At 67.2% G+C, this 220196-nt stretch carries 230 protein-coding genes, 2 tRNA genes and 1 riboswitch (2 of these 233 running past the window's edge); of the genes, 123 read left to right on the forward strand and 109 right to left on the reverse strand.

All coding sequences use genetic code 11. From position 1 onward, the window contains the following. The 6 genes from ACFQPG_RS02190 to hisS all read right to left on the reverse strand — a co-directional run. Positions 1-665: the beginning of an OprO/OprP family phosphate-selective porin gene (locus tag ACFQPG_RS02190; RefSeq protein ID WP_380811675.1), read on the reverse strand. 919 nt of this gene lie to the left of the window's left edge; the window shows 665 of its 1584 coding nt (coding positions 1-665); the start codon lies at positions 663-665; its stop codon lies off the left edge, out of view. Between the two features lie 95 nt (positions 666-760). Next, on the reverse strand, positions 761-1798 hold the full coding sequence (locus ACFQPG_RS02195) for a substrate-binding domain-containing protein (protein WP_380809906.1): 1038 nt from the start codon (positions 1796-1798) through the stop codon (positions 761-763). Positions 1799-1975: 177 nt separating this feature from the next. Then, complete coding sequence (locus ACFQPG_RS02200) at positions 1976-2725, reverse strand: DUF4167 domain-containing protein (RefSeq protein ID WP_380809908.1); 750 nt, start codon at positions 2723-2725, stop codon at positions 1976-1978. A 244-nt stretch (positions 2726-2969) separates the two neighbouring features. Beyond that, entirely contained in the window at positions 2970-3818 is an 849-nt protein-coding gene (gene prmC / locus ACFQPG_RS02205) for a peptide chain release factor N(5)-glutamine methyltransferase (RefSeq protein WP_380809910.1), read from the reverse strand. After that, positions 3815-4900 (reverse strand): peptide chain release factor 1, encoded by a 1086-nt coding sequence (gene prfA, locus ACFQPG_RS02210; RefSeq protein ID WP_380809911.1) that lies wholly within the window; start codon positions 4898-4900, stop codon positions 3815-3817. The genes prmC and prfA overlap by 4 nt, the downstream gene beginning before the upstream one ends. After that, positions 4897-6144, reverse strand: coding sequence for a histidine--tRNA ligase (gene hisS / locus ACFQPG_RS02215; protein ID WP_380809913.1), 1248 nt, complete (start codon positions 6142-6144; stop codon positions 4897-4899). The genes prfA and hisS overlap by 4 nt, the downstream gene beginning before the upstream one ends. Positions 6145-6197: 53 nt before the next feature. Between hisS and ACFQPG_RS02220 the strand changes: the two genes are divergently transcribed. After that, positions 6198-8105: a M61 family metallopeptidase gene (locus ACFQPG_RS02220; RefSeq protein WP_380809915.1), complete on the forward strand. Its 1908-nt coding sequence runs from the start codon at positions 6198-6200 to the stop codon at positions 8103-8105. Next, complete coding sequence (gene ppa, locus ACFQPG_RS02225; protein ID WP_380809917.1) at positions 8102-8638, forward strand: inorganic diphosphatase; 537 nt, start codon at positions 8102-8104, stop codon at positions 8636-8638. Before ACFQPG_RS02220 ends, ppa begins: the two co-directional genes overlap by 4 nt. Here the strand turns inward: ppa and ACFQPG_RS02230 are convergent. Beyond that, positions 8635-11133: a TonB-dependent receptor gene (locus tag ACFQPG_RS02230; RefSeq protein WP_380809918.1), complete on the reverse strand. Its 2499-nt coding sequence runs from the start codon at positions 11131-11133 to the stop codon at positions 8635-8637. The genes ppa and ACFQPG_RS02230 overlap by 4 nt on opposite strands. Positions 11134-11234: 101 nt before the next feature. On the opposite strand from ACFQPG_RS02230, the gene ACFQPG_RS02235 reads away from it, so the two are divergent. Continuing rightward, positions 11235-12815 (forward strand): amidase, encoded by a 1581-nt coding sequence (locus ACFQPG_RS02235; RefSeq protein WP_380809920.1) that lies wholly within the window; start codon positions 11235-11237, stop codon positions 12813-12815. On the opposite strand, the gene ACFQPG_RS02240 is transcribed toward ACFQPG_RS02235, so the two are convergent. From ACFQPG_RS02240 to ACFQPG_RS02265, 6 genes are all read right to left on the reverse strand, one after another. Next, positions 12816-13130, reverse strand: coding sequence for a DMT family transporter (locus tag ACFQPG_RS02240; RefSeq protein ID WP_380809921.1), 315 nt, complete (start codon positions 13128-13130; stop codon positions 12816-12818). Positions 13131-13136: 6 nt separating this feature from the next. Continuing rightward, positions 13137-14039, reverse strand: coding sequence for a DMT family transporter (locus ACFQPG_RS02245; protein WP_380809923.1), 903 nt, complete (start codon positions 14037-14039; stop codon positions 13137-13139). Between the two features lie 71 nt (positions 14040-14110). Beyond that, a complete protein-coding gene (locus ACFQPG_RS02250; protein WP_380809924.1) occupies positions 14111-14260 on the reverse strand; it encodes a hypothetical protein in 150 nt (49 codons plus the stop codon). A 90-nt stretch (positions 14261-14350) separates the two neighbouring features. Beyond that, positions 14351-14536, reverse strand: a complete 186-nt coding sequence (locus tag ACFQPG_RS02255; protein WP_380809926.1) for a PspC domain-containing protein — start codon at positions 14534-14536, stop codon at positions 14351-14353. Between the two features lie 294 nt (positions 14537-14830). Then, complete coding sequence (locus ACFQPG_RS02260; protein WP_380809928.1) at positions 14831-15688, reverse strand: SDR family oxidoreductase; 858 nt, start codon at positions 15686-15688, stop codon at positions 14831-14833. Between the two features lie 43 nt (positions 15689-15731). Continuing rightward, positions 15732-15989 carry a hypothetical protein gene (locus tag ACFQPG_RS02265; protein ID WP_380809930.1) on the reverse strand — a complete coding sequence of 86 codons (258 nt, stop codon included), beginning with the start codon at positions 15987-15989 and terminating at the stop codon, positions 15732-15734. 110 nt (positions 15990-16099) lie between these two features. Between ACFQPG_RS02265 and ACFQPG_RS02270 the strand changes: the two genes are divergently transcribed. Then, positions 16100-17911, forward strand: coding sequence for an ABCB family ABC transporter ATP-binding protein/permease (locus ACFQPG_RS02270; protein WP_380809931.1), 1812 nt, complete (start codon positions 16100-16102; stop codon positions 17909-17911). Between the two features lie 244 nt (positions 17912-18155). Here ACFQPG_RS02270 and ACFQPG_RS02275 read toward each other — a convergent pair whose 3' ends face one another. Both ACFQPG_RS02275 and ACFQPG_RS02280 read right to left on the reverse strand, forming a co-directional pair. Next, positions 18156-19229 (reverse strand): calcium:proton antiporter, encoded by a 1074-nt coding sequence (locus ACFQPG_RS02275; protein WP_380809933.1) that lies wholly within the window; start codon positions 19227-19229, stop codon positions 18156-18158. A gap of 59 nt (positions 19230-19288) precedes the next feature. Continuing rightward, complete coding sequence (locus ACFQPG_RS02280) at positions 19289-20755, reverse strand: helicase HerA domain-containing protein (protein ID WP_380809935.1); 1467 nt, start codon at positions 20753-20755, stop codon at positions 19289-19291. Between the two features lie 74 nt (positions 20756-20829). Here ACFQPG_RS02280 and recQ point away from each other — a divergent pair, with 74 nt between their 5' ends. After that, a complete protein-coding gene (gene recQ / locus ACFQPG_RS02285; RefSeq protein WP_380809937.1) occupies positions 20830-22605 on the forward strand; it encodes a DNA helicase RecQ in 1776 nt (591 codons plus the stop codon). Continuing rightward, entirely contained in the window at positions 22589-22996 is a 408-nt protein-coding gene (locus tag ACFQPG_RS02290; RefSeq protein ID WP_380809939.1) for a TIGR01244 family sulfur transferase, read from the forward strand. The genes recQ and ACFQPG_RS02290 overlap by 17 nt, the downstream gene beginning before the upstream one ends. 85 nt (positions 22997-23081) lie before the next feature. On the opposite strand, the gene tldD is transcribed toward ACFQPG_RS02290, so the two are convergent. The 4 genes from tldD to ACFQPG_RS02310 form a co-directional block, all read right to left on the reverse strand. Next, entirely contained in the window at positions 23082-24506 is a 1425-nt protein-coding gene (tldD, locus tag ACFQPG_RS02295; protein WP_380809941.1) for a metalloprotease TldD, read from the reverse strand. Beyond that, positions 24503-24700: a zinc-finger domain-containing protein gene (locus tag ACFQPG_RS02300; protein ID WP_380809943.1), complete on the reverse strand. Its 198-nt coding sequence runs from the start codon at positions 24698-24700 to the stop codon at positions 24503-24505. Before ACFQPG_RS02300 ends, tldD begins: the two co-directional genes overlap by 4 nt. 69 nt (positions 24701-24769) lie before the next feature. After that, positions 24770-25309: a DUF4402 domain-containing protein gene (locus tag ACFQPG_RS02305; RefSeq protein WP_380809945.1), complete on the reverse strand. Its 540-nt coding sequence runs from the start codon at positions 25307-25309 to the stop codon at positions 24770-24772. Positions 25310-25407: 98 nt separating this feature from the next. After that, complete coding sequence (locus ACFQPG_RS02310) at positions 25408-25854, reverse strand: DUF4402 domain-containing protein (protein ID WP_380809947.1); 447 nt, start codon at positions 25852-25854, stop codon at positions 25408-25410. Positions 25855-26038: 184 nt separating this feature from the next. Between ACFQPG_RS02310 and ACFQPG_RS02315 the strand changes: the two genes are divergently transcribed. The 6 genes from ACFQPG_RS02315 to ACFQPG_RS02340 all read left to right on the forward strand — a co-directional run bounded on the left by ACFQPG_RS02315 (position 26039) and on the right by ACFQPG_RS02340 (position 34081). Further along, the gene (locus ACFQPG_RS02315; RefSeq protein WP_380809949.1) at positions 26039-26965 is read left to right on the forward strand and encodes an ABC transporter ATP-binding protein; all 927 of its coding nucleotides are present in this window, start codon (positions 26039-26041) and stop codon (positions 26963-26965) included. Next, positions 26958-27455 (forward strand): AAA family ATPase, encoded by a 498-nt coding sequence (locus ACFQPG_RS02320; protein ID WP_380809951.1) that lies wholly within the window; start codon positions 26958-26960, stop codon positions 27453-27455. Before ACFQPG_RS02315 ends, ACFQPG_RS02320 begins: the two co-directional genes overlap by 8 nt. Continuing rightward, positions 27452-29032, forward strand: coding sequence for an L-aspartate oxidase (gene nadB / locus ACFQPG_RS02325; RefSeq protein WP_380809953.1), 1581 nt, complete (start codon positions 27452-27454; stop codon positions 29030-29032). The genes ACFQPG_RS02320 and nadB overlap by 4 nt, the downstream gene beginning before the upstream one ends. A gap of 117 nt (positions 29033-29149) precedes the next feature. Then, entirely contained in the window at positions 29150-29638 is a 489-nt protein-coding gene (locus tag ACFQPG_RS02330) for a hypothetical protein (RefSeq protein WP_380809955.1), read from the forward strand. 79 nt (positions 29639-29717) lie between these two features. Then, the gene (polA, locus tag ACFQPG_RS02335) at positions 29718-32507 is read left to right on the forward strand and encodes a DNA polymerase I (RefSeq protein WP_380809956.1); all 2790 of its coding nucleotides are present in this window, start codon (positions 29718-29720) and stop codon (positions 32505-32507) included. Next, a complete protein-coding gene (locus tag ACFQPG_RS02340; protein ID WP_380809958.1) occupies positions 32504-34081 on the forward strand; it encodes a lipopolysaccharide biosynthesis protein in 1578 nt (525 codons plus the stop codon). Before polA ends, ACFQPG_RS02340 begins: the two co-directional genes overlap by 4 nt. 14 nt (positions 34082-34095) lie before the next feature. Here the strand turns inward: ACFQPG_RS02340 and purH are convergent, their stop codons facing one another. Genes purH through ACFQPG_RS02360 form a run of 4 tightly spaced genes read right to left on the reverse strand, consistent with a single transcriptional unit; the run spans position 34096 to position 39305 of the window. After that, positions 34096-35688, reverse strand: coding sequence for a bifunctional phosphoribosylaminoimidazolecarboxamide formyltransferase/IMP cyclohydrolase (purH, locus tag ACFQPG_RS02345; RefSeq protein ID WP_380809959.1), 1593 nt, complete (start codon positions 35686-35688; stop codon positions 34096-34098). A 17-nt stretch (positions 35689-35705) separates the two neighbouring features. Further along, the gene (locus tag ACFQPG_RS02350; RefSeq protein WP_380809961.1) at positions 35706-37355 is read right to left on the reverse strand and encodes a heparinase II/III family protein; all 1650 of its coding nucleotides are present in this window, start codon (positions 37353-37355) and stop codon (positions 35706-35708) included. Further along, positions 37352-38014 (reverse strand): ribulose-phosphate 3-epimerase, encoded by a 663-nt coding sequence (gene rpe, locus ACFQPG_RS02355; RefSeq protein WP_380809962.1) that lies wholly within the window; start codon positions 38012-38014, stop codon positions 37352-37354. The genes ACFQPG_RS02350 and rpe overlap by 4 nt, the downstream gene beginning before the upstream one ends. Positions 38015-38030: 16 nt before the next feature. Continuing rightward, positions 38031-39305 (reverse strand): RsmB/NOP family class I SAM-dependent RNA methyltransferase, encoded by a 1275-nt coding sequence (locus tag ACFQPG_RS02360; RefSeq protein WP_380809964.1) that lies wholly within the window; start codon positions 39303-39305, stop codon positions 38031-38033. Positions 39306-39322: 17 nt separating this feature from the next. Here ACFQPG_RS02360 and ACFQPG_RS02365 point away from each other — a divergent pair, with 17 nt between their 5' ends. After that, on the forward strand, positions 39323-39490 hold the full coding sequence (locus ACFQPG_RS02365; protein WP_380809966.1) for a DUF1674 domain-containing protein: 168 nt from the start codon (positions 39323-39325) through the stop codon (positions 39488-39490). A gap of 9 nt (positions 39491-39499) precedes the next feature. On the opposite strand, the gene ACFQPG_RS02370 is transcribed toward ACFQPG_RS02365, so the two are convergent. Beyond that, complete coding sequence (locus ACFQPG_RS02370) at positions 39500-40486, reverse strand: NAD(P)H-dependent glycerol-3-phosphate dehydrogenase (protein ID WP_380809968.1); 987 nt, start codon at positions 40484-40486, stop codon at positions 39500-39502. After that, positions 40483-41514: a tRNA (adenosine(37)-N6)-threonylcarbamoyltransferase complex transferase subunit TsaD gene (gene tsaD, locus ACFQPG_RS02375; protein ID WP_380809970.1), complete on the reverse strand. Its 1032-nt coding sequence runs from the start codon at positions 41512-41514 to the stop codon at positions 40483-40485. The genes ACFQPG_RS02370 and tsaD overlap by 4 nt, the downstream gene beginning before the upstream one ends. Positions 41515-41563: 49 nt before the next feature. On the opposite strand from tsaD, the gene hemC reads away from it, so the two are divergent. From hemC to bla, 4 genes are all read left to right on the forward strand, one after another. Continuing rightward, positions 41564-42484: a hydroxymethylbilane synthase gene (gene hemC, locus ACFQPG_RS02380; protein ID WP_380809972.1), complete on the forward strand. Its 921-nt coding sequence runs from the start codon at positions 41564-41566 to the stop codon at positions 42482-42484. Continuing rightward, on the forward strand, positions 42481-43149 hold the full coding sequence (locus tag ACFQPG_RS02385) for a uroporphyrinogen-III synthase (RefSeq protein WP_380809974.1): 669 nt from the start codon (positions 42481-42483) through the stop codon (positions 43147-43149). The genes hemC and ACFQPG_RS02385 overlap by 4 nt, the downstream gene beginning before the upstream one ends. Next, positions 43146-43937, forward strand: a complete 792-nt coding sequence (locus ACFQPG_RS02390) for a hypothetical protein (RefSeq protein ID WP_380809975.1) — start codon at positions 43146-43148, stop codon at positions 43935-43937. Before ACFQPG_RS02385 ends, ACFQPG_RS02390 begins: the two co-directional genes overlap by 4 nt. Positions 43938-44160: 223 nt before the next feature. Then, positions 44161-45156 (forward strand): class A beta-lactamase, encoded by a 996-nt coding sequence (gene bla / locus ACFQPG_RS02395; protein WP_380809977.1) that lies wholly within the window; start codon positions 44161-44163, stop codon positions 45154-45156. 70 nt (positions 45157-45226) lie between these two features. Here bla and ACFQPG_RS02400 read toward each other — a convergent pair. Next, positions 45227-45301, reverse strand: a tRNA-Gly gene (locus tag ACFQPG_RS02400). A 179-nt stretch (positions 45302-45480) separates the two neighbouring features. Between ACFQPG_RS02400 and ACFQPG_RS02405 the strand changes: the two genes are divergently transcribed. Further along, a complete protein-coding gene (locus tag ACFQPG_RS02405; RefSeq protein WP_380809978.1) occupies positions 45481-46374 on the forward strand; it encodes a tetratricopeptide repeat protein in 894 nt (297 codons plus the stop codon). Further along, positions 46371-47012 (forward strand): LON peptidase substrate-binding domain-containing protein, encoded by a 642-nt coding sequence (locus tag ACFQPG_RS02410; protein WP_380809980.1) that lies wholly within the window; start codon positions 46371-46373, stop codon positions 47010-47012. The genes ACFQPG_RS02405 and ACFQPG_RS02410 overlap by 4 nt, the downstream gene beginning before the upstream one ends. 16 nt (positions 47013-47028) lie before the next feature. Here ACFQPG_RS02410 and ACFQPG_RS02415 read toward each other — a convergent pair whose 3' ends face one another. Then, positions 47029-48246 carry an FAD-dependent monooxygenase gene (locus tag ACFQPG_RS02415; RefSeq protein WP_380809982.1) on the reverse strand — a complete coding sequence of 406 codons (1218 nt, stop codon included), beginning with the start codon at positions 48244-48246 and terminating at the stop codon, positions 47029-47031. 125 nt (positions 48247-48371) lie between these two features. Between ACFQPG_RS02415 and ACFQPG_RS02420 the strand changes: the two genes are divergently transcribed. The 4 genes from ACFQPG_RS02420 (at position 48372) to ribA (ending at position 53469) form a co-directional block, all read left to right on the forward strand. After that, a complete protein-coding gene (locus ACFQPG_RS02420; protein WP_380809983.1) occupies positions 48372-50714 on the forward strand; it encodes a DNA translocase FtsK 4TM domain-containing protein in 2343 nt (780 codons plus the stop codon). A gap of 95 nt (positions 50715-50809) precedes the next feature. After that, positions 50810-51433: an outer membrane lipoprotein carrier protein LolA gene (locus ACFQPG_RS02425; RefSeq protein WP_380809985.1), complete on the forward strand. Its 624-nt coding sequence runs from the start codon at positions 50810-50812 to the stop codon at positions 51431-51433. 225 nt (positions 51434-51658) lie between these two features. Beyond that, positions 51659-52441 carry an exodeoxyribonuclease III gene (locus ACFQPG_RS02430; protein ID WP_380811677.1) on the forward strand — a complete coding sequence of 261 codons (783 nt, stop codon included), beginning with the start codon at positions 51659-51661 and terminating at the stop codon, positions 52439-52441. Beyond that, positions 52438-53469, forward strand: coding sequence for a GTP cyclohydrolase II (gene ribA / locus ACFQPG_RS02435; protein WP_380809987.1), 1032 nt, complete (start codon positions 52438-52440; stop codon positions 53467-53469). The genes ACFQPG_RS02430 and ribA overlap by 4 nt, the downstream gene beginning before the upstream one ends. A gap of 9 nt (positions 53470-53478) precedes the next feature. Here ribA and ACFQPG_RS02440 read toward each other — a convergent pair whose 3' ends face one another. Beyond that, entirely contained in the window at positions 53479-54132 is a 654-nt protein-coding gene (locus ACFQPG_RS02440; protein ID WP_380809989.1) for a YggS family pyridoxal phosphate-dependent enzyme, read from the reverse strand. A 22-nt stretch (positions 54133-54154) separates the two neighbouring features. Between ACFQPG_RS02440 and ACFQPG_RS02445 the strand changes: the two genes are divergently transcribed. After that, a complete protein-coding gene (locus ACFQPG_RS02445; protein WP_380809990.1) occupies positions 54155-54649 on the forward strand; it encodes a thiamine phosphate synthase in 495 nt (164 codons plus the stop codon). Positions 54650-54688: 39 nt separating this feature from the next. On the opposite strand, the gene ACFQPG_RS02450 is transcribed toward ACFQPG_RS02445, so the two are convergent. Continuing rightward, on the reverse strand, positions 54689-55411 hold the full coding sequence (locus ACFQPG_RS02450) for a porin (RefSeq protein WP_380809992.1): 723 nt from the start codon (positions 55409-55411) through the stop codon (positions 54689-54691). Positions 55412-55592: 181 nt separating this feature from the next. Here ACFQPG_RS02450 and ACFQPG_RS02455 point away from each other — a divergent pair, with 181 nt between their 5' ends. The 4 genes from ACFQPG_RS02455 to holA are packed head-to-tail and all read left to right on the forward strand — an operon-like array spanning position 55593 to position 60056. Continuing rightward, positions 55593-56027 carry a DUF3576 domain-containing protein gene (locus ACFQPG_RS02455; protein ID WP_380809993.1) on the forward strand — a complete coding sequence of 145 codons (435 nt, stop codon included), beginning with the start codon at positions 55593-55595 and terminating at the stop codon, positions 56025-56027. Between the two features lie 20 nt (positions 56028-56047). Continuing rightward, the gene (gene leuS, locus ACFQPG_RS02460) at positions 56048-58570 is read left to right on the forward strand and encodes a leucine--tRNA ligase (RefSeq protein WP_380809995.1); all 2523 of its coding nucleotides are present in this window, start codon (positions 56048-56050) and stop codon (positions 58568-58570) included. Continuing rightward, positions 58567-59061 (forward strand): LPS assembly lipoprotein LptE, encoded by a 495-nt coding sequence (gene lptE, locus ACFQPG_RS02465; RefSeq protein WP_380809996.1) that lies wholly within the window; start codon positions 58567-58569, stop codon positions 59059-59061. The genes leuS and lptE overlap by 4 nt, the downstream gene beginning before the upstream one ends. Beyond that, positions 59058-60056 carry a DNA polymerase III subunit delta gene (gene holA / locus ACFQPG_RS02470; RefSeq protein WP_380809997.1) on the forward strand — a complete coding sequence of 333 codons (999 nt, stop codon included), beginning with the start codon at positions 59058-59060 and terminating at the stop codon, positions 60054-60056. Before lptE ends, holA begins: the two co-directional genes overlap by 4 nt. Here the strand turns inward: holA and ACFQPG_RS02475 are convergent. The 9 genes from ACFQPG_RS02475 to hemE all read right to left on the reverse strand — a co-directional run bounded on the left by ACFQPG_RS02475 (position 60053) and on the right by hemE (position 69159). Next, positions 60053-60919, reverse strand: a complete 867-nt coding sequence (locus tag ACFQPG_RS02475) for a ParB/RepB/Spo0J family partition protein (RefSeq protein ID WP_380809998.1) — start codon at positions 60917-60919, stop codon at positions 60053-60055. The genes holA and ACFQPG_RS02475 overlap by 4 nt on opposite strands. After that, positions 60916-61698 carry a ParA family protein gene (locus tag ACFQPG_RS02480; RefSeq protein WP_380810000.1) on the reverse strand — a complete coding sequence of 261 codons (783 nt, stop codon included), beginning with the start codon at positions 61696-61698 and terminating at the stop codon, positions 60916-60918. Before ACFQPG_RS02480 ends, ACFQPG_RS02475 begins: the two co-directional genes overlap by 4 nt. Further along, entirely contained in the window at positions 61695-62312 is a 618-nt protein-coding gene (gene rsmG / locus ACFQPG_RS02485; RefSeq protein WP_380810002.1) for a 16S rRNA (guanine(527)-N(7))-methyltransferase RsmG, read from the reverse strand. The genes ACFQPG_RS02480 and rsmG overlap by 4 nt, the downstream gene beginning before the upstream one ends. Further along, a complete protein-coding gene (gene mnmG / locus ACFQPG_RS02490; RefSeq protein ID WP_380810004.1) occupies positions 62309-63988 on the reverse strand; it encodes a tRNA uridine-5-carboxymethylaminomethyl(34) synthesis enzyme MnmG in 1680 nt (559 codons plus the stop codon). The genes rsmG and mnmG overlap by 4 nt, the downstream gene beginning before the upstream one ends. Before the next feature lie 63 nt (positions 63989-64051). After that, a complete protein-coding gene (gene mnmE, locus ACFQPG_RS02495) occupies positions 64052-65398 on the reverse strand; it encodes a tRNA uridine-5-carboxymethylaminomethyl(34) synthesis GTPase MnmE (RefSeq protein ID WP_380811679.1) in 1347 nt (448 codons plus the stop codon). Further along, a complete protein-coding gene (locus tag ACFQPG_RS02500; RefSeq protein WP_380811681.1) occupies positions 65356-66069 on the reverse strand; it encodes a YjbE family putative metal transport protein in 714 nt (237 codons plus the stop codon). Before ACFQPG_RS02500 ends, mnmE begins: the two co-directional genes overlap by 43 nt. A gap of 106 nt (positions 66070-66175) precedes the next feature. Further along, the gene (gene rho, locus ACFQPG_RS02505; protein ID WP_380810006.1) at positions 66176-67432 is read right to left on the reverse strand and encodes a transcription termination factor Rho; all 1257 of its coding nucleotides are present in this window, start codon (positions 67430-67432) and stop codon (positions 66176-66178) included. 195 nt (positions 67433-67627) lie between these two features. After that, positions 67628-68089 carry a CopD family protein gene (locus tag ACFQPG_RS02510; RefSeq protein WP_380810008.1) on the reverse strand — a complete coding sequence of 154 codons (462 nt, stop codon included), beginning with the start codon at positions 68087-68089 and terminating at the stop codon, positions 67628-67630. Then, positions 68086-69159 (reverse strand): uroporphyrinogen decarboxylase, encoded by a 1074-nt coding sequence (gene hemE, locus ACFQPG_RS02515; RefSeq protein WP_380810009.1) that lies wholly within the window; start codon positions 69157-69159, stop codon positions 68086-68088. The genes ACFQPG_RS02510 and hemE overlap by 4 nt, the downstream gene beginning before the upstream one ends. 290 nt (positions 69160-69449) lie before the next feature. Between hemE and ACFQPG_RS02520 the strand changes: the two genes are divergently transcribed. From ACFQPG_RS02520 to ACFQPG_RS02555, 8 genes are all read left to right on the forward strand, one after another. Next, positions 69450-70037 (forward strand): Maf family protein, encoded by a 588-nt coding sequence (locus ACFQPG_RS02520; RefSeq protein WP_380810010.1) that lies wholly within the window; start codon positions 69450-69452, stop codon positions 70035-70037. Beyond that, entirely contained in the window at positions 70034-70882 is an 849-nt protein-coding gene (locus ACFQPG_RS02525) for a shikimate dehydrogenase family protein (RefSeq protein WP_380810011.1), read from the forward strand. Before ACFQPG_RS02520 ends, ACFQPG_RS02525 begins: the two co-directional genes overlap by 4 nt. Continuing rightward, the gene (coaE, locus tag ACFQPG_RS02530; protein WP_380810013.1) at positions 70879-71472 is read left to right on the forward strand and encodes a dephospho-CoA kinase; all 594 of its coding nucleotides are present in this window, start codon (positions 70879-70881) and stop codon (positions 71470-71472) included. The genes ACFQPG_RS02525 and coaE overlap by 4 nt, the downstream gene beginning before the upstream one ends. Positions 71473-71480: 8 nt before the next feature. Beyond that, positions 71481-72191, forward strand: a complete 711-nt coding sequence (dnaQ, locus tag ACFQPG_RS02535; RefSeq protein ID WP_380810014.1) for a DNA polymerase III subunit epsilon — start codon at positions 71481-71483, stop codon at positions 72189-72191. Positions 72192-72246: 55 nt separating this feature from the next. Then, complete coding sequence (gene hpf, locus ACFQPG_RS02540; RefSeq protein WP_380810016.1) at positions 72247-72819, forward strand: ribosome hibernation-promoting factor, HPF/YfiA family; 573 nt, start codon at positions 72247-72249, stop codon at positions 72817-72819. Positions 72820-72890: 71 nt separating this feature from the next. After that, the gene (locus ACFQPG_RS02545; protein WP_380810018.1) at positions 72891-73355 is read left to right on the forward strand and encodes a PTS sugar transporter subunit IIA; all 465 of its coding nucleotides are present in this window, start codon (positions 72891-72893) and stop codon (positions 73353-73355) included. Then, positions 73336-73809 carry a PaaI family thioesterase gene (locus ACFQPG_RS02550; protein ID WP_380810020.1) on the forward strand — a complete coding sequence of 158 codons (474 nt, stop codon included), beginning with the start codon at positions 73336-73338 and terminating at the stop codon, positions 73807-73809. The genes ACFQPG_RS02545 and ACFQPG_RS02550 overlap by 20 nt, the downstream gene beginning before the upstream one ends. 2 nt (positions 73810-73811) lie before the next feature. Then, a complete protein-coding gene (locus tag ACFQPG_RS02555) occupies positions 73812-74150 on the forward strand; it encodes a DUF1491 family protein (protein WP_380810021.1) in 339 nt (112 codons plus the stop codon). Here ACFQPG_RS02555 and ACFQPG_RS02560 read toward each other — a convergent pair. Further along, positions 74091-74366 (reverse strand): hypothetical protein, encoded by a 276-nt coding sequence (locus ACFQPG_RS02560; RefSeq protein ID WP_380811756.1) that lies wholly within the window; start codon positions 74364-74366, stop codon positions 74091-74093. The genes ACFQPG_RS02555 and ACFQPG_RS02560 overlap by 60 nt on opposite strands. Here ACFQPG_RS02560 and ACFQPG_RS02565 point away from each other — a divergent pair. Together ACFQPG_RS02565 and ACFQPG_RS02570 are read left to right on the forward strand one after the other, a co-directional pair. Next, positions 74365-74982, forward strand: coding sequence for a cell wall hydrolase (locus ACFQPG_RS02565; protein ID WP_380810023.1), 618 nt, complete (start codon positions 74365-74367; stop codon positions 74980-74982). The two genes, ACFQPG_RS02560 and ACFQPG_RS02565, sit on opposite strands and share 2 nt — an antisense overlap. Positions 74983-75046: 64 nt before the next feature. Beyond that, on the forward strand, positions 75047-75544 hold the full coding sequence (locus tag ACFQPG_RS02570; RefSeq protein WP_380810024.1) for an MmcB family DNA repair protein: 498 nt from the start codon (positions 75047-75049) through the stop codon (positions 75542-75544). Here ACFQPG_RS02570 and ACFQPG_RS02575 read toward each other — a convergent pair. Further along, positions 75541-76125, reverse strand: coding sequence for an ankyrin repeat domain-containing protein (locus tag ACFQPG_RS02575; protein WP_380810026.1), 585 nt, complete (start codon positions 76123-76125; stop codon positions 75541-75543). The genes ACFQPG_RS02570 and ACFQPG_RS02575 overlap by 4 nt on opposite strands. A 78-nt stretch (positions 76126-76203) precedes the next feature. On the opposite strand from ACFQPG_RS02575, the gene ACFQPG_RS02580 reads away from it, so the two are divergent. Together ACFQPG_RS02580 and ACFQPG_RS02585 are read left to right on the forward strand one after the other, a co-directional pair. Next, the gene (locus tag ACFQPG_RS02580; protein WP_380810027.1) at positions 76204-76653 is read left to right on the forward strand and encodes a YcgN family cysteine cluster protein; all 450 of its coding nucleotides are present in this window, start codon (positions 76204-76206) and stop codon (positions 76651-76653) included. Beyond that, entirely contained in the window at positions 76622-77338 is a 717-nt protein-coding gene (locus ACFQPG_RS02585) for a M48 family metallopeptidase (RefSeq protein ID WP_380810028.1), read from the forward strand. Before ACFQPG_RS02580 ends, ACFQPG_RS02585 begins: the two co-directional genes overlap by 32 nt. On the opposite strand, the gene ACFQPG_RS02590 is transcribed toward ACFQPG_RS02585, so the two are convergent. Both ACFQPG_RS02590 and msrB read right to left on the reverse strand, forming a co-directional pair. Next, positions 77288-79411, reverse strand: coding sequence for a transglycosylase domain-containing protein (locus ACFQPG_RS02590; protein ID WP_380810029.1), 2124 nt, complete (start codon positions 79409-79411; stop codon positions 77288-77290). The two genes, ACFQPG_RS02585 and ACFQPG_RS02590, sit on opposite strands and share 51 nt — an antisense overlap. Positions 79412-79469: 58 nt before the next feature. Beyond that, complete coding sequence (gene msrB / locus ACFQPG_RS02595) at positions 79470-79883, reverse strand: peptide-methionine (R)-S-oxide reductase MsrB (protein ID WP_380810031.1); 414 nt, start codon at positions 79881-79883, stop codon at positions 79470-79472. A gap of 104 nt (positions 79884-79987) precedes the next feature. Here msrB and ACFQPG_RS02600 point away from each other — a divergent pair, with 104 nt between their 5' ends. The 6 genes from ACFQPG_RS02600 (at position 79988) to ACFQPG_RS02625 (ending at position 87983) form a co-directional block, all read left to right on the forward strand. Then, positions 79988-80518 (forward strand): DUF4402 domain-containing protein, encoded by a 531-nt coding sequence (locus ACFQPG_RS02600; RefSeq protein WP_380810032.1) that lies wholly within the window; start codon positions 79988-79990, stop codon positions 80516-80518. Positions 80519-80671: 153 nt separating this feature from the next. Beyond that, positions 80672-81196: a DUF4402 domain-containing protein gene (locus ACFQPG_RS02605; protein ID WP_380810034.1), complete on the forward strand. Its 525-nt coding sequence runs from the start codon at positions 80672-80674 to the stop codon at positions 81194-81196. Between the two features lie 135 nt (positions 81197-81331). Then, a complete protein-coding gene (locus ACFQPG_RS02610) occupies positions 81332-82168 on the forward strand; it encodes a molecular chaperone (protein ID WP_380810035.1) in 837 nt (278 codons plus the stop codon). A 27-nt stretch (positions 82169-82195) separates the two neighbouring features. Next, a complete protein-coding gene (locus ACFQPG_RS02615; RefSeq protein WP_380810037.1) occupies positions 82196-84907 on the forward strand; it encodes a collagen binding domain-containing protein in 2712 nt (903 codons plus the stop codon). Between the two features lie 77 nt (positions 84908-84984). Further along, the gene (locus ACFQPG_RS02620) at positions 84985-86484 is read left to right on the forward strand and encodes a hypothetical protein (protein ID WP_380810039.1); all 1500 of its coding nucleotides are present in this window, start codon (positions 84985-84987) and stop codon (positions 86482-86484) included. Then, the gene (locus tag ACFQPG_RS02625; protein ID WP_380810041.1) at positions 86481-87983 is read left to right on the forward strand and encodes a DUF3482 domain-containing protein; all 1503 of its coding nucleotides are present in this window, start codon (positions 86481-86483) and stop codon (positions 87981-87983) included. The genes ACFQPG_RS02620 and ACFQPG_RS02625 overlap by 4 nt, the downstream gene beginning before the upstream one ends. A gap of 48 nt (positions 87984-88031) precedes the next feature. Here the strand turns inward: ACFQPG_RS02625 and ACFQPG_RS02630 are convergent. After that, positions 88032-88118 (reverse strand) — tRNA-Leu (locus ACFQPG_RS02630). Positions 88119-88275: 157 nt separating this feature from the next. Between ACFQPG_RS02630 and ACFQPG_RS02635 the strand changes: the two genes are divergently transcribed. Further along, complete coding sequence (locus ACFQPG_RS02635) at positions 88276-88485, forward strand: hypothetical protein (RefSeq protein WP_380810043.1); 210 nt, start codon at positions 88276-88278, stop codon at positions 88483-88485. Between the two features lie 7 nt (positions 88486-88492). On the opposite strand, the gene ACFQPG_RS02640 is transcribed toward ACFQPG_RS02635, so the two are convergent. Continuing rightward, entirely contained in the window at positions 88493-89452 is a 960-nt protein-coding gene (locus ACFQPG_RS02640) for a zinc-ribbon domain-containing protein (RefSeq protein ID WP_380810044.1), read from the reverse strand. Between the two features lie 114 nt (positions 89453-89566). Between ACFQPG_RS02640 and ftsE the strand changes: the two genes are divergently transcribed. From ftsE to ACFQPG_RS02660, 4 genes are read left to right on the forward strand one after another with little or no spacing between them, the layout of a single operon-like run. After that, the gene (ftsE, locus tag ACFQPG_RS02645) at positions 89567-90280 is read left to right on the forward strand and encodes a cell division ATP-binding protein FtsE (protein ID WP_380811683.1); all 714 of its coding nucleotides are present in this window, start codon (positions 89567-89569) and stop codon (positions 90278-90280) included. Then, positions 90277-91146 (forward strand): cell division protein FtsX, encoded by an 870-nt coding sequence (locus ACFQPG_RS02650; RefSeq protein ID WP_380810046.1) that lies wholly within the window; start codon positions 90277-90279, stop codon positions 91144-91146. The genes ftsE and ACFQPG_RS02650 overlap by 4 nt, the downstream gene beginning before the upstream one ends. Beyond that, on the forward strand, positions 91143-91676 hold the full coding sequence (locus ACFQPG_RS02655; RefSeq protein ID WP_380810047.1) for a YdcF family protein: 534 nt from the start codon (positions 91143-91145) through the stop codon (positions 91674-91676). The genes ACFQPG_RS02650 and ACFQPG_RS02655 overlap by 4 nt, the downstream gene beginning before the upstream one ends. Next, complete coding sequence (locus tag ACFQPG_RS02660; RefSeq protein WP_380810049.1) at positions 91676-92398, forward strand: lysophospholipid acyltransferase family protein; 723 nt, start codon at positions 91676-91678, stop codon at positions 92396-92398. Before ACFQPG_RS02655 ends, ACFQPG_RS02660 begins: the two co-directional genes overlap by 1 nt. Here ACFQPG_RS02660 and pheT read toward each other — a convergent pair. From pheT to ACFQPG_RS02675, 3 genes are all read right to left on the reverse strand, one after another. After that, positions 92355-94811 carry a phenylalanine--tRNA ligase subunit beta gene (pheT, locus tag ACFQPG_RS02665; RefSeq protein WP_380810050.1) on the reverse strand — a complete coding sequence of 819 codons (2457 nt, stop codon included), beginning with the start codon at positions 94809-94811 and terminating at the stop codon, positions 92355-92357. The genes ACFQPG_RS02660 and pheT overlap by 44 nt on opposite strands. Next, entirely contained in the window at positions 94808-95872 is a 1065-nt protein-coding gene (pheS, locus tag ACFQPG_RS02670; protein WP_380810052.1) for a phenylalanine--tRNA ligase subunit alpha, read from the reverse strand. The genes pheT and pheS overlap by 4 nt, the downstream gene beginning before the upstream one ends. 61 nt (positions 95873-95933) lie before the next feature. Beyond that, complete coding sequence (locus ACFQPG_RS02675; RefSeq protein WP_380810054.1) at positions 95934-97343, reverse strand: short-chain fatty acyl-CoA regulator family protein; 1410 nt, start codon at positions 97341-97343, stop codon at positions 95934-95936. A 128-nt stretch (positions 97344-97471) separates the two neighbouring features. Between ACFQPG_RS02675 and aceA the strand changes: the two genes are divergently transcribed. Genes aceA through ACFQPG_RS02695 form a run of 4 tightly spaced genes read left to right on the forward strand, consistent with a single transcriptional unit; the run spans position 97472 to position 101455 of the window. Beyond that, positions 97472-98749, forward strand: coding sequence for an isocitrate lyase (gene aceA, locus ACFQPG_RS02680; protein WP_380810055.1), 1278 nt, complete (start codon positions 97472-97474; stop codon positions 98747-98749). Positions 98750-98763: 14 nt separating this feature from the next. Next, on the forward strand, positions 98764-98967 hold the full coding sequence (locus ACFQPG_RS02685; protein WP_380810057.1) for a hypothetical protein: 204 nt from the start codon (positions 98764-98766) through the stop codon (positions 98965-98967). Next, the gene (gene aceB / locus ACFQPG_RS02690) at positions 98964-100532 is read left to right on the forward strand and encodes a malate synthase A (RefSeq protein ID WP_380810058.1); all 1569 of its coding nucleotides are present in this window, start codon (positions 98964-98966) and stop codon (positions 100530-100532) included. Before ACFQPG_RS02685 ends, aceB begins: the two co-directional genes overlap by 4 nt. Positions 100533-100540: 8 nt before the next feature. Then, complete coding sequence (locus tag ACFQPG_RS02695) at positions 100541-101455, forward strand: DUF5996 family protein (protein ID WP_380810060.1); 915 nt, start codon at positions 100541-100543, stop codon at positions 101453-101455. A 60-nt stretch (positions 101456-101515) separates the two neighbouring features. Here ACFQPG_RS02695 and rplT read toward each other — a convergent pair whose 3' ends face one another. Continuing rightward, positions 101516-101899 carry a 50S ribosomal protein L20 gene (rplT, locus tag ACFQPG_RS02700; RefSeq protein WP_380810062.1) on the reverse strand — a complete coding sequence of 128 codons (384 nt, stop codon included), beginning with the start codon at positions 101897-101899 and terminating at the stop codon, positions 101516-101518. Positions 101900-101912: 13 nt separating this feature from the next. Then, complete coding sequence (rpmI, locus tag ACFQPG_RS02705; protein WP_344695849.1) at positions 101913-102116, reverse strand: 50S ribosomal protein L35; 204 nt, start codon at positions 102114-102116, stop codon at positions 101913-101915. Positions 102117-102260: 144 nt separating this feature from the next. Between rpmI and ACFQPG_RS02710 the strand changes: the two genes are divergently transcribed. Continuing rightward, positions 102261-102686: a VOC family protein gene (locus tag ACFQPG_RS02710; protein WP_380810064.1), complete on the forward strand. Its 426-nt coding sequence runs from the start codon at positions 102261-102263 to the stop codon at positions 102684-102686. 61 nt (positions 102687-102747) lie between these two features. Beyond that, on the forward strand, positions 102748-103182 hold the full coding sequence (locus ACFQPG_RS02715; protein WP_380810066.1) for a pyridoxamine 5'-phosphate oxidase family protein: 435 nt from the start codon (positions 102748-102750) through the stop codon (positions 103180-103182). Positions 103183-103188: 6 nt separating this feature from the next. On the opposite strand, the gene ACFQPG_RS02720 is transcribed toward ACFQPG_RS02715, so the two are convergent. From ACFQPG_RS02720 to ACFQPG_RS02730, 3 genes are read right to left on the reverse strand one after another with little or no spacing between them, the layout of a single operon-like run. Then, on the reverse strand, positions 103189-103842 hold the full coding sequence (locus ACFQPG_RS02720) for an SDR family oxidoreductase (protein WP_380810068.1): 654 nt from the start codon (positions 103840-103842) through the stop codon (positions 103189-103191). A 50-nt stretch (positions 103843-103892) separates the two neighbouring features. Further along, positions 103893-104468 (reverse strand): SOS response-associated peptidase, encoded by a 576-nt coding sequence (locus ACFQPG_RS02725; RefSeq protein ID WP_380810070.1) that lies wholly within the window; start codon positions 104466-104468, stop codon positions 103893-103895. A gap of 10 nt (positions 104469-104478) precedes the next feature. Further along, complete coding sequence (locus tag ACFQPG_RS02730; protein ID WP_380810072.1) at positions 104479-105414, reverse strand: ribose-phosphate pyrophosphokinase; 936 nt, start codon at positions 105412-105414, stop codon at positions 104479-104481. 78 nt (positions 105415-105492) lie between these two features. Here ACFQPG_RS02730 and ACFQPG_RS02735 point away from each other — a divergent pair, with 78 nt between their 5' ends. From ACFQPG_RS02735 to ribH, 8 genes are all read left to right on the forward strand, one after another. Next, positions 105493-107154: an NAD+ synthase gene (locus tag ACFQPG_RS02735; protein WP_380810074.1), complete on the forward strand. Its 1662-nt coding sequence runs from the start codon at positions 105493-105495 to the stop codon at positions 107152-107154. Beyond that, a complete protein-coding gene (locus ACFQPG_RS02740) occupies positions 107151-108470 on the forward strand; it encodes a glutamate--tRNA ligase (RefSeq protein WP_380810075.1) in 1320 nt (439 codons plus the stop codon). The genes ACFQPG_RS02735 and ACFQPG_RS02740 overlap by 4 nt, the downstream gene beginning before the upstream one ends. 88 nt (positions 108471-108558) lie before the next feature. Then, complete coding sequence (locus ACFQPG_RS02745) at positions 108559-109239, forward strand: energy transducer TonB (RefSeq protein ID WP_380810077.1); 681 nt, start codon at positions 108559-108561, stop codon at positions 109237-109239. 55 nt (positions 109240-109294) lie between these two features. After that, positions 109295-109618: a hypothetical protein gene (locus ACFQPG_RS02750; protein ID WP_380810079.1), complete on the forward strand. Its 324-nt coding sequence runs from the start codon at positions 109295-109297 to the stop codon at positions 109616-109618. 10 nt (positions 109619-109628) lie between these two features. After that, positions 109629-110579 (forward strand): bifunctional diaminohydroxyphosphoribosylaminopyrimidine deaminase/5-amino-6-(5-phosphoribosylamino)uracil reductase RibD, encoded by a 951-nt coding sequence (ribD, locus tag ACFQPG_RS02755; RefSeq protein ID WP_380811685.1) that lies wholly within the window; start codon positions 109629-109631, stop codon positions 110577-110579. 55 nt (positions 110580-110634) lie between these two features. Beyond that, on the forward strand, positions 110635-111249 hold the full coding sequence (locus ACFQPG_RS02760) for a riboflavin synthase (RefSeq protein ID WP_380810081.1): 615 nt from the start codon (positions 110635-110637) through the stop codon (positions 111247-111249). Between the two features lie 43 nt (positions 111250-111292). Then, the gene (ribB, locus tag ACFQPG_RS02765; RefSeq protein WP_380810082.1) at positions 111293-112576 is read left to right on the forward strand and encodes a 3,4-dihydroxy-2-butanone-4-phosphate synthase; all 1284 of its coding nucleotides are present in this window, start codon (positions 111293-111295) and stop codon (positions 112574-112576) included. After that, entirely contained in the window at positions 112576-112995 is a 420-nt protein-coding gene (gene ribH, locus ACFQPG_RS02770; protein WP_380810083.1) for a 6,7-dimethyl-8-ribityllumazine synthase, read from the forward strand. Before ribB ends, ribH begins: the two co-directional genes overlap by 1 nt. Before the next feature lie 2 nt (positions 112996-112997). Here the strand turns inward: ribH and ACFQPG_RS02775 are convergent, their stop codons facing one another. Both ACFQPG_RS02775 and ACFQPG_RS02780 read right to left on the reverse strand, forming a co-directional pair. Next, positions 112998-113618, reverse strand: coding sequence for an SOUL family heme-binding protein (locus ACFQPG_RS02775; protein WP_380810085.1), 621 nt, complete (start codon positions 113616-113618; stop codon positions 112998-113000). Positions 113619-113645: 27 nt separating this feature from the next. Further along, complete coding sequence (locus ACFQPG_RS02780; protein ID WP_380810086.1) at positions 113646-114734, reverse strand: alkene reductase; 1089 nt, start codon at positions 114732-114734, stop codon at positions 113646-113648. An 84-nt stretch (positions 114735-114818) separates the two neighbouring features. Between ACFQPG_RS02780 and ACFQPG_RS02785 the strand changes: the two genes are divergently transcribed. Genes ACFQPG_RS02785 through ssb form a run of 5 tightly spaced genes read left to right on the forward strand, consistent with a single transcriptional unit; the run spans position 114819 to position 119088 of the window. After that, on the forward strand, positions 114819-115706 hold the full coding sequence (locus tag ACFQPG_RS02785) for a DMT family transporter (RefSeq protein ID WP_380810088.1): 888 nt from the start codon (positions 114819-114821) through the stop codon (positions 115704-115706). A 5-nt stretch (positions 115707-115711) separates the two neighbouring features. After that, positions 115712-116368, forward strand: a complete 657-nt coding sequence (locus ACFQPG_RS02790; RefSeq protein ID WP_380810090.1) for a COQ9 family protein — start codon at positions 115712-115714, stop codon at positions 116366-116368. Positions 116369-116412: 44 nt separating this feature from the next. After that, a complete protein-coding gene (locus ACFQPG_RS02795) occupies positions 116413-116685 on the forward strand; it encodes a ferrous iron transport protein A (protein ID WP_380810092.1) in 273 nt (90 codons plus the stop codon). 15 nt (positions 116686-116700) lie between these two features. After that, a complete protein-coding gene (locus ACFQPG_RS02800; RefSeq protein ID WP_380810093.1) occupies positions 116701-118548 on the forward strand; it encodes a ferrous iron transporter B in 1848 nt (615 codons plus the stop codon). A 27-nt stretch (positions 118549-118575) separates the two neighbouring features. Continuing rightward, a complete protein-coding gene (gene ssb / locus ACFQPG_RS02805) occupies positions 118576-119088 on the forward strand; it encodes a single-stranded DNA-binding protein (RefSeq protein WP_380810095.1) in 513 nt (170 codons plus the stop codon). A 50-nt stretch (positions 119089-119138) separates the two neighbouring features. Here ssb and ACFQPG_RS02810 read toward each other — a convergent pair whose 3' ends face one another. Then, entirely contained in the window at positions 119139-119660 is a 522-nt protein-coding gene (locus tag ACFQPG_RS02810; protein WP_380810097.1) for a YceD family protein, read from the reverse strand. Continuing rightward, a complete protein-coding gene (locus ACFQPG_RS02815) occupies positions 119657-120169 on the reverse strand; it encodes a ubiquinol-cytochrome C chaperone family protein (RefSeq protein ID WP_380810099.1) in 513 nt (170 codons plus the stop codon). Before ACFQPG_RS02815 ends, ACFQPG_RS02810 begins: the two co-directional genes overlap by 4 nt. 130 nt (positions 120170-120299) lie before the next feature. On the opposite strand from ACFQPG_RS02815, the gene ACFQPG_RS02820 reads away from it, so the two are divergent. Genes ACFQPG_RS02820 through ACFQPG_RS02830 form a run of 3 tightly spaced genes read left to right on the forward strand, consistent with a single transcriptional unit; the run spans position 120300 to position 122715 of the window. Continuing rightward, positions 120300-120767, forward strand: a complete 468-nt coding sequence (locus tag ACFQPG_RS02820; protein WP_380810101.1) for an outer membrane protein assembly factor BamE — start codon at positions 120300-120302, stop codon at positions 120765-120767. A gap of 50 nt (positions 120768-120817) precedes the next feature. Continuing rightward, positions 120818-121552: a tryptophan 2,3-dioxygenase gene (locus tag ACFQPG_RS02825; RefSeq protein WP_380810103.1), complete on the forward strand. Its 735-nt coding sequence runs from the start codon at positions 120818-120820 to the stop codon at positions 121550-121552. Next, positions 121549-122715 carry a class V aminotransferase gene (locus ACFQPG_RS02830; RefSeq protein WP_380810105.1) on the forward strand — a complete coding sequence of 389 codons (1167 nt, stop codon included), beginning with the start codon at positions 121549-121551 and terminating at the stop codon, positions 122713-122715. Before ACFQPG_RS02825 ends, ACFQPG_RS02830 begins: the two co-directional genes overlap by 4 nt. Here ACFQPG_RS02830 and ACFQPG_RS02835 read toward each other — a convergent pair. Continuing rightward, positions 122712-123398, reverse strand: a complete 687-nt coding sequence (locus ACFQPG_RS02835) for a TetR/AcrR family transcriptional regulator (protein ID WP_380810107.1) — start codon at positions 123396-123398, stop codon at positions 122712-122714. The two genes, ACFQPG_RS02830 and ACFQPG_RS02835, sit on opposite strands and share 4 nt — an antisense overlap. 123 nt (positions 123399-123521) lie before the next feature. Between ACFQPG_RS02835 and ACFQPG_RS02840 the strand changes: the two genes are divergently transcribed. The 9 genes from ACFQPG_RS02840 (at position 123522) to gyrB (ending at position 136659) form a co-directional block, all read left to right on the forward strand. Beyond that, positions 123522-126026, forward strand: a complete 2505-nt coding sequence (locus ACFQPG_RS02840; RefSeq protein WP_380810108.1) for a TonB-dependent receptor — start codon at positions 123522-123524, stop codon at positions 126024-126026. 86 nt (positions 126027-126112) lie between these two features. Continuing rightward, a complete protein-coding gene (locus ACFQPG_RS02845; RefSeq protein WP_380810110.1) occupies positions 126113-127378 on the forward strand; it encodes a spinster family MFS transporter in 1266 nt (421 codons plus the stop codon). Between the two features lie 97 nt (positions 127379-127475). Then, positions 127476-128528 (forward strand): hypothetical protein, encoded by a 1053-nt coding sequence (locus tag ACFQPG_RS02850; protein ID WP_380810112.1) that lies wholly within the window; start codon positions 127476-127478, stop codon positions 128526-128528. A 68-nt stretch (positions 128529-128596) separates the two neighbouring features. After that, complete coding sequence (locus ACFQPG_RS02855; protein ID WP_380810114.1) at positions 128597-129199, forward strand: fasciclin domain-containing protein; 603 nt, start codon at positions 128597-128599, stop codon at positions 129197-129199. A 107-nt stretch (positions 129200-129306) separates the two neighbouring features. Further along, a complete protein-coding gene (gene dnaN / locus ACFQPG_RS02860) occupies positions 129307-130410 on the forward strand; it encodes a DNA polymerase III subunit beta (protein WP_380810116.1) in 1104 nt (367 codons plus the stop codon). After that, the gene (locus ACFQPG_RS02865) at positions 130410-131147 is read left to right on the forward strand and encodes a DUF2059 domain-containing protein (protein WP_380810118.1); all 738 of its coding nucleotides are present in this window, start codon (positions 130410-130412) and stop codon (positions 131145-131147) included. The genes dnaN and ACFQPG_RS02865 overlap by 1 nt, the downstream gene beginning before the upstream one ends. A gap of 37 nt (positions 131148-131184) precedes the next feature. Next, positions 131185-132246, forward strand: a complete 1062-nt coding sequence (gene recF / locus ACFQPG_RS02870; protein WP_380810120.1) for a DNA replication/repair protein RecF — start codon at positions 131185-131187, stop codon at positions 132244-132246. Positions 132247-132439: 193 nt separating this feature from the next. Then, positions 132440-134014, forward strand: a complete 1575-nt coding sequence (locus ACFQPG_RS02875) for a DEAD/DEAH box helicase (protein WP_380810122.1) — start codon at positions 132440-132442, stop codon at positions 134012-134014. A 131-nt stretch (positions 134015-134145) separates the two neighbouring features. Further along, positions 134146-136659 (forward strand): DNA topoisomerase (ATP-hydrolyzing) subunit B, encoded by a 2514-nt coding sequence (gyrB, locus tag ACFQPG_RS02880; protein WP_380810123.1) that lies wholly within the window; start codon positions 134146-134148, stop codon positions 136657-136659. Positions 136660-136730: 71 nt separating this feature from the next. On the opposite strand, the gene ACFQPG_RS02885 is transcribed toward gyrB, so the two are convergent. After that, the gene (locus tag ACFQPG_RS02885; protein WP_380810125.1) at positions 136731-137204 is read right to left on the reverse strand and encodes an EF-hand domain-containing protein; all 474 of its coding nucleotides are present in this window, start codon (positions 137202-137204) and stop codon (positions 136731-136733) included. A 225-nt stretch (positions 137205-137429) separates the two neighbouring features. On the opposite strand from ACFQPG_RS02885, the gene ACFQPG_RS02890 reads away from it, so the two are divergent. Beyond that, the gene (locus tag ACFQPG_RS02890) at positions 137430-138200 is read left to right on the forward strand and encodes an endonuclease/exonuclease/phosphatase family protein (RefSeq protein ID WP_380810127.1); all 771 of its coding nucleotides are present in this window, start codon (positions 137430-137432) and stop codon (positions 138198-138200) included. Between the two features lie 30 nt (positions 138201-138230). Here the strand turns inward: ACFQPG_RS02890 and rpoN are convergent, their stop codons facing one another. The 5 genes from rpoN to ACFQPG_RS02915 are packed head-to-tail and all read right to left on the reverse strand — an operon-like array spanning position 138231 to position 142370. Further along, complete coding sequence (gene rpoN / locus ACFQPG_RS02895) at positions 138231-139673, reverse strand: RNA polymerase factor sigma-54 (protein WP_380810129.1); 1443 nt, start codon at positions 139671-139673, stop codon at positions 138231-138233. A 14-nt stretch (positions 139674-139687) separates the two neighbouring features. Further along, complete coding sequence (lptB, locus tag ACFQPG_RS02900; protein ID WP_380810131.1) at positions 139688-140473, reverse strand: LPS export ABC transporter ATP-binding protein; 786 nt, start codon at positions 140471-140473, stop codon at positions 139688-139690. Next, positions 140470-141000, reverse strand: a complete 531-nt coding sequence (locus tag ACFQPG_RS02905; protein ID WP_380810133.1) for an LptA/OstA family protein — start codon at positions 140998-141000, stop codon at positions 140470-140472. Before ACFQPG_RS02905 ends, lptB begins: the two co-directional genes overlap by 4 nt. Before the next feature lie 5 nt (positions 141001-141005). Then, positions 141006-141731 (reverse strand): LPS export ABC transporter periplasmic protein LptC, encoded by a 726-nt coding sequence (gene lptC, locus ACFQPG_RS02910; RefSeq protein WP_380810135.1) that lies wholly within the window; start codon positions 141729-141731, stop codon positions 141006-141008. An 18-nt stretch (positions 141732-141749) separates the two neighbouring features. Continuing rightward, positions 141750-142370: a ribonuclease D gene (locus tag ACFQPG_RS02915; protein WP_380810137.1), complete on the reverse strand. Its 621-nt coding sequence runs from the start codon at positions 142368-142370 to the stop codon at positions 141750-141752. A 216-nt stretch (positions 142371-142586) separates the two neighbouring features. Between ACFQPG_RS02915 and ACFQPG_RS02920 the strand changes: the two genes are divergently transcribed. Further along, entirely contained in the window at positions 142587-143450 is an 864-nt protein-coding gene (locus ACFQPG_RS02920; RefSeq protein WP_380810139.1) for a cold-shock protein, read from the forward strand. A 108-nt stretch (positions 143451-143558) separates the two neighbouring features. Here the strand turns inward: ACFQPG_RS02920 and ACFQPG_RS02925 are convergent, their stop codons facing one another. From ACFQPG_RS02925 to ACFQPG_RS02955, 7 genes are all read right to left on the reverse strand, one after another. Beyond that, positions 143559-144572, reverse strand: coding sequence for a M10 family metallopeptidase C-terminal domain-containing protein (locus ACFQPG_RS02925; protein WP_380810141.1), 1014 nt, complete (start codon positions 144570-144572; stop codon positions 143559-143561). A gap of 329 nt (positions 144573-144901) precedes the next feature. Further along, entirely contained in the window at positions 144902-146032 is a 1131-nt protein-coding gene (locus ACFQPG_RS02930) for a GNAT family N-acetyltransferase (RefSeq protein ID WP_380810143.1), read from the reverse strand. Then, a complete protein-coding gene (locus ACFQPG_RS02935) occupies positions 146019-146729 on the reverse strand; it encodes a glycerophosphodiester phosphodiesterase family protein (protein WP_380810145.1) in 711 nt (236 codons plus the stop codon). The genes ACFQPG_RS02930 and ACFQPG_RS02935 overlap by 14 nt, the downstream gene beginning before the upstream one ends. Beyond that, a complete protein-coding gene (locus ACFQPG_RS02940; RefSeq protein WP_380810147.1) occupies positions 146704-147165 on the reverse strand; it encodes a RidA family protein in 462 nt (153 codons plus the stop codon). The genes ACFQPG_RS02935 and ACFQPG_RS02940 overlap by 26 nt, the downstream gene beginning before the upstream one ends. Before the next feature lie 32 nt (positions 147166-147197). Next, on the reverse strand, positions 147198-147950 hold the full coding sequence (locus ACFQPG_RS02945; RefSeq protein WP_380810149.1) for an SDR family NAD(P)-dependent oxidoreductase: 753 nt from the start codon (positions 147948-147950) through the stop codon (positions 147198-147200). Beyond that, positions 147947-148564, reverse strand: coding sequence for an HAD family hydrolase (locus ACFQPG_RS02950; RefSeq protein ID WP_380810151.1), 618 nt, complete (start codon positions 148562-148564; stop codon positions 147947-147949). Before ACFQPG_RS02950 ends, ACFQPG_RS02945 begins: the two co-directional genes overlap by 4 nt. After that, positions 148561-148833: a DUF3572 domain-containing protein gene (locus ACFQPG_RS02955; protein WP_380810153.1), complete on the reverse strand. Its 273-nt coding sequence runs from the start codon at positions 148831-148833 to the stop codon at positions 148561-148563. The genes ACFQPG_RS02950 and ACFQPG_RS02955 overlap by 4 nt, the downstream gene beginning before the upstream one ends. A 45-nt stretch (positions 148834-148878) precedes the next feature. Here ACFQPG_RS02955 and ACFQPG_RS02960 point away from each other — a divergent pair, with 45 nt between their 5' ends. Next, positions 148879-149250, forward strand: coding sequence for a response regulator (locus tag ACFQPG_RS02960; protein WP_380811687.1), 372 nt, complete (start codon positions 148879-148881; stop codon positions 149248-149250). Between the two features lie 130 nt (positions 149251-149380). Here ACFQPG_RS02960 and rpmG read toward each other — a convergent pair whose 3' ends face one another. Then, on the reverse strand, positions 149381-149548 hold the full coding sequence (gene rpmG, locus ACFQPG_RS02965; protein ID WP_294171859.1) for a 50S ribosomal protein L33: 168 nt from the start codon (positions 149546-149548) through the stop codon (positions 149381-149383). A 165-nt stretch (positions 149549-149713) separates the two neighbouring features. Here rpmG and ACFQPG_RS02970 point away from each other — a divergent pair, with 165 nt between their 5' ends. Next, the gene (locus tag ACFQPG_RS02970) at positions 149714-151312 is read left to right on the forward strand and encodes a cisplatin damage response ATP-dependent DNA ligase (RefSeq protein WP_380810155.1); all 1599 of its coding nucleotides are present in this window, start codon (positions 149714-149716) and stop codon (positions 151310-151312) included. 4 nt (positions 151313-151316) lie between these two features. Here the strand turns inward: ACFQPG_RS02970 and ACFQPG_RS02975 are convergent, their stop codons facing one another. From ACFQPG_RS02975 to ACFQPG_RS02995, 5 genes are all read right to left on the reverse strand, one after another. Beyond that, positions 151317-152219 (reverse strand): isoaspartyl peptidase/L-asparaginase family protein, encoded by a 903-nt coding sequence (locus ACFQPG_RS02975; RefSeq protein ID WP_380810157.1) that lies wholly within the window; start codon positions 152217-152219, stop codon positions 151317-151319. 63 nt (positions 152220-152282) lie between these two features. Further along, positions 152283-153179: a S1/P1 nuclease gene (locus ACFQPG_RS02980; RefSeq protein WP_380810159.1), complete on the reverse strand. Its 897-nt coding sequence runs from the start codon at positions 153177-153179 to the stop codon at positions 152283-152285. A gap of 21 nt (positions 153180-153200) precedes the next feature. Continuing rightward, entirely contained in the window at positions 153201-154904 is a 1704-nt protein-coding gene (locus ACFQPG_RS02985) for a DUF4231 domain-containing protein (RefSeq protein ID WP_380810161.1), read from the reverse strand. Positions 154905-154980: 76 nt separating this feature from the next. Then, positions 154981-155412 carry a hypothetical protein gene (locus ACFQPG_RS02990; protein WP_380810163.1) on the reverse strand — a complete coding sequence of 144 codons (432 nt, stop codon included), beginning with the start codon at positions 155410-155412 and terminating at the stop codon, positions 154981-154983. Between the two features lie 36 nt (positions 155413-155448). Continuing rightward, positions 155449-157620: a TIR domain-containing protein gene (locus tag ACFQPG_RS02995; protein ID WP_380810165.1), complete on the reverse strand. Its 2172-nt coding sequence runs from the start codon at positions 157618-157620 to the stop codon at positions 155449-155451. 98 nt (positions 157621-157718) lie between these two features. Between ACFQPG_RS02995 and ispG the strand changes: the two genes are divergently transcribed. From ispG to ACFQPG_RS03015, 4 genes are all read left to right on the forward strand, one after another. Then, the gene (ispG, locus tag ACFQPG_RS03000; RefSeq protein ID WP_380810166.1) at positions 157719-158861 is read left to right on the forward strand and encodes a flavodoxin-dependent (E)-4-hydroxy-3-methylbut-2-enyl-diphosphate synthase; all 1143 of its coding nucleotides are present in this window, start codon (positions 157719-157721) and stop codon (positions 158859-158861) included. An 86-nt stretch (positions 158862-158947) separates the two neighbouring features. After that, a complete protein-coding gene (locus tag ACFQPG_RS03005; RefSeq protein ID WP_380810168.1) occupies positions 158948-159271 on the forward strand; it encodes a zf-TFIIB domain-containing protein in 324 nt (107 codons plus the stop codon). A 1-nt stretch (position 159272) separates the two neighbouring features. Beyond that, positions 159273-159698, forward strand: a complete 426-nt coding sequence (locus ACFQPG_RS03010; RefSeq protein ID WP_380810170.1) for a DUF1810 domain-containing protein — start codon at positions 159273-159275, stop codon at positions 159696-159698. Between the two features lie 194 nt (positions 159699-159892). Then, entirely contained in the window at positions 159893-160345 is a 453-nt protein-coding gene (locus ACFQPG_RS03015) for a YaiI/YqxD family protein (RefSeq protein WP_380810172.1), read from the forward strand. Positions 160346-160511: 166 nt separating this feature from the next. Here the strand turns inward: ACFQPG_RS03015 and ACFQPG_RS03020 are convergent, their stop codons facing one another. The 3 genes from ACFQPG_RS03020 to thiC all read right to left on the reverse strand — a co-directional run bounded on the left by ACFQPG_RS03020 (position 160512) and on the right by thiC (position 163318). Next, positions 160512-160676: a hypothetical protein gene (locus ACFQPG_RS03020; protein ID WP_380810173.1), complete on the reverse strand. Its 165-nt coding sequence runs from the start codon at positions 160674-160676 to the stop codon at positions 160512-160514. Between the two features lie 162 nt (positions 160677-160838). After that, positions 160839-161285, reverse strand: coding sequence for a nuclear transport factor 2 family protein (locus ACFQPG_RS03025; protein WP_380810175.1), 447 nt, complete (start codon positions 161283-161285; stop codon positions 160839-160841). A gap of 116 nt (positions 161286-161401) precedes the next feature. Beyond that, positions 161402-163318 (reverse strand): phosphomethylpyrimidine synthase ThiC, encoded by a 1917-nt coding sequence (gene thiC, locus ACFQPG_RS03030; protein ID WP_380810176.1) that lies wholly within the window; start codon positions 163316-163318, stop codon positions 161402-161404. A 27-nt stretch (positions 163319-163345) separates the two neighbouring features. Continuing rightward, a riboswitch (TPP riboswitch) is annotated at positions 163346-163484 on the reverse strand. A gap of 98 nt (positions 163485-163582) precedes the next feature. Between thiC and cysD the strand changes: the two genes are divergently transcribed. Both cysD and cysN read left to right on the forward strand, forming a co-directional pair. Beyond that, the gene (gene cysD / locus ACFQPG_RS03035) at positions 163583-164482 is read left to right on the forward strand and encodes a sulfate adenylyltransferase subunit CysD (RefSeq protein WP_380810178.1); all 900 of its coding nucleotides are present in this window, start codon (positions 163583-163585) and stop codon (positions 164480-164482) included. Further along, positions 164482-166314 (forward strand): sulfate adenylyltransferase subunit CysN, encoded by a 1833-nt coding sequence (gene cysN, locus ACFQPG_RS03040; protein ID WP_380810180.1) that lies wholly within the window; start codon positions 164482-164484, stop codon positions 166312-166314. Before cysD ends, cysN begins: the two co-directional genes overlap by 1 nt. A 15-nt stretch (positions 166315-166329) precedes the next feature. On the opposite strand, the gene ACFQPG_RS03045 is transcribed toward cysN, so the two are convergent. The 6 genes from ACFQPG_RS03045 to ACFQPG_RS03070 all read right to left on the reverse strand — a co-directional run bounded on the left by ACFQPG_RS03045 (position 166330) and on the right by ACFQPG_RS03070 (position 171361). Further along, on the reverse strand, positions 166330-166662 hold the full coding sequence (locus tag ACFQPG_RS03045) for a hypothetical protein (RefSeq protein ID WP_380810181.1): 333 nt from the start codon (positions 166660-166662) through the stop codon (positions 166330-166332). A 150-nt stretch (positions 166663-166812) separates the two neighbouring features. Then, positions 166813-167064: a hypothetical protein gene (locus tag ACFQPG_RS03050; RefSeq protein ID WP_380810182.1), complete on the reverse strand. Its 252-nt coding sequence runs from the start codon at positions 167062-167064 to the stop codon at positions 166813-166815. A gap of 102 nt (positions 167065-167166) precedes the next feature. Then, positions 167167-168018 carry a MipA/OmpV family protein gene (locus tag ACFQPG_RS03055; RefSeq protein ID WP_380810184.1) on the reverse strand — a complete coding sequence of 284 codons (852 nt, stop codon included), beginning with the start codon at positions 168016-168018 and terminating at the stop codon, positions 167167-167169. 141 nt (positions 168019-168159) lie between these two features. Continuing rightward, positions 168160-168498 (reverse strand): ferredoxin FdxA, encoded by a 339-nt coding sequence (gene fdxA, locus ACFQPG_RS03060; RefSeq protein WP_380810185.1) that lies wholly within the window; start codon positions 168496-168498, stop codon positions 168160-168162. Between the two features lie 33 nt (positions 168499-168531). After that, positions 168532-168816: an RNA-binding S4 domain-containing protein gene (locus ACFQPG_RS03065; RefSeq protein WP_380810187.1), complete on the reverse strand. Its 285-nt coding sequence runs from the start codon at positions 168814-168816 to the stop codon at positions 168532-168534. 4 nt (positions 168817-168820) lie between these two features. Beyond that, the gene (locus ACFQPG_RS03070; protein ID WP_380810189.1) at positions 168821-171361 is read right to left on the reverse strand and encodes a helicase-related protein; all 2541 of its coding nucleotides are present in this window, start codon (positions 171359-171361) and stop codon (positions 168821-168823) included. A 108-nt stretch (positions 171362-171469) separates the two neighbouring features. Between ACFQPG_RS03070 and ACFQPG_RS03075 the strand changes: the two genes are divergently transcribed. The 3 genes from ACFQPG_RS03075 to ACFQPG_RS03085 all read left to right on the forward strand — a co-directional run bounded on the left by ACFQPG_RS03075 (position 171470) and on the right by ACFQPG_RS03085 (position 174076). Beyond that, positions 171470-172930, forward strand: a complete 1461-nt coding sequence (locus tag ACFQPG_RS03075; RefSeq protein WP_380810191.1) for a M23 family metallopeptidase — start codon at positions 171470-171472, stop codon at positions 172928-172930. Between the two features lie 39 nt (positions 172931-172969). Next, positions 172970-173653, forward strand: coding sequence for a hypothetical protein (locus tag ACFQPG_RS03080; protein WP_380810192.1), 684 nt, complete (start codon positions 172970-172972; stop codon positions 173651-173653). Positions 173654-173731: 78 nt separating this feature from the next. Beyond that, positions 173732-174076 carry a hypothetical protein gene (locus ACFQPG_RS03085; RefSeq protein ID WP_380810194.1) on the forward strand — a complete coding sequence of 115 codons (345 nt, stop codon included), beginning with the start codon at positions 173732-173734 and terminating at the stop codon, positions 174074-174076. Here ACFQPG_RS03085 and ACFQPG_RS03090 read toward each other — a convergent pair. The 6 genes from ACFQPG_RS03090 to ACFQPG_RS03115 all read right to left on the reverse strand — a co-directional run bounded on the left by ACFQPG_RS03090 (position 174048) and on the right by ACFQPG_RS03115 (position 178981). Further along, the gene (locus ACFQPG_RS03090; protein ID WP_380810196.1) at positions 174048-175733 is read right to left on the reverse strand and encodes an ATP-binding protein; all 1686 of its coding nucleotides are present in this window, start codon (positions 175731-175733) and stop codon (positions 174048-174050) included. The genes ACFQPG_RS03085 and ACFQPG_RS03090 overlap by 29 nt on opposite strands. A gap of 83 nt (positions 175734-175816) precedes the next feature. Further along, positions 175817-176581 (reverse strand): TIGR02186 family protein, encoded by a 765-nt coding sequence (locus ACFQPG_RS03095; protein WP_380810198.1) that lies wholly within the window; start codon positions 176579-176581, stop codon positions 175817-175819. Then, positions 176581-177492, reverse strand: coding sequence for a sulfite exporter TauE/SafE family protein (locus ACFQPG_RS03100; RefSeq protein ID WP_380810200.1), 912 nt, complete (start codon positions 177490-177492; stop codon positions 176581-176583). Before ACFQPG_RS03100 ends, ACFQPG_RS03095 begins: the two co-directional genes overlap by 1 nt. 54 nt (positions 177493-177546) lie before the next feature. Beyond that, a complete protein-coding gene (locus ACFQPG_RS03105; RefSeq protein ID WP_380810202.1) occupies positions 177547-177939 on the reverse strand; it encodes a hypothetical protein in 393 nt (130 codons plus the stop codon). Positions 177940-178164: 225 nt separating this feature from the next. Beyond that, the gene (locus ACFQPG_RS03110) at positions 178165-178686 is read right to left on the reverse strand and encodes a hypothetical protein (protein ID WP_380810203.1); all 522 of its coding nucleotides are present in this window, start codon (positions 178684-178686) and stop codon (positions 178165-178167) included. Continuing rightward, positions 178673-178981 (reverse strand): hypothetical protein, encoded by a 309-nt coding sequence (locus ACFQPG_RS03115; RefSeq protein WP_380810205.1) that lies wholly within the window; start codon positions 178979-178981, stop codon positions 178673-178675. Before ACFQPG_RS03115 ends, ACFQPG_RS03110 begins: the two co-directional genes overlap by 14 nt. Positions 178982-179017: 36 nt before the next feature. On the opposite strand from ACFQPG_RS03115, the gene ACFQPG_RS03120 reads away from it, so the two are divergent. The 21 genes from ACFQPG_RS03120 (at position 179018) to ACFQPG_RS03220 (ending at position 197521) form a co-directional block, all read left to right on the forward strand. Further along, entirely contained in the window at positions 179018-179794 is a 777-nt protein-coding gene (locus ACFQPG_RS03120; RefSeq protein ID WP_380810206.1) for a DUF2569 domain-containing protein, read from the forward strand. Positions 179795-180208: 414 nt separating this feature from the next. Further along, positions 180209-180403 carry a Flp family type IVb pilin gene (locus ACFQPG_RS03125; protein ID WP_380810208.1) on the forward strand — a complete coding sequence of 65 codons (195 nt, stop codon included), beginning with the start codon at positions 180209-180211 and terminating at the stop codon, positions 180401-180403. A gap of 54 nt (positions 180404-180457) precedes the next feature. After that, positions 180458-180652 (forward strand): Flp family type IVb pilin, encoded by a 195-nt coding sequence (locus tag ACFQPG_RS03130; protein ID WP_380810209.1) that lies wholly within the window; start codon positions 180458-180460, stop codon positions 180650-180652. Between the two features lie 282 nt (positions 180653-180934). Further along, positions 180935-181867, forward strand: a complete 933-nt coding sequence (gene cpaB, locus ACFQPG_RS03135; protein ID WP_380810211.1) for a Flp pilus assembly protein CpaB — start codon at positions 180935-180937, stop codon at positions 181865-181867. After that, positions 181860-183377 carry a type II and III secretion system protein family protein gene (locus ACFQPG_RS03140; RefSeq protein ID WP_380810213.1) on the forward strand — a complete coding sequence of 506 codons (1518 nt, stop codon included), beginning with the start codon at positions 181860-181862 and terminating at the stop codon, positions 183375-183377. The genes cpaB and ACFQPG_RS03140 overlap by 8 nt, the downstream gene beginning before the upstream one ends. Then, on the forward strand, positions 183367-183666 hold the full coding sequence (locus tag ACFQPG_RS03145; RefSeq protein ID WP_380810215.1) for a hypothetical protein: 300 nt from the start codon (positions 183367-183369) through the stop codon (positions 183664-183666). Before ACFQPG_RS03140 ends, ACFQPG_RS03145 begins: the two co-directional genes overlap by 11 nt. Before the next feature lie 11 nt (positions 183667-183677). After that, positions 183678-185243, forward strand: a complete 1566-nt coding sequence (locus ACFQPG_RS03150; RefSeq protein ID WP_380810217.1) for a TadE/TadG family type IV pilus assembly protein — start codon at positions 183678-183680, stop codon at positions 185241-185243. Beyond that, a complete protein-coding gene (locus ACFQPG_RS03155) occupies positions 185243-185752 on the forward strand; it encodes a TadE/TadG family type IV pilus assembly protein (protein ID WP_380810218.1) in 510 nt (169 codons plus the stop codon). The genes ACFQPG_RS03150 and ACFQPG_RS03155 overlap by 1 nt, the downstream gene beginning before the upstream one ends. Continuing rightward, on the forward strand, positions 185749-186360 hold the full coding sequence (locus tag ACFQPG_RS03160; protein WP_380810220.1) for a TadE/TadG family type IV pilus assembly protein: 612 nt from the start codon (positions 185749-185751) through the stop codon (positions 186358-186360). Before ACFQPG_RS03155 ends, ACFQPG_RS03160 begins: the two co-directional genes overlap by 4 nt. Before the next feature lie 9 nt (positions 186361-186369). After that, positions 186370-187572 carry a CpaE family protein gene (locus ACFQPG_RS03165; RefSeq protein ID WP_380810221.1) on the forward strand — a complete coding sequence of 401 codons (1203 nt, stop codon included), beginning with the start codon at positions 186370-186372 and terminating at the stop codon, positions 187570-187572. An 81-nt stretch (positions 187573-187653) separates the two neighbouring features. Continuing rightward, the gene (locus ACFQPG_RS03170) at positions 187654-188961 is read left to right on the forward strand and encodes a CpaF family protein (RefSeq protein ID WP_380811689.1); all 1308 of its coding nucleotides are present in this window, start codon (positions 187654-187656) and stop codon (positions 188959-188961) included. After that, entirely contained in the window at positions 188961-189962 is a 1002-nt protein-coding gene (locus ACFQPG_RS03175; protein ID WP_380810223.1) for a type II secretion system F family protein, read from the forward strand. Before ACFQPG_RS03170 ends, ACFQPG_RS03175 begins: the two co-directional genes overlap by 1 nt. Positions 189963-189966: 4 nt before the next feature. Then, positions 189967-190947, forward strand: coding sequence for a type II secretion system F family protein (locus ACFQPG_RS03180; protein WP_380810225.1), 981 nt, complete (start codon positions 189967-189969; stop codon positions 190945-190947). Further along, positions 190944-191912, forward strand: a complete 969-nt coding sequence (locus ACFQPG_RS03185; RefSeq protein WP_380810227.1) for a LytR C-terminal domain-containing protein — start codon at positions 190944-190946, stop codon at positions 191910-191912. The genes ACFQPG_RS03180 and ACFQPG_RS03185 overlap by 4 nt, the downstream gene beginning before the upstream one ends. Further along, positions 191909-192691, forward strand: coding sequence for a tetratricopeptide repeat protein (locus tag ACFQPG_RS03190; protein ID WP_380810229.1), 783 nt, complete (start codon positions 191909-191911; stop codon positions 192689-192691). The genes ACFQPG_RS03185 and ACFQPG_RS03190 overlap by 4 nt, the downstream gene beginning before the upstream one ends. Then, positions 192688-193230 carry a prepilin peptidase gene (locus tag ACFQPG_RS03195; protein WP_380810231.1) on the forward strand — a complete coding sequence of 181 codons (543 nt, stop codon included), beginning with the start codon at positions 192688-192690 and terminating at the stop codon, positions 193228-193230. Before ACFQPG_RS03190 ends, ACFQPG_RS03195 begins: the two co-directional genes overlap by 4 nt. 23 nt (positions 193231-193253) lie before the next feature. Beyond that, positions 193254-193718: a hypothetical protein gene (locus ACFQPG_RS03200; RefSeq protein ID WP_380810233.1), complete on the forward strand. Its 465-nt coding sequence runs from the start codon at positions 193254-193256 to the stop codon at positions 193716-193718. Positions 193719-193772: 54 nt separating this feature from the next. Next, a complete protein-coding gene (gene rlmN, locus ACFQPG_RS03205; protein WP_380810235.1) occupies positions 193773-194963 on the forward strand; it encodes a 23S rRNA (adenine(2503)-C(2))-methyltransferase RlmN in 1191 nt (396 codons plus the stop codon). Between the two features lie 19 nt (positions 194964-194982). Beyond that, positions 194983-195387 (forward strand): hypothetical protein, encoded by a 405-nt coding sequence (locus tag ACFQPG_RS03210; RefSeq protein WP_380810236.1) that lies wholly within the window; start codon positions 194983-194985, stop codon positions 195385-195387. Beyond that, on the forward strand, positions 195387-196235 hold the full coding sequence (locus ACFQPG_RS03215; RefSeq protein ID WP_380810238.1) for an oxygenase MpaB family protein: 849 nt from the start codon (positions 195387-195389) through the stop codon (positions 196233-196235). Before ACFQPG_RS03210 ends, ACFQPG_RS03215 begins: the two co-directional genes overlap by 1 nt. A 50-nt stretch (positions 196236-196285) precedes the next feature. Further along, entirely contained in the window at positions 196286-197521 is a 1236-nt protein-coding gene (locus tag ACFQPG_RS03220) for a class I SAM-dependent methyltransferase (RefSeq protein ID WP_380810240.1), read from the forward strand. Between the two features lie 66 nt (positions 197522-197587). On the opposite strand, the gene ACFQPG_RS03225 is transcribed toward ACFQPG_RS03220, so the two are convergent. After that, positions 197588-199642 carry a S46 family peptidase gene (locus ACFQPG_RS03225; protein WP_380810242.1) on the reverse strand — a complete coding sequence of 685 codons (2055 nt, stop codon included), beginning with the start codon at positions 199640-199642 and terminating at the stop codon, positions 197588-197590. Between the two features lie 126 nt (positions 199643-199768). Beyond that, entirely contained in the window at positions 199769-200383 is a 615-nt protein-coding gene (locus tag ACFQPG_RS03230; protein ID WP_380810244.1) for an EF-hand domain-containing protein, read from the reverse strand. Between the two features lie 126 nt (positions 200384-200509). Here ACFQPG_RS03230 and ACFQPG_RS03235 point away from each other — a divergent pair, with 126 nt between their 5' ends. Together ACFQPG_RS03235 and ACFQPG_RS03240 are read left to right on the forward strand one after the other, a co-directional pair. Next, positions 200510-202090, forward strand: a complete 1581-nt coding sequence (locus ACFQPG_RS03235; RefSeq protein WP_380810246.1) for a hypothetical protein — start codon at positions 200510-200512, stop codon at positions 202088-202090. After that, positions 202087-203106 (forward strand): glycosyltransferase family 2 protein, encoded by a 1020-nt coding sequence (locus ACFQPG_RS03240; RefSeq protein WP_380810248.1) that lies wholly within the window; start codon positions 202087-202089, stop codon positions 203104-203106. The genes ACFQPG_RS03235 and ACFQPG_RS03240 overlap by 4 nt, the downstream gene beginning before the upstream one ends. Here the strand turns inward: ACFQPG_RS03240 and ACFQPG_RS03245 are convergent. Both ACFQPG_RS03245 and ACFQPG_RS03250 read right to left on the reverse strand, forming a co-directional pair. Then, a complete protein-coding gene (locus ACFQPG_RS03245) occupies positions 203040-203768 on the reverse strand; it encodes a class I SAM-dependent methyltransferase (RefSeq protein ID WP_380810250.1) in 729 nt (242 codons plus the stop codon). The two genes, ACFQPG_RS03240 and ACFQPG_RS03245, sit on opposite strands and share 67 nt — an antisense overlap. A 19-nt stretch (positions 203769-203787) precedes the next feature. After that, on the reverse strand, positions 203788-204195 hold the full coding sequence (locus ACFQPG_RS03250) for a GtrA family protein (protein ID WP_380810251.1): 408 nt from the start codon (positions 204193-204195) through the stop codon (positions 203788-203790). A 68-nt stretch (positions 204196-204263) separates the two neighbouring features. On the opposite strand from ACFQPG_RS03250, the gene ACFQPG_RS03255 reads away from it, so the two are divergent. Then, positions 204264-206036, forward strand: coding sequence for an AcrB/AcrD/AcrF family protein (locus tag ACFQPG_RS03255; RefSeq protein WP_380810253.1), 1773 nt, complete (start codon positions 204264-204266; stop codon positions 206034-206036). A gap of 3 nt (positions 206037-206039) precedes the next feature. Here the strand turns inward: ACFQPG_RS03255 and ACFQPG_RS03260 are convergent, their stop codons facing one another. The 9 genes from ACFQPG_RS03260 to gluQRS are packed head-to-tail and all read right to left on the reverse strand — an operon-like array spanning position 206040 to position 212301. Next, entirely contained in the window at positions 206040-206669 is a 630-nt protein-coding gene (locus tag ACFQPG_RS03260) for a MarC family protein (RefSeq protein WP_380810255.1), read from the reverse strand. After that, positions 206666-207307, reverse strand: coding sequence for a hypothetical protein (locus ACFQPG_RS03265; RefSeq protein ID WP_380810257.1), 642 nt, complete (start codon positions 207305-207307; stop codon positions 206666-206668). The genes ACFQPG_RS03260 and ACFQPG_RS03265 overlap by 4 nt, the downstream gene beginning before the upstream one ends. Continuing rightward, complete coding sequence (gene folD / locus ACFQPG_RS03270; protein WP_380810259.1) at positions 207304-208191, reverse strand: bifunctional methylenetetrahydrofolate dehydrogenase/methenyltetrahydrofolate cyclohydrolase FolD; 888 nt, start codon at positions 208189-208191, stop codon at positions 207304-207306. Before folD ends, ACFQPG_RS03265 begins: the two co-directional genes overlap by 4 nt. 4 nt (positions 208192-208195) lie before the next feature. Further along, positions 208196-208489 (reverse strand): YggT family protein, encoded by a 294-nt coding sequence (locus tag ACFQPG_RS03275; protein ID WP_380810261.1) that lies wholly within the window; start codon positions 208487-208489, stop codon positions 208196-208198. Between the two features lie 44 nt (positions 208490-208533). Continuing rightward, entirely contained in the window at positions 208534-209448 is a 915-nt protein-coding gene (egtD, locus tag ACFQPG_RS03280; RefSeq protein WP_380810263.1) for an L-histidine N(alpha)-methyltransferase, read from the reverse strand. A 19-nt stretch (positions 209449-209467) separates the two neighbouring features. Next, entirely contained in the window at positions 209468-210625 is a 1158-nt protein-coding gene (gene egtB, locus ACFQPG_RS03285; protein WP_380810265.1) for an ergothioneine biosynthesis protein EgtB, read from the reverse strand. Between the two features lie 53 nt (positions 210626-210678). Further along, positions 210679-211245, reverse strand: a complete 567-nt coding sequence (locus ACFQPG_RS03290) for a cob(I)yrinic acid a,c-diamide adenosyltransferase (protein WP_380811691.1) — start codon at positions 211243-211245, stop codon at positions 210679-210681. Positions 211246-211248: 3 nt separating this feature from the next. After that, positions 211249-211452: an HIG1 domain-containing protein gene (locus tag ACFQPG_RS03295; RefSeq protein WP_380810266.1), complete on the reverse strand. Its 204-nt coding sequence runs from the start codon at positions 211450-211452 to the stop codon at positions 211249-211251. 12 nt (positions 211453-211464) lie between these two features. Then, a complete protein-coding gene (gluQRS, locus tag ACFQPG_RS03300; RefSeq protein WP_380810267.1) occupies positions 211465-212301 on the reverse strand; it encodes a tRNA glutamyl-Q(34) synthetase GluQRS in 837 nt (278 codons plus the stop codon). A 168-nt stretch (positions 212302-212469) separates the two neighbouring features. On the opposite strand from gluQRS, the gene ACFQPG_RS03305 reads away from it, so the two are divergent. Next, positions 212470-213036 (forward strand): HNH endonuclease, encoded by a 567-nt coding sequence (locus ACFQPG_RS03305; RefSeq protein ID WP_380810269.1) that lies wholly within the window; start codon positions 212470-212472, stop codon positions 213034-213036. A 51-nt stretch (positions 213037-213087) separates the two neighbouring features. Continuing rightward, a complete protein-coding gene (locus ACFQPG_RS03310; protein ID WP_380810271.1) occupies positions 213088-213633 on the forward strand; it encodes a PleD family two-component system response regulator in 546 nt (181 codons plus the stop codon). On the opposite strand, the gene galU is transcribed toward ACFQPG_RS03310, so the two are convergent. Beyond that, positions 213617-214486, reverse strand: a complete 870-nt coding sequence (gene galU / locus ACFQPG_RS03315) for a UTP--glucose-1-phosphate uridylyltransferase GalU (protein ID WP_380810273.1) — start codon at positions 214484-214486, stop codon at positions 213617-213619. The two genes, ACFQPG_RS03310 and galU, sit on opposite strands and share 17 nt — an antisense overlap. Further along, positions 214483-214836: a hypothetical protein gene (locus ACFQPG_RS03320; RefSeq protein ID WP_380810275.1), complete on the reverse strand. Its 354-nt coding sequence runs from the start codon at positions 214834-214836 to the stop codon at positions 214483-214485. The genes galU and ACFQPG_RS03320 overlap by 4 nt, the downstream gene beginning before the upstream one ends. Here ACFQPG_RS03320 and ACFQPG_RS03325 point away from each other — a divergent pair. After that, positions 214835-215374, forward strand: coding sequence for a TlpA family protein disulfide reductase (locus ACFQPG_RS03325; protein ID WP_380810277.1), 540 nt, complete (start codon positions 214835-214837; stop codon positions 215372-215374). The two genes, ACFQPG_RS03320 and ACFQPG_RS03325, sit on opposite strands and share 2 nt — an antisense overlap. Here the strand turns inward: ACFQPG_RS03325 and ACFQPG_RS03330 are convergent. The 3 genes from ACFQPG_RS03330 to ACFQPG_RS03340 all read right to left on the reverse strand — a co-directional run bounded on the left by ACFQPG_RS03330 (position 215311) and on the right by ACFQPG_RS03340 (position 217920). Further along, a complete protein-coding gene (locus tag ACFQPG_RS03330) occupies positions 215311-216342 on the reverse strand; it encodes a DMT family transporter (RefSeq protein ID WP_380810279.1) in 1032 nt (343 codons plus the stop codon). The genes ACFQPG_RS03325 and ACFQPG_RS03330 overlap by 64 nt on opposite strands. Before the next feature lie 73 nt (positions 216343-216415). Further along, entirely contained in the window at positions 216416-217240 is an 825-nt protein-coding gene (dapD, locus tag ACFQPG_RS03335; protein ID WP_380810281.1) for a 2,3,4,5-tetrahydropyridine-2,6-dicarboxylate N-succinyltransferase, read from the reverse strand. Continuing rightward, positions 217237-217920: a pyrimidine 5'-nucleotidase gene (locus tag ACFQPG_RS03340; RefSeq protein ID WP_380810282.1), complete on the reverse strand. Its 684-nt coding sequence runs from the start codon at positions 217918-217920 to the stop codon at positions 217237-217239. The genes dapD and ACFQPG_RS03340 overlap by 4 nt, the downstream gene beginning before the upstream one ends. A 201-nt stretch (positions 217921-218121) precedes the next feature. Between ACFQPG_RS03340 and ACFQPG_RS03345 the strand changes: the two genes are divergently transcribed. Then, a protein-coding gene (locus tag ACFQPG_RS03345) for a S8 family peptidase (RefSeq protein WP_380810284.1) crosses the window boundary here: on the forward strand, positions 218122-220196 show its 5' portion. Its footprint extends 166 nt past the window's final position; only the first 2075 of its 2241 coding nucleotides appear in the window; its start codon is at positions 218122-218124; its stop codon lies off the right edge, out of view.

A 220196-nucleotide genomic window follows, 5' to 3' on the forward strand; every position in this document is an offset into this window, starting at 1 on the left:
AGCCCGATCCGCCGGGTGTTGAGGAACGCATCGTCGAACGCGGCACGTTCGGTGAAGGACGTGAAACGCGAGCTGGTGATCTGCTCGAGGCCGTTGAACGTCTCGTGATTGCCGATCGTGAAGCTGTATGGCTTGCCGGCCGGTGCATAGGTCAGGATCACGTCGCCGAAGCCCACCCCGGCATTGGCGAAGTCCGCTTCGAACTTGTAGCCGAAGCCGCCCGGAATGGTGCCCTCAGCGCCGAGGCGGATGCGGCGGGCGCGGGTGTTGAAGCCGAGGTTGCGGGTCACCAGCGCATCGTCCGGATTGTCGACGTACCCGGCATCATACTGGATCCGGCCGCGCGGTTTGAAGGTGAAGCCGGCATCCTTGTCGGCAAATTCGGGCGCACCTTTCCATGACGGCGTTGCCTTCACCATGCCGGCCTTGACCTGCTCGAGAGCCTCCTGGAGCGCGGTTACCTGCTCCTGGAGCAGCTCGATCCGGGCCTGGGCCTCATCGACCGGCTGAGCGCCCGCGATCGCCGCGTCGGCGGCCGCGTCGGACTGAACCGGTTCTGTCTGTTCCGGCTCCTGCTGGGCCGGAGATTCCTGCGCAGCCGCCGGCGCTGAGAAGATAAAAGCGCTGCCGCACAGCAGCGTGAAGAGCATCGACTTGCGAATCATGGTCACCCTTTCCCCCGGCTCCGGCCCCTCCGGAGCGGCAGTGCGCGAGCCGCCGAACGGCACCGAGCACCTTTTGCTTCGATGTGTGGCGCAGCCTACTTCAGGCTCGCCAGGTTGAGCGGCGACAGGGTCCGCGCGGCCTGCTGGCTACGGGCCCGAACCGGCGTCGGCGCTGACACCATGCCGAGCTGGAGCAGGTAGCCTTTTGGCCCGAACGCGCTCTCCTTGGTGAACTCGGCGACGAAAGCCCGCACGGCGGGAACCGCGGCGGCATGGGCGTTCTTGACGTAGATGTAGAGCGGCCGAGCACCCGGATAACGAAACGAGCTGATGGTGGCGTAGCTCGGCTGCACGCCGTTGATCGCGACGCCCTTCAGGCGGTCCGCATTCTCCTCCAGGAAGCTGTAGCCGAAGATCCCCAGCGTGCCGGGGTTGGCCTGCAACTTCTGAACGATCAGATTGTCGTTCTCGCCCGCCTCGATGTAGGCGCCGTCGGTCCGCACGGTCGTGCAGATCGCCTTGAACTTGGCTTCATCGCTCTTCTTGAGCGCGGCCATGCCGGCATTCGCCTCGCACGGCGGGGTCAGGATCAGCTCGGCCAGCGCGTCGCGGGTGCCACTGGTCGACGGCGGTCCGTAGACCCGGATCGGCAGCGCAGGCAGCTTCGGGTTGACGTCCTTCCAGGTGCGAGCCCGGTTCGGCTTGCCGAACGGCATCTTGGCCAACGCCATGTAGATGTCGCGCTGGGTCACGTTGCCGAGCGGGGTGCGCTTGTCGGTGGCGAGTGCCACTCCGTCCAGGCCGACCTGGACCTCGGTCACCTTGCTGACGCCATTGGCGGCGCAGGCCTGCGCCTCCTTGGCCTTCATCCGGCGCGAGGCGTTGACCACGTCGGGGAAGCGCTGGCCGACACCGGCGCAGAACAACTTCATGCCCGCGCCAGTCCCGGTCGACTCGATGATCGGAGCTCCGAGCCGCGGATTGGCACGGGACACGCGCTCAGCAACAGCCTTGGCGAACGGATAAACGGTGGAAGAGCCGACCGCCCGCATCTGGGTGCGAGCCTCGGCCATCGTCGGAACAGCGATCGCGACGGCAGCAATGACGGCGGCGCGAGAAACCGTGATGATCATTTCAGAATACCCCTAGAGCGAGCCTCAGCCCGCCGACGGGACATTTGCTAGAAGGTGCCCGGGTCACCCCGATGACCGACAGGCTTCCGTTTTGTGACAGACCTTCCGGCCTAAAATAAAAAAAGGGCGGCGAGTCCGGCCCGCCGCCCTTGTTCGTCGTGGTATCGCCTCAGCCGGTCAGGCGGCTGGCGCAATTTCCCCGTCGCCTTCGGCCACACGCGGCCGGCGAGTCCGGCGGCGGGGGCGCGGCGCTTCCTCCGCATCGTCGGTGGACGCGGCCGGCTCATCGGCGATGCCGATTGCGGGGGGCAGCGTGTCGAAGGCGATCCGCTGCTCGCCCTCGTCAGAGGCCGTTTCACGCGGGCCGTTCAGCGGACGCTCGCGCCGCTGCGGTCGCTCGGGCCTTTCCTGGCGCTCAGGCCGCTCCGGACGCTCGCCGCGATCATCGCGGGCATAGCGCTCGCGGCGCACCTCGCCGTCGCCCTGCTCACGCTCGCTCCGGTCCCGATCGCCCCGGTTACCGTCGCTGCGATCACGGTCGCCCCGCTCCCGGCGACGATCCTGCCGCTCAGGGCGTTCCGAACGCTCGTTGTCGCCGCCGTCCTCGTCGCCGCCCTCTTGCGAGTCGTCTTCGAGATCCTCCTCGTCGTCATCCTCGCCGCGAGCACGGCGCTGTTCGTCGTAGCGCGACCGGCTCTCGCCAAGCACACGAAAATAATGGTCGGCGAACTGCAGGTAATATTCGGTTTGTACCCGGTCGCCGGCCAGCTGCGAATCCCGGGCGAGTGCCTTGTACTTCTCAAGCAACTGCGCCGCGTTGCCGCGCTGGCGGTTGTCCTGGCGATTCCCGCCGCCGGAAGAGCCTAGGCCCTGCGGCCGAGGCCCGCCACGGCCGCGCCGGCGATTACCCTGTCGATTGTTGATCAAATCTTCGTTCCTCGTCGCACTGGCGCTTGCTCCCTAGCAGCGCGTGACAACCCGCCCCCCTTGCGCGCAGCAGCGCGGCGCGAAGAGAAGCGCCGCGGTGCCCCTGTCGTCTATCGAGTTCGCGAAAATTGAGCGCTCGAACGACCGATTTCGTCGGGGGTAGGTGCGGGAGGCAATCCGGCCCAGCCTTCGCTGGTACGCCGTGAAGCGGCCCCGTCCCTAGTTGCTAGATGTAAGCGCTCTTTCAAGCTTTTCCAAGGACTTTGTCGCCGACCCTGATCAGCAGGGCCCGCGGGCGTCCGGCAAGATCGTGGGCAAGGACCGGGTCGAGGCCTTCGCGGCGAAACAGGGCAGGGGCGCTGTCCTCCTGATCAGCGCCGATCTCGATCGCCGCCAACCCGCCCGGGCCAAGTAGCCGCGCAACCTGAGGCGCGAGGCGGCGGTAGTCGTCTAGCCCGTCCGCCCCGGCAAACAAGGCCTCCCCCGGTTCATGCTCCGCCACGCCGGGACCAAGGTCGGCATTGCTCGCGACGTAGGGAGGGTTGCACAGCAGCAGGTCGAACCGCTCGGTCACGCCGTCGGCCCAATTGCCCAACCGAAAGTAGGCCCGCGGGGACAGACCCAGCCGCCGAGCATTGGCCCGGGCGAATTCCAGCGCGACCGGTGACTTGTCGATCCCGACCCCGGTCGCGCCAGGCCACTGGTCGAGGGCGGCGAGGAGCAGGGTTCCAGGGCCGGTGCCAAGATCGAGAATCCGTTCCGGCCCCTCGCCTCGCCCAAAATGCTCCACCGCCGCGGCGATCAGTGTTTCACTGTCGGGGCGCGGGATCAGGACGCCGGGTCCGACCTCCAGCTCGATGTTCCAGAACGCTCGGCGGCCGACGATATAGGCGACCGGCTCCCCGGCCAGCCGCCGGTCCAGCATTGCCCTGAAGCCGCCGGGAACGGCTCCGTCCGGCGGGCGGAGGAGCAGCGCGTCACGCTCGATCCCGAGCGCACAGGCCATCAGCAGTTCGGCGTCGAGACGCGGCGTGCCGCTGCTTGCCGCAAGGCCGCGCGCCGCGTCGATCAGCGCGCGTTCGACCGGCCTCACGCCTCCTCGAGGCCGGCCAGGCGCTGCGCCTCGTCCTCAGCGATCAGCGCATCGGTCAACTCGGCAAGACCCGGCCCTTCCAGAATGGCGTCGAGCTTATGCAGCGTCAGGTTGATCCGGTGGTCGGTCACGCGGCCTTGCGGAAAATTGTAGGTGCGGATGCGCTCCGACCGGTCGCCCGACCCGACCATCGACTTGCGCGCGCCCGCCCGTTCGCTTGCGAGGCGCTCGCGCTCCATTTCGAACAGGCGGGTGCGGAGCACTTTGAGCGCCTTGGCCTTGTTCTTGTGCTGCGACTTCTCGTCCTGCTGAATGACGACCAGGCCGGTCGGAAGGTGAGTAATCCGGACCGCGCTGTCGGTGGTGTTGACCGACTGCCCCCCCGGGCCCGACGAGCGATAGACGTCGATCCTGAGATCCTTGTCGTCGATCTGAACATCGACATCTTCCGCCTCGGGCAGCACCGCCACGGTCGCGGCGGAGGTGTGGATCCGGCCGCCGCTCTCGGTGGCGGGAACGCGCTGGACCCGGTGGACTCCGCTTTCGAACTTCAGCCGGGCGAACACCCCTGCACCATTGATGGACGCTACCGCTTCCTTGTAGCCGCCCACGTCCGACACGCTGGTGGAGATCAGCTCGAACTTCCAGCCATTCTCCTCGGCGAACCGTTGGTACATGCGCAGGAGGTCGCCGGCGAACAGGGCCGCCTCATCGCCGCCCGTGCCGGCGCGGACCTCCAGCATCGCGGCCCGCTCGTCGGCGGAATCACGCGGGAGCAGGTGCAGCGCCAGCGCCCGCTCCGCCTGCGGCAGCTTGACCCGGATGTCCTCGACCTCCGCCTCGGCCATTTCGCGCAGTTCCGGCTCGGCGCTTGCGTCGGCGGCCATCCCGTTAAGCACCTCCAGCTCGGCGCGGAGCCGGCGGACCTCGCGAGCCGCCGCGGCCACCGGTTCGATCTGCGCATATTCCTTGGACAAGCGAACGAACTGGTCGGGCGGGAGATCGCCGGCCGCCATGGCCTGGCCAAGCTCCTGCCGCTTCGCCTCGATCTGGGCGATCCGCTCGGACGAGATCTGGGTCATGCGCGAACCGCTGCGGCCAGCATGTCGAAGGCCACCGCGCGCTGCTCGCCGGAGCTCAGTTCCTTGACCTGCGCTGCTTCGCTGGCGAGTTCGCTGTCGCCCAGGATGATGGCTGTCCGGGCACCGCTTGCGGAGGCGCGTTGCATGCGCTTCTTCATGTTGCCGCGATATGCCATGTCGGCGGCGATCCCCTGTCGGCGCAGGTCCGCGAGGATGGCCATGGCCCGTTGCTCCGCCGCCTCGCCCATCGGGACCAGCACGGTATCCGGCCGATCAGGCTCGGGAGCGTCGATCATCATCGCCAGCCGCTCGATCCCGGCCGCCCAACCGATTGCCGGCGTATGCGGACCACCCAGCGCCTCGACCAAGCCGTCGTAGCGCCCGCCAGCCAGCACCGTGCCCTGCGCGCCGAGGCTGTCGGTCATGAACTCGAACGCAGTGTGGCGGTAATAGTCCAGTCCGCGCACCAGCCGCGGGGCCCGCTCCCAGCGGACACCGGCCGCATCGAGCCCGCTCGTCACTGCAGCAAAGAAATCAGCCGCTTCCGGAGTGAGGAAGTCGTCGATCGGAGGCGCGGCATCGACGATAGGCCAGTCGGCATGCGCCTTGCTGTCGAGGATTCGCAGCGGATTGCGCTCCAGCCGGTCGCGGCTGTCCTCCGACAGATCGGCGGCGTGCTTGCTGAAGTGCCCGGACAGCGCATCACGCCACTTCTGCCGCGTCTCCGGGTCGCCGAGCGTGTTGAGCTTGAGCACCGCATTCCCGCCGATGCCCAACTCCTTGAGAAGTTGGTCAGCGAACAGCAGCATCTCGACATCGGCCTGTGGCTCGGCGGCACCAAGAATCTCGGCGTCGAGCTGGTGGAACTGGCGAAAGCGGCCTTTCTGCGGGCGTTCGTAGCGGAAGGCCGGGCCGTGCGTCGCGACCTTGAGCGGCGCATATTGCTGCCAGCCTTCGGACAGGTACGCGCGCGCGATCCCGGCGGTGAATTCCGGCCGAAGGGTGACGCTGTCGCCGCCCTTGTCCTCGAACGAATACATCTCCTTGGAGACGACATCGGTGGTTTCGCCGAGCGAGCGGGCGAACACTGCGGTTGGCTCGATCACCGGCACTTCGACCCGCTTGAAGCCGAACAGGCGGCGCACCCGGTCGAATGCGGCGGTGACCGTGTGGAAGCGATCCGCCTCTTCGCCCAGAAGGCTCTGCGTTCCGCGGACGGGTTGTGGTGGGGAAACTTGCGCCATGACTGGGCGCGCGCACTAGCGGCTGGCTCCGCTTCTGGCTAGGCGGATGACCCATGCGCTTGTTCGTCCCCTTCGCCGCGCTGATGCTGATCGCGCCTCCTGCCCTCGCCCAGAACTCCGCGCCCCAGCCGGTGCCGATCGTGCAGACGATCCCCGAGGCGCGTGACGTGCCGTATCCGGGGACGATGACCCTGGAGGTGGACGCGACCGACACCACGCAGGGCATCTGGAAGGTCCGGCAGCGGATTCCGGTGGCGCAACCCGGCCGGATGACCCTGCTCTATCCCCAGTGGCTGCCCGGCAACCATGCGCCGCGGGGCGAGGTGGAGAAGCTGGCCGGACTGGTATTTCGCGCCGGCGGCCAGGTGCTGCCGTGGACCCGCGATCCGCTCGACATGTTCGCTTTTCACATCGACGTGCCGGCCGGCGCGACGGAGGTGGTGGCCGATTTCCAATTCCTGACCGCGACGGCGCCCGACCAGGGGCGCATTCTTGTCACCCGCGAAATGCTGAATTTGCAGTTCGAGGACGTGTCGCTGTATCCGGCCGGTTATTTCACCCGGCAAATCCCAGTCACTGCTTCGGTCAGCTATCCGGCGGGCTGGCAAGCGGCCACGGCCCTGCGGCCGCCAGGCGCGCAGACCGGCAACCGGGTGACATATGGCACGGTCAGCTACGAGACCCTGCAGGATTCGCCGGTGTTCGCGGGCAAGTATTTCCGGCGCGACGAGCTTGGTCTCGGAATCGCCCTCAACAGCGTTGCCGACCATCCCAAGGAGCTCGCCATCCCCGCAGCGGTGCTGCAAAAGCATCGCAACCTGGTGACTCAAGCAGTGCGGCTGTTTGGCGCCCGCCATTATGACCATTACGATTTCCTGCACGCGGTGACCGAGCGCATGGGCGGCATCGGGCTGGAGCATCACCGCAGCAGCGAAAACCAGAACGATCCCGGCTACTTCATCGACTGGGACAACAGCCTGCCCGACCACAACCTGCTGCCGCACGAGCTGGTGCACAGCTGGAACGGCAAGTTCCGCCGCGGCGCCGACCTGTTCACCCCCGACTTCCGGACGCCGATGCGCGACAGCCTGCTGTGGGTCTATGAAGGGCAGACGCAATTCTGGGGCTATGTGCTGGAAGCGCGCTCCGGCATGTCGTCGAAACAGGACGTGCTCGACAAGCTGGCGGTGATCGCCGCCAATTTCGACGTTCGCCGGGGACGCGAGTGGCGCGCACTTCAAGACACCACCAACGACCCGATCATCTCCGCGCGGCGGCCCAAGGGTTGGACCAACTGGCAGCGTTCGGAAGACTATTATGCCGAAGGCATGCTGGTCTGGCTGGAGGCCGACGCGATCATTCGGCAAGGCACGCGCAACCGCCGCGGAATGGACGATTTCGCGAAAGCCTTTTTCGGCATTCGTGATGGTGACTGGGGCGTGGTGACCTATACCTTCGATGACGTGGTGAGCACGCTGAACCGCATCCATCCGCACGACTGGCGCACCTTCCTGATTACGCAGCTGACCGAGACCGGCGCGCCCGCGCCGCTCGGCGGCTTCACCCGCTCCGGGTATCGGCTGACCTATGCGGAAACGCCAACCAAGGCGCAGGCGTTGGCAATGAAGTCCAGCAACAGCACCGACCTCAGCTATTCGCTCGGCCTGTCGATCGACAAGGACGCGAAGATCACTTCGGTCATCTGGGGCAGCCCGGCGTTTGCCGCAGGCCTGACGGTCGGCCAAACGGTGGTTGCGGTGGATGGGCGTACCTTCAGCGCGGACGCGATCAAGGAGCGGATCACTGCCGCCAAGGGCGGAACGGCTCCGATCCGGCTGACCGTCAAGCGCGGCGAGGAAGTGCGCGACGTGCCCCTTCAATGGAACGGCGGCTTGCGCTATCCGCGCTTCACCAAGACCGGCGGCCGCGCTGCCCTCGACATTCTGCTGGAGCCAAAGTGAACCTTGACCTCGTGCCGGCCGGGACCAACCCGCCGGAAAGCATCAACGTCGTCATCGAAGTGCCGATCGGCGGCGAACCCGTGAAATATGAGCTCGACAAGACGTCGGGCGCAATCTTCGTGGACCGCATCCTCCACACCGCGATGCGTTATCCGGCGAATTATGGATTCGTCCCGCACACGCTGGGCGAGGACGGCGACCCGCTCGACTGCCTGGTGATGGCGCGCTGGCCGTTCATGCCCGGCTGCGTCGTCCGCGCCCGGCCGATCGCCGTTCTGTTCCTGGAGGACGAGGCGGGTGGCGACGAGAAGCTGCTCGCCGTTCCGGAGATCAAGACCAGCCCTTATTATACGGACATCAGCGAGGGCGAGCATCTGCCGCCGATCGTGCTCGATCAAATCGCCCACTTCTTCACGCACTACAAGGATCTGGAGCCCGAGAAGTGGACCCGGGTCGGGCGCTGGGGCACCGGCGAGGAAGCCAAGCGGGTGATTGTCGAAGGGCTGGAGCGGGCCAAGGCCGCCGGTTTCTAACGCGCCGGCGGCCCTTGCCGCTGGCCGGCCCGGCCGGAGAAACGGCTGGGCAGGAACAGCTTGCGGATCGAGATGCTGATCGTGCGGCCGGCCGGATCGAGCAGGTCCGGCTGGAAGTTGACTGGAGTCGCGCCTCTCCCATCGCGCACCTGCTGCTTGGCATCGAACACATTATCGACCGAGAAGCGTACCTGGGTTCCGCGTAACCACGGATATTTCAGGACGAGGCCGATCTGCTCGCCCAGGTTGGCGAACGCGCGCAGGTTGAGCTTGGCCAGCGAGTCGAATTCGAGATCGCCGTTGGTACCCCCGGTCACCCGGGTCGCGCTGCGCCAGTCGACCGACGCGCGCAGGCCGAGGCCGTTGTTGAAGTAGCCGCCCTCAGCCTCCAAGCGGTGGCGCGGACGCCCGCCGCCGCCATCCGCCGCCTCGCCGTCGAGATAATCGAGCACCGGCAGGTCGGGCCGGATCCGGACTTCGTCCTCGAGATTGTAAGTGTGGTAGACAGACAGTTGCAGCCGTCCGCCCTGACCCCCGCCAAAGCCGCCGCCGCCAAAGCCGCCGCCGCCGGAACGGCGGGCACCGCTCCCGCCTGCACCCCAGCGCCGGCTGCCATCTTCCGGACGAGGCCGGTCGGCACCCTCTCCAGCAGGCCGCTGCGGCCGTGCCGGGAGGCCCGCCGCCTGGCGCAACTGGTCCCGTTGCGACTGGGTCGGCCGACGTGAGCGGAGCGGCTTGGAAAAGTTGAAGCCCCACCGGATGTTCGCCTGGTCGGCTCGCTGGAAATTGACTGGGCGGAGATCGACCAGAACGAGATTGCCATCCGAGTCACGCTCGAACCGGTCCGGGAAAGCGGCTTCGATCGCAGCCGTCGGCCCGGGGAAGCCGGAAATTGGATCGGTGATCCTGCTGCTCACATAGTCGGCACGAAGATCGAGATCGGTCTCGCTGAACGGACGCCAGGTTCCACCCAGCTTGAACACGGTGCGCTTATCAGCGGCAAGCAAGCGGTTGCCGCCGCTAATTGCGGTGACCAGCACCGTTTCGCCCGTGCGGAAGTCGAAAATGCGCGTACCCGGCGTTTCGAGCACCGGATTGCCCAGCTGCTCCAACCCCGGTGCGCCTTCCTCCCGCGTGAAGGAGGCGATCAGGTTCAGCCGCTCGACCGGTGACCAAACCAGTCCACCCCCGTAGGTCGTCAGGGTGCCGAAATCGGAAAAACGCTCCACCTCCGCATTGGCGTTGAGTGACAGGTTGCCGATCGCGCCAAGCGGGCCGTCGCGCTTCGCGACCGGCAGGTCGACGTTTGCCGCGACCCCAGCCCGGTCGCGGCCAAGATCGACCTCGGTCAGGGCCGTGCCGCGCCGACTTTCGGAGTCAAGATCGCGAGTGTCGCCGCTGAGCCGGACGGTGACATTGGCCCGCCCCGCGGGCAACTCGGCGAGCGGCCCGTTCGCGACCAACACCAGGTTGCCGGCACGGTTCAGCGTCCGCGCCCGGTCGCGGCTATCCAGCGGCTCTTCCTGCCGGTCCGATCGGGTCAGGCCGCGCGTCAGTTCATACCCACCGTCCGCCGACCAGCGCCAAGACCCCTCATTGCCGTTCAGCGCGAAGCCGAGGCGCGCATTGTCGGTTGTGGTATTGCGGTTCAACGGCTCGATCCCAATGAAATCCGGACCGAAAAGCGTTTCGCCGGTCACCCGCTCAACCCGGCCGTCCAGCGTCGCGGAGATGTTCTCCAGGATCGTCCGGTTCACCGTTCCGCCGAGGCGCACCTGCGAGCGCTCGCCGATCAGGGTGCGGAACGGCCGCGGGTCGATGTCCGAGCCGCCGATCGTCACCGGCACGAGGCGGAGGTCGCGTTCCGCCTCCGTCAACGCGCCTCGGTGCTCCGCATGTGCGTTGAGGCTGACGCGGCCGTTCTGCTGCAATTGCAGGCGAGTGATGTCCAACTCGCCGCCGAGCTGACCGCCTGCGGTCGGAGCGTCGGCCTCTGCCCGGACAGCGGTGGAGCGAAAGCGGGGGCGCAGGACAATATTCACCACCCGCTGGTCAGCACGATATCCGTATTTCAGCGCCACTTCCTCGGGAAGGATATCGACCCGGAAGATTGCTTCAGGCGGCAAGTCGCGGATTTCGCCAAAGCCGGAGATCCGACGGCCGTTGAGCAGCACCACTGGAGCGCCACCGCCTCGGCCGCGACTGCTGCCGGTCTGCGGTGCAAGGTCGGCAAGCAGTTCGGTGATGCTGGACGCGCCATAGGCCCGGATATCTCGGGCGCTGAGCTGGTTCTCGGGCGGAATGTCGCCGATGACCGCGCCGCGCTCCCGCAGCCCTGTAACAACGATCTCCTCGCCGTCCTCCTCCTCAGGGGCAGGATCGCCGGTCTCCGGCGCAGTTTGTACAACTGGCTCCGGGGCGAGAACAGTGGTCTGCTGTGCCAGGGCGGGTGTTGCAAGAACGGCGGCGGTGGAAAGCAGGAAGGTACGGGTCATAGGAACGCAGGTACTCGGGGGAAGGGAAAGCAAGCGCTTGAGCCGGAGCCATGAACCTGAAATGACCTAACTGTTGCGCTTCGACCAACGGGAGTTCCCCTTTGACCAATGGCCTGCGTTCCGCGCCCCTGCTTGCACTGCTGCTCGGCGCCTGTTCCACTGCTCCGGCCTTACCTCTTGGCGCCGGCGAGGCACCGCCACGCCCTCCAGTCGTCCAGCCGCTGTTCGGTGGGCCGGCAGAGGAGAAAGCGGCGCTGGCTGCCGACCGCATCCGTCGGATCGACCCGCTGCTTCAGTCGGTGATCGCGATCGAGCCGAGCTATCTCGAGCAGGCAAAGCGGGTGGACAGGGCCGGGAACAAGGGACCGCTTGCCGGGGAGCCCGTGCTGATCAAGGATAACATCGAGGTGGCTGGCCCGCTGCCGACGACCGCCGGCAGCCTGGCGCTGGTCGGCAATGTCACCAACCGCGACGCGCCGCTGGTCGCCCGGCTGCGCGCTGCGGGGGCGGTGATCATGGGCAAGACCAACCTTTCGGAATGGGCCAACATCCGCGACAATGACTCGGTGAGCGGCTGGAGCGCGGTCGGCGGGCAGACTCGGAACCCCTACGCCCTCGACCGCAATCCGTGCGGAAGCTCCAGCGGCAGCGGCGTGGCGGTCGGCGCGGGCCTGGTCCGAATGGCGATCGGCACGGAAACGGACGGCTCGATCACCTGCCCGGCCGCGATCAACGGCATCGTGGGCATGAAGCCCACTGTCGGCCTGGTCAGTCGCACCCACATCATCCCGATCAGCGAAAGCCAGGACACCGCGGGACCGATGACAGCCAGCGTGCGGGAAGCCGCTGCCCTGCTCGCGGCCATCGCAGGCAGCGACCCTGCGGACCCGGCCACCCGCGAAGCCGATGCGCGCAAGGCCGACTATCTTGCGGCGCTCAGCCCGCAGGCCCTGCGTGGAAAGCGGATTGGCGTGATGCGCTTCGCCAGTGGATTCGGAACCGACGACGCGTTCGAAGCGGCGCTCGCCACTCTCCGTGCCCAAGGGGCCGATCTGGTCGAGGTCAAGGAATTCAAGGGTCGCGACGTGATCGGCCGCAACGAATTCACCGTACTAATGAACGAATTCAAGGCGGGACTGAATGACTATTTAAAGAGCAGCCCGGCGCCGATCCCGGTGCGCACGCTCGCCGAACTGATCGCCTTCAACAAGGCGAATGCCGCCCGCGAACTCGCGTTGTTCGGGCAGGACACGTTCGAAACGGCGGAAAAAACCAAGGGCCTGAAAGATCCGGAGTATATCAAGGCTCGCGATACGGCGCGGTGGCTTGCCGGACCGGAGGGGATCGACCGCCTGCTACGCGAGCACAAGGTCGTTGCGCTGGTCGGTCCGACCATGCCGGCCGCCTGGAAGATCGATGCGGTCAACGGCGACCAGATCAGCGGTGGTGGCGGCGGTAGCCTGGCCGCGGTGTCGGGCTACCCGCACCTGACAGTGCCCATGGCGCAGGTAAAGGGGCTGCCGGTCGGTCTCAGCTTCATCGGTCCGAAATGGTCCGAGGCGCTGTTGCTGTCGCTCGGCTACGCTTATGAGCAGGGGCGCGGTCCCTTGCCCGCGCCTCAGTTCGTCCACTCGATCGAGGGCAGCCCGGCGATCGCTCCCCATCTGGTTCGGATCCGCTGATCAGCCGGTCATCCTGAGTCCCGCAATGGCGGCAACGATGACCAGGATCAGGAGGGCGCGAAGGGTGCCTGTCGGCTCCCCGAAGAAGGCCATCCCGACGATCACTGTCCCGACCGCGCCGATCCCGCCCCAGACGGCGTAGGCGGTGCCCATCGGGATCGTCCGGGCGGCATATTCCAGCAGCCCCATCGATAGGGTCACCGAGACCAGGAAGGCCAGTGTCCAGGCCCAGTTGCGAAATCCGTCGACGAACCGCAGCGCGGTGGTGAAGCCGACTTCGAACAAGCCGCCGAGAATGAGAAGGAACCAGGCCATGCGCCGCTATACCGACGCTTCAAGCGCTGGCGAAGCTTCCTCCGGCTTGCGGGCGGCAAGCACGCAGCCGATGACGATCAGTACCGCGCCAGCCAAAGTGAATGGCGACAGGGTCTCGCCGAAGATGGTCCAGCCGAACATCGCCGCCCACAGGAAGCTGGTATATTCGGTAGCGGAAAGATAGCTCGCCTCAGCCCGCGCATAAGCCCACGACAGGAGCAGCAGCGACAGGGTCGACAGCAAGGCAGCGAGCGTAATCCACGGCCATTGCGCGGCGGGCGGCGGTGCTGCTCCGACCAGCGGAAAAGCGGCCAGCAACACTGCGGCCACGGTGAGGTTCTGGTAGAAGGCGATCTCGACCGGACCGGCGGCCAGGCTTTGCCGCCGCATAAGGATGATGTTCACGGCATAGCAGACAGCGGAGGCGAGCACCGCCAGCGAGCCCAGCAGCGCTTCGCGTCCAAGGTCCGCCTGCGCCTGTCCGATGAAGATCACGACCACACCGGCGAAGGCCAGCAGCGACGCTCCTACCGTTCGCGGCCCAACCTTCTCGTGGAGCCAAATGGACGCGAGATAAAGAGCGATCAGTGGAGCAATGAAGGCGAGCGCGATCGCCTGAGCGAGCGGCACTCGGCCAAGGCCCCAGAAGAACAACAGCCCCATTAAGGTGGTCAGCACACCGCGTCCGACGTGCAACCTCATCGTGGCGCGGGCCGGCCACGGAGAGCGAAGCGTTCCGTAAAGAGTGCCGGCAAGGCCAACGCCGACGAAGCTGCGCCACAGCAGGGTCGCATAGGTGCCAATCGCCAGCACCAGCCCCTTCATCACCGCGTCCATGATCGAGAACAAGGCGATTCCCAGGGTGCCGACCAGGAAGGCAGCGAGAGGGGAATGCCGGGGCGCGTGCATGCGCCACGCCCGTAGCGAACGCTGTTGGCCAACGCAGCAATATTACGAAGTCGGTTCAGCCGCCGGCGAGATCAGGTCAGTGACGGTACGATCCAGATGACCGACATCGCGATCACGATCAGTAGCAGTGAGATCCCGAGGATCCATCGGACCACATGCTCCTGGCTGCCGCCGGTCGCCTCTTCGGCGTTGAGGTGGGTTTCCTCGTCGATGCGGTGCACGCTGCTTCTCCTGTCCGGCGGAGTCGGAGCCTAGGATATACCATCAACCGCATGGCGGAGGCGAATGCCGGAGGGCCGGCCGGACCGCTCTCAGCGGTCGGCGGCCAGCCAGCCGGTCAGGATGTAGAGAGTGAGCGTCACTGGCGCTGCGACGAGCAGGCCAAGAACGAGGGAAAGCCGGACGACCAAGGCATCGACGCCGAGATAGTCGGCGATGCCGGCGCCTACGCCCATCAGCTTGGCCTCGCTCCGGTTGAGCAGGAATTTGCGGTTCATGAGCGTGATCCTCAAGCGAGCGGCAGCGGGCCGATAGCGGCGCTGACGAACAGAAGGGCGGAAACGAACGCGCCGGCGAAGGCGACTGCGGTGTGGCGAAGGTCATTGGCGGAAACGAACATCGGAGAAACTCCCTGGCAACGGACCCGACCATCGGGCCCACGCCGCATTCAATGCAGGGAGCGTGCCAAGTTCAAAAAGTTGTTTGTTTTCATTTGCTGACGCTGACGAGCCGCCCCAAGCTGGCGGATTTCACGCCACGGGATGGGACTTTTCACCATTGGGCAACGGCGGTCACCCGTTGACGATCGTCCCGCCGTTGGGATGCAGGACCTGGCCCGACATGTAGGAGCTGTCCTCGCACGCCAGGAACAGGAAGGCCGGGGCGACCTCGTTCGGCTGGCCCGGACGACCCATCGGCGTGTCCTTGCCAAAGTCCTTCATCTTCTCCGGCGGCTGGCCACCGAACGGGTTCAACGGAGTCCAGATCGGCCCGGGCGCAACCGCGTTCACCCGGATGCCGTCCTCGATCAAATTCTCGGACAAGGAGCGGGTGAAAGCGGTGATTGCGCCCTTGGTGGCCGAATAGTCGAGCAGCAGCTTGGACCCCTTGTACATGGTGATCGAGGTGCAGTTGACGATCGCGGCGCCACTCTTGAGGTGGGGCCGTGCCGCCTGGACCATGTAGAACATCGAGAAGATGTTGGTCTGAAAGGTCCGGCGAAGTTGCTCGTCGGTGATGTCGCGGATGTCCTCGTCCGGATGCTGCTCGCCGGCATTGTTGACGAGGATGTCGAGCCGGCCGAACGTGTCGACGACCTGCTGGACAGCGCTGTCGCAGAATGCCTTGTCGCCGAGATCGCCCGCGATTGTGATCGCGCGCCGCCCTTCCGCCTCGACGATGTGCCGGGTCTTCTCGGCATCGTCATGTTCGCACAGGTAGAGGATGGCGACGTCGGCGCCTTCGCGGGCATAGAGCGCCGCCACCGCGCGGCCGATCCCGCTGTCGGCACCGGTGACGATCGCGACCTTTCCCTTCAGCCGTCCCGAACCCGGGTAGCGCGGCTCCCACTCCGGCTTGGGCTGGAGCTGGCTTTCATGTCCAGGCAACTGGTCGCCTTCTTTGACCGGCGGCTCGATGGTGTCCGACATGGGTGTCCCCTTGAGACGCTATCGCAACGCCGCCGCGCCCGGCTTAGCCCTCGCGGCTGGCGAGAACGGTTACCGGCTTCTTCTGCGGCTTGGCCGAAGCCGGCTGAGCCGGCTGCGTGGTGCGGCATTGGGCGATGATCGTGGGGAAGTCGAACTCGGTGTTCGCCGCCAGGGTCGAGGTGGTCGCCGCGGTGCAGGCCGCCTGGCTCTCGTAGCGAGCCGGAAGCGTCGCCACCGGCTGGCACGCCGCGGAGCCGTCCGCGCAACCCAGAATGGCAATGACGTAAGTGACTGGACCCATGATCTTTCTCGCTCGGATACTTGCAGGCTAAACCAAGGTTTAATCGTCCGGTTCCATTCATTTCGCGGCGCGCGATTGCCGCAGGGCAGGCGGCGACCTACCTCGAGGACATGGCGGCGGGTGATCTGGCGATGAGGGAAGAGCGCGGCGCGCGGGTGCTGCTGCGCTTCCTTCCGTTCCTGTGGCCCGCGGGACAGCCGGTGTTGAAGCTGCGCGTCGCCGCCTCCTTCCTGCTGGTGCTGCTGTCGATTGGGCTGACCACCCTGGTCATGCCGCGGGCATTCGGCGCGGCGGTCGACCGGATGACCGTGGGGCAGGAAGCCGCGGTGAGCATCGCCATCGCGCTGGTCCTGGCGTTCACGGCGGCGCGGTTCGGCGGAGTGCTGCTCGACAATCTGCGCAACGGCATCTTCGAAACGGTCGGCCAGGAAGCGACGCGGCGCCTGTCCGAGCAGACTTTCGCCCACCTGCACCAGCTCTCCTTGCGCTTCCACCTCGAGCGGCGGACCGGGGCGGTCACCAAGGTCATCGAGCGCGGCAGCAAGAGCATCGACATCATGCTCTACTTCCTGCTGTTCAACCTGGCGCCGACGATGCTCCAGCTCGGCATCGTCGCGGTGCTGTTCTGGACCCAGTTCGGGCCCGGCCTGGTGGTGGCGACGGCTGTCGCGGTGATCGGCTACATCTGGTTCACCAAGGCGATGACCGATTGGCGGGTGCGGCTGCGCGAGCAATGGACGGAGCATGACACCTCCACCACGGCGCGGGCGGTCGACAGCCTGCTCAACTTCGAAACGGTAAAATATTTCAACGCCGAAGGCCGCGAGCAACAGCTCTATGCCCGTGCCGTCGAGCGGCTGGCCAAGTCCACGGTCAAGGTCGAGACTTCGCTTGCCTGGATGAACGTCGGCCAGTCGCTGATCACCAACCTGCTGATGGCCGGCGCGATGGCCTACACCGTGTGGGGATGGAGCGCGGGCCGGTTCAGCCCCGGCGACGTGGTCGTGGTCAACACCCTGCTGAGCCTGCTGTTTCGCCCGCTCGACATGCTTGGCACCGTGTACCGGACGATCCGCCAGGGCCTGACCGACATGGCGGCGATGTTCTCGCTGCTCGACACTCCGGCCGAGGTGGTCGACCGGCCGGGTGCTCCCGCGCTCAAGGTCAGCGATGGGCATGTTCGCTTCGAGGACGTGCATTTCGGCTACGATCCCGAGCGGCCGATCCTCAAGGGTGTGACGCTGGACGTCGCGCCCGGCACCACCTGCGCGGTGGTGGGGCCGTCGGGGGCGGGCAAGTCGACGCTCGCCCGGCTTTTATACCGTTTTTACGACCCGCAGGGTGGGCGGATCACGATCGACGGACAAGACATCCGCGAAGTGACGCAGCCGAGCCTTCGCGCCGCGATCGGCATCGTTCCGCAGGACACGGTGCTGTTCAACGACACGATCGGCTACAACATCGGCTATGGCCGTGACGGCGCGACGCAGGAGGAGATCGAGGCGGCCGCCGAGGGAGCGTCGATCGATCGCTTCATCGCGGTGCTGCCCGATGGCTACCAGGCCCTGGTCGGCGAGCGCGGCCTCAAGCTGTCCGGCGGCGAGAAGCAAAGGGTGGCGATCGCCCGCACCCTGCTCAAGAACCCGCCGGTCCTGATCCTCGACGAGGCCACCAGCGCGCTCGATAGTCGCACCGAGGAGGCGATTCTCGATACGCTGAACGCAATCGCTGCCAACCGCACCACCATTACGATCGCGCACCGCCTTTCGACTGTAATCGGCGCCGACCAGATCGTGGTGCTGGACGACGGCCGCGTGGCCGAGCAGGGCACGCATGCCGAACTGCTCCGGCGCGGCGGGCTTTACGCCGACATGTGGGCGCGCCAGCAGGCCGAGCGCGAAATGCAGGAAGCGGCGGAGTAGGAGGGTACTGCACTGACGCGGTCGCCAATCACGATGTTTCCAGTGACGAGCAGGCAAAAACCGACAGGCTCGGGCGCTGCCAGTGGGGTCGGTTTTGCCGGTTTTGCTTTCGGCGAGCCCGTAAGAAACGATGTATTAAGATGAGAAATAGCCGGACGGCAGCACCGCCGCGGCAAGCCAAGCCACGCGCAATCCTGTTGTGCAAGGATGACGTGCCGGCCGGCTTTGAACGGACGGCGAGCGGCTATGGCACCACTGTGGTGAACAGATACACGGCAAAGATGACCAGGTGCACCGCCCCTTGAAGGACGGTGGTCCGTCCGGTGCCCAGTGAGAGCGTCGAAACCACGAGCGTGAGGAAAAGCAGGACGGCGCTTTTCGTATCCAGACCCAGGGCGATCGGAAATTCGGCTACCAGCGAGAGGGCAGCAACGGCCGGAATCGTCAGCCCGATTGCCGCCAGTGCTGACCCCAGCCCGAGATTGAGGCTGGTTTGAAGGCGGTTGGCCAAGGCGGCTCGTACCGCAGCAACGCTTTCCGGCAGAAGCACCAGGGCCGCGATGATCACGCCGGCAATCGCGATCGGGGCTCCCGCGGCGGCCACGGCACTCTCGATCGGCGGCGCAAGCGCTTTCGCCAGCAGGACAACCGCGCCGAGGCAGGCGACCAGCAGCACCGAAGAGATCAGGGTTTTGCGGTTTGACGGCGGATCGGCATGGACTTCATGGTCTGCCGCCACGGTCTGGTCGGGCAGGAAATAGTCGCGGTGACGCACGGTCTGGACGGCAACGAACGTGATATACAACAGGAACGAAACCACCGCGACGAAACCAAGCTGGGATGGGGCGTAGACGGGTCCCGGCTCGCTCGTGGTGAAATTGGGAAGGACGAGCGTGAGCACGGTCAAGGCGCAGATTGTGGCGAGGGACGCGCTTACGCCCGTCTGCTGAAAGACCTGCTCCTTGTGACGAATTGCTCCGATGAGGATGCAGGTGCCGACTAGGCCGTTCAGGATGATCATGACAGCGGCAAACACCGTGTCCCGGGCCAAGGTCGTTGCGCTTTCCCCACCGGCCGCCATCAGGGTGATGATCAGGCCAAGCTCGATCACGGTCACCGCAATGGCAAGAAGAAGCGTCCCGAACGGCTCGCCCACGCGATGGGCGATCAGCTCAGCATGATGGACCGCGGCCAGCACGGTCCCGACCAGCCCCAAGCCGATCAGCTCCGACGGCAGCGAGAAACTCCGACTGAACGCGAGGAGAAGCCAAGCCACTGCAGGGGCGAGCGATGTCCAGTGAAGAAGTGCCTTGCCCATCGATCCCTTCTAGGTGGGTAAGCAATGTCCGCAATGGGCCGTACCCAGGCCGACACCCGTCACGCCGCCGCTGTCGTCCATCCCAGCCGGGGGATGGCGATGCTCCGCTTGCCGCTCAGGTCCACGCGCGTGACGATGAGCTCTCGGCTTTCGATGTAGGTCAGCAGGCGGCGGGCTCGGCCGAGGCTGGCGGTGCCGTAGCTGGCAGCAATTTCCTCGTCGCTGGGACAGGGCTGGGCCTCGCGCGCGGCTCGGGCCAGCAACAGGAACGGGCCGAGCATGTCGTCGGGGAGGTCGTTCGCGGCCTCCAGCGCGGGGGCCCAGCTTTCGTCTTCGTCGAACAGGCCGGCGCGGGCCATGGACAGGCGGCGGGTGAAGGCGGGGAGGTCGAAGGGCGGTCGGCTGAGGCCGGCCATGCGGCAGCGGATGGTGAAGTCCTGGTAGAGGACGGGGGCGGAGCGGCCGGCGCTGTCGGGGTCGGCGGTGAGGACGCGCAGGGTGTCGGCGACGATCGCGGAAGTTTCTTCGGCGGTTTTGTCGGATTGAGTTCGGACCTGAGGTGCGACCGAGGCGGCCAGTCTTTCGAGAAGGGTCTCTGACGGCGGACGGGAGGGTTCTTTGCGTCCCTCGACTTCGCTCGGGACGAGCGGGGATGTGGACCGCTCCTCCTCCTTGGGTGCAAACAACAGGCCCTGCATCTCGCCCTCTGCCGGTGCTTGCGGCAGCGGGACCAGCTTGGGGCTCATCGAGCGGGCCTGCGTCTCCACAGCGCCGATCGCAACCGACAGCGGCCGCCGCGAGATCGCCGGGCCGAGGGCGAGGAAGGTGCCGCGCGGCAGGTCGCGGATCGCTTCGGCCTGGCGCCGCTCCATGCCGAGCAGATCGGCAGCACGGGCCATGTCGATGTCGAGGAAGGTCCGGCCCATCAGGAAGTTGGAGGCTTCCGCAGCGACATTCTTGGCCAGCTTGGCGAGGCGCTGGGTGGCGATCACCCCAGCGAGGCCGCGCTTGCGGCCGCGGCACATGAGGTTGGTCATCGCCGAAAGGCTGGCGCGGCGGACCTCCTCCGCCACTTCGCCGCCGCCCGATGGCGCGAACAGCTGAGCCTCGTCGACCACCACAAGCGCCGGATACCAATGGTCCCGCGGAGCATCGAACAGGCCGGACAGGAAGGCGGCGGCGCAGCGCATCTGCCCTTCCGCCTCCAGCCCCTCAAGGCTCAGCACCACCGACGCGCGATGCTCGCGGATTCGGCCTGCCAGTCGGGCGATGTCCTTTTCATGCAGCTCGGCCGCTTCGACCGCGACATGGCCATAACGCTCCGACAGGGTAACGAAGTCGCCTTCGGGATCGATCACCACCTGCTGGACCTGACCGGCGCTCTTTTCCAGCAGCCGCCGGAGCAGGTGCGACTTACCCGAGCCCGAATTGCCTTGCACCAGAAGGCGCGTCGCGAGCAGTTCCTCGAGGTCGATCGTCACGGTCTCGCCCGCGGGGCCGAGACCCATGTCCACGCTTACGGTCATTGCCTCTCGTTTGGCCGTACCGCCCGGCATGAGCAAGCTTGCGCGGGGAGCTCGCAGCCACGAAGAGGGCCGCTGTGACCGACCCGCACCACCTGCTCAAATCCGTTTTCGGCTTCGATCACTTTCGCGGTGTGCAGGAGTCGGTGGTCGACCGGGTGCTCGCGGGGCAGCGCACGCTGGCAGTGATGCCTACCGGCGCGGGAAAGTCGCTGTGCTATCAGCTGCCGGCATTGGCGCGGGAAGGGACGGCGCTGGTGATCTCGCCGCTGATCGCGCTGATGCACGACCAGATCCGCGCGGCCGATGCGCTGGGGATCAAAGCGGCTTCGTTGACTTCGGCCGACGATCGGGAGGCGGTGGTCGGGCGCTTCCTCTCGGGGGAGCTCGACCTGCTCTACGTCGCGCCGGAGCGGGCGACGGGGGACGGCTTCCGCCGGCTGGTCGACCGAGTGAACCTCTCTCTGATCGCGATCGACGAGGCTCATTGCGTGTCCGAATGGGGGCACGACTTTCGCCCCGACTACCGCCTGCTGCGGCGCTTGCTGGACGACCATGCCGAGGTCCCGCGGCTGGCCCTGACCGCCACCGCCGACCGGCGGACCCGCGCCGACATCCTCCAGCATCTCGACATCCCTGAGGACGGACTGATCGTCGCCGGGTTTGACCGGTCGAACATCCGTTACGTCGTCCGCCCGCGCGAGCAGACCGGCAAGCAGTTGCGGCAGTTGCTCAGCGATCGGCCGGGCCCGGCGATCGTCTATGCGCCGAGCCGGGCGAAGACGGAGATCATTGCCGGGGAGCTTGCAGGGGGTGGCCGGCCGGCGCTGGCCTACCATGCCGGGCTGGATGCAGGTGTCCGGGCGCGCAACCAGGCGGCGTTTGTCCGTTCGGAGGAGATGGTGATCGCCGCGACCATCGCCTTCGGCATGGGCATCGACAAGCCGGACGTGCGCACCGTCGCCCATTCCGCGATCCCGAAGTCGATCGAGGCCTATTACCAGGAGACCGGCCGTGCGGGACGTGACGGGGAGCCGGCGGAAGCGTGGCTGTTCTGGGCGGCCAAGGACTTCACCCTCGCCCGCCAGCGGATCAATGAGGAGACGCCGCCCGAGCGCCGTGCGCAGGAGCTGGACAAGTTGAATGCGCTCGCCGCGCTGATCGAGACGCCGGGCTGCCGCCGGGCGGTGCTGCTGCGCCACTTCGGGGAGGAGCCACCGGAAAGCTGCGGCAATTGCGACAATTGCCTCGACCCGCCGGCGACGATCGATGTGACGGAAGTGGCGCGCAAGGTCTTATCGGCGGCGTTCCGGACCGAGATGCGGTTCGGGGTGGGACACCTGGCCGACGTGCTCGCCGGCAAAGAGACGGACAAAGTGCACAGCTTTGGCCATCATCGGCTGTCGGTGTTCGGCATCTGCACCGAGGACGAGCTCAAGCTGGTCAAGCCGGTCGCCCGGGCTCTGGTGGCGCGGGACGCCTTGCGGGCGGACGATTATGGCGGGCTGAGCTTCGGGCCGGGCGCCAAGCCGGTCCTCAAGGGCAAGGAGACGGTGCTGATCGCGGTGCCCCCGGTACGGCGCAAGCGCCGGCGGGCGGACGACGGTCCGGCCGATCCGCTGTTCGAGGCGCTGCGGAATGCTCGGCGGACGCTTGCCGCCGAGGCGGGGGTGCCGCCCTACGTGGTGTTCCACGACAGCACCCTGCGGGAGATTGCCGCCCGGCGGCCGCGGAGCCTGAGCGAACTTTCCCGGGTTCAGGGCGTGGGCGAGGCGAAGCTTGCGCGTTATGGTGAGGCGATGCTCGGAGCACTTCGCCGGGCACAGGAGACGAGCGATGTTCCGGCAGCTTGACGACAAGACCCTGGTGTCCGGCCAGATCGGCCCAGACCAGCTGGAGGAAGCGCGCCGCCTGGGCGTCACGATGATCGTCAACAACCGGCCCGACGGCGAGGATGCCGGCCAGCCGCTCAGCGCCGATCTGGAACAGGCCGCGCGCTCAGCCGGGCTCGATTATCGGCACGTCCCGATCGTTCGCGGCATGGGCCCGGCGGACGTCGAGGCCATGCGCGACGCGATGCACTCGGCGGGCGACGGCAAGCTGCTGGCGTTCTGCCGGTCCGGCAATCGCTCCACCCTGGCGTGGGCGGTGGCGCGGGCGGAAGACGGCGTGCCGCGGGAGGAACTGGAGCGCTGTGCAGAGGGTGCGGGCTTCAGCCTGGCGCCGGTCAGCCATTTGTTGTGATCCGTCATCCCGGCGAAAGCCGGGATCTCAGGAGTTTGACAGGGTACCCTTGCCTGCTGAGGTCCCAGCCTGCGCCGGGACGACGCTAAGCCGCGGTTCCCCCAACTGTCAGTCCTTCGATCAGCAGCGTCGGCTGACCCACCCCGGCAGGGACCGACTGGCCGCCCTTGCCGCAGATGCCGACGCCTTCGTCGAGTTCCAGGTCGTTGCCGACCCCCTTGACCCGGGTCAGCACGCTTGGCCCGTCGCCGATCAGGGTCGCGCCCTTGATCGGCGCGCCCAAGCGGCCGTTCTCGATTAGATAGGCTTCGGTGCAGGAGAACACGAACTTGCCGCTGGTGATGTCGACCTGCCCGCCGCCGAAGCTCTTGGCGTAGATGCCCCTGGGCACCCGGGAAAGCAGTTCGGCGGGATCGTCCTGGCCGCCCAGCATGAAGGTGTTGGTCATCCGCGGCATCGGCGCATGGGCGAAGCTCTCGCGGCGGCCATTGCCGGTCGGCTCGACACCCATCAGCCGGGCGTTGAGCCGGTCCTGGAGATAGCCCTTGAGGATGCCGTCCTCGATCAGCACGGTGCGGCCGGTGGGGGTGCCCTCGTCGTCGACAGTCAGAGAGCCGCGCCGCTCGCCAATCGCACCCTCGTCGATCACGGTGACCCCGGGCGAGGCGACTCGTTCGCCGATGCGGCCTGAGAAGGCCGAGGTGCCCTTGCGGTTGAAGTCGCCCTCCAGGCCATGGCCGACGGCTTCGTGCAGCAGCACGCCCGGCCAGCCGGGGCCGAGCACAACCGTCATCTCGCCGGCCGGAGCATCGACCGCTTCCAGGTTGGTCAGCGCCTGCGCTAAAGCGATATCGATCGCCCGGTTCCACTCCGCAGGGTCGAATAGCCGGTTGTAAAGATAGCGCCCGCCGAGGCCGTGAAAGCCGACCTCGCGGCGGTCGCCTTGCTTGGCGACGATGCTGACGTTGAGCCGGACCAGCGGCCGGATATCGGTCGCGACGAAGCCGTCGGCACGGACGATCTCGACTACGCTCCAGCTACCTTGGAGGCCGACGCTGACCTGCGCCACGCGCGGGTCGCGGGCGCGGGCGGCGGCGTCGATCCGCTGGCACAGCGCAACCTTGTCTGCGAAGGGAATGGCGCTGAGCGGGTCGTCGCTGCCGTACATCGCCTGGTTGGTGCGCGGCGGCGGCCCGGCCGGAGCGCCCCTGGCGGGGTCGAGCAGTTGCAGGGTGGCGGCGGCACGGTCGATCGCCGCGGCGCTGATCTCGTTGGCATGGGCGAAGGCGGTGGTCTCGCCCGACACTCCGCGCAAGCCGAAGCCCGCGCCGGTGTGGTAGTCGGCGGTCTTCAGCCGGCCATCGTCGAAGCCGAACGCCTCGGAGGTGCGGTATTGGAGATAGAGTTCGCCATCGTCGCAGCCGCCGAGGTGACGGGCGGCGAGGCGCCTCGCCTCATCGGGATCCAGCGCCTCCCGATACAGGAAGCGGCGCGGATCGTGGACGGTCACGCGGCCTGCCCGTCATCGGCGGGTCCGCCGATCAGGACGAAGCGGCGGTCGCAATAGCCGCATTCGACGAAGCCCTTTTCGTCGATGCGGAGATAGACTTTAGGATGGCCGAAGGCAGGGTCGATCGCCCCGCCTCCGTCACATGATACGCTGTTCGACTTGACCCGGACGGTTTCAGGAGGCGGTTGCTGCATGGCACGCACGTAGCAACCGCCCCCCGCCGCTTCAATAAGAGTGGGGTCTTATCGAACGAGCGGCGAGCCTTACTTGTATTCGGCGGTCAGTGAAAATTGTGCCGTATACAGGCCGTTGGCCTGGTTAGCGGCGATGTCGAAGGTCCCGCCGACCCCGATCAGGAGAGTGCCGCCGGTTCCAAGGTTGCGCGTGGCGGTCATTCCGCCAAGGCCGTCCAGTCCGAGGGCGCTTACAGCGATCTGGGCGCCGCTCGGCCCGTTCAGAACGTTGCCGGTCGGCGGGGTCAGGGTCAGGTCGACAGACTGGTTCGCGGTGCCGACCGCCGTGAACACGGCGCGTCCACCGGGATTCAGCGCGACCAGGCTTACGCCGCCGGCGCCTCCGACGCTGCGAGTGCCATTGTTAGCATCCACGGTGACTGTCCCGGCAGTCCCGCTGGCAAGAACCGTGCCGAAGTCCAAGTCGCGATTCTTGGTAAGCGAAAGCGGCAGCAGCACGGTTCCGCGCGCTTCGGCCAATTCAGTATCTTTGATAACGGTCTGTGCAGTCGCCGGAGTGGCGAAGGCAACGGATGCGGCGAGCGCCGCGCGAGTGATGTTCAAGCGCATTGTTTGGTTCCCCACACGTTAAGTGCGAAATCCACAATGCCGAGGGCGCCTCAACAGGCTTTCAACAGTCTTGGTTGGGCCGCCGTTAACCGCGATCGTCAGGGATATTGGATCGTCACGTCGAAGCTCCCGGTGTAGAGCCCTTCCATCTGGTTGGCCTTCACGTTGAGGGTCGCTCCGATACTGAATTCGAAGCTTTCCATCCGGGCGAGCGTGCGCTTATCCTGTCCTTGCAGCGTCCAGTTGCCAACCGTCATGGTCTCGGTTCCGCCGACGCGGGTGAGCGTGATCGGCTGGTTCGGAATCTTGATGTTGACGACTACCGCGCTCTTCGACGCGCCGATGAAGGTCGCCGGGATCGGATTGCCGCCGAGCGGTGTGACTGCTCCAGTGACTGACAGGGCGCGGGTGTTGGGGTTGATCACCGCCGTGCCGGCTCCCGCCACGCCCAGATAGCCGAAGTCGAGGTCGTTCCTCTTCACCACCGTCAGCGGGTGGATCAGCGCCGTCTGTGCCTTTGGCCGCGGGTCGGGTGCTAGAGGCACGGCGGGGGCCGGCGCAGCGGCCGCCAGCAATGGCAGCGCCCAGGCAGGGGAAGATCGGAAGGGCGGTCGCATCAGGCCTGCCGAATTAGAAGGTTAATGGTAAATCCACCTTAGCAGGTAAGGTAAATGCCGCGTTTACCTGGCCGCCCTTCCGCAGCCGGGGAGCCGCCGCTATGCGAATCGCATGGCGAACAGCGACGCAGCGATCCGGATCGAAGGCCTCGGCAAGACCTATACGGGCGGCAAGCGGGCGCTCGACGGGGTCAGTTTCGACGTTCCCCGGGGCCAGATCTTCGGCCTGCTCGGCCCCAATGGCGCGGGGAAGTCGACCCTGATCAACATCCTTGCCGGGCTCGTCGTGAAGACCGAGGGCAAGGCGACAATCTGGGGGTTCGACATCGACGAACACCCACGCAACGCCAAGCTGTCGATCGGCATCGTTCCCCAGGAGATCCTGTTCGACCCGTTCTTCACCCCCCGCGAGGCGCTGGAAATCCAGGCCGGACTGTACGGAGTGCCGGCCGCACGGCGGCAAACCGACGCGCTGCTGGCCGCCATGCACCTGACGGACAAGGCGAATGCCTACGCCCGCACCCTGTCGGGCGGGATGAAGCGGCGGCTGCTGGTCGCCAAGGCGATGGTCCATTCCCCGCCGATTTTAGTGCTCGACGAGCCGACTGCGGGGGTGGACATCGAGCTTCGCCAGCAGCTGTGGAGCTACGTCAAGGAGCTCAACCGCGAAGGCGTGACAGTGGTGCTCACCACCCACTACCTCGAGGAAGCCGAGCAGCTGTGTGACCGGATCGCGATCATCAACCATGGGCGGGTGGTGGCCAACGAGCCGACCCGCGAGCTGGTCGGCCGCGCGCAGGAGAAAGCGGTCGTGGTGACCGTCGACCGCGACCTTCTCGCCGCCCCGGACGCGCCCTGCTTCGACAAGATCGAGATCACGGGTGAGCGGACGTTGTCCATCACCTACCGCAAGGATCGGGTGAATGCAGGGGACGTGCTTGCCGCGCTGCAGCGGGACGGACTGGGGATCGTGGACGTGTCGACCCGCGATCCGGACCTCGAGGACGTGTTCCTGAGCCTGGTGCGGCAGAATGGTTGAAGTCCATCTGATCGCTGGAGGAACAGGCTCGGGCAAGACCACTTATGCGAGGGGCCTCGCTAGCAAGATGCGCGCAATTCGCTTTTCGATCGACGAGTGGATGACGACCCTCTTCTGGATGGACAGCCCTCAGCCGATCGAATTTGAGTGGACGATGGAGCGGATCGGGCGCTGTGAGATGCAGATCCGCGAGCAGGTAGCCGCCCTTGCCGAGCGCGGCCTCGGGTCCGTGCTCGATCTGGGCTTCACGCGGGCCGCTCACCGGCTCGCCTTCGCAGACTTCGCGCGCACCATTGGCGCCCAGCCCGTGCTCCACTACCTCAACGTTCCCGCGGAGACCCGCTGGCAGAGGGTTCTTGCTCGCAATGTCGAGCGCGGCGACACCTATCGGATGGACGTCGACAAGGCCATGTTCGAGTTCATGGAAGGACAGTGGCAGGCGCCGGACGAGGGCGAACTGCAGGCGACCAACGGACACGTCTTCTCTTGAGCGCCGCCTTTGACGTCCTCGTCGTCGGTTCGGGCGCCGCCGGGCTGACGGCCGCGCTCAACCTGGCCGGGACACGCAAGGTAGCGGTGATCGCCAAGGGTGCGCTGGGCGAGGGCGCGACCAATTGGGCGCAGGGCGGCATCGCGGCGGTGCTCGAAAAAGGCGACAGCTTCGAGGCGCATGTCGAGGACACGATGGTTGCCGGCGCCGGTCTCAACGACCGGGCGGTGGTCGAGCATGTCGTCGGCGCCGCGCCGTCTGCCATCGCGCGGCTGATCGAGCTGGGGGTGCCGTTCGCGCAGGAGAATGGCGCGCTTCACCTGACGCGCGAGGGCGGCCACAGCCACCGCCGCATCGTCCATGTCGCCGACGCCACCGGCTGGGCGGTGCAGCTGGCGCTGGAGAAAGCAGCGGTCGCCAACCCCAACATCACTTTGCTGCCGGACATGGTCGCGATCGACCTGATCACCGGCCGCCATGCCGAGCGCTTCTCGACCTCCGGCGCGGTGCACGGCCTGTATGCCTTCAGCCGGGCGGCTGGGCGGGTGGAGACGCTTACCGCGCGGGCGACGATCCTGGCGACCGGCGGTGCCGGGCGCGCCTATCTTTATTCGACCGCACCGCGCGGGGCGACCGGCGATGGGATCGCGATGGCCTGGCGGGCTGGGTGCCGGGTGTCGAACATGGAAATGATGCAGTTCCACCCGACCTGCCTCTACAACTTGCAGGTTAAGAACTTCCTGATCACCGAGGCGGTGCGCGGCGAGGGCGGGCACCTCAAGCTTCCAAGCACGGGCGAACGGTTCATGCCCCGCTTCGACGGCCGCGCCGAGCTGGCTCCGCGCGACGTTGTGGCGAGGGCGATCGACCATGAGATCAAGCGGCTGGGGCTCGACTATGTCCACCTCGACATCAGCCACCGCGACCCGGAGTTCGTGAAGGGGCACTTCCCCAACATCTACGAGAAATTGCTCAGCCTCGGCATCGACATCACCCGCGAACCGATCCCGGTGGTTCCGGCGCAGCATTATACCTGTGGCGGGGTCGCGGTAGACCTCGACGGGCGGACCGACGCGCCTGGTCTGTATGCCGCCGGCGAGGTGACGGAAAGCGGGCTCCACGGAGCCAATCGCCTGGCCTCGAACAGCCTGCTGGAATGCCTGGTGTTCGGCGAGGCGGCGGCGCGCCACATCCTGAGCTACTGGGACGACCTGCCGGTCTGGCCGGCGATCCGCGAATGGGACGAAAGCCGGGTCAGCAACAGCGACGAAGAGGTCGTCATCCAGCAGATCTGGGGCGAGATCCGCCGGTTCATGTGGAACTTCGTCGGAATCGTCCGGACCACCAAGCGGCTGGAACGGGCCAAGCGGCGGATCGACATGCTGCGCCAGGAGGTGTCGGACTACTATCGCAACTTCCGGGTCACCCCCGACCTGATCGAGCTTCGCAACCTGGTGGAGGTCGCCGACCTCATCATCCGTTCGGCCCTGGCCCGGCATGAAAGCCGCGGGCTGCATTATACGCTCGACCATTCGCAGATGCTGGCGGAGGCGCGGGACACGGTGCTGGTTCCGTAGCATTCCGCGCGGCGGATCGCCCATCGGGCCAATTGCACGACCCTTCGATTGGGAGCACAGGGCGTCGTCACCGCCCCGAGTCGCGGCGGAGGCCTGTCGTCCTGAAGGAGGAAGGCCATGAACGCACCCCACAAATTGGCATTGTTCTTAGCGGCAATAGCGGTCGCGGTTCCGCAGCCCGTCAGCGCTAAGGCGCCGTCGAAAGCTTGGGCGGGCACGTGGGACCTGAACTCGGCGAAGTCCAAATTCAGCTCACCCGACAGCGCCACCAAAAGCGAGACTCGGACCTATACGGTCAGCGGCAACCGGCTGACGATGAGAAGCACCATGGTCGACGCGGCGGGCAAAACGATCAAGTGGAGCTATTCTGCCGGCCTGGACGGCAAATGGTATCGGATGATCGGCAACCCCAATGCGGACCAGATTTCCTTGACCTCGGTCGGCAAGCGGGAGGTGAAGTCGCAAGCCAGGCTGAATGGGAAGGCTTCGGCCCGAGCGACGGCGACCCTTTCCGCCGATGGCAAGCAGATCACGATCCGTCGCAGCATCCTGACCGCGAAAGGCGGACCCACCGACGACACGCTTGTGTATGACCGCATGAAGTAAGGCCTGCAGGGACGGCAGGCGCGAACGGCGGGGCGGAGCGGCTTCCCTCCGCCGTCTTCCCTGCTAAACCCGCGCGTTCATGGCCGAACAGAACCACCTCTATCTCGTCGATGGGTCGAGCTACATCTTCCGCGCCTACCATCGGTTGCCGCCGCTCACCAACCGGCATGGGCAGCCGGCAGGCGCGGTGTATGGCTACACCGCGATGCTGTGGAAGCTGGCCGACGGGCTGAACAAGGCCGACGGGCCGACCCACATGGCGGTGATCCTCGACAAGTCGGAGTCCACCCACCGCAACGCCATGTACGATCAGTACAAGGCCAACCGGCCTCCCGCGCCGGAAGACCTCAAGCCGCAAATGCCGCTCATCCGGGTCGCGACCCGGGCCTTTTCCATCCCGTGCATCGAGGAGCAGGGGCTGGAAGCGGACGACATCATCGCCTGCTACGTCACCGTCGCGAAGAGGCAGGGCTGGAAGGTCACCATCGTCAGCTCCGACAAGGACCTGATGCAGCTGGTCGACGAAGACGTCGACATGCTCGACACGATGAACGACCGGCGGATTGGCACCGAGCAGGTAGTCGAGAAGTTCGGCGTCGGCCCGGAGCTGGTCGGCGATGTGCTGGCGCTGATGGGCGACAGCGTCGACAATGTCCCGGGCGTTCCCGGCATCGGACCCAAGACCGCCACCCAACTGATCCAGCAGTTCGGCAGCCTCGAGGCGGTGCTGGCCGGCGTCGACGAAATCAAGAAGCCCAAACTCAAGCAGTCGCTGATCGATCATGCCGACGCCGCGCGGCTAAGCCGGGAGCTCGTGCGGCTGGTGTGCGAGCATCCGCTGCCCGAACCACTGGAAGCGCTGGCGCTGACGGGCATTCCCAAGCAGCCGCTGCGTGAGTTCCTGGAGGACCAGGGCTTCAAGACGCTGATGAACCGGATGGTCGGCGCGGGTTCGGCCAAGCCGGCGACCGCCGCCCAGCCTCTGCCGATAGCCGAGCCGCGCAAGATCGGCCCGGATCCAGCCGAGCCGATTACTGTTGATCGCTCTGCGTACGAGACGGTGACATCGCCCGAGGCGCTCGACCGGTGGATTACCGAAGCCGAGGCGCAGGGCCTGGTGGCGATCGATACCGAAACCGATTGCATCGATTGCATCGTCGCCAAGCTTGCCGGAATCAGTCTGGCCACGGCGCCGGGACGTGCCTGTTACATCCCGGTCGGGCACAGCGGCGGCGACATGTTCTCGGAAGCGCCGCAGCAGTTGCGGCTGCAGCAGGTGATCGATCGCCTGAAGCCGCTGCTGGAAAATCCCGCGGTGCTGAAGGTCGGGCACAATCTGAAATACGACTGGGTGTTGCTCGCCCGGCACGGCATCGACATGGCGCCGCTGGACGACACGATGCTGATCAGCTTCGACCTGGATGCCGGGGCCGGGCTGGGCGGGCACGGCCTGGATGAGCTGGCCCGGTCGAACTTCGAGCATGAGTGCCTGCCGTTCAAGTCGCTGGTCGGCACGGGCAAGAACCAGATCACCTTTGACAAGGTGCCGCTACCGCAAGCGACCGAGTACGCGGCCGAGGATGCCGATATCGTCCTGCGGCTGTGGCAGCGGCTGAAGCCGCGAGTCGCCACAGAAGGCGCGACGCGAGTCTATGAGCTGGTCGACAAGCCGCTGGTGCCGGTGATCGGGCGGATGGAGCAGCGCGGGGTAAAGGTCGACCGCGACTATCTGGCGCAACTGTCGTCCGATTTTTCGACCGAGATCGCGAGCCTGGAGCAACGCGTCTACGAGGCGGCATGCGGACCCTTCACGATCGGCTCGCCGCAGCAGCTCGGCCAGGTGCTGTACGAGCGGCTTGGCCTCAAGGGCGGGCGCAAGGGCAAGAGCGGAGCCTACTCGACCGACGTCAACGAGCTGGAGCGGCTTGCCGGCGAGGGTGTGGAGTGTGCCCGGTTGGTGCTCGACTGGCGCCAGCTGACCAAGCTCAAGACGACCTACACCGACGCGCTGCAGGCGCAGATCAACCCGGAGACCGGCCGGGTCCATACCAGCTACGGTCTTGCCATGGCGCAGACCGGGCGGCTGTCCTCGACCGACCCAAACCTGCAGAACATTCCGATCCGCACCGAACTCGGCCGCAAGATTCGTGACGCGTTCGTGGCCGAGCCGGGCCACCTGCTGATGAGCGCCGATTATTCGCAGATCGAGCTGCGCCTCGCCGCCCACATGGCCGACGTTCCGCAGCTCAAGGAGGCTTTCGCGGCGCGCGAGGACATTCACAGCATGACCGCGGAGGAGCTGTTCGGAACGGTCGATCGCGACACCCGCAACAAGGCCAAGACCGTCAACTTCGCCATCCTCTACGGCATCTCGTCGTGGGGACTGGCCGGGCGGCTCGGCATCCCTCGGGAGGAGGGCAAGGCGATCATCGACCGCTATTTCGAGCGGTTCCCGGGCATTCGCGGCTACATCGACGAGACGCTGGCCTTCGTCCGCGAACACGGCTTCAGTCAGACCCTGTTCGGCCGCAAGACCCACTTTCCCAACATCCGCGCTTCCAACCCAAGCCACCGCGCCGGAGCCGAGCGGGCGGCGGTGAACGCTCCGATCCAGGGCACCAGCGCGGACATCATCAAGCGGGCGATGGCGCGCATGGACGAGGCCTTGGCCGGAGCCGGCCTGGTCGACGTACGCATGCTGCTGCAGGTGCATGACGAATTGGTGTTCGAAGTGCCCGAAGGGCGCGAGGAAGCGGCGGCGGAGGTCGTCCGGCAAGTCATGGCGGAGGCAGCCGAACCGGCAGTCAAGCTCACCGTGCCGCTGGATGTCGAGGTCGGTTGGGGAGCGCACTGGGGCGCCGCGCATTGAACGAACCGGCCCACCATCAGGGATTACCGAGCCACACCGCGGAAGGACAAGAGGCTCCGTCCGCCGACCTTGCCGCGCTTGCTCGCGGCGGGCGGATCAACTTCTTCGGCTTCGTCCTCCGCCTGGCGGCGCGCCTTCCTTTCCTGTTCATCGCCGGCCGGATGTACGGGCCGGAAGCGCTCGGCCGCTTCGCCTACGCGGTGCTGATCGTCGAATTCGCGGCGCAGCTCGCCACGCTCGGCCTGAAGCGGGGGCTGGCGCAGCAGCTCGCCCGGACCGACAAAGACCATGTCTGCGTGGTGTTCGACGGCTTGCTGGTGGCGGCGCTTGGATCGGCGGTCTGCATGGCCCTGCTGTTCGTCTTTCCCCAGGCGATGTTCCCCAACAGCGAGATCCACGGTCTCGAATGGCTGCTGCCGGTGGCGGTCATCGCGGTGGCTGGATCGGATATCATGCTGGCGGCACTGGCTTACCGTCACGACGTCGGAGCCACGGTTCGGGCCCGCGCGGTGGTGGAGCCGTGGACAATCAGCATCGCTGCCTTCGTGCTCGCCTATGTGTCGAAGCGCGACGGCCTTATCCTCGCCTATGCGTTGTCGATGGTCGGTGCGTTGATCGCCTCCGCCATTCCGTTCCTCAAGAGCTACGGCCTGCCTAGGGGCTGGAGCCCCGATCCGGCGAGCCTGTGGCGCATGGCGCGGCGCAACCTGCCGGTCGCCGCGGCCGACGCCGTCGAGTGGGGCAGCCGCCGCGTGGACATCGCGATCCTCGGGCTGTTCGCCTCGCCGGCCATCGTCGGCATCTATTATGTCGCGCAGAACGTCGCTTCGCTGCCGTCCAAGCTGAAGACCAGCTTCGACCCGATCCTTGGTCCGGTGATCAGCCGCAACGTCGAACGGGGAGACCGGGCGGCGGTGGCAAAGCAGGTCCGGCAGGTCGGCTTCTGGGTGATCGCCGCCCAAGCTGCCGTCGCGCTCGCGCTCGGCATCCCAGGGGAAGCAGTGATGGGGTTGGTCGGGCCGGAATTCGTCGCCGGGACGGCGGCGCTCGCCTTCCTGCTCGGTGCCGAAGTGGTGGCCGCAACCGCCACAACCAGCGAAGCGGCGCTGATTTACACCGCGCGCCACCGCAACATGGTTCTGTCGCTGCTGATGATCGGGCTGCAGGCCGCGCTGACGCTCGGACTTATCCTGCTGATGCGCCGGCTGGGCTGGCCCGAGATGTGGCAGGCAACTGCACCGGCCATTGCGCTTGTTCTGGCGCTGGCGTTTGCGGCGGTGACAAAGGCGAGGCTGCTGCGACACCTGCTCGGCGCGCGGGTCAGCGGCTGGCGCTGGCCGTTGGTGTGGGCTGCGCTGGTCGCCGGCGTAGTCGGCCAGCTGTGCGTGTGGCTGCCCGAGTGGCTGGAGCTGTTGGTCGGCATCCCGGCCATCCTGGCGGCCTTCGGCTTCGTGATATGGACCCGCGGCTTCGGGCCGGAAGATCGGGAGCTATTCCGGATGCGCAAGGCCGACATTGCCGAACTGAACGCCGAACTACCGGTGCCGGGAACCAGTCCGGGCGCACCGCACTAGGCGCGCGGCGCGTCTCAATGCCGGAAGTGCCGCATTCCGGTGAACAGCATGGCAATGCCGGCCTCGTCGGCCGCCGCGATCACCTCGTCGTCGCGGATAGAGCCGCCGGGCTGGATCACCGCCGTCGCTCCAGCCTCGACGGCAGCCAGCAAGCCGTCGGCGAAAGGAAAAAAGGCGTCGGAGGCTACAGCGGAGCCGACCGTCCGCGGCTCCGGCCAGCCGAAGGTTTCGGCGGCTTCGCGGGCCTTGGCTGCGGCGATCCGCGCCGAGTCGCGGCGGTTCATCTGACCCGCGCCAATCCCTGCAGTGACGCAATCCTTGGCGTAGACGATGGCGTTGGACTTCACATGCTTGGCGACGGTCCAGGCGAAGCGGCAGTCGGCGACTTCCTGTGGTGTCGGCTGACGGCGGGTCACCACCCGAAGCTCGGAATCGCGAATCACCCCATTGTCGCGGGCCTGAACCAGCACGCCGCCCGCAATCGTCTTCATCATCAGGCCGCTCCGGGCAGGATCAGGCAGCTCGCCGGTCAGCAGCAGGCGCAGGTTCTTCTTGGCCGCGAACACCGCCAGTGCCTCGTCGTCGGCACCCGGCGCGATCACCACTTCGGTGAAGATCTCCACGATTGCCCGGGCGGTGTCTCCGTCCATCGGCGAGTTCACCGCGACGATGCCGCCGAACGCCGACACCGAATCGCATTCGAATGCTTGGCGGTATGCGTCCGCGAGGGTGGAGCCGTTCGCCACTCCGCAAGGATTGGCGTGCTTGACGATGACGCATGCCGGGCGGTGCCCGCGGAATTCGCTGACCAGTTCCAGCGCCGCGTCGGCGTCGTTGAGATTGTTGTAGCTCAGCTCCTTGCCCTGCACCTGGCGCGCGCCGGCCAGGCCCGCAGCGCCGCGGCTCTGCGGAAGATAGAGCGCGGCGGCCTGATGCGGATTTTCCCCGTAGCGGAGCGAGCTGCCGCGGGTGAGCGCCAGGGGGAGGGTGTCGGGAAAGATCTGCTGCTGATCGGCAAAGGCGAACCAACTGGCAATCGCCGCATCATAGGCGGCGGTCAGCGCATAAGCCTTGGCCGCAAGGCGTCGGCGAAGGTCTAGCGACGTCATGCCGCCATGCTGGTCAAGCTGGCCGAGCAAGGCTGGGTAATCCGCAGGGTCGGTGAGGATCGCCACATGGGCGTGATTCTTGGCGGCCGAGCGGACCATCGAAGGACCGCCGATATCGATGTTCTCGACGATCTCGTCCCGCTCCGCACCGCGGGCGACCGTCTGCTGGAACGGGTACAGATTGACCACGACGAGGTCGATCGGCGCGATGCCATGCGCGTCCATCGCCGCCTGATGCTCGAGATTGTCGCGCACCCCGAGCAGGCCGCCATGCACTTTGGGGTGAAGGGTCTTCACCCGGCCGTCCATCATCTCGGGAAAGCCGGTCAGCTCGGCCACGTCGCGCACCGGGTGACCAAGCTCCCGCAGGCGCGCGGCGGTGCCGCCGGTGGAGACCAGTTCCACGCCATGCCGGACCAGACCCTCCGCCAGCGCTTCGATCCCGGTCTTGTCGGACAGCGACAGGAGCGCGCGGCGCACGGGGGTCAGGTCGGTCATGATCTCTCCGGTTCTCGTCAGCTGGAGCGGCGAAACTGCCACCCGATCTCGGCACCCAATGCCGAGACTTCGCCGACGATGGCAAGCTGGGTGGTGGCACGAAGGCGTGCGTCGCCATCGACGAACACGCTCTCCTCGATCGACAGCTGGGCGCCGCGGCACCGGAAGTTCCACGGCGGAGCGCCGGCCGAGCGGAGGATGGCGCCCATGCCGTCGGCGGTCCGCACCGCTTCCACCGCCGGGTCGAGGTGGAAGCGGACTGCGAACGGCGCGGCTTCGCGGATCTTCTTGCGCCCGCGCGGCATCAGTCGGTCGAGTCCGCGAATTTCCTTGCCGTCGTTGCCGAGCGACAGGGCGCGGCTGTGCGCGAGGCCGAAGGCGCGAGCATAGCCTTCGTGAGTCGCCTCGATGCGGCTGACGTCGTCATCCTCGCTGCGATCCACGGCGACATCTTCCACCCCTTTGCCGAGCGATCCGTCGGGAAGGATGGCGGTGGAATTCGAATCGCCGAGCGTCAGCGTGCTGTGGGCCGCGGTAGTGCGGAGCGCCTGGATCAGTTCCGACGGGATGATCGAGGGAATTCGTCCCGGCCCGCCGCAATTGACCACCAGCCGCTGCGCGCCATCGCTGATCTCCACCGCCAGCGTCGAGGCGGAGCCGTTGCGGGCCATCCTGGCTGGCGGCGGCGGAGCGGCGTCCATGACAATGATCGTGCCGAGAGCGGACAGGCGGTGGTAGCCCCATGCCCGCGCTTGGCGCAGTGGACGGGCACGCAAGCCGCAGCCTTCGAACACCGCCGCAAGCCGCCGCGAGCTGCCGGGGTTTCCGCCTTGCCAGCTGGACATTGCGCCGTCGCCCATGGTGACGCCATGAAGCGCCGCGAACGCCGCGGCGGCGGCATTCTCCAGCGCGTCGGGCGGGGTCTGCTTGGCCGCCTGGTAGGCGGCGCGGAGCAGGCCGAGACGATCCACCAACAGCAATTGCTCCGCCGGCGAACGACTGAGCAGCCCGCCGTCTTCGCTTTGGGAAGTGGCCAGCGCCCGGGCGAGTCCGCTTTCCGCCCGCGCAACCTTGGTCGCTCCCCCTTGGAGAAGCAGGCTGGCGGCCGTGACTCCGGCCCAGGCCGTGATCCGCGGCAGGCCGGGCGGGGTCTTATCGCCGGTGGTCGCGACGTGGCGAGCTCCCCGTGCCATAGTGTTGAGCATCGCCGAACGGTAGTTGGGGTCGCGGCTGGAGAGGAGGTAGGGTGCATAGGCCGTCCAGAAGAGCAGCCGCTCGCCCCATAGCTCGGGGGCCCAGGCGGCATCGACCTTGCTGCCGTGTGCGACGAGCCAGCGCGCGGCGATGCCTTCGGCCACCTGCGAGCCCTTGTCCCGGGTGGCCGCTGCGGCGAGGTCTCGCAACCAGGAGAAGCCCTGCAGCTCCGCGGTGAGCGGATCGTCGGTGCCAAGCGCCGCCAGATCGAGCTCTGGTAGCGCGAGCATGGCGCTGCCGCGGATGAACTTGCCGGCGAGCATCGCATCGCCGCGAATCCGGTCGCCCACGACATGATCGCGCGGAACAGCGGTCAACCGCAGCGGCTGCTTCGCATTGCCGAGCCAGCGCGACAACAACGGTGCGCGGCCCAGCTTCTCGACCACGGCGTTGGTGGCCGCGGCCTCGCTCACGCGGCTCCTCGCAGGGCCGCGATGTTGGCCGCGTAGCGATCGGGCCCGCCGCGGAACGCCGCGGTCCCGGCGACGAGGGCGCTCGCCCCCGCATCGGCGGCCTGCCGGGCGGTGACCGGATCGATCCCGCCATCCACCTCGATCGTGACCTCGAGCCCTTCCTTCGCGACGCGCCTGGCGATCGCTTCGATCTTGCGCAATTGACTGGCGATGAACGTCTGGCCGCCAAACCCCGGGTTGACGCTCATCACCAGGACGAGGTCGACCTCTTCCAGGACATAGTCGAGCGCCTTGGCGGGCGTAGCCGGGTTGAGCGAAACGCCCGCCTTCTTTCCCAGCGCCTTGATCCGCTGCACGGTGCGGTGGAGATGCGGGCCGGCTTCGGGATGGACGGTGATGATGTCCGCGCCCGCTTCAGCGAACGCTTCGAGAAACGGGTCGACGGGGGCGATCATCAGATGGATGTCGAACGGCTTGCCGCTGTGAGGACGGAGCGCCTTCACCACCGCCGGGCCGATGGTGAGGTTGGGCACGAAATGCCCGTCCATCACGTCGATGTGGATCCAGTCGGCCCCGGCCGCATCGATGGCGCGGACCTCCTCGCCCAGCCGAGCGAAATCGGCAGACAGGATGGAGGGGGCGATCAGGGGTACGGGCACCGGCTGGGATTAGCCGCTAAGGTGCCGATCGGACAAGGCGCGCGACAAAGAAGCCGTCGAGCCCGCCAACCTCCTCCAGCATCGATGGAAGGATTCGCAGCCAGCCCTTTTCGGTCGGGGCTGTCCCCACCGGCACTTCGGAACTTGCGACCGGAGCTGTTTGAAAGGCCGGCGTGCGCTGGAGAAAGGCCTCCACCGCCCTCTCTCCTTCGTCGGGTTCGAGCGAGCATACCGCGTAAACGAGGGTGCCGCCGGGCACGACTTGCGTCGCGGCATGATCGAGCAGCCGCCACTGCAGCGCGGCGCTTTCGGCAATGATCGCGGGCCGGGCGCGGTAGAGCACCTCGGGGTGGCGGCGGAAGGTCCCGGTTGCCGAGCAGGGGGCGTCGAGCAGCACGGCGTCGAACAAGGCTTCGCCCTGCCATTCCAGCGCATCGGCGGTGACGGTCGTGGCAGAAAGCTTCGTTCGGGCCAGGTTCGCGGCAAGTCGCGCCAGACGACTTTCAGACCGGTCGACGGCGGTGACCTGGTGACCGGCCGCAACCAATTGCATCGTCTTGCCGCCTGGCGCAGCGCACAGGTCAAGGACACGGCGAGGCTCAGCCGGCATCAGCCTGGCCGGAAGCGAAGAGGCGAGGTCCTGCACCCACCATCGTCCCGCGCCGAAGCCCGGCAAGTCCGTTACTCCGGCGCCGCCGGTCAGGCGCACGTGCCCACGCGCCAGCTGCATTCCGCCGTTCGTTGCGGCAAAAGCTGAAGCTTCGTCGTCGTCGGCGAAGCTGAGGTCGAGTGGCGGCCGGCGGACAATGGCGCGCCGGGCCGCGGCGACCTCGGCGTCGCCCCAGGCGGCACTCCAGCGGGCTTCGACCTGTTCCGGGAGCCTCGCTCCACCGGTCTGCGGGAGCGGGCGGCGAAGCAAGGTGCCCAGCACCCCATGGACCAGCCGCCGTGGGCCGCCGTCCACCAAGGGCAGCGCGGTCGCGACCAGGGCATGGTCGGGCACCTGGAGCGCAATCTTCTGCGCAAGCGCGAGCCGCAGCACCATCCGCGCCTTGGCATCGTCCGGCAAAGGCTGCCGTGTGGCACCGTCGATCAACTCGTCGAGGTCTGGCAAACGCCGCAAGGTCTCGCCGACAATCGCCAGGGCGAGCGCCTTGTCCGCCGGCGTGAGCTTCGCGCCCAATTGCGCCGCATTGTCGAGCGTCTGCCCACGCCGCAGCACCGCGTCCAGCATCGCCAGCGCCGCTTGCCGGGTGGGAAGTCCTTCAACCCTTGGCAGCGGAGCTTTCATCGCCCATCTCGCCATGCATGAAGCGGCCCAAGCACCTCGATCCGCCAGCCACCCTCAGCCCGTCGCCTCCAGTGCCGGAGCCGAAGGCAATCGCGCCGACCCCGCCGCCGTCCGGCGACAAGCCTCGGCTGGAGCCGACCCGTTATGGCGACTGGGAGCAAGGCGGCATCGCCTGGGATTTTTGAGCGGCTCACCTAGTGGCTCTCCGGGCGCGGCGGCCGGCTGAGGAGGCTTTCCAGCACCTCATCCACCTGTGCCCGGCCGGCGAGCAGATCGTCCACCGCGGCGACGATCGGCATGTCGATGCCGCGCTGCTCGGCAAGCCGCCGAAGCACCGGCGCGGTGAACGCGCCTTCCGCGACGGTGCGCCGGTCCGCCATGAGATCCGCGGCGGCGCGACCTTCGCCGATCCCCTTGCCCAGCGAGAAGTTGCGCGAGCTGGTGGATGAGCAGGTGAGCACCAGGTCGCCGAGGCCTGACAAGCCGGCCAAGGTCTCGCGCCGGGCGCCGCAGGCTAGGCCGAATCGTGTCATCTCGGCGAAGCCGCGGGCAATCAGTGCCGAGCGGGCGTTCTGGCCCAGCCGTTTGCCTTCGACGACCCCGCAGGCGATCGCCAGCACGTTCTTCACCGCGCCGCCGACTTCCGCGCCGGCAACGTCGTCGGACAGGTAGATGCGGAACGACGGCTGCCCGAGGCGGTCGCGCACCGCCTCCCCCTTGCCGCCGTCACCGTTGGCGAGTGTCACCGCGGTGGGCAGCCCGGCGGCAACCTCATGGGCGAAGGTCGGACCGGACAGAACCATGACGTCCGACGCCGGGCAGCTCGACCGCGCAACGTGGTGGAGCAGGTCGCCGCTGCGCTCCTCGATGCCCTTGGAACAGAGGATCAGCGGCCCCGCGAACGACGGCGCGGCCGACAGCACCGCGCGCATGTGCTGCGCCGGAGTGACCACCAGCCAGGCGTGACAGCCGGCCAGGTCGGCCAGGTCCTCCGTGGCGCGGATCGCGGGAGAAAGCGTCTGCCCCGGCAGGAACAGGGCATTCTCCTGCCGCTGATTGATGCTCGCCACCACGTCCGGCTCGAGCGCCCACAGCAGGGTGTCGCGCCCGCCCGCGGCCGCGACCTGGGCCAGCGCCGTGCCCCACGCGCCGCCGCCGATCACCCCTATGCGCTCAATCATGCCTTCACCCCTGCCCCGCGCACCGTCTCCGCCGCCGGATCGAGCGGCCAGCGGGCCCGCGCCGGCGATTCGAGGCCGTCCACCGCCCCCACCGCAAGCCGCTCCGCCCCCGCCCAGGCGATCATTGCTGCATTATCGGTGCACAACCAGCTGGGCGGGACGGCAAAGCTTCGCCCGTGCCGCTCCGCCAGACTCGCAAGTGCGGCACGGATTGCGCCGTTGGCCGCCACTCCGCCGGCGACGACCAGCGCCGGAGCGTTGCTTGTCGCCAGCGCCCGGGCGGTGCGGTCGACCAGGCAGTCGATCACCGCCTGCTGGAAGCTGGCGGCGATGTCGGCGGGCCGGTGCGTTCCGGCGACTACAGCGCGCTGCACCGCGCTCTTCAGCCCGGCGAAGGAGAAATGCGGCTCCGGGCTGCCGAACAACGGCCGGGGCAGCGGAACCGCATCAGCGTCGCCCTCCTCCGCCAGCACCTCGATTGCCGGCCCGCCCGGATAGGGCAAGCCGAGCAGCTTGGCGGCCTTGTCGAACGCCTCGCCCGCGGCATCGTCGATGGTGGTCGCCAACCGGCGGTAATCACCGACCCCGCAGACCTCCAGCAGCTGGCAATGCCCCCCGCTGGCGAGCAGCAGCAGATAAGGAAAGCCAAGCGCCGGATCGACCAGCCGCGGTGACAGCGCATGGCCTTCGAGGTGGTTGACCGCAACCAGCGGCTTGCCCGCCGCCAGCGCCAGCCCCTTGCCGGTCAGCAGGCCAACCATCACTCCGCCGATCAACCCCGGTCCAGCGGTGGCGGCGATCGCATCCACCTGCGCTACCTCGACGCCGGCGTCGTTCAGCACCTGCCGCACGAGGCCTGGCAGCACCTCGACATGGGCCCGGGCGGCGATTTCCGGCACGACGCCGCCGAATGGCTGATGCGCCTTGTTCTGGCCGACCACCACCTGCGCCAGGATCTGGCGGTCGCTCGTCACCAGCGCCGCCGCACTGTCGTCGCAGGAGGATTCAAGGCCGAGGATGAGGGTCATTGCTGCGCGCCCTTTGCCCGAAGCGCCTCCGATGCACTAGGGGGCGACAATGGATCGCCCTCTTGTTCTTGGAACCCGGGGTTCGCCGCTGGCGATGGCTCAGGCGCGGATGACGGCTGGCGCGCTGGAGGTGGCGCACGGCTGGCCCGAGGGCAGCGTCGTGCTACGCCCGGTGAAAACCAGCGGCGATCGGATCCAGGACCGCCCGCTGGCCGAAGTGGGCGGCAAGGCGCTGTGGACCAAGGAGCTGGACCTCGCCCTGCTCGCCGGAGAGACCGATTTCTCCGTTCACTCGATGAAGGATGTGGAAAGCGAGCGGCCGGACAGCCTGTGCATCGTCGCGACCCTCGCGCGGGCGGATGTGCGCGACCGGCTGATCGGAGCGCCATCGGTCGAGGCGCTCGGCCAAGGCGCCAAGGTCGGTACCTCCTCGCCTCGCCGGGCGGCCCAGCTGCTGCGGCTCCGTCCAGACCTGCGCGTCGAGAGCATCCGCGGGAACGTCGCGACCCGGCTGACGCGTCTGCAGGGCGGAGAATATGACGCGACCCTGCTGGCTGCAGCCGGGCTCGACCGGCTCGGGATAGAAGTCGGTACGCCGGTCGAGATCGGAACCATGCTGCCGGCGCCCGGCCAGGCCGCGATCGGGATCGAGTGCCGCTCGGACGACGAGCGCACCCGCGGATTACTGCAGGCGATCAACCACACGCCGACCCATCATGCGGTCACCGCCGAGCGGCGCTTTGCACGCGCCATCGGTGGCTCCTGCCACTCACCGGTGGCCGCGCTCGCAGTGGAGCACGGCGACGGCCGCGTCTGGCTGCGGGCCGAACTGCTCAGCAGCGACGGCGCGGAGCATGTCGCGGGCGAACTCCTGTTCGATCTTGAGCCGGACGAGCAGGCGCCCGAGCGGCTCGCAGCCGGACTGCTGGAGCGCGCGCCGGCCGCGGTTCGGAGCTTGTTCGGCGGGTGAGACGGCTGGTCATCCTGCGGCCGGAGCCGGGTGCCAGTGCGACCATGGACCGGGCGCGGAAGCGAGGTCTGGATGCGGTCAGCCTGCCATTGTTCCGGATCGTGCCGGTAGAATGGCAATGTCCTGACCTGGCCCGGATCGATGCGCTGCTGGTCACCAGCGCCAACGCGGTGCGCCATGCGGGAGCGGACCTGCCCCGCCTGACCCGCTTGCCGGCCTATGCGGTAGGAGCGGCGACGGCAACGGCGTTGCTTCAGGCGGGGTTCGGGGTGGCGGCGAGCGGACGTGGCGGGGTCGATGCTTTGCTCCGCGAAGTGGAACCAACAATCCGCCTGCTGCACCTTTGCGGCGAGGAGCGTCACGAGCCAGCCCTCGACAGCCATGCTGTCACATCGGTGGTGGTCTACCGGGCGGTGGCGGTGGAAGGAGCCATCCCGCCGGGAGCGCTGTCCGGTGCCGTAGCGCTGGTCCATTCGCCACGGGCAGGCCAGCGTCTCGCTGAACTTGTGCGGGAACGCGCGACGACAAGCATTGCTGCGATCAGCGCTACAGCCGCGGCCGCCTGCGGTCGAGGCTGGGGGGAGGTGGCCATTGCCGCGGAGCCGCGCGACGAAGCCCTGCTTTCCCTTGCCGAGCGGCTGTGCAACTGTCCGGTCCCGGAATGACGAGCGCACCATCACGACGCAGATTGAGCTTCGGCACGATGCTGCTGCTGACCTTACTCCTTCTTCTGGCCGCCGCGGCGGCGACGGTCTGGGCTCTTGCCCGCTGGCCGGGCGCCGCGAGGTTTTTGGGCGTCGCTGAGCCGGGGGCTCTCGCTGCCCCACCCGCTCCGGCGATGAGCCTTGCCGTCCAGCCGCAAGCGTCGGCCCTGCCGTCGGCTGACGCGGTTCGCCTTGCCGCGCTCGAAGGTCGCTTGGCGCGGGTGGAAAGCGCAACTCAGCGGGCGGAAGGATCCGCAGGTCGAGCCGATGCGCTACTGGTTGCCTTCGCTGCCCGCCGTGCGATCGATCGCGGCGTGGCGCTGGGCTACCTGGAACCCTTGCTGGTGGAGCGGTTCAGCGCCACTCACCCGCGTGCGGTCGCCACGGTCGTCACCGCGTCGCGCAACCCGGTCACATTGGACCAGCTGACCGCGGATTTCGATGCGCTCGAGCCGGTGCTCAAGGGCGGCGCTCCGAACGAGGGGGTGTGGGACGGGGTGCGGCGCGAGCTTGGGTCCCTCGTGTCGATCCGCCGCGCCGACCGCCCCTCGCCGCGGCCAAATGCCACCTACGACCGGGCGCAGGCGCGGCTGGCTGCCGGACAGGTCGACCTTGCCCTTACCGAAGCGATGCGGCTTCCCGGCATCGCCCGCGCCGGCGGGTGGGTCCGCCGCGCCCGGATCTATGTCGCCGCGCACCGTTCGCTGGACGAGGTGGAGAGCGCCGCCCTGCTCGCCGGGGCGAACTGACCAGCATCGGACAGCTGCCCCCCGCGACGAAGTGGCTGGACAGCGAGTCCGGCCTTTGCGATTCTACCGCCTCGATCACGGAACACAGGTTTCGTGCAGGACGCAAGTTACCAAGGCCTTCGTTTCAGGGGCCTTGCCGGGGGTTGAGGTCATGACGTCAGTGCGGCTTGGGGTGGGAACCATTGTTGCGGCTGCGCTTCTGGGCCCGGCTGCTTCGGCACAGGTGGCGGCGCCCTCGCGGCCGGTCGTCATGCGGCCCGCACCGCCGGCGCTTCTCGCTTCGCGGATCAACGGGCTGGGCGCCGGCTTCAACGGCCGGGTCGGCATCGCCGTTCAATCGGTGGAGAGCGGTTGGCGTCTCGGCTGGCGTGCGGACGAGCTGTATCCGCAACAGAGCGTGAGCAAGATGTGGGTCGCCCTGACCGCTCTCGACGCGGTCGACAAGGGGCGGGTCAGCCTTGACGACCGGGTGACGCTCACCCAAGGCGATCTCACCCTGTTTAACCAGCCGATTGCCCAGAAGGTGCTTGGGCAGGCCGGCTACACCACCAGTCTCGGCGCGCTGATGTTCGAGGCGATCACCAAGAGCGACAACACGGCCAACGACAAATTGATGCGCTCGGTCGGCGGCCCCGCCGCGGTGCGCCGGATGATCGCCGAAAAGGGCTTGGGTCAGATCCGCTTCTACGACGGCGAGCGCGCGCTGCAGAGTCGAATCGCCGGGCTGACGTGGAGCCAGAGCTATTCGATCGGTGATGCCTTCTACAAGGCACGCAATGCCCTGCCGCTGTCCCTGCGCCAGTCCTTGTTCAATCGTTATATCGAGGACCCGTACGACGGCGCCTCGGTCAGCGCGATCGTCGACACCCTTGCGCGGCTGAAGCGCGGAGAGCTGTTGTCTCCGGCGTCGACCGCGCGGCTGCTGACGACCATGGGCAACACGCGCACCGGCAAGAACCGGCTTCGCGGCGGCCTGAAGCCGGGATGGTCGCTGTCGCACAAGACCGGCACCGGGCAGGTGCTGGGCGCGGTGCAGGCCGGGTATAACGACATCGGCATCATCACCGCGCCGGATGGCCGGAGCTATGCGGTGGCAGTGATGATCAAGAAGACCTCAACCCCGCTGATCACCCGCATGACCCTGATGAACAATGTCGTGCGCGCGGTAATCGAGCAGCACGAAGCAGGCAGCGGGAATCGCTTCATCCTGTCGCGCTGATGCCCGGCTCGCCTCCTCGGCGAGCATTGCAGTTTGTAAGATCCTGGGCAGTTTTGCGCCCGAAGGCCGCTGGAGCGGGCGAAGGGATTCGAACCCTCGACCCCAACCTTGGCAAGGTTGTGCTCTACCCCTGAGCTACGCCCGCTCTGGCGCCATGAACAGGACCGCTGAACCGGTCCCGTGGGTGAGGCGGCGCGCCTAGCATGGGCTTTCGGCGGCGCGCAACCCCTTCGTTGATGCGGGCCGCGAACCTTGCGGGCCACCGATGCGCCGCACATATGGCGGGCCACACAGGATAAGGGTGGCGGCGTGGCGACACTGGGAATGAGCGCTGAGGAGCGCGAGGCGATCAAGAGCTTCCAGGACAATGTCCTGCAGCCGTCCATGACCAGTCTGGTGATCCTCGACTTCTGGGCGGAGTGGTGCGGCCCCTGCAAGCAGCTCGGGCCGGTGCTGGACAAGGTCGCGGCCGACTATGCCGACAAGGGCGTCAAGCTGGTCAAGATCGACGTCGACAAGGACAAGGTGATCGCGGCGCAATTCCGGATCCAGTCGATCCCGACCGTCTACGCGCTGTTCGGCGGCCAGCCGGTTGCCGACCTCACCCAGTATCGAAGCGAAGGCCAGATCAAGCGGGTTCTCGACCAGCTGCTCGGTCAATTGCCGGTAAAAGGGGAAGCGCAATCGCTCGAGGCGGAGATCGAGCCGCTGATCGCGATGGGCGAGGAAGTGCTTGCCACTGGGGACACCGAGCGGGCGGAGAATATCTTCCGGCAGATACTCGACATGGCGCCAGAGCATCCGGAGGTGCTCGGCGGGCTGGCCCGTGCGCTGATTGCCTCCGGTCGCGCCGACGAGGCGCGCGCGACCCTGGACGCGGCGCCCGAGGATGCGGCGAAGGATCCCGCGCTGGCCCGGGCTCGCGCCGCGCTGGACGTCGCCACGGCCGCACCGAGCGGCGAGACCGCCGAACTGGAGGAGCGCGTCGCGGCCAATCCTGACGACCACCAGGCGCGCTTCGACCTGGCTGGGGCGCGGATGGCGGCGGGCGACCGCGAAGGCGCCGCCGATGCGCTGCTGGAGATCATCGCGCGCGACCGGGAGTGGAGCGAAGGCGCGGCCCGGACTCGCTTCCTTCAGCTACTCGAAGCGGCCGGGTTGGAAGACCCTTGGGCGCGCAGCCAGCGGCGGCGCTTGTCGGCATTGCTGTTCACGTGAGCGAAGCCATCGTCCGGGTACCGCTCTTCCCGCTGGCCGGAGCGATCCTCTTTCCGCGCAGCCAGTTGCCGCTCCACATCTTCGAGCCGCGCTATCGGGCAATGATCGAGGATGCCGGCTCCGCCCTAGGCCGGATCGGGATGATTCAGCCGCAAGGGGTGGGGGATCAGGTCGACGACCATCCCCCGCTCTACCGGGTCGGCTGCATCGGGGAGATCATCGGCCTGGAGGAGCTCGACGATGGGCGCTTCAACATCATCCTGCAGGGCAGCCAGCGCTTTCGCCTGATTGCCGAAGCCGATGTCGGCACCGCTTACCGCCAGGCGGACGTGGACACCGCGGCGTTCGACGATTCGGAACCTCAACCGCTCGGCCTCGCCCAACGGTCGGAGGTCGAGCGAGAGGCGCGGCGGCTTGGCGATGCCATGGGGCTGACGGTGGACTGGGCAGCGGTGAACCGGCTCGATGACGAGATGCTGGTCAACGCCATCGCCCAGGTGGCGCCGTTCGACGCCGGCGCCAAGCAGGCCCTTCTGGAAGAAGCCACCCTTGCCGGCCGCGCTGACCTGCTGGTGCAACTGATGCAATTTCTCCGCGCTGCCCACGGCGGCAGCGACCTCAGCCCGCGCTTGCAGTAGGGCTAGAGCGCCAAGATCAGATCGGCAGTCCGCGCAGCAGCAGCGGAAGGTCGCCGCTGGTCCCCCGCGCTTCTGCATTGAGTCTGGCCTTGAGCGGGCCAACGCGGTCTATCATGCTCATTCCGAAGCGGCGGACCGCCGATGCGGCTCGGCCGGGCAGGCCGTAGAGCCGGGTCAGCCCGTCGGTCGAGGCTGCAACCATCAACGTGTCGAGACTGCGCCAGCGCTGATAGCGGTCGAGCAGCTGTCGGTCGCCGAGATCGAGGCCGAGACGGGCGCCCTCCACCAGCACTTGCGCCAGCGCCGCCGCATCGCGGAAGCCGAGGTTCAGCCCCTGCCCGGCGATCGGGTGGATCGCATGCGCCGCATCGCCGACCAGCGCCATCCGGTGGGCGGTGATCCGCGCCGCATGGTGGAAGCCGAGTGGGTAGGTCGACCGGGGCGCCACAAGCCGCACCTGCCCAAGGAAGCCACCCATGGCCTGCTGCGCTTCCGCCGCGAAGTCTTCGTCCGACAGCGACATCCAGCCATGCGCGTCCGCGCTCGGCACCGACCAGACGATCGCCGAGCGATGGCCGTCGGCGCTGTCAGTCATCGGCAGCAACGCGAATGGCCCGGTCGGGTAGAAGATCTCGTATGCGACCTGCTCGTGCGGCAGTTGGTGGGTCAGTGTCGAAACGATCGCCGCATGATCGTAGCGCCAGCGCGCGATCCGGATCCCCGCCGCCTCGCGGGTTGGTGAATTGCGCCCTTCCGCGACCACCAGGAACGGGGCGCGGACCACCGACCCGTCGTTCAGCGACGTCGTGACGCCATGGTCGGTCCGGTCCGTAGCCACCGCCGACGACTTCCACCGCAAGCGAATGCTCGTCCCCGCTTCCGCCCGCGCCAGCAGTGCCGCGCGCAGGTGGCGATTTTCGTGCATCCAGCCGAGCGCCTCGTCATCGTCCTCCGGCTCGAAGGTGAGCCCGCCGGGCTCCAGGCCGTCGGCCACGCGGATCGAGTGGATCGGGCTGCCCGGTTCGGGGAAGTGCCCGGCCACGCCCGTCGCCTCCAGCATTCGCATGCTGGACGAGGACACCGCGCTGGTCCGGCCGTCGAACCGCGCGTCGCGGCGCTGGTCCGGGTCCGCCGGATCGACGATGATGCTCGAAAGGCCGCTCACGTCGAGGGCCGCGGCGAGGGCCAGGCCGACCAGCCCGCCGCCCAGAATGATGACGTCCGCATGATCCATGTGATGCATGTATGCCGCACAAGGGCGCTTGGCGAGGGGCGTGCCGGAGGCCACATCCTTGACCCCCGACTCCCCGGCAAGGCATTGTGGCGCCACGGCACAGGCACGGGTGGGGATCTAAAAGGATGGCGACCGCGGCAGGGCGGGCTCAGCGGCGCGAGCTGGAGCCGGATTGGCGGGAGAAGCTGCAGGCATCGCTGCGGGCGTTCCTTGTCCGCACTGGCGGCGCGCTGCTGCTTTCGCTCAGCATCGCGCTGGGCATTGCGCTGATCACCCATTCGTCGACCGATCCGAGCTGGAGCACCGCGGCGGGTGGGCCGCCGCTCAATTGGCTCGGCGCTCCGGGCGCCTACGCCAGCGACCTCCTGCTGCTGCTGTTCGGACTTGGGTCGGCTTTGTTCCTGCCGGTGATCGCGCTGGCCGGGTTGCGTCTGCTGCGCGGCGAGGGAGCGGGTCGCCCGGGGAGAGCGCTGCTAGTCGCCGGGGGCGGCGCCGCGCTGATCGGGGTCGCCCTGGGCCTGACCGCCGGGTCGGCGGTGTCCGGCCTGCCGGGCGGATGGGGCGGAGCCCTGGGCCTCGCCGGGGCGCATGGCGTCAATGCCGGGCTCGCCCTGATCGGTAACCCCGGCGTGGAAGGTCCCGCCCGGCTGACCCTGATCCTGTTGTTCGCCGCGGGCGGGCTGTTTCTTGCGATCGTCGCGCTCGCGCTCCGCTCCGAGGAGAAGGGCTGGGTGGCGAGCCTGTTTGCCCGTGCGCCCCGCGATCAGGAGCCCGCACCTCGCCGAACCGCCGAACCGCGCGACAAGGCACCGGCTGCCGCTGCCCCGCCACGGTCCCGGCCCACGGTGGCGGTTACGGAGCCCTCGGGAGCGATCGCGCCCGCCGCTGGCAAGAAGGAGGCCAAGGTCCGTGGCCGCGCAGATCCGCAGCAGCAGCCCGGCCTTGCCTTGGGCGACAGCTATCAGATGCCGCCGATCGACCTGCTGAGCCCGCCCGCCGAAGGGAGTCGGCAGCCGATCGACAAGGCCGGCCTCGAGCGCAACGCCCGCCTGCTCGAATCGGTGCTGGAGGACTTCCACGTTCGCGGCGACATCGTCGAGGTTCGGCCCGGCCCGGTGGTCACGTTGTACGAGCTGGAACCTGCCAGCGGGATCAAGGCCAGTCGTGTCATCCAGCTGGCCGACGACATCGCCCGCAACATGTCGGCGCTGTCCGCGCGCGTCGCGACCATCCCCGGACGCAGCGTGATCGGCATCGAGCTGCCCAATCCCAAGCGCGAGATGGTCTCCCTGCGCGAGCTGGTCGCAAGCCAGGCGTTCGAGGATCAGGCGATGAGCCTGCCGCTGATCCTCGGCAAGAACATCGCCGGCGACCCGGTTATCGCCGACCTGGCACCGATGCCGCACCTGCTGGTCGCCGGCACAACCGGATCCGGCAAGTCGGTCGGCCTCAACTGCATGATCCTGTCGCTGCTCTACCGGATGGGTCCGGACGAGTGCCGGATGATCATGATTGATCCCAAGATGCTGGAACTCAGCGTCTACGATGACATTCCCCACCTGCTCTCCCCGGTGGTGACCGAGCCGGCCAAGGCGATCCGCGCGCTCAAGTGGACCGTCGAGCAGATGGAGGAGCGTTATCGGATGATGGCGAGCCTCGGCGTACGTGCCCTGGCCAGCTTCAACGCAAAGGTGCGCGACGCCAAGGCCAAGGGCTCCAAGCTCGGGCGGCGGGTGCAGACCGGCTACGACGCCGACTCCGGCCAGCCGCTCTACGAGACGGAGGAGCTCGAATATGAGGTCCTGCCGCAGATCGTGGTGGTGGTGGACGAACTCGCCGACCTGATGATGACAGCCGGCAAGGAGGTGGAATTCCTAATCCAGCGCCTCGCCCAGAAGGCCCGCGCGGCGGGCATCCACCTGATCATGGCCACCCAGCGCCCCTCGGTCGACGTCATCACCGGCGTCATCAAGGCCAATCTGCCCACGCGAATCAGCTTCCAGGTCACCAGCAAGATCGATTCCCGCACGATTCTCGGCGAGCAGGGCGCGGAGCAACTGCTGGGCAAGGGCGACATGCTGTACATGCCCGGCGGCAAGCAGATCCTTCGTGTCCACGGCCCCTTTGTCAGCGACGAGGAGGTGCGCAGCATCGCCGAGCATTGGCGCCGGCAGGGGGTGCCCGACTACATCCAGGCGGTCACCGAGGAGCCGGAGGACGGCGGCTACATTCTCGACGGGCAGCCCGACGGCGAGGAGGATGCCGAGACCCAGCTCTACCGCAAGGCGATCCAGATCGTTGCCGAAAGCCAGAAGGCGTCCACCTCCTACCTGCAGCGACAGATGCGCATCGGCTACAATAGCGCGGCGCGGCTAATCGAGCGGATGGAGAAGGACGGCCGCGTCGGCCAACCGGACCATGTCGGCCGCCGCGAAGTGCTGATGGACACCGACGGCCACCCCTTGTGAGGCGCCCAGGGCTGAACCCAGGGGAACCGGCGGGTTCAGACCGCATTCAATGGCGGAGCGCCATCACCCGCGCAAACATTCCTTGAGGAGACCCCATGCCTTTCAGCCCTCTTTCCGCGCGCCTACTGGCCCCTGTTGCCGCGATCGCCGTGTTCGCCGGCAGCGCTGCGGCCGCGCAGGGCAGTGGGGTGATCGACCAGGTCGAACGCTCGCTCGGCGCCACTCAGTCGATGACCGCCAGCTTCTTCCAGACCGACCAGCGGAACCGCTCGCTGCGCGGCAGCCTTTCGCTGAAGCGTCCCGGCCGCATCCGCTTCGAATATGGCAGCGGGGCCAACATGCTGCTGGTCGGCAATGGCAAGACGCTGACCTTCATCGATTATGACGTCGGCCAGAAGTCGGCTTGGCCGGTCGCCAAGTCGCCGCTGAGTGTGCTGCTGTCGCCGAACCCAGAGCTTGACCGAATCGCTAGGGTGCTTCCCACCAAGGATCCGCGGGTCGTGCTGGTCCGCGCACGCGACGCGCGCCGGCCGGAGTTCGGGACGTTGATTCTCGCCTTCGTGAAGTCGGCCTCCGCGCCGGGAGGCCTGCTGCTGGAGGGCTGGACGGCGATCGACGCGCAGAACAAGCGCACCACCGTGAAGCTCGACAACCAGCGCTACAACGTCGCGGTGCCGGAGACCGCCTTTGCCTTTGCCGAGCCCAAGCGGCGGAAATAACGTCCTGAATTGCAATCGTTCATCGCCGGGTCAGCAGTGATTGTCTACAGGCGGTGTTGATCGTCGATGAGCCGGGGTTTCCCCCTGTTACCCGGACTTGGCGATCACCTCGCGTGACGAACGCTTGGTCGGCCCTCGCTCCATGCCCCCGGAGCGGGGGCCTTTGCGTATGAGGGCCACTCGCCTTTTCCCCGAACTTCACGCTAGAGCGGGCCTGTGACGACCCTGAAGATCGCCTCCTGGAACATCAACTCGGTTCGCGCCCGGACGGCCATCGTCGAGCGCCTGCTGCGGGAAGAAGCTCCTGACATCCTGTGTCTGCAGGAAACCAAGGCGCACAACGACGTCTTTCCGGCCGACTTCTTCCGCAAGGCCGGTTACGAGCACATCCTGCTCAACGGGCAGAAGATGCACCATGGCGTGGCGATCATCTCCAAGGTGCCGCTGGGGGACCCGGGCCGGCACGACTGGCAGGACAATGGGGAGGCGCGGCACGTGGGGGCGCTGTTGCCGCACGGCATCCGATTGGAGAACGTCTACGTTCCAGCCGGGGGCGACATCCCCGACCGGGCGCTCAACCCCAAGTTCGGCCAGAAGCTCGACTTCATCGAGCGGATGACCCGCTGGTCGGGAAAGTTGGCTCAGCCGACTTTGATCGTCGGCGACTTCAACGTCGCGCCACTGGAGTGCGACGTGTGGAGCCACAAGGCCTTGATCGACGTGGTCAGCCATACGCCGGTCGAGATCGAGGCGCTTGGCCAGTTGCAGGCGGCGCACGACTGGGTGGACCTTGGTCGCCGCTTCGTTCCCGCACCCGAACGCTGCTTCACCTGGTGGAGCTATCGCTCTCCCGACTTCACCAGGAACGACCGCGGCCGGCGGCTGGACCATATGTGGGCGAGCCCGACCCTCGCCGAGCAGGCCACCGGCCACCATGTGCTGGAGCCGTGCCGCAGCTGGGAACGGCCGTCCGATCACGTCCCGCTGGTCGTCGAGCTGACTCTTTGAGCAGCGTCGCCGAAGCGATCGCGGCACTGAGGGCTGGACGCCCCGTCCGGATCGGCCGGCAGGCCTTTCTGCCGATCGAGACGGGGAGCGACGAGCTGCTTGCGGTGCTCGATCCAAGCGAGTCCGCAAGCGTTCTGCTAAGTGCGGAGCGAGCGGCGGCGCTGAGATTGACCAGCGAACGCGAAGCGGCTTCGGGTCCCGCGATCATCGCACGCTGCGCGTGGCTCGACCGGGACATGGTAAGGGCCTTGGCTGATCCAGGACGCGACCTGTCGCGGCTCACGCCCGGCCCCCTGACCGTTCTCCCGCTCGAGCGGCCGGAGGAGACCCAGGCGGCCTTGACCCTGGCTCGCCTGGCCGGCCTGCTTCCGGCACTATGGCTGGTCCAGTCCGACACTCCGCTCCACGTCGAGCCGGACGAAGTTGCGGAGGCAGTCCGGAGGCAGCGCGCGGTGATCGCCTCCCGCGCCCGGCTGCCCCTGGACGGCGTTCAGGATGCGCAGATCATCGCTTTTCGCGTTTGCGACGACGGAAGCGAGCATGTCGCGCTGATGGTCGGAGCGCCCGGCGGCCGGCCGCCGCTGGTGCGGTTGCATAGCGAATGCCTGACCGGGGATGTTTTCGGTTCGCTCAAGTGCGACTGCGGACCGCAGCTGCGCTCCGCCCTCCGGCTGATCGCGGACGGGGAGGGCGGGATACTGCTTTACCTGCGGGACGAAGGGAGAGGGATTGGGCTGGCCAACAAGATCCGGGCCTATGCGCTGCAGGACCGTGGCCTCGACACGGTCGATGCCAACCGGCGGCTGGGATTTGCCGACGATGCGCGCGATTACGGGCTCGCGGCGGCGATGCTCCGGGCCTTGGGGGTCGAGGCCGTGCGCCTGCTGACCAACAATCCGGCCAAGGTTGCTGGACTTACAGGCGCCGGGATCGAAGTTGTCGAGCGCGTTCCCCACCGGCTGCCGCCGAACCCCCACAATGCCGCCTACCTTGCCGCAAAACGCACCCGTAGCGGCCACCTCGACTGACGGGTCGGGCTAGTCCTCGAACAAGGCCGTCCCGACCCGCACCGCGGTGGCGCCCAGCATCACCGCCGCACGATAATCGGAGCTCATTCCCATCGACAGTCCGGTGACGTCGTGGCGTCGCGCCAGCTTGGCCAGCAGGGCGAAGTAGGGAGACGGCTCGACCCCTAGCGGCGGAATCCCCATCAGCCCGGCCAAGGGCAGCGGCGAGGATCGTACCTCCGCCAGGAAGGCCGACAGCTCGGCCAGCGCTACGCCCCCCTTCTGCTCTTCCTCACCGATGTTGACCTGCACAAATGCGCTCGGGAACTTACCAGCCTTTTCCCCGGCGGCCACCAGCGCGTCGAGCAGCGAACGGCGATCCAGCGAATGCACCGTCGTGAACAGCTCCACCGCGGCTTCGGCCTTGTTGGACTGCAGGCGCCCGATGCAATGCAGCTGAACGTGCGGACAGCGGTGAAGCAGCGCTGGCCACTTGGCCTCGGCCTCCTGCAGCCGGCTCTCGCCGAAATCGCGTTGGCCAGCCTCGATCAGCGGCTCGATGGCCTCGGCGCCGCGGGTCTTAGAGACGGCGAGGAGTTTCACATCGTCTGCCCGACGGCCGGCGGTGCGAGCCGCAGCGGAGATGGTGTCGAGGATCTGCTGGCGGCGGAAGGCTGGGTTCACGGGCGCTGCTATAGGTGGCGCCATGCCGCGCCGCCACCCCGAGACCCCCACTGCCTGGCTGATCACCGATCCGCGGCTTGACGCCGAACTCCTTGCCATCATCCGCCGGCTTCCCCGCGGATCGGGCGTCCTGGTGCGCCATCACCACCTAGGGCCGGGAGAACGGGCGCGGCTGCTCCGCAGGATTCGACGAGGGGCGGCAGGCCGCCAGCTAGTGGTTGTGGATGAGACGCAAGGCAGGACAGCGCGAGTGCACTCCGCGCGGGAGATCGCCCGGGCTCGGCTCCAGGGCGCCCGGTGGCTGCTCGTGTCGCCGGTGTTCCCCACGCGCAGCCATCCTGACTGGCGGCCCCTGCCGAGAATGAAAGCCGCCGCACTTGTCCGCCTGGCGGGGCATGCGGCCGTTGCCTTGGGCGGGATGGATGTACACCGCTTTCGGCAGGTAGCCCCGCTCGGTTTTGCCGGTTGGGCGGGGATTGATGGCTGGCCGATGCGCAAGAAGCCGTCAGGAAAGTAAATCCCGCGACATCGCTTCAGTGCGCTGCGACCGCTTGGCTTAGAACTTGAGCGCGGTTCCGACGTAGACCGCCTGGCTGTCGCGGCGCTGATCGTTCAGCGTGGCGACGCGGTCGCGCTCGATCTTGTAGCGCACGCCGCCAGTTACCGCGACGCGGTTCGAGATATTGTACGCGCCGCCGACATCCAGCGCATAGGCCTTGGATTCGCCAAGCGCGGGGACATCCCGTTCGGCATGGTCGGCGCTGGCCGCAACCCGGCCCGTAAACCGCTTCAGGTCGTAGCTGAGCCCGAGGACCGCGGCCTCGCGCTGACCGAGCGCGGGATTGCTGCTCTTGGCGGTCGCCACGTCGCCCGAGATCGCGAACCTCTTCCAGCCCACCGCTACGCCGAGGTTGTACGTCGCCGGAGTGAGCGACACGCCGGCCGCGGCGGTTTGCGCAGCAACGTCGCGAACCCGCTCAACGGCTTGCCCGGGAGTCTCGGCGCGGGCGCGGATCGCCACGCGAATCTGCGAAGGCCGCCGCTTGCTGGCCGTCGGAGTGAACTTGAAATCACTCGCCAACACCGGCCGGTTGGCGAAGGCCGCGGCCAGCCGCGGATCGGCCTGCGCCGGGGTGAAGCCTTGCTCGAAGCTCAACGCAACCGCGGGCGGTCGCTTCTTCACGGCGGGGGCAGCGAGTGCGAACGTCGCAGGCAACAGGATAGCTACTGCGGCACCCACCGCAGCCACCCTGATCACACCGGACGATACGCCAATCACCAAGCCCTACTCCCTGCCGAGTCGAATATAGCCCGGCCAACCCGAATGTTCCACGACTGCCGGGAAGAAGCCAGCGGCCTGTGACCTTGAATCCACATTGCTGCCCCGGTGCGAGACGGCTTGCGGCTTGGCGTGCGCCTCTTATAACGCCGGCGAACCTTTTCGAGACAGGAAGAACCTGATGGTCCGTCTGCCGCTTGCTGCCGCTGCGCTGATCCCGCTGGCGCTCTTTTCCGCGGGCTGTTCGCGCAACCGCGATCTGCCCAACACGCTGGCGCCCTCCCGGATGACCGCCATCGGCGTCAACACCTACCTGTGGCGGGCCGCAATCGACACTCTGAGCTTCGCGCCGCTGATCACCGCCGACAGCAATGGCGGCGTGATCGTCACCGACTGGTACGCCAGCCCCAGCACACCGGGCGAGCGGGTCAAGCTGACCGTCTCAATCCTCGATCAGGAGCTGCGCGCCGACGCCTTGCGGGTGGCTGCGCTGCGCCAGGTCAACCAGGGTGGCCAGTGGGTCGATGCTCCGGTCAGCGCCGCCACGGTGCAAAAACTGGAGGACATCATCCTCACCCGCGCCCGCGATATCCGCCGCACCACGGTGGGCGGCTGAGAGCCAAGAAGGACATGTGAATGACCGACCGTTTCGACCCGGCGGCGAGTGATTCCCGCTGGCAGGAGCGGTGGGAACAGGCCGGGAGCTTCCGCGCCGACAGCGGCAGTCCCAAGCCCAAGAGCTATGTGCTGGAGATGTTCCCCTATCCGTCGGGGCGCATCCACATGGGCCACGTCCGCAACTACACCATGGGCGACGTGCTCGCCCGCTTCCGCCGGATGCAGGGCTTCGAGGTGCTGCACCCGATGGGCTGGGACGCGTTCGGCATGCCGGCCGAAAATGCTGCGATGGAGAAGAAGGTCCATCCGGGCGCGTGGACCCGCCAGAACATCGCCACCATGCGAGCGCAGCTGAAGCGGCTCGGTTTCGCGCTCGACTGGAGCCGTGAACTGGCGACCTGCGAGCCCGAATATTACGGCCACGAGCAGGCGCTGTTCCTTGACCTGTTCGAAGCCGGCCTCGTCTACCGGAAGGAATCGGAAGTCAACTGGGACCCGGTCGACATGACCGTGCTCGCCAACGAGCAGGTGATCGATGGGCGTGGCTGGCGCTCCGGGGAACTGGTCGAGCGGCGCAAGCTCAGCCAGTGGTTCCTGAAGATCACCGACTTTGCCGAGGACCTGCTGGCGGGTCTGGGAAGCCTGGAGCAATGGCCGGACAAGGTCCGCCTGATGCAGGAGAACTGGATCGGCAAGAGCCGCGGCCTGGAGTTCGAGTTCGAGATCACCGGCGCACCGGCCAGCGTGGATCATGCCCATGTCCGGGTGTTCACCACCAGGCCGGACACGATCTTTGGGGCGAGCTTTGTCGCCATCTCGCCAGGGCATCCGATCGCCGAGACACTCGCAGCGGAACGGCCCGAGGTGGCCGAGTTCATCGCTCGCTGCCGCGCCGGCGGAACCAGCGCCGCAGAGATCGAGACTGCCGAGAAGCTTGGGCTTGATACCGGGCTCGAGGTCGCCCACCCGCTTGACCCCGAGTGGCGCCTCCCGGTGTGGATCGCGAACTTCGTGCTGATGGACTACGGCACCGGCGCGCTGTTCGGAGTGCCGGCGCACGACGCGCGCGATTTCGAGTTCGCCACGAAGTACGCTTTGCCCATCCGCCGGGTCGTCGCCGCCTCCGCCGGACAGGCGGGGGATTCGGTCGTAGAAGCGGAGACCGGGCACGGCGTTGCGGTGAACTCGCGCTTCCTCGATGCCCTGCCGACGGCCGAGGCGTCGGTCGAAATCATCCGCCGCGCCGAAACCGATGGATGGGGGCACGGCAAGGTCCAGTACCGCCTGCGCGACTGGGGCGTGTCGCGGCAGCGCTATTGGGGCACGCCCATCCCGATCATCCATTGCGACGCGTGCGGAGCCGTCCCGGTTCCACGCGACCAGCTCCCCGTCGTGCTGCCCGAAGACGTGTCGTTCGACATTCCGGGCAACCCGCTCGACAGGCACACGGCCTGGAAGGCTGTCCCCTGCCCGAACTGCGGCAGCGCCGCCCGCCGGGAAACCGACACGCTCGACACTTTTGTCGATTCCAGCTGGTACTTTATCCGCTTCGCCAGCCAGCCGGGCGACAAGCCGTTCGACCGCGCAGAAGCGGAGCAGTGGCTCCCCGTGGGCCAATATATCGGCGGGGTCGAACATGCGATCCTTCACCTGCTGTACGCACGCTTCTGGACCCGGGCGCTGGCGAAGATCGGCCGCCTCGGCGTCACAGAGCCGTTCCGCGGCCTGTTCACGCAAGGCATGGTGACGCACGAGACCTATCGCGCCGGCGACGGCAGCTGGTTGAGCCCGGACCAAGTGCGGCAGGACGGCGACGACTGGATCCACATCGACAGCGGCACACCCGTGGCGCTCGGCCGCGTCGAAAAGATGTCCAAGTCGAAGAAGAATACGGTCGATCCCGAGCCGATCGTCGACCGCTTTGGCGCCGACGCGGTGCGCTGGTTCATGCTGTCGGACTCACCGCCCGAACGCGACCTCGAATGGTCGGAGGCCGGCATCGAAGGCGCTGCCCGGTTCGTGCAGCGGGTGTGGAAGCTGGCGATGGCTCCCGCGGGCGCAGACGGCGGCAATCCTGCGCTCGACAAGAAGGTGCACCGGACGATCGCCGCCGTGGGTCAGGCGATCGAAGGACTGCAATTCAACAAGGCCGTGGCTGGCCTTTACGAACTCACCAGCGCGATCGAGAAGGCTGCGCCGAGCGCCAGCCGTGAAGCCGCTACCCTCACCTTGGTCAAATTGGTCTCGCCCATGGCACCCCACCTGGCGGAAGAGGCGTGGGCATGCCGCTGCGGCGAGGGCATGATCGTTGACCAGCCATGGCCGCAGCATGACCCCGCGATGCTGGTCGACGATGAAGTAACGGTGGCGGTGCAGGTCAACGGCAAGCTCCGCGACACGCTGACGGTCGCCCGGGGCGCTTCGCGAGAGCAGCTTGAGCAGATGGCTCTGGGGGCCGACAAGATTGCCCGGCTGATGGACGGCTCCACCCCGCGCAAGGTGATTGTGGTTCCCGATCGGCTGGTCAATATCGTCCTGTGATCCGCGTCGCCGCCCTTGCCCTCACCCTGTTCCTGGCCAGCGGCTGCGCTCTGCAGCCGATGTACGCTGGGGGCGAGCGCGGGGAGGTCGCCGTCTTCCTACGCGATGTTGGGGTGCAGCCAATCCCGGGCCGGACCGGATGGCTCGTCCGCTCCGCACTGGTCGACCGGATCGGCGAACCCTCGGGCGACGATACCTATCGGCTCGAAGTTGAGCTGGACGATGATATAACCGCCTTCGGGCTTCGCACGGACAGCGCTGTCACGCGCGAACGCCGTACCCTGCGCGCACGCTATCGCCTGGTCCGCAATGCGACGGGAGAGGTCCTGCTTGACGCGACCGCCGGGTCGGACGCGGGCATCGATGTGGTCGGGTCCGAATATGCCACCCTGGCAGCTGAGCAGAGTGCGGCCGAGCGGCTGAGCAAGGTCGTTGCGGACCAGATTATCACCCGCCTTGGCCTGTTCGCCGCGCGGCGCGGCGCCCCGTGAAGAGCAATCGGGGAACGATCGCTGCCGCGATCGAACGGCCCGACCCGAACTGCCGTTTCTACCTTTTCCATGGCGCTGACGAATCCGGGTCTCGAGCGCTGGCGGCGCGCCTGCTATCTTCCCTGGCGGCCGAGAAGGTTCCGTTCACAGGGGCAGCGCTGAAGGGCGACCCCGCCGCGCTCGCCGACGAGGCGGGCGCAATTTCGATGTTCGGCGGCAGGCGGCTGCTGTGGATCGAACCGGCCGGCGACGATTCCGTAGCGGCAGTCGAGGCTCTTCTGGCGGCTCCGGCGGTCGAAAGCGCGGCGGTGGCGATCGCCGGCACGCTGCGCAAGACCTCGGGCCTGCTGAAGCTCGCGGAGGCCCACCGGGCAGCACTGGCGCACGCCTCCTACATTCCGGAAGGTCGCGATGCGGACCGGATGATCCAGGAGATCGGCCGCTCGGAAGGACTGATCATTGGCCCCGCCCTAGCGAGCCGAATCGCGACGGCAACGGCCAACGATCAGGCTATCGCCCGTCAGGAACTCGCGAAGTTCGCCTTGTATCTGGGGGCTAACCCGGCATCGCCACGCGAGTTGGATGAAGACGCTGTCGATCTGCTTGGCGCTGATGACTCCGACACCGACGCGGGCCGTCCGGGTGATCTGGCGCTTGCTGGGGACGTCCAGGCGCTCAGCGACGAGCTGGAGCGGCTGCAGAGCTGCGGTATCGACCCGTTCCCCGTGATCCGGGCCTTGCAGAGGAGGCTGCTTTCAGTCGCCCCGCTGCTCGCCAAGGTTGCGGCGGGCCAGCGGATCGATGCTGTAATGGCGTCGGTTTGGAAGCGCGACCAGGTGCCGGTCGGCCGCATCCTCCGAAAGTGGACGCCAGAGCGGCTCGCCCGGGTCACGACGCGAGTGAGTGAGCTCGAACGAGAGGTCCTGCTCAGCGCGGTTGATGATCGGGCGGCACTTGGCGAGGAGTTGCTGCAGATAGCGCGGGCAGCGCGTTAAAATGACTCGCCGGTGAGCTTCTGGCAGATCAGGTCGAGCTGATCTAGGCTCGAGAAGCTCACGCTGACCGTGCCACCACCATCCTGGTGCGCGATCCGGACCTTGAGGCCAAGGATGTCCCCAAGCTGCCGCTCGAGCGCGGTCGTGTCAGCATCAGCGGGCGCGGACGGGCGGCGGGCGCGCTCCTTCGCGGGCCGGGAGCCGCGAGCGCGCGCTTCGACCTGCCGCACCGACCAGCCCCCCGCGATCGCGTCGCGGGCCATCTGCTCCGGATCATCCGCCGCAGCGAGCGCGCGGGCGTGGCCCATGCTCAACTCGCCGCGCATCAGAGCCTGCTGAACGAAGGCGGGAAGGTCCAATAGTCTCAACAGGTTAGCGACATGGCTGCGAGACTTGTGGACGAGCTTGGCGACTTCGTCCTGGCTGTGACCATAGGTCGAGATCAGCGCGCGGTATCCCTCCGCTTCTTCCAGCGCATTCAGGTCCTCGCGTTGGATATTCTCGATCAGCGCCACCTCGGCGGTGGCTGCCTCATCGAAGTCCCGAACGATCGCCGGGATGCGATGGAGCTGCGCCTTCTGTGCGGCGCGCCACCGCCGCTCGCCGGCAATGATCTCGAACCCGTCACCTGCCGAACGCAGCAAAATCGGCTGAAGCACTCCGCGCCTGGTTATCGAGTCGGCAAGCTCCACAATCGCCGCTTCGTCGAAGTGCCGGCGCGGCTGCTTCGGGTTGGGCCGGATCGCCGCGACGTCGACCTCACGCACGCCGCCGCGCTGCGCCGGAGCCTCGGGCTCGGAAGGCGCATCGCCCAGCAGCGCGGACAGGCCGCGGCCGAGGCCTCGCTGACGAAGCTCGCTCATGCGGCCTCCGCCCGCTGCGGAAGGCGGGCCATCAGTTCGCGCGCAAGCCGAACATAGGCCTCACTGCCCGAGCAGCGAAGGTCGTAGATCAGCGCGGGAAGGCCATGGCTTGGCGCTTCGGACAAGCGAACGTTGCGCGGCACGACCGTCTCGAACACCGTCGGGCCTAGGCAGGCGCGAACATCTTCGGCGACCTGCTTCGACAGGCTGTTGCGCCGGTCGAACATCGTCAGCGCGATTCCAAGGATCGACAGGTCGGGGTTGAAGCGGGTGCGGATCCGCTCAACGGTTTGCAGCAATTGGCTCAGTCCTTCCAAGGCAAAGAATTCGCATTGCAGCGGCACCAGCAAGTGTCGTGCCGCAATGAGTGAGTTGACCGTCAGCAGCCCGAGCGAAGGCGGGCAGTCCATCAGGCATATGTCCCATCGACCCGGCGGTACCTGGGCGAACGCATCGGCGAGGCGGTGAGTGCGTCGATCGAGCCCCACCATTTCGACCTCGGCTCCCGACAGGTCCTGGACGGCAGGAAGAAGGTCGAGGCGCGGAACGCGGGTCGGCACCGCCGCATCCACGATGCTCGCCTCGCCCATCAAAACATCGTAGCTCGACCGCTCGCGCGCGGCGTGGCTCACGCCAAGGCCAGTGGACGCGTTGCCCTGCGGATCGAGATCCGCCAACAGAACCTTCCAGCCGGTCGCGGCGAGCGCGGTCGCGAGATTGATCGCGGTCGTGGTTTTCCCCACACCGCCCTTCTGGTTCGCCACTGCGACGTGGATCATCCCCTGCCCCTTGGCTTGACGCCCTCGGCCACAACGATCACCGCTTGCCCATCGGTGATGCTTGGCTCGGTCGAGAAGCGACCTTGCCAGTTTGCGCGCGCGTCGGCCAGTTCTTTCGCTCCGCTCCTGCCCTTGGGCAAGATCCACCGCGTGCGCTGATGGGCCAGGCCGACCGACATGGCGAACAGCTTGTCGATCGTCGCCACGGCTCGCGCGGTGATCACGTCGTAAGTGCCACGGACTGCCTCCGCCTTGCCGCAGCAGACGGTCACCCGATCCCGCAACTTTAGCACCCCGACGCAATGTTCAAGGAATTCGACCCGCAAGCGGCGCGGCTCGACCAAGGTAACAGGGCCGCTGGTGAGAAGGGCGATCACAATACCGGGGAGCCCGGGGCCCGCCCCAATGTCCAGCCATGACGAGTCCGGCCGGGGGGCAAACCGGACTAGCTGAGCACTATCGAGGATGTGGCGATCCCGCAGTTGATTTTCGGACGACTTGCTGATGAGGTTCTGCCGCTGGTTTTCTCGGAGCAGCAACTCGGCATAGGCCGCTATACTCCGTTCTGTTTCACGTGAAACTTCGACGCCGAACTCCCGCAGCCGATCAATCATGCGGCGCGCCGGGAGACTGCAACGTGCAACGCGGTCAATGCTGCTGGCGTGATGCCTGCTATGCGTGACGCCTGGTCGATTGTCTCGGGACGAGCGAGCAGCAGCCGTTCGGCCATTTCGGTCGACAGCCCTGGAACGGCGCAGAAGTCGAAATCGGCGGCAATCCGGGCGGCGCAATCGGCAACTACCGAACCCCATTCTCGGCGTTGGCGCTCGATGTAGGGCGCATAAAGCGCGTCTGCCTGACCCTCGGTCGTGTCGGCAAATTCGGGGCGTCCGCGGGCTTGCAGGTGAGCTTCGATGTGCCGCCGTCGTGCTGCCGACACGGCATCGGCAGCCATCGCCTGCTCGCCCAACCGGGTCGTGGCATTGTCGGCCCGGAGGGCCAAGCGATACTCCGCGCGAGCGGTCATCATCCGATAAGGTTCGCTTACCCCTTGTAGAGTGAGATCATCGATCATCACGCCCATGTAGCTAGTCCGCCGATCGAACTGCACGGGATCCAGTTCCATGGCATGGGCGGCAGCGTTCAGTCCCGCAACGAGCCCCTGCGCCGCTGCCTCCTCATAGCCCGTCGTCCCGTTGATCTGGCCAGCCAAAAACAGACCTCCCAGAGCAAGGCATTGCAGGCGCGAATCCAGCCGGCGCGGATCGACGAACTCATATTCAACCGCATAGCCGAAGCGCGCGATCTCGACTCGCTCAAGCCCCGGAATGCTCCGAACAAACTCCAGCTGCACATCTTCCGGCAAGGATGTCGATATGCCGTTCGGATAAACCAGCGGGTCGTCCAGCGCTTCGGGCTCGAGGAAAATCTGGTGACCGTCGCGATCACCGAAGCGTTTGACCTTGTCTTCAATCGAAGGGCAGTAGCGCGGCCCTCTCCCTTCGATCGCACCCGCAAACAACGGCGAGCGGTGAAATCCTGCGCGGATCAGATCATGAGTTCGCTCAGTCGTGCGGGTAATGGCGCAGCGCAGTTGCGGCAGATCCGAGCCGGTCGGAAGTGCGCTCATCAGCCACGGGTCCGAATCGCTCGGCTGCTCTTCAAGCCGGCTCCAGTCGATGGTTCGCCCGTCCAGCCGCGGCGGGGTGCCGGTCTTCAGTCGGCCTTGGCCGAGTCCGATCTCCCTCACTTGCTGGGCGAGCGGAATGGATGGGCCTTCGCCGAACCGGCCAGCCTTGCGGCAGGACTCGCCGATGAAGATCCTGGCATCCAGAAAAGTGCCAGTCGCGATCACCAGCGATCGGCATGCGATCGCAGTGCCATCGGCCAGCAAAATTCCGGTGATTGCGCCGCGCGCCTCGGTGAGCCGAATGGCTTCCCCGAGCAAAATTTCGACGCCAGCTCCGGCAAGTACCGCCTGAACCGCGGCTCGGTACACGCTCCGGTCGGCCTGCACCCGTGGGCCATGCACCGCTGGCCCCTTGCTGCGGTTGAGCATCCGGCGGTGAATCGCCGCCCGATCCGCAGCTTGCGCCATGATCCCGTCGAACACGTCGAGTTCGCGGACCAGATGCCCCTTCCCCACGCCACCAACGGAAGGATTGCACGACATCTGACCGGCATCATCTGCCCGGAAGGTAAGCAGCCCCGTCCGGGCCCCTCTCCGCGCCGCCGCCGCCGCAGCCTCGCAGCCAGCGTGGCCAGCGCCGATCACCAGAACATCGAACATTTTGCCGCCTGTAGTGGCCGCGGCTGTACCGGTCAAAGGCTGCCTCCTGTTCCACGTGGAACATCACTTGCCCAAGCAGAAGCGCCGGAAGAGCTGATCGAGAACGTCTTCGATACCCACCCGTCCGGTCACTCGGTCGAGCGCTGCCCTCGCCGAACGGAGGTTGTCGGCAACCAGGATGAGGTCGGCGGGAGCAGCGCTTAGTGCGGCACTGGCCAGCTCGATTGCGTTCGCCTGGCGCTGGTTCAGTGCGACTTCCCCTTCCCGGGGGAGCAAGGACTGCGCAAGTTCAACAAGCCGCAGGGTGAGTTCCGGAAGCCCCGCGCCCGAAACCGCAGAGACGGGCAGGGTTCCACTCGGAGCGACAACGCGGTTCGGGAGGTCACACCGTGGATGGACGATCACGCGAGCCGCGGCGGAAGGCGCGTGCTTCGGCTCACCGAGCCAGAGAAGAACGTCGGCCACCCGGACCTCGCTCCGGGTCCGCTCCACTCCTAGCCGCTCGACCGCGTCGTCGCTGGCCCGCAGGCCGGCTGTATCAACCAAGACCAGCGGCACACCGCCGATACTGACCGGGACCTCAATCGTGTCGCGGGTAGTTCCTTCGATCGGTGTCACGATCGCTCTATCCTGCCCGACGAGGGCATTGAGCAGGCTGGACTTGCCGGCGTTGGGCGGCCCGGCGAGGACGACGCGGATGCCATCCTTCAGCGGTTCGGCCCGCGGCCGGCGGAGCCATTCGCCCATTTCCGCGCCGATCAGGGCGGCCGCCCCAGCAAGCTGTTCCGGATCGGCGGCAGTCTCGTCTTCATCGCCGACGTAATCGATTGCGGCTTCGGCTTGGGCTGACAGCATCACCAACCGGACAGCCCAATCCTCGATCTGCCGCCGGAGCGCACCGCCGGTCAGCATCAGTGCGGCGCGGCGCTGGCTCTCGGTCTCGGCCTCGAGCAGATCTGCAAGTCCCTCGGCCTCGGTCAGGTCCAGCCGGCCGTTCACCAAAGCGCGACGGGTAAACTCGCCCGGGAGCGCAGCGCGCAAGCCGGGAGCGCGCCCCAACTCGCCCAGGATGGCCTCGATCACGGCGCGACCGCCGTGGCAGTGGAACTCGACCACATCTTCGCCGGTCGCGCTGGCAGGACCATCGAACCGTAGAACGATCACCTCGTCCAGCAGGGTACCGTCCTGTGCAGACAGGGTCCGCAAGCCGGCGACCCGCGGCGGAGGAAGGCTTCCGCATAATTGCTGCGCAGCCTGGTGCGCCTCCGGTCCGCTCAACCGAATGAGGGCAATCGCCGCCGGCGGACGGCCACTCGAATGAGCGAAGATCGTCGAGCGCTGCGGCGTGACCGGTCCTCCCGGCGGCGTCAGGCGAACAGCCGCCCGAGGCCGACTTGCGGATCGACCCAGCCGTCGTAGATCATCTTCAACGCCACCCACAGGATCACGGCCAGGCCGACGTAGGCGATCCAGCGGTAACGCTCGATGTAGCGGGCGATGAGATTGGCGGCGAGGCCCATCAAGGCAACCGCAAAGATCAGGCCGACAATCAGGATGCCGGGGTGATCACGGGCCGCGCCCGCCACCGCCAGCACATTGTCGAGGCTCATGCTGACGTCGGCGATCGCTACGGCCCAGGCGGCTCCGGCAAAGCTCTTGGCCGGACGCAGGCCGCTATGCTCGTCGCCGTGGATTTCAGGCGATCCGCCGCTCTCTCCGGCGTGGCGCAGCTCGCGCCACATCTTCCACGCCACCCACAGGAGCAGCAACCCGCCGACCAGGATAAGGCCAATGATCTGAAGGAGTTGAGTAACGATCAGAGCGAAGAAGATCCGCAGCACCAAGGCGGCGAGCACGCCGAGCAGAATGACCTTCTTGCGCTGTTCAGCGGGGAGGCCTGCAGCCAGGGCGCCGACCACGATGGCATTGTCACCGGCCAGGACGAGATCGATCATCAGCACCTGGAGGAAGGCCGAAAAGGCAGCCGGCTCGGTGATGTTCGAGAAGTCGCTGACGATCGCAGCCCAGATTTCCGCCGGTCCTCCGAGGCCTGCAGCCGCGGCGAGCATGAGATCGATCATCATCATCGGTGGTTCAAGTCCCTGTTCTGGTCACGATCCGGCGGTCGCCAGGTGCGGCCCCAACCTGGGCCTCACGCGGGAGGCACATTCCTCGCGTCGGATCCGCTTACTGGTTCATCGAAGCGAAGAAGTCTTCGTTGGACTTGGCGTCCTTCATCTTGTCGAGCAGGAACTGCATCGCGTCGATCGTCCCCATCTGCATCAGGATCCGGCGAAGCACCCACATCTTGGTAAGGATGCTGGGGTCGACGAGCAGCTCTTCCTTGCGGGTGCCGCTCTTGCCGACATCCAGCGACGGGAAGATGCGCTTGTCGGAGACCTTGCGATCGAGCACGATTTCGCTGTTGCCGGTGCCCTTGAACTCTTCGAAAATGACTTCGTCCATCTTGGAGCCGGTATCGATCAGCGCGGTGGCGATGATCGACAGCGAGCCACCTTCCTCGATGTTGCGAGCGGCGCCAAAGAAGCGCTTGGGCCGCTGCAAGGCGTTGGCGTCGACGCCGCCGGTCAGCACCTTGCCCGAGCTCGGCACCACCGTATTGTAGGCGCGGCCGAGGCGGGTGATGGAATCAAGCAGGATCACCACGTCCTTCTTGTGCTCGACGAGCCGCTTGGCCTTTTCGATCACCATTTCGGCGACCTGGACGTGGCGTGAGGCCGGCTCGTCGAAGGTTGAGCTGATGACCTCGCCGTTCACCGAGCGCTGCATGTCGGTGACTTCCTCCGGCCGCTCGTCGATCAACAGCACGATGAGGAAGACTTCCGGATGATTGTCGGTGATCGCCTTGGCGATGTTTTGCAGCAGCACCGTCTTGCCGGTACGCGGCGGAGCGACGATCAGGGCCCGCTGGCCCTTCCCCTGCGGCGCGACGATGTCGATCACGCGGGCCGACTTGTCCTTGACGGTCGGGTCAAGCGTATCGAGGCGGAGTTTACTGTTGGGATAGAGCGGAGTGAGGTTGTCGAAGTTAACGCGGTGGCGAACCACCTCGGGATCGTCGAAGTTGATCGCCGTCACCCGGGTCAGCGCGAAGTAGCGCTCGCCGTCCTTGGGGCCCCGGATCTCGCCCTCGACCGTGTCGCCGGTGCGCAGGCCGAAGCGGCGGACCAATTGCGGAGCGACGTAGATGTCGTCGGGACCGGCCAGGTAATTGGCCTCGGGTGAGCGAAGAAAGCCGAAGCCGTCGTTCAGCACCTCGATGGTGCCGGTGCCCATGATCTCGGCGCCGCTTTCGGCGCGCACCTTGAGGATCGAGAACATCAGGTCCTGCTTGCGCATGGTCGATGCACCCTCGACGCCCATCTCTTCGGCTTGCGCGACGAGTTCGGCGGGGGTTTTCTGCTTCAAGTCCTTGAGGTGCATGGGGCTCTTTTTCGCGAGGCTTTGTCTGAATGACAGCAAGGGCGGGAGGAGAGGCCCGCCAGGAACTGCGGTCACACCGGCTCGAATGGAGAATACGGGCCGGCGCGGCCGTATCCGCTGGCGTTATGTCGCAGGACGAGCCAAGTCAACATGAAGCCAGCGCCACTTGCACGGCGGCAGGCCTGCCGGAAAAGGTCAGAAGGGCTTCACGATCACCAGCACGACGATCACGGCGGTCGCGATGCCCGGGATTTCGTTCATGATCCGCAAGGTGCGGTTCTCCAGTGGCCGGGTGCCCTTGGCGAGCTTGCGGCCGTAGGCGCTCATCCAGCCCTGGTAGCCGGTCAGCGCGACAACCAGCGCCAGCTTGGCATGGAACCAGCCTTGCGAGAATGCGCCAAGGTGCATGGCGAGCACCAGCCCGAGCACCCACACGATCACCATGGCCGGGGTCAAAATGATCGATCGCGCGCGGCCTTCGCGCTCGATCCAGGCGCGATCCTCGGCTGAGCCGGGAGTGGTCGCATGGTGGTAGACGTAGAAGCGCGGCAGCAGGAACAAGCCCGCAATCCAGAAGATCACGAACGTCACGTGCGCCGCCTTCACCCATGGATAGGCCGCGCCGAGAATACCGATGAACTGGTCGAGACTGCTCACAATGTCTTCCCTAGCAGGCCAAGCAGCTGTTCGACATGCGCGATCGGGGTCGTTTGCTGAATGCCATGGCCAAGGTTGAAGATGTGCGGACGGTCGGCGAAAGCCTTCCGGATCGTGCGCACCGCCGTCTCAAGCGCCTCGCCTCCGGCAATCAGCGCCAGGGGATCGAGATTGCCCTGCAACGGTAGATCCCTTGGCAACTCCCGATGCGCCCAAACGGGGTCCACCGTCTCGTCCAGACCGAGCGCATCGACCCTGGTTTCCCTGGCGTAGGCGGCAAGCTTTCCGCCGGCCCCCTTGGGGAAGCCGATCACCGGAATGCCCGGCCGTTCCGCGCGCAGCCGCTCGACGATGCGGGCGGTCGGCGCGATCACCCAGCGCTCGAATTCGGCGGGGGCGAGACTGCCCGACCAGCTGTCGAACAATTGCACCGAGTCGACGCCGGCATCGATCTGGCCGAGCAGGTAGGTGACAGTGGTGCGCTCGATTGCCTCGATCAGTTCGGCGAAGCGATCGGGCTCGAGGTAGGCGAGCTGGCGCGCCTCGGCCTGCTCGCGGCTGCCCTGCCCCGCGACCATGTAGGTGGCGACCGTCCACGGACTTCCGGCAAAGCCCAGGAAAGTCGTCTCAGGCGACAATTGGGCCTTCACCCTTCCCACCGTCTCGTAGATGGCTTCGAGTCGCCGTGGCACGGCCTGGAGGTCCGGCAAACGCGCATTGGCGAGCGGGGGCGAGAGCCGCGGTCCTTCGCCGGCGACGAAGGTCAGATCCTGGCCTAGCGCGAACGGAACGATCAGGATGTCGGAAAACAGGATCGCGGCGTCGAGCGGGAAGCGGCGCAGCGGCTGCAAGGTGATCTCCGCCGCGGAGGCAGGATCATAGACCAGATCGAGGAAGCCCCCCTTGTCGGCCCGGAGTGCTCGATATTCCGGCAGGTAGCGTCCTGCCTGGCGCATCATCCATAGCGGGGGCGGATCATGGCGCTCACCCCGGAGGACCGCGAGCAAAGGCTTCCGGGACTCAACCGAAGAGCCCTGTTCGAGGGGGTCTTGGCGCGGGGGCTCGGCCACCCTTCTCTCCTCTTTATATAGATTCTTATTGGATGAAGAAAATTGATGGGCGGCTGGAGGCGGGGAATAGGCATGCTTCCCGACTTTGCCAACAGGTGACGGGAGTCGAGTCGCTGGGGACTCCGGCGAGTCGCACCGGCGGGCTCCCATGACTCACAGGCTGGGGACTGTTTGGGAGGGGCGTGGACGAATCTCGGGAAATGTCGCGCAATCCTGTTCGCGACTTTCCCGAGCGGGTCATCCCCGGCAAAGCGAGCCGGAGAGTCACCGCCTTATCCACAGGAACATCGATGGACCTTCTGCTCGCCTCGACCAGCCCGATCCGCCGCACCCTGCTGCTGAACGCGGGGGTGCGCCATGAGGCGGCGGCGCCGGAGGTAAACGAGGCTGCATTGAAAGCTGCCCACCCCGACGAACACGATGCGGGCCTGGCGCTGCTGCTGGCACAAGCCAAGGCGCTGCGGGTGAGCGAGGCGAACCCGGAGGCGCTGGCCTTGGGCAGCGACAGCCTGGTCTCGGTGGACGGCCGCCGGTTCAGCAAGCCGGCCGACAAGGCCGAAGCGTCGGATCACCTGCGTTTCTTCTCCGGCAAGACGATGACCCTGACCAGCGCCGCGGTTCTCGCACGGGGCGGGATGGCCGAGTGGCGCCACGCGGAACAGGCGCGGCTGTCGGTCCGGCCGCTCAGCGAGGCGTTCATCGGCGAGTATCTCGACCGCGAATGGCCCGAGGTCGGCTATTGCGTCGGAGTGTTTCGGCTGGAGGGACCCGGAGTGCAGCTGTTCGACCGCATCGAGGGCGACCATTTCACGATCCTCGGCTTGCCGCTGCTCCCGCTGCTCGGAGCCTTGCGGCGCTTCGGGGCGCTCCAGGCGTGACGTCGGCGCGTTTCCCCTCACCCCCCGGCGAGCTTCCGTACGCGGAGGTCATCGGTGACCCGATCGAGCATAGCAAGTCGCCGGTGATCCATGGCTTCTGGCTTGGAAAGCTCGGCCTTGCGGGCGATTATCGCCGCCAGCGGGTGAGTCGGAGCGAGCTTCCGGCCTATCTTGCGGCTCGGCGGGACGATTCCCGGTGGCGCGGGTGCAGCGTGACCATGCCGCTGAAGCTGGACGCGCTGATGGCCGCGGAGCGCAGGAGCGACGGAGCGATCCAGGCCGGCGCCTGCAACCTGCTGATCCCTCACGAGGGTGGATTGCTGGCCAAGAACACCGACATCGGCGCGGTGACGACGGTGATCGCGCGTCTTGCGGCGAACCGAACTACCGGCAGCATCACGGTTCTGGGCAGCGGCGGGGCGGCTCGCGCGGTGCTGGTGGCTTGCAAGCGGATGGGCATGGAGCGGATCGCCATCCACGCGCGCAACGCGGCCGAGGCCCGCTCGCTTGAACTGGCGTTCGACCTGACCTTGCCTGCCCAAGCAATGGAGGCGGAGATCGCAACCGACGGTTTGATCAATGCCACGCCCCTGGGGATGGCGAGGCAGCCGCCACTCAACGTCGATCTCGGCGCCATGCCCCGCAATGGCTGGGTGTTCGACCTGGTCAGCAACCCCGCTCGCACCCCCCTGGTGCAGGAGGCTGAGCGTAGGGGTCTTGCGGCCAGCCGCGGGCTGAGCATGCTGGTCGAACAGGCGAGTGAAGCGTTCACCTATCTGTTCGGGAGCGAGCCCCCGCGTGATGCCGAGAGTGAGGCCGAATTGATGCGGAGGCTCGTTGGATGATCCGCCTCGGCCTGACCGGCTCCATCGGCATGGGCAAGTCGACCGTCTCTGCGATGTTCGCCGCTCGCGGTATCCCGCTGTTCGATGCCGATGCGTGTGTGCGGCAGTTGCAGGGGCTTGGCGGAGCGTTGGTCGGACCGATCGCCGAACGCTTTCCTGGTACGGTTCGCGGTGGCGCGGTGGATCGGGAAGCCCTTGCCGCCGCGGTTCTCGGCCGCCCGGACGAGCTTGCCGCCCTGGAGGTTATCGTTCACCCGGCTGTGCACAAGGCACGCGAGCAATTCCTCGCGGAGAACCGCGCTGCCCCGGCCTTGCTGTTCGACATCCCGCTGCTGTTCGAAACGGGCGGCGAGACGGCGTTCGACAAGGTCATCGTCGTCAGTGCGCCAGCCGCCGTGCAGCGCGAGCGCGTGCTGAAGCGCCCGGGAATGACGCCGTCCCGGCTCCAGTCGATCCTCGCCCGGCAACTGCCCGACGATGAGAAAAGGGCGCGCGCGGACTTCGTCATCGACACCTCGGGCCCGCTGGCGGAAACCGAACGCCAGGTGGATGCGATCCTGACTTTACTGGGTCTCGCGAAGAGCGCATGACATCCTTCATGCGGGAAATTGTGTTCGACACGGAGACCACCGGCACCAATCCGGCCGGTGGGGATCGCGTGGTGGAAATCGGTTGCGTCGAACTGGTCAACCGGGTCGAGACCGGCCGGACCTTTCATTGCTATTTCAACCCCGAACGCTCCATGCCGTCCGAAGCGGAAGCGGTGCACGGCCTGTCCAGCATCTTCCTGTCGGACAAGCCGCGGTTCGCCGAGAAGATCGACGATCTGCTGGAGTTCGTCGGGGACTCGCCGCTGATCGCGCACAATGCCGGGTTCGACTTCGGCTTCGTCAATCACGAGCTGCATCGGTGCGGGCGCGACCCGATCTGCCTCAGCCGGATGATCTGCACTCTAATGATGGCGCGAACCCGGCATCCGGGAGCGAAGCACAGTCTCGATGCGCTCTGCTCCCGCTTTGGCGTCGACCGGAGCCAGCGGGTCAAGCACGGCGCACTTCTCGATGCCCAACTTCTCGCCCAGGTCTACGTGGAACTGACCGGCGGCCGGCAGATCGGCCTGACCTTGCTCCCCGAAGCGCCGACCCCGGCGCAAGCCGCCGCCGCACGGAGCGGCCCGGCGCAGCGGCCGTTCCGCCCAGCGCGGTCGCACTCGCCGTCGCTTGAAGAATTGGCGCGTCATGCCCAGTTCCTCATGGGGCTCAAGGACCCGCTCTGGCATCGGCTTTCGCCGGGCGCAGCGGCTGCCTGAGATTAATTCCGCAAGCGTCTTGCACGCGCCGCGGGTGATGAAAGGAAGGGGACACGTGGACGTTCGGGTTGCTGGCCACCAGGTCGAAACCGGTGAATCGCTTCAGGAGCATGTTTCCACTCGGATCGAGGCGCTGTCGGAGAAGTATTTCTCGCGGGCGATCGGTGCCAACGTGACCTTCGGCAAGGGTCCGCACGACAATGGCTTCACCTGCGACATCGTCGCTCCGGTTGCCAACGGAGTCGTGCTCAAGGCCTCGAACCGGGGCCCCGAAGCGCGCGTCGCATTCGAGGGTGCCGCCGACAAGATCGAACGGCAGCTGCGGCGCTATGTCAGCCGCCTGCGCGAGCGCAAAGGCGGCGGAGCCAACGGGGCCGAGGTACTCGAAGCCGGGTACACCGTCTTCGCCGCATCGCCCGACGTGGAAGAGCCAGCTCCCGAGCATCCGCCGATCATTGCGGAAACCCGGGTCGACATCCCCGAAGCCAGCGTGAGCGATGCGGTGATGCTGATGGACCTGCGCAACACCGGCGCGCTGATGTTCCGCAATTCGGGCACTGGGACCTACAATATGGTCTACCGGCGCGAGGATGGCACCATCGGCTGGGTCGAACCGAAAGCCGCCTGACACGTTCGTCCCTGGCCGGATTGGCTTCCACGAGCCGGCTTGTGCCGCTCCAGTTTAAGACTGCCGCCCCGATGCAGCTAAGTGCGTTTCTCGACTTCGATTCGATCAAGCCGTCGCTTGCCGCGAGCAACAAGCGCGCCTTGTTCCAGCTGCTGAGCCAGGCGGCTGCCCAGCGCCTTGGCCTGGAACCGGCAGTCATCGTTGCCTCGGTCAGCGAGCGCGAGCGCCTAGGCTCCACCGGCTTCGGCAACGGAGTGGCGATCCCGCACGGCAAGGTTGACGGGATCGGCCGGATCTATTGCTCCTTCGCGCGGCTGGCCGAGCCGATCGACTATAAGGCGATTGACGGCGGTCCGGTGGACCTGGTCTTCTTCATGCTGTCCCCGCCGGACGCGGGCGCGGAGCATCTCAAGGCCCTTGCCGCGATCAGCCGGGTAGTGCGTCACGGGCTAACCCTGGACAAGCTGCGCGGTGCCCGTTCGCGCGATGCGCTGGCGGCCGTTTTGCTGGGTGTTGATGAGCGCGACGCAGCCTGATCCTGTGCTGCAAACGGGGGAAAGCGCTCATTTCAGGGCGCTGGAGTCGCTGTACCGCTCGGCGCCGGTCAATCAGCTGTTCCGGTCGCGGCTTGCAATCAGCGCCGCCGGCGAGTCGATGATCGACTTTGACGTCGACACCTCAGCCTTCCACGCCGCCGGAGCCGCTCATGGTACGCTCTATTTCAAGATGCTCGACGACGCTGCCTTTTACGCGGCCAACAGCTTGGTCAGCGATCGCTTTTTGCTGACCACTGCGTTCAACCTCCATTTCACCAAGCCGATGAGCGGCGGCGCGGCGCGCGCCGAAGGCCGCTGGGTCAGCGGACGCCGGCGCGTCTTCGTGGCCGAGGCGCGCATTGTCGATCAGGCGGGAGAGGAATGCGCCCGAGGGACGGGCACATTCATGCGCTCGCACATCGCGCTATCCGGCTTGGCTGGGTACCGCAGCTGACGATGGACACCGGCCTTGCACCGGGCGTGGAAGTTTCGGCTCTGATTCGGCAGACCGAAGGAAACGGCGGATTTGCGACCCTTGTCCACAAGGGTGACCCCGACCGGGGCGCGATCCTGCTCGTCGTCAGTCAAAGAGGTCAGCACCACGCCGTGCTCGAACGCGCGTTGCAGCGCAGCGGACAGTACGGCTGGCAATGTTGCGGACCCCGTCCTCATGAAGCGGATCAACTCTCACCATATCTTGCGCGGCGGCGATCAGCGGACCCCGATTGTTGGGTATTAGAACTGGATATCCCGCATGCGGAACGATTCGTCGCTGAAACAACCGCGACGAGTTGAACCTTCCAAAAAAATGCGGTCAGCAGGGAACCAACAGGAGCGGGGGGTTTCCGCAGCCGCAGTTCGGCGGATGACGGAAGCCACGCAGACGGGGGACCACCAGCCACGCCAACCGGCCTTTTGAGCCTGTTTTCGCGCGGCATCGGCCGGTCCACCGCCACTGACGGGTTTTTGAATGTTGCATCGTTTCGCCGTGATGGTTGCTGCGACGGCCATGGCCGCCAGCTCCGTGGCTCCGGCACAGGTCGCTCCGCAAAGCGCATTTGCCGCCAAGTCTACCGCCATCGCAATGAACGATGTGCTTCCAACCCAGGTCCTGCAGCCGGTTGCCAACACCGCCGCCGCCGATCCGCTTGCTCCCGCTTCAGTTGAGGAGCAGCCTGCAGCCGAACAGCCCGTGGAAGACGTGACTGCCGGCGCAACCCTGTCCGAAACCGTTGCCAAGTTCCGCAGCTCCGATCCGGGCAGCCGTGAGCTCGAATGCCTGGCCGTCGGGATCTACTTCGAATCCAAGAGTGAGCCGCTCAGCGGCCAGCTCGCCGTCGGCGAGGTGATCGCGAACCGGGCCAACTCCAAGGGTCGGTTCCCCTCCTCCTATTGCGGTGTGCTGTTTCAACGCGGGCAGTTCAGCTTCGTGAAGGGTGGCCGCTGGCCGGCCGTCGCCAAGGGCGGCGCCCAATGGAAAAATGCGGTGGCGATCGCCAAGATCGTCGACAAGGACCTGCACGACAGCAGCGTCGGCAAGGCCCTGTTCTTCCATGCGCGCCGAGTGTCGCCAGGCTGGCGCCTGACCCGCGTCGCGACCGTCGGCAACCACGTCTTCTACCGCTGAGCCGGTTTGAACGCTGAGGCCTTAGGGCCTAGCCGATGTATTCCTTTTGTTCTAATGCCCGGGGGTGAGTAGCGCCCCCGAATCGCTCCTGGAGCCGCCTTGCTTCGCCCATGCCCCGCCGATCGCGGCGGAGGTGGCGCGCGGGGTGACCCGGCTGTTCTGCCGCCAGGACGTTTTCGCCATCTGCGAAGTGCCGCTGCCCAACAATCGCCGGGCTGACATGATGGCAATCGACAGCAAGGGCGCACTGACCATCGTGGAGATCAAGGTCAGCAAGGCCGACCTGCTCGGCGATTCCAAATGGACCGATTACCTCGACTACTGCGACCGCTTCTACTGGGCGGTGCCAGGAGCCCTCGCGGGGCTGCTGGAGGCGGAGCGCTTCCAGCCGGGCGCGGCGGGCCTGATCGTCGCCGACCGCTACGATGCGGCGGTGATCCGCGATGCCGTCCACCGGCCACTCGCGCCGGCACGGCGCAAGGCAGAGCTGCTGCGCTTCGCCCGCCGAGCTGCCCGGCGCCTGTCGGCGCACATCGACCCGACGCTTGGCGACGGCAACTAGAGCTTCGGCCCGGCCACCTGCGGCTTGGCCTTGGCAGACGCGGTCTCGATCAACCGCACCAGTTCAGTCGAGCGCCGGTCGAGCTTGGCATAGTCGCGCGCCGTGCGTCCGCTGGCATTGTCCGGCCGGTCAGGGTTCGCCCCCGCCTCGAGCAGCCGCTTGACTACGGGAAGTTGCCGTTGCTGGACGGCGACGATCAGCGGCGTTTCGCCAAGCCGGTTGGCAAGGTCGACCTTGCCGCCGCTCCGCAGCAGCAGGTCCACGCCTTCAAGGTAGCCGATCCGCGAGGCCACGAGCAGCGGCGTGTCGCCGGCGCGGTTCTGCAAATTGGGGTCGGCCTGCTTGCCGAGCATGAACCCCATCCATTGGCGGTCGCGGCCGCCCGCCAGGATGTGCAGGGCGCCATTGCCCTTGTCGTCGCGGAAGTTGACCACGGTGGAGCCCTGCGTCTGGAGCAGCTCGGTCGCCTTGCCGCCGTCGCGTTCCTCGACGGCTTTCAGGAAGGTGAAGCCGGCGCTCATCTGCGCGCCCGCGCCCGCGGCGCTCAGGCCAAGCAGAACCGCAACTCCCAATGCCCTCATCTTGCTGGACAATTTTCCTCGACCCCCCCGACTGAAACCTTGATCACGGGCGATTAGCAGACCAAGGCTGGCGACGCCATGAACAGCGCATCGTCCCGGATGGCCCCCTGGTGGGAAAAGCCGCTCGCGTCCCTCGATCGCGGGGAATGGGAAGCGCTGTGCGACGGCTGCGGACGGTGCTGCCTCCACAAGCTGGAGGATGACGAGACAGGGCAGCTGTTCCCGACCAACGTCGCCTGCAAGCTGCTGGATCGCCGGTCGGGCCAGTGCAGCGATTATGGCCACCGCAAGCGGCATGTCGCGGATTGCGTGCAGCTTCGCCCCGGCAAGGTCGAGGAGTTGGAGTGGCTTCCGACCACCTGCGCCTACCGACTTCGGGCGGAGGACCGGCCGCTGCCGGAGTGGCACTATCTGATCTCCGGGAGCCGCGAGACGGTCCATGAGAAGGGGATGTCGACCCGCGGCTGGACGGTCAGCGAAGTCGATGCAGGCGAGCTTGAGTGGCATCTTGTCGACCGCGACCTTTGAGGTTGCTGGGCTGTCGCTGCCGGTGGTCGTACGACGCTACCGCTCGGCACGGCGCATGCGCATGCGGGTCGACCACCATGCCGGCCTGATCCGCCTCTCAGTCCCGAGCCGCGTGACGGAACGAGCGGCGCTCCGTTGGGCCGGGTCGCAGGGCGCCTGGATCACCGAACAGCTGCAAGCCGCTCCGCCGGCCATCGCTTTCGACTCGGGTGCGCTCATCCCATTCGAGGGAGCAGACCTGTCGCTGCGCTGGGCGCCGGAGCGACGTCGTGGCGTCATTCGGGTGGAGCAGGAGCTAATCGTCGGCGGTCCCCGCGATGGCTTCGCCCGTCAGGTTGAGCGCTGGCTGCAGGCGCAGGCGCGGGACACGCTGAGTACCTTGACGGCGGAGACCGCGACGCTTGCTGGGGTGAGCGTACGCTCCGTCAGCATTGGCGATCCGGTTAGTCGCTGGGGAAGCTGCTCGTCGTCGGGCAATATCCGTTACAGCTGGAGACTGATCCTCGCTCCACCCCCGGCGCTGCGCTTCGTGGTGGCGCACGAGGTCGCGCATCGGCTGCACATGGACCATTCACCGGCGTTCAAGGCCGCAGAAGAGCGCTTGTTCGGCGGGCCGGTTGCGCCCGCGCGCGCCTTATTGCGTGAACTCGCGCCGGCCCTGCGTGCCATCGGGCAGGGTCGCTGAAGGCGGCGGAGCGCGATCGGGCGGCGGAGGAGCGCCTTCGCGCGGAGGCGGCGTGCCGCCAAAGATGCGGTCGAGCTCGCCCTGGTCGGGCGGCGTTCCCGGCTGGGGCTGTTGGGGAGGTGGCTGCTGGGCGAACGGGTCCGTTGTCGGGGGGGCGATCGGGTTGCCGTCGGCGTCGACCAGAGGTTCGCTGGGCATCAGCTCGTTGGCGAAAAGGTCCTCTTCCGGATCAAGCTGCCAGTCGGGCATCGGAACGTCGGTTTCGAACGGCCTCACCGGGCGATTGGCGACCGCGGTCACCATGAAATCGTGGAAGGCGCGGGCGGGCGCGGTCCCGCCCTGGAGTCCTCCGATGGCCTTGGCATCGTCGCGGCCCATCCACACGCCTGTGGTCAGTCCCGACGAGAAGCCGATGAACCAGCCGTCCTTGTTGGACGAGGTTGTGCCGGTCTTGCCGGCCACCGGACGTCCGATCTGGGCCGAGCGTCCGGTCCCCGACAGAACCGCCGTCTGGAGCAGGTCAGTCATCTCCGCGGCGACCCACGGCGCCACCAGAACCCGCTCCTCGGTGCCCTCGTGGCGGTATAGCAGGCGACCGTCGGCGGTGGCGACCTTGGTGATACCGTAGGGCATGACCGAGACGCCCTTGTTGGCGACCGCGGCATAGGCGCGGGTCATGTCGATCAGGCGCACGTCGCTCGTCCCAAGCACCATCGAGGGATAGGTCGAGATCTTGCCGGTGATGCCAAAGCGCCGCGCCATGTCGGCGATGGTGGAGAAACCGAGCTGTGCGCCAATCTTGGCGCTGACCGTGTTGATCGATCGAGCGAAAGCCTCACGCAGCGTCACCGGGCCCAGGTGGGTGCGGGTGGAGTTGCGCGGCCGCCACCCTTCGATCGCGATCGGCTCGTCGACGATGGTAGTGGTCGGCTTCATCCCGGATTCAAGCGCGGCCAGGTAGACGAACAGCTTGAACGCGGAGCCCGGCTGCCGTTCGGCCTGGGTGGCGCGATTGTAGAGCGAACTCACATAATCCCTGCCGCCGACCATCGCCCGAACCGCTCCATCGGAGTCCAGCGACACCAGCGCCCCTTGCGCCGCCCGGGGCGTGTTGGCGTTGATCGCCCGATCCGCTGCTGTCTGCATCCGCGGGTCGAGGGTGGTCCACACGTCGATCGGGTCCGACGTCTCGTCGATCAGCGTATCGAGTTGGGGTAGGGCCCAGTCGGTGAAGTAGCGGAAGCTGTTCTGCTTTTCGGTCGGCTGGATGACGATCCGCGCCGGATCGACCGAAGCCGCCTGCGCCGGGCTGATGAAGCCGTTTTCGACCATCGTCTGCAGTACCACGTCCGCGCGGCCGCGCGCGGCCTCGACATCGGCGGTGGGCGAATAGTTGGACGGGGCCTTGACCAAACCGGCGATGATCGTCGCTTCGCCCAGGCTCAGGCTGGTCGCGTCATGGCCGAAGAAGCGCCGGGACGCGGCGTCGATCCCGTAGGCACCGCCGCCGAAGTAGACGCGGTTGAGGTACAGCTCGAGGATCTGGTTCTTGCTGAACTTGCGCTCGAGCGCCAGCGCAAGGATCATCTCCTGAAACTTGCGGCCGACGGAGTAGCTGTTGGTAAGGAAAATGTTGCGGGCGAGCTGCTGGGTGATGGTCGATCCGCCTTGCAGGCGGCGGCGGCCGGCGTTCTCGACCGCGAAGCGCGCGATCCGGGCAAGAGCGATCGGATCCACCCCGATGTGGCTGCGGAAGCGCTTGTCCTCGACCGCGATCATCGCACTGCGCATCGACGGCGGGATGTTGTCGTAGCGAATCCACTCGCCGAAGCTCGGTCCGACCGAGACCAGCAGCTGGCCATTGGCGGCGCGGACCCGGATCATCTGCCCAAGGTCGTTGCGGCGGGCCAGTTCCGAGTAGGACGGCAGCGAGGCGATCGCGACGCCCACCGCCACGATCAGTGCGAGGACCCCGACCCCGGCGAGGTACATCAAATACTTCAACGCCGAAACGAAGGGACGGCGGCGCGGAGAAGCGGTGGCAGGCGGTGGCGGGGAGGGCGTTCGGGCCATTGGTGACGCAGGCGTAAGGGGTCCGAACGGGTCCGGCAAGCTCTACTCTGCCGAGCCTTTATGCCTGGTCGGAGCCGTCCGTGTCCGGCTTGAACTGCAGGGACGCGGAGTTGATGCAATAGCGCAGCCCCTCCGGTCCAGGCCCGTCGGGGAAGACGTGGCCGAGGTGGCCCTCGCATTTTGCGCAGCGGACTTCCACCCGCTGCATGCCGTGGCTGGTGTCGGTGATCTCCTTGACCGCGGCCTTGTCCGCCGGAGCGGTGAAGCTGGGCCAGCCGCTCCCGCTCTCATATTTGGTGTCGCTGGCGAACAGGGGCTCACCGCACGCCGCGCAGCGATATTCACCGGCCGCCTTGTTGCCCAGCAAGTCGCCGGACCAGGGGGGCTCCGTGCCGGCCTCGCGGAGAATGCGGTATTGCTCCGGCGTCAGCTGCTGGCGCCATTCGTCTTCGCTACGGGGCAGATCGGCCATCCAACACTCCTTGATCGGCCGCATGTGGTGGCGGCTGCGTTCGGCAGCAATGGTTAGGAGCTGATTTACCATGCTTACACCATTATGGACCTATTCCCGCAGGCATGTGGCGCACGGTGCTTCCCTTGTCGGTGTTGTTCGGGCTGCTCGCGGCCTGGCCAAACGCTCGTGCGCAGGCACTGCAATGCCGCCTGTGCAGTGCCGACGAGCAAGCCTTGGGCAGCACCGCCAACGTCGCTGCGACACCGGTCGCCGTCGAGGTCCAGACCAGCCTTGAATTCGACCGCCTGGTGCTCACCGGCCCGAGCGGCGGCATCGCCCGGCTCGAACCGGACGGCTCGCGAGCGACCAGCGGAGCGCTGAGCGAATTCAGCGGCCGGGCGATGGCTGGAAGCGTCGCGATCCGGGGAGAGCCGAACCGGCTGGTCCGGGTCGACTTGCCAACGCAGGTCGTGCTGGAGGGCCTGAACGGCGGACGAATCATCATCGAGCGGATCAGCAGCGACCTGCCCTCCGCACCGCGAATCGACCCCGCCGGCCGCCTGTCCTTTCGCTTCGGAGGCGAGCTTCGCGTGCAAGGCGATGCCGAGGGCGACTATCGCGGCGAGGTGCCGATCACCGTCGAATATCTCTGATCCGGCGATCGTGTCCGAAACCGCGCGATCCTCAACGCGGCATTAACCATCCCCTTGAGCAAAGCCGAAAGCGATCAGGGTTAATGACCCACTCACCGAACAAAGCCGGCCGAAAGGGCGGCAACGGTGTGACAACCAAGTGGGGAATGATTGATGACCAACTTTGCTCGTTTTGCTGCTGTCGGTGCCGCGGTGGCCGGCCTTGTCCTGGCCGCCACTCCGGCAGCCGCCGCTCCGGCGGGAGCCGCCACGCCCGCCAAGGCCAATGCCCGGATCATCAAGCCGCTGTCGCTGACCGCAACGGGCGTGCTGAACTTCGGCACCATCGTAATGAACGGCGTGTCGGCGAACCGCACGATCAAGCTGAGCGATGCGAACGTGCTGGATTGCGCCGGCGGGAGCACCGAAGTGGTGTGCGACGCGACCACCACCACCGTTCCGACCTACACGGTCAAGGGTACGCAGGGGCAAACCGTCACGGTGACCAAGACGGCCAGCCCGTTGACCGGCTCCAACGGCGGCACGCTGAGCCTGCTGCCGACCGGCCCGGCATCCGTGTTCCTGGCGAACTCGGGCACGGTCGGCAGCACCTTCGCGATCGGCGGCGAGATCACCATCGCGGCGGATACGCTGGATGGGGTTTACAGCGGCGACATCAACGTGACCGTCGATTACTAAGAACTCCGGTCCGCTGAAGAGGGGTCGCCGGAGACGGCGGCCCCTTTTTCGTTTCCGATCGCCGTGATGGTTAGTGTTGTTTCAACCATTTTGGGTGAATTTGCCTCCATGCCGGCCAAGCGGCCGTGACTTCTCGTGGGAGCAATTGAAGCAATGACGACCTTCCGCCGCGCGGCCGCTGCCGCAAGCCTGGCAACGCTGTTGTTCATTCCGGCTCCGGCCGTCGCCGGCGTCGGCGACCTTCTCGTCGCTCCGACCCGGGTGGTCCTGAACGGCAGCCGCGGTACGGAGATCATCCTCAACAACATCGGGGACGACGTCGCCACCTACCGCATCTCGGTGGAGCTTCGCCGGATGAAAGCCGACGGCTCGCTGGAGGAAGTGACCGCTCCAAACGCCCAGGAGAGCGCGGCTCGCGACATGATCCTCTACGCTCCGCGCCGGGTCACCCTTCCTCCCAAGCAGCCGCAGGCGATCCGCCTGTCGGCCCGGGCGCCGCAAGGACTGGCCGACGGCGAATATCGCGTGCACCTGCTGTTCCGCGCGGTCCCGCCGCCGCGGCCGGCGGTTAAGGCGGACAAGGAGTTCAAGGGCATCGGATTTGCGCTGACCCCGATCTACGGCGTCACCATCCCGGTCATCGTCCGCCTCGGCAACCTCCAGGCGACCGCAGCCATCACCGACGTGAAGCTGGACAAGGCGAACGGCACTCCGGCCATCAGCCTGGGACTTCAGCGGAGCGGCGCGCGCTCGACCTTCGGGGAGGTGCGCGTACTCAAGGCCGGCATGACCGAGCCCTTGGCCATCCAGCGCGGCATCGCCGTCTACACGGAATTGGGCGCGCGCAAGGTCAGCATCCCGCTCAGCAAGGAGGCCGCGGCGCAGGCGTCTGGCCCGGTCACCGTCCAATATGTCGAGGTTGCCGATGGGGTGAGCAGCACTATTGCCGAAACACAGGCAGTGCTGCGCTAGGCTGGGGGAGATCGGCGGAGTTCATCGGTGAAGGGGCTGCCACGCCTGCTGGGCCGTGGACTGGCCATGCTGGCGATCGTCGCCAGCACCGTCAGCGCGCCCGCCGCGACTCCGGTCACCAAGGCCTGGTCCGCCGACCCTGAAGAACAATTCCTGCTCGACGTTCAGATCCGCCAGTATCGCCTCGGCGACGGGGTGCGCGCTTACCATACCCCCGAAGGCACTTGCGTGCTGCTGGGCGACTTCCTGGCCACGCTCGATGTGCCGATGAAGATCGACCTTGCCGCCAGCAAGGCGAGCGGCTGGGCGTTCACCGAAAAAAACCGGATCAGCATCGACCGGAGCGCGGGTGTCGCCGAGTTCGGCGGCCAGCGCGAAGATTTTGCGGCCGAAGCCGTTCGCGAAGTGCCCGAAGGCTGGTGCGTGGACGTCGGCGCACTCAGCCGCTGGTTCGGGATCGGAGTGACCGCCAAGACTGCGGGCTCGATGCTGCTGCTGGAAAGCGAGGCCAAGCTTCCGGTCGAACTGGCCATGGAACGCCGTGATCGCGCCGCGCGGATCCGTAAGGCCTCCTTCGACCTCGCCGCCTTGCCGCAGGTCAAGCTGCCGTACCGCATGTGGCGCGCTCCGGCAGTCGATTTCATGGTCAGCGCCGGGGTCACATACAATGCGCACAGTGGTGCACGGGTGGACCGCCGCGCCGCCATGCAGGCCGCCGGAGAGATTGCCCGCCTGTCCTATGACGCAAGGGTCGACACCGACTCCAAGGGCATCCCGCGCAGCTTGCGGGTCAAGGCCTATCGCTCCGATCCGGACGGAGAGCTGTTGGGACCGCTGCGAGCGACTCATGTGGCGATGGGCGACGTGCAGGGCGTGCAGTCGGTGCTGGCCGGAAGCGGTGCCGCCGGGCGCGGCGCAGTCCTCACCAACCGCCCCCTGATCCAGCCGGTTGCGTTCGATCGCACCAGCTTCACCGGCGAGCTGCCGGCCGGCTGGGACGCGGAACTCTATCGCAACGGCGAGCTGATCGCGTTTGCGGCGGGCGGGGCGGACGGCCGCTACCTGTTTGCCGACGTTCAACTGCTCTACGGCGACAACCGGTTCGAGATCGTCAGCTACGGCCCGCAAGGACAGGTTCGAAGTCGCCAGGAAGTGCTCAACGTCGGAGCCGACCATGCTCCGCCGGGCGAGACTCGTTACTGGGCGGGCGTCGTCGACCCCGGGCGCGACCTGCTAAGCGTCCGCAAGGACCAGCAAGCGCAAGCCAATGGCGCCGGTCTCCGCGGCGCGGTCTCCGTCGAGCATGGTCTCGACAAGCGGACGTCGGTTGCAGCGCTGGTGCAAAGCCTCGTCGTCGATGACCAGCGCGTGACCTATGTCGAAGGAGCGGTCCGCCGCTCGGTCGGGCCAGCGCTGGTGGAGATCGCGGGCGCCGCCGACGACAAGGGCGGACTTGCGCTACGGACCCAGGCGCTTGCCCGGGTCGGACAAGTCAGCGTCGCCGCGCAGTCCGTGGTCACCCGTGGTTTTCGCGCGGGCCTCGACCGGAGCGGCGTCGTCGGTGACCATCGGCTGGCGGTCGATGCTCCGCTCAAGCTTGGGCAGCGCACGGTGCCGCTGCATGGCGACGTCCGCATGATGCAACTGGTCGGTGGCGACCGGCAGATGGAAGGCAACCTTCGCGCCTCCGCTTCGCTCAACCGGTTCAACCTCGCCACCGCGTTTCGTTATCGCAAGGTGATGACGAACGGCGGTCCGGCGCCGCCGGCTGAGGTGGAGCTGGGGCTGCTGGGCAGCGGACGGCTCGGACCTGTGCGCCTTCGCGGCTCCACCGAATGGCAGGTGGCGCCGCACTCGCGATTCGAGCGAGCCGAACTGTCCGCCTACTGGTCCGCCGGGGAGACTGCGGACTGGGAAGGATCGGTCGCCTACGAAGGCTCGGGCAAGCGCACGCGCGGCCGCGTGTCCTACATCCGCCGGTTCGACCGGCTGAGCCTGGCGCTGACCGGGGAAGCGGCGAGCGACCGATCGGTCGCGGCCGGAGTCGCGCTCAACTTCTCGCTGGATGGCGGAGCGACCGGATGGCGCATGTCGCGGCAGCCGCTGGCCAGCGCTGGCAGCATCCGGGCGCGCGTCTACCGCGACCTCAACGCCAATGGCACGCGCGATCGGGACGAGCCGCTTGAACGGGGGGCGCTGATCACAGCCGGGCTTCGGGTTGGCGACCAGCCGACGGGCAAGGACGGGCTTGCCGCGGTCGGCGGCCTCGAGAACTATCGCCCGATTGCGATCGGAATCGATGCCAGCAGCCTGTCCGACCCGTCGCTCACCCCGGCCAAGACCGCGCAAGTGGTGGTGCCTCGTCCCGGGATCATGGCCGAAGTGGAGATCGCGCTGATCGGCGGCGGCGACATCGAAGGGGTGCTGGCGCGGAGCGGCGGCGGCGGGTTCGAAGGCCTCGACGTAGAACTCGTCGACCGCTCGGGCCAGGTGGTCGCCACCACGCGGTCGGACTTCGACGGCTACTTCCTGTTCGACCGGGTCGCATACGGCCGCTACTCGCTCCGGTTGAGCAAGGCTAGCGCTGCTGTCGCCGCCGTGCCCGCGCTGCTGCGTTCCGGGATCGAGGTCACCGCTGCCAAGCCGTCGGTCCGCATGGGCACCATCGGCCTATGGCAAGCGCCTTCGCAGGTCGCCATTAACCAAGAAGTTGGCTCAGACGACTTGTTGCGGCGCTAGCGCGACGCTCAAGCCGCTGCATCCCAATGCTCCTTCGCGGGTTTGATGTCTTGAATGATTCGGATCGGTGAGCGCTGTTGGCCAGATTGCGGGTGAACGAGGATGAAGCGCGGCAGACCCTGCTGGTCCGCGCCGTCGAGATCGAGGACGGCGAGGCGCTGGTCCTGACTTCCGATGATCGGCACTATGCGACGGCCATTGCGCTGATTGAGCGACCGCTTGGAGACGATCGGTCCGGGCGGGACACGGCCGCCTTCCTGAGCCGGCGGGCGGAGCTTGCCACCGGCAGGCTGACTGCTCGATACCCCCACTTGCATCGCGTGCTGGCGCTCGCCCGCTGGCCGCGTTGGCTGAGTTGGACCGTTCCGCTTGCGGCATTGCTGATCGGGCTGGCAAGCAACGTCGTGCAAGGCCGGCAACTCAACATCGTCGCCTTTCCCCTGCTGGGAATGCTGGTCTGGAACCTCGCCGTGTACCTGTGGCTGGCGGTGTCCGCCTTACGACGGCTGCTCGCGGCTAAGAACCGGACGCCGCATCCACTGCTGGCGCGGTTCGAGCGGTGGGTCCGCCCGGCGACCGGCGGCCTTGTGGGTCAGCCAACGCTGGAGCGCGGCGTGACCCGCTTCGCCCGCGACTGGTCGCTCGCCGCGGCGCCGCTGACCCGGGCTCGGGCCAGCCGGACCCTGCACCTGGGTGCAGCCTTGTTCGCCATCGGGCTGCTTGCCGGAATGCTGTTCCGGGCGCGCTACACGGCCGACTACACCGCTGGCTGGGCGGGAACCTGGGCCGGAGCAGAGCAGGAGGTCGAGTGGCTTCTTGACGTCATCCTCGGACCGGCCAGCCTGCTGACCGGCATCGCCCTTCCCTCGGCTGCGCGGCTGGCCGAGTTGCGCGGCGGGGCCGAAAATGCGGGGCCCTGGCTGATCCTGTGGGCGGTCACGGCGCTGCTGGTCGTGATCGTTCCGCGAGTGGTGCTGGCGCTCGTCGGAGCCGCCCGGGCGGCGATGCTGAAGCGCCGCATGGCAGTTCCAGGGACCGAGGATTTTTATGTCCGCACCCTGCTTCGTAACGCACTCGGCCAATCCGGGCGGGCGCGGGTGATTCCTTATGCCACCGAGCCAACCAGCGACGCGCGTGATCGTCTCAAGCGGCTGCTCGGCCAGGCGCTGGGCGAGCGCACCAAGGTCGAGATTGATGAGCCGGTGCCGTACGGATCAGAGGACGAGTGGCTGCAGCGGCACGGCCAGGAACTCCGCGACGCCGACCATCTGATCCTGCTGTTCGGCCTGTCTTCGACGCCGGAGGCCGAAAACCACGGCGCGTTCGCGACCGGGGTGATGCGCACGGTTGGCGCGGGTGGACGAGTGACGATGCTGATCGACGACAGCGCATACCGCCAGCGTCTCCGCGGCCAGCCATCGGCCGAGCGACGGCTCGGCGAGCGGCTACACGCCTGGAAGGCGGTCCTGGCCCCCACGGCTGCCGAACCCGTCCTCGTCAGCCTGGAGCCTGGCGAAGAGGAAGTCGGCGCCCGGCTGCTGGAGCGCGCGCTCCATCGCTCGCCGGTGCCGGCATGACCGGAGAGGCCCACCCCCGCACGGTCAATCTCAGCCTGGTCAGCCATACCAACGCTGGCAAGACCACGCTGGTGCGCACGCTGCTCGGGCAGGATGTGGGCGAAGTCCGAGACGCGGCCCATGTGACGGAGGTCGCGACCGGCTACCTGATGCTTCAGGACGGTGCCGACAGCCTGATGCTGTGGGACACGCCTGGGTTCGGCGACACCGCCCGGCTGGTGGGCCGGTTGCGGCTGACCGGCAATCCGATCGGCTGGCTCCTGACCCAGGTCTGGGACCGCTTCCGCGATCGCCCGTTGTGGTCCAGCCAGCAGGCCGTCCGCAACGCCCGGGACGAAGCGGATGTTGTGCTTTATCTCGTCAACGCCAGCGAGGATCCGGCGGGCGCCGCCTACGTGCCGCTCGAAATGGAAGTGCTCGCCTGGGTTGGCAAGCCGATCCTGCTGCTGCTGAACCAGACCGGCCCGCCCGATGCAGGCAACGCCGCGGAAGAGGGGCGCTGGAGCAGCCACCTCAAGCAATATCCGCTCGTGCGGGGCGTGCTGACGCTTGATGCGTTCGCCCGCTGCTGGGTTCAGGAAGGCGAACTGCTCCGCCGGGTGGCGCCGCTGCTGCCGGGTGACAAGCAGGATGCAATGCATCGGCTCAACCGTGCCTGGGCGGATCGCAACCTGGAGCGATTCCATGCGGCGATGCGGATCCTGGCGGAGCAGATTGCTTCGGCCATCACCGACCGCGAGGAAGTGCCCGACCGGCAGATCGGAGATCGCATCCGTGGTGCGATCCTCAACCCGGGTGGGGGGGACAGCTCGCTCCAGGCCAAGCGGGCCATGGGACAATTGGCCGAGCGGCTGGACGCCGCGATCCGCACGTCCACCGAGCGTTTGATCGCGCTCCACGGACTGAGCGGCCGCGCGGCGCGCGAGGTGCTGAAGCGGATGCGCCATGACTATTCCGAGTCCGCCACGGCTCGCGAAGGGGTGGCGACGGTGCTCGGCGGGCTCATTTCGGGCGCCGCTGGGGGATTGGCGGCGGACCTTGCCGCCGGCGGGATGACGCTGGGCGCAGGAATGCTGGTTGGGTCCGTTCTGGGGGCATTCGGCGCGAAGAGTGCGGCCCGCGGATACAACATGGCCAAGGGCGAGGAGGTGAACAGCGTCCGCTGGTCGGACGAATTCGTCACCGGCCTCGTCCGGTCGGCGCTGCTGCGTTACCTCGCGGTCGCCCATTTCGGCCGCGGCCGCGGGGAATGGGAGGAAGGCGAGCATCCGACCCATTGGCAAGAGGCCGTCGCTCGGGAAGTTGCTAGCGAACAGCGCGCGATCCGCCGCTGGTGGGGGTCCTCTAACGACGAGGCTGGCGCACTGGCCGGGCGCGTCGAGGAAGTGCTGATACGCTGCGGTGAGCGGCTGCTGACGGGTATGTACCCGGAGGCGAGCGAGATCTTCGACGCGGAGGAGCGGCTGCAATTCGCCGCCGAAGAGCCGCCGCGAGCGTGAATGCACCCGTGCCCCCGGCCCGATGAAGCCCTGCTTCACCTTTCATATTGGTGCGGTCGAGAAGACTCGAACTTCCACGGCCTTTCGGCCACAGCGACCTCAACGCTGCGCGTCTACCAATTCCGCCACGACCGCACTCGTAGATCGACGGCCCGGATCAGGTCGTCGCTGGCAAGGCGCGTGCCTCTAGCAGCGCGTTCCAAGGCGCGCAATGGCCGCGAGCTGTTCCGAAATGGAGCAATCCTAAACAAGCTATTAACCCTTCGGGCCAATAAGGGTTACAGTCGGCGGGATGTTGCTTCTGACGCTCCTCGCTGCGACCATTCAGCCGCCGGCAACGCCGCGGGCACAGTCGCGATCGACCGCGCAGGCAACGATCCGTATTCTTCAGGCTGCAAGCGTGGAGGGCGGGCGCACTCGAGAGCCGCATACTCGCGGCCGGGCGCGGGTGGCCGATCCCGGCGAGGCCGAGCGCGTCATTCCGTTGGTCGAATTCCAGTAGGGGCTAGTTAGCCGGCTGCGGCAGGCTCGGCAGGCGTCGGCCGGCATGGGCCCTGCTCGCTAGCCTTCGCCGGCCGGTCGAACGAGACGTCCAGGCAAGCCGCGGCGGGCGGGATATTGAGCTCGGCGCTGTTGAAGGTCGCGCTTCCGCCCGGCGCCAGCGTCTGTGCGGGGGGCGGGATGGTCCACTTGTACACCACCTTCTGCTCCAGCGAGCGAAGCTGAGCCTGAAGCGGTGGAACCCGCTGCGCCTGATCGGTCGGATTGATCACCCGGCCGCTGACCTCCAGCAGCTGGTTGCCGCTGGCGAGCTGCTGGCGGCTATGCTGCTCGACCTGGAGCAGCAGCGGCGTTTCGGTCGATGCGGTGGCGATACCCAGCTTTTGCTTCCATTCGGGCGGGGCCAGGAACCAGATCGCAGCGGCCGCCGCCGCGATCACTGCCAGCGCCAGCAACAGGTAGAGCGGCCCGCGCCCCCGCGGCTCCTCATCGATGTCGCGGCTGGCGAACGGGCTGTAATCTTCCTCGGAATGGCTCCAGTTGCCGCCGTTCGCCGGCTGGGCGCGATACTCCTCGGCCTGTCCAACCGGCGAGGCTTCCGCCGGAAGCTCCTCACGAGAGTGCTCGATGCCGACGGTCGTCGAGGCTGCGGGAGTGTCCAGCCGGGGTTCGGGCAGCGGATGTGAGTCCGGGTCGTCGGCATAGTCCACTTCGGCACTCAGATCGGGATGGGCATGGTCGGCAAGCGCGCTCTCCGGCGGCTTGCCCTCCACCTCGCCGGCAGGGTGTGTTCCAGGCGCAGGGGCTGGCATCTCCTCAAGCGTGTCGCGAGGCTGACCGCCACCGCCATCGGGATCCTGGTGCCAGCTATGCTTGCACGACGCGCAGCGCACCTGCCGGCCGCCGTCGGGAATGGCACCGTCCTTCACGACGTAACGGGTCCCGCAGGCTGGACAGGTAAGGATCATCGAAGGCCTTTCGGGTAATCGCGCGTAACCGCGCTTGGTAAACCCCATGGCGGCACCATTGGCAAGGCGCAGCCCGCATGCCAGAGTCGATCGGCGTGAGGGTGGGGAAGGACACTGACGGCCATCGTCGAATTCGATAGCGTCGGGCTACGTTACGGGACAGGCGCGGAGGTGCTCCGCGACCTGGATTTCCGGCTGCGTCGCGGAGGCTTCTACTTTCTGACCGGCCCTTCGGGAGCCGGCAAGACCTCGTTGCTCAAGCTGCTCTACCTCGCTCAGCGGCCGACGCGCGGCCGGGTTCGAATCTTCGGCGAGGAGCTGTCGGAGGCGCCGCGTGACGTCATGCCGGCATTTCGGCGGCGGATCGGCGTGGTTTTCCAGGACTTTCGCCTGATCCGGCACTTGTCGGCCTTCGACAATGTCGCGCTGCCGCTGCGGATCGCCGGCCGGACCGAGGGCGAAGTCGAGGGTCCGGTGCGCGAAATGCTGGCCTGGGTCGGACTGGCCGACCGCGCCAGCGCCCGGCCCGCAACCCTGTCGGGCGGCGAGCAGCAAAGGGTCGCGATCGCCCGGGCCGTGATCGCGCAACCGGAACTGCTGGTCGCCGACGAGCCGACCGGCAACGTCGATGCGGAGATGGCGGCGCGTCTGCTCCACCTGTTCGAGGCTCTCAACCGCCTCGGCACCACGGTCGTGGTGGCGACCCACGACCTGTCGCTGATTGCCGCGACCAAGGGGGCGCAGATGATTCGGCTGGAAGGCGGGCGGGTGGTCGACCCAACGGGAACCCTGCGCAACCCCCCCCAGCCCGTGGCAGCCCACGGATGATCGGCTGGCTGTTCCCTGCACCGTCCGAGCGCCGCCTGCTGCCCGAGACGCGCGGGCGCCCGATGCCGTGGGTGATCGCGATCATGATGTTCGTGACCCTGGTGGTTGCCGCTGCCGGCCTTGCCATCGCCAACGCGGCGGCGCGCGTCGGCGCCGGGGCGGACAACCGTTATTCCGTGCAGATTCCCGGCGGCGCCAGCTTCGGTCCGCGTGCGACCGCCGTCTTGCGGAGCGATCCGGCGATCCGCTCGGTCCGTCCCGTTGCCGAAGCAACGGTCCGCGCCCTGCTGGAAAGCTGGCTAGGCAAGGATGCGGCTCAGGCCGATCTGCCGATCCCCGTTCTGATCGACGTGGATCTGGCGCCGGGCGCGGACGCGGGACTTGTCTGCAGGCGCCTGCGCCAACAGGTGCCGGAAGCCAGCTTCACCGCTTACCGCGAGCAACTGGCTCCGCTCGCCCGATCACTGCAGGCGCTGCAATGGCTCGCGCTCGCCTTGGTCGTCCTGATGGGGATGGCGACCTCCGCCGCCGTGGTACTGGCCGCGCGCAGTGCGCTCGACGCCAATCGCGGAACGATCGAGGTGCTCCATGGCATCGGCGCGACCGACGACCAGGTGTCGCGGCTGTTCCAGCGGCGGATCGCCCTGGATGCGCTGGCGGGTGGACTTGGGGGCGGCATTCTCGCCGGTCTCGTGCTGCTGCTGGTGCTCGGAACCGCGGCAGGGCTGATGGGCGACTTCGCCGGCGGCACTCTGCTCCGGCCGCGCGACATGCTGCTGCTGGCGCTGCTGCCCGTGGCTGGAGCAATCCTGGCGACAGCCATTGCCCGACGAGCAGTTCTTGGGGCACTCCGCGCCGCTCTATGATACTCCGCGCCGCTGCCATCCTGCTGATGCTCTACGCGCTCGGCTTTGCCCTGTTCGGCGTCACCCTGTCCTCGCCGGCGGGCGCCGACCGCACCGACGCCGTCGTGGTGCTGACCGGCGGTCCCGGCCGGATCGAACGTGGCATCGAGGTCATGCGCGACAAGCAGGCCCGCCGGATGCTGATTGCCGGCGCAGATCCCAGCGTCACCCGGCGGGATCTGGAGCGGCGGCTTGGACGGCCGGCGGTCGCGACCCTGCGCTGCTGCGTCGACCTAGGCTCGGAATCGGTCGATACACGTTCCAATGCCGAGGAGGCGAAGCGTTGGCTTCAGCCGCGGGGTTACCGCTCGCTTCGGCTGATCACCAACGACTGGCACATGCGCCGTGCCGCTTTTGAGTTCCATACGGCGCTCGGTTCGAGCTACCGGATCGTCGAAGACGCGGTGCCGACCCGGCCCCGGTTCGTGACCCTGTTCGGCGAGTACAACAAGTATCTGCTGAGGCGGATCGCCGCGATCCTGGAGCTGTGATGGCCGTCCTCCGTTCCCTCCTGTTCACCCTGCTCTTCTACCCAGGCACCCTGCTCTATGTGCTGGCGACTCTGGCCGTCAGCCCGTTCGGTTCGCGGCCGGTGCAGGCGGTCGTTCATGGTTGGGCGGCGTTTCATCACGTGCTGGTCCGCCATGTGCTGGGTATCCGCTTCGAGATGCAGGGCAGCATTCCGCCGGGCCCCCACCTGATCGCGCTCAAGCACCAGGCCATGGTCGAAACGATCGAGGCGCTGCAGCTCGCCGACACGCCGGTCGTGGTGATGAAGCGAGAGCTTACGGTGATCCCGCTGTTCGGACCGGTCGCCGTCCTTTACGGCGTCATCGGTGTCGACCGGGAGGCGGGTGCAAGCGCGCTGCGCGAGATGATGGTGCAGGCCAAGGAGGCAATCGCCAAGGGGCGGCCGGTGGTGATCTTTCCCGAAGGCACCCGCGTTCCGCCCGGGGAGCAGCCGCCGCTCAAACCGGGCTTCGCCGGCCTGTATCGGGCGCTCGGCCTGCCGGTGGTCCCCGTCGCACTCGACAGCGGGCGCATCTGGCCGCGCTCGCTGGTCAAGCAGCCCGGCGTGATCCATCTGCTGCTCGGGGAGACCATTCCGCCGGGCTTGAAGCGCGACGAGGTGGAACGGCGGGTCCACGCCGCGATCAACGCGCTGGAGGTCAGCTCCGCAGCCGGGCCCCAAGCTTCGCCGCCGCAGCGATGATCCGGTCCGACACCGTTCCAATCTCGGCATCGGTCAGCGTCTTGTCGCTCGGCTGAATCGTCACATCGACTGCCAGGCTGAGCTCACCGCCGTCCGGCTGATAGCGATCGAACACCCGCGCATCGGTAATCAGCGCCCGGTCGACGCCGCGGATGGCGCGGACCAGGCCGTCGGCCGACAAGTCGTCTGGCACGACAAACGCGAAGTCGCGATGGATCGGCTGGAGGGCTGGCGGGGCGAAGGCCGGGCGCGCGCGGCCCTTGTCCCGCGGCTGGGGAATGGCATCGAGGAAGATCTCGGCTGCTACTGCCCCGACCGGGGCGTCGAGCAGCTTGGCCAGGCGCGGATGCAGCTCGCCGAACGTGGCGACAATGGTCTTTGGCCCGAGGCCAAGCTTCGCCGAGCGGCCGGGGTGCCAGGTGTCGCCTGCATCGGGATAAAGCTGCAGGTTGGCGACCGGAGCGCCCGCGGCTTCAAGCAGCCCGATGACTTCGCCCTTGATGTCGAAGGCGTCGAAGGGCGTCGCCTTGCCCGTGCGCCACCCGCGCGGCTCCCGCTCGCCTGCGAGCAGGACGGTGAGGGTCGGCCGCTCGCCGTCCGCAAGATAGCGCCGGCCAACTTCGAACAGGCGCACCGATGCGGCCCCGCGATCGATGTTCCGCCGTGCCGCGCCAATCAGGCCGGGGAGGAGGGAAGGACGCATCACCTTCATCTCCTCGCTGATCGGGTTGGCGAGGACCCACGGGGCGCCGCCGAACGCCGCCGCGTCCGCTTCGCCGATGAAGCTCCAGGTGACGGCCTCGTCCAGTCCCCGCGCGGCAGCCGCCCGGCGGATGCGCCGCTCCAGTCGCTGCGCGGGGGTGGCGACCGGCTTGGCCACGCCTTCCTCGCGGGGCAACGGTGTCGCCGGGACCCCGTCGAGGCCATGGATTCGCACGATCTCTTCGACCAGATCCGCCTGGCCGTCGATATCCGGGCGCCAGGTCGGAACCCGCACCACCCATGCGCCCGGACCTGCGGCCTGCAGCGCGGCACGGGCGGCGAGGCGCTCCCCTTCGTTGAGGAAGGAATCGGGGTCCTCGACGTCCATCGCGAAGAAGCCGAGCCTGCCGAGGATGGCGAGCTGCTCCTTTGCGTCCAGGGCAACCCCGCCAAGCTCTCGCACCCGCACGGGCCGGTGCACCAGCCAGTGGGTGCGGTTCGGGTAACCGTCGGCCGGGAAGTCGCCGCTGAGCCGCGGCTCCGACGCTTCCCCGCCGCACAGGTCGAGGATCATCTGGGTTGCGCTCTCGATCGCGGTCGACAGCTTCTCCGGATCGATCCCTCGCTCGAAGCGGGAGCGGGCATCGGTGCTGACGTTGTGCCGCCGCCCGGTGGCGCCGATCACCTCCGGATCGAACCAGGCGCATTCGAGCAGGACGTCGGTGGTGGTCTCGTCGACTCCGGTCCGATCGCCGCCGATCACTCCGCCGAGACCGATCGCGCCGCCCTCGTCGGCAATGACGCAATCCGCGGGTGTCGGCGCATAGTCCTTGCCGTTCAGCGCCAGGAAGCGATCGCCCTCGCGACCGCGGCGGGCCGTGATCCGCCCCTGCACCTTGCTGACGTCATAGACGTGCAGCGGGCGCGCTTGATCGATGGAGAAGAAGTTGGTGACATCCACCAGCGCCGAGATCGGACGGAGGCCGACCTCGGTCAGCCGCTGTTGCAGCCACTTCGGGCTCGGCCCGTTCCGCACGCCGCGAATGACCCGCCGCCAGAACACCCAGCAGCCGGAATCGGGCTCGACCACCACTCGGGGTTCCGGTTCGAAGCCGCCTTCGACCAGCCCGCGGGTTCGGGCCGAAACCTTGAACTGACCGAGCCCCGCCGCGGCAAGGTCACGAGCGATGCCGTCGACGCCAAGGCAGTCGGGGCGGTTGGGCGTGGTGGCAATGTCGAATACCGGATCGTCGAGCCCGGCATAGTCGGCGAAGCTCTGACCGACCGGCGCATCTGCAGGAAGCTCGATGATGCCCTCATGCTCGTCGCCGAGCTGAAGCTCCCGGACGGAACACATCATGCCATTGGACTCGACCCCACGGATCGCCGCCACCTTCAGGGTCATGTCGATGCCTGGCACGTAGGCGCCCGGCGGGCCGAATACGCCCTTCATTCCGGTCCGCGCATTGGGCGCCCCGCAGACCACCTGGAGCGGACCGTCTCCGGCATCGACGCTTAGCACCTGGAGCTTGTCGGCCTTGGGGTGCTTCTCCGCGGTGAGAACCTCGGCCACCCGGAAGGGCGCCAGCTTCTCGGCCGGATTGGTGACGCTCTCGACCTCCAGCCCAATTGCGGTCAGCCGGTCCGCGATCTCGGCCGGCGAGGCGTTGGTCTCGAGGTGGTCCTTGAGCCAGGAAAGGGTGAACTTCATGCGCCCACTCCCGCCGAGAGGGTAGGCACGGCCAGCGCCGAAAAGCCGTAATGCTTAAGCCAGCGAATATCGCCATCGAAGAATTGGCGGAGGTCGTTCATGCCGTATTTGAGCATCGCGAGGCGGTCGATGCCCGTGCCGAATGCGAAACCCTGCCATTCGTCGGGATCGAGCCCGGCGGCGGCGAGTACGCTGGGATGGACCATGCCGCTGCCCAGCACCTCCATCCAGCCTTCCTGTCCGCCGACCACCCGGCGACCTTTTTCCATCGACCAGCCGACATCGACCTCGGCCGAAGGCTCGGTGAAGGGGAAGTAGCTCGGGCGCATGCGGATGGCGACGTCGTCGCGCTCGAAGAAGGCCTTGAGGAAGGTCTCCAACGTCCACTTGAGGTGGCCCATGTGGATCGCCTTGTCGATGACGAGGCCTTCGACCTGGTGGAACATCGGGGTGTGGGTGGCGTCGCTGTCCGACCGGTAGACCCGGCCCGGAGCGATGACCCGCAGGGGCGCGCCATGCTTCATCATCGCCCGGATCTGCACGGGCGAAGTGTGGGTGCGCAGGACCCGCGCCGGCTCACCGTCGAGAGGCTCGCAGTAGAAGGTGTCGTGCATCGCCCGTGCTGGGTGGCTCTCGGGCATGTTGAGCGCGGTGAAGTTATGCCAGTCGTCCTCGATCTCAGGCCCCTCCGCGACGGCAAAGCCCAGGTCAGCGAAGATTTCGGCCAGCTCGTCCATGACCTGGCTGACCGGATGGATGGTGCCGGCAGGCCGCGTGGGGGCGGGCAGGGAGAGGTCGAGGCGCTCGGTGGCGAGCCGGCGGTCGAGCTCTTGGGCCTCCAACTGCTCCTTGCGAGCGGCGATCGCATCGCTGACCGCGTTCCGGATGCCCTGGATCTCGGGACCGCGCTGCTGCCGCTCGTCCGGCGTCATGCCGCCAAGGGTCTTGAGGAGTGCCGTGACCCAGCCGCTCTTGCCGAGCGCTTCCACGCGCACGGCGTCGAGGCTGTGGAGGTCGGGCGCGCCGGCGATGCGGTCGAGGGTCTGCTGCAGATCGCTCATGGCGCGGGGCTGTAGCGTCCGCTCCCCAGTTCGTCATCCCCGCCGCATACGGGCGAGGGGGTCAGTTGGCCATGAACGGGTAGGGCGAGATCGTCTTGGTATTCTCGTGCACCGCCAGCGCCCGTCCGGCCGGCGGGGTGGCGCGGTACGGGCATTGCATCCGCGGGCATATGGCGCAGGCGGGTCCGACCGGCGTTGCGGGGGTGTTGAGCAGGTCCAGCCCGTCCGAATAGGCGATCCGGGGGGCGTGGCGAACGTCGCAGCCGAGACCGATCGCGAGCAGGCTGTCGTCGCGCAGATCGGGGCGGATCGGCCGCTCGATCGTCCGGCTGATGGTGAAGAAGCGCTGGCCGTCCGGGGTCTCGATCAGCTGGCGGATGGTCTGCCCGGGGGTCTGGAACGCCGCGTGGAGGTGCCAGCGCGGGCAGGTGCCGCCGAAGTGGCTGAACGGAAAGCTTTCGCCCGCATAGCGCTTGGAGATGTTCCCGGCGGGGTCGACCCGAAGCATGAAGAACGGCACTCCGCTGGCGCCAGGCCGGCCGAGCGTGGTGAAGCGATGCGCTACCTGCTCGACGTTAGCCCCGAAGTCAGCGCACAGCCGGTCGAGCGCATAGCGATGCTGCTCCGCGGCGCGCAGGAACTTGCCGTAGGGCATCATGATCGCCCCGGCCGCATAATTGGCGAAGCTCATGTGAAGCAGCCGCCGGCTCCCCGGATCGGGCGGGCGCGCGGTGTCGAGCATCCGCATGATGATCGGGTGGAATTCCAGAAGCGACAGCTGGTAGGCGATGCCGAAGGTGCGGTTCTCCGGCCGCAGCAGCGACGAGAGCATCAACAGCCGCCGTTGCGGGTCATAGGCTTGGCTTGCCTGGTCGAGCGATTCGGGCGGGACGACCTTGGTCTCCACCCCATAGGCTTCCTTCAGCCGGCGCCGCAGCGGCTCGGCGACCGACAGCGGGTCCCCGAGCGCTCCTCCGAGCGTTTCGGCGCCCTCCTCCAGTTCGGCATAATGATTGCGCTGCGACTGGATGTAGTCGCGGACCCAGGTTTCGGGCGTGATCAGCACCCTCGGGTCGGACCCGCCAGTAGCCGGGGGCTGGCGCTGAAGCTCGCGAAGCGCGGTGTACAGCCGGGTGATCCCGTCGGCGACGGAGGGGTTGTTGTCGGCCAGCTCGACCAGCTCGGAGCGGCCCACGCCAAGGTCACCGAGCATCGGATCGGAAAAGATCTCGGCGAGCTGCTCGGCCCCCGCCCGATCGCCGCCGTCGCTCGCAAAGCCCTTGATGTCGATGTCGAACACTTCGGCCAGGCGGAGCAGGATGCCGGCCGTGACAGGGCGCTGGTTGCGTTCGAGGTGATTGAGATAGCTTGCCGAAATGCCCAGCTCACCGGCCATTGCGCTCTGCTGCAGGCCACGCTCCCGGCGAAGCCGCTTCAATCGAGCACCGAGGAAAAGCTTGCGCTGAGCCACCCGGTGAAGCTGTCAACAATTTACAACAACCACAAGTCTGAATCTGTCTGCTGTTCCCTTTTCGGCTCGGCGATCGGCGGAAACTGACGTTTGATCACTCCTTCGCTTTTCGCCGGAGTCGCCAGTCCATGTCCGAATTCTCGTCAGTTGTTTCGTCTCCGTCCGGCCGCTTCGACGGGATCGAGCGGCCTTATTCCGCCGCCGACGTGCTCCGCCTGCGCGGGTCGATTGCGATCGACCATACGCTGGCCCGGCGCGGGGCGCTGAAGCTGTGGGAACTGCTGGCGCGCGACGAACCCGTGCGGGCCCTTGGCGCGGTCACCGGCAACCAGGCGATGCAGCAGGTCCGCGCCGGACTGGAGGCGATCTACCTGTCGGGATGGCAGGTTGCCGCCGACGCCAACACCGCGGGCGCGATGTACCCCGACCAATCGCTCTACCCGGCCAACGCCGGGCCCGAGCTTGCCCGCAGGATCAACCGGACGCTCCAGCGGGCCGACCAGATCGAACATCTCGAAGGCGGCGCCGCGCGCGACTGGTTCGTGCCGATCGTCGCCGATGCGGAAGCCGGCTTCGGCGGTCCGCTGAACTGCTTCGAAATCATGAAGGCCTATATCGAAGCGGGCGCTGCGGGCGTGCATTTCGAGGACCAGCTGGCGTCGGAAAAGAAGTGCGGTCACCTTGGTGGCAAGGTGCTGATCCCGACCCAGGCGGCGGTCCGCAACCTAGACGCGGCCCGGCTGGCGGCCGATGTCTGCGGCGTGCCGACGGTGCTCGTCGCCCGCACCGACGCGGAAAGCGCCAGGCTGATTACTTCCGATGTCGACGAACGCGACCGCCAGTTCATTTCCGGCGAGCGGACGGCGGAGGGCTTCTTCCGTTTGTGCGAAGGCAGCGGGCTCGACCATTGCATCGCCCGGGGGCTGGCCTTTGCGCCGCATGCCGACCTGCTGTGGTGGGAAACCTCGCACCCGGACCTGAACGACGCGCGGACCTTCGCCGAAGCGGTGCACAGGGAGTATCCGGGCAAGCCGCTGGCCTACAATTGCTCGCCCTCCTTCAACTGGGCGGCCAAGCTCGACAAGGACACCATCGCGAAGTTCCAGCGCGAGCTCGGGGCGATGGGGTACAAGTTCCAGTTCGTCACTCTGGCGGGCTTCCACAGCCTCAACCATGGCATGTTCGAACTGGCGGCCGGTTACCGCGACCGCGGCATGGCCGCCTATTCCGAGCTGCAGCAGGCCGAGTTCGCCAGCGAGGCGATGGGCTACACCGCCACGCGCCACCAACGGGAAGTGGGAACCGGCTATTTTGATGCGGTCGCGACTGCGGTTTCGGCTGGCCAGGCATCCACGGTCGCCTTGTCCGAATCCACCGAAGCGGCCCAGTTCGCCGCCGCGCAATGAAAGGGAGCACGTCCATGGGTCAGCGTTATTGGGTTGTTGGCGGAGAATATTCCGATTGTGCCTTCAAGCAGCTTCAGCCGGGCACCGAACGGCTAAGTGGACCATTCGCCGATGAGCTGCATGCCCGCATGGAATGGCAGCGGCTCACCTTCCGCGATCATTGCCACGCGACCGAGCGCTACACGATCTGCATCGAACCGGAAGTCCGTGCCCAGTGAGCACAGTGATTGACCGGCTTGGAGTCACGGCGGCGGCGACGAGCGTCGCCGGAGCGGAAGAAGTCCTCACCCCGGGTGCGCTGGAATTTCTCGGCGAACTGCACGAACGATTCGACGCTCGCCGCCGCTCTCTGCTCGCGGCGCGGATCGACCGCCAGGTGCGGTTCGATGCCGGCGAGCTGCCCGACTTTCCGGAGAACACCAGGGACATCCGCGACTCCGACTGGAAGGTGGCGCCAATCCCGGCCGACCTCCAGGACCGCCGGGTCGAGATCACCGGGCCGACCAATGCCAAGATGGTCATCAACGCGCTGAACAGCGGCGCGCGGGTGTTCATGGCCGATTTCGAGGATGCGACCGCGCCCGCCTGGGACGAACTCGTGCAGGGCCAAGTCAACCTGCGCAATCGCTGGCGTGGCAGGCTCGATTTTACCGATCCTGAAAGCGGCAAGCAGTATCGCCTGAGCGACAGTCCCGCCGTGCTGATCGTCCGCCCGCGCGGGTGGCATCTGGACGAACGCCACCTGACCGTGAACGGCGAGCCGATTTCGGGCAGCCTGTTCGACTTCGGCCTCTATTATTGGCACAATGCACAGGCCGCGCTGAGCGCCGGCTCCGGGCCCTATTTCTACCTGCCCAAGCTGGAAAGCCGATTCGAGGCCGAGCTGTGGAGCGAGGTCTTTGCCTTTGCGGAGAACCGCTGCCGCCTCGACCGCGGGACGATCAAGGCCACCGTGCTGATCGAGACCTTGCCCGGCGCGTTCGAAATGGACGAGATCCTCTACGCGCTGCAGGAGAATATCGTCGGCCTGAACTGCGGCCGGTGGGACTATATCTTCAGCTACATCAAACGTTTCGGCCGTTCGCCCGACAGGCTGACGCCGGACCGCGCGGCGATGACCATGGATAAGGCGTTCCTGGCGGCCTACTCCCTCCGCCTGATCGCCACCTGTCATCGCCGCGGAGCCTTCGCGATGGGCGGCATGTCCGCCTTCATCCCGGTCAAGGGCGACGAATCCGCCAACCAGGCCGCGCTTGACAAGGTCCGCGCGGACAAGGAGCGCGAGGTCGGTAACGGCCACGATGGTACCTGGGTCGCGCATCCGGCGCTGGTGCCGGTGGCCATGCAGGCCTTCGAGCCGATGGAAGGGCCCAATCAGCTGGACCGGATGCCGGATCGCGTGCCGGGCCGTGACGCGATGCTCGAACTGCATACCGGCCCGCGGACCGAGGAGGGCGCCCGGGAGAACATCCGTGTCGGCGTTCAGTACATCGCCGCCTGGCTGAGCGGCAAAGGCGCCGTGCCGCTGTACAATCTGATGGAGGATGCGGCGACGGCTGAAATTTGCCGGACGCAGCTGTGGCAATGGCTGAAATATGAGGCACCGCTCGACAATGGCCAGCGCTTCACCCGCGAATTGTTCGAGCGGCTGTTCGATGCCGAGCTGGTTGCGCTTGGCGACGTGCCCCACATCGGCGAGGCCGCTGGCCTGTTCCGGCGGATGGTGCTGGCAGACGAATGCGAGGAGTTCCTGACCCTGCCGGCCTATCCATTACTGCCTTAGGTCGCAGGGTGGATCGCTGGCCCGAGCTCAATCCCGCCACCGACGCGGACACCTGGGCGGTGCTCCACCTTGCCAGCCAGATGCTAGGTAAGCTGCGGGTCCGGCATTCGGTGTGGACCAACCACGGCTGGAATGTCACCCTCCATCCGGTTCCGGAGGGGCTTACCATCGAGCCGATCGCAACGGGCGAGACGAGCTTTTCGCTGGTGCTCGATCTCACCCGGCACGCCATCGTGCTTCATGTGGCCGACGGAGAGATCGACCAGTTGCCGCTCGACGCCGGCTCCATTGCCCTGCTGCACCATGCCTTGATCGCCATGCTGGACGCGCATGGCCTGCCATCGACCTTCCATGGACAGCCGAACGAGATCGCCGACCCGGTGCCGTTTGCGCTGGACAGCCATCGACGCGACTATCGCCCGGATGCTGCCGAGCGCCTGCTGGCTGCCCTGTGCTGCATCGAGCCGATCTTCGAGCGCTTTCGCGCCGGCTTCGTCGGGAAGGCGAGCCCGGTGCACTTCTTCTGGGGCAGCTTCGACCTGGCCGTGACCCGATTTTCCGGACGCCTTGCGCCGCCGCATCCGGGCGGTGTCCCCGGCCTGCCCGACCGGATCACACGAGAGGCCTATAGCCATGAAGTGTCGAGCGCCGGCTTCTGGCCGGGCGGAGCCGCGGCGGCCGAGCCGATTTTCTATAGCTACGCCTATCCGGAGCCGGCCAGTTTTCGGGACCGTGCAATCGAGCCGACCGAAGCCCGGTTCGACGAGGCTCTCGGAGAGTATATGCTGGCCTATGATGATGTTCGGCGGTCCAACGATCCGGACGCGATGCTGACCCGCTTTCTCCAGTCGACCTATGTTGCCGCTGCCGACGCTGCGGGATGGGACCGGGCGGCCCTGGAGCGAACCCCCGCCGCCCCATGAGGAAAGGGCGCCCCGGTTTCCCGGAGCGCCCTTCCTTGTTTCACGTGGAAAGCTGAAGCTTTACGCGGCCGCCTGGCGGTCGCCCTCGTTCGGCAGCGCCTTCTTCGCCTGCGCGATCAGCGCGCTGAACGCTTCGGCTTCATGCATCGCGATGTCGGCAAGGACCTTGCGGTCGAGGTCGACGCCGGTCAGCTTCAGCGCGTGCATGAACTGGCCGTAGGTCAGCCCTTCGGCGCGAACCGCGGCGTTGATGCGCTGGATCCACAGGGCGCGGAAGCTCCGCTTCTTTACCTTGCGATCGCGGTAGGCATACTGCCCGGCCTTCTCGACCGCCTGGCGGGCGATGCGAATAGTGTTCTTGCGGCGGCCGTAATAGCCCTTGGCCTGGTCCAGGATCCGCTTGTGCTTGGCGCGGGTGGTCACACCCCGCTTGATGCGTGCCATGTCTTAGCGCTCCTTACTTGAGGCCGTAGGGGGCCCAGAGCTTCACCCGCGCCGTATCGGCGTCGGCGAGAACATCGGTCCCACGATTCTGGCGGATATATTTAGCGTTGTGGCTGATCAGCCGGTGACGCTTGCCGGCGACGCCGTGCTTCACCTTGCCGGTCGCCGTGAGCTTGAAGCGCTTCTTCACGCCGCTCTTGGTCTTGAGCTTGGGCATTTTCGTCTCCTTGTAGTCCCTTTCGGGACGACGTTTCGCGAACAGCCACGGCAGCCCTCACTGGCCGGGCGGTTCGTTTTTCCACCAATCTGGAAAGCGCGCGCCTATAAGGGTGGGATCGTCTCAAGGCAAGGAGACTCGCAGATGGAGCGCAACGAGGATCAGGGGCCGAGCCGCGGAGTGACCCCGCATCTCGGGATTCGTGGCGGAAGGGCAGCAGAGGCAATCGACTTCTACAAGCGGGCCTTCGGCGCCGAGGAAGTCACGCGAATGCCGGCCGAGGACGGCAAGCGATTGATGCACTCACACCTGAAGCTCAATGGCGACTCGCTCATGCTTGCCGACGACTTTCCTGAATATACCGGCCGCGAAGCTGGAGCGCCCGAAGGGGTGACCCTCCACCTGCAGGTGGACGATGCCGACGCATGGTTCAACCGGGCCGTCGAATCGGGCGCCAGCGTGACCATGCCGCTGGAAGACCAATTCTGGGGCGACCGTTACGGCCAGGTGCAGGATCCGTTCGGTCACCGCTGGTCGATCGGGGCGCCCGCGGTGCTGAAGCAGGACTGAGCCGGGCACCGGATGGCGAGGTACTCGCTCGCCTGCCGTCCCTCAGCGAAAGGTGTTGCAAATGGCTGGAAAGACTTTGCCCGACATCAGCGAAGCGATGCGCGACATCGACTTCTGCATGCTGTCGACCCGCACCGATGGCGGCGCGATTGCCGCGCGCCCGATGAGCAACAACCGCGAGGTCGAGTTCGACGGCGACAGCTACTTCTTCACCTGGGCGGATTCGCGCACGGTGCAGGACATCGGCCGTGACCCGCAGGTCGGGCTCGGATTTCAGGGGAAGGGTAGCCTGCTGGGCGCGCCCGGCATGTTCATCTCGGTCGAGGCCCGCGCCGAAGTGATCCGTGACAAGGCGCGGTTTGCCGAGCATTGGACCGAGGACCTCGACCGCTGGTTCGAGCAGGGCATCGACACTCCCAACCTGGCGATGATCAAGGCACGCGCCGCCCGGATCCACTATTGGGACGGCGGCGAGGAGGGCGAGGTAAAGCTCTAGGCTCCCTCACCAGGGGACTGTCTGCCCCTGATAGTCGAGGAACGCACCCGAGCGTTGCGGCGTCAACTCCTCGATGACCCGCCGCATGCCGGTGATGCTCTGTTCGGGTGTCACCGGCGCGCCGGGCCCGCCCATGCGCGTCTGCACCCAGCCGGGATGGAGCATGGCGCAGGCAAGGTCGCGGTTGGCCAGCGCGAGCGTGGTCCAGGCCATGTTGAGCGCCGTCTTGGACGAGCGGTACGCGAGGAAGCCGCCGCTGCCGTTGTCTGCGAGCGAGCCCATTCGGGTGCTGATCGCGACCAGCTTGCCTCCGGCGGCGCGGACCTGCGGCAGGACGGCCTGCGCCAGCAGGTAAGGGGCGACCGTGTTGACGGCGAAGGTGTCCAGCCACTCCTGCCCTTCGGCGGCGCTGCTCGCCTCGCGCGGGCCATAAGTCCCGGCGTTGGCGATCAGCAGGTCGAGCTGCTCGACACCCGGCGAGAAGCCGCTGACCGCCTCGAGACTGCTCATATCGAGCGGCAGCACGCGGGCGCCGGTCCCCTCGAGGTCCGGCGAGGTCTGGCGCGCGGTGGCGATTACGTCCCAGCCCGCGCCCGCATATTGACGCACGAATTCCAGACCAAGGCCGCGATTGGCCCCGGTGATCAGCACTGTCGGCACACCGATTCTCCTTCCGGCTGAATAGGAGAACGCCGCTGCGCGCGGAGGGTTCAGGCTGCCTGGACGCGCAAGCTTCCTGGGGCGCACGGGCGGAGGAGGTCGCCGGCCGGAGATTGATGATCCAGCCACTCGCGCCAATGCTGCGGCGGGAGAACCGCCACCTGCCGATGATGATAAGGCTCCACGTCGGGTCCCGGGGCGGTGGTCAACAGGGTGAACGCCTCGCCGACGCCCGGATCGTCGCGGACGAGCCCGGCGATGGCGAACGGCTCGTCGCCCGCCGGCGTGAACAGCCAGCGGTTCTTGCGCTTGGCCTTGGGATCGGCCGCCGCGGTATATTCGTAAAAGCCGTCGGCGAGCACCAGGCAGCGACCCTGCGGGAACTCACGGCCGTCGCTGCGGAAATTATAGACGGGCTTGCCGCCCGGTCCCGGCCACGACCAGCGCCGCTCGACCAGCTCCGGGGAGCCGGCGATCACCCGCACGATCGGCGCTCGGTCGGTGATCCGCACCTCGCGCGGCTCGAGATTGGGAACGCCTTCCGGAAAGTCGAGCGGCAGGCCGGCGCTGCCGAACATCTGCCGGATGGCGTCCGGTGGGGTCTCCAGGCGGTACAGGTTGCACACCGCTGCGCGCCTAGTCGAACAGGCTGGAGACGCTGCTCTCGTCGGCGATCCGGCGCACCGCCTCGGCCAGCAGCGGAGCGATGGTCAGCCTTCGGACCTTGCCGCTGGTGTGATCAACTTCCCCCGAAAAGATCGAATCGGTGACGACCAGTTCCGACAGTTCGGACGCGCCGACCCGCGCCACTGCGCCACCGGACAGGACACCGTGGGTGACATACGCCACGACCTCCTCCGCGCCCTGCTGGCGGAGCGCGGCTGCGGCGTTGCACAGGGTGCCGGCGGAATCGACGATGTCGTCGATCAGGATGCAGCAGCGGCCCGCCACGTCGCCGATGATGTTCATCACTTCGGACTCGCCGGCCCGCTCGCGCCGCTTGTCGACGATCGCCAGCGGAGCGTTGTTGAGCCGCTTGGCCAGGCTCCGCGCCCGGACCACGCCGCCGACGTCGGGAGAGACGACGGTGATCGGCTTGCCCCCGAACCGCGCCTGGATGTCGGCGCTCATCACCGGTGCGCCGAACAGATTGTCGGTGGGAATATCGAAGAAACCCTGGATCTGCCCGGCATGGAGGTCGACCGAAAGGACGCGGTTGGCGCCGGCGACAGTGATCAGATTGGCGACCAGCTTGGCCGAGATCGGGGTCCGCGGCCCCGGCTTCCGGTCCTGGCGGGCGTATCCGAAGTAAGGCAGCACCGCGGTGATCCGCTTGGCCGATGCACGGCGCAGCGCATCGATGCAGATCAGCAGCTCCATCAGATTGTCGTTGGCAGGGTAGCTGGTCGACTGGATCAGGAAGACGTCCTCGCCGCGCACGTTCTCGAGAATCTCGACGAAGATCTCCTCGTCGGCGAAGCGGCGTACGCTCGCCTTGGTCAGCGGGATCTCCAGGTAATCGGAAATCGCCTTCGCCAGGGGAAGGTTGGAGTTTCCGGCCAGCAGTTTCATGCGCACCCCTTTTCGCTTGGCGCTCCTCTAGCGAGAGCCGGCGTTGGACGGAAGGGCGCCCGCCGCTAAGGAGTGGGCATGACCGAACGACTGACCATTGCGCTCGCCCAGATGAACCAGCGGGTCGGCGACCTCCAGGGCAATGCGGCGGCCATGCTGGAGGTGCGGAGGCGCGCCCGCGGCTGCGACCTGCTGCTGGTACCGGAGCTTCAACTGACCGGCTACCCGCCCGAGGACCTGGTGCTCAAGCCCGAGTTTCTGCGCCGGACCGAAGAGGAAGCAGCTCGGCTGGTCGCGGCGACGGCGGAGGATGGGCCGGCGCTGATCTTCGGCTCGATCGTGGTTCGGGGGGGGCGGCCATACAATGCGATGATCGTCGCGGAAGGCGGCCGCGAGCTGTTTGTGACTCTGAAGCGCGAGCTGCCCAATTACGGCACGTTCGACGAGAAGCGGGTGTTCGCGGCCGGGCCGCTGCCCGACGTTTTCCTGTACAAAGGCGTGCGGATCGGGCTGCCGATCTGCGAGGACATCTGGTTGGAAGACGTGTGCGAGCACCTCGCGGGCCAGGGCGCGGACCTGCTGCTGGTGGCGAACGGCAGCCCCTATGAGCTCGACAAGGACGATTTGCGGCAGACGCTGGTGGAAGGCCGGGTCGCGGCCTCCGGTCTTCCGCTTGTCTACCTCAACCGCGTCGGAGGGCAGGACGAACTGGCGTTCGACGGCTCGTCCTTCATCGTCAATCCCGGTGGCGAGCTGGTGGTGCAGATGCCGGATTGGGACGAAACCCTCCTGGTCACCGAATGGGAGCGTGGCGGGGGCGGCTGGCGCTGTACGACGCGGGCGGACCATGGGCTCGACCCCTATCCGGCGGACATCTACCAGGCGATGGTCGTCGGCCTGCGCGACTATGTCGGGCGCAACGGCTTTCCCGGGGTCATTCTCGGCTTGTCGGGCGGGATCGACAGCGCCTTGTCGGCTGCGGTGGCGGTGGACGCGCTCGGCCCCGACAAGGTGTGGGGCGTGATGATGCCATCGGTCTACACGGGCAGCGAAAGCGTGGAAGACGCTCGCGAATGCGCCCGCCTGCTCGGCATGCGCCATGACGTCATCCCGATTGTGCCTGCGGTCGACGCGCTGGACGGCATGCTGAAGGAGCAGTTCGCCGGCACCACGGCGGGACTGGCCGAGGAGAATATCCAGGCGCGGCTGCGGATGGTGACGCTGATGGGCCTGTCCAACCGGTTCGGACACATGCTGCTGACCACAGGCAACAAGAGCGAGATGAGCGTTGGCTACGCGACCCTCTACGGGGACATGGCCGGCGGCTATTCGGTGCTGCAGGACGTCTACAAGACGACCGTGTTCGCCCTGTCGCGCTGGCGCAACTCCACTCGTCCCGACGGCGCGCTGGGTCCGGCCGGCCCAGTCATGCCGCAGCGGGTGATCGACAAGCCGCCGTCAGCCGAGCTTCGCCACGACCAGAAGGACGAGGACAGCCTCCCGCCCTACGATCAGCTCGATCCGATCCTCGTCGGCCTGGTTGATGCCGAAAAATCAGTCGAGGAGGTTGCCGGCGAAACCGGCGTCGACCTCAAGGTTGTGGCGGACATGGAGAAACTGGTGCTTCGCGCCGAATACAAGCGGCGGCAGGCTCCGCCCGGGGTCAAGATTGGGGGTCGCAACTTCGGCCGCGACCGGCGCTACCCGATCACCAACGCCTTCCGGACGCACCGGGCATGAGCGTCGTTACCCGCTTCGCGCCCTCGCCGACCGGTCGGTTGCACGTTGGCAACATCCGCACTGCGCTGCACAATTTCCTGTTCGCCCTGAAGCACGGCGGTATCTTCTTGCTGCGGATCGACGATACCGATCGCGAGCGTTCGAGCGCCGAGCATGACCAGGCAATCCGCGATGACCTGGCGTGGCTCGGCCTCCATCCGCACGGCATGGTCCGGCAATCGGATCGCTTTGCCTTGTACGAGCGCGAGTTCGAGCGGCTGCGGGCGGCCGGACGGGTCTACGCCTGCTATGAGACGCCGCAGGAACTCGATCTGCGCCGCAAGGTACTGCTCGGGCGCGGGCTGCCGCCGGTCTACGAGCGGCCGGCCGGCGAGAACCCGCCCGTCGACGGCCGCGCCCCGCATTGGCGCTTCCGGCTGGACCACGATTCGCCGATCGGCTGGACCGACCTCGTTCGCGGCGATCAGGCGTTCGACCCCAGGCTGCTGTCCGACCCGGTGATCCGCCGCGCCGACGGCAGCTGGCTGTACCTGCTGCCCAGCGTGATCGATGATATCGATCTTCGGATCACGCACATCGTCCGCGGCGAGGACCATGTCTCCAACAGCGCCGTCCAGCTGCAGATGTTCGCCGCGCTCGGAGCGCAGCCCCCGGCGCTGGCGCACGAGGCTCTGCTGGTGGCGGCGGAAGGCAAGCTGTCCAAGCGCTTGGGCTCGCTCGGAGTGGATGCGGTCCGCGAGGCCGGGCTGGAGCCGATGGCGCTGCTGTCCCTGCTGGCGCGCCTTGGAACCTCGCAGCCGGTCGAGGCGGTCGCGACGGTCGAGGAAATCGCACGCGACTTCGACTTCGCCCATTTCGGCCGCGCGCCGGCACACTTCGATTTCCACGATGTCGAGCTGCTCAACAGCCGGCTGCTGCACCAGCTGCCCTACTCTGCCTTGGCCGACCGACTGCCGGCGGCGGTCAGCGAAGCCGATTGGCTGATGCTTCGGGGCAATCTCGCGCACCTTCGTGAGATCGAGCAGTGGCTGCCGGTGCTCGACGGCGACATTGCCGTGCCGGAAGTCGCGCCAGACGACTCGGCGTTCCTTGCTCGGGCCGCTGAGGCCGCGTCCGCCATGTCATGGGACGATGACCCCTGGCATGCCCTCACGGGAGAGTTGAAGGCGGCGACCGGCCGCAAGGGCAAGCCCTTGTTCCTGCCACTGCGGCTCGGGTTGACCGGGCAAGCATCGGGACCGGAGATGGCCCCCCTGGTCAGGCGGATCGGCAAGGAGCGCTGCGTCGAACGGCTTCGGCGAGCCTCGATGCGATAATCGAGAGACCCTCGGACCTCGGCAAATCAGTCGCTTGACCGGGTTATGTAATAATGTAACATCATTTCCTCACATCGAGGAGGTTGCGATGCTTGCTTACGCCACCCACCGTCGCCAGGGCCGCCACGCACATCCCGCCGCTCTTGCCCTCATCGTTGGAGCCCATGCCGTCGCCTTGGGCCTGCTGATCACCGCCAAGATGGATGTCGGTTCGCCGCTGGAAATCGTCCGTACCGAGCTTCGCAACATCCCGCTTCCCGCCGATCCGCCGCCACCGACGCCCGAGCAGCCTAAGGTCCAGCCTGCCCCGACACCGCCCGCCTCGCAGCTCGACATACCGCCGGTGCGGATCACGGTACCGCTCAATGCTGGCCCAACCATCGAGCCGCTGCCCACCCCGCCACTGCCCGGTCCAGTGATCGGCCGATCGCTGGATCCGACTCCGCCGCCGCCCACCATCCCGCTGCCGCCGCCCCCGGCCAGGGTGACCAAGCTCGCGCAGCTGGCAACGCCGGCGGACCGGCTGCGGCCGCCCTACCCAGAGTCCAAACGGCGGCTGGAGGAAGAAGCGGTGCTCCGGCTTCGGCTCGCCATCGACGATCGCGGACGAGTGGTCAGCGTCGATCCGGTCGGAGCCGCCGATCCGGAGTTCGTCGGCGCCGCGCGGCAGCACCTTACCCGGCAATGGCGTTACAAGCCCGCCACCGAAGACGGACGCGCGGTCGCCTCCACTCTGGTCGTCAGCCTGCGCTTCGAACTCGAGGAATAGACGAGCGAATGGGGCGGGGCTGGCGGTCTGCCGGGCCCCGCCTTATCTTGTAGCGATGCCGGTGTTACCGCCCACAGCCTCGCCCCGCGCCGCCCTTGCCGACTTGCGCGCCTTTCTCAGCCGCCGCAGCCGGGAACAGGCCATCGCCGGCGCATTGGCGTTCCTGATCACAACGATCATCATCATCGTCTTCCTTGTCGATGCGACCATCAACACCGCCCCGCCGCGGCAGATCATCTACACCGAAAGCTGGAGCGCCGATCGCACCGATGCGGAGATCATTGCCCAGCAGAAAAAGGATCAGGCGCTGCGCGAACAGGCCCGCGCTGCCCGCCGCGCCGAATATCAGAAACTGCAAAAGCAGCTCGGCATTGAGTGACGCAGCGTGGATGGCCGAGGCGATCGCCCTCGGCCAGGCGGCGCGCGGCCGAACCGCACCCAATCCCAACGTGGGCTGCATCATTGTCCGGGACGGCCAGCCGGTCGGCTCCGGCGCAACCGAGCGGGGCGGGCGGCCCCATGCGGAGGCAGTCGCTCTGGCCCAAGCGGGACAGCGCGCGCGGGGCGCGTCCCTGTTCACCACGCTCGAGCCCTGCGCCCATCGGAGTCATCGCGGCCCCGCCTGCGCCGATCTGATTGTCGAAGCAGGGGTGAGCCGCGTCGTCGCAGCGCTGGTCGATCCGGACCAGCGCACCGCCGGTGATGGGCTTGACCGGCTGCGTGCGGCCGGGGTGGAGGTGACGGCCGGTACTGGCGAGCAGGGTGCCGCCGAGTCGCTGACTGGCTGGCTCACCCGCATGCGCCTGGGACGGCCACGGATCACGCTCAAGCTGGCGCTGTCGATCGACGGAAAGATTGCGTTGCCGAGCGGCGAAAGCAAATGGATCACCGGCGAGGATGCCCGCGCCCATGTGCACCTGGAACGCGCCCATGCCGACATGATCCTGGTTGGCCGCGGCACCTTTCTTGCCGACCAGCCGCGACTGGACGTCCGCCTGCCCGGCCTTGAGGAATGGTCGCCGCGCCGCGCGCTGCTGACCCGCGGCGAACCGGTCGAAGGGTGGGAGATCCTCCGTTCTCCCCAGGACGTGTTCCGGCTCCATGACGTCAATGACCTGCTCGTCGAAGGCGGCTCATCGACCGCCACTGCCTTCCTCGCCGCCGATCTGGTCGACCGCATCCTTCTCTACCGTGCTCCCATCCTGATCGGCGAGGGCAAGTCGAGCGTCGGCTACCTGGGCCTCGACGCCATCGCGGATGCCCACGGCCGCTGGGAACCCCGCGACGGGCGCTCGCTTGGCATCGACCGCCTCGAAGTCTACGAGCGCGTCCGCACATGAGTAATCCGCTCACCCCGAGCAGGGTCTGAGCCCGTCTAAGGCCCCATCGCAGGACATGTTCACCGGAATCATCACCGACATTGGCACCGTTCGCAGCGTCGAGCAGCGCGGTGACCTGCGGCTGGCGATCGGCTGTGCCTACGACATGGCCGGGGTTGATCTTGGCGCCTCCATCGCCTGCTCAGGCGTCTGCCTGACGGTGGTCGACAAGGGGGAGGACTGGTTCGCGGTGGATGTTTCCGCCGAAACCCTGTCGCGCACCGCAGCCGGGCGGTGGGCCGTAGGTGCTCGCCTCAACCTCGAGCGGGCATTGCGGCTGGGCGATGAATTGGGCGGCCACATTGTCACCGGCCACGTCGACGCGGTCGGAGAGGTGCTCGGCATCTGCCCCGAAGGCGCTTCGAGCCGGGTCGGAGTGCGAATTCCGCGCCGCCTTGGAGCGGCCTTGGCACCCAAGGGCTCGGTGACACTCGACGGCGTGTCGCTGACCGTCAACGAGGTGCGCGACGAAGGGGAGGACACGCACTTTGCGGTCAACATCATTCCCCATACCGCGCAGCAGACCACGCTCGGGCAACTCAAACCGGCGGCACAGTTGAATGTCGAAATCGACGTCTTGGCCCGCTACCTCGACCGCATGTTAAGCGCTCGTCAACACTCCACTGCATAGCGAGCCCATTTGCCATCACATTCGAGTGTGATACAAACAGCAAATGTCGTCCGCTCTTATCGACCGCCTCACTGCCATCATCGACACCGGCGAGATCAGTCGTGCCGGCCTGGCCCGTGCCGCCGGTCTTCATCCCAACAGCCTGCGCAAACTTGGCCAGCCCGACTGGAACCCGACGGCCGACACGTTGACGCGGTTGGAGAAGCTGCTGCTGCGCGGGACCGCCGAAGTGCTGGTCGGGGCCGAAGCGATCATCGACGAAGCGCGTAACGGCCGCATGTTCATCCTGGTCGACGATGACGATCGGGAAAATGAAGGCGACCTCGTCATTCCCGCGCAGATGGCGACTCCGGACGCAATCAATTTCATGGCCCGGCACGGCCGCGGGCTGATCTGTCTCGCGCTGACGCAGGAACGGGTGGAGGCTCTGGAGCTGCCGCTGATGTCGCGGACCAACGGCACTCGGCACGAGACTGCCTTCACCGTCAGCATCGAGGCGCGGGAAGGCGTGTCGACCGGGATCAGCGCGGCCGACCGTGCCCGGACCGTCGCGGTCGCGATCGACTCGGCCAACGGTGCGGACGCGTTGGTTTCGCCGGGTCATGTCTTTCCGCTGGTTGCGCGGCCCGGCGGAGTGCTGGTCCGTGCCGGACATACCGAGGCGGCGGTGGACGTTTCGCGGCTGGCCGGGCTCAACCCGTCGGGCGTGATCTGCGAGATCATGCGCGAGGACGGGACCATGGCCCGGCTCGACGACCTGATCGACTTCGCCCGCACCCACGGCCTCAAGATCGGCACGATCCGCGACCTCATCGCCTATCGCCTGAAGAAGGACCACATGGTCGCTCGGGTCGCCGAGACCGCCTTCACCAGCAGCAGCGGCGAGCAGTGGCACGCGCAGGTGTTCCGCGACAAATCGAGCGGGGCCGAGCAGCTGGCGCTGGTGAAGGGGCCGCTCGACACCGACAGGCCAGTGCTGGTGCGGATGCACAGCCTCGACCTGTTCGCCGATGTGCTCGGCGAGCGTGGCGACCGCTCCGGCCTCCTCCAGGGGGCCATGCGGATGATCGAGGCGGAAGGCAGCGGCGTGATCGTCGCGCTTCACGCGGCCTCGCCCGGATCGCTGTCCCGCTCCGCCGACCGCCGCTCCGGCAAGGAGGTCGAAGGCGGCGAGATGCTGCGCAGTTACGGCGTCGGGGCCCAGATCCTCGCCGCTCTTGGAATCCACGACATGATCCTGCTCACCAACACCCGCCATTCTCCGGTCGCGCTCGGCGGATACGGGCTGACCATCGTCGAAGAACGCCGCATCGCGGACGCTGCCTGATGGCGCGGGTGCTGATTGTCGAGGCGCGCTTCTACGCCCATCTCAACGACATGCTGCTGGCCGGCGCGCGGCGGGCGATCGAGGCGGCTGGTCATGACCATGAGACGGTCACCGTCCCCGGCGCCCTGGAGGTGCCCGCGGCGATCAGCCTGGCAGCGGAGTCGGGCGGGTTCGACGCCTTCGTCGCGCTGGGGGTGGTGATCCGCGGCGAAACCTACCATTTCGAAATCGTCGCGGGCGAAAGCGCGCGCGGCATCATGGCGCTGACCATCGACGGGCTGGCGGTCGGCAACGGCATCCTGACAGTCGAGAATGAAGCGCAGGCGATCGTCCGGGCCGATCCCGCCCAAGGCGACAAGGGAGGCGGAGCGGCCGACGCGGCTCTCGCCTTGCTCGCGCTGCAGGACCGCTTCCGCTGAGATCAGGCGAGCGGCAGCAGCACTTCGTTGCGGAGTAGCGGCGGCGGGATCATCGGCGAATTGTAAAAGGCATATTCCGGCTCGGTCGTCAGGCACTTCTCGCCGTGACGGGCCAGCCAGCCGCGCAGCCGGTCTTCCGCAGCCACGAGCCGGTCGTCATTGGCGGTGCCGTGGAACAGGGCCGCGCCCACTCGCCGCGGTGGCATCTGCGTCAGGGCGACACCTTCGGGCGGATCGGGATGCTCGCCCCCGGGCAAGACGAAGCGGACCCGCCAGCTGCCTTCCAGTTGATCGTCGAACAGCGGCGGATCGCTTGCCATCGGATCGCCCGAGTCCTGCAGAACCGGAACCCGCATCTCCAGCCGCGGTCCGGCGCGAGATTTACCGGTGAGATAGGCGGCGAGGATGCGGTAGCCCTCGTTCAGCGCGTGCTTGCGCGGGCCGCCGACCACCGTCTCGGCGACAGTCACCGCCGGATAGGCACGGATCTGCAGCTCGCCCTCGCTGGCGAGCACCCGATAGTCCGGTTCCGGGGTCGCTTTCTCGCGCAGCAGGTACGCGATCCCGAGCCCAAGCAGGCCTCCGCCTATCCCCGCCGCCGTCCAGCCCACACCCTTGCGCATGATTCGTCCTCCGCCGGCAAGAATGGCTCAGGCGGCGGCCTGTTCCGGCAGGGTGGGATAGTCCACGTATCCTTCCGCACCCGGGCTGTAGAAAGTCGCGACATCCGCCTCGTTGAGACCGGCATTTGCCCGAAGCCGCTCGACCAGGTCGGGATTGGCGATGAACGGCCGGCCGAAGCTGATGGCGTCGGCCAGACCGTCCGCCACCCGATCACGCGCGCTGTCCAGACGATAGTCGCTGTTGAGCACCAGCGCTCCGCCGAACACCTTGCGGATCGACGGGCTGATCGGATCGACGTCGGAGGCGAGGAAGGTCGACTGGCTCCCGGGCTCGCGCAGCTCCAGGCTGGCGATGCCGAGCTCGCCCAGCGCAGCGCCGGCCGCGGTGAACAGGAGGCGGGGATCGCTGTCGTCCACTCCCTGCACCGCGCCGTTGGGCGACAGGCGGGCATGGGTGCGGTCCTTGCCGACCTCGGCGATCAGCGCCTCCGTCACTTCCCGCAGCAGGCGGATGCGGTTCTCGACCGGTCCGCCATAAGCATCGTCGCGCAGGTTCGAGCCGTCGCGCAGGAACTGATCGACAAGATAGCCATTGGCGGCGTGAAGCTGGACCCCGTCGAACCCGGCTGCCAGCGCATGGCGAGCCGCGCGGACGTAATCGCCGGTGATCCGACGGATGTCGTCCAGTGTCGCGGCCCGCGCTTCGACGTAGGGCTTCTTGCCCTCGTAGGTGTGGGCTTTGAACGGGGCGGTGGTGGCGGAGGCGCTGACCGGCTGACCGCCGCCCAGATCCGGGTGAACCAGCCGGCCCATGTGCCACAGTTGCGCGACGATCCGGCCGCCGGCGCGATGCACGGCGTCCGTGACGGGCTTCCAGCCTTCGACCTGCGCTTCATTCCACAGGCCCGGCGCATTGGGCCAGCCAAGTCCCTCGCGGCTGATGCCCGTCGCTTCGGAGATGATCAGCCCCGCGCCAGCGCGCTGTGCGTAATAGTCGGCCATGATCGCGGTGGGCACACCCTCCCGGGTGGCGCGCCCGCGAGTGAGCGGCGCCATCCAGATACGGTTCCTGAGGGTGAGGGCACCGACGGTGATCGGGTCGAAAAGGCTGGTCATGCGGGAATGGTCCTAACTTGTTTCCGGCCCCATTTGTGTGCAGCGCAGCACGGCAACAAGGACGCAGGCCGAAACGACCGATGAATGGTTGACGAACATCCCGCCAGGGCACACCCGCTCGCATTCGCGGCCCTGCTGGTGGGCAATGCCGCGCTTGCGTTCGGGCCATGGCTGGTGCGGCTGAGCGACGTGGGCGCCTCGGCCGCCGGCTTCTGGCGACTGGCGCTGGCGATCCCCTTCCTGCTGGTGATCGCCCGGGTGGCCGGGCAGCCGCTGCGCTGGCCGGCGCGCGCCCTGGCCATCGCCATCGCCGTGGCGGCGGTCTTCTTCGCCGCCGACCTTGCCGCCTGGCACGCGGGGATCGCACTTACGAAGCTTGGCAATGCGACCCTGTTCGGCAACATCTCCAGCTTCGCCTTCGCTGCATGGGGCCTGTGGCTGGTGCGGCGCTGGCCGACCCGGCTGCAGGCGGCCGCATTGCTCCTTGCGGCCACGGGAGTTGCCTTGCTGATGATCGGCAGCGCGGAGTTGTCGGCTCGAAACCTCCACGGCGACCTGCTCGCCCTGCTCGCCGGCCTGCTCTACACCGGCTACCTGATCGGGATCGAGCGGGTGCGCGGAACGCTCCAGCCGCTCCCCGTGCTGATCCTCGCCAGCCTGTTCGGCGCCGCCGCCCTGCTGCCGTTCGCACTGGCGATGGGCGAGCAGGTCATTCCAGGACAATGGACCCCCGTGCTGATCCTGGCGCTCAGCAGCCAAGTCGTCGGCCAGGGACTGTTGGTCTACGCGCTTGGCGTCGTTCCGCCGCTGATCGTCGGCCTAGCCCTGCTGACGCAGCCGGCCATCTCCGCGCTGATCGGCTGGCTGGCCTATGGCGAGACGCTGACTTCCCTCGACGCGATTGGCGCGGCCTCTATCGCGCTGGCGCTGGTGCTGGTGCGCTTGCGTCCGGCGGCGCCAGCGACCACCTAGGCGGCGTGAGCGAACCCCTGAGTCCCCTGGAACTGATCCGCCGCCGCCTGGCCTTGGCGGTGGGCGAGAATGCCGTGTTCGACGGCTGGACCGCGACCGCGGTCGATGCCGCGGCCGATACGCTCGGAATCGAGCGCGCGCAGGCGCACCTGGCGATGCCCAAGAACGCCGCGGGCCTGATCGACCTCTACGTCCGGGGCGTTGACCTAGCCCTGGAGCAGGCCTTTCCTCCCGAACGCGTGGCAGCGATGAAGATCCGCGAACGGATCCGCCAGATGATCTGGTTTCGGATCGAGACGATGGGTCCGGCTCGGGAGGCGGTCCGCCGTGCCCTCGCGATTCTGGCCATGCCGCAGAACCTTGGCCTTGCGACCCGCATCGGCTGGCGCAGCGCCGACGCCATGTGGCGCCTGGCCGGCGACACCGCGGCCGACCTCAACCATTACACCAAGCGCCTGACCCTTTCTGCGGTCTATGGCTCCACCCTGCTGGCCTGGCTCAACGACGACAGCGAAGGCTGGCACGACACGTCGGCCTTTCTCGACCGGCGCATCGATGAAGTGATGCGATTCGAAAAGTGGAAGGCGGGGTGGAGCCAGGACAGCCTACGCCGTCCCAGCCTGACGCGGTTCCTCGGCCGGCTGCGCTATCCGCCGCGATAGTCGGCCTAGCCAAGCCAAGCAGATAATGATAATCAGTCGCAGCAATGACGCTAGCAGTTCCTTCCGATCAATTCCTGCTGCAGCTCGACCAGCTGAACGTCGGCAACCGCGCGCGGATCGAGTCGATCGACTGGGCGGTGCTGGATGACGGCGAAGGTTCGCGGCTGCGCAACTTCGGCTTTGACGAGGGCGTAACGGTGGAGCCGCTTCACCAGGGCCCGTTCGGCCGCGACCCGCTGGCGGTGCGAGTTGGCCGGATGACGGTTGCGATCCGCCGGTCCCACGCCCGGGCGATCCGGGTCGTTCCCGCTGCCTGAGACCGGCCCCACGTCATGAATCCGGCACCCCTGGTCGCGGTCGTCGGCAACCCTAATGCCGGCAAGAGTGCGCTGTTCAACGCACTGACCGGCGCTCGCCAGAAGGTCGGAAACTATCCCGGCGTCACCGTGGAACGCAAAAGCGGCCGCACCGCGTTGCCCGACGGACGCCCGGTCGAGCTGGTGGACCTGCCTGGCGCATATGGTCTGGACCCGTCCAGCCGAGACGAGGAAGTCACCCGTGACGTGCTGCTCGGCCGTTTTGCCGGCGAGCGGCGGCCCGACGGTCTGATCGTAGTCGTCGACGCCTCCAACCTCGACAACCACCTGCGGTTTGCGCTGCAGGTGCTGGACCTCGGCATTCCGGCGGTTATCGCGCTCAACATGATCGACATGGCCCGGCGGGACGGCCTCGAGCTTTCCGCCGAGCGGCTCAGCGCCGAACTGGGCGTGCCGGTGATCGAAACGGTCGCCGTCCGCCGCAAGGGGGTCGAGGAGCTGCGCACCGCTCTGGCGGGGCAGCTGCTGGGACGCACTTCCGCGCCGGCCCGGGACGCTCCGGCCGACCTCCTCACATTGCAGCGCCAGGCCCGCCGGGTCGCCGAGGCGGCGATCGTCAGCGAAACTCCGGTGCGCCGCTGGACCCACCGGCTGGACCGTGTGCTGCTGCACCCGATCGCCGGACTGCTGATCCTCGTCGCCGTCATGTTCACCATGTTCCAGGCCGTGTTCGCCTGGTCCGAAGCGCCGATCGGCTGGATCGAGAGCGGGATGGGAGTGCTCGGCACCGCGGTCGCCGGCGCACTTCCGGACGGCGCGTTGCGCTCGCTGCTGGTCGATGGAGTGATCGGCGGGGTCGGGGCGGTGGTCGTGTTCCTGCCGCAGATCCTGATCCTGTTCCTGTTCATCCTGCTGCTGGAAGGCACCGGCTACATGGTCCGGGCAGCGTTCCTGATGGACCGGCTGATGAGCCGCGCGGGACTGTCCGGCCGCGCCTTCATCCCGCTCCTGTCCAGCTTTGCGTGCGCGGTGCCGGGAATCATGGCGACCCGGACCATCGACAATGAAAAGGACCGGCTGACCACCATCCTGGTCGCTCCGCTGATGACCTGCTCAGCGCGCCTGCCGGTCTATACCTTGATCATCGCCGCCTTCATCCCTGACCGTACGGTGGGCGGCGGCATCGGCCTGCAGGGGCTGGTCATGTTCGGCCTCTATCTTGCGGGGATCGTCGGCGCGCTCGCCGTCGCCTTGCTGCTCCGCCGGACGGTGGTCCGCGGCGGGTCCAGCTTCTTCATGATGGAGCTTCCCAAGTATCAGCTGCCGGCGATCAAGGATGTGCTGATCGGCCTGTGGCAGCGGGCGCTGATCTTCCTGAAGCGTGCTGGGGGGATCATCCTGGTGACCACGGTAGTGCTGTGGGCGCTGGCCAGCTTCCCGCAGGCCGGGCCCGGCGAGAAGCAGAGTGAAGTGTCGGTCGCGGGCAAGATCGCCAGCGGGATCGAGGTGGTCGTTCGGCCGATCGGTTTCAATCACGACATCGCGCTGGCCCTGCTCCCGGCGATGGCGGCGCGCGAGGTGGCGGTGAGCGCGATCGCCACTGTTTACGCGATCGACCAGTCGGACGAAGCGCAGATGACTCAGAGCCTGGAGGAGCGGCTCGGCGGCAACTGGCCGCTTCCGACTGCGCTCGCCTTCCTGGCCTGGTTCGTGTTCGCCCCGCAGTGCGTGTCGACGATCGCGGTGACCCGCCGCGAGACCAATGGGTGGAAGTGGCCGCTGTTCATGGTCGGCTACCTTTTTGCACTGGCGTATGTCTTCGCTGGACTGACCTACTGGACGACAACCGCGCTCGGCTTATAGCTGCTCTCCAAGCAAGGAGATTGAGCGATGGCTGGCAGCGTGAACAAGGTGATCCTGGTCGGGAACCTGGGTAAGGACCCCGAATCGCGCACCTTCGGCAATGGCGGCAAGGTCGTCAGCTTCAGCGTTGCGACCTCCGAGAACTGGAAGGACCGCACCTCCGGGGAGCGCAAGGAAAAGACCGAGTGGCACAATGTCTCGATCTTCTCCGAAGGCCTCGCCCGGGTTGCGGAGCAGTATCTGCGCAAGGGGTCGAAGGTCTATCTCGAAGGCCAGCTTGAAACCCGCAAGTGGCAGGATCAGTCCGGCAACGACCGTTATTCTACCGACGTGGTGCTGCGGAACTTCAACAGCTCGATGGTGCTGCTCGACGGCCGCGGTGAAGGCGGCGGCGGTGGTGGCGGCTATGGCGGCGGCCGGGGCGGCCAGTCGGACGACGGGGGCTTCGGCTCAGGCGGCTACGGCGGCGGCTCGCGCCAGCAGTCGCGCCCGCAGCCCGCAGCGTTCGACAGCGACCTGGACGACGACGTCCCGTTCTGATGACTGGCTGGTCCCGCGGGGCGGGATCTCGGGCGTTCAACGGATCGTGGTCAGGGCTCGCCGCCAAGCCCCTTGAGCTTGGCCAACGCGGCAAAAGGCCCGGCCTGGTCCTCGCTCAGCACTCCTGCGTCACGCAGTGCTTCCTCCGCCTGGGGCGAGCGGGGATAAGGATCGAGGCTGAGCGCCAGCGTGTCCGCCAGCGCGCTGCCCAGGTCGATCGACGCGCCGTCATGGAACACCACGTCGCAATCCTCTTCGGAGAGTTCGATCTCCTCGTCGGGTTCGGTCTTCGGCTCGGGCATGAACAGGATTTCGAACGGCTCGTCGACGTGTGCCGGCACCGGCTCCCCGGTGGCGACGCAGCTTTGCTCCAGCACGCCCTTGATCCGCCCGCAGGCGCGCACCCGTTGCCCGTCCTCCCGGGCCAGTGCGACATGCGCTTCCAGCCGCTCGAGACTGGGCAGGCCAAGCCGGGCGGCGATGGCTGCCCGCTCCGCGTCGTCGGCGGACAGGTCCAATCGCTCCCCATCGCGGACGCGGTCCAGCGACAGCCGGTCGCTGAACGCGCTCACGGCAGGACCCCGCTCGCCAGCGCCTCGTCGGGCTGCGACTGCAGCGCTGCCCAGAAATCGCGCAGCCAGCGTTCGACGGTCTCGCCCGCCTGTTCGGATGGCAGGGATCCGCGGAACACGCTGCGGCCGACGACCTCCGCCCAGCTCTCCTCGCCTTTCATCACCCGGCGCCACGCTCCCACACGACCGCCCAACGCGCCGACCAGACCGCCGACCCGCTTGCTGACGACCGGGTCACCGACTCCCATCTGGCGCAGCTCGCCGGTCATGTCGTCGATGAAGCATTCGGACAGGCCAACTGACAACCGCCGCGCTTCGTCCTCTCCGCCTTCCAGCCGCAGGTCGACCAGCGCCAGCAGCGTGGTAAGAACGCAGAAGCGGCCCTCCACCGTGTCGGGAACCCCGGCCTCGCGGAACCAGCGCGGCTGGCGGGCGCGGGCGACCACCGCGTCGTAAAGCGGACGAGCGATGCTCGGCTCCGACCGGAACAGCCGCATCAGCGATCGCATCGTCATCCTCCGTTCAGTTGGCACGCGGCATCGCGCGCCCTTGCTGCCCTGTCGCTGTCCGCATATTGGGGGCGGGCAGGGTGACGCAAGGGCAGGCTCGACGGCCGGCCTGCAGGGAGTGGTTGAAGCAATGTCTGTTCGTCTCCGTGGGCTGACCGCCCTGGTCCTCGCAGGGTCGCTCCTCACCGGGTGCGCCGGGTTCAAGCAGAACCGCGGCTACATCATGGACAAGGAGCTTGCCGCCGCCGTCCAGCCGGGCGTCGACAACAAGGATTCGGTGACCAAGACGCTCGGGCGTCCGACCTTCACCGGCCAGTTTGACGAGAACGAGTGGTATTATGTTTCGCGCTCGACCAACACGCTCGCCTTCCGCAATCCGCGGGTGACGGACCAGACGGTGCTGCGCATCCGCTTCGACCAGGCCGGCAACGTCACCGCGGTGGACCGCACCGGCAAGGAACTGGTCGCGTCGATCGACCCCTACGGCAAGGAAACGCCGACTCTCGGGCGCAAGAAGAGCTTCTTCGACGAATTCTTCGGCAACATCGGCGTGATCAACAATGCTGGCGTCGGCGGGCAGCGGCAGCCGGGGCAGTAAGCTGCCCCAGGCACTCGCCGGGGCCCGGATATTCTTCTAGACGCACGGGCATGACCGCCACGCCCACCGGCATGACCTATGCCGATTACCTGCATCTCGACGAGCTTCTGCAGGCGCAGAAGCCGCTCAGTGATCTGCATGACGAGATGCTGTTCATCGTCATCCACCAGACCAAGGAGCTGTGGCTCAAGCAGATGCTGCACGAGGTCGCGCTGGCGATCTCGCTGATCGAAGCCGACAGTTTCGCGCCCGCCTACAAGGCGTTGTCGCGGGTCAGCCGGATCCAGTCGGTGATGACCCTGTCGTGGGACGTGCTCGCGACTCTGACGCCGGTGGATTACGGCAAGTTCCGCGATGTCCTGGGCACCTCGTCCGGCTTCCAGTCGGCGCAGTTCCGCGAACTCGAATACCGCCTCGGCATCCGCGACCCCCGCTTCCTCGACTATTACGAGGGCGGCAGCGAGGGTCACGAGCGATTGAAGCGCGCCCTCGCCGAGCCGAGCCTGTGGGACGTCGCCGACGCCGCGCGGCAACGCGCAGGAGCCCCGGACTGGCTGACCGTGTACCAGGATGCCGACCGCTGGTTCGAGCTGTACCAACTGGCCGAGAAGCTGGTCGACATGGACGATGCGCTGGCCGGGTGGCGGCACAAGCATGTGCTGACGGTTGAGCGGATCATCGGCAGCAAGACCGGGACCGGCGGTTCGGCCGGGGTGAAATATCTCGAATCGACGCTGACCAAGCGCGCCTTCCCCGAACTCTGGTCGCTCAGGACCGCGCTTTGAGCTTCAAGCCGCTGTTTTCGCGGTCGCTGGGCGCGGCGCCCGGACGGCTGCACATGGCGGCCCACAGCCACCACCTGTGGCCTGATGCCAGCTTCGACGGGCAGGTCGAATGCTGGACCGACGCGGCGCGGCTGGCCGACGCCAAGTGGGACCGGATCATGGGCGAGGTCTGGCCCGAGGCGCAGCGTCATGTCGCTGAAGAGCTCGGCACCGGCAGGTCGGACGCAATCGTCTTTGCGGGCAACACCCACGACTTCCTCGTCCGCCTCGCCGCCGCTTGCCCCCGCCGCGCGGGCCAGCCCTTGCGCATCCTCACCAGCGACGGCGAATTCCACAGCGCTCGCCGGCAGTTCGCCCGCTGGACCGAAAGCGGCGACATCGCGCTGGCCGTCGTCGCGACCGAGCCCTTCGCCGACTTTCAGCAGCGCTTCGTCCAGGCCGCGAGCACTGGCCGGTACGACCTGATCCTCGTAAGCCAGCTGTTGTTCGGCAGCGGACGCGTCTTCACCGCGCTGGAGCCGCTGGCGGCACTTGCCGACCCCACGGGACCATGGGTCGTGATCGACGGCTATCACAGCTTCATGGCCATCGACGGGCCGTTTGCGAAGACACTCGGAGAAAAGGCGTTCTTCCTGGCCGGCGGTTACAAATATGCCATGGCGGGGGAGGGCATGGGCCTGATGCACTGCCCGCCCGGCTTCGGCCAGCGCCCGCCGATCACCGGCTGGTACGCGGAATTCGCCGACCTCACCCTTGCGCCCGGAATGGTCGGCTATGCCAAGGATGCGATGCGGTTCATGGGTGCGACCTTCGACGCCTCGGCCCTCTACCGGTTCAACGCCGTCCGACGCATGCTGCAATCGCACGGCCTCACCACCACGACGATCAGCGAGCAGGTGGCGGCGCTTCATCGGCGGCTGCTGGAGGCGATTGCCGACACGCCGCTCGGACGCGCCGAGTTGCTGAACCCGCTCACCGGTGGTCCGCACGCCCGCTTTCTCGCCTTCCGCTCGCCGCAGGCACAGCGGTGGCAGGCCGAACTGATGACACACGGCTGCGTCACCGATGTTCGCGGCGACGTGCTGCGGGTCGGCCTCGGCCTTTACCATGACGCGGACGACGTGGACGCCTTTGCCGGGCTTGCCGCCCAGCTTGGGAACTAGCGCTTCGCCAGCCCGTCGCGGAGCAGCCGGTTGGCCGCTTGCGCCACCGCTGCGGGGTCAGCCGTGCCCAGCACGCCGAAGCGCAGCCCCAGGAAGACGTTCGCTCCCATCACCGCCCAGGCCTCGACCTCACGCGCCAGCTCATTGTCCGGCTTGCGCAGCTCACCCTTCTCCGCGCCCGCACTCAAGCGCTGGGTGATCCGTTCGGCGGTCTGCTCATAGTGACGGCGGTAGCCGTCGGGATCGACGAACTCCGCCTCGTCGATGATCCTGTAGACCTGCTTGTGCCCGGCAACGAAGTGCAGGAATGCCGCCAGCGCGCGCCGTTCGCCGTCCAGGGTTCCCTCCGCTCCCTCCAGCGCCGGCGCGACATGGTCGCGGACCTGGGCCGACATGTCGCTGACCAGCGCCCGGAACACCTCCTCCTTGCTGTCGAAGTAGGTGTAGAAGGTGCCCAGCGCGACCCGGGCCCTTTGGGTGATCCCGACGATCGAGGTTTCTGAAAAACCGCGCTCGCCGAACTCCACCAGGGCGGCGTCCAGGATCTTGCGGAGGGTCCGCTCGCCGCGGGCGGTACGGGGAGCCTTGCCGTCGCTCGCTGAGCTTGCCGCGTCGGCTGTGCCGGCCCCGGCCGAAGCGTTTTTCCGCCCGGCCGTCGGCTCTGGCTTCTTCCTGGCTGACACTAATTTTCCCCGCTGTCCCCTCTTCCTCTTTACAACGAGTTGAAAGGCGGTTCAACTTTCATTACGCAGTCACATACGCGGCGGGCCGGAAATCAGGCTGCGGCCGGGAGGGGGAGTAGTCGCATGCGTTTCCAGTCCATTATTCGCACATCCTTGTTCGGCTCGGTGGCGGCTGCGGCCCTGGCGGCGATGCCGGCCGTGGCTCAGGACGCCACTGCTCGGGCCACGACGCAGGAGCCGGGCTCTGCGGACGCCCAGACCGCGGCCGAACCAGCCGCTGCCAGTGATACGGACATCGTGGTCACCGCCCGGCGCCGCGAGGAAACCTTGCAGGACGTTCCGATCGCGGTCACCGCTTATTCCGGCGAGCAGCTTGAACGGCAGGGTTCGCTCGACATCACCGACATCGGCGACACGACTCCCAACGTCACGCTGGAGCCGTCCCGCGGGACCAACACCACGCTGACCGCCTTCATCCGCGGCGTCGGCCAGCAGGATCCAGTTGCCGGATTCGAACAGGGTGTCGGCATCTACCTGGACGACGTCTACCTCAACCGTCCGCAGGCGGCGGTGCTCGACATCTACGACGTGGAACGGGTCGAGGTGCTGCGCGGACCCCAGGGCACGCTTTACGGCCGCAACACCATTGGCGGCGCGATCAAATATGTGACCCGCCGGCTGTCGCGCGATTTCCACCTGCGCGCCAATGCCAATATCGGCACCTATGGCCAGCTGGACGGGATCCTCAGCGCCTCAACGCCCGTGACGGACACCCTGCGCGTTGGCGCGGCGGTGGCACGTCTCAGCCGCGACGGGTTCGGCAAGAACCTCACCACCGGCAAGGAAAACTACAATCGCGATATCTGGGCCGGCCGGGCGAGCGCGGAGTGGGAGCCGACCGACAACCTGCTGTTCCGCCTGTCAGGCGACTACACCCGCGACGACAGCAATCCGCGCGGCGGCCACCGGCTGATCGCCGGGCAGCTTAGCGGCGCGCCGGTGCTGGACGATGAATTCGACAGCCGCGGCGGCCTTCTCGAGCCCGAACAGAAGATCACGGCCGGCGGAATCGCGGCTCATATCGACGTGGGCCTGGCCGACGGCGTGACCGTTCGCTCCATCACCGGCTACCGCAAGGACAAGAGCGCGACCCCGATCGACTTCGACGCGCTGCCCGCGGAGGACGTCGACGTTCCGGCGATCTACAAGAACGAGCAGTTCAGCCAGGAGCTTCAGCTGCTGTTGAATCTCGGGCGCTTCAACGGCCTGGTTGGCGGCTACTTTCTCGATGCGAGCGCGGAGAACACGTTCGACGTGATCCTGAGCACGACCGGAGCCCTGATCGCCCAGCCGCGGTTCACCGCCTCCACCTTCGGCAATGTCGAGACAGAGACCTGGGCGCTGTTCGGCGACTTCAGCTACGAGATCACGCCGCAATTCTCGGTGTCGGTCGGCGGCCGCTACACCAGCGACCGGCGCGAGGCGCGGGTCATTCGCCGCAACCTGCGCGGCGGACCGCTGCCCGAACTCGGCGGAACCCCGGTCAACGGTGTCTTCAACGCGGTCACCAACCCGAGCGGGCGCCAGGTCGGCCCGCTGACCTCCGACTTCGAGGGCGACGAGACCTTCAAGGAGTTCACGCCCCGCGCCTCGGTGACGTTCCAGCCGAACGACGACAACACCCTTTACGCCAGCTGGTCGAAGGGCTTCAAAGGCGGCGGCTTCGACCCGCGCGGCCTGTCCACCGCAGCTCCCGACCTCAACGCCAACGGCATCCGCGAGGCGGACGAGATCTTCGACTATTTCCTGTTCGAGCCGGAAAAGGTCACCAGCTACGAACTCGGCTACAAGGCGGCGCTGTTCGACCGCCGCCTGCGCTTCGCGATCGCCGGCTTCCTCGCCGACTACAAGGACGTCCAGGTCCCCGGCTCGGTCGGCGCGGTGGTCAACGGCATCCCGACCTTTGTCGGCGTGACCACCAACGCCGGCAAGGCCAAGTTCAAGGGGATCGAGGTCGAGGCCAATGCCCTGCTGGCGCGCGATTTCGCCGGGACGAACTCGCGCCTCAACCTGTCCGGCACGCTCGGCTACCTGGACGCCAAGTACAAGGAGTTCGTCACCAACGTCGCCGCGTTCGACGCCAACGGCAATCCGGCCCCAGCCTCGCGGGCGCAGCCGATCGACGTGGCCGACTTCCGCCGCATCCAGAATACGCCGAAGTGGACCACCTCGGGGACGATCGACATGTCCGCTCCCCTGGGCAGCGGAATGCTGTCGGCCAACGCCACCGCCTCCTACCGCAGCAAGACCTTCCAGTTCGAAACGCCCAGCCCCTTTCTGGACCAGCCCGGCTACACCCTGTTCGACGCCAACCTCGTCTACAGCTTCGCCGAGCGTTTCCGGGTCGGGCTGCACGGCAAGAACCTGACGGACAAGCGCTACATCACCTCCGGCTATCAGTTCCTGACGGCCAACCCGGTGACCGGCCAGCCGATCCGCTCGGCCAGTCCGGTTTCGCCGGTGTTCGCCCAGCCCGGGATCGCACCGTCGCTCGGCCGCGAAGGGGTGGTCACCGCCTTTTACGGCAATCCGCGCCAGCTGTTCGTCTCCTTCGGCGTCGAGTTCTAGGTCGCGGGAGCGGCGCCGGCTGGTCTGGCGCCGCTCGGCCATTGCCGCTAGCCACGGGGCAGGGCCGCCAAGCTGAGGACGAGTGAATGCAGAACAATCCCGCGTCCGCTACCGCGCGCAACCCGAACGTCATCCTCGCCTTTCTGCTCGTCGCCTACATCTTCAACTTCCTGGATCGGCAGATCCTCGGCATCCTTGCCGGACCGATCATTGCCGATCTGAAGCTGACCGATGCCGAGTTCGGCGCGATCGGCGGCCTCGCCTTCGCCCTGCTCTACTCAGTGTTCGGCGTGCCGCTCTCCCTGCTGGCCGATCGCACCAGCCGGAGCCGGGTGATCGTAGGGTCGCTGGCGGTGTGGAGCGGGTTCACCGCGCTGTGCGGGACCGCGACCAGCTTCGGCCAACTGTTCCTCTACCGGCTTGGGGTCGGCGTCGGGGAGGCCGGCGGGGTAGCGCCGGCCTACGCCCTCATCGCCGACTACTTTCCTCCCGAACGCCGCGCCCGGGCGCTGGCCATCTTCTCGCTCGGTATCCCCCTCGGCCTCGCGGGCGGAACCTTGATCGGGGCCTACCTCGCCGCGTGGGTCGACTGGCGCGCCGCCTTCCTCGTCATGGGGGTCGCGGGACTGGTGCTTGCCCCTGTGATGTTGCTGTTCGTTCGCGACCGGCCGCGGGCGTCCGCCGGAGCGGAAGCCGTGCCCTTGTCCCGCGCCTTCTCGATCGTCGCGCGCAAGCCCACTTTCTGGCTGATGGCCTTCGCCGCTTCGTTCAGTTCGCTGGCCGGCTACGGGCTGGCGCTCTGGACGCCCACCGTGCTGGAGCGCAGCTTCGGCTTCAGCCTGATCGAGCGTGGCCAGTTCCTTGCCTCCATTTTCCTCATCGGCGGCACCGCCGGGGTGTTTGCCGGCGGCTGGCTGGCGGACCGGCTGGGGCAGGCGGACCGGCGCTGGTACGCCCGTCTCCCGGCGATCGCCTGGCTGATCACCGCGCCGATGTTCGTGTTCGGCCTGCTTGCCACGGATCCTTGGATCGCATGGCCGCTGCTGCTGATCCCCAACGCGCTCAACATCCTGTGGCTTGGGCCGGTTACTACAGCCGTGCAGCACTTGGTGCCGCAACCGATGCGCTCGACCGCTTCGGCCAGCTTCCTCCTGATCAACAATCTCATCGGCCTCGGAGTCGGGCCGACGCTGATCGGTGCCCTGTCGACCGCCTTCAAAGGCCGTTTCGGCGACGAAGCGCTGCGCTATGCGGCCGTCAGCGTGGTCGGGTTCTACCTTCTCGCCGCCTTGCTGATGCTGCTCGCGGTGCGCCGCTTGCGCCACGATTGGGTGGAAGACGAGCAAGCCTGAGCTCGTCCACGAGAGGGTCTTGCACTCGCCTTCGCGGGGCCGCACCGGAACGGCCCCGGTGCCGGATCGTTGGGAGCGGTTCGAAAAGGAGAGATCCATGAACAGATTCCTACTCGCCGCAGGTGCGGCCGCGCTGGCCATCGCCGCGCCCGGGCTCGCGCAGAAGGGCGACAAGGGCGGCGGTCATGGCGGTGGCCATGGCGGAGGCAAGGCGATGAAGGCCGAGCGCGGCGGCGGTGGCGGCAAGCAGATGGAGCGCGGTGGCGGGCAGCCGGCCAAGGCAGAGCGCCGTCAGGCCCGCGCCGATCGCGGACCGCAACGCAGCAAGGATCGCGAAGTGCGGGTTGCTCGCGGTCCCGACCGGGCCGATGACCGCGGCGGGGACCGGGTCAAGCCTGCCAAGGCACGCTCCGACCAGCGGGTCGCAAAGGCCCGCGATTGGGACGACGATCGCATCCGCTCGGTTCGTCAGGACCGGCGCGAGGACGTGCGCATCGTTCGCGACCGCGACGGCGACCAGTTCCGCCATGCGGCGAATGGCCGCGGGCTTACCAATGGCTGCCCGCCGGGCCTTGCCGCCAAGGGCAACGGCTGCCTGCCGCCCGGCCAGGCGAAGAAGCTGGTCGGCGCCGCCCTGCCCGCGGCGCTGTCCTCGGCCTTGCTGCCGAGCATGTACCGCAGCTGGTACCCCGACACTGACGACTATTACTATCGCAGCAGCGGCGGCTACCTGTACCGGGTGGACCGCGACGACAATCTGGTCGACGCGCTGCTGCCGCTGTACGACAACGAGGGTTATTATCCGGTCGGCCAGCCCTATCCGACCGATTACAACTTCTACAACGTGCCGGCGCAGTACAACGACTATTATGCCGACAACAACGACTGGCTGTATCGCTACGGCGACGGCGCCATCTACCAGGTCAACCGCTCGAACGGCTTGATCGACGGCATTGTTGCCTTGCTTGCCGGCGATCTTGGCGTCGGCAACCCGCTTCCCGCCGGCTACGACGTGTACAACGTGCCGCTCTCCTATCGGGACCGTTATGCCGACACCAACGACAGCTGGTATCGCTACAATGACGGCTACATCTACCAGGTCGATCCCAAGACCCGGATCATCCAGGCGGTGATCGAGGCGCTGGTTTGATCCTCACGAACTCGTCGCAACAGGAGGTGGCGGGCTGCCGGACGGCGGCCCGCCCGCAGGGAGGCAAGATGAAGACCACACATGTTCCGGGCGCCGCGGCGCTGGCGCTCGTGCTGCTGCTTGGCGCGTGCGGACAGCAAGGCGATGGCGGCAATGCCGCCGCCGCGCAGGCCAACGCTGCCGCCCCACAGCAAGCGGGCACGCTGGCCGACGCGATCAACGGGGAACGCAACGGCCAGTTCGCCCGCGCGCTCCAGGCCGCCGGCCTTGGCAAGACGCTGGAAGGCCCCGGGCCGTACACCGTGCTGGTCCCCACCGACCAGGCGTTCGCCAAGCTTCCCGCCGGCGCACTGGACGGGCTGATGAAGCCGGAATCCAAGACGCAGCTGACCGGCATGCTGACGTACCATATCCTGCCCGGCACCATGCTAGCCGCCGACATTTCCCGTGCGGTCGACGCGGGCCAAGGCAAGGCGATGCTGGCGACGATGAGCGGCGGCACGATCACTGCGGCTCGGGAGGGTGACAGACTTGTTCTGACCGACGGACGCGGCGGCAAGGCGGTCGTCACCACGCCCGACGAGCAGCGCAGCAACGGGGTCATCCACCGCGTCGACACGGTGCTGATGCCGGCCGCCGGCGGTAGCGAAACCGCGCCTCCGTCAGGCTGACGCGCTTTCCGCCCTGTTGCCTCTGGCACACTCCCTCCTCCTCGCTATAACGGCGTTCGGCCCGGCCGGTCCTCGGCGGGCGCAGGGGCAAAAGGGTACAAGCGGCGATGAAGGCGACGATTGAACGGGCAACCCTCCTCAAGAGCCTGAGCCACGTGCAGTCGGTGGTGGAGCGGCGCAACACCATTCCGATCCTGTCCAACGTGCTGATCGAGGCGCGTGAGGACGGCTCGATCCGGCTGATGGCGACCGACCTCGACCTGCAGGTCGATGAAAGCGTTCCCGCCAACGTCGCACAGCCCGGGGCGACCACCGTCTCCGCGCACACCTTTTTCGATATCGTCCGCAAGTTGCCCGAAGGCAGCCAGGTCGAGCTCGCCGCCGCGGACGGCAAGATGCAGGTCAATGCCGGTCGTGCCCGGTTCAACCTGTCGACCCTGCCGCGCGACGATTTCCCGGTGATCGCCGAAGGCGACCTGCCGACCCGCTTCGAGCTTCCGGCGGCAACGCTCCGCCAGATCGTCGACAAGACCCGCTTCGCCATCTCGTCGGAAGAAACCCGCTACTATCTGATGGGCATCTTCCTTCATGTCGCAGACGAGCAACTGAAGGCCGCGGCCACCGATGGCCACCGACTGGCGCGCGTTACCGTCGACAAGCCCGATGGCGCCGACGGCATGCCCGACGTCATCATTCCCAAGAAATGTGTCGCCGAGTTGCGCAAGCTGCTCGACGAGGTCGAGGGAACGGTCGAAGTGTCGCTGTCGCCGACCAAGGTCCGCTTCGTGCTCGGCCATGCGGTGCTGACCAGCAAGCTGATCGACGGCACCTTCCCCGACTACAACCGGGTCATCCCGGCCGCCAACGACAAGCTGCTCAAGCTCGACCCGAAGAGCTTCTCCGCCGGGGTCGACCGCGTCGCAACCATTGCCAGCGAGAAGACCCGCGCGGTCAAGATGGCGCTGGATCGCGACCGCGTGACCCTGTCAGTGACCAGCCCCGAGAGCGGCACTGCGACCGAGGAACTCGCCGCCGACTATGGCGCCGACGGGCTCGAGATCGGCTTCAACGCCCGCTACCTGCTAGACATCCTCGGCCAGATCGAAGGGGACAGCGTCGAGGTCCACCTCGCCGACGCCGCCGCCCCGACCCTTCTTCGGGAAAACGACAAGTCGAGCGCGCTTTACGTCCTCATGCCCATGCGGGTCTGATGCTGCTCGCCGCGTTGTTCCTGCTGGCCGCTGCGCCGGACGGGGCCCCGGCCAAGCCCGCGCAATCCGCCCAGGTCGAAGTGTCGGCCAAGGCGGTTGCCTTGTCCCGGCTGCTCAATCCTGAAGACAAGATGGCCGCGCTGGTCGTCCACGCGCTCGACACCGGCTTCCATACGGCGCTCCTTGCCGACACCGCCGAGGCGAAGGTGTTCGACCAGCATCCGGGCCTTGCCGAGGCGATCCTCAGCGCCGCCCGGCCGGTGATCTCCGCCCATGTGAGCAAGTCGTCGCCCAGGATGCTGCGCCGCTTCGCCGGCTTTTATGCCGGCCGGTTCACCTCCGACGAGCTGGACACACTGATCGCCTTTTACTCATCGCCGACCGGCGTGAAGATGATCGAGGGCATGTATTCCGGGGTCAATCTTTCGATCTTGGCGAACAAGCTCAATGACGATCCGGAGGCCAAGCTGGCGACCAGCGACGTGTCTGCGATCACCCGCTCGACGGTGCAGCGCATCTTTCCGGTCTTCAACGACAGCGACAAAGCCGCTTTGCTCACCTTCGCCCGGAAGCCGGTTTATCCCAAGCTGCAACGCGCGATTCCGGCCTTCCACAAGCTGGTCGCAGAGGTCGCGAACGAGCCGGATCCCGAGCTGGACTCCGCGATGAAAGCGACGGTCAAAAAGGCTGTGAAGGAATTCCTCGCCAAGGAAGGTCGATCCGCATCGGTCGGTTGACCCGCTGCCGGGCCGTCCGCTCGGGTGTTTTGCAGCCATGATCCTTGCCCGCCTGACCCTTACGGACTTCCGCAATTATTCCGAGATGACACTCGCTCCCGGCACCGGCTTCGTCTGCCTGTTCGGCGAAAATGGCGCGGGCAAGACCAATGTGCTGGAAGCCGTGTCGCTGCTGGCTCCGGGACGAGGGCTTCGCGGGGCACCGCTTGGCGAGATGGCGCGCAGCGATGGGCCCGGCGGGTTCAGCCTCAACGCTATCCTGAACGGCGCCGGCAGTATTGGGACCGGAACGCTCGCCACTGCGCCAGAGCGGCGGCAGGTGCGGATCAACGGCGCGCCCGCGTCCGTCAACGCGCTTGGCGAATGGCTGAGCATTCTGTGGCTCACCCCGGCGATGGACCGGCTGTTCAGCGGCTCGGCGGGCGACCGGCGGCGGTTCCTCGATCGGCTGGTGCTGGCGCTGGAGCCGGGCCATGCGCACCACGCCTCGCGCTACGAGGCGGCCATGCGCGCCCGCAACAAGTTGCTGGCCGAGCCGGACTCTGCGGATCCGGCCTGGCTGGCGGCGCTGGAAGCCGGGATGGCAGAGCACGGCGCCGCGGTCGCCGGAGCCCGGGCCCGGACGGTGGAAGCGTTGGAGCAGCGGCTTGCCGGAGCGCCCGAGGACAGCTTCGCGCGTGCTGGCATTGCCCTTGAAGGCTGGGCCGCAGGCGATCTCGCGGCGGCCCTTCGTGCCAGCCGCGGCCGCGATGCGGCGGCTGGTCGCGCTACCGAAGGGCCTCATCGCCAGGACCTCGCCGTCACTCACCGGGCGAAGGGGCAACCGGCCGCGCGCAGCTCCACCGGCGAGCAGAAGGCGCTGCTGCTCGGCCTCGTACTCGCCCATGCCGAGCTGGTTGCCGAGCGCCGCGGCGCCGCGCCGATCCTTCTCCTCGACGAGGTCGCCGCCCACCTCGACCCCGCCCGCCGTGCCGCCCTGTTCGCGCGCCTGGAAGGCCGCGGGCAGGTGTGGATGACGGCTACGGAAGCGGCGCTGTTCGACGGGATCGCCCAGGCGAGCCGCTTCCACGTCGAGTCAGGTTCCGCGCACCCTGCCTGAGCCGAGGTGGACATTTCCGCCGATGGCCCTATATCGCACCGCAGCGAGACGCATATTCAAGCGGCGTGATCGGTCCTGAACGACCGGCCCGTGTCTCGGTTATCCCTTGAAGTTCTCCACATCACGCGGGGGCACTTTCACCCGTCTTCCGGGCGCGATCCGTCGTGTCCGGACGCGTTTTGTCTGGAACACCATGTCTTTTGAAACTCTCGGGCTGTCCAAGCCCCTGCTCGATGCGCTTGCGTCGAAAAACTACACCACGCCCACGCCGATCCAGGCGCAGGCAATCCCGACCGTCCTGACCGGGCGCGACCTTCTGGGAATCGCGCAGACCGGCACCGGCAAGACCGCCGCCTTCATGCTGCCCTCGCTGCAGCGGCTGGCTGCGGCAAACCGCATTCCCAAGCCGCAGCAGGTTCGCATGCTGGTGCTCGCCCCGACGCGCGAGCTGGCCTCGCAGATCGCCGCCAGCGCCCAGGCCTACGGCAAGGGCCTGCGCACCAGTGTCGACGTGATCTTCGGCGGCACCGCGCCGATGAAGAGCGTGCGCGCCGTCGCCCGCGGCCTCGACGTGCTTGTCGCCACCCCCGGCCGCCTGCTCGACCTGGTCGACCAGCGCGCCGTCAACCTGCGCGAGCTGGAGATCCTGGTTCTCGACGAGGCCGACCAGATGCTCGACCTCGGCTTCATCCATGCGCTGAAGCGCATCGTCAGCATCGTTCCCAAGCAGCGCCAGACACTGTTCTTCTCGGCCACCATGCCCAAGGCGATCAAGACGCTGGCCGACCAGTATCTGACGGACCCGGCCGAAGTGTCGGTGGCTCCGGTGTCGAGCACCGCCGAGCGGGTCGAGCAGCACGTCACCTTCGTCAACGGCGGTGAGAAGACGGCGCTGCTGACCATGTTCTTCCAGAACACGAAGATCGACCGCGCACTGGTGTTCAGCCGGACCAAGCACGGCGCCGACAAGGTCGTCCGCTTCCTTGAGGCGGGCGGGATCAAGGCCAACGCCATCCACGGCAACAAGAGCCAGCCGCAGCGCGAAAAAGCGCTGGCCGCGTTCCGCTCGGGCGAAGTCCCGGTGCTGGTGGCGACCGACATCGCGGCGCGCGGGATCGACATCCCGGGCGTCAGCCATGTCATCAACTTCGACCTGCCCAACGTGTCGGAGCAATATGTCCACCGCATCGGCCGCACCGCGCGTGCCGGCGCCGACGGCATCGCGATTGCTTACTGTGCCGATGACGAAAAGGCGTATCTGCGCGACATCGAGAAGCTGACCCGGCAGAAGCTGAACGTCCAGCCGCTGCCCGAAGGCTTCATCGCCGCCGCTGCCGCGATGAAGAAGCTCAAGGTTGAGCCGCGCCGCGCTCCGCAGCCCAATCAGCGCAATCGCCGCAATGAATCAGGCGCGCGCGGCCACGCCCGCGATCCGCAGCGCATGGGCCTGCCGCCAGTCCGCGATCCGCGTGCAGACATGCCGCAGGTGGAGGAGCGTCCCCGCGGCGACGGCCGCCGCCGTCCGGCGCATCCCTCGCTCCGCACCGGCGAGCGTGCGCCGCAGCGGGCCGATCATGCCCACGCCCGGCCTGCGACCAGCCACGGCCGTCCCGCACAACCGGGCTCCCGCCCTCAGAACGGCGCTCAGCGTCCGGCCGGCGCCGGTGCCGCCCGCCCACAGGGGCAGGGTCGCCCGCAGGGCCAGGGTCGCCCGGGCGGCAACCGTGGCGGCGGTGGCCGCGCTCCGGGCAATCGCTTCTCCGCATAGTTGATCGAGGGGCTCGTCGCACTCGCGGCGGGCCTCTCGCGTACGCGCGCACGCGTCATGCGTGCCGCGCGCGTCATGCGTGCCGCGCGCGTCGCGCGTGACTTCGGTGGCGGTCTCGCTATACCCTCCGCATGGCAGAAGATCCCAACCAGAACGCATATGGCGCTGACAGCATCAAGGTCCTGAAAGGGCTCGATGCGGTACGCAAGCGGCCCGGCATGTACATCGGCGATACCGACGATGGCTCCGGGCTCCACCACATGGTGTTCGAGGTTTCCGACAATGCGATCGACGAAGCGCTCGCCGGGCATTGCGACCGCATCCTGATCCAGCTCAATCCCGACGGCTCGGTCACGGTCGAGGATAACGGCCGCGGCATTCCAACCGGCATCCATGCCGAGGAAGGCGTCAGCGCGGCGGAGGTCATCATGACCCAGCTGCACGCCGGGGGTAAGTTCGAGAACACGTCCGACGACAATGCCTACAAGGTCTCCGGCGGCCTGCACGGCGTCGGCGTCTCGGTGGTCAACGCGCTCAGCGAATGGCTGGAGCTGACCATCTGGCGCGACGGGGAGGAGCATTGGATGCGCTTCCGCCACGGCGACGCCGAAGCGCCGCTCAAGCAGACCGGCCCGGCACCCGAAGGCAAGAAGGGCACCCGGGTCACCTTCCTGCCCTCACCCGACACGTTCAAGATTGTCGAGTTCGACTTCGAAAAGCTCGAGCACCGCTATCGCGAGCTGGCGTTCCTCAACTCGGGCGTGCGGCTGGTGCTGGCCGATGCGCGCCACGAGGAGCGCAAGGAGATCGAGCTGTTCTACGAGGGCGGGATCGCCGCTTTCGTCAAATACCTCGACCGCGCCAAGACTCCGCTGTTCCCCGAACCGATCGCCATCTCGGCGGTGCGCGACGGCATCGGCATCGACGTCGCGCTGGAGTGGAACGACAGTTATTACGAGAACGTCCTGCCGTTCACCAACAACATCCCGCAACGCGATGGCGGCACCCACATGGCCGCCTTCCGCGCGGCCCTGACCCGCACAGTCAATGGCTATGCCGAGAAATCGGGCATGCTGAAGAAGGAAAAGGTCAGCCTCACCGGCGACGACATGCGCGAGGGTCTGACGGCGATCGTCTCGGTCAAGCTGCCCGATCCCAAGTTCAGCAGCCAGACCAAGGACAAGCTCGTCTCTTCCGAGGTGCGCCAGCCGCTCGAAGCCTTGATGAGCGACAAGATGACCGAGTGGCTGGAGGAGAATCCCGCCAACGCCCGCGCCATCATCCAGAAGATCATCGACGCCGCCGCCGCCCGCGAAGCTGCGAAGCGGGCGCGCGAGCTGACCCGGCGCAAGGGCGTGATGGACATCGCCTCGCTGCCCGGCAAGCTCGCCGACTGCCAGGAGCGCGACCCCGCGCTGTCCGAACTGTTCCTGGTCGAGGGAGACTCGGCCGGCGGCTCCGCCAAGCAGGGCCGCGACCGCAAGTTCCAGGCGATCCTTCCGCTGCGCGGCAAGATCCTCAACGTCGAGCGCGCCCGCTTCGACCGGATGCTGTCGAGCCGCGAGATTGGCACCATCATCCAGGCGCTCGGCACTGGCATCGGCCGCGAGGAGTTCAACAGCGACAAGCTGCGCTATCACAAGATCGTCATCATGACCGACGCCGACGTGGACGGCGCCCACATCCGCACTTTGCTGCTGACCTTCTTCTACCGGCAGATGCCGGAGCTGATCGAGCGTGGCCACCTCTTCATCGCCCAGCCGCCGCTCTACAAGGTCGCCCGCGGCCGGTCGGAAGTCTACCTGAAGGACGATGCCGCCCTGGACGAATATCTGGTCGACGCCGGGCTGGACGGGCTCCAGCTGGAAACCGCCGGCGACCTCCGCCAGGGCAAGGACCTGCGCGCGCTGGTCGACCATGCGCGGCGCGTCCGGACACTGATGCGCTATGCGCCCAAGAAATATGATCCGACGCTGATCGAGGCACTGGCGCTGAGCGGCGCCCTCGACCCGAACCTGCCCGTGGATGGCCGTCGGGCGGCGATCGAAAAGGTCGCCGCGTGGCAGGGCCTTGGCGACCCGGAAGCGGTCTGGTCGGGCGAGATTGCGGCCGAGGGCGGCTATCTGCTCCGCCGGCTGTGGCGCGGGGTGACCGACGTGACCATCGTCGAGCCGACCTTCATCGCCTCGGCGGAGGCGCGCAAGCTCCACACGCTCGCCGCCGAACAGGCCGAGGTCTACGCCCAACCCTCCACGCTGCGCGCGATGAGGAAGGGCACGCCGGCGACCGCACCCCAGGATCCGACGGTCGGACCTGGCGAAGGTGAGGAAGCGGTCGAACAGGCGGAAGCCGACACAAAGGGCAAGCCGACGGCGATCACCCGCCCCAGCGAACTGCTCGACGCGGTGCTCGCCGCCGGCCGCAAGGGCCTCAGCATCCAGCGCTACAAGGGGCTGGGCGAGATGAACGCCGACCAATTGTGGGAAACCACCCTCGACCCGTCCAACCGCTCGCTCCTGCGGGTGGAAACCGGCCAGGCCGACATCGCCGACGAAATCTTCTCCCGCCTGATGGGAGAAGTCGTCGAACCCCGCCGCGAGTTCATCCAGGAAAATGCCTTGAGCGTGGCGAACTTGGATGTCTGAGGACGGACGCGTGGTTCTGGTCTTCGCCTAACCCGTGAGGGGCGGCAGCCCGTGCCGCCCCTGCCGGTCGATCAGCCGCGGAGAAACGCGGTCAGCTCTTCCTTCGATATCGAGCCGTTCTTGTTGGCGTCGGCCTTGGTGAAGGCGGAGCGCAGGTACGCCTTGGTTGGCTTCTCCTTGCTGGCCGCCGTCTGCAGGTCGGTCAGCCAGAGATCGAGCTCCGCGCGGCTGAGCTTGTCGTCGGTGTTGGCGTCATACTTGGCCCAGTCGGCCGATACAGTCGCCGCCGCAGCGTCGGCCTTGTCCGTCGCCGCCTCAGTCGTGCCGGTCTTCGCCGGCGGAGTCGTGGCTGCAGGCGAAGTGGTGGCTGGAGGGTTGGCGCCTGGCTGATCGGCTGGCGGCATCGTCGTGGACGTGTCCGGCGGCGTCCCAGGATCGGCGGGCGGCGGCGGAACGGCCGTGTCGGGCGGACCGGCGGGCGGGGTGGTTTGCGCAAAGGCCGGTGCGGCAACGACCATCAGCGCCGCCAGGATAGCCTTGTTCATGAGCAGTCTCCTTGTCCGGTTACTCTTTTTCGGCTGATGCAGACTGGCCCCGGCGACTAAACGCAGGGCGACGCGCAAGGTTGTCGCCTTCGCCGCCCTTTCGGCACGACCGACCGGTATGGCCACAGCTTGCCAGTGCGGGGTCTCCTCCGCCACAGCGGGGCCGATGCCCTGCCGTTGCTTCTCCACTCGGGAACCCCTGCGACCACCTCGGGTTAGCCAGCCGTGACCTCCCGCCCGATCACCATCGCCTCCTACAACATGCGCAAGGCGGTCGGCACGGACCGGCGGCGCAATCCGCAGCGCGTGCTCGACGTCTTGTGTGAGGTCGATGCCGACGTGGTGGCGCTTCAGGAAGCCGATCGGCGGACCGGTGGGCGGGCCTCCGCGGTCCCCCACGAACTGATCAACACCCATGGCCGCTACAAGCCGGTGCCGGTGGGCGTGAAGAACCGCCGCCTTCTCGACCGCATGCCCAGGGTCGGCGCCCGCGTCGACGAATTGCTCAAGGTCGATACGCGCAACATCGGCTGGCACGGCAACGCCATCCTGGTGAAGCCGCATGTCGGGGTCCTCGATGTTGCCGCGCTGGAGCTGCCGACGCTGGAGCCGCGCGGCGCGGTGCTGGCCGAGCTTCTGATCGACGATCGCCCGCTGAGGGTCATCGGCCTCCATCTTGACCTGTCCGGTCTGTGGCGGCGGCGGCAGATGCGGGCGATCATCGATGCGATCGCCGGGCGCCGTCAGGAGATGCCGACGGTGCTGATGGGCGATACCAACGAATGGCGCACCGCCGCCGGCTGCCTCACGGACCTGGACGGCCAGTTCCGGATTGCTCCGACGGGTGCCAGCTTCCACTCGCGCCGGCCGGTCGCGCCGCTCGACCGGATCATCGTCGACAAGTCGCTCAAGATCGAAGCCGCGGGGGTGCACCATAGCGAAGCGGCGCGGATGGCCAGCGACCATCTGCCGGTATGGGCGCGGGTGAGCTTGTAAGGCCTTAGTCTTTCACCGTGAGCGGAGCGGCTAACCCGCCTTGCCCGAAATGGCCCGCTGCCGGCGCCGCTGGATAGACGAGCCAATCCCCATCGCCTCGCGATATTTCGCAACCGTCCGGCGGGCTAGGTCGAAGCCTTGCGCTTTCAGCAGATCCACCAGCGTATCGTCGCTGAGGATCTCGGTTTCCGCCCCGATCAGCTTGCCGATCGCGGCCTTGACCGCTTCGGCCGACGCCCCTTCGCCCCCTTGCGAGGCGACGCCCGACGAAAAGAAATATTTCAGCTCGAACAGCCCGCGGTCGCACAGCAGATATTTGTTGCTGGTCACCCGGCTGACGGTGGACTCATGCATTTCGATCGCTTCGGCGACCTTGGCCAAGGTCAGCGGCTTCAGTGCCCGCACGCCGTCGCGGAAGAAGCCCTCCTGCTGCTTGACGATCTCCGTCGCCACCCGCGTGATCGTTCGCGCCCGCTGGTCGAGGGCGCGCACCAGCCAGGACGCGCTTTGCAGGCACTCGCCCAGCCACGCGCGGCCTTCCTTCGACTGCGGAGCGGCCTTGAGTTCGGCATGGTAGCGGCGGTTGACCAGCACCCGCGGCAGGTTGGCGCTGTTCAGCTCCACCACCCAGCCGTCGCGGGTGCGCCTGACGAACAGGTCCGGCTCGGGCGCGGTCTGCGGCTCCGGGGCAAAGCGGCAGCCGGGCTTCGGGTCATAGGCGCGAAGCTCGCGGATCATGTCGGCAAGGTCTTCGTCGTCGACCCCGCAAATCCGCTTCAGCGCCGCCGTCTGCCCACGGCCCAGCAGTTCGAGATTGTCGATCAGCCGCGCCATTGCCGGATCGTAGCGGTCGGCTGCCCGCGCCTGCAGGGCAAGGCATTCGGCCAGGTTGCGCGCGCCCACCCCGGGCGGATCGAGCGACTGCACCAGCGCCAGACCCGCCTGCGCCTCCTTGAGGCCGATTTCCAGCGCCGAGGCCACGTCCGTCAGCGGGGTCGTGAGATAACCGGTCTCCTCCAGCTCATGGACGATCGCCTCCGCCGCCCGACCTTCCGCCCCGCCGGCACCGCGCAGCTGGTCCATGAGATGCTCGCACAAACCGGATTCGGCCACCGCCAGCCGGTCGAAGTCGAACCCGTCCTCGCTCGCACCGCCAACTTCATAGCTGCTGTCGGTCTCCAGCGCTGACTCCTGCCAGTCGCTGTCGAGCGCCTCCTCGCCGTGGCTGGCAAGCTCGTCCGACCCTCGCGGCTCCGGTGCATCCTCGCCGGTCTCCCGGTCCGGCGTGACCACCACAGTCTCGCCGCTCTCGCCCGTGCCGGCCTCCAGCAGCGGGTTCTTGGCCACTTCCTCGGCGATGAACGCCTCGATCTCGACATTGCTGAGGGCCAGCAGCTTGATCGCCTGGGTCAGCTGCGGGGTCATCACCAGCGATTGCGACTGGCGGAGGTAAAGGCCCGGACCCAGTCCCACGCTGCCGCCTCGCCCTAGAGCGCGAAGCTTTCGCCGAGATACAGTCGGCGGACATCCTGGTCGGCGACCAAGGCTTCGGGAGTTCCCTGGAACAACACCTGGCCATCATAGATGATGCAGGCCCGATCGACGATATCCAATGTTTCCCGCACATTATGATCGGTGATCAGCACGCCGATGTCGCGGCGCTTGAGGTCTTTCACCAGGTCGCGGATGTCGGAGATGGAAATGGGATCGATGCCGGCGAACGGCTCGTCCAGCAGCATGATCGACGGTTCGGCGGCCAGTGCACGCGCGATCTCGCACCGCCGCCGCTCGCCGCCGGACAGCGCCATCGCCGCCGACGAGCGCAGCGCGGTCAGCCCGAATTCTCCCAGCAACTGCTCCAGCCGTTCGCGCCGCGCCTGCTTGTCCGGTTCGGCGACTTCCAGCACCGCGATGATGTTCTGCTCGACCGTCAGGCCGCGGAAAATGCTGGTTTCCTGCGGCAGGTAGCCCAGACCGAGGATCGCGCGCCGGTACATCGGCAGGTCCGTGATGTCGCGCTGGTCGAGGAGGATCCGGCCCGCGTCGGGTTTCACCAATCCCATGACCGAGTAGAAGCAGGTCGTCTTGCCCGCGCCGTTGGGCCCAAGCAGCCCGACGACCTCGCCCCGCGACACGCTTAGCGAGACGTCATGCAGCACCGCGCGCTTGTCGTAGGCCTTGGCGATGCTGCGCACTTCCAGGCCGCGAACGGCAACGGGTTCAGCCTCGACCACCGGCGCAAGCGGCCGGGCGAAGGTCGCGGCATCGTTCACCGGCCGCTGTTCCGCTGCGGTACCTGGAACCGGCCGGTCACGCGTCCGCCGCTCTGGCCGACTCCGGGAGCGCCGCCGTCGATGACCGCCCGGCCGCTGTCCAGGTCGATCACCAGCCGCTGGCCGTTCACCTGGCTGCCGCCGCGGATCAGCTGGACGTTGCCGATCATGGTGATCAGCTTGCGGTCGAGGTCGTAGACCGCGAAATTGCCGCGCGCGGTCTCCGACGGGCTGCGGATGACAACCCCGCCCGATGCATCCAGCCGCTCGATCTGGATTCCGCCCCCGCTCGAATAAGCCACCGTCAGTCGCTCGGTATCCAGCGCCAGTTCGGCCTGGCGGACCTTGACGTTGCCGACGAACACCGCGCGGTCGACGCGGTCCTGGACTTCGATCCGGTCGGCGCTCACATCCACCGGAGCGTTGGAATTGTGGCCCTTGAGCGCGGACACGCCCTGGGCGTGGGCGAGCCCGGCAAGGCCGAGCGTGATCGCCGCTGCCGCGGACAGGATGAAGGTGCGCCCCATGACAGTCATCTGACCGCCCCTTGCGTGATTTTCAACCGTGCGCCGCCATTGAGGATGACCGTGCGGCTTTCCAGGTCGGCGCGCATGCGGCCGGCAATGAACTGTCCGAGCTCGACCTGCCCGCTGACGCCGTTGCTCAGCGCAACCTTTTTCTGGCCGAGGTCGGCGCGCAATTCCCCGGCGTTGAACTGGCCTACCGGCATCTCGCCCGACACTGCCCCGCCGCTGGTGATGGTGCGGGTGTTGAGGTCGACGAGCACGTCGCGGGTGGCAAGCTGTTGCCCCTCCGGCCCGCTGACCCGCACCATGCCCGGGATCGCGACCTTCTGCGTATCCAGATTGTAGCGCCCGAACGGGGCCTGGATCGCCGCTGGCCCGCGCTGCATGTCGAGCCGCGCGAACATTCCGTTGATGTCGACGATCGGACGGTCGGACGATTGCTGGATCGCGCGGCGGGCGCTGATCACCCACGGCTGGCCCTTGTCGTCGCGCCCGACGTAGCGCGCCGACTCGACCCGCATCCGCTCGGGCGCGGTGTCGACCTGATTCTTGTCGAGGATGAAGCTGACCTCGCTGTCCTTGGCGAGCGGGGCCAGCGCCAGGAACGCCACCAGCACGCCGACCGCGCTCGGCAGGCCGACCTTGGCGGCCTTGACCAGCAGGTCGTGGCGGCTGCCGGGTTCCGCCCAGTGCCGCTTGACCTCCCGGTCCCTGATCGCCGCGTCCGACATGTGCCTGCCCGTCCGCGATCAACTATGCGCGAAAATATCCTGCTCGTCCCATCCGGCGAGGTCCAGACGGGCGCGGGCAGGAAGAAAGCCGAAGCAGGCTTCAGCAAGCTCGGCCCGGCCTTCGCGCTGCAGCCGTTCGTCGAGCTTGGCCTTGAGCGCATGGAGGTAGCGGACGTCGCTGGCCGCATATTCGCGCTGCGGATCGGTGATCTCCGGCGCACCCCAGTCGCTGGTCTGCTGCTGCTTGGACAGGTCCTGCCCAAGCATCTCCTTGACCAGCTCCTTAAGCCCGTGCCGGTCGGTGTAGGTCCGCACCAGGCGCGATGCGGTGCGGGTGCAATAGAGCGGTGCCGCCATGACGCCGAGGTAATGCTGCATGATGGCAATGTCGAAGCGCGCGAAATGGTAGATCTTCAGCCGCGATGGGTCGGCGAGGAGGGCCTTCAGGCGCGGCGCGAGGTAATCGCTGCCGGGGCCGAATCGGACCAGATGCTCATCGCCGCCGCCGTCGGACAGCTGCACCAGGCACAACCGGTCGCGGCCCGGGTGGAGTCCCATCGCCTCGGTGTCGATCGCGATCGGGCCGGGCCCGAACAGATCGTCTGCGGGCAAGTCCTCTTCATGGAAATAGATCGCCATTTCGCTCCTTGGCAGTCGGGGCCGAGACGAGGTGGCCCTTGTGACTCCCCCGCTTAACCACTGCTTGCCAACGGCGCCATGGAATCGGCTGGAGCGAGTCACTTTTTTCCTGTAGGACAGGCTCTCGGTGCGTCCTTTTTCGCGCCATGACCGGTTGCGCCGTGGAGCCCAGCGCGTTGGTTAACGATGATTTTGGGCCAGGGAAGTTTGACGGGCATGGGTTACGATAGAGGGCGTAAGGGAGATCGCGGCGGTCGTGGTCGCGACAAGGGTGATTTCGGCGGCGGCGGCGGCGGCGACTTCTACGGCGGCGGCGGGAGTGACCGGGGCGGCTTTGGCGGCGGCGGCGGTTTCGGCGATCGCGGCGGCTTCGGCGGCGGCGGTGACCGATACGGCGGCGGCGGCGGTGGCGGCGGCGGCGGCTATCGCGGCGGCGGCGGCGGCTTCGGCGGTGGCGGCGATCGCTTCGGCGGCGGCGGCGGCGGTGGTTTCCGCGGCGGCGGCGGCGGTGGCGGCGGTTTTCGCGGCGGCGGTGCGGGTGGCGGAATGCCTCCCCAAGTCGTTGGCGAAGGCAAAGGTGTCGTCAAGTTCTTCAACCCGCAAAAGGGTTTTGGCTTCGTCGTCCGCGATGACGGCGGCGAAGATGCGTTCGTGCACATCTCGGCCGTGGAGCAGGCCGGCCTGACCGACCTGGCCGATGGCCAGCCGCTGGAGTTCACCCTGGTGGATCGCGGTGGCCGCATCTCGGCGACCAACCTCAAGATCGAGGGCGAGCCGATGGCGGTGGAACGCGGCGGCGGCGGCGGCGATCGTGAAGGCGGCGGCTTCGGCGGCGGCGAGCGCGGCCCGCAGCGTCAGTTGACCGGCGAAAAGGCTTCCGGCACCGTCAAGTTCTTCAACGCGATGAAGGGCTTCGGCTTCATTCAGCGCGATGACGGACAGCCGGATGCGTTCGTGCACATCTCGGCCGTGGAGCGCGCGGGCATGCCGTCGCTCAACGAAGGCGACCGCCTGGAGTTCGAGTTGGAAGTCGACCGCCGCGGCAAGACCGCAGCGGTGAACCTGGCACCGATCCAGTAAACTTCGCGAATACGCGAGGGGCAAAAGGCCCGTCCGGAGAGATCCGGGCGGGCTTTTTTCTTGCCGAAGCCGCCGCATCCCGCCCGGCGCCGTTGAGGCGCGGGAGGGTCAGACGTAGAAAAGGAAGTTATCAAGCACGAGGTTGGGACGGGGGAATGTGCCGCCGTCTCCGATCAACGTGCTGTTGTTGATTACGAGCGTATCGATTGCGCTCCAATCGACATCGATCAGCGTCGGCTCATCGTTGTTGATCGTTCCGGAAAACGTGCCGACCACCTCGCCATCGTTGTATCCCGTGAGCGTAACCGCCTGGAGCTCGTCCCAGGCCGCGGTCAGGTACACTTGATCGAAGATGAAATCGGAACCGTCCGACCGGGTGATGGTGACGGGCTGAGATCCGTTGGGCGTGTAGGCGACCCATTCTCCCGGATCGATGCTTCCGAGCTGGTAGCCCGTTCCGGCAATTGAGGCCCGGCTCTCGATCAGGACGAATAGGGTATCATCGCCAACGTCCAGGGTATCAGGCACGACCCAATCGAAGCCGTAGTAGCCATTTGGCACCGGATCCTCCGTGCCGGTGGGCTCGTCTACCACATCCTCGAAGGTCACCAGCAATGGTGAGAAAACGCCGACGATCCCTGTCGGAGAAGACAGATGGCCGGCGACCTTGGCCTCGAAAGCCGGTTCCGAGCTGCCGTTGTAGATCGAAATGGTGCTGCGGTTCGGTCCGTCTTGGGTCAGCACTGCCTGCAGCACCGACGTCATTCCTGACTGATACGACGCCACCCAGATGATACCGCCAAGAGCGCTGAGATCGATGGTGTCCTCGGACGGATCGAAGTCGCTGATCAGGTCGATGCCGCTGGACGCATTCGACTCAGCCAAAGTGAGATACCGGAACGTGTCGCTGCCGCGGCCACCGGCAAGGCGATCGCTCCCGACGCCGCCGATCAGGATATCGTTGCCCGAGCCTCCGCGAAGCGTATCGTTTCCCTCGAGGCCATTGATCGTGTCATCGCCACCACGACCGTTGATGACATCCTTGCCTGGACTCCCAATGATGCCGTCATTGCCCTTCGATCCATGGGTATTGCCTTTGGCGTTCGCTGCTGGCCTGGGCATGGGATCCTCCTTGCGAGCTCGAGACGGGCCCAAGTGATGGCGACCATCATTGAGGGCTCCGAAACCCAAGGTTTTCTAACATGAACTTGCCAGGAGCAGGACTGGGCTCGACGAACTAGGCCCTGTTCCTAGTCATTGCCTGGCATCGGCTTGCGAGACTTCCATGCACAGCCGGCATCCGAATGGTTCTTGAACAATAGGACTTGCCCTGCTGCAGTCCCAATTGCTCTTTGACATCGCGGGCCCTTCCTCGCGGGACGACCCGAAAACCAATAAACCTGTCTTTTCTGGGCTCGTCACCGTGAACATTGGCGTCGACGGCCTGCCTTTCAGTCTTGGCGGTATGGCAACTCCGCACGCATCGCCTCGAGTTCGAATGCGATCACGGTTCGCTCCTCCTCAAGGAACCGGGCGACCGCGTTCCTGAACCCCGCATCGGGGATGAAGTGCGCCGAGCGGGTGATGACCGGCTCGTAGCCTCGCGCCAGCTTGTGCTCGCCCTGCGCGCCCGCCTGGACGCTGGTGAGGCGGTGATCGATCGCCCATTTGATCGCCTGGTAGTAGCTCAGCTCGAAGTGGAGGAAGCGGACCTCTTCCGCGGCACCCCAATAGCGCCCGTACAGCGTGTCGCTCCCGATCAGGTTCAGCGCTCCGGCGATCGGCGTGCCTCCACGCAGCGCCAGCAGCAACAGCACCCTGTCACCCAGCTGCTCGCCCAGCAGGTCGAAGAAGCGGCGGGTCAGATACGGCCGGCCCCACTTTCGCGACCCCGTGTCCTGATAGAACCGCCACATCGCGTCCCAATGCTCCGCCCCGATGTCCGCGCCGGTCAGCGCCTGGAACTCCAGCCCATCGCGTGCTGCCGCCCGTTCTCTGCGGATCGCCTTGCGCTTGCGGCTGGACAGCGCGCCGAGGAAGTCGTCGAACGAGCGGTAGCCGCGGTTCAGCCAGTGGTATTGCAGCCCCTCGCGGATCAGCCACCCGCGCGCCTCGAACAGAGCCTGCTCGCGGTCCGCGATGAAGGTGGCGTGGGCGGACGACAGCTGGTTCTGCTCGACCACCGCCTCGGCCGCGGCGAGCAGCGCCTCGGGCCGATCCCCCAGCAAGCGCCGTCCCGGAACCGGGGTGAACGGCACGGCGATCTGCAGCTTGGGATAATAATCGCCGCCCGCGCGCTGCCACGCGTCGGCCCACCCATGATCGAACACATATTCGCCCTGGCTGTGCGACTTGAGATAAACGGGCGCGGCCGCGACCGTGCGCCCGGCTTCCTCGATCAGGATCGGCAGCGGGGACCAGCCGGTCCGTTCGCCGACACTGCCCGACTCCTCCAGTGCTTGAAGAAAGGCGTGGCTGACGAACGGATCGGCGGTCCCGACCAAGGCGTCCCATTTGGCAGCCGGGATGGACGCGATGCCCGGTGCCAGCCGGGCGACGATGTCGGGCTCACGGTCGGCCATCGTCTTCCCAGATAAGGGCATCCACTTGATCCGCCAGCGTTTTGCGATCTGCCGCAGTGCGCACGGTCCAGCTGTAGACCGGTTGCCGCCGCCGCTGCCGCTGGACCCAAGGCTTCGGCGCCGCGAGGGTCTCCACGGCGAGAAAATCCGGTTTGGCCAGCCACAATGCCGCGCCGCGCTTCCACGCCGGCCAGCGGTCCCGCATCACCAGTCCCCGGCGAAGGTGCGGCAGGTTGGTCGCTAACAGCCGGACCAGCCTGGGGTCGAAGCTCATGACCCCAACCCGGCCCTCATAGTCCGCCAGCGCGGCCCTGAGTGCGGGAACCCAGCGCCACAAGTCTCGCTCGACCTTGACCTCCAGCAGCAGGGGCGCCCGTCCGCCGACAAGTTGAAACAGGCTTTCGAGCGTCGGGATCGAATGCTCGCCAACCCGCAGCCGAGAGAGTTCGGCGTGGGTCGATCCGCTTATCCTGAGCGGGCTGCCGCACAGACGCCTGCCGGTGGAGTCATGAAAGACCAGCACACGGCCATCCGCGGTCAGGCGCAGGTCGCACTCGATCCCCGCGCCGAGTTCAAGCGCCGCGGCGAACGCGAGGAGACTGTTCTCGGGGATCGCGGTACCGGAGTGCAGCCCGCGATGGGCAAAGCCCTTGGGCCCAGGGTCGAGCGGATCAGTCGCGGATGGCGACAACCGCATCCACCTCGACGGCGACGCCGAGCGGGAGAACCGGAACGCCGACCGCCGAGCGCGCATGGCGGCCAGCCTCGCCGAAGACGTCCTGCATCAGCTCGGAGGCGCCGTTGGCGACCTTGGGCTGATCGGTGAAATCCCCGGCGCTGTTGACGAACACGCCAAGCTTGACGATCCGCTCCACGCGGTCGAGCGACCCGAGTGCGGCCTTCATCTGCGCCAGCAGCATGATCCCGCAACGCCGGGCAGCCGCCTGTCCGCCCTCAAGATCGACGTTCTCGCCGACTCGACCGGTGATCAGGCTGCCGTCCTCGGCAAAGCTGATCTGGCCGCTGATGTGAAGCAGGCCATTGGCCTCCACCGCCGGGACATAGGACGCCACCGGAGCGGCGGGCTGGGGAAGGGTGATGCCGAGTTCGGCGATGCGCTGTTCAATGCTCATATGCAGGGCTCAACACCGGTAGGCAGCGACGGTCAAGCCTGGTCCGTCCGCGACACGGTGAAGCCGGCGAAGCTCTGCCGCGTCGGCATCAGCTCGATGGTGTTGATGTTGAGGTGCGGCGGAAGGGTCGCGATCCACCAGATGGTGTCCGCGATGTCCTCCGCCGTCATCGGCTCGACACCAGCGTAAAGCGAGTCCGACGCGGCCTGGTCGCCGCCGGTGCGAACCAGGGTGAACTCGGTTTCGGCCATCCCCGGCTCGATCGACGTGACTCGAACGCCAGTGCCTGCAAGGTCGCAGCGCAGGTCGAGGGAGAATTGCCGGACGAACGCCTTGGTACCGGCGTACACCGCTCCGCCCCGGTAAGGATAGGTCGCGGCGACCGACGACAGGTTGATCACCGCGCCCTTGCGGCGGATGATCCCGGGAAGCAGCGATCGGGTCAGCGCCACCAGCCCGGTGACGTTGGTCTGGATGCTGGTTTCCAGCTTGGGATAGTCGGCATCCTGCAGCGCATCGGTGGGCGGGGCGAGGCCGGCATTGTTGAGCAGCAGGTCGATCTCGCCCCACTCGCCTCCCAGTTCACCGAGGCGCAGCAGCGACTCGGTGTCTCGCATGTCCAGCTCCAGGGGCAGCAGAGCGTCGCCGAGTTCGTCCTGCAGCGCCCGCAGCCGATCGCCGCGGCGGCCGGTCGCGATCACTCGCCAGCCGTTGTGCACGAACAGCCGGGCACTCGCGGCGCCGATGCCTGCGGTCGCGCCGGTGATGAGGATGGTGCTGGTCATGTGCGGTCCCTGAGCTGCTCGATGATCCATGTCGCGGCCGTGGGCCAGTCGTCGATCCGCATGTGGGCATGCGGAGCGGGCGGAGTGACCGCTGCCAGCCGCGGCTCGGCGATCATGTGCAGGCGGATTGTGTCGGGTGAATGCTTGGCGACCGAGGCATGGTGAACGGCAAGATCGTCGACGAATACGCTTCGACTAGCGCCGTGGCGCGCGACGATGGCCTTGAGCGGCTCGCCCTTGCCACCGCGGTTGCACACGACCTCGTGGGTGATGCCGTGGGCGGCAAGCTGCTCGACCCGCCACGGGTGAGCCTCGTCGCCGAGGTTGGTGAGGATGACAATGTCCGCGATCTCGGCGATCCGGCCGAGCGCTTCGAGCGCGCCGGGCACGGGCGTCTGGCGGTGCATCTCGGAGCGGAAGAAGCCGTCGAGCAGCGGCCAGATCTGCTCTTCAGGAACCGGACCCCCATCGGCGGCGAAGGTCAGCGCGCTGCGGAAGTCGGGCTGGCCGAGGTCGAACAGGATGCGATGCTCCTCGTCCAGCCAATCGGCGAAGTGGCTGACCATGTGCAGCAGCACTTCGTCGCAGTCGCTGATCAGGATCGGCCGGCTCATCGCTCGAGCACCTCACGCGCGGCGACCAGCTCGGCCGGCTTGCGCCCGAGGGCGTCGGCTACCGCGAGCAGGTCCGGTTCGTGCGCTTCCAGGAAGAGCAGCACGGAGGCGAGCAGGGCGGGGTCGCCCGCGCGATCGCGCAGGTCCTCGGGGTCGAGACCGCTGAGATCGAGCAGGCGAAGGGCGCGCCGTTCGTCCGAAAGTGTGACAGCGAGCGCCTGCAGGGCAACCGACAGCGGATCGGCCTCGTTTGTGGGGGAGGTGATCATCGATTATGATGCTTCAGGTGAGTGGGGAGCAAGTTCTTGGCCAAGATCCTGGTTGTCGAAGACAATGCTCTCAACATCAAGCTGTTCTGCGACCTGCTTGCCGCCCACGGCCATGAACCGGAGGCGGTGACCGACAGCCGCACTGCGTTCGAACGCGCGCGGGCGTTCGGGCCCGACCTGATCATCACCGACATCCAGCTGCCACATATCAGCGGACTGGAACTGATCCGCCAGTATCGCGCGGACGAGGCGCTTTCGAGCGTGCCGATCATGGCGGTGACCGCCTATGCCGCGGCAGGAGACGAGGACCGGATCCGCGCCGCGGGGGCGCAGGCGTATGTGTCGAAGCCGATCTCGGTGGTGCGATTCGTGGAGGAGGTGACGGCGCTGCTGGAGCGCAAGGAGCCAGTGGCCTGATCTCGCACCCCGGCGAAGGCCGGAGTCCAGTCCGCAACAGAAAAGGGGCGCGGGAGCGCCCCTGAGCCGCTGCCGCGGTTCCCGTTAGCTGGATCCCGGCCTTCGCCGGGATGACGTCCTTAGAGGGACGTCACTTGATCTTCGCTTCCTTGAACTCGACGTGCTTGCGCACGACCGGGTCATACTTGCGGAAGCTCATCTTCTCGGTCTGGTTGCGCGGGTTCTTCTTGGTTACGTAGAAGAAGCCGGTGTCGGCCGTGCTGACGAGCTTGATCTTGACGGTTGCCGGCTTGGCCATCGCAAAAAGTCCTGATTGTGCAAAAACAAAGAGCGGCTGCGCGCCGCTCGGAAACCGCGGCTCCATGACGGGAGGGGGCCGCCTTGTCAAGGTTCCCTGGCCCTGGCCGGGGTGCTTGGCCGGTCGTTACGGACCCGACCGCGGCCTCCGCGCATTGAGCCGCCGATGCGCGCCTTTTCCCAGCTCCTCGATTCGCTTGTCTATACCCGCTCGCGCAACGCCAAGCTGAAGCTGATCGGTGATTATCTCCGGCGCACACCCGATCCCGACCGCGGCATAGCGCTGGCCGCGCTCACCGGCTCGCTCGACATTCCCGCGGTGAAGAGCGCCGTCATTCGCGGGCTTGCGGAGGAAAGGGTCGACCCGCTGCTGCTTCGAATGAGCCACAACTACGTCGGCGATCTCGCCGAAACCGTGTCGCTGTTGTGGCCAGTGCCGGAGGGCGAGCCGCCGGATCTGGACGACGGTACAGTCGGGATTGCCGACGCGGTGGAGCAATTGCGCGCCGTAAGCCGGTCGGACGCTCCGCGGGTGCTGGCGCGTATGCTCGATCATCTCGACGCGTCCGGCCGCTTCGCGTTGCTCAAGCTTGCGACCGGAGAGCTGCGCGTCGGGATCAGCGCACGCAACGCCAAGCAGGCCTTCGCCGACGCCTTCGGGATCGACGTCGAGCAGGTCGAGGAAGTGTGGCACGGGCTGCGGCCGCCATACCTCGAACTGTTCGCCTGGGGCGAGGGGCGCGCCGAGCAGCCGACCGTGCGCGACGTTCCCGTATTCCGTCCGTTCATGCTCGCCCACCCGCTCGATCAGGGAAAGGTCGAGCTCGCCGATTATGCCGCCGAGTGGAAGTGGGACGGCATCCGGGTGCAGCTGGTCCATGCCGGGGGAGACACTCGCCTCTACAGCCGCACCGGGGACGACATCACCCGCAGCTTTCCCGAGATCGCGGCCGCCTTCCGCACCCCCGGCGTCCTCGACGGCGAGCTGCTGGTCCGGGGCGCCGGGCAGGGAGCGGACGAGCATGGCGGCGCAGCGGCCAGCTTCAACGCACTCCAGCAGCGGCTCGGGCGCAAGGTAGTCAGCGCCAAGCATCAGGCGGACTATCCGGCCTTTGTCCGGCTGTACGACCTGCTGTTCGACGGGCAGGAGGACCTGCGCGAGCTCGGCTGGACCGAGCGGCGGACGCGCCTGGAAGCCTACATGCCGCAGCTCGATCCGGAGCGGTTCGACCTGTCCGTCTTGATCGAGGCCGACAGCTTCGAGCGATTGGAGGAAATCCGCTCTGGCGCCCGCGACGCTTCCATCGAGGGGATGATGCTGAAGCGCCGCGATTCGCCCTACGTTGCGGGGCGCAGAGTCGGGCTATGGTACAAATGGAAGCGCGATCCGCTGACCGCCGATTGCGTGATGATGTACGCCCAGCGCGGGTCGGGAAAGCGCTCCTCCTTTTACAGCGACTACACCTTCGGCTGCTGGAACGAAGAGGGCGAACTGCTTCCGGTCGGCAAAGCCTATATGGGTTTCACCGACGAGGAGCTGAAATGGCTCGACCGCTTCGTCCGGCAGAAGACCGTCAACCGCTTCGGCCCCGTGCGCGAAGTCGAAAAGACGCTGGTGCTGGAAGTGGCGTTCGACTCGATCCACCTGTCCAAGCGCCACCGCTCCGGCCTTGCCATGCGCTTTCCCCGGATCAGCCGGATTCGCACCGACAAGCCGGCGGATGAGGCCGACCGGGTGGAAACCTTGCTGGCGATGGTGACGTGAGCGCCTATGCGCCGTGCACCGCCACTTCGCGGCCGCTCGCACTGACCTTGCCGCGATACATGCCGGCGGTGGTAAAGCCCCACGCCGCTTCTCCGGCCGGCGACACGGCAATCATGCCGCCCTTTCCGCCAAGCGCGCCAATCTCGGCCAGCACCCCGTCAAGCGCGGTCTGCAGGTCTTCGCCCTTCATCCGCATGCGTGCGCACAGCTCATGTGCCGCCACGGTGCGGATGAAATACTCGCCCGAGCCGGTCGCGCTGATGGCGGCGGCGCGGTCGTCGGCGTAGGTGCCCGCGCCAATCAGCGGCGAATCGCCGATCCGGTTCCAGCGCTTCGCGGTGAGGCCGCCGGTCGAGGTGGCCGCGGCGACGTGGCCGTTCACGTCCGCTGCAACAGCGCCGATCGTTCCATATTTCACGTCGGCATCGAAGGCGCCGCCTTCCGCCAGCACCCGGTCGAGCATTGCCCGCCGCTCGGGAATCTCGAACCAGCTCGGATCGACGGTCTCCAGCCCCTGCTCGCGGACGAACTCTTCCGCGCCGTCGAACGACAGCAGGACGTGCGGGCTGCGCTCCATCACCGCGCGTGCCGCACTGATCGGAGCGCGCACCGTGCGCAGCCCCGCCACCGCTCCCGCCGAGCGCGTCCGCCCGTCCATGATCGCCGCGTCAAGCTCGATGTGCCCGTCGTGGGTCAGCACGCTGCCGCGCCCGGCGTTGAAGCTGGGGTGGTCCTCCAGCACGCGCGCCGCGGCCTCGACTGCGTCCAGCGCATCGCCTCCGCGCGCGAGAATCGCTTCTCCGGCGTCCAGTGCCGAGTTCAACCCGGCCCGCCCGGCCCGCTCTTCCTCCGCCGTCAGCCGCATCGACCCGCAGCCGCCGTGGATCATCAATTGCCAGTTCGTCATGCCCGAGCCCTAGCCGCCGATGCGGTGCAGAGCTACCCGTTGGCTTGCAAGGCGCACCGGCAGCTAATCGCGCCGCGGGGCCGGTGCCTTACCCTCCAGCAACGCCTCGTCGAGCAGCCGCGCCAGCCGCAGCCCGCCCTTGACCACCTGCATGCGGACCGGTGCGATCAGCGCCTGGACCTTGGCTTCGGTCAGGGTCGGTCGCTCGGTTGGGAGTGGGCCGCAGGGCTCGCCGAGGAGCGAGCCGTAGGCAAAGTCGCGCGCCGCCTGCCAGCTCTCGCGGCTCCAGTCCTCCACGCTCCCGGCAGCCATTGCCGGCCGCTCGGACGGCGGCACCGCATCCAGCAAGGCCCGCGCTCCCGCCGGCGGTGTGGTGATCGCGCGCTCCGGCAGGTAGCCGTCCCAGATGCTGTGGAGGTTGGCCCGCCCGCCGATCAGGCCATAGTTCGCCTTGACGTCGTTCCCGCCGCGGTCGCCGCGGTCGCCGGCATGCATCGGCTGCGCAAGATCGCCAACGAAGTGCACCAGAAAGGCCAGCGCGCTGAGGCGCTCGCGTACCGGAACGCTCTTGTCGGCCAGGAGTCGCGCCTGCCGCTCGACCTGGGCCGACACGCAATTGCCGTCCTTGCACGCCTCCTTGAGGCTGAATGGCTTGCAGATATCGACGTTCTGGTAATGCCACGGGAAGGCATGGCTGAACCGGTCCCCGAGCGGCTTGATACAGTCGGCCCACACGCTCGCCTGTTCGATCGTCGCCACCGGACAGGTCGGGGTATCGAGCAGCCGCCCCTGGCGGAGCAGCGCCTGGATCTCGCGCCGGGTCTCCGGCTTGACCGAGTCCATCGCAATCCGCGCCACGGTCTCGTGGCCATATTCCCAGTAAGCCGCGGCGGGCGTGGCGGCGAAAAGCGCGCACAACAGTGCGGCAAGCAGTCTGACGATCGGCACGGGCGACGTCATAGCGTCCCCGCCCGTACCTCGCTAGCCGACCGACAGTTCGTGCAGCTCGGCAACCAGCCGCCACTGATCGAGGTCCTGGAACATGATCCGGGCCGCCTGTTCGGTCAGGTCGGCAGCGCGGTCCAGCGACGCGCCCGCGCCGAGCTCGGCGGACACCCGCTCCAGCAGAATGGCCGTGTTGCCCGACCGAGCGGCGACATTGCCGTAGTCCCCCTGCACCCTGATCCCGAAAATGGCGGTGCCAACCGCGGGAAGCCCGGCGGACAGGAAGGTGATGGCGCCGGAATGCGCCGCGACGAGATCGGGCACGACCTGCAGCCCGACGATGACCGCCAGGGACACGAGGATCGTGCAGCTGAACAGGGTCAACGCCACCGTTTCGAGCCGCTCGTCGAACCGGCGGCTCTGCGCCGCACTGCGGCGATGATAGGCGATCTGCGGGTCCAGCTCCCGGGCAGCGATCGCTTCGGCCAGTGTCCGCGCCCGCTCCGGCGTCAGCTGCCCTGACGGGCAGCCGGCGCTTCGCCACACGCTGCCGGCGTACCAGTCCACCCAGCGCGACGCGATCGGCTCGGCCGTGGATCCGGGAGGGTCGGGCGCGGCGATCCCGAGCAACTTGAGACTGCGCATCGGCCGCAGGCGCTCGGCCAGCTGGCGATAATCGAGCCAGCGCTGGTGCCAGCAGCGGCGCGAGCCCCACAGGGTGTTGGCGACGACCGCCACGATGATGAGGAATTCCGCAACCGCAGCCGCTGTGGGATCGATCTCGGTGACCAATCCGCTCAGTCCGATCAGCGCACCGGTGGCAGCGAGCAGGAAGTTGAAGATGTGGCTGCTGCGATAAGCCTGGGCGAAATGAGTCGCGAGCCGGTCGGCCCAGGCATAGGCCTCTTCCAGCCAATCGATCTCCGCCTTGACCCCGTGGCAGCCGACGCACTGGTCGCGATAACTTTGCCATTCGGTGCGCATCGCATCGACGCCCGGCCGAGCCAGCAGGTCCGAACGCGACAGGCGGTGGGCTCCAGCGAGAGTCATCAGCAGCGGATACTCGATTCGCCAGCGCAGGCTGTACGGCCGCTCGCTGAGGAAGCGGCCATAAAAACGGCGCTCGATCTCGCTGCGGGGCGGCGCGAGCAGGGAGGCGAGCACCCGGCCGACGAGGTCGGACGTCGCCGGGCTTCCTCGATGGTTGCCGGTGTGCGTAATGACGGCGGGATCGAGGGCGCTCCACAGCAGACGCGGCTCGGCCTGGTCCACCGGCAGATGAAGGATCGGGGTTCCCCGGAGGAGCGCCGTTTCCACCGTTTGCGCGGTTCCTCCGCGCCCACGCGCCGGCAGGCCGTCCCAAACCGCGACCAGCAGGTCGGCATGAGCCACCGTCGCCCGCCCCGCCATGACGTAAGCGTCCAGCGGATCGTCGGCGTCGCCCGGCAACTCCAGTACGCATGTTGCGGCGGCGAGAAGGGCATCCAGCTCGCGCGCCGAGTCCGTATCCTGCAGCGCACGATAGTCACCGCGGCGCAGCGGGAGCACGGCCTGCAGTTCCCACCCCGCGTCCAGCGCGGCGCGCGCGGCGATCTGGTCGACACCGCTGGCAAGCGGCGACACCAGGGTGAAACGCGGTTCGGCGTCCTCGAACCAGTCCGCTTCCGCCTGCAGCAGCGCCAGCGCCCGGCTTCTCAGCAGGTCGAGCGAGCCGGCGAGACTGGCCCGCAGCCGTGGCATCAGAGCAGGGGCAAGCGCCTCCCTCCGATGCCCGGTGATCCCCACCCCTAGCGCGAAGCGGACCTTCGGCGGCGCCTTATGCGAAGCTGCCTCCGTTGCGGATCAGCGGATCGCACGGCGGAGCGCCGCCGGTGAAGTTCAGCTGGTAGATCAGGTCCCGCTTCTCCGTGTTGACGTCGTGAATAGTCAGCTTGTTGGGTTTGCAGTCGGTCACCGAGACCTGTCCGCTCGTGCTGCCCGGCTTTGGCGGACAGTTGCCGCCTTCCTGAACCCAGATGGGGTCGCTCGGGAGAAAGTTGACGCCGGGGCCTCCCGACCGGAGGTGGAAGACGATATCGCGCCCCAGGCCGGGAGGCACGTCGATCGGCTCCTTGCCCTCTTTCGGCGGGTCTTGGAGGCCGAGGTCCCACTCCAGGTCAGGCCCACTGCCGCGCGCCTTCAGGAAAACGTCGATCTTCTCGGCCGTCTGTTGCGCCGGCTGGCCACCCTGCTCCGACTGCATTCCCATCGCCTGTTCTCCTGTGCTGTCGAGTGTCCGTGCTGTTCAGCTTCCCGCGCTGATCGCGCGAAGGTAGGCCGGATCGCGATAGCCCATCGTCGCCAGCTGACCGGCAAGCGGCTGGGCCTCGGCCCCCCGTCCGGCGCGGCGAAGCAGGATCGCCTTGGCGGCGATCTGCCGCGGGGTGACCTCGACCCTGCCCGGCCAGGCGGCGAGCGCCCGCTGATAGGCGCCCTTCGCGCTTTGGGGGTCGCGGGGGGCGAGAGCCTCGCCCAGCGAAGTCTCGGCCGCAGCCAGGGCGAAGCCGCGGTCGACCGGGCGGCGCTCGGTGCGCGCCAGGGCCAGCTGCTGGCGGGCAAGCCGGAGGGCTTCGTCCATGTCCCCTCTGGCCCGCGCCACTCGCCCCAGGGTCTCAAGGCATTGCAGGCGCAGGCCGGTCCGCCAATGGTCGACGCTGCGATCGCGGCGAAGCAGCTTGGCGCCCGTCTCGCAGGCGGAGCGGGCCACCGCCGCCGACACCTTGGTCCGCCCAGCCGCGAGCTCCAGCTCCGCTCGCTCGAAATTGGCATTGGCGCTCGCCTGAAGCCACTCGGTATTGGCCGGCTCCGTCCGCTCCAGCTCCTCTCCGATGGCCGACGCAGCCGCATATTGCGCGAGCGCCGGTCCCACCGCGCCGCGCTCGGCGAGAAGCCGGGCAAGGGCACGCCGGGTGCTCATCTCCTGCCGGCGCAACGTCGTGTCCTCAGGGAACCGGCTCCTGTAGCGCAGCAGCAGCGCCAGCTGCCGCTGCCGATGCCCGGTCGCTTCATCCAGCTGCCCCGTCTTTTCCCGCGCATCGGCCAGCCACGCGAGGTTCTCCGAGAAAAGCTGCTGTACCTCCACGTTGCCGGGCTGCTGGGCCGCCAACGTCTCGACCGGCTCGACCATGCGCTGGAAGACTTCGCCTGCTTCCCGGTTCCGCCGCTGGTCCATCAGCACGGCACCAAGGCTGCTGTCGGCATAGAGTTGCTCCAGTCGGTACTTGGGCTGGTCGGGGGCGAGCGCCACCATCCGGTCGGCCAGTCGGCGGTACTCACGGAATGCTGCCTCCGCCTTTGGCAATTTGCCACGCTGCCGATCGATGTAGCCGACCCAGAACACATTCTGGGCATGGTTGAACAGGTGATCCGGCACGTCCGGCTTGCGCCGCAAGGCTTCAGCCGTCCCGGCCTCGGCCTGCCGGTAGCGCCGCAGCGCGCCGTCCAGGTCACCGCGCGCATTCGCCATCTCGCCCATCAGCGTCAGCGCCTGTGAGCGCTGGGCAAGTGCCGCGTCGGACAAGGCGGCCGTGTCCTGCTTCTCGTAATAGCCCAGCACCCGGGCCCCGACCGAGTCCAGCACATCCAGACGCCCGATCGGCTCCAGCCTGTCGCGCAGGTCGCCGAGCATGAAGCCGATCAGCCCCTCGGCCTCGCGCCGCTGGTCCCGCGCTGCATCCCTGGCCTGCAACGCGGTGACCGACAGGCCCGTGGTGAACAGCATCCCTGCGACCGACGCCGCGACGATCAGCTTAGTGCGCCGGTGCCTCCGCACCTCCTCGCGCTGGACAAGTTCGTCGAGCCCGACGCCGAGCATTCCCGCGACGATCTTGAGGAGGGCCGCCCTGCGCCCGTCACCGGTGTCGCGGATGTCGGCCGCGACCAGCTCCGCGCGGCGGCTGGTCGGCAGCCCGCGATGATTGAAATGCGTCCGCAGCGCCGGCGGGAAGCATTCTTCCGCCTGGCGTCCCGGCAGATCGCTGGCAAACGGCTCGCCCGCGACGATCGCCGCCAGCACCCGTTCCTCCGACTGCAGCTTCTTGAAGCAGGCGATCTCCTCGTTCACCCAGCGCGACTGGGCCGCGGCCGGCGAGCACAGCACCAGAAGGAAGCGGGAACCGGCGATCGCCTCCTCGATCTCGTCCGACAGGCTGTGCGCCGCCGCCAGTTCGTGCCGGTCGCGGAAGATGGGAGTGAGCCGGCTCGGCACTGGCCCCATCTCGGTCAGGCGACCGACCAACGCCGGCGGGACCCGAAACCGCTCCAGCGCCGCGTGCAGCCAGTCGGCGGTCGCGGAATCCTCGTGCGCGTAGCTCAGGAACGCCCAATAGCGCTGGCTGACGGACGGTCGGCCGCTAGGGCGACGGGCGCGGGCGGGGCCGGTTCGTGGCAGGACGACCGAAGCTTCCAATCGAGGCACCCCGAGTCTGGACAGCCGTGGATAACAGAAAATCACCGGAGCCGCGACGCAGCGGCCCGCGCCTTGGCGGGCTGGGCCGTTCGGCCTATATCGCTGCCATGTCCTCCATCCGTCCGTGGCGCACGATCGAGCGCCGGCCGTCCCGCCAGATCATGGTCGGCGCCGTGCCGGTCGGCGGCGATGCACCGATCACCGTCCAGACGATGACCAACACGCTTACGTCGGACGCCCGTGCGACGATCGACCAGATCCGCCGCTGCGAGGAGGCAGGCGCGGACATCATTCGCGTGTCCTGTCCCGACGTGGACAGCACCGCGGCGCTGAAGGAGATCGTCCGCGCGGCGAAGGTGCCGATCGTCGCCGATATTCACTTCCATTACCGGCGCGCGCTGGAAGCCGCGGACGCGGGCGCAGCCTGCCTCCGGATCAACCCGGGCAACATCGGCTCGGCCGACCGGGTGCGCGAGGTCGTCAACGCCGCCAAGGCCAACGGCTGCGCCATCCGCATCGGCGTGAACGCCGGCAGCCTGGAGAAGCACCTGCTCGAAAAGTACGGCGAGCCCTGCCCGGAAGCGCTGGTGGAAAGCGCGCTGGACCACATCCGGCTGCTCGAGGACCATGACTTTCGCGAGTACAAGGTCGCGGTGAAGGCCAGCGACGTGTTCCTGGCGGTCGCCGCCTACCAGCAGCTGGCGATGACAGTGGACTGCCCGCTCCACCTCGGCATCACCGAAGCAGGCGGCCTCGTCGGCGGTACGGTCAAGTCGGCGATCGGAATCGGCAACCTGCTGTGGGCCGGGATCGGCGACACGATCCGCGTGTCGCTGTCCGCCGAGCCGGAGGAAGAGGTCCGCGTCGGCTACGAGATCCTCAAGGGCCTCGGTATTCGCAACCGCGGCGTCCGCGTCGTGTCCTGCCCGTCCTGCGCGCGGCAGGGCTTCGACGTCATCCGCACGGTCGAGAAGCTCGAGGAGCGGCTCCAGCACATCCGCACCCCCATGTCGCTGTCGGTGCTCGGCTGCGTCGTCAACGGCCCCGGCGAGGCTCGCGAGACCGACATCGGCGTCACCGGCGGCGGCAACGGCCGGCACATGGTCTACCTTTCGGGGGTCACCGACCACCATGTCCAGGACGAGGGCATGGTCGATCACATCGTCCGGCTGGTCGAGGCCAAGGCGGCGGAGATCGAAGCCGCCAGCGTCGCTTCGGCCGCGGCCGTGCAGCTGAGCGCCGCCGAATAGCGGCGGATCGCTCCACGCGGGTTGCTTGTACCTCACTGGCCGCTCTCTACCTAAGGGAAGACAAAGGCCCATCAGGAGTTCATGCGATGCAATGCCCATCCGACGGAACCACGCTGCAGATGAGCGAGCGGTCGGGGATCGAGATCGACTATTGCCCGCAGTGCCGCGGCGTGTGGCTCGACCGGGGCGAGCTCGACAAGATCATCGAGCGCAACAACAACGAAGCCGCTAGTGCCCAGCCCGCTCCGCAGGCCCCGCCGCAGCAGCCCCAGCCGCAGGCGGGCCCCTGGGACGGCCAGCCCGGCTATCCCCCGCAGGCGCCCTATCCGCCGCAGGGGCAATATAGCCACGGCTACGGCCACAAGCCCCACAAACGCCGCAAGAGCTTCCTGGAGGAGCTGTTCGACTAGGGTGGAGGACGACCCCCACGATCTCGCCCGCTTCGTCGCGGCGCAGGACGGGGCCTATGCCGCCGCGCTGGCCGAACTTCGGGGTGGCCGCAAGCGCGGGCACTGGATCTGGTTCGTCCTGCCGCAGCTTCGCGGGCTCGGGCGGAGCGACATGGCCAGCTTCTACGGGATCGCCGGCCCGGGCGAGGCTCGGGCCTATCTCGCCCACCCAGTGCTCGGGCCAAGGTTGCGGGAGTGCGTCGACGCGCTCCTCGCCTACGCCGGGCAGCGCAGCGCCGAGGACATGCTCGGCCCCGTGGACGCGGCCAAGCTGCGGTCCTGCCTGACCCTGTTCATCGAATCGGGTGGGGGTGAGCCGTTCGTCGGGGCGCTCGAAGCCTTCTACGCCGGGCAGCGCGACGAGCAGACGATCGCGTTGCTCGCCTGACCGCATTCCGAACGCGGTGGCGCTGAGCCCGACTGCGGTGTTACGCGTTGGTGGCCACCGTCCGACACGAACAAGGAGCGAGCCATGGCTAAGGGTCAGATGAAGTCGAACAAGGAAGCGCGCAAACCCAAGGCGAAGAAGGAAAAGACCATCGCCGCCAACCCGTCGACCAAGGGCAGCGTCAAGCGCGAGGATTGAGCACGCCGCGCGTCCTGGTCGACGCTGACGCCTGCCCTGTGAAGGAGGAGGTCTACCGGGTCGCCTTCCGCCGCGAGGTGCCGGTGGTGGTGGTCAGCAACATGCGGCTGCGCGTGCCGGACCATCCGCTGATTGAGCGGCTGGTGGTCAGCGACCCCTTCGACGCGGCCGACGACTGGATCGCGGAGTCGGCGGACGCGCGGGCAGTGGTGATCACCAGCGACATCTTGCTCGCCGATCGTTGCCTGAAGAAGGGCGCGACGGTGCTGGGCCACAACGGCAAGCCGTTCACGGGCGCGAGCATCGGGGGCGCCGTGGCCACACGGGCGATCATGGCCGACCTGCGCGCCGGCGGCCATGTGGTGGGCGGGCCGGCGCCGTTCGCGAAGGCGGATCGCTCGCGGTTCCTGCAGGCGTTGGACGAGGCTTTGGTGCGGGTGGCTGGCTAAGCACCCTTCCAGCTAGGGAGCTGCAAAAAGGAGTCTCAAATGAGACCACCTCGTTCCTCGGGTACTTCCTCAGCCCACAATGAGCCCACCTTCGAGGTCTCACGCCTTCCGTGAGAAGGGCCTCGGTCGTGGTCCGTCTGGTCATCCCAGATCGCGCCATCGTTACTCAACCCTCCTCCCGTTCCCGCTTCGCTCTATGCTCAGCGATCGCCTGGTCGATGGCGGCGATGCGCTGGCGTTCGGGGGAGTCCCCGGGCAGGCCCTTGAGGCGGCAGGTGGCCCAGAGGGTCTTGCGTTCGGCTTCGAGCTTCTTGAGGTAGAGGTCAGCCATCAGTCGCTCGTCCGGTCGCCGATGCAGAGCTCGCTGCCGATCCCGCGGTATTTCTTGCTCCTCTGGGCCATGCCTTGTTCCGCTCTTGCACACCTTTCACCTTGTTGTCGGACCGCCGCCCCTGCCTTTCCGGCGACGGGAGAGAGAGGCGCGTGCGCTCCTTTACATCACGGATTGAGGAACCTGCATCGTTCCGATCGGCCTGGCCCAGCCCGTCGCTTCGGCTTCGGCCATGGTGTCGCAATATTCCCGGAAACCGTCGACCTTGCCGTCAGGGTCAAGGTGGAGGATGTGGCAGAACTGCGCCGACAGGGAATTGCCGGTCTCCTTGCACTTGCCGCCGTAGCGGCCGGTGGTGACAATCTGGTCGCCGGCGTCGAGATATTGCTCGACCTTGCAGGTGAAGCCGTCGAAATCGCGGGTGATCGGTCCCAGCACCTCGCTCTGGATCGCGGCGAAGCTGCGCTGGGGCTGGGCGCTGGCCCACAGCGAATTCTCCGCCTCCGCCCACTCGAGGTTGGCGGCGAGGCCGCGGCTGAAGGTGTCGAGGTCACCACGGTTGAATGCGTCATAAAGGCCGCGAACGACCTGCAGATTCTGTTGGGACATGGGCTGTCTCCGCTGGATCGCGCGCTGCGTCGCACCGACGGACGCCACGTCCGGCGGCGGGCATCGCGTACACCGACTCGCCTGGAAGCTGACGGCGCGACTTATAGCACGATCCTTTACTTCGCGGGGACGTAGAGATCGCCGCCTTCGCGATAGCGGGCGGACATTTCGGCCATGCCTGCCTCGACCTCGCTCGGTACATGGGCGTCGGCCCCTCCACTCGCCCCCTCATCCTGGCTCGCTGCGCCAATCTGTCCCTCGCGCGCGACCGGGGAGGGGCTGTTCAGCACGCCCGCCTCCTGCTTGGCCGCGAAGTCGCGGACTTCCTGGGTGATCTTCATGCTGCAGAACTTGGGGCCGCACATGCTGCAGAAATGCGCCGTCTTGGCGCCTTCCGCGGGGAGAGTCTGGTCGTGGTATTGCTCGGCGGTGTCGGGGTCGAGCGACAGGTTGAACTGGTCGCGCCAGCGGAACTCGAAGCGGGCGCGGGAGAGTGCGTCGTCGCGGACCTTGGCGGCCGGGTGGCCCTTGGCAAGATCGGCAGCGTGAGCGGCAAGCTTGTAGGTGACCACACCCACCTTGACGTCGTCGCGGTCGGGGAGGCCGAGGTGCTCCTTGGGAGTCACGTAACAAAGCATCGCCGTGCCGTACCAACCGATCATCGCCGCGCCGATACCTGACGTGATGTGGTCGTATCCGGGCGCGATGTCGGTGGTCAGCGGCCCAAGCGTGTAGAAGGGTGCCTCGCCGCACGCCTCCACCTGCTTGTCCATATTCTCCTTGATCTTGTGCATCGGCACGTGGCCCGGGCCCTCGATCATCACCTGCACGTCCTGTGCCCAGGCGCGCTTGGTCAGCTCGCCCAGCGTGTAGAGCTCGGCGAACTGGGCTTCGTCATTGGCGTCGGCGATGGAGCCGGGACGAAGGCCGTCGCCAAGCGAGTAGGCGATGTCGCAGGCCTTCATGATCTCGCTGATCTCGTCGAAGCGCTCATAGAGGAAGCTCTCGCGGTGGTGGGCGAGGCACCATTTGGCCATGATCGATCCGCCGCGGCTGACGATGCCGGTGACGCGCTTGGCGGTCAGCGGAACATACGGGAGGCGAACGCCGGCGTGGATGGTGAAGTAATCGACGCCCTGCTCGGCCTGTTCGATGAGGGTGTCGCGGAAGATCTCCCAGGTGAGGTCCTCGGCGATGCCGCCGACCTTCTCCAGGGCCTGGTAGATGGGCACGGTGCCGATCGGCACGGGCGAGTTGCGGATGATCCACTCGCGCGTGTCGTGGATGTTGCGGCCGGTGGAGAGGTCCATGACCGTGTCCGCGCCCCAGCGCGTGGCCCAGACCATCTTGTCGACTTCCGAGGCGACGTCGGACGCGACGGCCGAGTTGCCGATGTTGGCGTTGATCTTGACCAGGAAGTTGCGGCCGATGGCCATCGGCTCGGATTCGGGGTGGTTGATGTTGTTGGGGATGATGGCCCGGCCTCGCGCAATCTCGTCGCGGACGAATTCGGGGGTGACGTGGTCTGGGATGGCTGCGCCGAAGCTCTCGCCGTCGCGGGCCTGCTGGAGCGCGGCTTCGCGGCCGAGGTTTTCGCGGATCGCGACGTATTCCATCTCGGGCGTGATGATGCCGCGCTTGGCATAGTGCATCTGGCTGACGTTGTGGCCGGGCTTGGCGCGGAGGACGCGCTTGCGGACGTTGGGGAAGGGCTGGACACCGCCCGAGCGGTCGGGGCCGAGCTGGCCATTGTCCTCGGGGCGGACCTCACGCTGCGGCACCTCCTCGACATCGCCGCGGGCGCGGATCCAGTCGCGGCGGAGCTCGGGCAGGCCGGCCATGATGTCGATGCGGGCGGTGGGGTCGGTGTAGGGGCCCGACGGGTCGTAGACGGTGACCGGCGGCTCTCCGCATGAGGGCTCCAGCACCACTTCGCGCATAGCGACGCGCAGGGCGCCGACGTGGATCTTGCGGCTACCGCGGATCGGGCCGGTGGTGACTTTGAGTTCTGTGCGGGCAGGAATGTCGGCCATGGTTCGTCCTCTCCAATGGAGGGACACGGGAGGCCCGCATTCCCTCCCTACGCCCGTGTGAACGGGATCAGGTTCAGCGGGTCGAGTGCCGCCACGCACTCCTCTCAGCCATTGTTTACCCGCCAGCGACACGTCGCGGCGGGAGCAGGCTCCCCGGGGATGAGTCGGGCTTAGAAAGGAAGCCGAGCCCATGTTCAAGTGCGTGGCCGCGGAAAACGGCTAGACTCTTCCCTTCCCGCGGCGGGCAGGCCACAATCCGTGCCCATGAGCCATAGCCACCTCGACCGCCTGGAAGCCGAAAGCATCCACATCATGCGGGAGGTGGCGGCCGAGTGCGAGAAGCCGGTTTTCCTGTATTCGATCGGCAAGGACAGCAGCGTCATGCTGCACCTGGCGCTGAAGGCGTTCCACCCGTCGCGGCCGCCCTTTCCCTTTCTGCACATCGCCACCGGCTGGGACTTCGGGGCGATGCTGGAACACCGCGACCGGATGGCGCGCGACCTGGGGCTGGAGCTGATCGTCTGGCACAATGGCGAGGCAGCAGCGGCAGGGGTGAACCCGTTCGACACGCCCACGCCGACCTACACCCGGCTGATGCTGACCGAGGCGCTGACCGCGGCGCTGAGCGCGGGCGGCTATGACGCGGCGTTCGGCGGCGGGCGGCGCGACGAGGAAAAAGCGCGCGCCAAGGAGCGCATCTTCTCCTTTCGCACGGCGCAGCACCGCTGGGACCCGAAGAATCAGCGCCCGGAGCTGTGGAACCTGTTCAACACCAAGCTGAACCGGGGTGAGAGCGTGCGCGTGTTCCCGCTGTCCAATTGGACCGAGCTCGACATCTGGCAATACATCCAACGCGAAAACATCCCGATCGTCCCGCTCTACCTTGCGGCGCCAAGGCCCACGGTGGTTCGCGATGGAACGCTGCTGATGGTTGACGACGAGCGGCTGGAGTTGCGGGACGGCGAGGAAGTGGTCGAACGGGTGATCCGCTTCCGCACCATGGGCTGCTACCCGCTGACCGGGGCAACCGAGAGCCACGCTGCGACGCTGGACGAGGTGATCCGCGAAATGGCGGCCGCGCGCACGTCCGAGCGGGAGGGCCGGGTCATCGATCGCGACCAGGGCGCCAGCATGGAGCGCAAGAAGCAGGAGGGTTATTTCTGATGGACCTCCTGCGCTTCATCACCTGTGGCAGCGTCGACGACGGCAAGTCGACGCTGATCGGGCGGCTGCTGTACGACAGCAAGCTGATCTTCGATGACCAGCTCGCGGTGTTGGAGGCGGACAGCCGACGGGTCGGCACGCAAGGCGAGGACATCGACTTCGCGCTGCTGGTCGACGGACTTTCGGCCGAACGCGAGCAGGGCATCACGATCGATGTCGCCTATCGCTTCTTCGCCTCGGCGGCGCGCAAGTTCATCGTCGCCGACACGCCGGGACACGAGCAATATACCCGCAACATGGTGACCGGCGCTTCTACGGCCGACGCGGCGGTGATCCTGGTGGATGCGCGCAAAGGGGTGCTGACCCAGACGCGGCGGCACAGCTTCCTCGCGAAGCTGATCGGCATCCGTCACTTCGTGCTGGCGGTGAACAAGATGGACCTGGTCGACTATGACCAGGTCGCCTTCGACAGCATCGTCGCTGATTACGCCGTGTTTGCGCGGGACGCGGGCGTGGAGGACGTCACCGCCATCCCGCTGTCGGGCCTCAAGGGCGACAATGTGATGGAGCGCTCGGCCATCATGCCGTGGTTCGACGGGCCAAGCCTGCTCGAGCATCTGGAGAGAGTGCCGGTCGACGACCAAGCGGAGTCGCGGGCGCCCTTTCGCCTACCGGTGCAGTGGGTCAATCGGCCCAACCAGAGCTTCCGCGGCTTCTCGGGGCTGATCGCCGGGGGACAAGTGCGGCCGGGCGAGACGGTGCGGGTGCTGCCCTCGGGGAAGACTACGCGTGTCAGCCGGATCGTTACCCATGACGGCGATCTCGACGAGGCGGCGGCTGGCCGCTCGGTGACGCTAACGCTTGCCGACGAAGTTGACTGTTCGCGCGGCTCGGTCATCGCCGCAGCCACCGCGCCCCCGGAAGCGGCCGACCAGTTTCAGGCCGACCTGGTATGGATGGGCGAGGAGCCGCTGCTGCCGGGACGGGGCTATTGGCTGAAGCTCGGCACGCAGACCGTCACCGCGACCGTGCACCCGCCGAAATATGAGATCAACGTCAACTCGCAGGAGCAGCTGGCGGCCAAGACCCTGGAGCTGAACGGCATCGGCGTCGTGGAGTTCGCGACCGACGCGCCGTTGGTGTTCGAGCCTTACGCCGACAGCCGAACACTCGGTGGGTTCATCCTGATCGACAAGCTGACCCACGCGACCGTCGCTTGCGGGATGATCCATTTTGCGCTCCGCAGGTCGCAGAACATCCATTGGCAGGCGCTCGAGATCAGCCGCGAGGCGCGTGCCCGGCAGAAGCACCAGAAGCCGGCGGTGATCTGGCTGACCGGTCTCAGCGGCGCGGGCAAGTCGACCATCGCCAACCTGGTCGAGAAGCGCCTGCATGCGCTCGGGCGGCACAGCTTCCTGCTTGACGGCGACAACATCCGCCACGGGCTCAGCCGCGACCTCGGCTTCACCGACGCCGACCGCATCGAAAACATCCGCCGGGTCGGCGAGGTGGCGAAATTGATGACCGATGCCGGGCTGATCGTGATCACTGCCTTCATCTCCCCATTCCGGGCCGAGCGGGAGCTGGTTCGCCAGATGCTGCCGGAAGGCGAGTTCATCGAGGTGTTCGTCGACGCCCCGCTGGCCGAAGCCGAGCGCCGCGACGTGAAGGGCCTCTATGCCAAGGCCCGCGCCGGGGAGCTCAAGAACTTCACCGGCGTCGACAGCGCATATGAGGCTCCGCAAGCGCCCGAACTGCGGATCGACACGATGACGATGAAGGCAGAGGAAGCGGCGGAGCGCATCGTCGAGATGGTGCTTCAGCGCCACTGACCTCGCAATCGGCCATCAGCGCGAAAGCGGCTGGAGCTTGAAGCCGGCGATTGCGGTGGTGAACGAGCATTGGAACGACTGACGCTGCCGCTCGTCCTCGACCGTTCCCCACACGATGATCTTGCTTGGGCTATATTGCTGTACGTCGATGATCCTCACCGCGCCATGCTGAGCCGCGCGTGCGCTGCAGGCGTCGCGGGCTTCCGGCTGAAGATGGGCATTGCTGGCGGGTGTCCCGCGTGCGCTGCGGGCTGCGGCGCCGATTGCGCTTGCGGCCAGGCCGGCGACGCAACCGCCGAGCGTGAGGGCTGCGGCCGGCAGGAACAACAAGGTCAGCATACGCCTCATGCGGGCTTCCTTCGTGCGGGTGGATCAGCGGTCCAGACTATACCTGCGCGCCGCCGGCACCAAACCCATGGCTCGCGCTATTGCGCTTTCGGCTGATGGACGTGTTCCTGGGCAGGCGGCACGGGGGGCCGAGCCGCGCGAAGCACTCCTTCAGGACTGGATGTCGACGACCTGCGCCGGGGGAATGGTAATGCGGTCGGATTGGCCGCGCGGGTCCGGCCGCCCTTGTTCACCCGGTTGCGGCGGCTGGACCACCGGCTCGCCCCTGCGGGCCAGCATTTCATAGTTGCGCGCCAGGGAGAGGTGGATCCTTGCGAGATCGGGCGTCTCCGCCTGGGCCGCCCGAAAACGTTCTATTCCCGCGTAAACCTTGCACCGGTTGCTAAAGGCCTGCGATCGCATCTCGCCACCCGCTGAAGCTGAAATCGGAAAGCGACTCGGCACCGGCAGGGACGGCTGGTGGCCAGCGTCGTTTATACTCGTTTCGGCAGTATACGTCAGCACTTACCAGCTGTAGCCGACCCCGACCGCGCCGAACCAATTGGTCGCGCTGCCGCGATCCGCGACGATCGGCGAACCCTTGAAGTCACCGACCAGGCGCTTGAAGCTGCCAGTTCCGAACAGTGCCCAGCCCTTGCGCAAATCGCCGGACAGCGACTGCGAGGCGAGCAGGCTGAGCTGCCAACTCTTCATGCCGCCCTCGGGCGTGTAGAGCGGGAGGCCGCTCGCCAATGCGTCGTCCGCGTCGATGCCGAAGTAGTAGCGAGCATATTTGTCGCTGGTGAAGTCGGCCGAAACCGACGCGCCGACAAAGGTCTGCAGCGACAAGGGCGTGCCGAAGTCCACCGACGGAGTGAAGACCCAGCTTTCGTGGGCGTTGCCGACGTCCTTCACCGCATCCATCCGAAAGCTTAGCGAGTCGTATGGGTTGGTGATGGCCTTGATCGACACGCCGCCGAAGCCGCCGACCTCGAACGCCACCTTCCGGTCGTCGAGGCGGTCGACGAGATCGTCCTTGATCTTGCCGGTGCGGTTGAGCCGGACGCCGATGATTGGGCCAGCGTCGAAGTCGACCTTGCGGCCGGTGTCGATCACGTCGGCGTAGAGGTAGGTTCCCCGCGACGAAATGCTGATCCCGTTGGTTTTCGCACGGAGGATCGCGCCGGGGATGATGCGATACTCGTCCGAACCCTCGTAATCGGCGGTGATCCCGGCGCCGAGGCCGATGCTGAGATATTCGGTTGGAGCCTGCACGTCGGGAAGCAGCGGCGGCTGGTCGGGGGTGGGGCTTTGCGCGAGGGCCGGCGTGGCGATGGCAACAGCCGCAAGGAAGGCGGCGGTGAGGATGCGAGTCATGATGGCCCCTGTTCTTCTGGAGCCGTAACGACGCTGCGGGCCGCTAAGTTCCTGTAAGTCCGCTCATACTGAGCAAGGGGCACAGGCTCCGGATCGAAGCGCTCCGCCAGTGCGTGGCCACGCAGGATGACGGAAGGCCGCTCAGTCGCCTTCGCCGGGTTCCGCGCTGAAATATTTGTCGTACTTGCCCTCTTCGCCCTTGTGCTCGTCGGCGTCGGCCGGGCTTTCGCGCTTGCGGGTGATGTTGGGCCATTGCGCCGAGAAGGTGGCGTTCAGTTCCAGCCACTTCTCGTTGCCGCTTTCGGTGTCGGGAAGGATCGCCTCGGCCGGGCACTCGGGTTCGCACACGCCGCAGTCGATGCATTCGTTGGGATTGATGACGAGCATGTTCTCGCCCTCATAGAAACAATCGACCGGGCAGACCTCGACGCAGTCCATATATTTGCAGCGGATGCAGGCGTCGGTGACGACATAGGTCATGGCGGTATTCGAGCTCCCTAGTTGACGGCAGCGCTATGCTTCCGGAGCGAGTGCGTCAACGCCCCCGCCCTCCGCGATCTCCTCATAGCAGGCCTGCGCCTCCGGCGCCGGGCCACGACGAACCGGCAGGGCGAGCACGCGCAGGACCCGCACCTCGCCCCGCAAGGGCAAGGCAAGCGTGCTGCCGACCTTCACCGTCTCGCTGACCTTTTGAACGCGACGCCCGTCGAGCCGCGTGCGGCCTTCCTCGATCAGCGCCTGCGCCTGGGTGCGGCTCTTGATCAGGCGGATGCAGAACAGGAATTTGTCGATCCGCAAGGCCTCAGCCCTTGAGTCCCGCCAGCGCGGCGAAGGCGTTCCCGCGCCGCGGCGGCTGCGGGCGATCCGTGCGGGCCGGGCGGTTGCCGCGCCACTTCCATTCCTCGCCTACGCTGCGGAAGCCGACCTCCGCCATCAGCCGCTCCAGCGCCTCGGACGAAAGGCCGAGCGAGGTGACCAGCTCACGGTCGATCGGGTCTGAGGCCTCAGCCGAGCCGGCCGCGCGGACCTGGTGGGCGTGGGTGGCGAGCCGGTCGGCGAGGTCAACCCGCAGCCAGCTTTGCCCCAGCCGGCGGTAAGCGAGCGCCGCGCCGCACGGATCGGCATCCGGCCCCAGGGTGGATGCTCCGGGCGGTGGCAGCGCCGGCATCGGCTGGCCATCGCGCACCGCCAGCAGCGCCGCCCGCCAGCGCTGCGCTTCCGGCTTCAGCAACGAGGGCACAAACGCGTCGAGCGCGCCAAGCCGCACCCGTGCCCGGTACAGCGCCGCCCGCGCCGGCTTATCGAGCTGCGCGATCGGTGCGGCCAGCGCCTTACGCGGCAGAGTGCCGCCGGCCGCGGCGAGCATCGCCGTTAAAGCGCGCACCGCCGGGACATTCTCCTTGTCGGTCGAGGCCTGCGCCAGACGCTGGAGGTCGGCGAGGTGGCGCCCGGTCGCCGTCGCGATCCACTCGTGAAGGCGGGCCTTTAGTGCCTCGCGGCGCGGAGCGGACAGCCGATGGAGCGCGCGGGACAGGCGAAGGTTGGGCTCGAGCAGCGACTTGCCGGGGGTGAGCGTCGCCAGCTTGTGTCCATCCCAGCTGATCGCGACATCGCTCCCCGGCCCGGCGAGCAGCGCGAAATGGCTGTCGTCGGCGGTGGTGAGGTCCTTGGCGCGGCGGTCGAGTTCCTCGCCCAGGCGGCGCTCGGCGGCGGCCAGCAGCAGGCGCTTGTCGGCGAGCCGCGCGGCCGGATCGACCTTGAAGTCGAAGCCGGCGAGATGCCCGATCGGCTCCGGGCCGACGCTGACCTCGCCATCGGCGGAGACCGTCACGGGCAACGCGTCCGCCCCCCGTGCGCCGATGTCGCGGACCAGCACGGCGGTGCGCCGGTCGACGAAGCGTTGGGTCAGCCGCTCGTGGAGAGCGTCGCTGAGGCGGGATTCGACCAGCCGCGTACGCTCGGCCCATTTGGCGGGCTCAGCCAGCCAGTCGGAACGATGCGCGATATAGGCCCAGCTGCGCACCCCGGCGAGCCGGTCGGCGAGCGCTTCGATGTCGCCCTGGACATTGTCGAGCCGGGCGACTTCCGCCGCGAACCAGTCGTGGGCGATGTGCCCGCCTTCGCAGATGTAGCCGAACACCCGGCGGACCATGCGGGCGTGGTGCATCGGCCCGACCTTGCGGAAGTCGGGCAGACCGCAAGCGGCCCACAGCTTGCGCGCCTGTGGTCCACGCCGTGCTGCGACCGCGGGGTCTTCCGCCAGCAGTTTCAGCACCGCCAGGTCGATCGATAGTGGTGCAGGCCGGAGGATCGGATCGTCGCTCTTCGCCTCCAGGCTGGCGATCAGCCCGCGCACGTCGGTGAAGTCGAGCGCGGAGCTGCGCCAGTAGAGATGGTCGAGCGGGCGGAAGCGATGCTCCTCGATGGCGAACACCTCGTCGTCGCTGAAGGCCGGGCCGTTCTCGCCGCCGAGGCCGAGCGTTCCGAACGTGCCATCGCGCTGGTGGCGCCCGGCGCGGCCCGCGATTTGGGCCATTTCCGGGATTGTCAGGCGGCGGTTGCGGCGGCCGTCGAACTTCTCGAGGCCGGCGAAGGCGACATGGCTGACGTCCATGTTGAGGCCCATTCCGACCGCGTCGGTGGCGACGAGATAATCCACTTCGCCGCGCTGGAACATCGCCACCTGGGCGTTGCGGGTGGCTGGCGAAAGCGCGCCCATGACGACCGCCGCGCCGCCCTTGAAGCGGCGGAGCATCTCCGCGAGCGCATAGACCTGCTCAGCGGAGAAGGCGACGATGGCCGAGCGCGGCGGGAGGCGCGACAGCTTGGCCGACCCGGCGAAGGTCAGGGTGGAGAAGCGCGGGCGGCTGACCACCTCGACATCGGGGATGAGGGCGCGAACCATCGGCCTCAGCGTGTCGGAACCGAGGATCAGGGTCTCCTCACGGCCACGGGCGCGGAGCATCCGGTCGGTGAAGACGTGGCCGCGCTCCGGATCGGTGCCGAGCTGCGCTTCGTCGACGGCGCAAAAGGCGAAGTCTCTGTCCCCGGGCCCCTCGACTATGCTCGGGACAGGCATCGATTCGACCGTGCACAGCCAGTAGCGTGCGGCCGGCGGGACGATCCGCTCCTCCCCGGTCAGCAGCGCGACGCTGGCCTCGCCCTTCATCGCGACGACGCGGTCATAGACCTCGCGCGCCAGCAGCCGCAGCGGGAAGCCGATGATGCCGCTGGAATGGGCGCACATCCGCTCGATCGCCAGGTGCGTCTTGCCGGTATTGGTCGGGCCCAGGATCGCCCGCACGGGTGCATCGCCAGGCCGCGAGCGAGTGGAGGTGGCCATGCACCAAGATGTGGACATTGCGGGGGAATGTGCAAGCGAAGTCTGCGGCGAGTGCGGTGGGCGGGCCGCTTAGCGAGCCGTTAACCTTGTTGAGCCACACCGCTTCGCATGTATCATGCGGGCGGCATTGCAAGTTTCGGCCACGGGGCGACGGCGCTTAGCGCGCCGGCGTTCGGGCTTCGCGCCCGGCGGTGCGAGCATGCGCCCTTCGAGCTGGTCGTCGACCTCGGCACCGACCTGTTCAGCCGCCGGTGGTGGCGGGGCGCGGCCACGCTGCTGTTGATGAGCTCCGCCCTCGCCATGCTCGCGCCGGGGTTCGAGCCGCTCGCCGGCGGGCGGCCGGAACCGCTCGGGAAAGCCGAAGCCGAACAGCTCGCCGCCGTGGGCATCGCGCCGATCAGCGCGCGCTCCGCCACCGGCATGGCAATGGCGGAGACCGCCGCCGTCCAGCCGCTTGCCAGCGCCCCCGAACGAACCACGGTCCAGCTCTTCGCCACCCTTCAGGAGGGCGACAGCCTCGGGCGACTGCTGCTTCGCAACGGGGCGGCGCCTGCCGATGCGGCGCACGCGCAGGCGCTGGTTCGCGGTGCGGCTCCGACTGGCCTGGCACCCGGCACCAGCGTTTCGATCCTTCTTGGTGAAAAGGTCGGCAGCGCACGGAGCATCGAGCGCGTCTCGCTCCGGGCGAACCTTGGCCTCAACCTGGTGGTCCGTCGGACCGCGAGCGGCCTCGCGCTGACCTCGTTCCCGGTCAAGGTGAACACGACCCCCCTGCGCATCCGCGGGCGGGTCGGCGACGGGCTTTACTGGTCACTTCGCTCGGCCGGCGCATCTCCGCAGGCTGCGAGCGAATATCTCCGCGCGCTTGCCACCCAGGTCGAGGTCGGCAGCGAGGTGATGCCGCAGGACCGCTTCGACCTGGTGGTCGCTAACCGCCGCTCCGACACGGGCGAGAGCATGGCTGGACCCTTGCTCTACGCCGGGCTGGAACGCAGCATCGGCGGCACCGTCCAGCTGCTGCGCTGGCCGGCCGGCAAGTCGTTCCAGTGGATCGACGCGGCGACCATCGAAGGGAGCCGGGGAGTGGCGGCGCGCGCAACGGCGGGCCTGATGTGGCCGGTGCAGGCGCGGATCACCTCGGGCTTCGGCCTGCGCGTCCACCCGATCCTGCGCTTTGCCCGCATGCACCGCGGGATCGACTTCGGCGCCCGCTGGGGCACCCCGATCGTCGCCGCCGCCGACGGCCAGGTCGCCCGCGCCGGCTGGGCTGGCGGCTATGGCCGCCAGGTCCGCGTCGCCCATGCGGGCGGGCTGCTCACCAGCTACAGCCACATGAGCCGCATTGTCGCCGAGCCCGGCACATTGGTGCGCGCCGGCCAGCTGATCGGCTACGTCGGATCGAGCGGATTATCGACCGGGCCCCACCTGCATTACGAAGTGTATCGGGGCGGCGTGGCGGTGAACCCGATGGGAGTACGCTTTGCACCCGCAGCGCCGATGGTGGATCAGCGGCAGGTGGCGGCAGTGAAGGCGCGTTTGCGGGCGTTGTTGAGTGTGGGCGGGACGTAACGCTTAAGGTCGCGCTGACCTTGATTATCCTTTTGTTAGTTGACACCCACCAACAAGCTGCTCACCCGAGCTGCGGCTCGGGGTATGCTTTGCTTTTTAGGGGGAATGTTCATGTCTATTCGTTTACTCGCCTGCGCACTGGCGCTTGCGTCTACCAGCGCGGCAGCCCAAATCGCCGCAGGTCAGACTGCCAACGTGACCACAACTGCAACTGTTCCCGTGCAAAGCCTGTCGGGGCAAACGGCAGTTGAGATCCCGTCAGCGACGTCGTCGACGGGACCGCTCCTGTGGCGCAACATCACGAGCGGCATGCCGATCGATCGGCTTCATGCTCTTTACCCGCAAGGGTTAAACGTGACCTACAAGAACGACCGGACCGTGCTCAGCAATGTGCCGATCATCGAAGGTTGCGACGCAAAGGTTAACGTCATGCATGAGGCGGGGGCCGTCAAAGAGATTGTCATGCGGGGAGAGGGAGCCATCGCGGGCCGGTGCTCTCTGAAGATCATTACGGCTCTGTCTGGCAAATACGGAGAGCCGCTGGAGAAGGACAAAGTTAAGGGTTCCCTATTTGCTCGGGAGGGAAAGAACTACGTGTGGTCCCGTGATGGTGTAACGCTGCAGTTTAAGCGGTACACCAATGGTCCGTTGGGCGGTGGTGGTCTTCTGGCCGCCAGCTGGGAGATGCGATACGCAGCTAATGCGACTAGCATCGATCTTTGATGTCGATAGCTAGCACTTCCGCTCGCGTTTGAATTTCCAACAAAGTAGAGTCCTGCTGAGGACTGAGTCATCTGAAGCATGAAAATGGCACGACGTGGCGGCGAGTTCGTCACGCCGTGCTTGCATAATAGGGTTTCGCCTGCTGCGGTCGCTCTCGCGGCCTGCCGTCAGATCTTTCTCAATAACGTGGAACGGCTCACGGCAGAACCGCCCAAAGGGGCTGGCGTTCGTCTAACCATGGCGGTTTTCCGGGCGCGTTACCGTGAAGATTGTGAACATTCGCAGCCAGTCGGCTCCGGTGCAAAACCGATCTACGTCATTGCGAGCATGGCGAAGCAATCCAGTTCACAAGAACACTGGATTGCTTCGTCGCTCCGCTCCTCGCAATGGCTGATCAGCGTCCATGCCCGCGCCAGCGCTTGATCGTGCGCTGGATGATCTCCGCTTCGCCGCCGGTCTCGCGCCACAGTTCGGCGAAGCTGGGATCGCTGGAGGCCGGGCGCTTTTCCGGCTCGAGGTCGTCGAAGCGGACGCGGATCGGGATGGCGACGCCTTCCCCGCAGACGATGCACTCGCGGTTTCGCAGTGCCGGGATGGCGTCGAGGAAGCCGCGCGCGCCTTCGGGCATTGCTGCGCGGACGCAGGCCTGGTCGCGGTCGTTGTTGAGGCGCATGGAGATGATGGTGCCGCACTGCGACAGCACGCCTTCGGCCAAGTCCGACGGACGCTGCGTGATCAGGCCGAGGCTGACGCCATACTTACGGCCTTCCTTGGCGATCCGCTCCAGGATCTTGCGCACCGCCTGACCGCCGCTGTTCTCGTCCTTGGGAACGTAGCGGTGCGCCTCTTCGCAGACCAGCAGCAGCGGGCGCTGCGCCTCCGTCCGGGACCAGATGCCATAATCAAACACCATCCGGGCCAGCACCGAAACTACCACCGAGGTGATCTCCGACGGAACTCCCGACACGTCGACGATCGAGATCGGCTTGCCGTTGGCGGGCAGGCGGAACAGCTTGGCGAGGAATGGCGCCATCGTGTCGCCGACCAGCATGCCGGAGAACATGAAGGAGAAGCGCGGGTCGGCCTTGAGCTCGTCGAGCTTGTTCTTGATCCGCTGAAACGGCGTGGTGTCGCCGGCGCGGTCGAGCTTGCCCATTTCGTTGACCAGAATCGCGTTGAGATCGGTCAGGAGATAGGGGATCGGCGAGTCCACCGTGACCTTGCCGGCCGTCTCCGCCGCCTTCGTCTTCATCCGCGCGGCGAGCAGGCATTTGGCGAGGATGTCGGCGTCGCGCTGCCGCTCGGCGCCATCGGTGGTCAGCAGCACCTCGCAATGCTCTTCGAAGTTGAGCAGCCAGTACGGAAGCTGGAGGTTGTCGACGTTGAACAATTCGCCGCAACCCTTGAACGCGGCGCTATATTCGCCGTGCGGGTCGATCATGACGATGTGACCCTCCGGGCTGAGCTGCGAGATGCGGTGCAGGATCAGGGCGACGCTGGTCGACTTGCCGGTGCCGGTCGATCCCAGGATCGCGAAATGCTTGCTCAGCATCGGGTCCACGTACAGCGCGCCGCGGATGTCGTCGGTCGGATACACGGTGCCGATCTCGACGTGCGCCGCCCCGCTCGCCGCGAAGACGGAGCGGAGGTCCTCGGTGGTGACCGGGTGAACCGTGCTGCCGGGAATGGGGTATCGTGTCACGCCGCGGCGGAAGTTGCTCATTCCGCCGGTGGAGTCACGGCTGCCCTCACCCAGGAAGTCGATCGCGGCGTGAATGGTGCCGTCGTCGCCGCGCTTCATAGTGCGGACGTTGGCGATCAGCCAGCTGGAGCCGACCTCCATCTTGACCTGGCTGCCAACCTGTCCGGACATCATCACGGAGGGATCGGAGTGGCACTGCTGCGCGTGGAGCCGCTCGGCATCCAGCACGATCTGCGACCCCGAACCGGCGATCTCCATCACCTGTCCGATCGGCGGCAAGGCCTCGCGGGTGGATGCGACCTGGCCTCCCGTCGCTCCATCGTCGGCGTAGTTGCTCAGCTCGTCGAGGAACTGCTTGAGGCTGGGCTGGTCAGTCATGGCGTCGGAAATCCCCACTCTCGAAACTTGCGAAATCGAGGCGGAGTTAACGGCGGCGTAGTTAAGATTTCGCTTCCTGCGGCTCAGAGGCGGCGGCGGAAAGCCATCGCGGCCAGCCAGCCGAGGAGCAGGGAGAGAAGCACTGCGGCGAGGCCGTAAGCCAGGCTGTAGCGCCGCGCGGCAAGGGCGACGAAGCGCTCGAACCCCGACTTGCCGACCTCGATTTCCTTGGTAGCGGCGGCGATTACCTTGCCCTTGTTGATCAGGAAGGTTTCCGCTGTGTACGTTCCGACCGGCACCCGGCTGGGAATGAAGATGCGCGCGCGATACAGCACGCCTTCGCTGATCTCGACCCCGCTGGGATGCTCGGCGTAGAGCTGGTTGCGCTGCATCAGTTCCAGCAGGCCGGATTCGAACCGCCGCTCCTTGTCCGGCAAGGCTCCGCCACCGGGCGAGAGTTGCAGGTTCTGGAGGCCAAGCTCGTAGATGGCCGCGGTGCGCTCATCCACCAGATCGGCGATCGGGCGCGACGAGGCGACGGCGTAGAAACCGGGCGCCGAGCGGAAGCGGTTGGAATCCGCATTGAGCCAGATACCGGCGATCTTCTGCTTCTCGCGCACGACGATCGGCTGCACCGGACCTTTGAGGACCACCACCACGTCCGCGGGGTTGGTGGGCACTCGCCCGCCGGGATAGAGGATGGCGCCGAACAGCAGCAGTTGCGCTCCGGCAAAGCTGTAGCGGATCTGCACCGCGCGGGCGGAGATGTCGGGCACCAGCCGCGGGCTCGCCTGTCCCATCAGCAGCGCGGCCACCGGCGGCAGCAGGAGGAGCTTGGCCGCCCGCATCACAGATACTCGATCGAATAGATTTCGCCGGGGCGATAGGTAAGGCCAAGCCCCATCCGCAGCGCCACCAGCAGAATGATCATCGCCAGCACCAGGCGAAGCAGGTCCGGCTTCATCCGGGTGGTCAGGCGGGCGCCATATTGCGCGCCCACGACCCCGCCGAGCAGCAGCAGGCCGGCCAGCACGATGTCGACGGACTGGGTGGTGAGGGCGTGGATCAGGGTGGTGACGGCGCTGACCGCGAGGATCATGACTAGGCTGGTCCCGACGACCACCCGCGCCGCCATGCCGAGCAGGTAGATCATCGCCGGCACCAGGATGAACCCGCCGCCGACGCCCAGCAGCACGGTCAGGATACCGGCAATGAAGCCGAGCGCCATCGGCGCCAGCGGCGAGATGTACAGGCCCGAACTGTAGAAGCGCCAGCGCAGCGGCAGCGAGGCGACCCAGCGGTTGTGGCGCGGGCGCGGCTCACTGTCCTCGGCCGGCTTCAGCCAGCCGAGCGCCAGCGCCGCGTCCCGGAGCATCAGTGCGCCAATGCTGCCAAGCAGCAGGACGTAAAGGATGCCGATCACCGTATCGATCTGGCCGCTTCGCTGGAGCAGGCGGAAGATGCCGGCTCCGGCCAGGGACCCCGCCAGGCCGCCGGCGATCATCACAAGCCCCATCCGCAGGTCGACCCCGCCCCGGCGCATGTGGGCGAACACACCGGACACGCTGGCGCCGGTGATCTGGGTGGTTGCCGAGGCTACCGCGACGCTCGGCGGAATGCCGTAGAAGATCAGCAGCGGCGTGGTCAGGAAACCGCCGCCGACCCCGAACATGCCCGACAGCACGCCAACCAGCCCGCCGAGCGCGACGATGAGCAGGGCGTTGACCGACAGGCCGGCGATCGGAAGGTAGATGTCCATGCGTTCGCGGAAGGGTCTAGCCGCACCCGCGGCCATCCGCCAACCGGGCCCGCGTCAGAAATCTCCGGCGATCGTCAGGGCCGGACCGCTGCCGGGCTGCGCGTTGCCGAGCATGCGGAAGCGATAGTCGAGGTGGGCGCGCACGCGGGGCTTGAGCTGCATGGACAGGCGCGGCCCCACGTCGAAGCGCGACAGGCCCGGCTGCATTCCGGCCCATGCCCCGGCCCCAACCGCGAAGCGGGCCAGGAGCGGCCGGGTGGGGGTGAAGCCCGCGTCGGCGAACAGGTCGCCGTTGCGGGTGCCGACCACTCCGGCCTGCGCGTAGCCGTCGAGCCGGAAGCCCCATGGTAGCGCGCGATCGTAGGGGCCGCCCTCCGCGACCAGCGCGAAGGCGTCCCGTCCCGCGCCTTCGCCGACTGCCTTGCGCCGTTCGGCACGCAACCGCACCGGCACCGACTGCAGTGGCTGCCAGCTTAGGGCCCAAGGCGGCCTCGCCGGCGACCTTGGCTCCCTCGGCGGGCCCGGACACGCGCAGGTTCAGGCCGAGGGCGCGCTTGAAGTGGTGGGCGAGCCGAACCCCGGCCTGGCTCCCGCCCAGCATTCCGCTGGGCGACAATGAGGGGTCTTGCGGGGTGAGCGTCGGCCGCGGCGGGCGGACCAGCGCCCAGCTGGTCAGCGACAGCCGATCAAAGCGGGGCGGCACCGCGGCCGGCGTGAAGCTGGGAGTGCCGGGAGCGCCTTGCCCGGTCGCGGCTTGGGGAATGCCGGCAGGTCGTCGCCCAGCAGCGCCTGGCGTGGCATGTCCCCACCGTAGGAGTCCGGCTCCAGCGCGGGAGCATAGGACATCGGCGCTGCCCGCGGTGCGAACCGGTCCTGCGGCGGGGGAGCGTAGGCCGGGTCATAGACCGGGATCGGCACCATGTGCGGTCGCAGCGCCGGCATCGCTCCGTAGGCTGCCGGATAGCCGGCCGGATAGCCCGCCGGAACAGGGTAGACCTGGCTTGGCTGGAGCGCAGGCTGAGCGGTGGCGCCACCATCCAGAGCCACCTGGGTGTCGAGAAGCGGCGTCTGCGGCGAGGGAACCGGGATCGCGGCGAGCGGCGCCGGCAGCAGGGCACCGCCCGCGGCTCTTACCCCGACCCAGACCAGGACGGCGGCGGCCAGGACAAGAGTGGTGAACTCATCGGGACGCAAGCTCCGTTGGAAAGGTGTGGGCCGTCTTGTCCCAGCGGCGCGGGCCGCCGGCGATGTGGACGGCAAGAGCCCGCCGCGTGGCGAGAATGGCGGTCAGGTTGGAGGTCAGTGTTCGCGGAATGGGGGACAGCCCCTCGCGCCAGCCGTAGGTCCGCCAGGTGAAGCCGGCGCGCATCGCCAGCCGCCAGCCGAGCAGCCACAGGATCCATCGGAAATGCAGGCCGATGGGGCAGGCGTGCCGGAACCCGCCGGGCCGCGAGACGGTTAACCGGTTTGAAAGGGCGAAGGAGGACAAGGGCGGGTGGCGGATCGAAAAGGCTGACGCTTGCCCATGTTGAACCATCCCACCGTGAACGGCATCAGCCAGGCGCTTCATGCGCGGTCGGCGGCGCTTCTAGTCCGGATCGAGGACGGGCTGCCGCGGATCGTGCTGCTGTGGATGGCGGCGGCGGCACTGGCGTCGGCCGCGCGGATCGCGGTGAGTCCGTTCCCGGCGTCGCGGATCGATTTCCTACCCTACGTCCTGCTGGTGGTCGCGCCGGCGGCGAGCCTGCTGCTGGCGCTCCACTGGTTCCGCGACGGTGCGGCGATGGCGCAGCCGTCCGTGCGCCTGGCGCGGGTCGGGCGGTGGCGCGAGGTCCCGGCCGACGAAGCGCGGCGCCATCCGCTGTTCGGCACCAGCGGGATCATGGTCTCGCTGCTGGTCGGAATGCTGCTCAACGTGCCGGTGCGGGCGGCGGAATATCTCGCGACCATGCCGGCGATCGGAGCGGCCGCGCCCGAGTGGCTGGCGACATTGCACTTGGCGATGTCGATCGATGCGGTGCTGGTCTCCAGCCTCTACGTCATCGCGTTCGCCGCCGCGCTGCGCGGGCTCCCGCTGTTCCCGCGGCTGCTGGTGCTGGTGTGGCTGGTCGACCTGGCGATGCAATTGCTGATCGCTCAGGCGGCGGTGAGCTCGGGCCTGCCCTCTCAGGTCGCAGGGGCGCTGCTGCAATTCCTCGACGGCAACATCAAGAAGGTGCTGATCAGCGTCGCTCTGTGGTTGCCGTACCTGCTGCTGTCGGCGCGGGTGAACGTCACTTTCCGGCAGCGAGTCGCGGTCTAAACCTTTCGAGTCGCTCCGAGTCGTGCCGAATTAATTACTTGGGCGTAATAACCGCCGTGTCGGACAGGCCACGTTTTGTCCGTGAATGGCACAATTCGGGAGCCCCCGACGATAGCGCCAGCCAAACCCGTCATCTCCAAACTTCCCTCGCAAACAAGGGCTTGGACGTGCGCAAGGCGGGTCGAGTAATTAATATCAATTAAACAAGGATGCTTGACAAAATGTTACCGACTCGGCCTCTTCCTTTCAGCCGAGCGGCCCGGGGGCCTGTATCAGCGATGCGGACATGGTGTTGTATGTCCTGCGTTTTTTGGCATCGAGTGATGCGGGGGGACACCTCTTCGACAAGGTCGTGACGCGTTTTTGGGAAGGCGCCGCCCGTGCGGCGCCTGCTGAGGCAAGAGGGACTACGTCATGACCAATTTCATCAAGATGCTAAACGACGATTCCGGTGCGGCTGCAGCGGAATATGCGCTGATCCTCGCGATCGTGGGTGCCGGCCTGGCCAGCGCCGCGCTGTTCCTGGGCGGCAAGATCAAAACCTCTATGATGGACACGGGCAACAAGATCGCAACTTGCTCGCAGTCTCCGAATAGCAGCGGCTGCTGATCTGGCTCGATGAGGCGCCTACTCGGCGCCTCATCATTCGAGAGAGGAATTCCCATGAACACTTTCATCACCATGCTGAAGGACGAATCGGGTGCGGCGGCCGCGGAATACGCGCTGATCCTCGCCATTGTCGGCGCCGGCTTGGCCAGCGCCGCGCTGTTCCTCGGTGGCAAGATCAAAACGTCCATGATGGATACCGGCAATAAAATTGAGACCTGTTCGCAGTCTCCGAATAGCAGCGGCTGCTAAGTTGACCGAGGGCCGTTCTCCGTTTCGGAGGGGAGCGGCCCACTTCGGGGAAAGTACTATGCCTGCTGTGAGAAAGATGCTGCGAGACCAAAGCGGCGCAAGTGCAGCCGAATATTCGCTGATGCTCTCGATTGTTGGTGCAACCATTGCGGCGGCAGCGCTGGCCCTGGGTGCTTCGGTATCGGACAGTATGATGCAGTCGGGCAACACAATCAGCACCTGTGCGAACCGCTGTTGATGATGTTATAGAGGCGTAACGACGGGCTGGGGGGACTTAATACCATGCTTCGACGTCAGACGATGATTGCCCTGGGGATTGCGGTCGTCCTCGGCTTGTTGGCCGTATACCTGGCCGACGTCTTCTTGGATGCGAAATCCCGCGCAGTCGCGGACACCGGCGGGCCCAAGCTGGCCGTTGCCGCAGTGCCGCTCGACTATGGCGCCGAACTCACGCCCGACAAGATCCGCTTCATCAGCTATTCGGCAGAGGCCATGCCCGCCGGAAGCTATGCGTCGATCCAGGCGCTTCTGCCCGCGGGCAAGCGGCGGGTCGTACTCCGGCCGATCGCGGTCAACGAGCCGATCCTTGCCGGGAAGATCTCCGGCGAAGGCCAGGGCGCATCGATCGCGTCGCTGCTGCCCGACGGCAAGCGCGCGGCTGCGGTTCGGATCAACGATGTGTCGGGGGTCGCGGGCTTCATCCAGCCGAACGATTCGGTCGACGTGCTGATCACCCGTCAGGCGGGCGCGGACCGGATGGCCAATCGCCAGCTGACCGACGTGCTGCTGCAGAACGTCCGTGTGATCGCGATGGACCAGAAGGCCGATGGCGAGGACGGCAAGCCCGCCGTGGCCTCGACCGCGACGCTGGAGGTGACCCCGGTCGACGCGCAGAAGCTCGCGCTCGGCCAGCAGGTCGGAACGCTCAGCCTGGTCCTTCGCAAGCCGGGCGAGCAGCAGGACGCTTCACTGGCCGAGACGGTCAGCCTCGAGGACCTGCGCTACAGTCTCTATGGTGGCAGCTACCCGCGGCAGTCGGCGGTGCAGGCCTCCGCTCCGCGGCCGGTCCGGGTGACCCGGCTGAGCCCGCCCAAGCAACCCGTTCGGCGTCGTGAACCTGCTGCCGCGGCGCCGCAGGGTCCGGTGACGAACAATGTCCAGGTGGTCCGGGGCACCACCAACACCAGCTACGAAGTGGGGGACTTTGGTGGCTAAGCGTACCATGATCGCGGCGCTAGGCGCCGTCCTTGCGGCGGGACTGCCGCTCACTCCGGCACTGGCCCAGGTCAGCGCCGTTTCCGAAACCGACGGCGTCCATGCCGGCGAGCTGAATGTCGCGGTCAACAAGAGCCAGGTGGTGCGGGTCGATCGGCCCTATTCCAAGGCGCTGATCGGCAATCCGGAGATCGCCGATGTCCTGCCCCTGACCGACCAGTCGATCTACGTGCTGGGCAAGAAGACGGGGATGACCAGCCTGACGCTGTACGACCGGCGCAACGCGCTGATTGCGGTGATGGACGTGGCGGTCGGGCCGGATGTCACCGGGCTGAAGCGGCAGCTGGGCGAGCTGATGCCCGGCGATGCGATCGGCGCTCGCATGTCCAACGATAGCATCGTGCTGGAAGGAATCGTCTCGAGCGGCCCGGCGGCCGACCGCGCGGTGCAGATCGCGGAGACCTACGCGCCGGGCAAGGTCGTTAACATGCTGTCGGTGGGATCGTCCCAGCAGGTGATGCTGGAAGTTCGCTTCGCCGAAGTGAAGCGAAGCGCGCTGAAGCAGATCGGCGTCGGCATCCAGGACGGTCCGGACGGCCGGTTCGAGGGCGTCAGCGGCGGTGGTGCCAGCATTACTCCGGGAGCGCCGATCGAAATCAACTCGGGCGGGGTTACGACCAAGGTTCCAGGACCGCCCCTGATCGCCCTGGGCTCGGTGCTCGACAGCTTCGGGATCCTGTCCCGCGCTTTCCGGGCGCTTGGCGGCGATTTCACCGTCACCCTCGACGCGCTGGAGCGCAAAGGGCTGGTGACCACGCTGGCCGAGCCGACGTTGATCGCGCTGTCGGGTGAAACGGCCAACTTCCTGGCCGGGGGTGAATTCCCGGTTCCGGTCGCGAGCGCAAGCAGCGGCGAGAATCTGGCGATTTCGGTCGAGTTCAAGCCGTTCGGGGTCAGCCTGGCCTTCACTCCCACCGTGCTTGCGGACGGGGTGATCAACCTGGTGGTGGCACCCGAAGTCAGCTCGATCGATCCATCCGCGGCGGTGGTGATCAACAACTTCCGCATTCCCGGCCTGCAGACCCGCCGCGCTAAGACGGTGGTGGAACTGCGCGATGGCGAGAGCTTCGCCATGGCCGGCATGCTCCGCCGCGACTTCCAGGATACGGTGCGCCAGTTCCCGGTGCTTGGATCGCTGCCGATCATCGGTTCGCTGTTCCGCTCGACCGGGTTCCAGCGGGAAGAGACCGAACTGGTGATCGTCATCACTCCGCGGCTGGTGAAGCCGGTCCATTCGGCGCAGCTGAAGCTGCCAACCGACCGGGTCAGGCCGCCGGACGAGGCTGACCTGTTCCTCCTCGGCCGCACCGACAAGGCCGTTCCGCCGGTCCAGCCGGTGTACGACCCCAGCCGCCGCGCCGCGCCGCCCGCTCCGGCGGGCACGCCGGGCGCTCAGCTGAAGCCCGCGGCTCCGACCGGCCTGGAAAGGGATTACGGCCATGTCCTTTGATCGCACCCTGATCGCGGCAGCGCTGGCGCTGACCACCGCCGCCTGCTCGACGCCCGAACCGCGCACGGACTGGATCGACCCGGGCATGGGCGAAGCGGTCGCCTGGAACAAGAACCTCCATGTGATCAATCCCGACCCGGTCTACCGGGCCGACGGGGCTCAGCCGGGCGCCAACGGTGAGCGGGCAGCGGATGCGACCGAACGCTACCGCAAGGGCGAGGTGAAGGACGTCAAAGAGGTCAACACGACCAGCAGCGGCAGCGGCGGCGGCGACGCGGGACCGCGGTGAGGGGATGAGCGATGCAACGTCTGTGGCGGAGGCTTGTTCGGGATAATAGCGGCTCGGTCGCCCCGACCGTCGCCCTGTCGCTGATCGCGCTCATTGCGAGCGGCGGGATCGCCTTCGACTATGCCCGCCTGGCCGCCATGGACAGTGAGCTGCAGAGCGCCGCCGACCAGGCCGCGCTGGCTGCCGCGGCACAGCTGGACGGCAAGACCGGAGCCATTACCCGCGCGACGACTGCCGCGCAGAGCATGGTCGCCAACAAGACCTGGTTCTCCAACGACACCAACGCTGCCGGCTCGGCCGTCGGAGTGACCGCGGCAAACGTCACCTTCTATATCAAGGACACGAGCAAGCCCGACAGCATCGGCGCGGCGACGACCGACGACACCAAGGCGCGCTTCGTTTCGGTTACGGTGGACTCGCGCAAGGCCTATTACGCGCTGACCCCGGTGGTCGGTGCGCTGAGCTCCGGCGACATCAGCGCGAATGCGGTGGCCGGCCTCGGCTCGTCGATCTGCAAGGTGCCGCCGCTGATGATGTGCAACCCGGCGGAGACCGGCACCAGCACCGCGTTCAACATCGCCGACTGGACCGGCAAGGGTATCCGCTTAGTTGCCAACGGCCCCGGCGGCGCCTGGGGACCGGGTGTGTTCGGTTATCTCCAGTCGAACCTTGGCAACGGTGCCAGCGCGCTGGAAGAAGCGCTGGGCGCAAACAACCCGCCGGGCGATTGCCAGGATTCCGACAGCGTGACGGTGAAGCCGGGCGTTCAGACCAGCGTCACCGACGCGATCAACACCCGCTTCGACATCTACGAAAGCGGGCTGGTCGGCTATTGCACAGGGACCAGCTGCAGTCCGGCGCTCAACACCCGCAAGGACGTGGTCCATCCCGATTTCTCCACGACGCCGGGCGGGAAGGCTCCCAACTGCGGCCTGACCGGCAAGGACGGTTGGGAAGAGCCGAGCCAGCAATATCTTCCAGTCTCCAAATCGGATTCCGGTCCGACTCCGACCAACATGGGCTTCCCACGCGACATCTGTCACGCAGTCAGTGACTCCGGAAACTGCACCGCTGGGCGCGTCGGGGACGGCGAGTGGGACCGCGCGCTGTACTTCGAAGTCAACTATCCCGGGGCGGGTGCAGCCAACCTGAGCGCCGCAGCGACCTGGGCCGGCAAGAGTTCCACGGCGACCTCCGGGTCGAACGCGCTCCGCCGGTATGACGTCTACCTGTGGGAGGTTGCCGCCGGCAAACTTGGCCGCACCGGCACTGGCCCTTACGCGTACAGCAGCCCGCAATGCGGCGTTGGCGCCGCCCCAGGTCCGTCGCAAGCCGACCGGCGCAAGATCACGGTCGCAATGGTCAATTGCATCAAGGATGCGTCGGGGCTCAACGGTTCGGCGACGGTGCGCCCGGAAAAGTGGATCGAGGTGTTCCTGGTCGAACCTTCCATCGGGCGCGCAAGCAAGCGGACCTCGGCATCGGACGTCTATGTTGAGATGATCGGCGAGGCGACGCCCGTGTCCAACGGGGTCAACATGACGGTGCGGCGCGACGTGCCGTACCTGGTGCGCTGATGGTCGCGCTCACTTCCCTGCTCCGCTGCCGGCGCGGCTCCTCCGCGGCGGAGATGGCGCTGGTCATGCCGCTACTGACGATCATCCTGTTTGGCTCGGTCGAGCTCGGCAACTACTTCTGGTACCAGCATGTGGTGCAGAAGGGCGTCCGCGACGGCGCCCGCTACGCCACGCGCGAGCCGGTCGCCGCCTACACCTGCCCCGGCGGAGGGGTCGACAGTGCCGCCGCCACCCGCATCAAGTCGGTCACCCGCACCGGCGTTCTGGCCGGCGGGACCACTCGGGTTCCCGGCTGGGACGACACTGAAGTGACGGTCTCGGTCGACTGCCAGTCGGGCACTCCGGCGGGCGTCTACGCGTCCGGCATCTATTCGGGCCTGCCGGGCGGAGCGCGCAAGGTCACGGTGTCGGCATCGGTGCCATACCAGTCCTTGTGGGCGGACATGGTCTATCCCGCGGCCAACATCAAATTGGGCGCGATCTCCCAAGCCGCGGTGTTCGGAATATGACCGGCAAACTGCTCCTCGACGACCGTGGCGGTTCCGCCGCCGAGTTCGCGCTGGTCCTTCCGGTCCTGCTGATCTTCTTCGCCGCGATCCTGGATGGCGGACGGATGATGTGGGAGGTGAATCAGGCGGAGAAGGCGACCCAGATGGGAGTGCGCTTCGCCGCGGTGACCACGGTGCCCGCGGGCGGATTGGCGAGCAAGAATTTCGTTGGTGTGACGGTTGGCGGCGTGACCCTGACGCAGGGAGACAACATCCCGGCAAGCGCGATCGGAACGATAACCTGCACCAGCGCGAGCTGCACGTGCCCGTCTGGCTGCCCGAGCGGGATCCCGGGCACCTACAACAATGATGCCTTCCAGAAGATCGTTGACCGGATCGCGGCATTCAAACCCAACGTCCAGGCAAGCAACGTCACTGTGGAATATCGCGGCTCCGGCCTCGGCTTTGCGGGCGACCCGACCGGCATGGACATCAGCCCGATCATCACCGTCAAGCTGAGCGGCTTGCAATTCCGACCGGTGAGCACCCTTGCGCTGGCCCGCTTCAGCCTTCCGTCCTTTGCCTCTTCCCTGACCATGGAAGACGGCGTGGGCACCGTGTCGAACTAAGGACAAACCGTGAGCGTGATCACTCCCAACGAAACCGAACGGGTCTGGCAGCCGCAGGGGCGCGAGGCCGGGGTCAGCCTGTATCTGAGCGGCGCAGTCGGCGATGCCGACGAGCTGTTCGGAGCCCGCGTCGACGGCCTCCCGATCACTCTCAGCCTTGTGCCGGTCAGCGAGTGGATCGACCCGGTGGAGATTTCCACCGCCGCCGTGGCAGTGATCCAGGTCGACGCGGACTCCTCCGCATCGGTCAAGCGGTTCGAGCGGCTGGCCGCGGCAGCGACGATCCCGGTGATCGCTGCAGCCTACGAACCGCCGCTCGCGCTGGTCCGGTCCCTGCTACGGAGCGGGGCGCACGACGTCCTCCCGCTGCCGCTGTCGCTGAGCGATCTCCAGACTTCGATCGCTCCGCTGCGCGAGCAGGTCGCTGCCGCGCAGACTGCGGTGCATGCGGCAACTGGGCGGCTGATCGCGGTGGCCAAGAGCCGCGGCGGAGCCGGCGCGACGTCCGTCGCCACCCAGCTCGCCTGCCGCTTTGCCCATTTTGAAAAACGCGCCGGGCGGGACGCCTGCCTGATCGACTTCGACGTCCAGTTCGGCGATGCGGCGTTCCAGCTTGGGCTCAAGCCACGGATGACGGTGAGCGACCTGGTCGAAGCCGGGGCCCGGCTGGACGGCGAACTGCTGCGCTCGGTCGCGGTGCACCATCCGAGTGGGCTGGAGGTCATCGCCGCTCCGCGCGAGATGCTGCCGCTGGAATCGCTGTCGAACGAGCAGGTGATCGCGATCGTCGAGCGGGCGCAGCGCGAATATGGGTCGGTGTTCGTCGACCTTCCGGCGAACTGGACCAACTGGTCGCTGTCGCTTGCCGCCCGGGCCGATGTGCTGCTGCTGGTGACCGAGCTGTCGGTCCCCAGCCTCAACCGCGCACGGCGCCAGATCGACCTGCTGAACTCGCAAGGGCTGGGCGACGTCGAACTTCGGGTGGTGATCAACCGGTTCGAGAAGAAGGTCTTCGGCGGCCTCAAGCCTGCCGACGTCCGGACCGCGCTGGGGCGGGAGGCGGCGTACACGATCGCCAACGATCCCGACGTGCTGTGCGAGGCGGTGGATCGCGGGATCGGCATCGAGGCGGTGAAGCGCAAGAGCGCGCTTGGCCGCGACCTCGATCTGCTCGACGCTGGCCTCGCCAGTATCCTCAATCTGGAGCGCTAGGCGATGTGGCAGATCCGCAAACCCGAACAGAGTTTTTCCGAGGACAGGCCCCCGGCGCCGACGCTGGAAGAACGGCGGCTGATGAGCGTTGGCGATGCCGGCGCCTTCGCAAAGCGCGACGTGCATACCGACCTCAAGGTCGAGCTTCACCAGCGACTGCTGGACCTCATCAACCTGTCGGCGCTCGACGGCATGTCGCGCGAACAGGTGCAGCACGAGGTCGGCGACATCATCCAGGAAGAACTGGCCAAGCAGAACCATGCGCTCAATCATTCGGAGCGCCGCCAGCTGGTCGACGACGTGCTCGACGAGCTGCTGGGCCTCGGGCCGCTGGAGCCGCTGCTCAAGGATGCCACGATCACCGACATCCTGGTGAACGGTCACGCCAACGTGTTCGTGGAGAAGTTCGGCACGCTGGAGGCCACGCCCGTCCGCTTCAAGGACGAGCGGCACTTGCTGCGGATCATCCAGAAGATCGTGTCGGCGGTCGGCCGGCGGGTCGACGAAAGCTCGCCCCTGGTCGATGCGCGGCTTGCGGATGGAAGCCGCGTCAATGCGGTCGTCCCGCCACTTGCGCTCGACGGATCGCTGCTGTCGATCCGCAAGTTCGCCAAGGTGCCCATCTCCATGACCCGGCTGGTCGAGATCGGCTCGGTGCCGGAGCAGGTGGCGGAGGTGATGAAGGCGGTCGTCGCCTCACGCCGCAACGTGCTCATCTCGGGCGGCACGGGATCGGGCAAGACGACCATGCTCAATGCCATGTCGGCCTTCATCGACAATCGCGAGCGGATCGTCACCATTGAGGATTCGGCCGAGCTCCAGCTTCAGCAGGAGCATGTCGCGCGACTGGAAACGCGGCCTTCGAACATCGAGGGCAAGGGGGAGATCGCCCAGCGCGACCTGGTCAAGAACGCGCTGCGCATGCGGCCGGACCGGATCATCGTCGGCGAAGTCCGCTCGGGCGAGGCGTTCGACATGCTGCAGGCGATGAACACCGGCCACGATGGGTCGATGACCACCGTCCACGCCAACACGCCGCGCGATGCCCTGTCGCGCGTCGAGCAGATGATCGGCATGTCGGGGATCGACATCCCGGCCCGCTCCGCGCGCGCGCAAATCTCCTCGGCGATCAACGTCGTCATCCAGGTGGCCCGTCTGTCGGATGGCCGACGCCGCCTCGTCAGCCTTTCGGAGCTGACGGGAATGGAGGGCGACGTAATCACCATGCAGGAAATCTTCCGCTTCCGGCAGACCGGCATTTCCGCCGACGGTGCGGTGATCGGCAGATTCGAGGCGACAGGGATTCGCCCGCGCTTCCTGGAGCAGACGATGTCCCATGGCATCAGCCTCTCCCCCGAGCTGTTCCGGCCTGATGCGAGGTTCGACTGATGTCCGACGGCTGGCTTCGTGCCCTGTTCCTGATCCTGGTGTTCGCCGCGGTGCTCCTGCTGGTGGAGACGATCGTCGGCAATTTCGTCCGCTCGCGGACGCAAGGACGGGAGATCAACCAGCGGCTTCAGATGATCGGCGGCGGGACCGCTCGGAGCGAGGTGCTGAACAAGCTTCGCCGGCGCGAAACCGCGGTCGGCGAAGCAGTCCCGTCCTGGCTTCGCGGACCCGCCGTGTCGTTCGAACGGCTGCTGATGGCGGCGGGGATCACCGCCCCGACCGGCCAGCTGATGCTCTATCTGGCGCTGACGCCGGTAGGGGTGTTGGCACTGATCATCGTTGCGATGCTGGTGTTGGGCTCGCCGATCGGGCCCGGCCGACTGCTGCTGGTCTCAACCTTTGCCGTGGCGGTGGGCGCCGGCATCCCGCTGATGATCCTGCAGCGCCAGGCCAACAAGCGCCGCAAGAAGATGCAGGAACAGTTCCCGGTTGCCTTGGACGTGTTCGTCCGCGGCCTTCGCGCGGGGCATCCCGTCTCGGCTGCGCTCGACCTGCTGACGGTGGAGATGCCGGACCCGATCGGCAGCCAGTTCGGGATCGTGGTCGATGAAGTGACCTACGGCGCCGACCTCAAGGACGCCCTGCATACCATGGCCGAGCGCTGGGACATGGACGACGTGCGCATGTTCGTGGTCAGCCTGGCCGTTCAGCAGGAAACCGGCGGCAACCTGGCGGAAATCCTGGAAAACCTCAGCAAGGTCATCCGCGACCGCGCGGCGATGATGATGAAGGTGCGCGCCCTGTCGAGCGAAGGGCGGATGAGCGCGGTGATGCTCACCCTGCTGCCGGTCATCACGATGGCACTGCTGTTCATGCTCAACCCGGGTTTCTACCTGGATGTCGCCGACGATCCGGCGTTCGTTCCCGGGTTCGGGTTCCTCATCATGCTGTACGCCGTCGGATATGTGATGATCCGGCGGATGGTCGATCTGAAGGTCTGACGCGATGGTTGAGATCCTTGCCGATAATGAGATGGCGCGGTGGAGCCTGCTGGCCCTGCTGTTCATGGCGGTGGTCACTGTGAGCTTCGCGGTCGCAAGCGTCGTCGGTTCGCGCCGCGCGGTGCGCGATCGCCTGTCGCCCGAGGCGACGGCACCGGCCACGGACCTCCTGTCGCCGGGCTCGCTCCGAAGCGCTTATGCCGAAAGCGCGTGGCTGAAGCTGGTCGAACGGATCGAGAAGAGCGGGCTCAACCTTGCCGACACCAAGGACCAGGCGCTTCGCCAACGCCTGGCGGCGGCCGGCTGGCCGGCGCCTCATGCCAGCCGGGTCTACACGCTGATCCGGCTCGGGCTGGTGATCGGCCTTCCGGTGCTGCTGTTGTCGCTGCTGTGGCTGAGCGGTTCACGGCCGGGGATCGGGACCATCTACTTCGGCGGGCTGATCGCTGCCTTGGTCGGCCTCTATGTCCCGGCCCTGTTTGTCCGGGCCAAGGCGGACCGCCGCCAGCAGAAGATCATCAATGGCTTTCCCGACGCGCTCGACCTCATGCTGGTGTGCGTGGAGGCCGGGCTTGGCCTTGAAGCCGCCTTCGCCCGCGTCGGCCAGGAAATGACCAGTTCGCATCCGCTGATCGCCGAGCAGTTCGGAACGGTGGTGCTGGAGATGCGGGCCGGGCGAAGCCGCGAGGATGCACTGCGGCGGATGGCCGACCGCGCGGAAGTGGACGAGATCCGCGCCTTTGCGACGTTGCTGATCCAGTCGACCAAGCTCGGCTCGTCGATCGCGCAGACCCTGCGGGTCTATGCTTCGGAAATGCGGGACAAGCGGCGGATGCGGGCCGAGGAAAAAGCCCATCGCCTGCCGGTGCTGCTGTCGATCCCGCTGGTGAGCTGCATGCTTCCGGTGATGATCGGCGTGCTGATGCTTCCGGCTGCGATCCGGGTCGTCCGGGTGTTGATTCCGGCCATGGCGGGGAATGGATGATGCTCAAGGGGGGATATGCGGGGCTGGCGTCGGTCGCCATGCTGGCGGTCGCCGGCTGTGGCGGCAGCAATGCCGAGCTGAACATTCGATCGGTGTCGTCGGGCATTGCCGCCGGGGAGCGGCCGGTGCCCGAACGGATTGCCGAGGCGCGCGGCCATTTCAGGCTGGGCAACATGGCGTTGGCGCTGGAAGCTTTCCGGCGCGCGCTCCGCGATGACCGGGCCAGCGTTGACGCGTTGAACGGTCTTGCCGCTTGCTACGACAAGATGGGGCGGTTCGATCTGTCGCGGTCGCATTACGAGCAGGCGCTGGCGCTCGCGCCGGGCGATGCGCGGCTGTACCGCAACCTCGCCTTGTCGCTCGACCTCCAAGGTCGCAGGGGCGAGGCCGAGAGTGTCCGGATGGAAATGAAGCAGCGGCTTGCCGCAGGCCATGCGGCAACGCTCGAGCTTGCCGAGGCCGAGGCCGAGGCCGCCGAAACGGCGGTCGCCGAGAGGCCGGTACCGGTGGTTGGATCGGGCGCCCCGGCGGCAAGCGTGACGGTCGCCCTTGCTCCTGCTCAACCGCAACCGGCAACCAAGGCCAGGCTGCAGCGCTTGTCGCTCGGCGAGGTGGCGCTGGTGACCACCGGCAAGCCGGTGTGGACAGCCCGCAACACGCAACGGCGCGACGAGCCGGCCGCAGCGCGGCTGACCTTGCTCAACGCCGCCCGTGTCGCCGGGCTCGCCGCGCGGACGCGGACCACGCTGGAAGGCCGCGGTTGGAAGCAGATCGCGATCGGGAATGCGTCGCAGGTCGAAGCCCAGTCGGTCATCGCCTACCCCGCCGCCCGGCGGGCGGACGCGGTGCGGCTGCAGCGGCAGTTCGGCTTCGCGCTGCGCCAGCGCCCTTCGGCCGATGGCCCGGTTGTGGTGATGCTCGGCCGCGACGCTGCCAAGGCGTTGCGGGTGCCCGCCACTTCATGATTGCGGCGATTGCGCTTGCCGCGGCGCTTGCAGGGGCACCGCTCGATGAGGCAGCGCATGCGCTTGCCGCCGGCCGCACCGAGCAAGCCCGGACCATGATCGCCCGGGCCGTCGCCGCCGGGCAGAGCGGGCCCGAGGTCGACCGCCTGCTGGCCGACCTTGCGTTCACCAGTGGCGATTGGGCCGTCGCTGCCGGGGCCTATCGCGTGCTGCTCACCCGTGCTCCGAACGACTGCGGCCTGGCCGAGCGCGGGGGGATCGCTGCCTTCCGCGCTGGCGACGCGGAGCAGGCAATGGCCTTGCTGGACCGGCCCGCCTGCGCCGCGACGGTCGGCTGGCATGGGTGGAATGCGCGCGCTGTCGCCGCGGACCGGCAGTCCGACTGGGCCACCGCCGACCGCGCCTACGCCAGAGCGCTGGAACTGGCTCCGTCCGAGGCCCGGCTGCTCAACAATCTGGGTTGGTCGCGGCTGCTGCGCGGCGACTGGAACGGAGCGGTTGAGCCGCTCGAGCGGGCCGCCAGCCTCGACCCGGGCAATCTGCGAATCGCGGCCAACCTCGATCTCGCGCGCTCGGCGGTCGCCGACTCGCTTCCGGCGCGGCGGGCGGGCGAAAGCTCGACGGCATGGGCCGCGCGCCTCAACGACGCCGGCGTCGCCGCGGCGCGCCAGGGCGATCGCGCCCGTGCGGTGGCGGCCTTTGCCCAGGCGGTGGAAGCCAGCGACCGCTGGTTCGCCCGCGCCGCCAACAATCTGGCGGCGGTGGAGAAGCAGCCTTGAACCTTGCCGTCCTTGCGCCCCAGTGGATGACCTTCGCGCTGCTTGCCCTGCTCGCCCTGGCAGCTGCGGAGGATGCGGTTCGGCTGCGCATTTCCAACCTGATCTCCCTTGCCGTCCTGCTGCTGGGCATCGGTGCGATGTGGGCCGTGGGGTTCCGGTTGTCCTTGTGGGAGAATCTGCTGGTGCTCGCGGCGGTCCTGGCCGTTGGGACGTGGCTGTTCAGCAGCGGCCGAATGGGCGGCGGCGACATCAAGCTGTTCGCCGCGACCGGCCTGTGGTTCGACCTTGAAGGCGCCCTCCTGTTGCTGGTTTCAGTGGCGTTGGCCGGCGGGCTGCTGGCCCTGTTCATCCTGGCGATCCGGATGGTGAGCTGGAGCGAGGGCGCCAAGGAGCGCGTGCTGGTGCTCCGGCCCAAGGGCGGCATACCTTATGGGATCGCGATTGCCGCGGGGGCGGCGCTGGCGGTAATGGTGGCCCAGGCGGCGGCGACGACCGCCGACCCGCTGACCAACTGGAGCGCTGTGCCGAAAGCCCGATGAATGCTTGTGCCGTTCTTTGCGCCATGGCTCTCGCGGCCGCGGCGGTGCCCGCATCCGCGCGCGTGCTCGCGGCGAGCGGCAGCTGGGCCGCGGTGGAGCGGAACTCCGGGCGCAGCTGTGAGGCTCTCTCGCGTTCGGAGATCCTGGCTCGCAAGGGCCGCGAGCAGGCGCGCGCAACCTTCAGCTTCGACCGTTCCGCAGCGCGTCGCGGGCAGCTGTATCTTGTGCTCAGCCGTCCGGCGCGCCCCGGCGCGAAAGCCCTCCTGAGCGTCGCCGACCAGACATTCCTGCTCGCGACTCGTGGCAACCATGCCTGGAGCCGAGGGCCGGACCAGGAAGCGGCGATCATGACGGCGGTGCGCCGAGCCACCGACATGCGGGTGAGGGTGCGCGATTCTGCTGGCCGCGGATTTTCCGACCGCTACCTGCTGCCGGGCGCTCCCACCGCGATCGATGCGGCGGCGGCGGCCTGCGCGCCCGGGATGTAGAAGCGGTCGGGGGATAGAAAAAAGCCACAATCGTCGCTACATGGACGCCAACCCATGAGCGCCGACACCACCCTGATGGCCATTCCAGGCCCGATCGATCCCGTGCCCGTTCCGCGCGCGGCCCAGCCGCAGCGTACCGACGGCCGCACCGAACTGATCGGCCTGACGCGCGAGCAGATGCGCGCGGCCCTCACCGATGCGGGGCTGGAGCCGAAGCAGGCGAAGCTGCGGGCCAAGCAGATCTGGCACTGGATCTACAATCGCGGGGCGAGCGACTTCGCGCAGATGACGGACATCGCCAAGGCACAGCAGCCCTGGCTGGCCGAGCGCTTTGTCCTGACGCGCCCGGACGTGGTCGAAGCACAGGTGTCGTCGGACGGCACCCGCAAGTGGCTGCTCAAGACCCACGATGGTCACGACTTCGAGATGGTGTTCATTCCCGACGCGGACCGCGGCACCTTGTGCGTGTCGAGCCAGGTCGGCTGCACCCTTAACTGCCGCTTTTGCCATACCGGGACGATGCGCCTGGTCCGCAACCTGGAACCGCATGAGATTGTCGGCCAGGTGATGCTGGCCCGCGATTCGCTAGGCGAGTGGCCGAGCCAGCCGGAAGGCCGGATGCTGACCAACATCGTGATGATGGGCATGGGCGAGCCGCTCTACAATTTCGACAATGTCCGCGACGCGCTCAAGATCGTCATGGATGGCGACGGGCTGGGGCTGTCGAAGCGGCGGATCACCCTGTCCACCTCCGGCGTGGTGCCGATGATGGAACGCTGCGGCGAGGAGATCGGGGTCAATCTGGCGGTGTCGCTGCACGCGGTCACCAAGGAGATCCGCGACGAGATCGTGCCGTTGAACCGCAAGTACGGGATAGAGGAGCTGTTGCAGGCCTGCGCCGACTATCCTGGTGCCAACAACGCGCGGCGGATCACCTTCGAGTATGTCATGCTCAAGGACAAGAACGACAGCGACGAGCATGCCCGCGAGCTGGTGCGCCTGATCCGCCACTACCGCCTGCCGGCCAAGGTCAACCTAATCCCGTTCAATCCGTGGCCGGGCGCCCCCTACGAATGTTCGGCTCCCGAGCGCATCCGCTCGTTCAGCAACATCATCTTCGAAGGCGGCATCTCCGCCCCGGTCCGCACACCGCGCGGGCGGGACATCGATGCGGCCTGCGGCCAGCTGAAGACGGCAGCGGAAAAGCGGCGCAAGTCGGAAGAGCCGGCGGAGCGCGCCGCCTAGTCCGGCGTTGAACGGGGGCATGCGCGTCGTCCTCGCCCTCACCCTACTGCTCGCTGGCTGCGCGGGTCCGTCCTGGAAGAGCGAGCCGGGTCTGCCCGGCGATCTTGCCCGGCACGACCAGGGCGACCTGTCCGGCGTATGGCGATCGGCCCGCTTGACCGTCACCATCGACCAGCAGATCGGCACGTTCGCCGCGCAAAGCGGCTGTACGATTTCGGGCGGCGTGCTCCATCATATCGAAGGGGGCCGATTTCATCTCTGGCGATATGAGAGCGGCTTCGCCAGCGACCGCTGCGGCCCTTGGCGTAACGGGCCAGAGCTTGCTCCCTTTGACGGAGCCGAGGTCGTTCTCATGGGTGTTGGGAACAGGCTTCGGGCAACCGGCCCCGGGCGAAGCGCCGAGTTGTGGCGGGACGGGGCCTGATGGCCACCCTTGCTCCTCCAGCCGAACTCCTGCGGCGCCAGATCGTCGGCGGGGTGCGAAGCTTCTTCAACGACCAGAGCAAGGGCGAGCGGCCGGTCGTGCCCAGTGATGATGCACTGATCCCGCGCGGCTCGGTGGCGTGGCGGGTGCACGGTGACGTCGCTTCCATGATGGTCGGCGGCATTGCGGCGCTGCTGCTGCAGATGCTGCACCCGGCAGCATTGGCCGGGGTGTGGGACCACAGCGATTTCCGCCGCAACATGCATGGCCGACTGCGCAACACGGCCCGCTTCATCGCGGTCACAACCTTTGGCGAGCGCGAAGCGGCCGAGGCGGCGATTGCCCGTGTGCGCGGCATCCACGATCATGTGAACGGGGTCCTCCCCGACGAAACCCCTTACGACGCCAACGACCCCATGCTCCTGTCCTGGGTGCATCTGGCCGGTGGTCTGATGTTTCTGGATTCATGGATCCGCTTCGGCGAGCCGGAGATGAGCAGCGTCGACCGGGACGCTTACTGGCGCGATGTCGCGCCGGCCGCTCGGATGCTGGGAGCCGAACCGGTGCCGGTCACCGCCGCGGACGCGGCGGCGCTGCTCGGCCAGTTCCCCTCGCAACTGCGCGGCGACGAGCGGACCCGCACCGTGCGCAACGTCATTCTCCGCCAACCGCCGCCAACCTTGGCCGTGCTACCCGTCCAGACCCTGCTGATGCGCTCGGCAGTGGACCTCCTGCCGTCATGGGCGCGGCGGATGCATGGGCTGCGCAGTTCAGGGGTTGGCGCCCAAGCCGTTGGTGCGGCGACCACCGGCCTGGCCCGGACCATCCGCTGGGCGTTCCGGAGCTGACTTGGAGCGAAGGCCTTGAGTCCGCCTGCATTCGCCCCCACTGAGGGCGAATGAGCGCTCTTCAGAAGCTGGTCGGTGGGCTGCTGCCGGACCGCCGGATCACCATTGTTTGGCCTGACGGCAAACGGGAGCTTGCCGGGGGCGGAACCGGCGATAGCGCCATCACGGTCCGTCTGACCGATCGCAAGCTCGTCTGGGAAATCCTGCGCAAGCCGTCCTTGGGCCTTGGCGAAGGCTATATGGACGGCCGGCTGCAGTTCGAAGGCGGGACCATTCTGGACTTCCTGCGGCTGATCGCGCGGAGCAATCCGTGGGAAGGCGGGGGGCAGGGCCGACGGATCATGCTCCGCGGAAAGATCGGGCCGCTGCTTCGCAAGCTGCGACGCAACCCGGCGGACAAGGCGAAGCGCAACGTCGCGCACCATTACGACCTCGATGACCGGCTGTACGCGCTGTTCCTGGACACGGACCGGCAATATAGCTGCGCTTACTTTCGCGACCCGGACCACAGCCTGGAACAGGCTCAGGCCGACAAGAAGGCCCACATCGCCGCCAAGCTCCACCTGAAGCCCGGGCAGCGGGTGCTGGACATCGGCTGCGGCTGGGGCGGGACTGCGCTTTACCTCAACCGCATCGCCGACGTGGATGTCCTGGGCATCACCTTGTCGGAGGAGCAGCTGGCGGTCGCCCGCCGGCGCGCCGCGGAGGCTGGCGTCGCTGACCGGGTGAAGTTCGAGCTGATTGACTATCGCCAGGTGACCGGCCGATTCGACCGGATCGTCTCGGTCGGCATGTTCGAGCATGTCGGCGCCGCGCACTACCGCGAATTCTTCGCCAGGTGCCGGGAAATGCTGACCGATGACGGCGTGATGCTGCTACACACCATCGGCAAATATGGTGAGGCCACAGGACCCGACCCTTTCACCGACAAGTGGATCTTCCCCGGCTACCATGTGCCGAGCCTCAGCCAGATCGCGGAGGCCAGCGAGTCGGCCCGCCTGATCACCGCCGACGTGGAAACGCTGCGGCTGCACTATGCGTATACTTTGCTCCACTGGCTCGCGAACTGCGAGGAGCACCGGGCGGAGATCGAGGCACTGTACGACGAGCGCTTCTTCCGGATGTGGGAGTATTATCTCGCCGGTGGGATCGTCGCATTCGAGAATGGTGCGATGAACAACTTCCAGCTGCAATATGTCCGCGACCGGCGCGCCTTGCCGATTACCCGCGACTACATGACCCAGGTGGAGGAGAGATACCGGGCGCTCGCGTCATCCGGGTCCTGACCCGGGAGCCGCCTTCGACGCTTCGCGATTGCGAGGCCCCCGGGTCAACCCCGGGGGCGCTGCTCCCTACCGCCGCTTGCCCTTGAGTTCCGCGACCAGCGCTGGCGCAGGATAGATCGTCTCCAGCGCTTCCTGCACCGCGGCGGTCGAGACGACGACGGTGCGGTTGAGGTTAGCATCGTAGCCGTAATTGCCGCCGAGGCTGTGGATGTTGCCGTCGAACGCGGCGCCGATCACCGTGCCGGCGCTATCGATCACCGGCGATCCGCTGTTGCCGCCGATAATGTCGTTCGTGGTGACGAAGTCGTAGGTGGTCGCCTTGTCGATCCGCGCCTCGTTACCGGCAAAAGCGGCCGGGAGTTTGAATGGATCCGCGCCCGTCGCCCGCTCGAACGCTCCGCCGAGCGTGGTGCGGGTCGGAACCTGCTGTCCGCGCTCGGTCCAGCCTGCGACCTTGCCGTAGCTGATCCGCAAGGTGAAGGTCGCATCCGGGTAGACGGTCGCGCCATAGGCGCCGAAGCGGGCGGTGGCCAGCCGGGCCTGAGCCGCGGTCACCGGCGCATCGTAGCGCTCGTTGAACAAGCGGGTGAGCTCGCGATCGCGGGCGTCTAGCCGCCTCGCATATTGGATCATCGGGTCATTGGAGGCCGCGATCGCCGCCGCGCCGCCGTCCCACAGCTGCTTGCGATAGGCCGGGTCGGCCAGGCGGGTGCCACTGACCAATTGTTTGGCGAGGCCTTCCGGGCTGTCCCGCCCAAGCATCAGCCGGGTCTGGGGATCGTCGGCACCGAGATACTCGCGCGCCTTGGACAGGCTCCAGCCTAGCGTCAGCTCTTCCAGCCACGGCGTGATCGGCTTGGCGTCGAGCACCTGCTTCTCGAGCAAAGGCAGGGCGCTGTCGGTGTAGCCTGGCAGCCGCTCGCCGTTCGGCTTGGTCCGCTCCTCGGCCGCGCGCACCAAGGCTTCGGCATAGCCGTAAAGGTCGCTCTGCGGGGTGATGAAGCGGTAAGGAACGTAGATGTCGCGATAGGCGCTGACCGCCTGAGCGATCTCCGCCCAAGGGTTGCCGAGCGCGGCATTCCCGGCCGAGCGCTGCTTGAGGTCGGCCTCGGCCGCGGCGAGCTTCGCCGTGAAGGCGGGATCGTTCAGCGCCTTGACCCGGCCGATGAAGACCTTGAGGCTGTTCTCCACGCCGAACAGCGCATCGGCCCCTTCGCGAGCCTTTTCGGGGGTTTGCGCCATCGCCGACAGCAATCGGCCGCGCAGCTCGGAATAGGTCGCCAGCGTGATCGGCAGCGCAACCTCGCGCTGGAACGCGAGCTGGTCCTGGGTCAACAGGCGCTGGGTCGATCCGGGGTTGCCGACCACAAACGTCGCTTCCCCGTCGACCGGTGCGCGCGGGTTCCACTTGAGGTGGCTGGGGCTCGCGACCGGGCGGCCGTTTTCATAAGCGCGCAGGAAAGCGGCATCGAGCGCATAGCGGGGGAAGTTAAAGTTGTCCGGATCGCCGCCGAAGAAGGCCGCGGCGAATTCCGGCGCCCAGGCGATCCGAACGTCGTCATACTTGCGATAGGTGTAGAGCTTGTACTGGCCGCCGCCATAAAGCCGGACCACCTGGCAGCGGGTGCGGGCAGTATCGGCGCAGCCGGCTTTCTCGATCTCCGCGATACGCGCGTCGCGCGCCTTGACGGCGGCTTCGCCCGTCGCATTGCCGATCGCCCGCTGCACGTCATTGGTGACGTCGCTGATCGCGGTTACCACCTCCGCCTGCTGCCCCGGGCACTTGCGCTCGGCGTTCCGGGCGGCCGCCGTGAAGCCGTTGGCCACGAGATCGCTGCTGCCGGTCGACAGGTCCTGAAGGCAGCTGACCACGCAATGGTGGTTGGTCAAGATAAGGCCCGCATCCGACACGAAGCTGGCCGAACAGCCCCCGGTCAGCCGAACCGCCGAAGCGCGCACCTTGTCGAGCCATGCCTGATCCGGTGCCCAGCCGTAGCCGGCGCGCATCTGCTCGGCGGGGAAGGCGTCGAAGGTCCACATCCCCTCATCGGCGCGGGCGGCGCTCGACAAGGCGAACAGGCTGAAAGCGGCACTGGCGGCAAGGGCAAGGGAGTGGCGCATGAGGGTCCTTTGATCGAAAATGCCACGGAGTGATTGCAGACGGCGCGAGCGCGCACAAGCAAGCAAAAGGCCCGGCGGTTTCCCGCCGAGCCTCCTGCTGCACCAACCCTCGCGGGGTGGATCCGCTTAGCCGCGAACGCCGCGCTGCCCCATCATTCGCTGGCGCATCTGCTCGCGCTCCTCGCGAGTGATGCGGCCGTCGCGGTTGGCGTCGACCATGTCGAAATGGCGCACCGCGGCTTGCGTGGCCTCCTGCATCGACACACGGTTGTCGCGGTTGAGGTCGGCCATGGCGAACATCTGCCCACCCATACGACCGCCCATGCGCATCCCGCGGTGCATGCCAGCGCGCTGGCCCCGGTCGCCCCGCGTGGTCCGAACCTGGGCGAACTCGTCGCGGCTGATCACACCGTTCCTATCGAGGTCGAAACGGTCAAAGGCCCTGGCCTGGCGCTCCGCTCGCCGGGCGGGGTCGATCTGCCGCTGCCCGTTGCGGCCCATCCGCTGGCCTCGCATCTGGCCGCGGGCAGCCTGCGCCTCGTCCCGGGTCAGGAAGCCGTCACGGTTGAGGTCCATGCGGGCGAAGCGATCGCGCACGCGCTCGACCACCTCGTTGCGGGTCTGGATGCCATCACGCGGCGCATTGCCGAACTGCGGCTGCACGGTGGAGGACGGTTGGGCGAATGCGGCGGTGGCGGCGAGAACGGCGAGACCCGCGCCCGCGAGCAGCGACTTGATCATGGGCACACTCCTGGGTTGTTTGCCCGTGATTTATGCCCCGACCCCTGTATGCGGGTTGAACAAGGCTGGAAGCGCAGCGCAAGATGATGTCATTCGGGTGACAGCGGGCTAGGGGGACGTCCACGCATGGACTGGATGATCGCGACACCCCCGGATACTGCGGTCCGCTCAGGCCCTCGGCCATGGTGGGAAACGCGCGCGTTCGTTGCGGCGATGGTGGTGCTGTCGATCGTGCCACTGCTTTATCCGCCACTGCCGCCGTTGGTCGACCTGTTTGGCCACATGCTGCGTTATCGGGTGGAGCTGGACGGCGATTCGCCGCCGCTGTCGCGCTATTACGAGTTCAAGTGGGTGCTTGCCGGCAACCTTGGCGTCGACCTGCTGATCTATCCACTCGCCAAGCTGATCGGGCTGGAGCCGGCGGCCAAACTGATTGTTCTCACCATCCCGCCGATGACGGTCGCGGGCATGCTGTGGGTGGCGCGGGAAGTGCATTACCGCTTGCCGCCGACAGTGATGTTCGCGTTGCCGTTCGCCTACGGCCATCATTTCCTGTTCGGCTTCGTCAATTACGCACTGGCTATGGCGTTCGCATTCCTCGCGTTCGGACTGTGGCTGCGGCTTGGCCGATTGGGCAAGAGCAAGCTTCGCGCCGCGATCTTTGTCCCGATCTCGATCCTCGTCTGGCTGACCCATGCATTCGGCTGGGGCATGCTCGGCCTGTTGTGCTTCGCGGCGGAAGCGGTGCGGCAGCATGACCGCGGCCGGGGCTGGATCATGTCGGCTCCGCGCGCGGCCTTCCACTGCCTGTCGCTCTCGGTCCCGGTCCTTTTGATGCTGCTGTGGCGCGAAGGCGCCGGCGGGCTGACGCAGGACTGGTTCAACTGGAAGGGGAAGGGAAAGTGGTTCGAAATGGCGCTGCGGGACCGCTGGCGCAATTATGACCGGACCATGGTCGGGATCGCCGGCGCCGTGTTCCTCCTTGCGATCGTTCATCCGCGTCTGACACTGTCGCGGATGCTGTTCTTCACCATGCTGGTGCTGGGCGCGGCGTTCGTGGTGTTGCCGCGGATCATCTTCGGTTCGGCCTATGCCGACATGCGGCTGGTGCCGTTCCTGATTGCGGTCGGACTGCTTGCGATCCGCTTCAAGGGACCGACCCCGCCGCGGTTCGGCCAATGGCTGGCCTATGGCGCCCTCGCTTTCCTGCTGGTGCGGACCGCCACCGTGACCGCCAGCCTGGCAATCGCCGCAAACGACCAGCGCGAGAAGCTGGCTGCGCTCGACCGGGTGCCGAAGGGCGCGAGAGTGGTCACGCTGGTCGGGATCAGCTGCGCCGATCGCGGCTGGCCGCTGTGGCGTAACGCCCACCTCGGCGGCTTCGTGACGATCCGGCGCCACGGCTTCTCGAATAATCATTGGACGGTCGAGGGCGCCAAGCTGCTGACGGTGAGATACGCGCCGGCTGGCCTGTTTTCCAACGACCCGTCACAGCTGGTGCGGGACCCGCGCTGCCGCCTCAATCCGACTCCCGTGAACATTGCGCTTGCCGCGGTTCCGCGCCGGGCGTTCGACTATCTCTGGCTGCTCGATCCGCCTCCGTTCAATCCGGCGCTCCTCGCCGGGGCGGAGCCGGTCTGGCGCGGCAACAACCGGTCGGCCCTCTACCGCCTGCACCCGGCACAGGCTAACAGGCCGGCACCATGACCGGATTGTCCATTGTCGTCCCCTGCTTCAACGAGGAAGCCTGCCTTGACCTGCTCCACCGCCGGCTGACGGCTGCGGCGCGCTCAGCAATGGGCGAGGATTATGAGATCGTGCTGGTCAACGACGGCTCGCGCGACGACAGCTGGCCGATCATGCAGCGGCTGGCCGCGAGTGACCCGCATCTGGTCGCGATCGACCTGTCACGCAATCACGGCCACCAGCTCGCCCTGACGGCTGGCCTCGACCTGTGCCGGGGCGACAGGATCCTGATCATCGACGCCGACCTGCAGGATCCGCCCGAGCTGCTCGCGCCGATGCTGGAGACGATGGAGCGGCGCGGCGCCGACGTGGTCTACGGCGTGCGCAAGAGCCGGGCCGGGGAAACCCGCTTCAAGCGCGCAACCGCCCATGCCTTTTACCGCCTGCTGTCGCGGGCGACCGAAATCGACATTCCGCTCGACGCCGGTGATTTCCGGCTGATGAGCCGGCGGGCGCTGGACGTGCTGCTGGCCATGCCCGAGCAGGCCCGTTTCATCCGGGGAATGGTGGCGTGGATCGGCTTCCGCCAGATCCCGTTCGCCTACGACCGCGAGGAGCGCGCGGCCGGCGAAACCAAATATCCGCTGTCCAAGATGCTGCGCTTCGCCTTCGATGCGCTGACCGGTTTCTCCTCCGCCCCGCTGAAGCTTGCCAGCCACTTCGGCCTGCTGTTGTCGGCCGGATCGCTGCTGATCATCGTCTACATCCTCTATGCTTGGCTGTCGGGGCAGAGCGTGCAGGGCTGGACCTCGACCATGCTGATCGTGGTGATTCTCGGCGCGGTGCAGATGTTCGTGCTGGCGATGATGGGCGAGTATATCGGGCGGCTGTACAGCCAGGCCAAGCAGCGCCCGCTGTATATCGTCCAGTCGGTCGCAGGCGGCGGGCCGCCGCGGGACGGCCGCCTCGGTCAGGTCGCGGAGGCGACCGCGAACAGGGACAAGCCGGGCGGCAGCGGAACCCTGCCGATCAGGTGACGCTCCGCCGCGAAGGCGCGTTCCAGCGCGGCGTTGAGAGGAGCGGGCGGCAGCTTGTCATCGCTATCCTCCTTGCCGGTGATCTTTCCCGCCACCCGCGCCGCCACCGCGACCGGGAACAGCAGGCTGTTGAAATAACCGATCGCCTCCAGCTTCAGCGGTGAACCGTCGATCAGCCCCTTGAGCGCCGCCTTGGAATAGCGCCGCTGGTGATGGTTGACCTCGTCGTGAGCCGACCACATCCACTGGTGAGCGGGAACCGTCAGCACGAACTTGCCGCCGGGCTTGAGGCGCCGCGCGATGCTGGCCAACGCCGCAGAATCATCGGCAATGTGCTCGATCACGTCGAACGAGCCGATCAGGTCGAATGCCTGGTCGGGAACACCGTCGAGTGCCGGCAACGGTGCCGCGCCGACCGTGCGGCCGAGCCGCTCTTCCGCCATCGCGCGGGCGGCGGGGTCGACTTCGATCGCCTCGACCGAGCCAAATGCCGACAGCATCTCCAGGTTGTGGCCGGTGCCGCAGCCGATCTCCAGGATTTTGGCGCCTTGCGGCGGAAGCGCGCGGCGGCGGATCAGGGCTGCCAGGATTTCGCGCCGGGCCCGGTACCACCAATGCAATTGGTCGAGTTCGGCCATGCGATCGTAGACGACCCGTTCCATCAGCCAGCCCCCTGCAGCATCATGCAAACACCCACTGACGGTTGAGGGTAAAAGTAACCAGCGGCGTGACGAACAGCATCGGGACGATCGGCCACGCCGGGCTCAGCGCCAGCGGCTCGGTCAGCAGCCATACCCAGAAGCTGTTCAGCGCGAGGCTGAGCAGCGATACGACAACGAACTTGGCACCGGTCCCGCCCGTGCGCTCGCCGCCATGGTCCTTGAAGCTCCATCGGCTGTGCAGGACATACCCCGTCGCCATGGCAACAAGGTAGGCGAGCAGATTGCCAAGCTGCGGATGCCAGCGCAGCAGCAAGGCCACGATTGCATAAACGCCGACACCAAGCGCGGTGACCGTTGCGCCGCTCACCAGGAAGCGGAGCAGCTGGGCAAAGATGGTGCGGCGTTCGGGGGACAAGGTCGACAGCATGGCTCGATCTTGCCCTTTAGTGCCAACCGGCTAGAGCGCCAGCCCATATCGGCGGGGATGATCGGGGCATGAGCGGGTTTCTCGACTGGGCGGCGCGGCGGTGGCGCTGGATCGTGCTCTATGCGTGGATCCTCGGCTGCATCGTGCTGATCAACTCCAAGCTAGATGCCATCCGCCTGTTCGACCTGACCGACACGGACGACAACATGCGCATCGCGCAGGTGCGCGCGTGGCTGGCCGGTCAGGATTGGTTCGACCTGCGCCAGTACAAGCTTAACCCGCCCGATGGCGCCAACATCCATTGGTCGCACCTGGTGGACCTGCCGATCGCGGCCCTGATCACGGTTGGCAAGTGGTTCACCAGCGGCGCCCAGGCCGAGCGGCTGGCAGTGGCGGCGGCGCCGCTGATCCCATTCTTCCTGCTGATCACGGCGCTGGCACAGATCTGCCGCCGGCTGATTGCTCCGGCCGCGTTCCTCCTGATGTTTGTCGCCTTGTGGTTCGCCGGGTCGACGCTTGGCATGTTCCTGCCCAACCGTATCGATCACCACAACTGGCAGCTGACCCTGCTGGCGACGGCTCTGGTCGGACTGGCCGATCCGCATCGCCAGCGAGGCGGACTGGTGACCGGGATCGCCACCGCTTTGTCACTCAGCATCGGGCTGGAGATGCTGATCTATCTCGCGCTCGCCGGCGCGGCGCAGGTGCTGATGTGGGTCGACGACCGTGACCAGCGCGAGCGGCTGGGCGCCTACGCCATCGCACTCGCGGGGGGCACGGCGTTTGGCTTCCTGGTTTTCGCAAGCTACGCCAACCGCCTGCCGGTCTGCGACGCGCTATCCCCGGTATGGTTGTCGGACGCGCTGTTGGCGGGTGGAATGCTGGTCCTGCTCGCGTGGTGGTCGCCTGCGGACTGGCGCTGGCGTCTCGGTGCCGCAGCGGTGGCGGGGTTGGCGGTTGCCGCCTTCCACGCGCTGGCGTGGCCCACCTGCCTCAGCCGGCTTGAGGGCGTGTCGCCCGAAGTGGCCAAGCTGTGGCTCAACAATGTGCGCGAGGCCAAGCCGATCTACGAGCACAGCCCGCGGATCATGGTCAACGTGCTGACCCTGCCGGTTGCCGGGCTGATCGGCTGGGCGCTGCTGTTGTGGAACGTTCGAGGCAATCGCGACCTGCTGCGCCGAACGCTTGCGGTGGCGGCACTGTTCGCGACTGCCTTCCTTCTGCTTTTCTGGCAGACCCGCGCCGGGCCGGCGGCGCAGATGATGGCAGTCCCGGGGGCGGTCGCGTTCGTGTGGGTCCTGCTTCCGCTCACCTGGCGCGCTCGCAACTGGGCGGTGATGGCGGTCGGCTCGGCGGCGATCGTGGTGGTCGGCCTCGGCGGAGCGGCGCCGCTGCTTCTCGACACGGTAATGAAGACCAGGCCGACCAAGCGCGAGACGGCCGTTGCCCGCGCCAACCGCCTGTGCCCGTCGCTGCCGGCGATGCGGGCCGTGGCGCGACAGCCAAAAGGAATGGTCTTCACCTTTGTCGACCTGGCGCCGCGGATCATCAGCGTGACCCATCACAACTCGGTTGCGGGACCCTATCATCGCAATGGCCAGGCGATCCTCGACACGATGCTGCTGTTCCGCGGTTCGGCGGACCAGGCCCGGACCATCGCGGCCCGCTATCGCGCCGATTATCTGCTGATCTGCCCCAACATGAGCCAGGCGACCGTGTTCATGGCCGGTGCCCCGCAGGGCTTCTACGGCCAGCTGCAGCGCGGCCAGGTGCCCGGCTGGCTGCAGCCGGTCGACCTGGGCAAGGGCTCGCCGCTGCGAATGTGGCGGATCGTCGGCTAGGGATCAGGCGAGCGCCGGGAAGCTCTGCTTTAGCCCGTCGATCACGAACTGGGCCGCAAGCGCGGCCAGGATCACGCCGAGGATTCGGGTGATCATCGCTTCCACCTTGGCGCCGATCAGCTTCATCAGCGGTCCAGCCGCGAGCAGGGCGGCAAAGGTCAGCAGAAGGACCACGGTCATCGCCGCAAGCACGACGGCGCCCTCGAGCAGGCCCTGCGCGCGGGCCGTGAGCAGCATGATCGAGGCAATGGAGCCCGGCCCGGCGATCATCGGGATCGCCATCGGGAAGACCGAAATGTCCTCCTGCTCGGGCGTCTCCTCGATCTCGCGGGCGCGCTTCTCGCGGCGCTCGGTGCGCTTTTCGAACACCATCTCCAGCGCGATGATGAACAGCATGATCCCGCCCGCCAGACGAAAGCTGGCCAGGCTGATGCCGAGCGTCTTCAGCAGCGGCTCGCCGAGCAGGGCGAAGAACACCAGGATGCACCAGGCGACGATCGCCGACCGGATCGCCATGCGCCGCCGGTGCGCGGCGTCCGCGCCGCTGGTCAGCGAAGCGAAGATCGGCGCGCAGCCCGGTGGATCGATGATCACCGCAAGCGTGATGAAGGCGGTGGTGAACAGCTCGATCATGGCTTGGGGGCGGCGACCCTCTGCTCAAGCACGGTGACATAGCGGCGGCCGTTCCACAGCTGGGCCTGGAACCGGCGCGCACCGTTCTTGGCCACTCGCCATTCCCAGGTCAGCGTTCCATCGGCCGAGCGGCCCTGCCCGGCATCGCTGGGGGGCGAACCGGCAATCTGCGCCGTCGTCTTGGTTTCCGCACGGTAGGCCTTGGCAACCGCCTTGAGATTGGCGCAGCTGGCGCGGCGAACCGCCGGCTGGCGCGGCACCGAAATCGGGGCCTTGAGCTCGTCGCCCCCATCCACCGACCACTTCCACCCGCCATCCTTCTGGCGCACCCACACGGTCGTGAAGTAGCCGTGCTTGCCGGCGTTGCGCCACGGACCGGTGTTCACCGCCTGGTCGCCATCGCACGATACGAAGCTGCGCGCGGGCCACCATTGGACCGACCGCGGAGGGTTCTTGCGCCCCTTGAGGAACTCATGCGCCCAGACCGCCTGCGGATTGAACATGACCGCCGTCGGCTCGGCGTATTCGCGAAAGGCGGCCCACTGGCCCACCCGCTTGGCGCGAGCGGCAAAGGCCCGCTCGGCATCCACGGCGGTGGAGGCGGGCGCGGCCGCCGCAAGCAGCACGGCTATGATCATAGTCCCTCCGGAAGGTTGAGGCCGGCCCGGCGGTGGGCTGCGACGAGGGTGTTGCGAAGCAGCATGGCGATGGTCATCGGGCCGACGCCGCCGGGAACGGGGGTGATCGCCCCCGCCACCCTAGCCACCTCATCGAACGCCACATCCCCCACCAGGCGGGTCTTGCCGTCATTGGCGGGCACACGATTGATGCCGACGTCGATCACGGTCGCGCCCGGCTTGATCCAGTCCCCGCGAACCATCTCCGGCCGGCCGACCGCGGCGACGACGATGTCGGCGCGGCGAACGACCGCCGGCAGGTCGCGGGTGCGGCTGTGGGCGATGGTGACGGTGCAGCTCTCGCCAAGCAGCAGCATGGCCATCGGCTTGCCGACGATGTTGGAGCGGCCGATGACCACGGCTTCAAGGCCCGACAAGTCGCCGAGCTGCTGGGTCAGCAGATGCACGCAACCGAGCGGAGTGCATGGCACCAGCGCCTCAGCCCCGACCGCCAGCCGGCCGGTGTTGACCACATGGAAGCCGTCGACGTCCTTGTCGGGCGCGATTGCATCGATCACCCGGGCGGAGTCGATCTGAGCTGGTAGCGGCAGCTGCACCAGGATGCCATCGACATGGTCGTCGGCATTGAGCTTTGCCACCAGGTCGAGCAGGTCGCCTTCGCGCGTGTCCGCAGGCAGCTGGTGGGAAAAGCTCTGCATCCCGGCTTCGCGAGTCGCCTTGCCCTTGGCCCGGACATAGACGCCGCTTGCCGGATCCTCGCCGACCAGCACGGTGGCGAGACCTGCCTGGCGGCCAGTGCTGGCGTGAAAGAAGTCGGCGACATGGGCCAGCCGCTCCCGAAGCGCGGCAGCGGCGGCGCGACCGTCGATCGACGCCGCGGTCACGGCCTCAAACCGCGACGTCGCTGGCCAGACCGGCTAGCAGCATTCGGATGATGGAAATGGCGATCAGCAGCACGACCGGCGACAAGTCGAGCCCGCCAAAGTCGGGCATGATCTTGCGGATCGGGCGGTACAGCGGGTCGAGGAAGCGCTCGAGGCCCTGAAGGAAGCGGCGAACGCCTTCGCTGGACGTGTTGATGACGTTGAAGGCAACCAGCCAGCTCAGGACCACCTGGCCGATGACCAGCCAGGAGAGGACACGAAGCAGCAGATCGGCGATGTTGAAGAGCGCAAGAAGCATAGGCGCGGCTTAGCCGTCGAGCGTCTGGTGGGCAACACGGCCGCTCACGGCGCAAACCGGTGCGGCTGGGCCTCAGCCAGGACCACCGCGAAGTCGCGAGCATGGTCCGTCCACTCCGCAAGCGGGGTCCACCCGCCCGCCAGAAGCAGCATTCGTCCGCCGCGCGGGCCGTATTTGTGGCTGTTTTCGGTGTGGATGCTTGATCCGCCGGCGAAGCGAAAGGGGCGCCCTTCCACGGAGAAGTCCACGTCGCGCGTCGCCACCAGGTGCATTTCGATGCGAGACAGGATGTCGTTCCAGCGGGCCTCGTGCCGGAAAGCGTCCAGCGGGATCGTGCCGGCCAGCTCGCGGTTGATCCGGGTCAGCAGGTTGCAGTTGAACGCCGCGGTCACACCTTCGGCATCGTCGTAAGCGGCAATCAGCCGCTCGACCGGCTTGACCCGGTCCATGCCGATCAGCAGCAGCGCGCCGGTGCCCAAGGTCTCTCGGAAATGGCGCAACAGGTCGGTCGCGCTCCGGGGGACGAAATTGCCGATGGTGGAGCCGGGGAAAAAACCGAGCTTGGGCAGCGGAGCGGCCTCGGCGGGAAGTTCCAGCGAGTTGCCGAAATTCCCTTCCACTGGGTGGATGGGGAGATGCGGCAGCTTGACGGCCAGCTCGGCCGCGCTGGCCCGTAGATAATCGCCCGAAATGTCGATCGGCACATAAAGCGCGGGCTTGACCGCTTCCAGCAGGATCGGGGTCTTGGTCAGCGACCCGGCCCCGAACTCCACCACTGCCCGGCCCGGCCCCACCCGCGCAGCAATCTCCGGCATGATCCGCTCCAGCAGGGCGGTTTCGGTGCGGGTCGGGTAATAGGACTGCAGCCGGGTAATGGCATCGAACAACTCCGACCCGCGCTCGTCGTACAGCCAGCGGGCGGGAATGGCGCGCGAGACCTGGGAAAGGCCGCGAAGCACGTCGTCTCGGAAAGCCGGATCAGTTGTCACGGGCAAGCCGAACCCCGCTGAACTGCCACCGGGCCGAGGGCGGAAAGAAGTTGCGGTAGCTCGCCCGGCTGTGCCCGCGCGGAGTGGCGCAGCTTGCGCCCTTGAGGACGAACTGCCCGCACATGAACTTGCCGTTATACTCGCCGACGGTGCCTTCGGCAGGGTGGAAGCCCGGGTAAGGGAGGAAGGCCGAGCGGGTCCATTGCCAGACGTCGCCAAACAGCGCGCCACCGGGCTGCGGGATCACCGCTCCGGCGTCGTCGAGCTGATGGCCAAGATGCGGGTCGGCCCCTGCAGCGGCGCTTTCCCACTCCGCTTCGCCGGGCAGGCGTGCCCCGGCCCAGTTGGCAAATGCGTCCGCCTCAAAATAGCTGACGTGGGCCACCGGTGCGGCACGGTCGATCTCCCGCCGCCCCCCCAATGTGAAGGCGCTGCCCTCCTCGTGCCAGTAGAGCGGCCGTGCGATGTTCTCGCGCTGAACCCAGTCCCAGCCCTCGCTCAGCCACAGCCGCGGTTCGCGATAGCCGCCATCGGCGATGAACTGTTGCCATTCGCCATTGGTGACCGGCCGCTGGGCGAGCGCATGCGGATGCAGCAATTCGTGATGGTGCGGGCGCTCACTGTCGAACGCAAAGCCCGATCCGCCAGCGCCGATCTCCACGATCCCCTCGCGCCCGGCAAGCCAGGCCAGCGGCTCGGTCGCTCGACAGGCTACGGGCGGCAGTTGGCCATAGGCCGGCTCAAGCGGACTCTCGGCAAAGGACGCGAGAATGTCGGTCAGGAGGAGTTCCTGATGCTGCTGCTCGTGCTGGATGCCCAGCTCGACCAGCTTGAGCGCAGGCTCCGGCAGGTCGGGCAAGGCCTTTTCCAGCGCCTCGTCGACATGGTGCCGCCAGCCTCGTACCTCATCGAGCGAGGGGCGGCTGATCATCCCGCGCCGCGGCCGCGGATGCCGCTCGCCTTCGCCTTCGTAATAGCTGTTGAACAGGTAAGGGTAGCGGTCGTCGAACAGGCAGTAGCCCCGGACATGATCCCGCAGCACGAAGGTCTCGAAGAACCATGTGGTATGCGCCAGATGCCATTTCGCGGGGGACGCGTCGGGGTTCGGCTGGATCGTCGCGTCGGCGTCGGACAGCGGGTCTGCCAAGGCCAGAGTGAGCGATCGGGTCGCTAACAGGCGCGCGCTCAGAGAGTCTCCGGTCAGTGACCGCGAGTGGCGCCGGGTTGCCACAGCACATCTCCTCCCTCGCCCGCTGCCACGTGGCGGCCAGCAACGAACAGAAGGTCCGACAAGCGGTTGAGATATGCAAGGGCGACCGCGTTGACGGGTTCGCTCGCGGCCAACCCGACCGCGCCGCGTTCGGCGCGCCGGACAACCGCACGGGCGAGGTGCAAAGCGGCTATGGCCGGGGAGCCACCGGGCAGGATGAAGCTGGTCAGCGGCGCAAGGTCGGCGTTGAGCGCGTCGATCTCCTCCTCCAGCCGCTCGACCTGGCGCGCGACAATCCTGAGCGCGCCCTCGATGCCGTCCGGAGTGGCGATGTCAGCGCCAAGGTCGAAAAGCTCGTTCTGAATGCGAGTAAGACTTGCAGCGACGCCGGCGGCGGGATCGATCAGCGCCAGGGCGGCCCCTATCGCGCAATTGGCCTCGTCCACGTCGCCGATTGCGGCCATGCGCGCCGACGCCTTGCTCACCCGGCTGCCGTCGACCAGCCCCGCTTCGCCGGTGTCGCCGGTTCGGGTGTAGATCTTGTTGAGCTTGACCAGTGTCTAGCGTCCGCCACCTGCCAGCAGCAGGACCAGTGCCGCCAGCATGATCGCGACGCCCTGGTAGAGGACGCGCTTGCGCATCCATTGCTGCTGTTGCTCGCCGTTGCCGAGCTTGCCGGAGGCCATAGCCATGACGCCGCGCACCAGAGCGTAGGCGGTGAAGCCCATGGCGACGACGAGGAGGAGGATGAGGAGGGTGGACATGATCGCCTGTATCTAGGCGCTCGCGAAGCGAAAACCAGACGGCAGGCAATCTTTCGCAAGAGCCTCCGCGAGCGCTGGACCGTCCATCCCCGCGGCGCGCATCGCAGCCAGCGTCGGCGCCTGGTCGCGCTTGGCAAGGCGGCGGCCATCGTCGTGGGTGACGAGGCGGTGATGGAGGTAGGTCGGCTCCCGCAGCCCGAGCAGCAGCTGCAACAGCCGCTGCACCGGGGTGGACAGGCGCAGGTCCTGGCCGCGCACCACCAGCGTCACGTCGCTCGCCGCATCGTCGACCACGCAGGCGAGATGGTAAGAGGCGGGGGCGTCCTTGCGCGCGAGGATGGCGTCGCCGATCTGGTGCGGGCGGGCGACGAAGATGCGGCCGTCCACCTCGGTCCAGCTGGGTTGTCCCGCCAGATCCAGCGCCTTGCCGCTGTCCAGCCGCCAGCTGTGCGGCGTCGAGGAACGCCGGGCGGGGTCGTCCGCCAGTCCGCGGCAAGTGCCTGGGTAGCCGCTGGCGGCGTCGCCGTGCGGCGCAGTCAGGGAGGCTGCGATGTCGGCGCGGGTGCAGAAGCAGGGGTAGACCAGCCCCTCACCGCGCAATTGCTCGAGCGCGTCGGCGTAGAGCCGGAGCCGCCGAGATTGAACCAGGAGGTCGCCGTCCGCAGCCAGGCCGAGCCAGGCGAGGTCTTCAAGGATGCCGTCGACGAACTCGGGCCGGCTGCGGGTCGGGTCCAGATCCTCAAGCCTGACGCGCCAGGTGGCGGCCGCCCGGCGTCCAAGCACCGCACTGTAGGCATGGCCGAGGTGAAGCCGGCCAGTCGGCGAGGGCGCAAAGCGGCTGACGCTCACCTGCGCGAGCCCCCTTGACGACGATTCGCCAATGTCCGATTCATCACCATGTCACGTCGGGTTGGCATCCGGCTGGTCACAAGGGAAGATGGGCCACGCCCTCTCCTCCTTGCGTGCGACAGGGCCGGAGGCGGTTCGGGGCTCCCGAACGAAAGGCCTTGCGCGCTCGTGTACCACCCCGACGTCATCCGCCATCCCGACAGCTGTCCGGCGCTGGTGCTCAACGCGGACTACACCCCGCTGTCCTATTATCCGCTCAGTCTTTGGCCCTGGCAGACTGCGGTCAAGGCCATGTTCCTGGAGCGAGTGGACGTGGTCTCGCTCTACGAACGGGAGGTTCATTCGCCGAGCCATACGCTGAAGCTTCCTAGCGTGATCGCTCTTCGCCAATTTGTTCGCCCCAACGAATATCCGGCGTTCACCCGCTTCAACCTGTTCCTCCGCGACCGCTTCCGCTGCGTTTATTGCGGGTCGAGCAAGGAACTGACGTTCGACCATGTCGTGCCACGTGCACAGGGCGGGCGGACAACGTGGGAGAATGTCGCCACGGCCTGCGCACCGTGCAACCTCAAGAAAGGCGGCCGAACCCCGCGCCAGGCCGGGATGCCGATCCACCGTGAGCCGATACGCCCGACCAGCTGGCAGCTGCAGGACCATGGCAAGAGCTTCCCGCCCGGCTACCTCCACGAAAGCTGGCGCGATTACCTCTACTGGGACATCGAACTGGAGCCGTAGGGCACTCACGTCTTAGCGTCCCGTTAACCATTCGCGGTCACACTTGCCCGCATGGACCCGCACGCTCCCGCACCTGGCCGCATCGGCCCGCGAATTCTCGTGGTCAGCCAGAACCGCTCTCACCTGGCGGTGCTTGCCCGAAGACTGAGAGCGGAAGGTTATCAGATTGCCGCCGCGGACAGCGGTATAGCGGCGATCGCGGAGCTTCATCGCGCCCCCGCCGACCTCGTCCTTTCGGAGCTTGTCATGGTGCCGATGAGCGGCGTCGAGCTGACCCGCGCGGTTCGTGGCGAGACCGCCTGGCGCGACCTGCCGGTGATGCTGATCGCCGGCAGGGCCGAGCCGGACGGCGCCGTCCGGGCCTATGCGGCCGGGGCCGACGACGTCATCCTCAAACCATTCTTCTTCGAGATCCTCGCGGCTCGCATCGAGCGGCGCTTGGCGAGTGCCCATGCTCTGCGCCAATTGCGCGAGGATAATGCGACGCTGGACGCCCGTGTCGTCGAGCGCGCGATCGAACTTGGCGAGTTGCGCGATCGCTATCTCGCCAGCGAGGCGGAGCGGCGGCGGCTGGCCACGCTCATGCCCGTCCGATAGCCTCCCGCACTAAGGGCGCAAGGTCCTCCCGCTGCAGCGCCAGCGCGATGGTTGCCCGGACATACCCCGCGCGATCGCCGCAGTCGTGCCGCACCGCGTCGACCTTCACCGCATGGAACGGCTGGCGTCCGATCAGCTTGGCCATCGCGTCGGTGAGCTGGATTTCGCCGCCCGCACCGGGCTCCTGATCGTCCAGCACATGCATCACGTCCGGCTGCAGGATGTATCGACCGATCACGCCGAGCCGTGACGGCGCGACCTCCGGCTTCGGCTTCTCGACCAGCCCTCTGACTTCGGTGAGGTTGCCGTCCGTCGCGCCGGGCGTGACGATGCCGTAGCTCCCCGTCTTCTCGGCTGCGACTTCCTCGGCGCAGACGATATTTCCGCCGACCCGATTGTAGGCATCCACCATCTGCTTCAGCGCGCCGGGCGTGCCGGCCATCAAGTCGTCGGGCAACAGTACCGCGAACGGCTCGTCGCCCACCACATGCCGGGCGCACCACACCGCATGGCCAAGGCCGAGCGGTTGCTGCTGGCGGACGGTAATCAGCTCGCCGAACGGGACACGCGAAGATTCCAGCGGCTGCAGGCTCTTGCCCTTCTCGCGCATCGTCGTCTCGAGTTCGAAGCTCGTGTCGAAATAGTCGACCAGGCTCGACTTGCCGCGCCCGGTGACGAAGATCAGCTGCTCGATCCCGGCTTCGCGCGCCTCGTCGACGGCATATTGGATCAGCGGACGGTCGATCACCGTCAGCATCTCCTTGGGCATGGTCTTGGTCGCGGGGAGCAGTCGGGTCCCAAGGCCGGCAACGGGGAAGACGGCCTTGCGGAGGGGCTTGATGCTGTCGGTCATTGGGGTGTCGCGGGTCCTGCGTCGTCGGTTCGATCTTCTGCCTGGCCGTCGGTTTCGGCGACCGGAGCCGCGCCGCCGTCGGCCGGCGGCAAGTCAAAGCGGTCCGCCTGCCGAGGTTCCGACCGCCGCAGGATTTCGTCGACCCGCTCCGGCCGGGCGTAGGGCGGCGGGGTCAGCAGCTCGTCGGGCGTCGGAGTGGCCCGGGCCAGCTTGGGCTTGACGGGAAGCGGCTGGCCTGGAGGTGGACGCAGCTCACCGACATTGCCGCAGCCGGCGAGCAGCAGGGCCAGAGCGCCCGCCGCTGCGTGGCGCTTTCCCTTTGCTTCACGCCTGTTTAGGGCGGCGGCCATGCGCGGACACATCCTCCTCATGGGCCTGCTCGCCCTTTCCGCATGCGATAGGCAAAACCTGCAGGAGCGGCAAGAAGCGGTCGCCGATCGCGCCGGGCCCAAGGTTGGCCTCGATCGCACTCACGCCGGCAAGCCGATGCCCACGGTCGCCTTCCGCGATCCCGACGGGCAGGAAACCAGCCTCGCCGCATTCTCGGGCAAGCCGCTGCTGCTGAACTTGTGGGCGACATGGTGCGCACCGTGCATCAAAGAATTGCCCACGCTGGACGCTCTGGCCAGCCGCCCCGGAGCGCCGCAGGTGCTGGCCTTGTCGCAGGACATGGGGGCGCAGCCGAAGGTGGAGGCATTCCTCGCCGAGAAGAAGATTGGACTGGAGCCGTACCAGGACCCAGACATGGCAATCAGCGGCGAGATTGGCGCCAAGATCCTGCCCACGACAATCCTGTACGACGCAAGCGGGCGAGAAGTGTGGCGCTACACTGGCGACTTGGACTGGAGCGGGGTGGAAGCACAGTCCTTGATCGGGGAGGCGCGGTAGCGCCTGACAGCCGCGAGTAGCCGTCCGTCTATCGCCGCCAGACCCGCTCCGATCAGGAACAGCCCCGCGATCTGGCTCGCGCCGAACCGTTCGCCGAACGCCAGCGCGCCCGCCACGAGGGCGACCGGCGGAACCAGCAGGGTGACGAGCAGCGAGTTGGTGGCCCCGGCCCGCTCGATCAGGCGGAAGAAGATGACGTAGGCCAGGGCCGAGCAAACGACGGCCAGCACCGCGACCGCTCCCCAGGCAGCAAAAGCGGTCGGCAAACCGAGCCAGGGCCGATCCACCAGCAACGCCACCGGAGTGAGAATTGCCGTACCAGCAATGAATTGGGCAGTGGTCAGTTCAAGTGGGCCCACGCCAAGCCGCTTGAACCGGCGGGCGTGGATCCCGGCGAGGGCATAAAGCAGGGATGCGAGCAGGCACGCCAGCTGCGCCACTAGCTGGTTGCCTCCGTCTCCGGCCAACTGGGGCCCGATCATGATCGACACGCCGGCGAACCCGACCAGCACCCCGCCAAGCCGGGCGGAGGTGATCCGTTCGTCGGCCGTCAGGAAATGGGCCGCGACAACGCCGAAGATCGGGGTTGTCGCTTGCAGGATGGCGGCGAGCCCGCTGGCAATATGCTTCTGTCCCCAGCCGAACAGCAGGAAGGGAATGACGTTGTTGAGCAGGGCCAGCACGCCAACCGATGCCCATAGGGAAAAGCTCAGGGGAAGCCGCTTGCCGCTCACCTTGAGGATCACAAGCGCGGTGAGGGCGGCCATGGCGATGCGCAGCCAGACGTAGGTCACCGGCGGGAAGGACGCGACCGCCACCTTGATGAACATGAAGGCGCAGCCCCAGACCAGGGCGAGGCCGAGCAGCATGGCCCATTCGGTTCGGCCCATTTGCGGCGCCACGACAGAGGCCTTGGCCGGTGCCAGAGCGGTGTCCGCGGCCGGACGTTCGGGGTCGAATAGGGCCATTGATCCTGCTTAGAGGTGCGCCCCAAGGCCCGCCAATCGAAGAGCGGACGGAGTGCATAAGCTCAGCTGATGCCTAGTCGCGCAGCAATTCGTTGATGCTCGTCTTGCTCCGGGTCCGCTCGTCGACCCGCTTGACGATCACCGCGCAGGCGAGACCCGGGCCGCCATCCTTGCCCGGCAACGTGCCGGGCACCACGACCGAATAAGCGGGCACGCGTCCGTAGATCACCTCCCCGCTCGCGCGGTCGACGATCTTGGTGCTGGCGCCCAGGAACACGCCCATCGACAGGACTGCGCCCTGTTCCACGACGACGCCTTCCGCGACTTCGGAGCGGGCACCGATGAAGCAATCGTCCTCGATGATCACCGGTCCCGCCTGAAGCGGCTCCAGCACCCCGCCGATTCCGGCGCCGCCCGAGATATGCACGTTGCGGCCGATCTGCGCGCAGCTGCCGACCGTGGCCCAGGTGTCGACCATCGTGCCCTCCCCGACCCGCGCGCCGATGTTGACGAAGCTCGGCATCAGCACCGCGCCAGGAGCGACATAAGCGCCGCCGCGAACGATCGCGCCGGGGACCGCGCGAAAGGCCGCCGCCTTGAACTCGCCTTCGCTCCAGCCCGCGAACTTGCTTGGCACCTTGTCCCACCAGGACGATGCGCCGGGTCCGCCGGTGATCATCTCCATCGGGTTGAGTCGGAAGCTCAGCAGCACCGCTTTCTTCAGCCATTGATGGACGACCCACTCGCCATCAACCTTCTCGGCGATCCGCGCTTCGCCGCTGTCCAGCGCCGCGATTGCCCGGTCGACGGCGATTCGAACCTCGCCCCTGGTCTCCGCACCGACTCCGTCCCGCGCGTCCCACGCAGCGTCGACGGTCTGCTGCAAGTCGTTGATCATTCCACGTCTCCAAGAAGCTCGTCGAGCCATTCGCCTACGTCGGTGATGGTCAGGTCGATGTGGCCCTCATCGGCCAGGTGGTTGCCGCGCTCGGAGCCATTGTCGACCCACACCGTGGTCATGCCGAGTGCCTTGGCGGGCTTGAGGTTCTGCGCCATGTCCTCGACCAGAACGGCGGCGGCGGGATCGATCCCGAACCGCTCGCACAGCAGCTTGTAGCCGTGCGGATCCGGCTTCGGCTTCAACTCCGAGGCATGAATGTCGTGCAAATGCTCGAAATGCTCGTGGATGCCGATCGCCTGCAGCACGCGCCTCGCGTACGGTGCATCGCCGTTGGTGAAGATGAACTTTCGCCCCGGCAGCCGACCGAGGCCGCGGGCGAGCCGCGGGTCGGGAGCGACGCGGTCCATCGGGATCGCATGGACGTCGGCCAGGAAGTGATGCGGGTCGACCTGGTGCTCGGCCATCAGCCCCGCAAGCGTGGTGCCGTGGGCATGGAAGTGCGCCTTCTGCACCCGCCGCGCTTCGTCAGGTTCGCATTGCAGCAACGCCTGGATGTACGCGCCCATCCGCTCGTCGATCAGAGCGAAGAGCCCGGTGGACGCCGGATACAGGCAGTTGTCGAGATCGAAGATCCAGTCGGCGACATGGCCAAAGGTGGGCTGGTAGCGCGGATTCATGACTGCGCCGAGCCGCCTAGCCCCTTGTCAGGGGGGCTGCAAAGTGAAAGCTTCCGTTAAGCATATCTTGCATATGAAAGCCGTTGTATTCCAGCGGGTTGGGAGTTCGTTGCTATGAACAGGTCGCTTCTTGGCGGCGGCGTCTCTGCCGTGGCTCTGGCATTGTCCGCCTGTGGTGGCGGCGGTGGCGGAGGTGGCGGAGTGAATTCGACCCCCCCGCCGCCGGCGACCCTGACGCCACCGGCGCCCACGCCCACGCCCACGCCCACGCCCACTCCACCACCACCGCCGCCGCTTACGCCGCCGCCAACCAACTACGCCACCGCCGAGTATCAGAATTCCACCGCCGCCGTCGTCGGCCAGGCGATCGCGGCTTACGACAAGGGTGCCACTGGCAAGGGCGTCAAGCTCGCAGTGATCGACAGCGGCATCAATCCGTCACTCAGCGAATTCGCCGGCCGCATCGACCCGGCCAGCCGCGATGTCGCAGGCAGCCGCGGGCTGTCGGACGAGGACGGTCACGGCACCGCGGTGGCGGCAACGGCGGCTGCCGCCAAGGACGACGTGTGGATGCACGGGGTCGCGTTCGACGCGACCGTTCTTGCTTTTCGTGCCGACTCACCGGACAGCTGTGCCAAGACCGGCGAAGACGAGGGCTGCAAGTTCGGTGACAACGCGATTGGCGCGGGAATCGATGCGGCTCGCCTGGCGGGTGCACGAGTGATCAACATGTCGCTTGGCGGAAGTCCGCCGGGCGGGGCCCTGCTGTCGGCCATGGCGCGGGCCACCAGCGCCGGGATCGTACTGGTCATTTCGGCGGGCAACGACGGCGGCAAGCCCGAAGGCAATACGGCCGATGCGTTCGCCTCAGTGCCGGCTTCGCAATTCCCCGGGATGGTGATCGTCGCCGGCTCGATCGGCACCTTCGATCGGGAGGCCCGGGTCACCGTCGCGCTCGACCAATTGTCGCCTTTCTCCAACAAGGCGGGGAGCGCGTCGGCCAGCTATCTTGCGGCGCTTGGCGCTGGGGTGAAGACGATCGATCACACCGGCGGGCGCTTTTTCTATTCGGGGACGAGCTTCTCGGCCCCCGCCATCACCGGCGCATTCGCCCTGATGGCGCAGCTGTTCCCCAACCTCAGCGGGCGCCAGATCGTCGACCTGCTCCTGCGCACCGCCGATGACCTTGGCGCGGCCGGGACCGACGATGTGTTCGGGCGCGGGCGGATGAACCTGTCGCGGGCGGTCCAGCCGGTGGGTGCGACCAGCCTGGCCGGGAGCGCCACGCCAGTGACGGACAGTAATGGCGTAATGCCGGCGGCCGGTGGCAGTCCGGCCGAAAAGGATCCGATCGGCGCGATCGTCCTTGACGGTTATTCGCGGGCTTATGCGGTTGATTTGGCGAAGACCCTGCGGGCGGCCGAGCAGCGGACGCCGCTGCGACACGCGCTTGAAGGCGACGCCCGGGTGGCGGGGGTCAGTGCCGGCCGGGTCAGCGTCGCGATGACCGTCGCCGAACGCCGCGACCTGCGGCACGGCTTCGCGCTGGAGCGCACCGGCATCGGGCCCGAGGATCTGCGCAAGGCAAAGCTGATCGCCGGCTCGGTCGTGGCCAGGATCGATCACAAGACCGCAGTCGCACTGGGCTTCTCGGAGGGCGCCAAGGCGATGGAGCGCAGGCTGAACCGGACGGATAGCGGGGCCTTCCTGATCGCCCGCGATGTCGCCGGCGACCCCGGATTCATGGCTCGCCGCGGTGGCAGCATGGCGGTGCGCCGCGACATCGGCCCCGTCGCGCTGACCTTGAGCGGCGAGCAGGGCGAAGTGTGGCAGGAGGTGAAGACCAGCGCCACCGGCTCTCCCTACCGCTGGGCCGCGGCCACGCTCGACCGCCGCTTCGGCCGGACCTCGCTGTCGGCCGGGATCGGCCGGCTCGACGAGCGGCAAACATTGCTCGGCGGACGGATGGGCGGTGTATTCGGTGGCGGGGGGTCGGCTACGACCTTCCTCGACCTGGAAGCGCGGCGGTCGTTTGGGGCCGGCTTCTCTGCGGCCCTGACCGCGCGGCGTGGTTGGACGACCTTCGCGGGGGGCGACTTTCGCACCGCGGCGTACGGCTTCGACTTCGCCAGGGACGGGCTGTTCACCGCCTCCGATCGGCTCGGTTTCCGGCTGTCGCAGCCGCTCCGGATCGATGGCGGTGGCCTGTCCCTCATGCTGCCCACCGCCTACAGCTACGAGACTCTCAGCCCGACCCTCACGCGCACCGATTATGC

Source organism: Sphingomonas sp. GCM10030256 (assembly GCF_042666415.1).
In the GTDB taxonomy this organism is placed as follows: Bacteria; Pseudomonadota; Alphaproteobacteria; order Sphingomonadales; family Sphingomonadaceae; genus Sphingomicrobium.

Bases quoted from the DNA above. Each gene is read 5' to 3' on its own strand.
- ACFQPG_RS02195 (WP_380809906.1), bottom strand. From the start codon at position 1,798: ATGATCATCACGGTTTCTCGCGCCGCCGTCATTGCTGCCGTCGCGATC.
- prfA (WP_380809911.1), bottom strand. From the start codon at position 4,900: ATGACCCAGATCTCGTCCGAGCGGATCGCCCAGATCGAGGCGAAGCGG.
- hisS (WP_380809913.1), bottom strand. From the start codon at position 6,144: ATGGCGCAAGTTTCCCCACCACAACCCGTCCGCGGAACGCAGAGCCTT.
- ACFQPG_RS02220 (WP_380809915.1), top strand. From the start codon at position 6,198: ATGCGCTTGTTCGTCCCCTTCGCCGCGCTGATGCTGATCGCGCCTCCT.
- ACFQPG_RS02230 (WP_380809918.1), bottom strand. From the start codon at position 11,133: ATGACCCGTACCTTCCTGCTTTCCACCGCCGCCGTTCTTGCAACACCC.
- ACFQPG_RS02240 (WP_380809921.1), bottom strand. From the start codon at position 13,130: ATGGCCTGGTTCCTTCTCATTCTCGGCGGCTTGTTCGAAGTCGGCTTC.
- ACFQPG_RS02245 (WP_380809923.1), bottom strand. From the start codon at position 14,039: ATGCACGCGCCCCGGCATTCCCCTCTCGCTGCCTTCCTGGTCGGCACC.
- ACFQPG_RS02255 (WP_380809926.1), bottom strand. From the start codon at position 14,536: ATGAACCGCAAATTCCTGCTCAACCGGAGCGAGGCCAAGCTGATGGGC.
- ACFQPG_RS02260 (WP_380809928.1), bottom strand. From the start codon at position 15,688: ATGTCGGACACCATCGAGCCGCCGGTCAAAGAAGGCGACCAGTTGCCT.
- ACFQPG_RS02265 (WP_380809930.1), bottom strand. From the start codon at position 15,989: ATGGGTCCAGTCACTTACGTCATTGCCATTCTGGGTTGCGCGGACGGC.
- ACFQPG_RS02270 (WP_380809931.1), top strand. From the start codon at position 16,100: ATGGCGGCGGGTGATCTGGCGATGAGGGAAGAGCGCGGCGCGCGGGTG.
- ACFQPG_RS02275 (WP_380809933.1), bottom strand. From the start codon at position 19,229: ATGGGCAAGGCACTTCTTCACTGGACATCGCTCGCCCCTGCAGTGGCT.
- ACFQPG_RS02280 (WP_380809935.1), bottom strand. From the start codon at position 20,755: ATGACCGTAAGCGTGGACATGGGTCTCGGCCCCGCGGGCGAGACCGTG.
- ACFQPG_RS02290 (WP_380809939.1), top strand. From the start codon at position 22,589: ATGTTCCGGCAGCTTGACGACAAGACCCTGGTGTCCGGCCAGATCGGC.
- ACFQPG_RS02300 (WP_380809943.1), bottom strand. From the start codon at position 24,700: ATGCAGCAACCGCCTCCTGAAACCGTCCGGGTCAAGTCGAACAGCGTA.
- ACFQPG_RS02305 (WP_380809945.1), bottom strand. From the start codon at position 25,309: ATGCGCTTGAACATCACTCGCGCGGCGCTCGCCGCATCCGTTGCCTTC.
- ACFQPG_RS02315 (WP_380809949.1), top strand. From the start codon at position 26,039: ATGGCGAACAGCGACGCAGCGATCCGGATCGAAGGCCTCGGCAAGACC.
- ACFQPG_RS02320 (WP_380809951.1), top strand. From the start codon at position 26,958: ATGGTTGAAGTCCATCTGATCGCTGGAGGAACAGGCTCGGGCAAGACC.
- ACFQPG_RS02330 (WP_380809955.1), top strand. From the start codon at position 29,150: ATGAACGCACCCCACAAATTGGCATTGTTCTTAGCGGCAATAGCGGTC.
- polA (WP_380809956.1), top strand. From the start codon at position 29,718: ATGGCCGAACAGAACCACCTCTATCTCGTCGATGGGTCGAGCTACATC.
- purH (WP_380809959.1), bottom strand. From the start codon at position 35,688: ATGACCGACCTGACCCCCGTGCGCCGCGCGCTCCTGTCGCTGTCCGAC.
- ACFQPG_RS02360 (WP_380809964.1), bottom strand. From the start codon at position 39,305: ATGAAAGCTCCGCTGCCAAGGGTTGAAGGACTTCCCACCCGGCAAGCG.
- ACFQPG_RS02365 (WP_380809966.1), top strand. From the start codon at position 39,323: ATGAAGCGGCCCAAGCACCTCGATCCGCCAGCCACCCTCAGCCCGTCG.
- ACFQPG_RS02370 (WP_380809968.1), bottom strand. From the start codon at position 40,486: ATGATTGAGCGCATAGGGGTGATCGGCGGCGGCGCGTGGGGCACGGCG.
- tsaD (WP_380809970.1), bottom strand. From the start codon at position 41,514: ATGACCCTCATCCTCGGCCTTGAATCCTCCTGCGACGACAGTGCGGCG.
- hemC (WP_380809972.1), top strand. From the start codon at position 41,564: ATGGATCGCCCTCTTGTTCTTGGAACCCGGGGTTCGCCGCTGGCGATG.
- ACFQPG_RS02390 (WP_380809975.1), top strand. From the start codon at position 43,146: ATGACGAGCGCACCATCACGACGCAGATTGAGCTTCGGCACGATGCTG.
- ACFQPG_RS02405 (WP_380809978.1), top strand. From the start codon at position 45,481: ATGAGCGCTGAGGAGCGCGAGGCGATCAAGAGCTTCCAGGACAATGTC.
- ACFQPG_RS02415 (WP_380809982.1), bottom strand. From the start codon at position 48,246: ATGGATCATGCGGACGTCATCATTCTGGGCGGCGGGCTGGTCGGCCTG.
- ACFQPG_RS02420 (WP_380809983.1), top strand. From the start codon at position 48,372: ATGGCGACCGCGGCAGGGCGGGCTCAGCGGCGCGAGCTGGAGCCGGAT.
- ACFQPG_RS02425 (WP_380809985.1), top strand. From the start codon at position 50,810: ATGCCTTTCAGCCCTCTTTCCGCGCGCCTACTGGCCCCTGTTGCCGCG.
- ACFQPG_RS02445 (WP_380809990.1), top strand. From the start codon at position 54,155: ATGCCGCGCCGCCACCCCGAGACCCCCACTGCCTGGCTGATCACCGAT.
- ACFQPG_RS02455 (WP_380809993.1), top strand. From the start codon at position 55,593: ATGGTCCGTCTGCCGCTTGCTGCCGCTGCGCTGATCCCGCTGGCGCTC.
- leuS (WP_380809995.1), top strand. From the start codon at position 56,048: ATGACCGACCGTTTCGACCCGGCGGCGAGTGATTCCCGCTGGCAGGAG.
- ACFQPG_RS02475 (WP_380809998.1), bottom strand. From the start codon at position 60,919: ATGAGCGAGCTTCGTCAGCGAGGCCTCGGCCGCGGCCTGTCCGCGCTG.
- ACFQPG_RS02480 (WP_380810000.1), bottom strand. From the start codon at position 61,698: ATGATCCACGTCGCAGTGGCGAACCAGAAGGGCGGTGTGGGGAAAACC.
- rsmG (WP_380810002.1), bottom strand. From the start codon at position 62,312: ATGATTGATCGGCTGCGGGAGTTCGGCGTCGAAGTTTCACGTGAAACA.
- mnmG (WP_380810004.1), bottom strand. From the start codon at position 63,988: ATGTTCGATGTTCTGGTGATCGGCGCTGGCCACGCTGGCTGCGAGGCT.
- ACFQPG_RS02500 (WP_380811681.1), bottom strand. From the start codon at position 66,069: ATGATCGATCTCATGCTCGCCGCGGCTGCAGGCCTCGGAGGACCGGCG.
- rho (WP_380810006.1), bottom strand. From the start codon at position 67,432: ATGCACCTCAAGGACTTGAAGCAGAAAACCCCCGCCGAACTCGTCGCG.
- ACFQPG_RS02520 (WP_380810010.1), top strand. From the start codon at position 69,450: ATGGACCTTCTGCTCGCCTCGACCAGCCCGATCCGCCGCACCCTGCTG.
- coaE (WP_380810013.1), top strand. From the start codon at position 70,879: ATGATCCGCCTCGGCCTGACCGGCTCCATCGGCATGGGCAAGTCGACC.
- dnaQ (WP_380810014.1), top strand. From the start codon at position 71,481: ATGCGGGAAATTGTGTTCGACACGGAGACCACCGGCACCAATCCGGCC.
- ACFQPG_RS02545 (WP_380810018.1), top strand. From the start codon at position 72,891: ATGCAGCTAAGTGCGTTTCTCGACTTCGATTCGATCAAGCCGTCGCTT.
- ACFQPG_RS02550 (WP_380810020.1), top strand. From the start codon at position 73,336: ATGAGCGCGACGCAGCCTGATCCTGTGCTGCAAACGGGGGAAAGCGCT.
- ACFQPG_RS02555 (WP_380810021.1), top strand. From the start codon at position 73,812: ATGGACACCGGCCTTGCACCGGGCGTGGAAGTTTCGGCTCTGATTCGG.
- ACFQPG_RS02565 (WP_380810023.1), top strand. From the start codon at position 74,365: ATGGCCGCCAGCTCCGTGGCTCCGGCACAGGTCGCTCCGCAAAGCGCA.
- ACFQPG_RS02560 (WP_380811756.1), bottom strand. From the start codon at position 74,366: ATGGCCGTCGCAGCAACCATCACGGCGAAACGATGCAACATTCAAAAA.
- ACFQPG_RS02575 (WP_380810026.1), bottom strand. From the start codon at position 76,125: ATGAGGGCATTGGGAGTTGCGGTTCTGCTTGGCCTGAGCGCCGCGGGC.
- ACFQPG_RS02580 (WP_380810027.1), top strand. From the start codon at position 76,204: ATGAACAGCGCATCGTCCCGGATGGCCCCCTGGTGGGAAAAGCCGCTC.
- ACFQPG_RS02590 (WP_380810029.1), bottom strand. From the start codon at position 79,411: ATGGCCCGAACGCCCTCCCCGCCACCGCCTGCCACCGCTTCTCCGCGC.
- msrB (WP_380810031.1), bottom strand. From the start codon at position 79,883: ATGGCCGATCTGCCCCGTAGCGAAGACGAATGGCGCCAGCAGCTGACG.
- ACFQPG_RS02600 (WP_380810032.1), top strand. From the start codon at position 79,988: ATGTGGCGCACGGTGCTTCCCTTGTCGGTGTTGTTCGGGCTGCTCGCG.
- ACFQPG_RS02605 (WP_380810034.1), top strand. From the start codon at position 80,672: ATGACCAACTTTGCTCGTTTTGCTGCTGTCGGTGCCGCGGTGGCCGGC.
- ACFQPG_RS02625 (WP_380810041.1), top strand. From the start codon at position 86,481: ATGACCGGAGAGGCCCACCCCCGCACGGTCAATCTCAGCCTGGTCAGC.
- ACFQPG_RS02635 (WP_380810043.1), top strand. From the start codon at position 88,276: ATGTTGCTTCTGACGCTCCTCGCTGCGACCATTCAGCCGCCGGCAACG.
- ACFQPG_RS02640 (WP_380810044.1), bottom strand. From the start codon at position 89,452: ATGATCCTTACCTGTCCAGCCTGCGGGACCCGTTACGTCGTGAAGGAC.
- ACFQPG_RS02650 (WP_380810046.1), top strand. From the start codon at position 90,277: ATGATCGGCTGGCTGTTCCCTGCACCGTCCGAGCGCCGCCTGCTGCCC.
- ACFQPG_RS02655 (WP_380810047.1), top strand. From the start codon at position 91,143: ATGATACTCCGCGCCGCTGCCATCCTGCTGATGCTCTACGCGCTCGGC.
- ACFQPG_RS02660 (WP_380810049.1), top strand. From the start codon at position 91,676: ATGGCCGTCCTCCGTTCCCTCCTGTTCACCCTGCTCTTCTACCCAGGC.
- pheT (WP_380810050.1), bottom strand. From the start codon at position 94,811: ATGAAGTTCACCCTTTCCTGGCTCAAGGACCACCTCGAGACCAACGCC.
- pheS (WP_380810052.1), bottom strand. From the start codon at position 95,872: ATGAGCGATCTGCAGCAGACCCTCGACCGCATCGCCGGCGCGCCCGAC.
- aceA (WP_380810055.1), top strand. From the start codon at position 97,472: ATGTCCGAATTCTCGTCAGTTGTTTCGTCTCCGTCCGGCCGCTTCGAC.
- ACFQPG_RS02685 (WP_380810057.1), top strand. From the start codon at position 98,764: ATGGGTCAGCGTTATTGGGTTGTTGGCGGAGAATATTCCGATTGTGCC.
- rplT (WP_380810062.1), bottom strand. From the start codon at position 101,899: ATGGCACGCATCAAGCGGGGTGTGACCACCCGCGCCAAGCACAAGCGG.
- rpmI (WP_344695849.1), bottom strand. From the start codon at position 102,116: ATGCCCAAGCTCAAGACCAAGAGCGGCGTGAAGAAGCGCTTCAAGCTC.
- ACFQPG_RS02710 (WP_380810064.1), top strand. From the start codon at position 102,261: ATGGAGCGCAACGAGGATCAGGGGCCGAGCCGCGGAGTGACCCCGCAT.
- ACFQPG_RS02715 (WP_380810066.1), top strand. From the start codon at position 102,748: ATGGCTGGAAAGACTTTGCCCGACATCAGCGAAGCGATGCGCGACATC.
- ACFQPG_RS02730 (WP_380810072.1), bottom strand. From the start codon at position 105,414: ATGAAACTGCTGGCCGGAAACTCCAACCTTCCCCTGGCGAAGGCGATT.
- ACFQPG_RS02735 (WP_380810074.1), top strand. From the start codon at position 105,493: ATGACCGAACGACTGACCATTGCGCTCGCCCAGATGAACCAGCGGGTC.
- ACFQPG_RS02740 (WP_380810075.1), top strand. From the start codon at position 107,151: ATGAGCGTCGTTACCCGCTTCGCGCCCTCGCCGACCGGTCGGTTGCAC.
- ACFQPG_RS02745 (WP_380810077.1), top strand. From the start codon at position 108,559: ATGCTTGCTTACGCCACCCACCGTCGCCAGGGCCGCCACGCACATCCC.
- ACFQPG_RS02750 (WP_380810079.1), top strand. From the start codon at position 109,295: ATGCCGGTGTTACCGCCCACAGCCTCGCCCCGCGCCGCCCTTGCCGAC.
- ribD (WP_380811685.1), top strand. From the start codon at position 109,629: ATGGCCGAGGCGATCGCCCTCGGCCAGGCGGCGCGCGGCCGAACCGCA.
- ACFQPG_RS02760 (WP_380810081.1), top strand. From the start codon at position 110,635: ATGTTCACCGGAATCATCACCGACATTGGCACCGTTCGCAGCGTCGAG.
- ribB (WP_380810082.1), top strand. From the start codon at position 111,293: ATGTCGTCCGCTCTTATCGACCGCCTCACTGCCATCATCGACACCGGC.
- ribH (WP_380810083.1), top strand. From the start codon at position 112,576: ATGGCGCGGGTGCTGATTGTCGAGGCGCGCTTCTACGCCCATCTCAAC.
- ACFQPG_RS02775 (WP_380810085.1), bottom strand. From the start codon at position 113,618: ATGCGCAAGGGTGTGGGCTGGACGGCGGCGGGGATAGGCGGAGGCCTG.
- ACFQPG_RS02780 (WP_380810086.1), bottom strand. From the start codon at position 114,734: ATGACCAGCCTTTTCGACCCGATCACCGTCGGTGCCCTCACCCTCAGG.
- ACFQPG_RS02785 (WP_380810088.1), top strand. From the start codon at position 114,819: ATGGTTGACGAACATCCCGCCAGGGCACACCCGCTCGCATTCGCGGCC.
- ACFQPG_RS02795 (WP_380810092.1), top strand. From the start codon at position 116,413: ATGACGCTAGCAGTTCCTTCCGATCAATTCCTGCTGCAGCTCGACCAG.
- ACFQPG_RS02800 (WP_380810093.1), top strand. From the start codon at position 116,701: ATGAATCCGGCACCCCTGGTCGCGGTCGTCGGCAACCCTAATGCCGGC.
- ssb (WP_380810095.1), top strand. From the start codon at position 118,576: ATGGCTGGCAGCGTGAACAAGGTGATCCTGGTCGGGAACCTGGGTAAG.
- ACFQPG_RS02815 (WP_380810099.1), bottom strand. From the start codon at position 120,169: ATGCGATCGCTGATGCGGCTGTTCCGGTCGGAGCCGAGCATCGCTCGT.
- ACFQPG_RS02820 (WP_380810101.1), top strand. From the start codon at position 120,300: ATGTCTGTTCGTCTCCGTGGGCTGACCGCCCTGGTCCTCGCAGGGTCG.
- ACFQPG_RS02825 (WP_380810103.1), top strand. From the start codon at position 120,818: ATGACCGCCACGCCCACCGGCATGACCTATGCCGATTACCTGCATCTC.
- ACFQPG_RS02840 (WP_380810108.1), top strand. From the start codon at position 123,522: ATGCGTTTCCAGTCCATTATTCGCACATCCTTGTTCGGCTCGGTGGCG.
- ACFQPG_RS02845 (WP_380810110.1), top strand. From the start codon at position 126,113: ATGCAGAACAATCCCGCGTCCGCTACCGCGCGCAACCCGAACGTCATC.
- ACFQPG_RS02850 (WP_380810112.1), top strand. From the start codon at position 127,476: ATGAACAGATTCCTACTCGCCGCAGGTGCGGCCGCGCTGGCCATCGCC.
- ACFQPG_RS02855 (WP_380810114.1), top strand. From the start codon at position 128,597: ATGAAGACCACACATGTTCCGGGCGCCGCGGCGCTGGCGCTCGTGCTG.
- dnaN (WP_380810116.1), top strand. From the start codon at position 129,307: ATGAAGGCGACGATTGAACGGGCAACCCTCCTCAAGAGCCTGAGCCAC.
- ACFQPG_RS02865 (WP_380810118.1), top strand. From the start codon at position 130,410: ATGCTGCTCGCCGCGTTGTTCCTGCTGGCCGCTGCGCCGGACGGGGCC.
- recF (WP_380810120.1), top strand. From the start codon at position 131,185: ATGATCCTTGCCCGCCTGACCCTTACGGACTTCCGCAATTATTCCGAG.
- ACFQPG_RS02875 (WP_380810122.1), top strand. From the start codon at position 132,440: ATGTCTTTTGAAACTCTCGGGCTGTCCAAGCCCCTGCTCGATGCGCTT.
- gyrB (WP_380810123.1), top strand. From the start codon at position 134,146: ATGGCAGAAGATCCCAACCAGAACGCATATGGCGCTGACAGCATCAAG.
- ACFQPG_RS02885 (WP_380810125.1), bottom strand. From the start codon at position 137,204: ATGAACAAGGCTATCCTGGCGGCGCTGATGGTCGTTGCCGCACCGGCC.
- ACFQPG_RS02905 (WP_380810133.1), bottom strand. From the start codon at position 141,000: ATGGGGCGCACCTTCATCCTGTCCGCGGCAGCGGCGATCACGCTCGGC.
- lptC (WP_380810135.1), bottom strand. From the start codon at position 141,731: ATGTCGGACGCGGCGATCAGGGACCGGGAGGTCAAGCGGCACTGGGCG.
- ACFQPG_RS02915 (WP_380810137.1), bottom strand. From the start codon at position 142,370: ATGGCGATCTATTTCCATGAAGAGGACTTGCCCGCAGACGATCTGTTC.
- ACFQPG_RS02920 (WP_380810139.1), top strand. From the start codon at position 142,587: ATGGGTTACGATAGAGGGCGTAAGGGAGATCGCGGCGGTCGTGGTCGC.
- ACFQPG_RS02925 (WP_380810141.1), bottom strand. From the start codon at position 144,572: ATGCCCAGGCCAGCAGCGAACGCCAAAGGCAATACCCATGGATCGAAG.
- ACFQPG_RS02930 (WP_380810143.1), bottom strand. From the start codon at position 146,032: ATGGCCGACCGTGAGCCCGACATCGTCGCCCGGCTGGCACCGGGCATC.
- ACFQPG_RS02935 (WP_380810145.1), bottom strand. From the start codon at position 146,729: ATGCGGTTGTCGCCATCCGCGACTGATCCGCTCGACCCTGGGCCCAAG.
- ACFQPG_RS02940 (WP_380810147.1), bottom strand. From the start codon at position 147,165: ATGAGCATTGAACAGCGCATCGCCGAACTCGGCATCACCCTTCCCCAG.
- ACFQPG_RS02945 (WP_380810149.1), bottom strand. From the start codon at position 147,950: ATGACCAGCACCATCCTCATCACCGGCGCGACCGCAGGCATCGGCGCC.
- ACFQPG_RS02950 (WP_380810151.1), bottom strand. From the start codon at position 148,564: ATGAGCCGGCCGATCCTGATCAGCGACTGCGACGAAGTGCTGCTGCAC.
- ACFQPG_RS02955 (WP_380810153.1), bottom strand. From the start codon at position 148,833: ATGATCACCTCCCCCACAAACGAGGCCGATCCGCTGTCGGTTGCCCTG.
- rpmG (WP_294171859.1), bottom strand. From the start codon at position 149,548: ATGGCCAAGCCGGCAACCGTCAAGATCAAGCTCGTCAGCACGGCCGAC.
- ACFQPG_RS02970 (WP_380810155.1), top strand. From the start codon at position 149,714: ATGCGCGCCTTTTCCCAGCTCCTCGATTCGCTTGTCTATACCCGCTCG.
- ACFQPG_RS02975 (WP_380810157.1), bottom strand. From the start codon at position 152,219: ATGACGAACTGGCAATTGATGATCCACGGCGGCTGCGGGTCGATGCGG.
- ACFQPG_RS02980 (WP_380810159.1), bottom strand. From the start codon at position 153,179: ATGACGTCGCCCGTGCCGATCGTCAGACTGCTTGCCGCACTGTTGTGC.
- ACFQPG_RS02985 (WP_380810161.1), bottom strand. From the start codon at position 154,904: ATGCCACGGCTGCGGGCCAGTCTCGCCGGCTCGCTCGACCTGCTGAGA.
- ACFQPG_RS02990 (WP_380810163.1), bottom strand. From the start codon at position 155,412: ATGGGAATGCAGTCGGAGCAGGGTGGCCAGCCGGCGCAACAGACGGCC.
- ispG (WP_380810166.1), top strand. From the start codon at position 157,719: ATGTCCTCCATCCGTCCGTGGCGCACGATCGAGCGCCGGCCGTCCCGC.
- ACFQPG_RS03005 (WP_380810168.1), top strand. From the start codon at position 158,948: ATGCAATGCCCATCCGACGGAACCACGCTGCAGATGAGCGAGCGGTCG.
- ACFQPG_RS03020 (WP_380810173.1), bottom strand. From the start codon at position 160,676: ATGGCTGACCTCTACCTCAAGAAGCTCGAAGCCGAACGCAAGACCCTC.
- ACFQPG_RS03025 (WP_380810175.1), bottom strand. From the start codon at position 161,285: ATGTCCCAACAGAATCTGCAGGTCGTTCGCGGCCTTTATGACGCATTC.
- thiC (WP_380810176.1), bottom strand. From the start codon at position 163,318: ATGGCCGACATTCCTGCCCGCACAGAACTCAAAGTCACCACCGGCCCG.
- cysD (WP_380810178.1), top strand. From the start codon at position 163,583: ATGAGCCATAGCCACCTCGACCGCCTGGAAGCCGAAAGCATCCACATC.
- cysN (WP_380810180.1), top strand. From the start codon at position 164,482: ATGGACCTCCTGCGCTTCATCACCTGTGGCAGCGTCGACGACGGCAAG.
- ACFQPG_RS03045 (WP_380810181.1), bottom strand. From the start codon at position 166,662: ATGAGGCGTATGCTGACCTTGTTGTTCCTGCCGGCCGCAGCCCTCACG.
- ACFQPG_RS03050 (WP_380810182.1), bottom strand. From the start codon at position 167,064: ATGCGATCGCAGGCCTTTAGCAACCGGTGCAAGGTTTACGCGGGAATA.
- ACFQPG_RS03055 (WP_380810184.1), bottom strand. From the start codon at position 168,018: ATGACTCGCATCCTCACCGCCGCCTTCCTTGCGGCTGTTGCCATCGCC.
- fdxA (WP_380810185.1), bottom strand. From the start codon at position 168,498: ATGACCTATGTCGTCACCGACGCCTGCATCCGCTGCAAATATATGGAC.
- ACFQPG_RS03070 (WP_380810189.1), bottom strand. From the start codon at position 171,361: ATGGCCACCTCCACTCGCTCGCGGCCTGGCGATGCACCCGTGCGGGCG.
- ACFQPG_RS03075 (WP_380810191.1), top strand. From the start codon at position 171,470: ATGTATCATGCGGGCGGCATTGCAAGTTTCGGCCACGGGGCGACGGCG.
- ACFQPG_RS03085 (WP_380810194.1), top strand. From the start codon at position 173,732: ATGAAAATGGCACGACGTGGCGGCGAGTTCGTCACGCCGTGCTTGCAT.
- ACFQPG_RS03090 (WP_380810196.1), bottom strand. From the start codon at position 175,733: ATGACTGACCAGCCCAGCCTCAAGCAGTTCCTCGACGAGCTGAGCAAC.
- ACFQPG_RS03095 (WP_380810198.1), bottom strand. From the start codon at position 176,581: ATGCGGGCGGCCAAGCTCCTCCTGCTGCCGCCGGTGGCCGCGCTGCTG.
- ACFQPG_RS03100 (WP_380810200.1), bottom strand. From the start codon at position 177,492: ATGGACATCTACCTTCCGATCGCCGGCCTGTCGGTCAACGCCCTGCTC.
- ACFQPG_RS03120 (WP_380810206.1), top strand. From the start codon at position 179,018: ATGTTGAACCATCCCACCGTGAACGGCATCAGCCAGGCGCTTCATGCG.
- ACFQPG_RS03125 (WP_380810208.1), top strand. From the start codon at position 180,209: ATGACCAATTTCATCAAGATGCTAAACGACGATTCCGGTGCGGCTGCA.
- ACFQPG_RS03130 (WP_380810209.1), top strand. From the start codon at position 180,458: ATGAACACTTTCATCACCATGCTGAAGGACGAATCGGGTGCGGCGGCC.
- cpaB (WP_380810211.1), top strand. From the start codon at position 180,935: ATGCTTCGACGTCAGACGATGATTGCCCTGGGGATTGCGGTCGTCCTC.
- ACFQPG_RS03145 (WP_380810215.1), top strand. From the start codon at position 183,367: ATGTCCTTTGATCGCACCCTGATCGCGGCAGCGCTGGCGCTGACCACC.
- ACFQPG_RS03150 (WP_380810217.1), top strand. From the start codon at position 183,678: ATGCAACGTCTGTGGCGGAGGCTTGTTCGGGATAATAGCGGCTCGGTC.
- ACFQPG_RS03155 (WP_380810218.1), top strand. From the start codon at position 185,243: ATGGTCGCGCTCACTTCCCTGCTCCGCTGCCGGCGCGGCTCCTCCGCG.
- ACFQPG_RS03160 (WP_380810220.1), top strand. From the start codon at position 185,749: ATGACCGGCAAACTGCTCCTCGACGACCGTGGCGGTTCCGCCGCCGAG.
- ACFQPG_RS03170 (WP_380811689.1), top strand. From the start codon at position 187,654: ATGAGCGTTGGCGATGCCGGCGCCTTCGCAAAGCGCGACGTGCATACC.
- ACFQPG_RS03175 (WP_380810223.1), top strand. From the start codon at position 188,961: ATGTCCGACGGCTGGCTTCGTGCCCTGTTCCTGATCCTGGTGTTCGCC.
- ACFQPG_RS03180 (WP_380810225.1), top strand. From the start codon at position 189,967: ATGGTTGAGATCCTTGCCGATAATGAGATGGCGCGGTGGAGCCTGCTG.
- ACFQPG_RS03185 (WP_380810227.1), top strand. From the start codon at position 190,944: ATGATGCTCAAGGGGGGATATGCGGGGCTGGCGTCGGTCGCCATGCTG.
- ACFQPG_RS03190 (WP_380810229.1), top strand. From the start codon at position 191,909: ATGATTGCGGCGATTGCGCTTGCCGCGGCGCTTGCAGGGGCACCGCTC.
- ACFQPG_RS03200 (WP_380810233.1), top strand. From the start codon at position 193,254: ATGGCTCTCGCGGCCGCGGCGGTGCCCGCATCCGCGCGCGTGCTCGCG.
- rlmN (WP_380810235.1), top strand. From the start codon at position 193,773: ATGAGCGCCGACACCACCCTGATGGCCATTCCAGGCCCGATCGATCCC.
- ACFQPG_RS03210 (WP_380810236.1), top strand. From the start codon at position 194,983: ATGCGCGTCGTCCTCGCCCTCACCCTACTGCTCGCTGGCTGCGCGGGT.
- ACFQPG_RS03215 (WP_380810238.1), top strand. From the start codon at position 195,387: ATGGCCACCCTTGCTCCTCCAGCCGAACTCCTGCGGCGCCAGATCGTC.
- ACFQPG_RS03220 (WP_380810240.1), top strand. From the start codon at position 196,286: ATGAGCGCTCTTCAGAAGCTGGTCGGTGGGCTGCTGCCGGACCGCCGG.
- ACFQPG_RS03225 (WP_380810242.1), bottom strand. From the start codon at position 199,642: ATGCGCCACTCCCTTGCCCTTGCCGCCAGTGCCGCTTTCAGCCTGTTC.
- ACFQPG_RS03230 (WP_380810244.1), bottom strand. From the start codon at position 200,383: ATGATCAAGTCGCTGCTCGCGGGCGCGGGTCTCGCCGTTCTCGCCGCC.
- ACFQPG_RS03235 (WP_380810246.1), top strand. From the start codon at position 200,510: ATGGACTGGATGATCGCGACACCCCCGGATACTGCGGTCCGCTCAGGC.
- ACFQPG_RS03240 (WP_380810248.1), top strand. From the start codon at position 202,087: ATGACCGGATTGTCCATTGTCGTCCCCTGCTTCAACGAGGAAGCCTGC.
- ACFQPG_RS03245 (WP_380810250.1), bottom strand. From the start codon at position 203,768: ATGGAACGGGTCGTCTACGATCGCATGGCCGAACTCGACCAATTGCAT.
- ACFQPG_RS03250 (WP_380810251.1), bottom strand. From the start codon at position 204,195: ATGCTGTCGACCTTGTCCCCCGAACGCCGCACCATCTTTGCCCAGCTG.
- ACFQPG_RS03255 (WP_380810253.1), top strand. From the start codon at position 204,264: ATGAGCGGGTTTCTCGACTGGGCGGCGCGGCGGTGGCGCTGGATCGTG.
- ACFQPG_RS03260 (WP_380810255.1), bottom strand. From the start codon at position 206,669: ATGATCGAGCTGTTCACCACCGCCTTCATCACGCTTGCGGTGATCATC.
- ACFQPG_RS03265 (WP_380810257.1), bottom strand. From the start codon at position 207,307: ATGATCATAGCCGTGCTGCTTGCGGCGGCCGCGCCCGCCTCCACCGCC.
- ACFQPG_RS03275 (WP_380810261.1), bottom strand. From the start codon at position 208,489: ATGCTTCTTGCGCTCTTCAACATCGCCGATCTGCTGCTTCGTGTCCTC.
- ACFQPG_RS03295 (WP_380810266.1), bottom strand. From the start codon at position 211,452: ATGTCCACCCTCCTCATCCTCCTCCTCGTCGTCGCCATGGGCTTCACC.
- ACFQPG_RS03310 (WP_380810271.1), top strand. From the start codon at position 213,088: ATGGACCCGCACGCTCCCGCACCTGGCCGCATCGGCCCGCGAATTCTC.
- galU (WP_380810273.1), bottom strand. From the start codon at position 214,486: ATGACCGACAGCATCAAGCCCCTCCGCAAGGCCGTCTTCCCCGTTGCC.
- ACFQPG_RS03325 (WP_380810277.1), top strand. From the start codon at position 214,835: ATGCGCGGACACATCCTCCTCATGGGCCTGCTCGCCCTTTCCGCATGC.
- ACFQPG_RS03320 (WP_380810275.1), bottom strand. From the start codon at position 214,836: ATGGCCGCCGCCCTAAACAGGCGTGAAGCAAAGGGAAAGCGCCACGCA.
- ACFQPG_RS03330 (WP_380810279.1), bottom strand. From the start codon at position 216,342: ATGGCCCTATTCGACCCCGAACGTCCGGCCGCGGACACCGCTCTGGCA.
- dapD (WP_380810281.1), bottom strand. From the start codon at position 217,240: ATGATCAACGACTTGCAGCAGACCGTCGACGCTGCGTGGGACGCGCGG.
- ACFQPG_RS03340 (WP_380810282.1), bottom strand. From the start codon at position 217,920: ATGAATCCGCGCTACCAGCCCACCTTTGGCCATGTCGCCGACTGGATC.